This window comes from Pseudomonas sp. Marseille-Q8238 (assembly GCF_965111915.1).
This window is the reverse complement of record NZ_CBCOPI010000001.1, coordinates 3,355,741-3,582,570: the sequence shown is the minus strand read 5'-3', so window position 1 is coordinate 3,582,570 and position 226,830 is coordinate 3,355,741. Positions and strand designations below refer to the sequence as shown.

201 protein-coding genes, 2 tRNA genes, 3 pseudogenes and 1 riboswitch (1 of these 207 only partly in view) are annotated in these 226,830 nt (G+C 61.4%); of the genes and pseudogenes, 112 read left to right on the top strand and 94 right to left on the bottom strand.

From position 1 onward, the window contains the following. Both ACWPW0_RS16705 and ACWPW0_RS16700 read left to right on the top strand, forming a co-directional pair. On the top strand, positions 1-404 hold the final stretch of the coding sequence (locus ACWPW0_RS16705; RefSeq protein ID WP_454255916.1) for a flavohemoglobin expression-modulating QEGLA motif protein. It extends 886 nt beyond the left edge of the window; the window shows 404 of its 1,290 coding nt (coding positions 887-1,290); its start codon lies off the left edge, out of view; it ends in the stop codon at positions 402-404. A gap of 120 nt (positions 405-524) precedes the next feature. After that, positions 525-857, top strand: a complete 333-nt coding sequence (locus tag ACWPW0_RS16700) for a hypothetical protein (protein ID WP_447593160.1) — start codon at positions 525-527, stop codon at positions 855-857. 68 nt (positions 858-925) lie between these two features. On the opposite strand, the gene ACWPW0_RS16695 is transcribed toward ACWPW0_RS16700, so the two are convergent. Further along, positions 926-3,106 (bottom strand): heavy metal translocating P-type ATPase, encoded by a 2,181-nt coding sequence (locus ACWPW0_RS16695; RefSeq protein WP_454255915.1) that lies wholly within the window; start codon positions 3,104-3,106, stop codon positions 926-928. Positions 3,107-3,182: 76 nt separating this feature from the next. On the opposite strand from ACWPW0_RS16695, the gene cadR reads away from it, so the two are divergent. Beyond that, entirely contained in the window at positions 3,183-3,650 is a 468-nt protein-coding gene (gene cadR / locus ACWPW0_RS16690) for a Cd(II)/Pb(II)-responsive transcriptional regulator (protein ID WP_454255914.1), read from the top strand. A 117-nt stretch (positions 3,651-3,767) separates the two neighbouring features. On the opposite strand, the gene ACWPW0_RS16685 is transcribed toward cadR, so the two are convergent. The 3 genes from ACWPW0_RS16685 to ACWPW0_RS16675 form a co-directional block, all read right to left on the bottom strand. Beyond that, on the bottom strand, positions 3,768-4,544 hold the full coding sequence (locus ACWPW0_RS16685; protein WP_447593155.1) for an OmpA family protein: 777 nt from the start codon (positions 4,542-4,544) through the stop codon (positions 3,768-3,770). Positions 4,545-4,582: 38 nt separating this feature from the next. Beyond that, a complete protein-coding gene (locus tag ACWPW0_RS16680) occupies positions 4,583-4,993 on the bottom strand; it encodes a DUF4398 domain-containing protein (protein WP_447593153.1) in 411 nt (136 codons plus the stop codon). Positions 4,994-5,258: 265 nt separating this feature from the next. Continuing rightward, positions 5,259-5,606, bottom strand: a complete 348-nt coding sequence (locus ACWPW0_RS16675; protein ID WP_447593152.1) for a pilin assembly protein — start codon at positions 5,604-5,606, stop codon at positions 5,259-5,261. A 183-nt stretch (positions 5,607-5,789) separates the two neighbouring features. On the opposite strand from ACWPW0_RS16675, the gene ppc reads away from it, so the two are divergent. The 6 genes from ppc to ACWPW0_RS16645 all read left to right on the top strand — a co-directional run bounded on the left by ppc (position 5,790) and on the right by ACWPW0_RS16645 (position 12,038). Further along, positions 5,790-8,426: a phosphoenolpyruvate carboxylase gene (ppc, locus tag ACWPW0_RS16670; protein WP_454255913.1), complete on the top strand. Its 2,637-nt coding sequence runs from the start codon at positions 5,790-5,792 to the stop codon at positions 8,424-8,426. 160 nt (positions 8,427-8,586) lie between these two features. Beyond that, entirely contained in the window at positions 8,587-9,234 is a 648-nt protein-coding gene (gene adk / locus ACWPW0_RS16665) for an adenylate kinase (RefSeq protein WP_447593148.1), read from the top strand. 88 nt (positions 9,235-9,322) lie between these two features. Next, the gene (gene tsaB, locus ACWPW0_RS16660; protein WP_454255912.1) at positions 9,323-10,003 is read left to right on the top strand and encodes a tRNA (adenosine(37)-N6)-threonylcarbamoyltransferase complex dimerization subunit type 1 TsaB; all 681 of its coding nucleotides are present in this window, start codon (positions 9,323-9,325) and stop codon (positions 10,001-10,003) included. A gap of 70 nt (positions 10,004-10,073) precedes the next feature. After that, a complete protein-coding gene (locus ACWPW0_RS16655; RefSeq protein WP_454255911.1) occupies positions 10,074-10,418 on the top strand; it encodes a hypothetical protein in 345 nt (114 codons plus the stop codon). Between the two features lie 5 nt (positions 10,419-10,423). After that, positions 10,424-11,278, top strand: a complete 855-nt coding sequence (locus ACWPW0_RS16650; protein WP_454255910.1) for a DUF72 domain-containing protein — start codon at positions 10,424-10,426, stop codon at positions 11,276-11,278. A gap of 73 nt (positions 11,279-11,351) precedes the next feature. Next, the gene (locus ACWPW0_RS16645) at positions 11,352-12,038 is read left to right on the top strand and encodes an extensin-like domain-containing protein (protein ID WP_454255909.1); all 687 of its coding nucleotides are present in this window, start codon (positions 11,352-11,354) and stop codon (positions 12,036-12,038) included. On the opposite strand, the gene ACWPW0_RS16640 is transcribed toward ACWPW0_RS16645, so the two are convergent. Further along, positions 12,027-12,560, bottom strand: a complete 534-nt coding sequence (locus ACWPW0_RS16640; RefSeq protein ID WP_454255908.1) for a hypothetical protein — start codon at positions 12,558-12,560, stop codon at positions 12,027-12,029. The two genes, ACWPW0_RS16645 and ACWPW0_RS16640, sit on opposite strands and share 12 nt — an antisense overlap. Before the next feature lie 104 nt (positions 12,561-12,664). On the opposite strand from ACWPW0_RS16640, the gene ACWPW0_RS16635 reads away from it, so the two are divergent. Then, entirely contained in the window at positions 12,665-13,444 is a 780-nt protein-coding gene (locus tag ACWPW0_RS16635) for a class I SAM-dependent methyltransferase (RefSeq protein ID WP_454255907.1), read from the top strand. A gap of 26 nt (positions 13,445-13,470) precedes the next feature. Here ACWPW0_RS16635 and ACWPW0_RS16630 read toward each other — a convergent pair whose 3' ends face one another. Continuing rightward, entirely contained in the window at positions 13,471-14,109 is a 639-nt protein-coding gene (locus ACWPW0_RS16630) for a TetR/AcrR family transcriptional regulator (RefSeq protein WP_447593137.1), read from the bottom strand. Positions 14,110-14,202: 93 nt separating this feature from the next. On the opposite strand from ACWPW0_RS16630, the gene ACWPW0_RS16625 reads away from it, so the two are divergent. Then, on the top strand, positions 14,203-15,321 hold the full coding sequence (locus ACWPW0_RS16625) for an efflux RND transporter periplasmic adaptor subunit (protein ID WP_454255906.1): 1,119 nt from the start codon (positions 14,203-14,205) through the stop codon (positions 15,319-15,321). Positions 15,322-15,324: 3 nt separating this feature from the next. Beyond that, positions 15,325-18,399: an efflux RND transporter permease subunit gene (locus ACWPW0_RS16620; protein WP_447593133.1), complete on the top strand. Its 3,075-nt coding sequence runs from the start codon at positions 15,325-15,327 to the stop codon at positions 18,397-18,399. Positions 18,400-18,467: 68 nt separating this feature from the next. Here the strand turns inward: ACWPW0_RS16620 and ACWPW0_RS16615 are convergent, their stop codons facing one another. The 10 genes from ACWPW0_RS16615 to ACWPW0_RS16570 all read right to left on the bottom strand — a co-directional run bounded on the left by ACWPW0_RS16615 (position 18,468) and on the right by ACWPW0_RS16570 (position 27,162). Further along, entirely contained in the window at positions 18,468-19,151 is a 684-nt protein-coding gene (locus ACWPW0_RS16615) for a DUF4197 domain-containing protein (RefSeq protein ID WP_454255905.1), read from the bottom strand. Positions 19,152-19,251: 100 nt separating this feature from the next. Further along, the gene (gene plsB / locus ACWPW0_RS16610) at positions 19,252-21,747 is read right to left on the bottom strand and encodes a glycerol-3-phosphate 1-O-acyltransferase PlsB (RefSeq protein ID WP_454255904.1); all 2,496 of its coding nucleotides are present in this window, start codon (positions 21,745-21,747) and stop codon (positions 19,252-19,254) included. A gap of 236 nt (positions 21,748-21,983) precedes the next feature. After that, a complete protein-coding gene (locus tag ACWPW0_RS16605) occupies positions 21,984-22,415 on the bottom strand; it encodes a hypothetical protein (RefSeq protein ID WP_454255903.1) in 432 nt (143 codons plus the stop codon). A gap of 330 nt (positions 22,416-22,745) precedes the next feature. Then, positions 22,746-23,264: a hypothetical protein gene (locus tag ACWPW0_RS16600; RefSeq protein WP_454255902.1), complete on the bottom strand. Its 519-nt coding sequence runs from the start codon at positions 23,262-23,264 to the stop codon at positions 22,746-22,748. 80 nt (positions 23,265-23,344) lie between these two features. After that, positions 23,345-23,920, bottom strand: a complete 576-nt coding sequence (locus ACWPW0_RS16595) for a hypothetical protein (RefSeq protein ID WP_454255901.1) — start codon at positions 23,918-23,920, stop codon at positions 23,345-23,347. A gap of 973 nt (positions 23,921-24,893) precedes the next feature. Beyond that, positions 24,894-25,271 carry a DUF7674 family protein gene (locus ACWPW0_RS16590; protein ID WP_454255900.1) on the bottom strand — a complete coding sequence of 126 codons (378 nt, stop codon included), beginning with the start codon at positions 25,269-25,271 and terminating at the stop codon, positions 24,894-24,896. A 79-nt stretch (positions 25,272-25,350) separates the two neighbouring features. Further along, positions 25,351-25,731 (bottom strand): hypothetical protein, encoded by a 381-nt coding sequence (locus ACWPW0_RS16585; RefSeq protein ID WP_454255899.1) that lies wholly within the window; start codon positions 25,729-25,731, stop codon positions 25,351-25,353. Positions 25,732-25,815: 84 nt separating this feature from the next. Then, the gene (locus tag ACWPW0_RS16580) at positions 25,816-26,184 is read right to left on the bottom strand and encodes a hypothetical protein (protein ID WP_454255898.1); all 369 of its coding nucleotides are present in this window, start codon (positions 26,182-26,184) and stop codon (positions 25,816-25,818) included. A gap of 102 nt (positions 26,185-26,286) precedes the next feature. Further along, positions 26,287-26,700, bottom strand: coding sequence for a DUF4279 domain-containing protein (locus tag ACWPW0_RS16575; protein WP_454255897.1), 414 nt, complete (start codon positions 26,698-26,700; stop codon positions 26,287-26,289). Between the two features lie 84 nt (positions 26,701-26,784). After that, positions 26,785-27,162: a DUF4288 domain-containing protein gene (locus tag ACWPW0_RS16570; protein WP_454255896.1), complete on the bottom strand. Its 378-nt coding sequence runs from the start codon at positions 27,160-27,162 to the stop codon at positions 26,785-26,787. Between the two features lie 145 nt (positions 27,163-27,307). Between ACWPW0_RS16570 and ACWPW0_RS16565 the strand changes: the two are divergent. The 5 genes and pseudogenes from ACWPW0_RS16565 to ACWPW0_RS16545 all read left to right on the top strand — a co-directional run bounded on the left by ACWPW0_RS16565 (position 27,308) and on the right by ACWPW0_RS16545 (position 32,474). Continuing rightward, positions 27,308-28,269: pseudogene (locus ACWPW0_RS16565) on the top strand (integron integrase). Positions 28,270-28,434: 165 nt separating this feature from the next. Next, the gene (locus tag ACWPW0_RS16560; protein ID WP_447593116.1) at positions 28,435-29,358 is read left to right on the top strand and encodes an ABC transporter ATP-binding protein; all 924 of its coding nucleotides are present in this window, start codon (positions 28,435-28,437) and stop codon (positions 29,356-29,358) included. Further along, positions 29,355-30,089, top strand: coding sequence for an ABC transporter permease (locus ACWPW0_RS16555; RefSeq protein ID WP_447593115.1), 735 nt, complete (start codon positions 29,355-29,357; stop codon positions 30,087-30,089). The genes ACWPW0_RS16560 and ACWPW0_RS16555 overlap by 4 nt, the downstream gene beginning before the upstream one ends. Before the next feature lie 2 nt (positions 30,090-30,091). Further along, positions 30,092-31,927 carry a GldG family protein gene (locus ACWPW0_RS16550; RefSeq protein ID WP_454255895.1) on the top strand — a complete coding sequence of 612 codons (1,836 nt, stop codon included), beginning with the start codon at positions 30,092-30,094 and terminating at the stop codon, positions 31,925-31,927. Between the two features lie 337 nt (positions 31,928-32,264). Then, positions 32,265-32,474 carry a cold-shock protein gene (locus ACWPW0_RS16545; protein WP_447593111.1) on the top strand — a complete coding sequence of 70 codons (210 nt, stop codon included), beginning with the start codon at positions 32,265-32,267 and terminating at the stop codon, positions 32,472-32,474. 65 nt (positions 32,475-32,539) lie between these two features. Here the strand turns inward: ACWPW0_RS16545 and ACWPW0_RS16540 are convergent, their stop codons facing one another. The 4 genes from ACWPW0_RS16540 to ACWPW0_RS16525 form a co-directional block, all read right to left on the bottom strand. Further along, on the bottom strand, positions 32,540-32,911 hold the full coding sequence (locus ACWPW0_RS16540) for a hypothetical protein (RefSeq protein ID WP_447593110.1): 372 nt from the start codon (positions 32,909-32,911) through the stop codon (positions 32,540-32,542). A gap of 10 nt (positions 32,912-32,921) precedes the next feature. Next, positions 32,922-33,725 carry a putative RNA methyltransferase gene (locus ACWPW0_RS16535; protein ID WP_447593108.1) on the bottom strand — a complete coding sequence of 268 codons (804 nt, stop codon included), beginning with the start codon at positions 33,723-33,725 and terminating at the stop codon, positions 32,922-32,924. Then, positions 33,725-34,876, bottom strand: a complete 1,152-nt coding sequence (gene dapE, locus ACWPW0_RS16530; RefSeq protein WP_447593106.1) for a succinyl-diaminopimelate desuccinylase — start codon at positions 34,874-34,876, stop codon at positions 33,725-33,727. The genes ACWPW0_RS16535 and dapE overlap by 1 nt, the downstream gene beginning before the upstream one ends. A gap of 98 nt (positions 34,877-34,974) precedes the next feature. Continuing rightward, a complete protein-coding gene (locus ACWPW0_RS16525; RefSeq protein ID WP_454255894.1) occupies positions 34,975-37,548 on the bottom strand; it encodes a glycosyltransferase in 2,574 nt (857 codons plus the stop codon). Positions 37,549-37,828: 280 nt separating this feature from the next. Here ACWPW0_RS16525 and tcdA point away from each other — a divergent pair, with 280 nt between their 5' ends. Next, positions 37,829-38,641 (top strand): tRNA cyclic N6-threonylcarbamoyladenosine(37) synthase TcdA, encoded by an 813-nt coding sequence (tcdA, locus tag ACWPW0_RS16520; protein WP_454255893.1) that lies wholly within the window; start codon positions 37,829-37,831, stop codon positions 38,639-38,641. 114 nt (positions 38,642-38,755) lie between these two features. After that, a complete protein-coding gene (locus ACWPW0_RS16515) occupies positions 38,756-39,217 on the top strand; it encodes a DUF1456 family protein (RefSeq protein ID WP_447593100.1) in 462 nt (153 codons plus the stop codon). A 1-nt stretch (position 39,218) separates the two neighbouring features. On the opposite strand, the gene ACWPW0_RS16510 is transcribed toward ACWPW0_RS16515, so the two are convergent. The 10 genes from ACWPW0_RS16510 to map all read right to left on the bottom strand — a co-directional run bounded on the left by ACWPW0_RS16510 (position 39,219) and on the right by map (position 49,779). Beyond that, complete coding sequence (locus ACWPW0_RS16510) at positions 39,219-39,740, bottom strand: hypothetical protein (RefSeq protein WP_454255892.1); 522 nt, start codon at positions 39,738-39,740, stop codon at positions 39,219-39,221. 64 nt (positions 39,741-39,804) lie between these two features. Continuing rightward, positions 39,805-40,212, bottom strand: a complete 408-nt coding sequence (locus ACWPW0_RS16505; protein WP_454255891.1) for a SufE family protein — start codon at positions 40,210-40,212, stop codon at positions 39,805-39,807. Further along, positions 40,209-41,411 carry an aminotransferase class V-fold PLP-dependent enzyme gene (locus ACWPW0_RS16500; RefSeq protein ID WP_454255890.1) on the bottom strand — a complete coding sequence of 401 codons (1,203 nt, stop codon included), beginning with the start codon at positions 41,409-41,411 and terminating at the stop codon, positions 40,209-40,211. Before ACWPW0_RS16500 ends, ACWPW0_RS16505 begins: the two co-directional genes overlap by 4 nt. A gap of 2 nt (positions 41,412-41,413) precedes the next feature. Then, entirely contained in the window at positions 41,414-42,622 is a 1,209-nt protein-coding gene (gene gltS / locus ACWPW0_RS16495; protein WP_447593094.1) for a sodium/glutamate symporter, read from the bottom strand. A 49-nt stretch (positions 42,623-42,671) separates the two neighbouring features. Continuing rightward, positions 42,672-43,706: a 2,3,4,5-tetrahydropyridine-2,6-dicarboxylate N-succinyltransferase gene (gene dapD / locus ACWPW0_RS16490; protein WP_447593092.1), complete on the bottom strand. Its 1,035-nt coding sequence runs from the start codon at positions 43,704-43,706 to the stop codon at positions 42,672-42,674. A gap of 29 nt (positions 43,707-43,735) precedes the next feature. Then, complete coding sequence (locus ACWPW0_RS16485; RefSeq protein WP_454256753.1) at positions 43,736-44,359, bottom strand: LysE family translocator; 624 nt, start codon at positions 44,357-44,359, stop codon at positions 43,736-43,738. A 2-nt stretch (positions 44,360-44,361) separates the two neighbouring features. Next, on the bottom strand, positions 44,362-44,709 hold the full coding sequence (locus tag ACWPW0_RS16480) for an ArsC family reductase (RefSeq protein ID WP_454255889.1): 348 nt from the start codon (positions 44,707-44,709) through the stop codon (positions 44,362-44,364). A gap of 199 nt (positions 44,710-44,908) precedes the next feature. After that, a complete protein-coding gene (gene dapC / locus ACWPW0_RS16475; protein ID WP_454255888.1) occupies positions 44,909-46,117 on the bottom strand; it encodes a succinyldiaminopimelate transaminase in 1,209 nt (402 codons plus the stop codon). Positions 46,118-46,159: 42 nt separating this feature from the next. Continuing rightward, the gene (locus tag ACWPW0_RS16470) at positions 46,160-48,859 is read right to left on the bottom strand and encodes a [protein-PII] uridylyltransferase (protein WP_447593088.1); all 2,700 of its coding nucleotides are present in this window, start codon (positions 48,857-48,859) and stop codon (positions 46,160-46,162) included. 119 nt (positions 48,860-48,978) lie between these two features. Further along, a complete protein-coding gene (gene map / locus ACWPW0_RS16465; protein ID WP_447593086.1) occupies positions 48,979-49,779 on the bottom strand; it encodes a type I methionyl aminopeptidase in 801 nt (266 codons plus the stop codon). Positions 49,780-50,058: 279 nt separating this feature from the next. Between map and rpsB the strand changes: the two genes are divergently transcribed. The 23 genes from rpsB (at position 50,059) to ispD (ending at position 75,642) form a co-directional block, all read left to right on the top strand. Continuing rightward, the gene (gene rpsB, locus ACWPW0_RS16460; protein ID WP_447593084.1) at positions 50,059-50,802 is read left to right on the top strand and encodes a 30S ribosomal protein S2; all 744 of its coding nucleotides are present in this window, start codon (positions 50,059-50,061) and stop codon (positions 50,800-50,802) included. Positions 50,803-50,923: 121 nt separating this feature from the next. Continuing rightward, the gene (gene tsf, locus ACWPW0_RS16455) at positions 50,924-51,790 is read left to right on the top strand and encodes a translation elongation factor Ts (RefSeq protein ID WP_447593082.1); all 867 of its coding nucleotides are present in this window, start codon (positions 50,924-50,926) and stop codon (positions 51,788-51,790) included. 175 nt (positions 51,791-51,965) lie between these two features. Further along, on the top strand, positions 51,966-52,709 hold the full coding sequence (gene pyrH / locus ACWPW0_RS16450) for a UMP kinase (RefSeq protein ID WP_447593080.1): 744 nt from the start codon (positions 51,966-51,968) through the stop codon (positions 52,707-52,709). Next, positions 52,706-53,263, top strand: coding sequence for a ribosome recycling factor (gene frr, locus ACWPW0_RS16445; protein ID WP_447593078.1), 558 nt, complete (start codon positions 52,706-52,708; stop codon positions 53,261-53,263). The genes pyrH and frr overlap by 4 nt, the downstream gene beginning before the upstream one ends. A gap of 13 nt (positions 53,264-53,276) precedes the next feature. After that, positions 53,277-54,032, top strand: coding sequence for a polyprenyl diphosphate synthase (gene uppS / locus ACWPW0_RS16440; protein WP_447593076.1), 756 nt, complete (start codon positions 53,277-53,279; stop codon positions 54,030-54,032). Continuing rightward, complete coding sequence (locus ACWPW0_RS16435; protein WP_454255887.1) at positions 54,032-54,847, top strand: phosphatidate cytidylyltransferase; 816 nt, start codon at positions 54,032-54,034, stop codon at positions 54,845-54,847. Before uppS ends, ACWPW0_RS16435 begins: the two co-directional genes overlap by 1 nt. Further along, entirely contained in the window at positions 54,844-56,034 is a 1,191-nt protein-coding gene (ispC, locus tag ACWPW0_RS16430; protein ID WP_454255886.1) for a 1-deoxy-D-xylulose-5-phosphate reductoisomerase, read from the top strand. The genes ACWPW0_RS16435 and ispC overlap by 4 nt, the downstream gene beginning before the upstream one ends. 15 nt (positions 56,035-56,049) lie before the next feature. Further along, a complete protein-coding gene (rseP, locus tag ACWPW0_RS16425) occupies positions 56,050-57,402 on the top strand; it encodes a sigma E protease regulator RseP (RefSeq protein ID WP_454255885.1) in 1,353 nt (450 codons plus the stop codon). Positions 57,403-57,475: 73 nt separating this feature from the next. Continuing rightward, a complete protein-coding gene (gene bamA, locus ACWPW0_RS16420; RefSeq protein ID WP_447593068.1) occupies positions 57,476-59,875 on the top strand; it encodes an outer membrane protein assembly factor BamA in 2,400 nt (799 codons plus the stop codon). Between the two features lie 41 nt (positions 59,876-59,916). Next, positions 59,917-60,420 (top strand): OmpH family outer membrane protein, encoded by a 504-nt coding sequence (locus ACWPW0_RS16415; RefSeq protein ID WP_447593066.1) that lies wholly within the window; start codon positions 59,917-59,919, stop codon positions 60,418-60,420. Positions 60,421-60,422: 2 nt separating this feature from the next. Further along, the gene (gene lpxD, locus ACWPW0_RS16410) at positions 60,423-61,481 is read left to right on the top strand and encodes a UDP-3-O-(3-hydroxymyristoyl)glucosamine N-acyltransferase (RefSeq protein ID WP_454255884.1); all 1,059 of its coding nucleotides are present in this window, start codon (positions 60,423-60,425) and stop codon (positions 61,479-61,481) included. Between the two features lie 46 nt (positions 61,482-61,527). Next, complete coding sequence (fabZ, locus tag ACWPW0_RS16405) at positions 61,528-61,968, top strand: 3-hydroxyacyl-ACP dehydratase FabZ (protein WP_447593062.1); 441 nt, start codon at positions 61,528-61,530, stop codon at positions 61,966-61,968. Beyond that, a complete protein-coding gene (gene lpxA, locus ACWPW0_RS16400) occupies positions 61,965-62,741 on the top strand; it encodes an acyl-ACP--UDP-N-acetylglucosamine O-acyltransferase (RefSeq protein WP_447593060.1) in 777 nt (258 codons plus the stop codon). The genes fabZ and lpxA overlap by 4 nt, the downstream gene beginning before the upstream one ends. Before the next feature lie 3 nt (positions 62,742-62,744). Continuing rightward, complete coding sequence (lpxB, locus tag ACWPW0_RS16395; RefSeq protein ID WP_454255883.1) at positions 62,745-63,878, top strand: lipid-A-disaccharide synthase; 1,134 nt, start codon at positions 62,745-62,747, stop codon at positions 63,876-63,878. Continuing rightward, positions 63,878-64,474, top strand: a complete 597-nt coding sequence (gene rnhB, locus ACWPW0_RS16390; RefSeq protein WP_447593056.1) for a ribonuclease HII — start codon at positions 63,878-63,880, stop codon at positions 64,472-64,474. Before lpxB ends, rnhB begins: the two co-directional genes overlap by 1 nt. 149 nt (positions 64,475-64,623) lie before the next feature. Beyond that, positions 64,624-68,142, top strand: coding sequence for a DNA polymerase III subunit alpha (gene dnaE, locus ACWPW0_RS16385; protein ID WP_454255882.1), 3,519 nt, complete (start codon positions 64,624-64,626; stop codon positions 68,140-68,142). Positions 68,143-68,252: 110 nt separating this feature from the next. Continuing rightward, positions 68,253-69,203, top strand: coding sequence for an acetyl-CoA carboxylase carboxyltransferase subunit alpha (locus ACWPW0_RS16380; RefSeq protein WP_454255881.1), 951 nt, complete (start codon positions 68,253-68,255; stop codon positions 69,201-69,203). Positions 69,204-69,265: 62 nt separating this feature from the next. Further along, positions 69,266-70,582, top strand: a complete 1,317-nt coding sequence (gene tilS / locus ACWPW0_RS16375) for a tRNA lysidine(34) synthetase TilS (RefSeq protein WP_454255880.1) — start codon at positions 69,266-69,268, stop codon at positions 70,580-70,582. 158 nt (positions 70,583-70,740) lie between these two features. Then, positions 70,741-72,372 (top strand): CTP synthase, encoded by a 1,632-nt coding sequence (locus ACWPW0_RS16370; protein WP_454255879.1) that lies wholly within the window; start codon positions 70,741-70,743, stop codon positions 72,370-72,372. Further along, positions 72,369-73,214 carry a 3-deoxy-8-phosphooctulonate synthase gene (gene kdsA / locus ACWPW0_RS16365; RefSeq protein ID WP_454255878.1) on the top strand — a complete coding sequence of 282 codons (846 nt, stop codon included), beginning with the start codon at positions 72,369-72,371 and terminating at the stop codon, positions 73,212-73,214. Before ACWPW0_RS16370 ends, kdsA begins: the two co-directional genes overlap by 4 nt. A gap of 45 nt (positions 73,215-73,259) precedes the next feature. Further along, positions 73,260-74,549, top strand: coding sequence for a phosphopyruvate hydratase (gene eno, locus ACWPW0_RS16360; RefSeq protein ID WP_447593044.1), 1,290 nt, complete (start codon positions 73,260-73,262; stop codon positions 74,547-74,549). Between the two features lie 104 nt (positions 74,550-74,653). Then, complete coding sequence (gene ftsB, locus ACWPW0_RS16355; protein ID WP_447593042.1) at positions 74,654-74,935, top strand: cell division protein FtsB; 282 nt, start codon at positions 74,654-74,656, stop codon at positions 74,933-74,935. Continuing rightward, positions 74,932-75,642: a 2-C-methyl-D-erythritol 4-phosphate cytidylyltransferase gene (gene ispD, locus ACWPW0_RS16350; RefSeq protein WP_454255877.1), complete on the top strand. Its 711-nt coding sequence runs from the start codon at positions 74,932-74,934 to the stop codon at positions 75,640-75,642. The genes ftsB and ispD overlap by 4 nt, the downstream gene beginning before the upstream one ends. A gap of 87 nt (positions 75,643-75,729) precedes the next feature. Here the strand turns inward: ispD and ACWPW0_RS16345 are convergent, their stop codons facing one another. From ACWPW0_RS16345 to ACWPW0_RS16320, 6 genes and pseudogenes are all read right to left on the bottom strand, one after another. Continuing rightward, complete coding sequence (locus ACWPW0_RS16345) at positions 75,730-76,473, bottom strand: methyl-accepting chemotaxis protein (RefSeq protein WP_454256752.1); 744 nt, start codon at positions 76,471-76,473, stop codon at positions 75,730-75,732. A 114-nt stretch (positions 76,474-76,587) separates the two neighbouring features. Continuing rightward, a pseudogene (locus ACWPW0_RS16340) lies at positions 76,588-76,788 on the bottom strand (HAMP domain-containing protein); the annotation flags it as partial. Positions 76,789-78,074: 1,286 nt separating this feature from the next. Then, a complete protein-coding gene (locus ACWPW0_RS16335) occupies positions 78,075-78,518 on the bottom strand; it encodes a ketosteroid isomerase-related protein (RefSeq protein WP_447593036.1) in 444 nt (147 codons plus the stop codon). Positions 78,519-78,622: 104 nt separating this feature from the next. Continuing rightward, positions 78,623-79,204, bottom strand: coding sequence for a TMEM165/GDT1 family protein (locus ACWPW0_RS16330; RefSeq protein WP_447595686.1), 582 nt, complete (start codon positions 79,202-79,204; stop codon positions 78,623-78,625). 51 nt (positions 79,205-79,255) lie between these two features. After that, positions 79,256-79,414: riboswitch (yybP-ykoY riboswitch) on the bottom strand. A 132-nt stretch (positions 79,415-79,546) separates the two neighbouring features. After that, positions 79,547-80,545, bottom strand: coding sequence for a methyltransferase (locus ACWPW0_RS16325; protein WP_454255876.1), 999 nt, complete (start codon positions 80,543-80,545; stop codon positions 79,547-79,549). A 36-nt stretch (positions 80,546-80,581) separates the two neighbouring features. Next, the gene (locus ACWPW0_RS16320) at positions 80,582-81,547 is read right to left on the bottom strand and encodes a 2-hydroxyacid dehydrogenase (RefSeq protein ID WP_454255875.1); all 966 of its coding nucleotides are present in this window, start codon (positions 81,545-81,547) and stop codon (positions 80,582-80,584) included. 197 nt (positions 81,548-81,744) lie between these two features. Between ACWPW0_RS16320 and ACWPW0_RS16315 the strand changes: the two genes are divergently transcribed. Next, a complete protein-coding gene (locus ACWPW0_RS16315) occupies positions 81,745-82,371 on the top strand; it encodes a LysE family transporter (RefSeq protein WP_454255874.1) in 627 nt (208 codons plus the stop codon). 29 nt (positions 82,372-82,400) lie between these two features. Here the strand turns inward: ACWPW0_RS16315 and ACWPW0_RS16310 are convergent, their stop codons facing one another. Continuing rightward, positions 82,401-83,174 carry an AraC family transcriptional regulator gene (locus ACWPW0_RS16310; RefSeq protein WP_454255873.1) on the bottom strand — a complete coding sequence of 258 codons (774 nt, stop codon included), beginning with the start codon at positions 83,172-83,174 and terminating at the stop codon, positions 82,401-82,403. A 90-nt stretch (positions 83,175-83,264) separates the two neighbouring features. Here ACWPW0_RS16310 and ACWPW0_RS16305 point away from each other — a divergent pair, with 90 nt between their 5' ends. Further along, on the top strand, positions 83,265-84,449 hold the full coding sequence (locus ACWPW0_RS16305) for an MFS transporter (RefSeq protein WP_454255872.1): 1,185 nt from the start codon (positions 83,265-83,267) through the stop codon (positions 84,447-84,449). 603 nt (positions 84,450-85,052) lie between these two features. Here the strand turns inward: ACWPW0_RS16305 and ACWPW0_RS16300 are convergent. Then, on the bottom strand, positions 85,053-86,228 hold the full coding sequence (locus ACWPW0_RS16300; protein WP_454255871.1) for an acetyl-CoA C-acyltransferase: 1,176 nt from the start codon (positions 86,226-86,228) through the stop codon (positions 85,053-85,055). 173 nt (positions 86,229-86,401) lie between these two features. Between ACWPW0_RS16300 and ACWPW0_RS16295 the strand changes: the two genes are divergently transcribed. The 6 genes from ACWPW0_RS16295 to ACWPW0_RS16270 all read left to right on the top strand — a co-directional run bounded on the left by ACWPW0_RS16295 (position 86,402) and on the right by ACWPW0_RS16270 (position 95,967). Next, a complete protein-coding gene (locus tag ACWPW0_RS16295) occupies positions 86,402-88,084 on the top strand; it encodes a fatty acid--CoA ligase (RefSeq protein WP_454255870.1) in 1,683 nt (560 codons plus the stop codon). A 218-nt stretch (positions 88,085-88,302) separates the two neighbouring features. Then, positions 88,303-90,246 carry a DUF1302 domain-containing protein gene (locus ACWPW0_RS16290; protein WP_454255869.1) on the top strand — a complete coding sequence of 648 codons (1,944 nt, stop codon included), beginning with the start codon at positions 88,303-88,305 and terminating at the stop codon, positions 90,244-90,246. A gap of 33 nt (positions 90,247-90,279) precedes the next feature. After that, a complete protein-coding gene (locus ACWPW0_RS16285) occupies positions 90,280-91,647 on the top strand; it encodes a DUF1329 domain-containing protein (protein WP_454255868.1) in 1,368 nt (455 codons plus the stop codon). A 132-nt stretch (positions 91,648-91,779) separates the two neighbouring features. Further along, complete coding sequence (locus ACWPW0_RS16280) at positions 91,780-94,518, top strand: LuxR C-terminal-related transcriptional regulator (RefSeq protein WP_454255867.1); 2,739 nt, start codon at positions 91,780-91,782, stop codon at positions 94,516-94,518. 54 nt (positions 94,519-94,572) lie between these two features. Next, positions 94,573-95,217, top strand: coding sequence for an MBL fold metallo-hydrolase (locus tag ACWPW0_RS16275; protein WP_447593016.1), 645 nt, complete (start codon positions 94,573-94,575; stop codon positions 95,215-95,217). A 93-nt stretch (positions 95,218-95,310) separates the two neighbouring features. Continuing rightward, positions 95,311-95,967, top strand: coding sequence for an OmpA family protein (locus tag ACWPW0_RS16270; RefSeq protein ID WP_447593014.1), 657 nt, complete (start codon positions 95,311-95,313; stop codon positions 95,965-95,967). An 84-nt stretch (positions 95,968-96,051) separates the two neighbouring features. On the opposite strand, the gene ACWPW0_RS16265 is transcribed toward ACWPW0_RS16270, so the two are convergent. The 4 genes from ACWPW0_RS16265 to ACWPW0_RS16250 form a co-directional block, all read right to left on the bottom strand. Continuing rightward, positions 96,052-96,963, bottom strand: a complete 912-nt coding sequence (locus tag ACWPW0_RS16265) for an acyltransferase (RefSeq protein WP_454255866.1) — start codon at positions 96,961-96,963, stop codon at positions 96,052-96,054. Between the two features lie 288 nt (positions 96,964-97,251). Continuing rightward, positions 97,252-99,306, bottom strand: coding sequence for a phosphate acetyltransferase (gene pta / locus ACWPW0_RS16260; RefSeq protein ID WP_454255865.1), 2,055 nt, complete (start codon positions 99,304-99,306; stop codon positions 97,252-97,254). Between the two features lies 1 nt (position 99,307). Further along, positions 99,308-100,510, bottom strand: a complete 1,203-nt coding sequence (locus tag ACWPW0_RS16255; RefSeq protein ID WP_454255864.1) for an acetate kinase — start codon at positions 100,508-100,510, stop codon at positions 99,308-99,310. A gap of 9 nt (positions 100,511-100,519) precedes the next feature. Beyond that, positions 100,520-100,801, bottom strand: a complete 282-nt coding sequence (locus tag ACWPW0_RS16250) for a DUF3565 domain-containing protein (RefSeq protein ID WP_454255863.1) — start codon at positions 100,799-100,801, stop codon at positions 100,520-100,522. 13 nt (positions 100,802-100,814) lie between these two features. Here ACWPW0_RS16250 and ACWPW0_RS16245 point away from each other — a divergent pair, with 13 nt between their 5' ends. From ACWPW0_RS16245 to ACWPW0_RS16230, 4 genes are all read left to right on the top strand, one after another. After that, positions 100,815-101,300, top strand: coding sequence for an FKBP-type peptidyl-prolyl cis-trans isomerase (locus tag ACWPW0_RS16245; protein WP_447593005.1), 486 nt, complete (start codon positions 100,815-100,817; stop codon positions 101,298-101,300). 209 nt (positions 101,301-101,509) lie between these two features. Next, positions 101,510-101,992 carry a glutathione peroxidase gene (locus ACWPW0_RS16240; RefSeq protein ID WP_447593003.1) on the top strand — a complete coding sequence of 161 codons (483 nt, stop codon included), beginning with the start codon at positions 101,510-101,512 and terminating at the stop codon, positions 101,990-101,992. Positions 101,993-102,175: 183 nt separating this feature from the next. After that, positions 102,176-102,766 (top strand): TetR/AcrR family transcriptional regulator, encoded by a 591-nt coding sequence (locus tag ACWPW0_RS16235; RefSeq protein WP_447593001.1) that lies wholly within the window; start codon positions 102,176-102,178, stop codon positions 102,764-102,766. A gap of 56 nt (positions 102,767-102,822) precedes the next feature. Further along, positions 102,823-103,932 (top strand): NADH:flavin oxidoreductase, encoded by a 1,110-nt coding sequence (locus ACWPW0_RS16230; RefSeq protein ID WP_454255862.1) that lies wholly within the window; start codon positions 102,823-102,825, stop codon positions 103,930-103,932. Between the two features lie 41 nt (positions 103,933-103,973). Here ACWPW0_RS16230 and ACWPW0_RS16225 read toward each other — a convergent pair whose 3' ends face one another. Together ACWPW0_RS16225 and cysZ are read right to left on the bottom strand one after the other, a co-directional pair. Then, the gene (locus ACWPW0_RS16225; protein WP_454255861.1) at positions 103,974-105,188 is read right to left on the bottom strand and encodes a glycosyltransferase family 4 protein; all 1,215 of its coding nucleotides are present in this window, start codon (positions 105,186-105,188) and stop codon (positions 103,974-103,976) included. A gap of 27 nt (positions 105,189-105,215) precedes the next feature. Continuing rightward, positions 105,216-105,959: a sulfate transporter CysZ gene (cysZ, locus tag ACWPW0_RS16220; protein WP_454255860.1), complete on the bottom strand. Its 744-nt coding sequence runs from the start codon at positions 105,957-105,959 to the stop codon at positions 105,216-105,218. A 361-nt stretch (positions 105,960-106,320) separates the two neighbouring features. Here cysZ and trxB point away from each other — a divergent pair, with 361 nt between their 5' ends. Further along, positions 106,321-107,268, top strand: coding sequence for a thioredoxin-disulfide reductase (trxB, locus tag ACWPW0_RS16215; protein ID WP_447592994.1), 948 nt, complete (start codon positions 106,321-106,323; stop codon positions 107,266-107,268). A gap of 54 nt (positions 107,269-107,322) precedes the next feature. On the opposite strand, the gene ACWPW0_RS16210 is transcribed toward trxB, so the two are convergent. From ACWPW0_RS16210 to folM, 6 genes are all read right to left on the bottom strand, one after another. Beyond that, positions 107,323-108,542, bottom strand: a protein-coding gene (locus ACWPW0_RS16210; RefSeq protein WP_454255088.1) for an IS3 family transposase whose coding sequence is annotated in 2 segments (ribosomal slippage) — positions 107,323-108,174 and positions 108,177-108,542 — 1,218 coding nt in all. Because the reading frame shifts where the segments join, the coding sequence is not laid out codon by codon here. A gap of 102 nt (positions 108,543-108,644) precedes the next feature. Then, positions 108,645-108,986 carry a HopJ type III effector protein gene (locus ACWPW0_RS16205; RefSeq protein ID WP_454255859.1) on the bottom strand — a complete coding sequence of 114 codons (342 nt, stop codon included), beginning with the start codon at positions 108,984-108,986 and terminating at the stop codon, positions 108,645-108,647. Next, a complete protein-coding gene (locus tag ACWPW0_RS16200; RefSeq protein ID WP_447592990.1) occupies positions 108,983-109,276 on the bottom strand; it encodes a DUF1244 domain-containing protein in 294 nt (97 codons plus the stop codon). Before ACWPW0_RS16200 ends, ACWPW0_RS16205 begins: the two co-directional genes overlap by 4 nt. 86 nt (positions 109,277-109,362) lie before the next feature. Continuing rightward, positions 109,363-109,734 carry a dihydroneopterin triphosphate 2'-epimerase gene (gene folX, locus ACWPW0_RS16195; RefSeq protein WP_454255858.1) on the bottom strand — a complete coding sequence of 124 codons (372 nt, stop codon included), beginning with the start codon at positions 109,732-109,734 and terminating at the stop codon, positions 109,363-109,365. Beyond that, positions 109,735-110,295, bottom strand: a complete 561-nt coding sequence (gene folE, locus ACWPW0_RS16190; RefSeq protein ID WP_447592987.1) for a GTP cyclohydrolase I FolE — start codon at positions 110,293-110,295, stop codon at positions 109,735-109,737. A 22-nt stretch (positions 110,296-110,317) separates the two neighbouring features. Then, complete coding sequence (gene folM / locus ACWPW0_RS16185) at positions 110,318-111,028, bottom strand: dihydromonapterin reductase (RefSeq protein ID WP_454255857.1); 711 nt, start codon at positions 111,026-111,028, stop codon at positions 110,318-110,320. A gap of 259 nt (positions 111,029-111,287) precedes the next feature. Here folM and ACWPW0_RS16180 point away from each other — a divergent pair, with 259 nt between their 5' ends. After that, positions 111,288-112,229 (top strand): MerR family transcriptional regulator, encoded by a 942-nt coding sequence (locus ACWPW0_RS16180; RefSeq protein ID WP_454255856.1) that lies wholly within the window; start codon positions 111,288-111,290, stop codon positions 112,227-112,229. Between the two features lie 86 nt (positions 112,230-112,315). On the opposite strand, the gene ACWPW0_RS16175 is transcribed toward ACWPW0_RS16180, so the two are convergent. Continuing rightward, on the bottom strand, positions 112,316-113,839 hold the full coding sequence (locus ACWPW0_RS16175) for a fumarate hydratase (protein ID WP_447592981.1): 1,524 nt from the start codon (positions 113,837-113,839) through the stop codon (positions 112,316-112,318). Between the two features lie 301 nt (positions 113,840-114,140). Between ACWPW0_RS16175 and ACWPW0_RS16170 the strand changes: the two genes are divergently transcribed. The 3 genes from ACWPW0_RS16170 to ACWPW0_RS16160 all read left to right on the top strand — a co-directional run bounded on the left by ACWPW0_RS16170 (position 114,141) and on the right by ACWPW0_RS16160 (position 117,159). Continuing rightward, positions 114,141-115,268, top strand: a complete 1,128-nt coding sequence (locus ACWPW0_RS16170) for a diguanylate cyclase domain-containing protein (protein ID WP_454255855.1) — start codon at positions 114,141-114,143, stop codon at positions 115,266-115,268. Further along, entirely contained in the window at positions 115,261-116,202 is a 942-nt protein-coding gene (locus tag ACWPW0_RS16165) for an iron-sulfur-binding ferredoxin reductase (RefSeq protein ID WP_454255854.1), read from the top strand. Before ACWPW0_RS16170 ends, ACWPW0_RS16165 begins: the two co-directional genes overlap by 8 nt. A 183-nt stretch (positions 116,203-116,385) precedes the next feature. After that, positions 116,386-117,159, top strand: a complete 774-nt coding sequence (locus ACWPW0_RS16160; RefSeq protein WP_454255853.1) for an enoyl-CoA hydratase — start codon at positions 116,386-116,388, stop codon at positions 117,157-117,159. A 141-nt stretch (positions 117,160-117,300) separates the two neighbouring features. Here the strand turns inward: ACWPW0_RS16160 and pyk are convergent, their stop codons facing one another. After that, positions 117,301-118,752, bottom strand: coding sequence for a pyruvate kinase (gene pyk, locus ACWPW0_RS16155; protein ID WP_447592974.1), 1,452 nt, complete (start codon positions 118,750-118,752; stop codon positions 117,301-117,303). Between the two features lie 207 nt (positions 118,753-118,959). Between pyk and ACWPW0_RS16150 the strand changes: the two genes are divergently transcribed. The 3 genes from ACWPW0_RS16150 (at position 118,960) to ACWPW0_RS16140 (ending at position 120,213) form a co-directional block, all read left to right on the top strand. After that, entirely contained in the window at positions 118,960-119,334 is a 375-nt protein-coding gene (locus ACWPW0_RS16150) for a tetratricopeptide repeat protein (protein ID WP_447592973.1), read from the top strand. 32 nt (positions 119,335-119,366) lie between these two features. Next, positions 119,367-119,792, top strand: a complete 426-nt coding sequence (locus ACWPW0_RS16145; protein WP_454256751.1) for a DUF4124 domain-containing protein — start codon at positions 119,367-119,369, stop codon at positions 119,790-119,792. 61 nt (positions 119,793-119,853) lie between these two features. Then, a complete protein-coding gene (locus ACWPW0_RS16140) occupies positions 119,854-120,213 on the top strand; it encodes a PilZ domain-containing protein (RefSeq protein WP_454255852.1) in 360 nt (119 codons plus the stop codon). A 101-nt stretch (positions 120,214-120,314) separates the two neighbouring features. Here ACWPW0_RS16140 and ACWPW0_RS16135 read toward each other — a convergent pair whose 3' ends face one another. Beyond that, positions 120,315-121,241: a LysR family transcriptional regulator gene (locus ACWPW0_RS16135; RefSeq protein WP_447592968.1), complete on the bottom strand. Its 927-nt coding sequence runs from the start codon at positions 121,239-121,241 to the stop codon at positions 120,315-120,317. A gap of 124 nt (positions 121,242-121,365) precedes the next feature. Here ACWPW0_RS16135 and fpr point away from each other — a divergent pair, with 124 nt between their 5' ends. Next, the gene (fpr, locus tag ACWPW0_RS16130) at positions 121,366-122,145 is read left to right on the top strand and encodes a ferredoxin-NADP reductase (RefSeq protein WP_447592966.1); all 780 of its coding nucleotides are present in this window, start codon (positions 121,366-121,368) and stop codon (positions 122,143-122,145) included. A 48-nt stretch (positions 122,146-122,193) separates the two neighbouring features. Here the strand turns inward: fpr and tsaA are convergent, their stop codons facing one another. Continuing rightward, on the bottom strand, positions 122,194-122,886 hold the full coding sequence (gene tsaA / locus ACWPW0_RS16125; protein WP_454255851.1) for a tRNA (N6-threonylcarbamoyladenosine(37)-N6)-methyltransferase TrmO: 693 nt from the start codon (positions 122,884-122,886) through the stop codon (positions 122,194-122,196). Between the two features lie 248 nt (positions 122,887-123,134). On the opposite strand from tsaA, the gene ACWPW0_RS16120 reads away from it, so the two are divergent. Continuing rightward, positions 123,135-125,033 (top strand): potassium transporter Kup, encoded by a 1,899-nt coding sequence (locus ACWPW0_RS16120; protein WP_454255850.1) that lies wholly within the window; start codon positions 123,135-123,137, stop codon positions 125,031-125,033. A gap of 18 nt (positions 125,034-125,051) precedes the next feature. On the opposite strand, the gene ACWPW0_RS16115 is transcribed toward ACWPW0_RS16120, so the two are convergent. From ACWPW0_RS16115 to ACWPW0_RS16095, 5 genes are all read right to left on the bottom strand, one after another. Further along, positions 125,052-125,600, bottom strand: coding sequence for a cytochrome b (locus tag ACWPW0_RS16115; protein ID WP_454255849.1), 549 nt, complete (start codon positions 125,598-125,600; stop codon positions 125,052-125,054). Between the two features lie 82 nt (positions 125,601-125,682). Then, complete coding sequence (locus tag ACWPW0_RS16110) at positions 125,683-126,951, bottom strand: virulence factor family protein (protein ID WP_454255848.1); 1,269 nt, start codon at positions 126,949-126,951, stop codon at positions 125,683-125,685. A 7-nt stretch (positions 126,952-126,958) separates the two neighbouring features. Then, positions 126,959-129,595 carry a bifunctional lysylphosphatidylglycerol flippase/synthetase MprF gene (gene mprF / locus ACWPW0_RS16105; RefSeq protein ID WP_454255847.1) on the bottom strand — a complete coding sequence of 879 codons (2,637 nt, stop codon included), beginning with the start codon at positions 129,593-129,595 and terminating at the stop codon, positions 126,959-126,961. Between the two features lie 126 nt (positions 129,596-129,721). After that, a tRNA-Met gene (locus ACWPW0_RS16100) sits at positions 129,722-129,798 on the bottom strand. A 121-nt stretch (positions 129,799-129,919) separates the two neighbouring features. Beyond that, positions 129,920-129,996 (bottom strand) — tRNA-Met (locus ACWPW0_RS16095). 136 nt (positions 129,997-130,132) lie between these two features. Between ACWPW0_RS16095 and dinB the strand changes: the two genes are divergently transcribed. Together dinB and ACWPW0_RS16085 are read left to right on the top strand one after the other, a co-directional pair. Then, positions 130,133-131,188, top strand: a complete 1,056-nt coding sequence (dinB, locus tag ACWPW0_RS16090) for a DNA polymerase IV (protein ID WP_454255846.1) — start codon at positions 130,133-130,135, stop codon at positions 131,186-131,188. A 363-nt stretch (positions 131,189-131,551) separates the two neighbouring features. Next, positions 131,552-131,968 carry an acyl-CoA thioesterase gene (locus ACWPW0_RS16085; protein WP_454255845.1) on the top strand — a complete coding sequence of 139 codons (417 nt, stop codon included), beginning with the start codon at positions 131,552-131,554 and terminating at the stop codon, positions 131,966-131,968. 57 nt (positions 131,969-132,025) lie between these two features. Here ACWPW0_RS16085 and ACWPW0_RS16080 read toward each other — a convergent pair. From ACWPW0_RS16080 to ACWPW0_RS16065, 4 genes and pseudogenes are all read right to left on the bottom strand, one after another. Continuing rightward, positions 132,026-132,115 (bottom strand): annotated as a pseudogene (locus ACWPW0_RS16080) (hypothetical protein); the annotation flags it as partial. 271 nt (positions 132,116-132,386) lie between these two features. Then, on the bottom strand, positions 132,387-132,791 hold the full coding sequence (locus ACWPW0_RS16075; protein ID WP_454255844.1) for an META domain-containing protein: 405 nt from the start codon (positions 132,789-132,791) through the stop codon (positions 132,387-132,389). Beyond that, positions 132,788-133,225 carry a hypothetical protein gene (locus ACWPW0_RS16070; protein WP_447592953.1) on the bottom strand — a complete coding sequence of 146 codons (438 nt, stop codon included), beginning with the start codon at positions 133,223-133,225 and terminating at the stop codon, positions 132,788-132,790. Before ACWPW0_RS16070 ends, ACWPW0_RS16075 begins: the two co-directional genes overlap by 4 nt. 144 nt (positions 133,226-133,369) lie before the next feature. Next, entirely contained in the window at positions 133,370-136,123 is a 2,754-nt protein-coding gene (locus ACWPW0_RS16065) for a response regulator (protein WP_454255843.1), read from the bottom strand. Positions 136,124-136,239: 116 nt separating this feature from the next. Here ACWPW0_RS16065 and ACWPW0_RS16060 point away from each other — a divergent pair, with 116 nt between their 5' ends. Continuing rightward, positions 136,240-136,950 (top strand): response regulator transcription factor, encoded by a 711-nt coding sequence (locus ACWPW0_RS16060; RefSeq protein WP_454255842.1) that lies wholly within the window; start codon positions 136,240-136,242, stop codon positions 136,948-136,950. Next, positions 136,950-138,299 carry a histidine kinase sensor domain-containing protein gene (locus ACWPW0_RS16055; protein WP_454255841.1) on the top strand — a complete coding sequence of 450 codons (1,350 nt, stop codon included), beginning with the start codon at positions 136,950-136,952 and terminating at the stop codon, positions 138,297-138,299. Before ACWPW0_RS16060 ends, ACWPW0_RS16055 begins: the two co-directional genes overlap by 1 nt. 62 nt (positions 138,300-138,361) lie before the next feature. Here the strand turns inward: ACWPW0_RS16055 and ACWPW0_RS16050 are convergent, their stop codons facing one another. The 3 genes from ACWPW0_RS16050 to ACWPW0_RS16040 form a co-directional block, all read right to left on the bottom strand. Then, complete coding sequence (locus ACWPW0_RS16050; protein WP_454255840.1) at positions 138,362-140,572, bottom strand: TonB-dependent receptor; 2,211 nt, start codon at positions 140,570-140,572, stop codon at positions 138,362-138,364. 192 nt (positions 140,573-140,764) lie between these two features. Further along, on the bottom strand, positions 140,765-141,565 hold the full coding sequence (locus ACWPW0_RS16045; protein WP_454255839.1) for a tetratricopeptide repeat protein: 801 nt from the start codon (positions 141,563-141,565) through the stop codon (positions 140,765-140,767). Between the two features lies 1 nt (position 141,566). Beyond that, positions 141,567-142,247: a Fe2+-dependent dioxygenase gene (locus ACWPW0_RS16040; protein ID WP_447592943.1), complete on the bottom strand. Its 681-nt coding sequence runs from the start codon at positions 142,245-142,247 to the stop codon at positions 141,567-141,569. A 219-nt stretch (positions 142,248-142,466) separates the two neighbouring features. Here ACWPW0_RS16040 and ACWPW0_RS16035 point away from each other — a divergent pair, with 219 nt between their 5' ends. The 7 genes from ACWPW0_RS16035 to ACWPW0_RS16005 all read left to right on the top strand — a co-directional run bounded on the left by ACWPW0_RS16035 (position 142,467) and on the right by ACWPW0_RS16005 (position 152,186). Continuing rightward, the gene (locus tag ACWPW0_RS16035) at positions 142,467-144,761 is read left to right on the top strand and encodes a TonB-dependent receptor (protein WP_454255838.1); all 2,295 of its coding nucleotides are present in this window, start codon (positions 142,467-142,469) and stop codon (positions 144,759-144,761) included. Between the two features lie 357 nt (positions 144,762-145,118). Beyond that, positions 145,119-147,380: a FepA family TonB-dependent siderophore receptor gene (locus ACWPW0_RS16030; RefSeq protein ID WP_454255837.1), complete on the top strand. Its 2,262-nt coding sequence runs from the start codon at positions 145,119-145,121 to the stop codon at positions 147,378-147,380. Positions 147,381-147,470: 90 nt separating this feature from the next. Continuing rightward, positions 147,471-148,970: a class I SAM-dependent methyltransferase gene (locus ACWPW0_RS16025; RefSeq protein ID WP_454255836.1), complete on the top strand. Its 1,500-nt coding sequence runs from the start codon at positions 147,471-147,473 to the stop codon at positions 148,968-148,970. Then, positions 148,967-149,869 carry an alpha/beta hydrolase gene (locus tag ACWPW0_RS16020; RefSeq protein ID WP_454255835.1) on the top strand — a complete coding sequence of 301 codons (903 nt, stop codon included), beginning with the start codon at positions 148,967-148,969 and terminating at the stop codon, positions 149,867-149,869. Before ACWPW0_RS16025 ends, ACWPW0_RS16020 begins: the two co-directional genes overlap by 4 nt. Positions 149,870-149,873: 4 nt before the next feature. Further along, a complete protein-coding gene (locus ACWPW0_RS16015) occupies positions 149,874-150,161 on the top strand; it encodes a DUF3649 domain-containing protein (RefSeq protein WP_454255834.1) in 288 nt (95 codons plus the stop codon). After that, a complete protein-coding gene (locus ACWPW0_RS16010) occupies positions 150,158-151,852 on the top strand; it encodes a PepSY domain-containing protein (RefSeq protein WP_454255833.1) in 1,695 nt (564 codons plus the stop codon). The genes ACWPW0_RS16015 and ACWPW0_RS16010 overlap by 4 nt, the downstream gene beginning before the upstream one ends. 1 nt (position 151,853) lies before the next feature. Then, positions 151,854-152,186 (top strand): DUF3325 domain-containing protein, encoded by a 333-nt coding sequence (locus ACWPW0_RS16005; RefSeq protein WP_454255832.1) that lies wholly within the window; start codon positions 151,854-151,856, stop codon positions 152,184-152,186. 74 nt (positions 152,187-152,260) lie between these two features. On the opposite strand, the gene ACWPW0_RS16000 is transcribed toward ACWPW0_RS16005, so the two are convergent. Further along, the gene (locus tag ACWPW0_RS16000) at positions 152,261-154,291 is read right to left on the bottom strand and encodes a TonB-dependent receptor (RefSeq protein ID WP_454255831.1); all 2,031 of its coding nucleotides are present in this window, start codon (positions 154,289-154,291) and stop codon (positions 152,261-152,263) included. A 265-nt stretch (positions 154,292-154,556) separates the two neighbouring features. On the opposite strand from ACWPW0_RS16000, the gene ACWPW0_RS15995 reads away from it, so the two are divergent. Beyond that, positions 154,557-155,156 (top strand): acyl carrier protein phosphodiesterase, encoded by a 600-nt coding sequence (locus tag ACWPW0_RS15995; RefSeq protein ID WP_447592928.1) that lies wholly within the window; start codon positions 154,557-154,559, stop codon positions 155,154-155,156. A gap of 290 nt (positions 155,157-155,446) precedes the next feature. On the opposite strand, the gene ACWPW0_RS15990 is transcribed toward ACWPW0_RS15995, so the two are convergent. Together ACWPW0_RS15990 and olsB are read right to left on the bottom strand one after the other, a co-directional pair. Next, on the bottom strand, positions 155,447-156,223 hold the full coding sequence (locus tag ACWPW0_RS15990; protein ID WP_454255830.1) for a lysophospholipid acyltransferase family protein: 777 nt from the start codon (positions 156,221-156,223) through the stop codon (positions 155,447-155,449). Positions 156,224-156,228: 5 nt separating this feature from the next. Then, complete coding sequence (olsB, locus tag ACWPW0_RS15985) at positions 156,229-156,984, bottom strand: L-ornithine N(alpha)-acyltransferase (protein ID WP_454255829.1); 756 nt, start codon at positions 156,982-156,984, stop codon at positions 156,229-156,231. A 137-nt stretch (positions 156,985-157,121) separates the two neighbouring features. Here olsB and ACWPW0_RS15980 point away from each other — a divergent pair, with 137 nt between their 5' ends. The 8 genes from ACWPW0_RS15980 to ACWPW0_RS15945 all read left to right on the top strand — a co-directional run bounded on the left by ACWPW0_RS15980 (position 157,122) and on the right by ACWPW0_RS15945 (position 164,057). Next, complete coding sequence (locus tag ACWPW0_RS15980) at positions 157,122-158,012, top strand: acyl-CoA dehydrogenase family protein (protein WP_447592924.1); 891 nt, start codon at positions 157,122-157,124, stop codon at positions 158,010-158,012. Between the two features lie 166 nt (positions 158,013-158,178). Continuing rightward, complete coding sequence (locus ACWPW0_RS15975) at positions 158,179-158,964, top strand: oxygen-binding di-iron domain-containing protein (protein ID WP_447592922.1); 786 nt, start codon at positions 158,179-158,181, stop codon at positions 158,962-158,964. Between the two features lie 118 nt (positions 158,965-159,082). Then, complete coding sequence (locus ACWPW0_RS15970) at positions 159,083-160,198, top strand: serine hydrolase domain-containing protein (RefSeq protein WP_454255828.1); 1,116 nt, start codon at positions 159,083-159,085, stop codon at positions 160,196-160,198. Beyond that, positions 160,195-160,527 (top strand): amidase, encoded by a 333-nt coding sequence (locus tag ACWPW0_RS15965; RefSeq protein WP_454255827.1) that lies wholly within the window; start codon positions 160,195-160,197, stop codon positions 160,525-160,527. The genes ACWPW0_RS15970 and ACWPW0_RS15965 overlap by 4 nt, the downstream gene beginning before the upstream one ends. Before the next feature lie 70 nt (positions 160,528-160,597). Next, a complete protein-coding gene (locus ACWPW0_RS15960; RefSeq protein ID WP_454255826.1) occupies positions 160,598-161,188 on the top strand; it encodes a YceI family protein in 591 nt (196 codons plus the stop codon). After that, positions 161,185-162,342: a phospholipase D-like domain-containing protein gene (locus tag ACWPW0_RS15955; RefSeq protein WP_454255825.1), complete on the top strand. Its 1,158-nt coding sequence runs from the start codon at positions 161,185-161,187 to the stop codon at positions 162,340-162,342. The genes ACWPW0_RS15960 and ACWPW0_RS15955 overlap by 4 nt, the downstream gene beginning before the upstream one ends. A 100-nt stretch (positions 162,343-162,442) precedes the next feature. Further along, positions 162,443-163,378: an oxygen-dependent tRNA uridine(34) hydroxylase TrhO gene (trhO, locus tag ACWPW0_RS15950; RefSeq protein ID WP_454255824.1), complete on the top strand. Its 936-nt coding sequence runs from the start codon at positions 162,443-162,445 to the stop codon at positions 163,376-163,378. A 28-nt stretch (positions 163,379-163,406) separates the two neighbouring features. Beyond that, positions 163,407-164,057, top strand: coding sequence for a DsbA family protein (locus ACWPW0_RS15945; protein ID WP_454255823.1), 651 nt, complete (start codon positions 163,407-163,409; stop codon positions 164,055-164,057). Positions 164,058-164,281: 224 nt separating this feature from the next. Here ACWPW0_RS15945 and ACWPW0_RS15940 read toward each other — a convergent pair whose 3' ends face one another. Next, positions 164,282-165,004 carry a TorF family putative porin gene (locus ACWPW0_RS15940; protein WP_454255822.1) on the bottom strand — a complete coding sequence of 241 codons (723 nt, stop codon included), beginning with the start codon at positions 165,002-165,004 and terminating at the stop codon, positions 164,282-164,284. Between the two features lie 282 nt (positions 165,005-165,286). Here ACWPW0_RS15940 and ACWPW0_RS15935 point away from each other — a divergent pair, with 282 nt between their 5' ends. Then, the gene (locus tag ACWPW0_RS15935) at positions 165,287-166,096 is read left to right on the top strand and encodes a hypothetical protein (protein ID WP_447592911.1); all 810 of its coding nucleotides are present in this window, start codon (positions 165,287-165,289) and stop codon (positions 166,094-166,096) included. 192 nt (positions 166,097-166,288) lie between these two features. Here the strand turns inward: ACWPW0_RS15935 and ACWPW0_RS15930 are convergent, their stop codons facing one another. The 10 genes from ACWPW0_RS15930 to ACWPW0_RS15885 form a co-directional block, all read right to left on the bottom strand. Then, positions 166,289-167,776, bottom strand: a complete 1,488-nt coding sequence (locus ACWPW0_RS15930) for a TolC family protein (protein WP_454255821.1) — start codon at positions 167,774-167,776, stop codon at positions 166,289-166,291. Positions 167,777-167,828: 52 nt separating this feature from the next. Then, entirely contained in the window at positions 167,829-172,166 is a 4,338-nt protein-coding gene (locus tag ACWPW0_RS15925) for a DUF4347 domain-containing protein (RefSeq protein ID WP_454255820.1), read from the bottom strand. A 115-nt stretch (positions 172,167-172,281) separates the two neighbouring features. Beyond that, entirely contained in the window at positions 172,282-174,378 is a 2,097-nt protein-coding gene (locus ACWPW0_RS15920) for a site-2 protease family protein (protein WP_454255819.1), read from the bottom strand. Continuing rightward, the gene (locus tag ACWPW0_RS15915; RefSeq protein WP_454255818.1) at positions 174,379-175,698 is read right to left on the bottom strand and encodes an efflux RND transporter periplasmic adaptor subunit; all 1,320 of its coding nucleotides are present in this window, start codon (positions 175,696-175,698) and stop codon (positions 174,379-174,381) included. It lies immediately after the preceding gene. After that, complete coding sequence (locus tag ACWPW0_RS15910) at positions 175,695-176,480, bottom strand: efflux RND transporter periplasmic adaptor subunit (RefSeq protein WP_454255817.1); 786 nt, start codon at positions 176,478-176,480, stop codon at positions 175,695-175,697. The genes ACWPW0_RS15915 and ACWPW0_RS15910 overlap by 4 nt, the downstream gene beginning before the upstream one ends. 75 nt (positions 176,481-176,555) lie before the next feature. Further along, a complete protein-coding gene (locus ACWPW0_RS15905; RefSeq protein ID WP_454255816.1) occupies positions 176,556-177,182 on the bottom strand; it encodes a LysE family translocator in 627 nt (208 codons plus the stop codon). After that, positions 177,179-177,778 carry a hypothetical protein gene (locus tag ACWPW0_RS15900; protein ID WP_454255815.1) on the bottom strand — a complete coding sequence of 200 codons (600 nt, stop codon included), beginning with the start codon at positions 177,776-177,778 and terminating at the stop codon, positions 177,179-177,181. The genes ACWPW0_RS15905 and ACWPW0_RS15900 overlap by 4 nt, the downstream gene beginning before the upstream one ends. A 275-nt stretch (positions 177,779-178,053) precedes the next feature. Next, positions 178,054-179,463 (bottom strand): GntR family transcriptional regulator MpaR, encoded by a 1,410-nt coding sequence (mapR, locus tag ACWPW0_RS15895; RefSeq protein WP_447595683.1) that lies wholly within the window; start codon positions 179,461-179,463, stop codon positions 178,054-178,056. Positions 179,464-179,617: 154 nt separating this feature from the next. Further along, positions 179,618-181,033, bottom strand: a complete 1,416-nt coding sequence (ccoG, locus tag ACWPW0_RS15890; protein WP_454255814.1) for a cytochrome c oxidase accessory protein CcoG — start codon at positions 181,031-181,033, stop codon at positions 179,618-179,620. Between the two features lie 36 nt (positions 181,034-181,069). Then, positions 181,070-181,360: a hypothetical protein gene (locus tag ACWPW0_RS15885; protein WP_454255813.1), complete on the bottom strand. Its 291-nt coding sequence runs from the start codon at positions 181,358-181,360 to the stop codon at positions 181,070-181,072. Between ACWPW0_RS15885 and ACWPW0_RS15880 the strand changes: the two genes are divergently transcribed. From ACWPW0_RS15880 to ACWPW0_RS15870, 3 genes are all read left to right on the top strand, one after another. Next, a complete protein-coding gene (locus tag ACWPW0_RS15880; protein WP_454255812.1) occupies positions 181,359-183,023 on the top strand; it encodes a nitrite/sulfite reductase in 1,665 nt (554 codons plus the stop codon). The genes ACWPW0_RS15885 and ACWPW0_RS15880 overlap by 2 nt on opposite strands. Then, positions 183,020-183,532, top strand: coding sequence for a DUF934 domain-containing protein (locus ACWPW0_RS15875; RefSeq protein WP_454255811.1), 513 nt, complete (start codon positions 183,020-183,022; stop codon positions 183,530-183,532). Before ACWPW0_RS15880 ends, ACWPW0_RS15875 begins: the two co-directional genes overlap by 4 nt. A 167-nt stretch (positions 183,533-183,699) precedes the next feature. Further along, positions 183,700-186,162: an EAL domain-containing protein gene (locus ACWPW0_RS15870; RefSeq protein ID WP_454255810.1), complete on the top strand. Its 2,463-nt coding sequence runs from the start codon at positions 183,700-183,702 to the stop codon at positions 186,160-186,162. Positions 186,163-186,415: 253 nt separating this feature from the next. Here ACWPW0_RS15870 and ACWPW0_RS15865 read toward each other — a convergent pair whose 3' ends face one another. The 3 genes from ACWPW0_RS15865 to ACWPW0_RS15855 all read right to left on the bottom strand — a co-directional run bounded on the left by ACWPW0_RS15865 (position 186,416) and on the right by ACWPW0_RS15855 (position 188,466). After that, positions 186,416-187,381, bottom strand: coding sequence for a quinone oxidoreductase family protein (locus ACWPW0_RS15865; RefSeq protein WP_454255809.1), 966 nt, complete (start codon positions 187,379-187,381; stop codon positions 186,416-186,418). A gap of 30 nt (positions 187,382-187,411) precedes the next feature. After that, positions 187,412-187,585 carry a DUF1427 family protein gene (locus tag ACWPW0_RS15860; RefSeq protein WP_447592887.1) on the bottom strand — a complete coding sequence of 58 codons (174 nt, stop codon included), beginning with the start codon at positions 187,583-187,585 and terminating at the stop codon, positions 187,412-187,414. Positions 187,586-187,689: 104 nt separating this feature from the next. Beyond that, on the bottom strand, positions 187,690-188,466 hold the full coding sequence (locus ACWPW0_RS15855; RefSeq protein WP_454255808.1) for an AraC family transcriptional regulator: 777 nt from the start codon (positions 188,464-188,466) through the stop codon (positions 187,690-187,692). A gap of 295 nt (positions 188,467-188,761) precedes the next feature. Between ACWPW0_RS15855 and hppD the strand changes: the two genes are divergently transcribed. From hppD to ACWPW0_RS15830, 5 genes are all read left to right on the top strand, one after another. Beyond that, a complete protein-coding gene (hppD, locus tag ACWPW0_RS15850; RefSeq protein WP_454255807.1) occupies positions 188,762-189,886 on the top strand; it encodes a 4-hydroxyphenylpyruvate dioxygenase in 1,125 nt (374 codons plus the stop codon). 117 nt (positions 189,887-190,003) lie between these two features. Then, positions 190,004-191,143: a homogentisate 1,2-dioxygenase gene (locus tag ACWPW0_RS15845; protein WP_447592881.1), complete on the top strand. Its 1,140-nt coding sequence runs from the start codon at positions 190,004-190,006 to the stop codon at positions 191,141-191,143. Positions 191,144-191,213: 70 nt separating this feature from the next. Beyond that, a complete protein-coding gene (locus ACWPW0_RS15840; RefSeq protein WP_454255806.1) occupies positions 191,214-192,197 on the top strand; it encodes a fumarylacetoacetate hydrolase family protein in 984 nt (327 codons plus the stop codon). Continuing rightward, positions 192,187-192,846, top strand: coding sequence for a maleylacetoacetate isomerase (maiA, locus tag ACWPW0_RS15835; protein WP_454255805.1), 660 nt, complete (start codon positions 192,187-192,189; stop codon positions 192,844-192,846). The genes ACWPW0_RS15840 and maiA overlap by 11 nt, the downstream gene beginning before the upstream one ends. 44 nt (positions 192,847-192,890) lie before the next feature. Then, positions 192,891-194,300, top strand: coding sequence for an amino acid permease (locus tag ACWPW0_RS15830; RefSeq protein WP_454255804.1), 1,410 nt, complete (start codon positions 192,891-192,893; stop codon positions 194,298-194,300). Between the two features lie 232 nt (positions 194,301-194,532). Here ACWPW0_RS15830 and ACWPW0_RS15825 read toward each other — a convergent pair whose 3' ends face one another. Further along, positions 194,533-195,576: a metal-dependent hydrolase gene (locus tag ACWPW0_RS15825; RefSeq protein ID WP_454255803.1), complete on the bottom strand. Its 1,044-nt coding sequence runs from the start codon at positions 195,574-195,576 to the stop codon at positions 194,533-194,535. Between the two features lie 172 nt (positions 195,577-195,748). Here ACWPW0_RS15825 and ACWPW0_RS15820 point away from each other — a divergent pair, with 172 nt between their 5' ends. Beyond that, positions 195,749-196,171: a YciI family protein gene (locus ACWPW0_RS15820; protein WP_454255802.1), complete on the top strand. Its 423-nt coding sequence runs from the start codon at positions 195,749-195,751 to the stop codon at positions 196,169-196,171. A 13-nt stretch (positions 196,172-196,184) separates the two neighbouring features. Then, positions 196,185-196,607 (top strand): VOC family protein, encoded by a 423-nt coding sequence (locus ACWPW0_RS15815; RefSeq protein ID WP_447592870.1) that lies wholly within the window; start codon positions 196,185-196,187, stop codon positions 196,605-196,607. An 18-nt stretch (positions 196,608-196,625) separates the two neighbouring features. Here the strand turns inward: ACWPW0_RS15815 and ACWPW0_RS15810 are convergent, their stop codons facing one another. Then, a complete protein-coding gene (locus tag ACWPW0_RS15810; protein ID WP_447592868.1) occupies positions 196,626-196,859 on the bottom strand; it encodes a cbb3-type cytochrome c oxidase subunit 3 in 234 nt (77 codons plus the stop codon). Positions 196,860-196,901: 42 nt separating this feature from the next. Then, positions 196,902-198,329 carry a cytochrome-c oxidase, cbb3-type subunit I gene (gene ccoN, locus ACWPW0_RS15805; RefSeq protein ID WP_454255801.1) on the bottom strand — a complete coding sequence of 476 codons (1,428 nt, stop codon included), beginning with the start codon at positions 198,327-198,329 and terminating at the stop codon, positions 196,902-196,904. Positions 198,330-198,662: 333 nt separating this feature from the next. Here ccoN and ACWPW0_RS15800 point away from each other — a divergent pair, with 333 nt between their 5' ends. Genes ACWPW0_RS15800 through arfB form a run of 3 tightly spaced genes read left to right on the top strand, consistent with a single transcriptional unit; the run spans position 198,663 to position 200,205 of the window. Next, positions 198,663-199,031, top strand: coding sequence for a CidA/LrgA family protein (locus ACWPW0_RS15800; protein ID WP_447592864.1), 369 nt, complete (start codon positions 198,663-198,665; stop codon positions 199,029-199,031). Then, the gene (locus ACWPW0_RS15795) at positions 199,028-199,741 is read left to right on the top strand and encodes an LrgB family protein (protein ID WP_447592863.1); all 714 of its coding nucleotides are present in this window, start codon (positions 199,028-199,030) and stop codon (positions 199,739-199,741) included. Before ACWPW0_RS15800 ends, ACWPW0_RS15795 begins: the two co-directional genes overlap by 4 nt. 50 nt (positions 199,742-199,791) lie before the next feature. Continuing rightward, on the top strand, positions 199,792-200,205 hold the full coding sequence (gene arfB / locus ACWPW0_RS15790) for an alternative ribosome rescue aminoacyl-tRNA hydrolase ArfB (RefSeq protein WP_447592862.1): 414 nt from the start codon (positions 199,792-199,794) through the stop codon (positions 200,203-200,205). Between the two features lie 27 nt (positions 200,206-200,232). On the opposite strand, the gene ACWPW0_RS15785 is transcribed toward arfB, so the two are convergent. Continuing rightward, a complete protein-coding gene (locus ACWPW0_RS15785) occupies positions 200,233-200,586 on the bottom strand; it encodes a 4a-hydroxytetrahydrobiopterin dehydratase (RefSeq protein ID WP_447592860.1) in 354 nt (117 codons plus the stop codon). A gap of 59 nt (positions 200,587-200,645) precedes the next feature. Next, the gene (gene phhA / locus ACWPW0_RS15780; protein WP_447592858.1) at positions 200,646-201,431 is read right to left on the bottom strand and encodes a phenylalanine 4-monooxygenase; all 786 of its coding nucleotides are present in this window, start codon (positions 201,429-201,431) and stop codon (positions 200,646-200,648) included. 259 nt (positions 201,432-201,690) lie between these two features. Here phhA and ACWPW0_RS15775 point away from each other — a divergent pair, with 259 nt between their 5' ends. Beyond that, positions 201,691-203,244, top strand: a complete 1,554-nt coding sequence (locus tag ACWPW0_RS15775; RefSeq protein ID WP_454255800.1) for a sigma-54-dependent transcriptional regulator — start codon at positions 201,691-201,693, stop codon at positions 203,242-203,244. Between the two features lie 234 nt (positions 203,245-203,478). Here the strand turns inward: ACWPW0_RS15775 and ACWPW0_RS15770 are convergent, their stop codons facing one another. Continuing rightward, positions 203,479-205,023 carry an EAL domain-containing protein gene (locus ACWPW0_RS15770; protein WP_454255799.1) on the bottom strand — a complete coding sequence of 515 codons (1,545 nt, stop codon included), beginning with the start codon at positions 205,021-205,023 and terminating at the stop codon, positions 203,479-203,481. A 284-nt stretch (positions 205,024-205,307) separates the two neighbouring features. On the opposite strand from ACWPW0_RS15770, the gene acs reads away from it, so the two are divergent. Further along, positions 205,308-207,263, top strand: a complete 1,956-nt coding sequence (gene acs, locus ACWPW0_RS15765; protein WP_447592853.1) for an acetate--CoA ligase — start codon at positions 205,308-205,310, stop codon at positions 207,261-207,263. Between the two features lie 110 nt (positions 207,264-207,373). Here the strand turns inward: acs and ACWPW0_RS15760 are convergent, their stop codons facing one another. The 5 genes from ACWPW0_RS15760 to ACWPW0_RS15740 form a co-directional block, all read right to left on the bottom strand. Beyond that, on the bottom strand, positions 207,374-207,703 hold the full coding sequence (locus ACWPW0_RS15760; protein WP_454255798.1) for a copper-binding protein: 330 nt from the start codon (positions 207,701-207,703) through the stop codon (positions 207,374-207,376). Next, positions 207,700-210,858, bottom strand: coding sequence for an efflux RND transporter permease subunit (locus tag ACWPW0_RS15755; protein WP_454255797.1), 3,159 nt, complete (start codon positions 210,856-210,858; stop codon positions 207,700-207,702). The genes ACWPW0_RS15760 and ACWPW0_RS15755 overlap by 4 nt, the downstream gene beginning before the upstream one ends. After that, positions 210,855-212,330, bottom strand: coding sequence for an efflux RND transporter periplasmic adaptor subunit (locus tag ACWPW0_RS15750; protein ID WP_454255796.1), 1,476 nt, complete (start codon positions 212,328-212,330; stop codon positions 210,855-210,857). The genes ACWPW0_RS15755 and ACWPW0_RS15750 overlap by 4 nt, the downstream gene beginning before the upstream one ends. Further along, positions 212,327-213,583 (bottom strand): TolC family protein, encoded by a 1,257-nt coding sequence (locus ACWPW0_RS15745; protein ID WP_454255795.1) that lies wholly within the window; start codon positions 213,581-213,583, stop codon positions 212,327-212,329. Before ACWPW0_RS15745 ends, ACWPW0_RS15750 begins: the two co-directional genes overlap by 4 nt. A gap of 95 nt (positions 213,584-213,678) precedes the next feature. Beyond that, positions 213,679-214,020: a hypothetical protein gene (locus ACWPW0_RS15740; RefSeq protein ID WP_454255794.1), complete on the bottom strand. Its 342-nt coding sequence runs from the start codon at positions 214,018-214,020 to the stop codon at positions 213,679-213,681. A 517-nt stretch (positions 214,021-214,537) separates the two neighbouring features. Between ACWPW0_RS15740 and ACWPW0_RS15735 the strand changes: the two genes are divergently transcribed. The 12 genes from ACWPW0_RS15735 to astE all read left to right on the top strand — a co-directional run bounded on the left by ACWPW0_RS15735 (position 214,538) and on the right by astE (position 226,777). Beyond that, positions 214,538-215,314, top strand: a complete 777-nt coding sequence (locus tag ACWPW0_RS15735) for an ABC transporter substrate-binding protein (protein WP_447592843.1) — start codon at positions 214,538-214,540, stop codon at positions 215,312-215,314. 115 nt (positions 215,315-215,429) lie between these two features. After that, positions 215,430-216,119 carry an ABC transporter permease gene (locus tag ACWPW0_RS15730; RefSeq protein WP_454255793.1) on the top strand — a complete coding sequence of 230 codons (690 nt, stop codon included), beginning with the start codon at positions 215,430-215,432 and terminating at the stop codon, positions 216,117-216,119. 10 nt (positions 216,120-216,129) lie between these two features. Then, positions 216,130-216,828: an ABC transporter permease gene (locus ACWPW0_RS15725; protein WP_447592840.1), complete on the top strand. Its 699-nt coding sequence runs from the start codon at positions 216,130-216,132 to the stop codon at positions 216,826-216,828. A 39-nt stretch (positions 216,829-216,867) separates the two neighbouring features. Next, positions 216,868-217,632 carry an ABC transporter ATP-binding protein gene (locus ACWPW0_RS15720; RefSeq protein WP_447592839.1) on the top strand — a complete coding sequence of 255 codons (765 nt, stop codon included), beginning with the start codon at positions 216,868-216,870 and terminating at the stop codon, positions 217,630-217,632. A gap of 82 nt (positions 217,633-217,714) precedes the next feature. Next, positions 217,715-218,701 carry a GlxA family transcriptional regulator gene (locus ACWPW0_RS15715; protein WP_447592838.1) on the top strand — a complete coding sequence of 329 codons (987 nt, stop codon included), beginning with the start codon at positions 217,715-217,717 and terminating at the stop codon, positions 218,699-218,701. Between the two features lie 234 nt (positions 218,702-218,935). Beyond that, a complete protein-coding gene (locus ACWPW0_RS15710) occupies positions 218,936-220,156 on the top strand; it encodes an aspartate aminotransferase family protein (protein WP_447592836.1) in 1,221 nt (406 codons plus the stop codon). 303 nt (positions 220,157-220,459) lie between these two features. After that, positions 220,460-221,476 carry an arginine/ornithine succinyltransferase subunit alpha gene (gene aruF, locus ACWPW0_RS15705; RefSeq protein ID WP_447592834.1) on the top strand — a complete coding sequence of 339 codons (1,017 nt, stop codon included), beginning with the start codon at positions 220,460-220,462 and terminating at the stop codon, positions 221,474-221,476. 78 nt (positions 221,477-221,554) lie between these two features. After that, positions 221,555-222,580: an arginine N-succinyltransferase gene (gene astA / locus ACWPW0_RS15700; RefSeq protein ID WP_447592833.1), complete on the top strand. Its 1,026-nt coding sequence runs from the start codon at positions 221,555-221,557 to the stop codon at positions 222,578-222,580. Beyond that, complete coding sequence (gene astD / locus ACWPW0_RS15695) at positions 222,577-224,040, top strand: succinylglutamate-semialdehyde dehydrogenase (protein WP_454255792.1); 1,464 nt, start codon at positions 222,577-222,579, stop codon at positions 224,038-224,040. Before astA ends, astD begins: the two co-directional genes overlap by 4 nt. Before the next feature lie 5 nt (positions 224,041-224,045). Next, positions 224,046-225,395 carry an N-succinylarginine dihydrolase gene (gene astB, locus ACWPW0_RS15690; protein ID WP_454256750.1) on the top strand — a complete coding sequence of 450 codons (1,350 nt, stop codon included), beginning with the start codon at positions 224,046-224,048 and terminating at the stop codon, positions 225,393-225,395. Between the two features lie 97 nt (positions 225,396-225,492). Further along, positions 225,493-225,771, top strand: a complete 279-nt coding sequence (locus ACWPW0_RS15685) for a topoisomerase II (RefSeq protein WP_447592829.1) — start codon at positions 225,493-225,495, stop codon at positions 225,769-225,771. A gap of 13 nt (positions 225,772-225,784) precedes the next feature. Continuing rightward, positions 225,785-226,777, top strand: a complete 993-nt coding sequence (gene astE, locus ACWPW0_RS15680; RefSeq protein WP_454255791.1) for a succinylglutamate desuccinylase — start codon at positions 225,785-225,787, stop codon at positions 226,775-226,777. Positions 226,778-226,830 lie beyond the last annotated feature (53 nt).

Below are 226,830 nucleotides of genomic sequence, written 5' to 3'. Positions count from 1 at the left end.
CCGACTTCCTGCAGGTGTTCGCGTTCTACCAGGAGCAGGGCTACGGCATGGCGGAGAGCTACGGCAGTGCCAGTCGGGTATTCCGCGGCTCCACCCCGACGGGGTTGCCGTTCACCAAGGATCTGTCCTACCTCAAGGGCTTCATCCTGATCTACAACTACATCCAGTTGGCCGTACGCAAAGGCAAGCTGGAGCAGATTCCCCTGCTGTTCTGTGGCAAAACCACCCTGGAAGACATGCGTACCCTGCGTCAGTTGGTCGATGAAGGGTTGGTTGTGCCTCCCAAGTACCTGCCGCAGCAGTTCCGCGACCTCAACGCGTTGTCGGCCTGGATGTGCTTTTCCAACTTCCTCAACCACCTGAGCCTGGATCGTATCGAGGCCGATTACGCGAATATCCTATGAATGTCGTGGTGCCAAATCGGCCGGCTGCGGCATCGTGGCGCTTGCCATCGATCGATGGCTGTATCAGGCTGCGGCGCTTTCAATTCCAACCCTCCCTTCTGTCAGCAAGTGAAGATCGCCATGAGTGAAGAACGCAACGCCATCCCTCTGATCCTTACCGGCATCGTCAGTATTGTCGGCACCATTCTGGTGTTGTGGTACTACGGCTACGTGCATTTCGCCAAGGAGGAGGATGCCCTGCTGCTGGCCGACTTCACCATGCTCAAGACCATTCCCGGGCAGGACTACAAACTCTCCGTGAAGCCAGCCAGGCAAGTCGCGCATTGCATCGATGGTGTGCTGGTGCTGTTCGACACCGAGCAGAAGGGGCTGACTGGCGTGCTGGTCGATGACCGCAAGCAGGCCGTGCGTTGCATCGGTCAGGAAACCCCGCAGGCACCTGCCGCGCAGTAATCCCTCTCCACAACGGCCTGCTCCTGAAGCGCTCTTGCCGGTGAGTCTGGCAAGAGCGCTTACGCGTTTCAGCGAGCCATACGCAACAGGCGCAGGCCGTTGAACACCACCAGCAAGCTGGCGCCCATGTCGGCGAAGACGGCCATCCACAAGCTGCCTGCACCGACCAGGGTCAAGCCGAGAAACACCAGCTTGATGCCCAGCGCCAGGCTGATGTTTTGCATCAGCACGGAATGGGTGCGGCGCGACAGGCGGATGAACGTCGGCAACTTGCGCAGGTCATCGTCCATCAACGCCACATCTGCGGTCTCGATGGCCGTGTCGGTGCCGGCAGCGCCCATGGCAAAACCTATATCGGCACGGGCCAGCGCGGGTGCATCGTTGATGCCGTCGCCGACCATGCCGATTCGCTGGTCGTTTGCCTGTCGGCGTTCGACTTCGCGCAGCTTGTCTTCCGGCAGCAGGTTGCCCAGCGCCTCATCGATACCAACCTGCTTGGCGATGGCGGCAGCGGTGTGCGGGTTGTCGCCCGTCAGCATCAGGGTGCGCACACCGATGTCATGCAACTGGCTCACGGCCTCGCGGCTGGTTTCGCGCACGGCATCGGCCACGGCGAACAGAGCCATCGGCCCCGCTTCATCGAGCAGCACGATCACCGTCTTGCCCTGGCGCTCCAGCTCGTCGAGACGGGCTTCGAGCTCACTGGAACACAGCCCCAGCTCTTCGACCAGGCGATGATTGCCCAGGTGGTAGGGGGTGCCGGCGATCAGGCCTTTTACCCCCCGGCCGGGCAGCGCCGTGAGCTGCTCAACGGGCTGCAAGGCAATCTGTTCGGTCAGTGCGGCACGAGCCAGCGCCTGGGACACCGGGTGATCGGAGCGTGAGGCCAGGCTGGCAGCCAGGCTGCGTGCATCGCCTGGGCGCAGCGCGATGAAGTCGGTCTGCTGCGGGCGGCCGTGGGTCAGGGTGCCGGTCTTGTCCAGGGCGATCCAGGTGAGCTGGCGACCCATTTCCAGGAACACGCCACCCTTGACCAGAATGCCCATGCGCGCTGCCGCAGCCAGGCCGCTGACCAGGGTGACGGGGGTGGAGATCACCAGTGCACAGGGGCAGGCAATGACCAGCAGCACCAGCGCGCGGTAGATCCAGTCGAGCCAGACGCCCTGGAATAGCAGCGGAGGCAACACCGCCGTGAGCAACGCGATGATGAAAACGGTTGGGGTGTAGATACGCGAAAAGCGGTCGACGAAGCGCTGGGTCGGCGCGCGGGTGCCCTGGGCTTCCTCGACGGCATGGATGATGCGCGCCAGGGTGCTGTCATTGGCAGCCCGGGTGACTTCGAACTCCAGCTCGCCTTCGCCGTTGATGGTGCCGGCGAACAGGCTATCGCCTACCTGCTTCTCCACGGGCAGGCTTTCTCCGGTGATAGGCGCCTGGTTGACGCTGGAGTTGCCGGCCAGCAGGGTGCCGTCCAGGGCGATTCGCTCACCGGGACGCACACGAACGCGGGTGCCGGGTTGCACGCTGCTAGCAGGCACTTCGCGCCAGGTGCCGTCGATGCTCACCGTGGCTTGCTGGGGTGCCAGGTCGAGCAGGCCACTGATGGCCCGGCGAGCGCGGTCCAGAGACTTGGCCTCGATCAGTTCGGCAATGGCGAACAGCACGCTGACCATCGCCGCTTCCGGCCATTGACCGATCAGCAGGGCGCCGGTTACGGCGATACTCATCAGGGCGTTGATGTTCAGGTCACGATTCTTCAGGGCGATCAGCCCCTTGCGATAGGTCGGCAGGCCGGCGCCTGCGATGGCCAGCAGGGCCAGCGCCGCAACCAGCCATTGCGGGCCGATGGCAAACCATTCGCAGATCTCGGACGCAAGGGCCAGCACGCCGGCTACAGCCAGCGGCCACCAGGGCTTTTGTGCAGGGCTGGCGGCTGTTTCACTGGGCGCGGCATCGATGTCTTCAGCCTGCATGCCCAGCGTAGCGATCAACTGCTGCAGCGGTTGCAGCTCGGTAAAGCGATGCTGCACGCGCAGGACGCGTTGCATCAGGTTGAACTCCAGGGCTTCGACTTCTGGCAGTTTCCCCAGGGCATTGCGCAGCAGGCGTTCTTCGGTAGGGCAGTCCATGGCTTCGATGCGCAGGGCGCTCCAGCGCAACTCGCCAGTGCTTGCGGTCGTCAGGTCAGGATTGCCTGCGGGCACTTCGGGGGCGGGGTGGTCATGGTTGCAGCAGTGATTCTGGCTCATGGTGGAGCTCCATTGACGATATGCTGCCGATTGCACACCCTGTAGCAACTACAGAGTCAAGCATCAGGATTCCAGAATGAAAATTGGCGAGTTGTCCCGGTTGACCGATTGCCCGGTAGAGACCATTCGTTATTACGAGCGAGAAGGGCTATTGCCCGAGCCATCACGTAGCGAAGGCAATTACCGGCAGTACACGCAACTGCATGTCGAGCGCCTGGCATTCATCCGTCATTGCCGCTCGTTGGATATGACCCAGCAGGAAATTCGTGCCCTGTTGGCGCTGCGTGATAGTCCCGAGGCTGACTGCACGGCTGCCAATCACCTGATCGATGAACATATCCACCATGTCGAGGTGCGTATCGCAGAGTTGCGTGCCTTGCAGGAGCAGTTGCGGGATCTGCGTGCCCATTGCCAGATCAGTGGCAGCAGTGAGGCCTGTGGCATCTTGCGTGAGCTGGAGCAGCCGGCCGTGATTCCGGTGACGACCGATGCCTGTGCGGCGGCGGGGCACCTGCATGTGCCAGGTACGCACAAGCGTCACTAGGGGCTGTTGCCATTTCTCGCGGCCACGCGGCTCGCGAGCGAAACGACACAGACCCTGATATGTCAGGCAAGAAAAAAGCCCGCGTGATGCGGGCTTTTTCATTGCTGGTGGCGCGGATCAGCGCACGCGTGGTGCTACTGGGCCCGGGCCATTGGCAATGGTCACTTCCACGCGACGGTTAAGGCTACGGGAGTCTGCGGTGTCATTGCTGGCGACCGGGTAGTCCTTGCCGAAACCATGGGTGGTGATGCGCGTCGGGTTGACCCCGGCGGCGACCAGTGCACGGCGGACCGAATCAGCGCGTGCTTTCGACAGGCGCAGGTTGTGGTCTACGGTGCCGGTGCTGTCGGTGAAGCCTTCAACCACGACCTGGCGATCGGGGTTTTGCGACAGGTAGTTCGCCAGTTGCTGCACGTTGCGCAGGCCATTCGGGTTCAGCTCGGAACGATCGATCTGGAACAGTACGTCACCCAGGGTGACCACATCGCCACGTTCGGTCTTTTTCGCCTTGAGCTGGTTGAGCAGCACATCGACCTGCTGGTTGCGGGCGTCCAGCTGCGCTTGTGTGCGCTGAGCCGGGGCTTTGGCCAGAGCCGCTTCTGCTTCTTTCTGCTTGATGGTCTGGCGAGCCAGTTCAACGCGCTGGTTGGTGATGTAGGCCAGGTGATCGACCTGCACTACGTCTTCGCGATCAGAATAGGCCTTGTTGGCGCGGGCGAGCATGTCGGAAGCATCCTTGGTTTCCAGGGGGGCCAGGGAGTTCGCCTTGGGCTCGGCCTGCAGTTGCGAGAAGTTACTGTTGGCCTGCTCCAGATTGGGGTTCGGCTTGGAGGCGCAAGCAACCAGGGCCAGGCTGAGCAGGGACAGGGCGGGAACAGCAATGAATTTATTCATGGGATCATCCTTATCGTTAAGCGTGGGGCCGGTTCAGGTCACTGCACAATGATGGGGGTACGCGAACCTTCCTCGCGGATCTGCTGAATGCCTTGCTGGGCATCCTGCAGGGCCTTCTCCGTTTTAACCGCGCGCGCCTTGCGCTCTGCTACACGGGCGTCCCACTCAGCCTCTTCGGCGATACGACGAGCTTCGTCGTACTTCTTGTCCTGCATCAGGCGTTCGGCCTGGGTCAGCTTGTCCTGGGCGGTCTTCATTTCTACCGGGGCATATTGCGTGCCGCCAGCGTCCACGGCGCTTCTGACGACCGTGTTGGTGACCGCGAACTGCTCGGTGGGAGGGGTGCCAGCACAGCCTGCCAGCAACAGGCTGCCGCCCAGTGCCAGGGCCGCTGCCAGTGTTTTCGATCCGGTGACAGCAGGGATTGCCTTCATGATATTCAGCTCCATTTGATTACATCCTCGACATCGTGATAACTCATGACAATTTCCTGCCAGATGCATGCTCACTGAGTTTTTTTCGAAGAAAAAGTCGTATTTTTCTCGATGATTTCATCGTGAATGCGCTGGCTATGTTTTGTGACCGGAGGCCGTTCAGGATTGTTCAAGGTTTTTTTATCCAGCCACGCAGAGGCCCGCCATGCCTGGGCCTGCTGGTCGTGGAAAGCTGATTGAAAAGCCAGGTATGGCGTGTTGCTGGGGGGCTTTCAGGGAATCAGTGGCTGGTAGGGCTTTGCGCCTGAGTGGTGAATTGCTGCAGGTATTTGCGCGACAGGGCAAGGAAGCGGGGAGTCGGGCCGATGTCTTCGTAAAGTGGATCGCCCTGCTCATCGGTGGCGATCACCTGGCTGCCCTTGATGTAGGGAAGGCTGGATTCCAGTTCGTCCAATGCTGCGCTGATCAGTTCGCCCAGCAGTTCCTCAGGGCTGCGCTTGGGGTACATCTCGGCGAGTGCTGCCAGGCGTGCAGCGGCCTCGAGCTCCAGGTGGATCTGGTAGCGACTGCGGGTCAACCGAGCCTTGGCGTTCTGTTCCCAATGGCGCACGAGTTCGCGGATTTTCATAAGTACCTCTGATTGTGCGGATGGTGCAGGCAAAAAAGACTGTCCTCATGGATGAGACGACAATCAGGCCCATGGTTCAGCGTAGCGGGCCCGGTCCTTCCTGGTGTCGAACTGACCCGTGCTTGTAAGAAAGCGTCGCCCTGTGCAATCTGGAGGCTCTATTTCGAGGCGGAGCGTGCGGCCATGGCAGAAATCGATGCGCGGTTGCGCGAAGACGTACACCTGTTGGGCGAACTGCTCGGCAATACCATCCGTGAGCAGCATGGCGAGGCCTTTCTCGACAAGATCGAACTGATTCGCCAGGGCTCCAAAGCGGGGCGCAAGGGCTCTGCAGCTGGCGAACAACAGCTGCGTGACACCCTGGACGCATTGGGCGACGACGAGCTGTTGCCCGTGGCCCGTGCCTTCAACCAGTTTCTCAACCTGGCCAACATTGCCGAGCAGTACCACCGTATTCGCCGACGGCGCCCCAACGAGTCTGCATCGTTCGAGAGCCGTGTGCTGGGCGAACTGCTGCAGCGCCTGAAGAACGATGGGCACGAGCCGGAGAAACTGGCCCGGCAACTGGCGCGTCTGGATATCGAGCTGGTACTGACGGCGCACCCGACCGAGGTGGCGCGGCGCACCTTGATCCAGAAATACGATGCCATCACGGCCCAGCTGGCGGCGTTGGACCATACCGACCTGACGGACGAGGAGGGAGATCTGGCGCGGCTGCGCCTTCAGCGTCTGATCGCCGAGGCCTGGCATACCGAGGAAATCCGTCGCAGTCGGCCAAGCCCGGTAGACGAAGCCAAATGGGGTTTCGCCGTGATCGAGCATTCGCTATGGCACGCTGTGCCGAATTTTCTGCGGCGGACGGATCAGGTCCTGCATGCCACCACCGGGCTGCACCTGCCGCTCGAGGCCGCCCCGGTGCGTTTCGCTTCATGGATGGGCGGCGACCGCGACGGCAACCCGAATGTCACCGCCAAGGTTTCCCGCGAGGTCCTGCTCCTGGCGCGCTGGATGGCGGCCGACCTGTACCTGCGCGACATCGACCACCTGGCGGCCGAGCTGTCCATGCAGCACGCCAGTGATGAGCTGCGGCGAGTGGTGGGCGTGCACCCAGAACCCTATCGGGCCGTGCTCAAACAACTGCGCGAGCGCCTGCGTGCCACGCGTGCCTGGGCCGAAGCAGCATTGGACAGTGAGGTTGCGCCAGGGCCGGCGGTGTTGCACGAAAACCGCGACCTGCTCGAGCCGCTGGAGCTGTGCTATCAGTCGCTGCATCACAGCGGTATGGGTGTGATCGCCGAAGGCGCGCTGCTCGATACCTTGCGCCGCGCGGCTACGTTCGGCTTGTTTCTGGTGCGTCTTGATGTACGTCAGGATGCTGCCCGGCATGCCGCGGCGCTCAACGAAATTACCGAATACCTGGGCTTGGGCAGCTACACCGAGTGGGATGAAGAGGCGCGCCTGACCTTCCTGCAGCGCGAGCTGGATAACCGCAGGCCGTTGCTGCCGAACCAGTTTCGCCCCAGTGCGGAAACCGCCGAGGTGCTGGCGACGTGCCGGGTAGTGGCCGCTGCACCTGCTGCGTCCCTGGGCTCGTATGTCATCTCCATGGCAGGCGCGGCGTCCGATGTGCTGGCCGTGCAGTTGCTGCTCAAAGAGTCGGGCCTGCAGCGTCCGATCCGTGTGGTGCCACTGTTCGAGACCCTGGCCGATCTGGAAAACGCCGGCCCTGCCATCGACCGTCTGCTGGGGCTACACGGTTATCGTGCACGCCTGCATGGCCCGCAGGAGGTGATGATCGGCTACTCGGACTCGGCCAAGGATGCCGGCACGCTGGCGGCTGCCTGGGCGCAATACCGTGCCCAGGAGACCCTGGTCGAGGTGTGTCGCCAGCATGAGGTCGAATTGCTGCTGTTCCATGGCCGAGGCGGCACCGTAGGGCGCGGCGGTGGCCCGGCGCACGCGGCAATCCTGTCGCAGCCACCCGGCTCGGTGGCGGGCCGCTTCCGCACCACCGAACAGGGCGAGATGATTCGCTTCAAGTTCGGCCTGCCGGACCTGGCCGAGCAGAACCTCAACCTGTACCTGGCAGCGGTATTGGAGGCCACCCTGCAACCACCGCCGGTGCCGCAGCCTGCCTGGCGTGAAGCCATGGAGCGCCTTGCTGCCGATGGCGTTGCGGCGTACCGCGCAGTGGTGCGCGAGCATCCGCAGTTCGTCGAGTATTTCCGTCAGGCCACGCCCGAACAGGAACTGGGCCGCTTGCCCCTGGGCAGCCGGCCTGCCAAGCGCCGCGCGGGTGGTGTGGAAAGCCTGCGTGCCATTCCATGGATATTCGCCTGGACGCAAACCCGGTTGATGCTGCCCGCGTGGCTAGGCTGGGAGGCCGCGTTGGAACACGCATTGCAACGCGGTGAACAAGGCCTGCTGGAGCAGATGCGCGAGCAATGGCCGTTCTTTCGCACACGCATCGACATGCTGGAAATGGTCCTGGCCAAGGCCGATGCGAGCATTGCGACCTTGTACGATGAGCGCTTGGTCGAAACCGGGTTGCAGCCGTTGGGTGCGCAGTTACGCGACCTATTGTCGCAGGCTACTACCATCGTACTGGGTTTGACCGGTCAGTCTGAACTGCTCACCCACAGTCCGGAGACCCGTGAGGCGATTACCGTGCGTAACACCTACCTGGACCCCCTGCACCTGCTCCAGGCCGAGCTGCTGGCCCGTTCCAGGCTGCGCGAGAGCCCTGCGGACAGCCCTCTGGAGCAGGCGCTTCTGGTCTCCGTTGCCGGTATCGCGGCGGGCTTGCGCAACACCGGTTGAGGTCGGTTTTTATCCGACTTTCGGTGGCTTGTGTGGCCGGGGGCTGCTGTGTATCGTGGTCAACCTTTTGGCCGCTCAGTGACGCCGAAGCCCGAATTACAGAGATTGGCCCCATGAGGCGAATCCGACGATTTCTAGTCATTTCTTGAGGAGCACATCGATGCGCGTGATTCTGCTAGGGGCGCCCGGTGCCGGCAAAGGTACCCAGGCTGGTTTCATTACCAAAAAATTTGGCATTCCGCAGATTTCCACGGGCGACATGCTGCGTGCAGCGGTCAAGGCCGGTACCGAACTTGGCCTCAAGGCCAAGAGCGTGATGGACAGCGGCGGCCTGGTTTCCGATGACCTGATCATCAACCTGGTCAAAGAGCGTATCGCCGAGGCCGACTGCGCCAATGGCTTCCTGTTCGATGGCTTCCCGCGCACCATTCCGCAGGCCGAAGCGCTGAAGAGCGCCGGCGTGACCATCGACCACGTGGTCGAGATCGCCGTGGACGACGAGGAAATCGTTGGTCGTATCGCCGGTCGCCGTGTGCACCCGGCATCTGGTCGCGTCTATCACACCGAGCACAATCCACCGAAAGTGGCCGGCAAGGATGACGAAACCGGTGACGACCTGATCCAGCGTGAAGACGACAAGGAAGAGACCGTGCGTCATCGCCTGTCCGTTTATCACTCGCAGACCAAGCCGCTGGTGGACTTCTACCAGAAGCTGGCCGCTGCCGAGGGGACGCCGAAGTACGCCGCCATCGCAGGCGTGGGTTCGGTCGACGAGATCACTGCCAAGGTATTGGCTGCCCTTAGCTGATCGATTTCGCTCAGCCATGACCAACGGCCCGCTTGCGGGCCGTTGGCGTTTATAATGCCCGCCTTTTTCTGCCTGACCGGATTACCCGATGACCACTCTGCTGGCCCTGGATACTGCCACTGAAGCCTGCTCCGTTGCCTTGCTGCACGAGGGACGGGTGCTCAGTCACTACGAGGTGATCCCGCGTCTGCATGCCCAGCGTCTGTTGCCGATGATCCATGAACTGCTGGCGCAGGCCGGGGTTGGGCTGGGCGCGCTGGATGCCATCGCATTCGGGCGCGGGCCGGGGGCGTTCACCGGCGTGCGCATCGCCATCGGTGTGGTTCAAGGGTTGGCGTTTGCCCTGGATCGTCCTGTCCTGCCGGTTTCCAACCTGGCGGTGCTGGCACAGCGGGCCTTGCGTGAACATGGTGCCTTGCAGGTGGCTGCGGCCATCGATGCGCGCATGGATGAGGTTTATTGGGGCTGCTACCAGGCGCAGGGCGGAGAAATGCGCCTGGCAGGCCTCGAAGCCGTCCTGGCGCCGGAGCAGGCCAGCTTGCCGCGCGGCGCGACAGGAGATTGGTTCGCTGCCGGCACCGGCTGGGGCACCTATGCTTCTCGAATCGCCGTACAGCCTCATGGCGTGGACGGGGGGATGCTGCCCCATGCCGAGGACCTGTTGCGCCTGGCTACGTTCGCCTGGGCGCGTGGTGAGGCATTACCGGCCGATCAGGCGCAGCCGGTCTACCTGCGCGACAAGGTGGCGACACCCAAGGCAGCACCCTGATCGTCAGTTGAACATTGCCAACGGCGCCTGGCGCCGCTAAATTGCCAGCACCTATACCGAGCAATACCCGATGCGCATTGACGGCTTCATCTCTTCCACCTCGCTGGACCGCAGCCCCCGACCGGGCAGTGCGGTAACGCCTTATCGCGAAAGCCAGCGCGAGGTAGAGGAGCGCAATGCGCAACCGGCGACGCCGGCCAGCACCCAGGGTTTCGAGCAGGCGCCGCAGATTCGTCGGGTGCAGGCGGGCAATGCCAGCAGCGACAGCCTGCCGGCCCGTGCGCAGGATGTTCTCGATCAGCAGCGCCCGCTAAATGCCCGAGCCAACCAGGCCCTGTCGGCCTATGGCACTACGGCCAGCTTCACCAATGAGCGCGACGCGGCGGACGTTCTCGGCCTCGATCTCTACGCCTGACCCCGGTGCTGCCTTACTTTCTCGGCTGCCCATCCTGGAGCGAGCCAGCCTGGCGCCCTTCGCTCTATCCAGCATCTGCACGCAACAGTGACTTTCTGTCGCTCTACGCCCGGTTGTTCAATGCGGTCGAGGGCAATACCACCTTCTATGCACGCCCTTCGGCGCAGACCGTGGAGCGCTGGGCGGGGTTGATGCCGGCAGGCTTTCACTTCTGCGCCAAGCTGCCGCGCGATATCAGCCATGGTGGTGACCTGCGTGACCAGGAAGTTGCCACTGCCGAGTTCCTGTCGCTGTTGGCGCCACTGGGCGGCCGGGTGGCGCCCTTGTGGTTGCAGCTCCCGGCCAGTTTTGGTCCGCATCGTCTGGGTGAGTTGTTGTCCTGGCTGGATGCCTTCGCTGGCAGGCGGATTGCCGTGGAGGTGCGTCACCCGGATTTTTTCGCCAAGGGTGATGACGAGCGCCTGCTCAACCGGCATCTGCGTGATCGAGGGGCGGAGCGTATCTGTCTCGACTCGCGCGCCTTGTTCAGTTGCACGTCCAGCGATCCGGCCGTTCTGCACGCGCAGTCCAAGAAACCACGGTTGCCGATTCGCCCGACAGCGTTCAGTGATAGCCCGCAGGTGCGCTTTATCGGTGGGCCGGATCTGGATGCCAACCAGGTGTTTCTCGAGCCCTGGCTGGACAAGGTGGCGGCCTGGATCGAACAGGGGCTGACGCCTCATGTATTCCTGCACACACCGGACAATCACCTGGCCGCGGCCCAGGCCATCCGTTTTCATCAATCGCTTGGTGAGCGACTGCCCGGTTTGCCTGCTTTGCCTGAGCTTGAACCCGAGGCGCCGCAACTGGGTCTGCTTTGAGGGCAGGCCACGTCGGCACCGCCAACGGCATGCGCTGGCCCCGTATGCCTTTTTGCCGTGGTTGGAGTTCCTGATGTGGCGTGTGGTTTGGTTGGTTCTGTTGCTGGTTCTGATCGGTATCCCTGTTGCCGTCTACCAGAGATGGCTGGATATTCCTGCACGCTGGAATCCGTGGGCGCCCTTGAATGTCCAGGAGTCTCCCAATCTGTTGACCGCCTTCAAGCTGATGCGTCTGCAGCAGGACCGTGAGTTGTGTGCTGAGGCGTTGGCGAGCAGCAACCTGGCCTATGTGTCCTTGCCGGATAGCGCGCAAACAGCGGATTGCCCGCTGGAAAACACCGTGAGGGTGCAAGGTTCCGACATGCGTTTCACCAGCTACCTGGCGACGTGCAAGATGGCTGTGGCTTTTGCATTGTTCGAGCGCCATGGCTTGCAGCCCGCGGCTCGCGAGGTCTTTGGTCAGCCTGTTACACGCATCGAGCACTTTGGCAGTTTTGCTTGCCGCAATATTGGCAATAGTCAGCGGCGTAGCCAGCATGCGTCGGCCAATGCGCTGGATATTGCCGGCTTTCAATTACGCGATGGGCAGCGGATTACCCTGGCGCGAGACTGGCAGGGCGAGGGGGATAAAGCGCTGTTTCTACGCAAGGTGCACGAGGCGGCGTGCAGGCAGTTCAATGTCACGCTGGGGCCGACGTACAACGCCGCTCACCGTGATCATTTCCATGTCGATATGGGCCTGTTCCATTTATGCCGCTGACGGTCCGGTGAGGAGGCCGTGTTCAGTGTGCAACTGGGCAATCGAGGCATAGGTGTTCAGCATGCTGGGCAGCACAGTCGTTGCCATTCTAGCCCGGGGCAGCCCTGGCTCATCGATAAGGTGCTGGCGATGCAAGTTCTCCAGCGTGGATGCCGACTCCAGATCGCCTACCGCGCTATCGCTCTTGAAGGGACGGCTGCTCAGGTCGAGCAGTAATGGCGTAGTCGTTACGGGACGCTGTTCGGCATCCAGGCTCACCGTCATGCTGCGTTGTTGCATGAACTCACGAAAGTTATCCGTACACGCGACCGCTGCATCGAACTGCTCCAACTGCAGCGTGGCGTCATCGGTAGGCGGATCGGTATCTGCCGCCTCGGGAACCGGTTCTAGCGCGGTAGGGTAGCCGAGCATCAGCAGATGATTCAGGAACCGGTCATGCAACCTGTCTTGCAGGTCGCGCGGGTCCAGCCTGTTGCTGGAGGGGCGGCTGGCCAGTTCAGAAGGTGAGAGTCGATCGAACATAAGCAACTCGGAGCGACCACCGATGGCCGTGTCTGGCAAAATATGCGGATACAGGGCTATCGGCCAGTCGACGGCCGAGTTGAACAGCGTTGAGTACTTTTCTGATGAGTGATGATTGGCAGCCGGCAACCGTTCGTATAGAAGCCCTGGCGCCAGCCTATGCAGCCCATGCACAGGCCTGGGCGCAGCGCTTGGCGGTGCCTGAAACGGGTGAAGCCGACTTTGCCCTGCAACTGGGTGATGAAGGGTTGCAACTGGTCGATCTGAGGCCGTCTGCACCGGGGCCGGTACGGGTGGATTTCGTCGAAGGAGCGGTCGCCCATCGGCGGTTGTTCGGCGGTGGCAGTGGGCAGATGATTGCCAAGGCCGTGGGCGTGCAGCCCGGCGTTCGTCCCCATGTGCTGGATGCCACGGCCGGCTTGGGGCGTGATGCCTTCGTGCTGGCCAGCCTGGGGTGTCAGATGACCCTGATAGAGCGGCAACCGATCATCGCTGCGTTACTCGAGGATGGCCTGGCCCGTGCCGAGAAGGAGGCTGAGGTCGCCGCCATCAGCGCGCGCATGCGCTTGCTGTGTGGCAATGCCATCGAGCTGATGGGCGATTGGCAAGGCGAACCACCGCAGGTGATCTATCTCGATCCGATGTTCCCGCATCGGGACAAGAGTGCGTTGGTGAAAAAGGAGATGCGCCTGTTTCGCCCTCTGGTCGGGGATGATCAGGATGCTCCGGCATTGTTGGCGGCCGCATTGGCGCTCGCTACCCACCGGGTCGTGGTCAAGCGCCCGCGCAAGGCACCTGTTGTCGAGGGCGCCAAGCCAAGTTATGCCCTGGAAGGGAAGTCCAGTCGGTATGACATCTATCCGAAGAAGGCGCTCAAGGCCTGAGCAGGCCTTCTGAATTGTTCAGGTTCTCAGGGGCGATAGCCGCGCACGAACAGCGTCACCACTTCCTGTATATGCTGCTCGGTCACTTCGTGGTTTGGCCGCGGGATGCAGCCAAGCAGCAGGCGGAAGTGATCACCACCTTTGATCAAACTGAAAAAATGCTCGGCAGCGTGCTTTGGATTGTCGATGCGCAGTTGGCCGCTGCGGTCGGCGTTCTCCAGTAGCTGCTGCATCGCATCGAGCATGCGCTGTGGGCCGGCCTCGAAGAACAGCTCGGCCAGCCGAGGGCTGGACAGCGCCTGGGCCACGATCAGGCGATGCATGGCAATCGAGTCGTCACTGTTGATCAAGGTGCTGAAGCCGCGGGCGATGGCCAGCAGCGTGGTGGAAACAGGCACTTCCGGGCGCAGCTCGAAGTACAACGACGGCAGTTGCTCTTCACATTTCGACTCTACCGCGCAGACGAACAGCGTCTCCTTGTCGGTGAAGTGGCTGTACACGGTGAGTTTGGAAACACCTGCTTCGGCGGCAATCGCATCCATGCTGGTGCTGTCGTAGCCGCTGCGGATGAACAGACACTTGGCGGCCTCCAGAATGGCCTGGCGTTTGGCGGGATCTTTTGGCCGTCCGGGGCCGCTGGAAGGTTGCAACAGTTTGTCGGACATTTCGCGCTTTAATACTGGACTGGTGAGTTTGCTATTTTTACTATACCGCCCAGTATAAGTATTCCAAACCTTCTTTGCGCAAGGTCATTCATCATGTTCCGCCATGCTCTGTCCCTCGCTGTGCCTGTCACCCTGATCGCTTTATTGGCTGCCTGTGGCAAGGGCGAGCCTGTTGCTTCGCCCCCGCGCCCTGCCATGGTGGTGCAACCGCTTCCAGCGGGCGACGCGATGGAAACCTACCCGGGTGAGGTTCGGGCGCGCTATGAACCGGAACTGGCTTTTCGGATCGGCGGCAAGATCAGCAAGCGCCTGGTGGACGCCGGGGCACGGGTGAAGAAGGATCAGCCGCTGGCTGAACTCGACCCACAGGATGTCACCCTGCAACTGGAAGCAGCGCGGGCGCAGGTCAGCGCGGCGCAGGCCAACCTCGAACTGGTGCGCGCCGAGCGTGATCGCTACAAGACCCTGCTGGCGCGGCAGATGATCAGCCGTTCGCAATTCGACACCGTGGAAAACCAGTACCGCTCTGGTGAGGCGCGCCTCAAGCAGATCCGTGCCGAATTCAACGTGGCCAATAACCAGGCGAGCTATGCCGTGTTGCGCGCCTCGCAGGATGGCGTGATCGCCCGGCGTATGGCTGAGGTCGGTCAGGTCGTGGCGGCGGGGCAGACGGTATTCACCCTGGCTGCGGACGGCGAGCGCGAGGTATCCATCAGCGTGCCGGAGCAGGGCCTGGAGCGATTCCGCATTGGCCAGGACGTGAGCGTCGAACTGTGGTCGCAACCTGGCAAGCAGTTCCCTGGCCGTATTCGCGAGCTGTCCCCGGCGGCCGATGCCCAGTCGCGCACCTTTGCGGCTCGCGTCGCCTTTACCGCAGGTGATGTCCCGGCTGAGCTGGGCCAGAGCGCCCGGGTGTCGGTCCGGGCCGGTGGCGACATTCCCCTCTCGGTACCGATGTCGGCGCTTACGGCAGAGAAGGATGTGCCCTACGTCTGGGTCGTCAATCCGGAGAACTCCACCGTGGTACGCACGCCCGTGCGGATCGCGCGCTATGGCCAGGAGCGCGTATCCCTGCTCGAAGGGCTGAAGGCGGGCGACTGGGTAGTGGCCGCGGGCGTGCAGATGCTGCGTGAAGGGCAGCAGGTGAAGCCGGTTGACCGCGACAACCTGCCGGTTCAGTTGACGGCTAACCAGTCGACGACCAAGGAGTAGGTCATGTCCTTCAACCTCTCCGAATGGGCGCTGCGCAATCGCCAGATCGTGCTGTACTTCATGCTGGTGCTGGCTGTTATCGGCGCCATGTCCTACACCCAGCTGGGGCAGAGCGAAGACCCGCCCTTCACCTTCAAGGCCATGGTTATCCGTACGGATTGGCCGGGTGCCACTGCTGAAGAAATCTCCCGCCAGGTTACCGAGCGCATCGAGCGCAAGGTCATGGAGACCGGTGACTACCAGATGGTCATGTCCTACTCGCGTCCCGGCGAGTCGGTGGTGACCTTCATGGCGCGGGACTCGATGCACTCCGACGAGATTCCCGAGCTCTGGTATCAACTGCGCAAGAAAGTGGGCGACATCCGCCACACCCTGCCGCCGAATGTTCGCGGCCCGTTCTTCAACGACGAATTCGGTACGACCTTCGGCAACATCTACGCGCTGACCGGCGAAGGCTTCGACTACGCGGTGCTCAAGGATTATGCCGACCGCCTGCAGCTGCAATTGCAGCGGGTCAAGGACGTCGGCAAGGTCGAGTTGCTCGGCCTGCAGGACGAGAAGATCTGGATCGACCTGTCCAACGTCAAGCTGGCGACACTGGGGCTGCCGTTGTCCGCCGTGCAGAAAGCCCTGGAAGAACAGAACGCCGTGGCGTCCTCGGGTTTCTTCGAGGCCACTTCCGACCGCGTGCAATTGCGCGTATCCGGTCGCTTCGACTCGGTCGAGCAGATTCGCGATTTCCCGATTCGCGTGGGTGATCGGACCTTCCGCATTGGCGATGTCGCCGAAGTCACCCGTGGCTTCAATGATCCGCCCGCACCGCGCATGCGCTTCATGGATCAGGATGCCATCGGCCTGGCCGTATCGATGAAGAGCGGCGGCGACATCCTGGTACTTGGCGAAGTGCTGGAGAAAGAATTCGCGCGTATGCAGCAGAACCTGCCGGTAGGCATGGAACTGCGCAAGGTGTCGGACCAGCCGGCGGCCGTGAAGGAAGGGGTTGGCGAGTTCGTTCGCGTACTGGCCGAGGCCCTGATCATCGTGCTGCTGGTGAGCTTCTTCTCTCTGGGGCTGCGCACCGGGCTGGTGGTCGCGCTTTCCATCCCGCTGGTGCTGGCGATGACCTTTGCCGCCATGCACTACTTCGGCATCGGCCTGCACAAGATCTCGCTCGGGGCACTGGTGCTCGCTCTGGGTTTGCTGGTGGATGACGCGATCATTGCCGTGGAAATGATGGCGATCAAGATGGAGCAGGGCTACGACCGGCTCAAGGCCGCCAGTTTCGCCTGGACCAGCACGGCCTTCCCGATGCTGACCGGTACCCTGATTACCGCTGCCGGTTTCCTGCCGATTGCCACGGCGCAATCCGGAACCGGCGAATACACCCGCTCGATTTTCCAGGTGGTGACCATCGCCCTGGTGGTGTCGTGGATTGCCGCGGTGGTATTCGTACCTTACCTGGGGGATCGCCTGCTGCCCGATCTGGCCAAGTTGCATGCGAAAAAACATGGCGGTGATGCCAGCGGCCATGACCCCTACAGCACGACCTTCTACCAGACCGTGCGTGAAGTGGTGGAGTGGTGCGTGCGCCATCGCCGTCTGGTGATCGCCGTGACCATTGGTTTGTTCGTTGCTGCGGTATTCCTGTTCCGCTTCGTGCCGCAGCAGTTCTTCCCGGCATCCGGGCGACTGGAGCTGATGGTCGATCTCAAGCTCACCGAGGGTTCGTCGCTCAAGGCCACGGAAGAGCAGGTCAAGCGCCTGGAGGCCAAGCTCAAGGATCATAAGGGCGTGGATAACTACGTGGCCTATGTGGGAACGGGCTCGCCGCGTTTCTACCTGCCACTGGACCAGCAGTTGCCGGCTACTCGCTTCGCCCAGGTCGTAGTATTGGCCAAGTCGATCGAGGACCGTGAGGCCTTGCGCACCTGGCTGATCGACCTGCTCAATGAAGAATTCCCCACCGTGCGCAGCCGTGTCTCGCGTCTTGAGAACGGGCCGCCGGTTGGCTTCCCGATCCAGTTCCGCGTGTCTGGCGAGCACATTGCCGAGGTGCGTGAAATCGCTCGCGAAGTAGCCGCCAAGGTGCGCGAGAACAGCCATGTGGCCAACGTGCACCTGAACTGGGAAGAGCCGAGCAAGGTGGTGTACCTGAACATCGACCAGGAGCGGGCGCGTGCCCTGGGTGTGAGCACCGCTGATGTCTCGCGCTTCCTGCAGAGTTCGTTGTCGGGTGCCAGCGTCAGCCAGTTCCGCGAGGACAACGAGCTGATCGAAATCCTCTTGCGCGGTACCGTGCGTGAGCGCCAGGAGCTGGAACAGCTGTCGAGCCTGGCCGTGCCTACGGCTGGCGGCAAGAGTGTGGCGCTCTCGCAGGTCGCGACCCTCGAGTATGGCTTCGAGGAGGGCGTGATCTGGCACCGCGATCGCCTGCCGACCGTGACGGTCTTTGGCGACATCTATGGTGCGGAGCAACCGGCTTCGCTGGTGAAGCAGATCATGCCGAGCCTGGAACCGATTCGCGCGGAACTGCCCAGTGGCTATCTGCTGGAAGTGGGCGGTACGGTCGAGGACTCGACGCGTGGCCAGAAGTCGGTCATCGCTGGCGTGCCGCTGTTCGTGCTGGTGGTGATGACGTTGCTGATGCTGCAGTTGAAGAGCATCTCGCGTTCGGTGATGGTGTTCCTGACTGCGCCATTGGGGCTGATCGGCGTGACGCTGTTCCTGATCGTGTTCCGCCAGCCGTTCGGTTTCGTCGCCATGCTGGGCACCATCGCCTTGTCGGGGATGATCATGCGTAACTCGGTCATCCTGATCGATCAGATCGAGCAGGACATCTCGGCCGGGCATGATCGCTGGCATGCCATCATCGAGGCCACGGTGCGGCGCTTCCGCCCCATCGTGCTGACAGCCCTGGCAGCCGTTCTCGCGATGATCCCGCTGTCGCGCAGCGTGTTCTTCGGGCCGATGGCGGTAGCCATCATGGGCGGACTGATCGTCGCCACGGCGCTGACGCTGCTGTTCCTGCCGGCCCTGTACGCAGCCTGGTTCAGGGTTCGTGAAGAACCGGCGCGGTAAGCGCAGGCTACGGCAGATATGAAAAAGCCCGGCATTGGCCGGGCTTTTTCATGGCAGGGATGCCGCGATCAGAGGGCGCCGAAGACTTTCTTCGCCACGCTGGTAGCTGCTGCTGCCGGGTTCTCGCGGATGGTGGCTTCCTGATTGGCGATCATCTTGAACAGACCATCCAGCGCTTGCTCGGTGACGTAGCTTTCGACGTTGGCGCTCTTGGCGTCCAGGGCGCCGAAGGCTGATGCCTTGCCGGCCAGGGCGTTGTACTGCTGGGCAACGCCGATCTTGTCGGTCGCCTGTTTGACGATGGGCAGGAACTTGGCGCGGATCTGCTCACGGCTGCTCTTGTTCAGGTATTGGGTGGCCGAGTCATTGCCACCCGCGAGGATGCCCTTGGCATCGCTGACGCTCATCTTCTTCACCGCATCCACCAGGATCGCCTGGGCTTGTGGCACGGCGGCTTCGGCAGCCTGGTTCATGCCGGCCTCAAGTTCGTCGACCTGATCGCCCATGCCCATCATCTTCATGGTCTTGGCGGCCTTGCCGAGTTTGCCCGGCAGTTCGATCCGTACCGCTTCGTTATTGCTGAAGCCACCGGGTTTGCCCAACTGCTGCACGGCGACCTGCGCGCCTTGGGCCAGGGCATCCTTGAGGCCGCTGCTGGCGTCGGCCTGGCTCAGATCGGAGAGGGAAAGGGCAAAGGCATTGCCGCAGAACGCGAGCGCGCCGATGAAGCTGAGAGAGAGCAGACGTGACATGGCGACATCCTTGAAGATGAGAGGTGTGAATTCAGCTTAGCAAGTTGCTGCTAGTGGGACAGCCACCGACCGGAATGGGTTCCAGCCGGTGGTGCGGGGGTTATTCGCTGGTGGGTGCGGTGTCCTGGTCTTCACCGCGTTCCAGGGCGACCTGGCGGATGGACAGACGGATTTCCGCCGGCAGCACACGCTTGGCAGCGCCTTCGGCCAGTTCGGCCAGTTGTGGGTGATGGCTGAGCTTGCCAGCGCTGTCCTGGCGCAATACGCCTTCATCGAGCAGGGTCTGGATGAAGTGGCGGAACAGGCTCTTGTCGAAGAACTCCGGGGCATTGAGGCCGTGGAGAATCGACAGGCGCTGGGCCATGACCACGCAGAGGTTTTCCAGCTCTTCGGCGGAGAGCACGTTCTGCCCGGCGTTGCTCAGCAGGGCTGTGGCCATGTAGAAGCGCTGCAGTGTCTGCACGATGGCGCGGGCCAGCAGGGTGAGCAGCACGAACTGCCGCGAGCTGGGCGCCGGGCGGATGTACAGGTCGTCTTCCTGGCGCAGCAGACCCTGTTCGACGAACGCCGCCAGCCACTGATCGACCACGCCTTCCAGCTCGCTTACCGGCCAGCGAATGAACAACTCCGATTGCAGGTACGGATACAGCGCGGTGGTGTAGCGCAGAATCTGCTCGCGGCTCATCCGCGAACTGCTCTGGAAGAAGCTCGCCAGCAGTGCCGGCAGGGCGAAGATGTGCAGCACGTTGTTGCGGTAATAGGTCATCAGGACGGCGTTCTGCTCATCCAGATAGAGAATCTTGCCCAGCGCATCCTTCTGCTCGGCCAGCAGGTCCATGCTCTGTACATAGCGGATCAGGCTTTGCCCGTCGCCTTCGGGCAATGTGGTATGCGGGGAGTAGGGCACCTGGCGGAGCAAGGCCAGGTACAGGTCCAGCACGCGGGCCAGGGCTTTTTCATCCAGCGCCAGCTTGCTGGTGGACAGCAGCGCCAGGGCAACCAGGTTGACCGGATTGACCGCCGCCGCTTCGTTGAGGTGCTGCGCCACGTGTTCACCGAGGCGATTGGTGGTCGCATTCAGCCAGTCCGGGCGAAATTGCGTGCCGTAGTCCTGTTCGCGCCAGTCTGGCTGTTCCTTATCGAGGAACTCGGCGAGCCTGATCGGCTCGCCGAAGTTGACCCAGACGCTGCCGAAGCGCTGCTTACGGATGGCGCTGATGACGCGGAAGATATCGAAGATCGATTCCTTCTTCTTCGCCGCGCCCCGCAACTCGCCCAGGTAGGTACGGCCTTCAAGCACGCGCTCGTAGCCGATATACACCGGCACGAACACCACCGGCAGGCGATTGGAGCGCAGGAAGCTGCGCAGGGTGATGGCCAGCATGCCGGTTTTCGGTTGCAGCATGCGTCCGGTACGCGAACGGCCGCCTTCGACGAAGTACTCGACCGGGAAGCCGCGGCTGAACAGGGTATGCAGGTACTCGTTGAACACGGCGGTGTACAGCGGGTTGCCCTTGAACGTGCGGCGCATGAAGAAAGCACCGCCGCGGCGCAGCAGGCTGCCAATTACCGGCATGTTGAGGTTGATACCCGCGGCGATATGCGGCGGCGTCAGGCCGTTGCGGAACAGCAGGTAGGACAGCAGCAGGTAGTCGATATGGCTGCGGTGGCAGGGCACATAAATCACCTCGTTGCCGTGGGCGACATCGCGCACCGCATCGAGGTGATTGACCTGGATGCCTTCATACAGCTTGTTCCAGAACCAGCTCAACACCACTTCGAGAAAGCGGATGGCGGTGTAGGTGTAGTCCGAGGCAATCTCGTTGCCGTAACGCAAGGCCTGGGCCTCGGCCTTTTCCACGCTGATCTTCTCGCGCTCGGCTTCCTCGACAATTGCCTGACGCACCTGCGGACCATGTATCAGGCCCTTGACCAGGTTGCGACGGTGCGAGACGTCCGGGCCGATGACGGCGGATTTCTGGTTGCGAAAGTGCACCCGCAGGATGCGCTGGACCATGCGCTGGGTACGCTGCAAGCCCTTGTCCTGGGACAGGAGTTCACGCAGATGGATCGGTGCGGAGAACTGCACGCGAGTCTTGCGCCCGAGAATCAGAATGCTGACCAGCTTGCGCAGACGCCCGGTGACGGCCCAGCTGTCGGCGAACAGCAGCTTCCAGGCACTGGTTTCACGGTCTGGCGATTGCCCCCAGAACACGCTGACCGGAACGATCTGCGCATCGTCGACGACCTGCTGGTCGAGGGCGGCGAGAATACGGATTAGCGCGGGTGGCGCGCCTCGCTTGTCATGGCCCCCAAACCAGCCTGGTTCGGGGGTCAGGTAGAAGAAGGCTGCCGGTTCCATTTGTTCGCCAATCGCCACGGGCAGAACCGGGCGCGGCAGGCCTGCCTTGGAACATTCCCGGTCAACCACCGCCAGGTCGCTCGCCGAAGGCTGCTGCAGCACGTAGAACACTGGCTTGCTGCGGTCGAGCTTGAGGGTAAAGGCCGACTGATTGATGGTTTCCGAGCGCACCCATAAGTACAACAGGCGGCGCAGGGCTCCAAAGGCAAGGCGGCGGAAGGGCGAACGGGTCATACGGACTCTGCTTGATGTGGCAAACGAGCGGCTGCTCGGAAGGGGGCTAGTGTGCCGTAAGCCTGGGCGGCGGGCAAAAGCTCTCGTGGATATGTACTTGAGCTGGGACTGGCCTCGCAAGATCATGACCACCAGCGAACCAGGCGAGGTGCATGATTCGGTACGCAGTGGTAGCGAACATGTCAGTAGACAATCGCCCACGTCACGAAAAGGCGGTAAGTCCTATGTCAAACCACTCATTTCTGCTCATCCCGTTCAACAGAATAGGTGCCAACATCGGATGGGCGCAGGACAAGGCGGAGCATCTCCGAGCTGTATGTGTGCGATGCCCTCAACTGCATGCTGCATGTTTCGGTGGAGATCACCTCCGGCGCTTCAGAGGACCACAGACCTGAACTCACTTCCTCGATCAGTGTGCTGTGAAGCAGGCGAGGACCATCCTGATTCCATTCCAGCCACTGCAAGTAGGCCGAGGATGAAACGTGCTCAAAGCCCTGGCTGAAGACGACCACTCGGTAGTGACCCGAATCATTCGAGCAGGAAGTGATCGAGGTGATGCCAGGGGCTACACCTTGCGCCAAATCCTGAGATACAACGTCTGCGGCCAGCGGATTAGTGAATATGGCCAGGCTAATGAACGCGATGCATGTGGGGACAAGTGATTGCACGAGAGTTGCCCAATATCGAGGTTAAGTCGCGACGCGAGCGGCATCGACCTGATGAGTGATTAGTCCGGTGTGAATCACTGGCTTATGGTGCATTTGATTGTATGCCCTCAAGGGCCTTCTGACATTGCTGGGCAATCTTATAAACCCTGATTTCTACATCATCGCTAACCTGGCAGGCCGAAAAATAAATCCGTCTACTTTTTCCTACCAAAATATAGGTTAGGGCAATGTAGGCCGCGAGTTGTGCGCGATCTTTAATCATTTGTGGGACCTAAGGTTGGAGATAAGGCCGCGCTGGTACAGCGTCGGCCTTGATTGAGTTGTTAGGTTTCATCCTACTGCGGAATGAAAAATTTCTGAGTTTTCCTCTGTGGGCTCATTTGGGTTGACTGGCAGCCACTGCCCAGCGGGGACAAAAAATGGCTCAACGGGCCCGTAGCTAGGAAAGCTATGATGTCTTATTGAGAAAAGCGCCCTAGAAAGCTCATGCCTTGCTTTCTTATACGCTTGTTCGTGTTCACTGCAGAAGAATCCTGTGCATTCAGTTATTGAAACTAGAGACCAAACATACGGCGGAATACCGAAGTTAGGAAGTGAGAGTTCCATCAACATGGCTTCAGCCGATGGAGTGTAATCAGGGCCTCGGTGGTAAACTACGCAACGGCCTTCATCATTAAATGCGGATAGGGAAAAGCGAGAAAAGTCTTTGGATGGCGAGAAATATATCACCAGCTCGGCAGCCTGCTCATTGCCAGAAGGAGATCTATAGGTGCCAATAGTGGTTGCAAGAGCATAAAAATGCCCAGTCTCTCCTTGGCTTTCATCTCCTGGTGGAAAATAGAACTGCATTACTTTCTCCGAAACCTAACGATTAAGCTAAGGGGCCGGCTTTAGCCCGTCCCAGTGAGCGGAGCGAACGGTTTGAACCACTAGTTAGGTGGTACATTACTGCTTGCTTCATTTAGGGCTTGAGTGAATGCACTTCCAAAACTGCTAAATTGGTGATCTAGAGTCGAGGCTGCGTATTGTGCAAACTCTTCAAGTACCTGCATAGGCTCTGAATTCGAAATATCAGGTTTAGCACTTGCATCTTGAAGTGCCTTAAATGCCGTTGTAGATAGAAATTTTTTAGAATCTTCGGCAGTAACATCAGCAGACAAATTGTGTGCAAGACGATTCCTGATTTTGTTCAAGTGGCGTATTCCCGGGATAATGCCACTAATCAGATGGTCGTTTGGGTCTAGAAGATCCATTTTCTGTGAGAACGAGATTCTGACTTTGTTTAGGTCGGCAAGCCGTGGATTGGCCTTTTTTAAGTATTCTGTTAAGTAATGCTCAACATATAAATGAGCCCGAAGTATTCGGCCAATGGACGCAGTATCTTGCTCCCATCGACTTCTCATGTCGTTGAACTCACTGTCAATTTTCCTGCGCGCTTCCTCGGGGCCTCCCAATAACTCAATGGTTCTTTTTGCCAAAAATTCAGTGTTAGGCAATTTTTGCATTGTGATACCTAACGTTTGGTTAAGGGGCCGGCTTTAGCCGGTCCCGAGTGAGCGAAGCGAACGACTTGAACCACTAGTTAGGGTGGCGGATAAGTACTCGAACGTTTTAAAGCAAACCTAGCTCGTGACAGACGTCAACTTCACGCCTGAGCCTTTCAAAAATAGAGAGTTTGTGAATGCCTGAAGTTGCTCTGAGCTTGATGCCCCAATTTTATTTCCGATTTCAGCGCAGATTCTAGAAATCTCATTAGTGCTTAGGGTGCTAGGAAATTCAGCAGCTGTGCTTAGGTTAAAATTAAAACTAAGAGTTTCTTGGTAAACCTCTTTCATGATTTTAATAAGTCGGTTATGTGCTGCTTCGGAAATTCTATGGCTTTCTAGAGCGCTCGTTCATTGAGCGCTCAATTATTAGCCAGTCTCGAACTGGCTGTGTTGGGAACTGTATGACGTTTTCCATGAGTAACCCTAACGATTGGTTAAGGGGCGGGCTTTAGCCCGTCCCAGTGAGCGAAGCGAGCGATTTGAACTACTAGTTAGATTGTTGGGCGATATTCGAAAATATTCACTTGCTTTGTTTGTGGTATTTGACTTGACGCATTATCAAATACAAGCGCCAGAGAATCAGTGGGGTTACTATTATCTGAGTGAAGGTTGTTATGCTTTCTTGATGATTATAAATTGATACGATTTCATGAAATGGTGCCTGGTTTTTCCATAGAGTGGCTTGGTGGATTGCAGATGCAAACGAAGTGAAATGTCTAATTCCGAAGGATATTAAGATGGCTATGATGAAAAATAGAAGGCGACTATTTATACGTTTCCAGACGATGGCTGTAGCAACAAGAGTTATAAAAATTGGAATAAGGCCAGCTATAATTGAAGGTGGAAATTTCATAAATAAAACCTAACGTTTGGTTAAGGGGCCAGCTTTAGCCGGTCCCGAGTGAGCGAAGCGAGCGACTTGAACCATTTGTTAGAGCGGTGCACGGCGATGGAAACCTAAATATAGCTCTTTGAGCGGTTCAGGCAGGGGGTGCCAGTAGGGAGCTGCTTTTTCGCCTGGAACCTGCCAGAACAAATTTTCAGTAAACGAAACATCAATGCAGTTATGAATTTCTTTTGTGCAATTTTCAAGACTGTTACTGATGAATATGAATAGCTCCGAATGGCTCTCGTGATTTGTGCCTTTGCACATTTCTGAATTCAGGGCATTAGCCAGACTACCAAACCAAGAATATGCAAACTCAGGGTCTAGCTCGCCCCAAAGCCGTATGTGCTCACGATCAGCTTTGGCGGTAATTCCTGGGAAATTTGATCTTACATAGTTGTATAGGTCTAGGGTTGCTTCCATGCCTTTAGCTCTAACGTTTGGTTAAGGGGCCGGCTTTAGCCGATCCCTAGTGAGCGAAGCGAACGACTTGAACCACTTGTTAGGCCTCTGGCTCCTCAGCTTCTATTTGCTTTCCGCTTTTGTATCCGAAGTATGACCACAATAAGAATATCAAGCCAATTACCGCCATAAAGGAGACGTCGTAATTTTTATTAACTGCTATTGGTAGGCCGCCAATTAATATGAAAGTAAGCCCCATTATTAGCGTTGCAAGCGCTCCTCGTTTGTGTGCTTTTCCTGCTTTTTGATAAGCACTTTGGTTTCGCTTGTTAACTATATTTAATTCTTCAACATCCTTTTCACATCGATTAATGCAGGCTGTTCCTGGGTGTACATCTGCCGCGCAGCATCGGCAAAGCGCCCTAGTGCATGATTTACAAAGCGCAATCGCTTCATCTTGTTGGTGGTAGAAACACTTCACAGGCGACTCCCTTTGCCTAACGTTTGGCTAAGGGGCGGGCTTTAGCCCGTCCCAGTGAGCGAAGCGAACGATTTGAGCCAGTTGTTAGGCGTCATAATTCGTGGTTATTTTTTTGAAGTACTTGGTGTTGTATACGATTATGGCTAAACCAAAAATTATAAAGCCTGCACCCAGCGTCATTAGAAATGGCTCGCTTCCATTTTTTATACCAAACCCGAAGAAGGAGATTCCTATGAATACATTGAATATGGGGCCAAACAATGATGCCCTAGGTGATGATGAATAAGATTTTTTAGTGTTTTGAATCAGCGTATTTAAATGGGTTACTTCTGCTTCATGCACGCCTTTGCATGCAAGTCCATCGTTTAAATCTGTGCAGCAGTCCGAGCACAATGCGCGCTGGCAGTGTTTGCAGATACCAATGGCTTCTGTTGGATGGTTAAAGCACTGCATGATTCCTCCTTGATGCCTAACGTTTGGTTAAGGGGCCGGCTTTAGCCAGTCCCGAGTGAGCGAAGCGAACGAATTGAACCATTTGTTAGGGAAGTGCACGGACTATTTTGAGGCATCGTATATGTCCATATTTAGCTTTATTCCACGCCCGCCAAGTGCAAGCAATGCTTCAGGAGAAAGCGTCAAGCCGTCATTAAAGCTTGCCATGAAAATGCCGCAAAATAGGTCAACTTCATAGCGTGAGCTAATGACTTTCCATGCTGATAGGTCTTGTGAGAGCTGGCTTAGTATTTCAAAAATCTGCGAATCAAGATTCTCTGGGCTTCTGCGCTCGACACTGAGGCGCCAGCTTCCAGTCTTGTGTACACGAACCTTGCCGGTAACAGCTCCTATTTCTTCCTCGCCTTTACGATGAGCTTTGCTTGGCATGGCGCCAAGTAACTTAGTTACATCTTCGGGGATAAGGTCTTCACCGAAAATACGCAGTGATGCGGCGGATCTGTCGAGGAGTCCCATTTTTTCCCTAACGTTTGGTTAAGGGGCCGGCTTTAGCCGGTCCCGAGTGAGCGAAGCGAGCGACTTGAACCAGTAGTTAGGGGCCTACTGCCGGAACTCATCACGGCTACGTACAAGTTTTTTCAGGTTCTTGAGTTTTCTAGGTTTATATTCAGCCCACATGATTTCCGCACCATCTTCAAGCTCTTCATAGATTGGAAGTAGTTCAGTTATACCTTCAAAAACCCACTGGACAGGTACTGCATCAGGGCCGCCAAGATACGGTTTAGTTGATTCATGAGCAATTTTTACAATTTTGTCGTAAGCGTCGTTTAGGTCGGAGGCTTTGACAACAACTGTGTTTTTCCAAGATATAAATCTCTCGTCTTGGTTTTCATTATTCGGATCGTTTATTTCTGTGAAGCGAATTAAATATGAAGCCACGTACCAGCCGACAGGAGAAACATTTTTGTCGTGGGCCATTATTGGCTCCTAACTATAAATAGACACCAAATGGTGCATAACCTGCTGAGCGGGATTGGTGGATAACCTTCCTTGTCATCTCTCTGTTCCTTATCTAGGTTGGAACTTTCCGGGTCAGGATGACCCATTGGGGAGGTTATACACCATGGATGGCAAACCTCGTTTGCTCGACCAAATGCGTGAGCGAATTCGGCTCAAACACTACTCCATCCGTACTGAGCGCGTCTATTGCGAGTGGGTGAGGCGCTTTATTCGTTTTCATCAGTACCGCCACCCTCAGGAAATGGGGCTGCTGAGGTGGAGGCGTTCCTTACCGATCTTGCCGTGCGGCGTAGCGTTTCTGCTTCCACGCAGAATCAAGCGTTGGCCGCGTTGCTGTTTCTCTATAAAGATGTGTTGAAGCTCGATTTGCCTTGGTTGGCCGATATCGTGCGTGCAAAGAAGCCGCAGCGCCTGCCTGTGGTTCTATCGGTTGGGGAGGTGCGCCAGATCCTGGCTGTGCTCGACGGTGAGCTTTGGCTGGTTTGTAGTCTGTTGTACGGCACGGGCATGCGGTTACTAGAGGCGTTGCGTTTGCGCGTCAAGGATGTGGATTTCTCGCGCCATGAAATCCTCATCCGCGATGGCAAGGGCATGAAGGATCGCGTCACCATGCTGCCACTGAGCCTGGTACAACCTCTGCGTCGGCATCTGGCGGTGGTGCGGGCGACTCATGTTGCCGAGTTGGGGCAGGGGCGGGGCGATGTCTGGCTACCTGATGCGCTGGCCCGCAAGTATCCCAAAGCACCACATGAGTGGGGGTGGCAGTACATTTTTCCGGCAACGGGTTTATCGGTAGATCCACGCTCGGGTGCGGAGCGGCGCCATCATTTGGACGAGAAGCGCGTGCAGCGGGCTATCAAGCGAGCGGCAGGTGCGGTTGGCCTTGCTAAACAGATTTCCCCGCATACGCTGCGTCATTGCTTCGCCACGCACTTGCTGGAAAGCGGGCAAGACATTCGTACGGTGCAGGAGTTGCTTGGCCACTCAGATGTAAAAACGACCATGATTTACACCCATGTCCTAAACCGTGGTGGCCTGTCAGTGATGAGTCCGTTGGACCGCTGAAAGCCATATTCCATTTACTTCATATGTCCGCCTGATTTCTAAATTTTCCCCCTGTGCTACTGTCTTGCCCCTCGTTCGGGCGCGCTTTTTTTGCCCGGCAGTTTTCGGCTTGCGCCCCTGCGGTGGTGTTGCTGGGTGCAGGCGTTTTCGCACTGGTGAGAGGCCATGATAGAAATAAAAAACCTGACCAAGCGTTTTGCGGGACACACGGCCGTCGATGGCCTGTCCTTTACCGTCCAGCCGGGGGAAGTGCTGGGCTTTCTCGGTCCCAACGGGGCCGGTAAATCGACCACCATGAAGATGTTGACCGGTTTCCTCGCGCCGACATCCGGCTCGGCGAGCATTCTCGGCTTCGATATCCAGCGCCAGACGCTCAAGGCCCAGCAGCAGATCGGTTATCTGCCCGAAGGTGCGCCGTGTTATGGCGACATGACGGTGCGTGGCTTCCTCGAATTCATTGCCGAGGTCCGTGGCTTCCGTGGTGCTGAAAAGCGCACGCGGGTCGAGCGGGCAGTTGGTCAGGTAGAGTTGGAGAAAGTGCTCGACCAGTCCATCGAAACCCTGTCCAAGGGCTTCAAGCGCCGCGTTGGCCTGGCCCAGGCGATTCTGCATGACCCGCGTGTGCTGATCCTCGACGAGCCCACCGATGGCCTCGACCCGAACCAGAAACACCAGGTGCGTCAACTGATCCAGAGTCTGGCGGCCGACAAGATCGTGATCATTTCCACCCATATCCTCGAGGAAGTCTCGGCGGTGTGTACCCGTGCCGTGGTGATTGCCGCCGGCAAGGTGGTCGCCGACGGCACGCCGCTTGAGCTGGAAAGCCGCTCGCGTTATCACCAGGCGGTGACCCTGGTAGGCAGCGAGGCACTCGATCAGGCGGCGCTGGCAGCGCTGCCGGGCGTGGCCGGGGTTGAACAGAATCCGCTGGAGCACAGCCTGACCGTGTTGGCGCAGCCGGGGCAGGTGATCTTCCCGCAGGTCAACGAGCTGATTCGTCAGCGCGGCTGGCAGGTGCAGGAGCTAGATGTGGAGCGCGGCCGGCTCGATGAAGTGTTCCGCACATTGACTCGGGGGGAAGCGGCATGAAGCAGTTGCCGATCGTCTTCAAGCGCGAGCTGGCGAGCTATTTCGCCACGCCGCTGGCCTATGTGTTCATCCTGATCTTCCTGGTGCTCTCTGGGGTCTTCACCTTCTACCTCGGTGGTTTCTTCGAGGGCGGGCAGGCGGATCTCACGGCATTCTTCGGTTTCCACCCGTGGCTCTATCTGTTCCTGGTGCCGGCCCTGGCCATGCGCCTGTGGGCCGAGGAGCGCAAGTCGGGCTCCATCGAACTGCTGATGACCCTGCCGATCACCCGCTTCGAAGCGGTAACCGGCAAGTTCCTCGCGGCCTGGGTATTCGCCGGTATTGCCCTGTTGCTGACCTTCCCGATGATCATCACGGTCAACTACCTGGGCCAGCCGGATAACGGCGCCATCATCACTGGCTACCTCGGTAGCTGGTTGCTGGCCGGTTCCTACCTGGCCATTGGCTCGTGCATGTCGGCGCTGGCGAAGAACCAGGTGATTGCCTTCATCCTGGCGGTCAGCGCCTGTTTCCTGTTCATCGTCAGTGGCTTCCCCATGGTGCTCGATGCTTTCACCGGCTGGGCGCCGCAATGGGTACTCGATGCCGTGGCCTCGTTGAGCTTCCTCACACGCTTCGATGCGATCAGCAAGGGCGTGATCGACCTGCGCGACCTGCTCTATTTCATCACCCTGATGGCTGCGTGGCTGGCGGCCACTGCTGTCGTGGTCGATTTGAAGAAGGCTGACTGAAGATGAAAAAATTGATGTATTCCAGCGTCGGCCTGGTCCTGATCGCCGTCGCGTTTCTCGTGTTCAACGTGGTTTCCGGGTTGACGCTGACCAATGCCCGGCTCGACCTGACCGAGCAGAAGCTCTACACCATCTCCGCCGGTACCCAGCAGATCCTCGGTGAACTGCAGGAGCCGGTCGACCTGTATTTCTTCTACTCCGACAAGGCCACCCGCGACCTCGCCGTGCTGCGCAACTATGCCAAGCGCGTGGAGGAAATGCTCAAGGCCTACCAGCGTCAGTCGGATGGCAAGATCCGCTTGCACATCATCGATCCCGAGCCGTTCTCCGAAGAGGAAGACCAGGCGGCGAGCTTCGGCCTGCAGGCCGTGCCGGCCAACCGTAATGGTGATCAGGTGTACTTCGGCCTCGCCGGTACCCGCGGCCCGGACGACAAGCAGGTGATTCCGTTCTTCCCGCTGGATAAGGAGGAGTTCCTCGAATACCAGCTCAGCCAACTGGTGCAGAACCTGGCCAAGCCGCAGCGTCCGGTGGTGGGCGTGCTCTCCGGGCTGCAGATCAACGGCGGCTTCGACATGGCCAGCCGTCAGCCGACCGCGCCCTGGATGGTGATGGAGGAAATCCGCCAGCTGTTTCAGATCGAGAGCCTGAAGGCAGGCGTCGACAAGATTCCGGATGACGTCTCCGTGCTCCTGCTGGTGCATCCGAAAGACCTGCCGGAAGCGACGCTGTACGCCATCGACCAGTTCGTGCTGCGTGGCGGCAAGTTGCTGGCGTTCGTCGACCCCTACAGCGAGGCCGATACCGGTATGCCGATGCTGCCGGGTGACAACGCGGAAAAATCCTCTGATCTGGAGCCGCTGTTCAAGGCCTGGGGCCTGCGTCTGGTGCCGGGCAAGGTAGTGGGCGATGGCTCCTACGCCATGGCGGTGGGCATGGGCCAGAGCCAGACGCTGGTTCGTCATGCCGGCTGGCTGGCGCTGCCGAGCCGGGCGCTGAGCCAGGACGATGTGAGTACCGCGGGGCTGGAGACCATCAATATGGCCACCAGCGGCATTCTCGAACCCCTGGAAGGTGGCAAGACCCATTTCCTGCCGCTGATCCAGAGTTCCGAGTACGCCATGCCCTTCGATGTGGCGCGTTTTGCCATGCTGAACAACCCGCAGGAACTGATGCGTGACCTGCAGCCGACTGGTGAGCGCTACACCCTGGCGGCGCGGATCAGCGGCCCGGTGCAGAGTGCATTCCCGAATGGCATCGAAGGGCAGAAGGACGGTCTCAAGGAAGCGGCCAACATCAACGTCATCGCGGTAGCCGATACCGATCTGCTCAGCGACCGCATGTGGGTGCAGGTGCAGGACTTCTTCGGCCAGCGTATTCCGCAACCCTTTGCGGACAACTCGACGTTTGCCATCAACGCGCTGGATAACCTGACGGGCAGCGATGCCTTGATCAGTGTGCGCTCGCGTGGCCGTTTCAGTCGCCCGTTCGAAGTGGTCGAATCCCTGCAGCGTGATGCCGAGGCGCAGTTCCGGGTCAAGGAAGAAGACCTGCAAAAGCGCCTGGCCGAGACCGAGCAGAAGCTGGCCGCCCTGCAGCAGAACCAGGACCCGAGCAAGGCACTGGAACTGACGCCGGAGCAGCAGGCCACGGTGCAACAGTTCCTCGCCGAGAAACTGCGCATTCGCAAGGAGCTGCGTGAAGTGCGCTATCAGCTCAATGGCAATATCGAGGACCTGGGCCGTGTGCTCAAGTTCGCCAATATCGTCCTGGTACCTCTGGTGCTGACGCTGGCTGTGTTGGCGCTGTGGGTATGGCGTAGACGCCGCCAGGCCTAAGTCTGGGGTGATTTACCGACTGCCAGCTGTCCGCTAACCCGGGCCGCTGGCAGTTTTTTATGAGCGCCGAAAAGCCTTGCCGGCAGGTGTAAAAAGCTGACCGTTTTGCTCTTCGTGACTCCCGCAATATGGCTGCGGGGCTTGCTGTGCGGGGCTTGTGGCGTTTTTTAAAAAGTCCTTGGCAGCGCTGCCACTTGTTTTATACTCGCGAAGCGGCCGCACCAGGGAACGCATTGGGTATCCCCGCCTGCTGCGGGTGACCCACAAGAGTCCGCGTTCCGCCGAGCCGTCGAGGCCCAGCAGGGCAATAATAAAAATGCGAGTTGAGGAAGTGGTAATGGCTGATCGTCAGGTCGGAACCGTCAAGTGGTTCAATGATTCCAAAGGGTACGGCTTCATTCAGTGTGAAAGTGGTCCGGATGTTTTTGTTCATTACCGCGCCATCCGTGGCGAAGGTCACCGCTCTCTAGTCGAAGGTCAACAGGTCGAGTTTTCCGTCATTGATGGCCAGAAGGGCCTGCAAGCGGAAGACGTGTCCAAGCTCTGAACCTTCGTCATCGCATCAAGCAAAAGGCCCGTCAATGACGGGCCTTTTGTTTTTCCGTGAGATGATCACGCCGTGCGCCAGGTGATCTCTTCTTCACCGTCGGCACTGATCCTGATCCAGCGGTCGGCGGTTTCGACACTTTCTTCTTCTTCCCAGCCGCCCGGGGCGCAGCGCACTTCGACAGCGAGTGCGGCAAAGGCAGCGCGGGCGCAGGCCAGGTCGTCCGCCCAGGGCGTGGCGTCGCTTTCCAGGTACAGGCTGTGCCACTTGCCCACCGCCTTCGGTAGCCAGGTGACAGGTACGTCGCCGGCGTGGCATTTGAAGGTCTGGCCCTGCTGGCGCCAATCACTCACCGGGCCGATGGCCTCGGTGAGCCAGGCGGCGATGGCCTTGTGGTCGGCGTCCTTGAGGTAGATCTCGATATCGGGTTGGCGCATGAGTGTGTCCCTAGATTTTCTCGATCCAATCGTAGCGAATGGCGACGGTAACCTCGAAGTCTTCGGCGATTACCGCTGTGCGGCGCTCGGCGCTGGCGCGCCAGCCATGCGGGGTCATGGCCAGCAGGTCGGCACGGGCCTCGCTGCTGGCAAGGTGTAGCGGGAAGCGCAGGGTTTCGCTGTGTGCCAGACGCATGCCGGGGGGAATCAGGCCGAGGTGCTTCTGGTCATCATAGTCGCGCACTTCGTCATACAGCTTCTGGCGCAGTTCGATCAGGTGCTCACCCGTGGGGCCCATGCGCAGCAGGCCGCCTCCGGGGGCGAGCAGGCGCAGGGCTTCTTGCCAGTCCAGCGGGCTGAATACGCTGGCGAGCAGTTGGCAACTGGCATCTGCGAGGGGCACACGGGCCATGCTCGCCACCAACCAGGTCAACTGGGGCGCACGCTTGCAGGCACGTTTTACCGCTTCGCGGGAAATATCCAGGGCGTAGCCGTCGGCCTGCGGCAGTTGTTCGGCGATCTGCGCGGTGTAGTAGCCCTCGCCACAGCCGATATCCAGCCAGCGCTGCGGCGTGCGTTCCGCCGCCAGTTCAGCCAGGCGCCTGGCCAGCGGCGCGTAGTGGCCGCCGTCGAGGAAGCGCCGGCGGGCTTCGACCATGGCCACGTTGTCGCCTGGGTCGCGGCTGTTCTTGTGCTGCACGGGCAGCAGGTTGAGGTAGCCCTGGCGGGCACGATCGAAGCGGTGGTTGGCCGGGCAGGCCACACCCGTGTCGACGGTGCTCAGCGGCTGCTGGCAGATCGGGCAGGCCAGCATCAGGCGAGCAGTTTCACGAGGGTCTGGTAATAGATGTCGGTCAGCACGTCGAGGTCGCTGGCCAGGATGCGCTCGTTGACCTGGTGAATGGTGGCGTTGACCGGGCCGAGTTCGACCACCTGGGTGCCGAGGGTGGCGATGAAGCGCCCGTCGGAGGTTCCGCCCGAGGTCGAGGGCGTGGTATCGCGGCCGGTGACCTGTTTGATGCTGGCGGCCACCGCGTCGAGCAGTTCGCCTGGCTCGGTGAGGAATGGCAGGCCGGACAGCGCCCAGTCGATGTGCCAGTCCAGACCATGCTTGTCGAGGATGTCACTGACCCGCTGCTGCAGGCCCTCGACGGTCGATTCGGTGGAGAAACGGAAGTTGAAGATCGCCTTCAGCTCGCCCGGGATGACGTTGGTCGCGCCGGTGCCTGAGTTGAGGTTGGAGATCTGGAAGCTGGTCGGCGGGAAGAAGGCGTTGCCATTGTCCCAGTGCTCGGCAGCCAGCTCGGCCAGCGCCGGGGCGACCAGGTGAATGGGGTTCTGCGCCAGGTGCGGGTAGGCCACGTGGCCCTGCTTGCCATACACCGTGAGGGTGGCGCCGAGGGAGCCGCGACGGCCGTTCTTGACCACGTCGCCGACCAGGTCGGTGCTCGATGGCTCGCCGACGATGCACCAGTCCAGGCGCTCGTTACGCTCACGCAGACGCTCGACCACGGCCTTGGTGCCATGGTGGGCCGGGCCTTCCTCGTCACTGGTGATGAGAAAGGCGATGCGGCCCTTGTGGTTCGGGTATTCAGCGACGAAGCGCTCGACCGCGATGATCATCGAGGCCAGGCTGCCCTTCATGTCCGCCGCGCCACGCCCACAGAGCATGCCGTGCTCGTCGATCAGGGCGTCGAAGGGCTGATGCTGCCAGGCCTGCAGCGGGCCAGTGGGTACCACGTCGGTGTGGCCGGCGAAGCACAGCACGGGGCCTTCGCCACCATGTACGGCCCAGAAATTGTCCACCTCTTCGATGCGCATGCGCTCCACAGCGAAGCCAGCGGCAGCCAGGCGGTCACTCATCAGCGTCTGGCAGTCGGCATCCTCGGGGGTGACCGATGGCCGGCGAATCAGGTCGCAGGCGAGGGTGAGGGTGGCAGACAGGCTGGGGGAGGGGCTGGACATTGCGGCTCCGGTGCGGGGGTAGGGCGGAAGGTGGGCATCTTAAAGCAAAACGGCGACCAGAGGCCGCCGTTTTGGCTGGGTGGATCACGCCATGGCAGTCAGTTCGATGCCGGTGGCTTGGGCAGCGAAGACAGCAGGGCCATGATCAGCGCGGCCAGATACGGCAGCGACTGCACCAACAGCATGGCTACCCAGAACTTCACGTCTGCGCTTGGCAGCCCCTGGACAATGGCGATCCCCAGCGCCGCGCCCCATAGCAGGAGCATGATGAAGACTTCTTCGCGGGCTTCGGCCAGCGCCACCATGATGCCGTGGTTGGAAGCCATCTTCGGCGTGCGGAAGAACGGAATGGTCTTGGTGAACGCGCCGTACAGCACCGCCTTGGCGATGGTGTGCGAGAGTGCCAGCCCGGCCACCGCAGCCTGGAAGGAACGCACCAGATCGACACCCACCGCGCGGCGGTAGAGGAACATGATCTTGCCGAACTTGAAGAAGAACAGCGCCAGTGGCGGGATGGCGAAGATCAGCAGTGGCGGGTCGACACGCGTCGGCACGATGATCATCGCCGCGGACCAGAGCAGTGCGCCGATCGTGAAGAAGATGTTCAGGCCGTCGGCGATCCAGGGCAGCCAGCCCGCGATGAAGTGATAACGCTGGCCGCGCTTGAGTTCGGAGTCCTTGCCGCGGAACAGGCTGCGGGCGTGGCCCTTCATGATCTGGATGGCGCCGTAGGCCCAGCGGAAGCGCTGTTTCTTGTAGTCGATGAAGGTGTCGGGCATCAGGCCCTGGCCGAAGCTCTGGTGAGCGTAAGCGGCAGAGTAGCCTTTTTCGAACACGCGCAGGCCCAGCTCGGCATCTTCGCAGATGGTCCAGTCGGCCCACTTGAGTTCGTCCATCACGGTGCGGCGGATCATGGTCATGGTGCCGTGCTGGATGATCGCGTTGCGGTCGTTGCGGGTCACCATGCCGATGTGGAAGAAGCCCTTGTACTCGGCATAGCAGAGTTTCTTGAAGGTGCTTTCGTTGCCGTCGCGGTAGTCCTGCGGCGATTGCACCACGGCGATCTTCGGATCGGCGAAGTGCGGCACCATGTGCTTGAGCCAGTTGCGGTCGACGCAGTAGTCGGAGTCGATCACCGCGACCACTTCGGCATCCGGCGCGGTGTGCGGCAGGATGTAGTTCAGCGCGCCGCCCTTGAAGCCCGCCAGGGGCGCGACGTGGAAGAACTTGAAGCGCGGGCCGAGCTGTTCGCAATAGGCCTGCACCGGTTCCCACACCGCCGGGTCCTTGGTGTTGTTGTCGATGATGATGACTTCGTAGTCGGGGTAATCGAGGTTGGCCAGGGCATCGAGGGTCTGTTTGACCATCTCTGGCGGCTCGTTGTAACAGGGCACGTGCACCGAGACCTTGGGCCGGTAGGCCGTGTCGGTCAGTACGGGCAGGAAGGGCCGGCGGCGGTTGCGCGTCCACACGGTTTCCGCCAGTTCGTGGGCTTCGGTGATCAGGACGATGAACACGCCAAGGGCGCCGATGCCGAGCAGCAGGCCGACGGTCAGGCTGAACCAGGTGCTGTATTGCTGGCTGTAGTCATAGCCGATCCACACCAGCACCGAGCCGCCGGCAAAGGCGACGAAGGTGAGGAAGGTGCGACCGCGCTGGCGTAGCGAGCTGCCGTCGATCAGCACCAGGGCCAGGGTCAGCAGGGCCAGCACCACCGAGGCAATAGCCAGCAGGCGCCACTGTGGAATGGCTACCACCGGCCCTTCGAAGGCGAACTTGGCCTTGCGGTCGAGGTTGTACACGCCCCAGTAGGCACCCACTGAACCTTCATCGCTGGCCTTCCACGGCTGGTCGAAGGCTTCGATGACGAAGTAGTTGTAGCCTTTGGCGTTAAGCGCATTGACCAGCGTGCGCAGGTAGATCGCCTGGTCAGCCTGGGAGGCATCCGCGCCGCCGCGCATGCGCCCGTTGCTGGGCCAGCCGACTTCCGAGAGCAGCAGGGGTTTTTTCGGGAACCACGCCTTGAGGTCCTTGGCGCGCTCGAGAACGAACGCGGTGGAGTTCTCCATCGGCACGAACTCCCAGTAAGGCAGCACGTGCGCGGCGATCAGGTCGACGTGGTCGGCCAGTTCGGGGTAGTCCTTCCAGATGTGCCACTGTTCGGACGTGGTGACCGGCACCTTGACGGCCGCGCGTACGCGGTCGAGGTACTCGATCAGGTGTTTGGTGGTGATCTCGCGGCGGAACAGCGCCTCGTTACCGACGGCGACGCGCACGACGCTGCGTGAGGAGTTGGCGATTTCGATGGCCTTGGCGATCTCACGCTCGTTGCGTTCTTCGTCCGGGCTGATCCAGATGCCGAGGGTCACGCGCAGGCCGAACTCTTCGGCGATGCGCGGGATATCTGCCAACGCACCATCGACCGAGTAGGTACGAATGCTGTCGGTGTGCTGGCTGAGCAGCTCGAGGTCGGCGCGCATTTCGGCGTCGCTCGGGTAGATTCCCTGCTGCGGGTTCTGCCCGGCGCGGAACGGTGAATAGGAGAAGCCGGAGATCTGCTCCGGCCAGTCCGGAGCGCTAACAGGGCGGTTGTAGAGTGCCCAGATACCGGTAAACAACGCGGCCACTGCCACGAAGACCGCCAGGTTGAGTCCGAATTTACGCGTAGGCATAGCTATTCTGAGGTTCCGCAGGTTGGAACAGGGAAAAGGGCCGGAGAACACCGGTCGGCGCGCATGCTACTCCGCCGCCCTTTACCTGTATAGCACTGTCCAGGCCCGTATTCACGGGGGCTGGCGAGCAGTTTCACGGATTGGGCAGCGGGTGTCGATGGAAGTTCGGATGGCGTTTCATCCGGGGTGGCATCGGGCCGTGTCGCGGTGAGTGATTCCGCTGAATGCGCGTCGTCTCGCGTGACCCTATAATGCCCGCCGATTTGCTCAGGGTGATGGTATGGCAACAGATGATCAGCGTTTCGGCGGCATTGCCCGGCTCTATGGGCGTGAAGGGCTGGAGCGCTTGAGCGCCGCGCATGTGGCGGTGGTGGGGATTGGCGGCGTGGGTTCCTGGGCCGCCGAGGCATTGGCGCGTTCGGGTGTGGGTGAAATCTCCCTGTTCGACCTGGACGACGTGTGCATCACCAATACCAATCGCCAGGTGCATGCTCTGAGCGGCGCTATCGGTCGTGCCAAGGTCGAGGTGCTGGCAGAGCGTTTGCGTGCGATCAACCCGGCGTGTGTGGTGCACGCGGTGGCTGATTACGTGACCCGCGAGACCATGGCCGAGTACATCACCGAAGAGCTGGATGCGGTGGTTGACTGCATCGACAGTGTATTTGCCAAGGCAGCGCTGATCTCCTGGTGCAAGCGGCGCAAGATCCAGATCATCGCCACGGGCGGTGCGGGCGGCCAGGTCGACCCGACTCAGGTGCAGGTCGCCGACCTGAACAAGACCTTCAATGACCCGCTGGTGGCCAAGGTGCGCTCGCTGCTGCGCCGCGACTACGGTTTTTCGCGTACGCCAGGTCGCACCTACAGCATCACGTGTGTGTATTCCAGTGAGCAACTGCGCTACCCGCAGCCTGACGGCAGCGTCTGCCAGGCCAAGGTACTGCCGGGGGACGGGACGCGGCTGGACTGCGCGGGCGGCTTTGGTGCCTCGATGATGGTCACCGCCACCTTCGGCATGGTGGCTGCCGCGAAGATCGTCGACAAACTGGTCGCTGGCGCGCGTCGTCCATCCGAGCGCAAAACCCCATCAGCGTAATGGCAGTGGCTTAATCTGCCGCAGCGTCTGCCCGTAGCCCGTATAATCGCCGCCTTTCCACACCCCGCTTGATGCCCGCGCACTGTTTTGCGGGCTCCCACGAGATCCCTCCTGATGATGAATAACGATGTACTGCGCAGCCTGCGCTACCTGCTGGATATCAACGACGCCAAGCTGGTGGAGATTTGCCAACTGGCGGATTACCCGGTCAGTGTCGAGCAGGTCAGCGCCTACCTGCTCAAGGAGGAGGAAGAGGGTTACGAGGTCTGCAGCGACGACGTGCTCGCACACTTTCTCGATGGGCTGGTGTATTTCAAACGCGGTAAAGATGAAAGCCGCCCACCGGTACCGCGCGAAAAGCGCCTGACCAACAATACGGTGCTGAAGAAGCTGCGCGTGGCCTTCGAGCTGCGTGACGACGATATGCACGCCATCCTCCAGGCCGCTGACCTGCCCATGACCAAGGCGGAGCTGAGTGCCCTGTTCCGCAAGCCGGACCAGAAGAACTTCCGCCTGTGCGGCGACCAGGTGCTGCGTAACTTCCTGCGTGGCCTGACCGCTCGCGAGCGCGGCTGACTCAGTTCGCCGCCAGTGTGACCTTCCGGTTGCGGCGACGCGGGACGAACAGACTGCCGATGGCAAGCCCTAGCACGGCGTAGAGGGTGGCTGGCAGCATGCCGAATAGGCTGCTCCTGTGCTCGCCAGGCAAGGTGCAGGAGTACGTGATGCTCAGGTTGTCTATCGGGAGGTAGTCATCTGCGTCTCTCGGGAAGGCCAGGTTATAGCTGGGCATCGCATTTATATCGGCGATGATGCGCTCTGCCTCGGCGGGGGAGCAGAGGTTCAGGGTGAAGGTGATGATCAGGATACTGAAGTTGCCGAAGACAGCGAGCAGCAAGGTATTTAGGCGCTGTTGCTTGGCCAGCAAGGCCAGGCAGATGCCCCCGAGAATCCCTGATAGCAGGACGGTGAGTTCGAAGGGATGCAGCGGAAACGCATTGTAAAAGGCTTCCGGCAAGTAGCTCACTGGCCGGGGGGCAAAGACGGATACGAGCAGTCCTGTAAGGCCGGCCAACAGTGCACGAAAAGGAAGCGCCATTGGTTCACTCCATGATCCAAAAAAGGGCGAAGCATAAAACACGTAGGCGGCTTGGACTACTGCCTTAATCGAGCGCTATAGCGCGCATGCGCTGCAATACGGCATTCAGTCCATTGCTGCGTGAGGGTGACAGTTGCCGTTGCAAGCCCAACTGGGTGAACCAGTCGCCCAGGTCGAGGGCGGCCAGTTCACTGCCGTTCAACCTTTCGACACGGACCAGTAGTACGGCCAGCAGGCCGCGCAGAAGACGGGCATCGCTGCTGGCGCGGAAGTGCCAGAGGCCGTCACGCTGTTCGCCAACCAGCCAGACCTGGCTCTCACAGCCATGCACACGGTTGGCTTCGCTGCGTTCGGCGTCGCTCAGCGGGGGCAGGCGTTCTCCCCATTGCATCAGCAGGCGCGCACGTTGTTCCCAGCCTGGGCATTGGGCAAAGGCGTCCAGGGCTTCCTGGGCTGTGGCGGGCAGGCTCATCGCAACAGCTCCAGCGACTTGTCCAGTGCGCTGAAGAAGCGCTCCAGGTCGGCGCCGTCGTTGTACAGGCCGAGAGACACACGTATCGCGCCAGATAGGCCAAGACTGTTCATCAACGGCATGGCGCAGTGATGGCCTGCGCGCACGGCAATGCCCTGCTCGCTGAGCAGGTGGGCGAGATCGCTACTGTGCAGGCCATCGACGGTAAAGCTGGCCAGCGCTACGTGTGGTGTGCCGAGTAGCTGGATGCCATCGCGTGCGGCCAGGCCGGCGAGCAGCTTGAGGTGCAATGCCGCCTCATGACCACTGACCGCGGCGGCATCGAGCCCGCCCAGGTAGTCCAGGGTCGCGCCGAGGGCGATGACCCCGGCAATGGGCGGCGTACCGGCCTCGAAGCCCAGCGGGGCGGGGCGAAAGCTGGCGCTGTGGTAGTCGGCCTGTTGCACCATCTCTCCGCCGAACTGCCAGTGCCGTAGTTGCGCCAGGGCGGCACGCCGACCATAGAGCACGCCAACCCCGTCGGGGCCGTAGAGTTTGTGGCTGGAGCAGACGTAGAAGTCGCAGCCCATGGCCTGCATGTCATGCCGGCCATGCACGGCACCTTGCGCACCATCGATCACGGTCAGTGCACCATGGGCGCGGGCCAACGCCAGTAGCTCGTGCACCGGCTGCCAGCGACCGAGCACGTTGGACAACTGGCTTACCGCAAGCAGACGGGTGCGTGGGCCGATCAGCGTGGTTGCCTGGTGCAGGTCGACCGCGCCGAGCGGGTCGAGGGGTAGCACCACCAGCTTGAGTGCCTTGCGCCGGGCCAATTGCTGCCAGGGCAGCAGATTGGCGTGATGCTCCAGGGCACTGATGACGATCTCGTCGCCCGCGCTGAATGTCTCCTCCAGGCCGTAGGCCAGCAGGTTGAGCGATTCGGTGCTGCCGCGGGTGAAGATGATTTCGTCGCTGCTGGCCGCATTCAGCCAGTGCGCGGCTGCCAGGCGGCTGGCTTCGAAGGCGCGAGTGGCACGTTCGCCTGGCTGGTGCTGTGCGCGGTGCACGTTGGCTGCGCCGCCGCTGTAATAGCCGAGCAGGGCATCGAGCACCACTTGCGGTTTCTGCGCGGTGGCGGCGCTGTCCAGGTAGGTCTGGCCTTCGCCAGCAAGCGCGAGAATGCCGGGGAAGTCCGCGCGCCAGGGCGAGTCGAGCATGCTTACAGTCCGCTGAACAGGTGGATGACCAGGGCGTTGATCAGGTCGATGAAGAAGCCGCAGACCAAGGGCACCAGAATGAACGCCCGGTGTGCGGCGCCGTATTGCTGGGTCACGGCGGTCATGTTGACCACGGCGGTGGCGGTCGAGCCAAGGCTGATGCCGCCAAAGCCGGCGCAGATCACGGCAGCCTCGTAGTCGCGGCCCATGCAACGGAACACCACCAGCACGATAAAGGCGGCGCACAGCAGGATCTGCAGGCCGATGCTCACCAGGATGAAACCGAGCACGCCTTGCAGTTCCCAGAGCTTGAGGCTCATCAGGGCCATGGTCAGGAACATGCCGAGGCAGATATCGGAGATCAACGACAGGCCTTCCCGGGCCCCTGGCCAACTGCGCGCGCGCCGTCTGCCCAGCAGGTGCGGCAGGATATTGCGGATCAGGATGCCGGCCAGCAGGCAGCTGACGAAGCGGGGCAGGTTGAGGCCGAGCTCTTCGAGCGAGGCGGCGATGCCCTGGCCAATGAGCAGGGCCACGTTAAGCCACAGCCAGGCCCAGAGCACCCCGTAGTAGTCGAGCGTTGGCCGCTGGTCTTCGTGCACCCGGCCGATATCCAGGCGGGTGTCCTGCGACGGTTGCAGGCGATGGCGTTGCATCAGGTAGCGGGCAATCGGGCCGCCGATCATGCAGGCGGCGATCAGGCCGAGGGTGTTGCTGGCGATACCCAGTTCCAGGGCATTGCTGATGCCGAGGCGTTCGACGAATTGCGGCGCCCAGGCCAGGGTGGTGCCAACGCCTCCGGTCAATGAAATGGAACCGGCCATCAACCCGGCTTTGGGGTCGAGGCCGAAGCTGCCGGCCACGCCCATGCCCAGCAGGTTCTGCAGGACGATATAGGCACTGGCCAGGAACAGCAGAATGAATAGAGGGCGGCCGCCACGCAGCAGCGTACGCAAGTCGGCCTTGAGGCCGATGCCGGCGAAGAAATACAGCATCAGCAACTCGCGGGCCTGCAGTTCGAACTGCACCTGCACGTCCAGCACGTAGTAGGCGAGGGCGGCGAGGGCGGCGCAGATGAACCCGCCAATGACCGGTTCCGGAATGCTGTAGCGGCGCAAGACTTCATGACGCATCGTCAGCGCCTTGCCGAGGAACAGGAGGACGATCGCCAGCGTGAAGCTGACGAATTCGGTGACGACGAAAACGTGCATGGCAGGCCGTGCTCAGAAGGGACGGGGCAGCCAGGCTGCCCCTCGACGGTCAGTTGTGCGCGTGCAGGGCTTCGTTAAGCTCGATTGCCGTCTTGTTGGTCTTGCACTCCACCGCGCCGGTCTGCGAGTTGCGACGGAACAGCAGATCGGCTTGGCCCGCGAGGTCACGACCCTTGACCACCTTGACCAGAGCATTTTGGTCGTCGAGCAGGGCGATCTTGGTGCCGGCGGTGACGTACAGGCCCGCTTCGACGATGTTGCGGTCGCCCAGCGGAATGCCGATACCCGCGTTGGCGCCGATCAGGCAGCCTTCGCCGACACTGATGACGATGTTGCCGCCGCCGGACAGGGTGCCCATGGTCGAGCAACCGCCGCCCAGGTCCGAGCCCTTGCCGACGAACACGCCAGCCGAGACGCGGCCTTCGATCATGCCCGGGCCTTCGGTGCCGGCGTTGAAGTTGACGAAACCTTCGTGCATCACGGTGGTGCCTTCACCGATGTAGGCACCCAGGCGTACGCGGGCGCTGTCGGCGATACGCACGCCGGCCGGCACCACGTAGTCGGTCATTTTCGGGAACTTGTCCACCGAGAAAACTTCCAGCAGCTCACCTTTCAGGCGGGCTTCCAGCTGGCGCTGAGCCAGTTCGGCCAGGTCCACAGCGCCTTGGCTGGTCCAGGCGACGTTAGGCAGCAGCGGGAAGATGCCGGTCAGGTTCAGGCCGTGCGGCTTGACCAGGCGGTGGGACAGCAGGTGCAGCTTGAGGTAGGCCTCGGGGGTGCTGGTCAGCGCTGCGTCGGCATCGAGGAACGTAGCCACCAGAGGCTTGTGGCTTTCGGCCAGGCGGGTGAGCAGGGCAGCCTGGGTCGCATCGACATTTTTCAGGGCTTCAGCCAGTTCGGCTGCTTGCTGGTTGGTGAAGGCGATGGCCTGGTTGCCGCCCTTGTAGCCAAGCACGTCGGCTGCTTTGGCCGACAGTTCGGCGGCTGGGTTCAGCAGGGGTTGGGCGTAGAAGATTTCCAGCCAGTTGCCTTGACGGTTTTGGGTGCCAACGCCGAAAGCGATGCTGAAGAGTTGAGTAGACATATGAATTCCTCTTACTGAATAAGGTGTGGTCAGGCTGGCCGGCGACTGAGCAGCAGGCCCAGTCCGGCACTACCCAGCAGGGCAGCACAGCCACGGTTGAACAGGCGCCGGGCGCGAGGGCCGGCGAGCAGGCGGCCGAGGTGCAGACCGGCCATTGAATAGAACAGAACCGCCAGCCACTCCAGGAGCAGGAAGGCCAGGCCCAGCAGCGTGAACTGCGCGGCTACGGGTTGGTTCGGGTCGATGAATTGGGGCAGGAAGGCCGTGAAGATCAGGATAGCTTTTGGATTACCTGCGGCCACCCAGAATTCCTGTCGGGTCAATGTCCACAGCGAGCGGCGGGGGGCGCCTTCTGTGCTGGCCAGTTCGGCCGAAGGTGCACGCCAGAGCTGAATGGCCAGCCAGAACAGGTAGCCGGCTCCCAGTACTTTGATCACCAGAAACAGGTGCGCCGACGCCTGCAGTGCCAGGGCCAGTCCGGATGCGGCCAGGGCGATCATTACCGTGAACGCGAGCAGACGTCCGCTTGCCGCGAGGCAGGCCGTGCGCAGCCCCTGGCGGGCGGCATTGTTCAGCGACAGCAGGTTGTTCGGTCCCGGCGCCAGGTTCAGGGCGAAGCAGGCGGGGATGAACAGTGCCCAGGCGATGCTCAGGGTCATGGCAGCGCCGCGGCGTAGTGGTCCGGCTTGAAGCCGACCAGGGTGCGACTGCCCAGGTCGAGCACGGGGCGCTTGATCATCGACGGTTGGGCGAGCATCAGTTCAATGGCCTTGTCCTGGTTCAGATCGGCCTTCTGTGCGTCATCGAGTTTGCGAAAGGTGGTGCCGGAGCGGTTGAGGACGGTTTCCCAACCGTGTTCGGCGCACCACTTCTGCAGGCTGGCGCGATCAATCGCGGCAACCTTGTAGTCGTGGAAGTCGTAGCTCACGCCGTGCTCGTCGAGCCAGGTGCGGGCTTTCTTCATGGTGTCACAGGCCTTGATGCCATAAAGAGTGATGGTCATGGGCAACTCGGATATACAGGGTAGCGGGGTCGCTGGCGCCTGAGCGGGCCAGCGTCGACCGGCGATTATGCCACGGCGACTGTGACGATGCGTGTTTGACGCAGCTTTGCTGCCGTAGAGGCGCTGCGCACTCCCTGAACAGCTTTCTCCCGAGATGCGCTGCGTGCAGCTTGTGCACCTCGGGCTGCGAGGGGGCGGATCAGCGGCTCTCGACGAAGCGACGAATGCGCTCGGCGGCCTCCACGCACTCGGCCAGCGGCGCGACCAGGGCCATGCGCACGCGCCCGGCGCCCGGATTGAAACCGCCGACCTCGCGGGACAGGTACGAACCGGGCACGACGGTGACATGCTCCTGGGCGAACAGTTCACGGGTGAAGGCCTGGTCATCGCCCGGCGTTTTTGCCCACAGGTAGAACCCGCCGTCCGGGCGCTGCACGTCCAGCACGGGTGCAAGAATATCCAGCACGGCGGCGAATTTATCGCGATACAGGTCGCGGTTGGCGAGCACATGGGCTTCGTCGTTCCAGGCGGCGATGCTGGCCAATTGGGTCTGCACCGGCATGGCGCAACCGTGGTAGGTGCGGTACAGCAGGAAGGCCTTGAGAATATCGGCGTCGCCGGCCACGAAGCCCGAGCGCAGGCCAGGCAGGTTGGAACGCTTGGACAGGCTGTGGAACACCACACAGCGCTTGAAATCCGCGCGGCCCAGTTCGGCGCAGGCGCTGAGCAGGCCAGGTGGCGGGGCGTCTTCGTCGAAGTACAGCTCGCTGTAGCACTCGTCGGCGGCGATGACGAAGTCGTACTGGTCGGCGAGGGCGATCAGCTTCTTCAGGGTCGCGACCGGCACCAGGGCGCCGGTGGGGTTGCCTGGGGAGCAGAGGAACAGGATCTGCGTGCGTTGCCAGGTGTCTGCGCTGACGGCATCGAAATCCGGATTGAAGCCGTTTTCTTCCAGGCAGGGCAGGTAGTGCGGCTCTGCCCCGGCCAGCAGGGCGGCGCCTTCGTAGATCTGATAGAACGGGTTGGGGCTGATCACCAGGCCGGGTTGTTGATCGGCTACGGCGCGCTTGACCACTGTCTGGGTGAAGGCGAACAGCGCCTCACGTGTGCCGTTGACTGGCAGGACATGGCGAGCAGCATCCAGCCAGCCGTGCGGCACGCCGAAACGGCGCTCGCACCAGGTGGCGATGGCTTCGCGCAGGGCGGGGATGCCCAGGGTGGTCGGGTACACGGCCAACTGGTCGAGGTTGTTGCTCAGCGCTTCAGCGACAAAGGCCGGTGAGCGGTGCTTGGGTTCGCCGATGGACAGGGCGATGGCCTTTTTCTCACTGGGTGGCTGGGCGCCGGCCAGCAGGGCGCGGAGTTTCTCGAAGGGGTAGGGCTGTAACTGGTTCAAGGCGTCGTTCATGGGGCTTTCCTGGTGGCGGCCTGGGCGCTTGGCCCGCAGGCTTCAGATACTGATGCGTCCAATGGTGGCGGCGTCGTTGGCTTCCGACAGCTGGGAGCTGATGGCTTCCTGCAGGCGTGCGCACAATTCAGGGTCCGAGAGCGGCTGGTTGTGTGCGTCGGTGATGAAGAACACGTCCTCCACGCGCTCGCCGAGGGTGGCGATCTTGGCGTTCTGCAGCGACAGGTCGAAGTCGAGGAAGATCTTGCCGATGCGCGCCAGCAGGCCGGGGCGATCAGGCGCAATGATCTCCAGCACGGTCACCGGGCGCTGGGCATCGTTGTGAATGGTCACCTGCGGTGCGAAGGCGAAGTGCTTGAGCTGGCGCGGTACGCGGCGCTGGATGATGTTCGGGTAGTCATCCGGGTTCTTCAGCGCCTCGACCAGGCCGTCACGGATCTGCTTGATGCGCGATGGGTTATCACCGATGGAGCCGCCTTCGGCCTCGAGCACGATGTAGGTGTCGAGGGTGAACTGGCTGGTCGAGGTGATGACGCGGGCGTCATGGATGTTCAGGTTGAGCTGGTCCATTGCGGCCACGGTCACGGCGAAGAAATCGTGCTGGTCTGGGGCGTAGATGAAGATCTGTGTGCCGCCCTCGAATTCGCGCTGGGTGGTTTCCTTGATCAGTACCAACGGGTCGTTGCCGGCCGGGTGCTGGATGATGGCCTCGGTGTGCCAGGCTACGTCGCTGGCGGCGTGGCGCAGGAAATAATCGTCGCCGAGCTGGCTCCACAGCTGCTCGGCGTCGTCCTGATCGATACCGGCGCGTATCAGGATGTCCAGGGCCGCGCTTTGCGTCTGGCGAATCTGTTCCTCACGGTCCAGCGGGTTTTCCAGGCCGCGGCGCAGGGCGCGCTTGGTTTCGGTGTACAGCTGGCGCAGCAGGCTGGCACGCCAGGAGTTCCACAGGCTCGGGTTGGTGGCGTTGATATCCGCCACGGTGAGCACGTAGAGGTAGTCGAGGTGAGTCTGGTCGCCGACCAGGCGGGCGAAGTCGAAAATCACCTGCGGGTCGGAGAGGTCCTTGCGCTGGGCGGTGGTCGACATCACCAGGTGGTTCTGTACCAGCCAGACGATCAGGCGGCTGTCCCATGCCGGGAGCTGGTGGCGCACGCAGAAGGCTTCGGCATCCACTGCGCCGAGTTCCGAGTGGTCGCCGCCACGGCCCTTGCCAATGTCGTGGTAGAGCCCGGCGAGGTAGATCAGTTCGGGTTTGGGCAGGCGGTCGATGATCTTGCTGGCCAGGGGGAATTTTTCCGCCAGCTCCGGCCACTTGAGTTTGCGCAGGTGCTTGATCAGGTTCAGCGTGTGCGCATCGACCGTATAAATGTGGAACAGGTCGTGTTGCATCTGCCCGACGATATGGCCGAACTCCGGCAGGTAGCGGCCGAGGATGCCGTAGCGATTCATCCGGCGCAGGTTGCGGTGGATACCCTGTGGCGACTTGAACAGTTCGATGAACAGGCTGGTGTTGCGGATATCACGGCGAAAGTCATCATCGATCAGGTCGCGGCTGTCGCGCAGCAGGCGGATGGTGTCGGCGCGTACGCCGCGAATATCCGGGCGCTGGGCGAGCAGCACGAAGACTTCGAGGATGGCGAACGGCGTGCGGGTGAAGACTTTCGGGTGGGTGACTTCGAGGAACTCGTCGCGCAGCTGGAAACGGCTGTTCACCGGCAGCGCCGGGCCGGTGTCGCCGGCGCGCACGATGACTTCTTCGAAGTGCTGGTTGATCAGGTCGTTGAGCTCGGCAACCCCCATGACCACGCGGTAGTACTTCTGCATGAAGCGTTCGACCGCTAGCTTGGCGTCGCTGTCCTCGAAGCCGAGCAGGGCGGCGATCTTGCTCTGGTAGTCGAACAGCAGGCGGTCTTCGGCGCGACCGGCGAGCATGTGCAGCGCGTAGCGTACCTTCCACAGGAATTCCTGGCTGGAGGCGAGCATGCTGTACTCGCTGTCCATCAGGAAGCCCTGCTTGGCCAGGGCGTGCAGGTTGATGGTGCCGAACTGGCGGCGGGCGACCCAGAGGATGGTCTGGATGTCGCGCAGGCCGCCGGGCGAACCCTTGACGTTGGGTTCGAGGTTGTACTCGGTATCGTTGTACTTGGCGTGACGGCCCTTCTGCTCCTTGCGCTTGGCCAGGAAGAAGTCCTTGCTCGGCCACATGTGTTGCGGGCTGGTGACGTCCTGCATGCGCTGGCGCAGGTGTTCGGGGCCCGCGATGGTGCGGCTTTCCATCAGGTTGGTGACAACCGTCAGGTCGGCGCGGGCCTCTAGCGCGCATTCATCCACCGAGCGCACGCTCTGGCCGACTTCCAGGCCAATGTCCCAGAGCAGGGTCAGGAAGCCTTCGATCGACTCGCGGAAGATCTCATGGTCGGCACTGTCGAGCAGGATCAGCAGGTCGATATCGGAATAGGGGTGCAACTCCCCACGGCCATAGCCGCCGACTGCCAGCAGGGCAATGTCGGCGTCTTCGCTCCAATCAAAGCGCTCCCAGGCGCAGCGCAGGATCTGGTCGACGAACCAGGCGCGATCCTCGACCTGGCGGCGGATGTCACGCCCTTCATGAAAGCGTGCGTCGAGCACTTCGCGGGCCTGCTTGAGGGCTTTCTTGAACGCGGCGATGGGGCTGGACTTGAGCGCCAGTTCTGCCTGGAACTGGCCGCGATCAAACAACTCCGGGTCCATCTGCGGCATGGCGCTTTCCTCTCTATGGATCAGGTCTCAGGCGTCGTGGGAGGCGATGCGCGCACCATCGCGCCTGGAAAGCTGGTGCGTACGGTCAGGGCGGCCGCACGCACCCTAAGCAATGGCTTTCAGGCGGAGGTGCGTGGAATGGTGTCGTCAGTACGCAATGTCAGGATTTCATAGCCGTCGGCAGTAACCAGTACGGTGTGCTCCCACTGGGCGGACAGCTTGCGGTCCTTGGTGATCGCGGTCCAGCCATCGCCAAGCAGGCGGGTTTCCGGGCGGCCCTGGTTGAGCATGGGCTCGATGGTGAAGGTCATGCCTTCCTTGAGCTCCAGGCCGGTGCCGGCGCGGCCGTAGTGCAGCACCTGCGGTTCTTCATGGAACACCGCGCCGATGCCATGTCCGCAGTATTCGCGGACTACCGAGAAACCATTCTTCTCGGCGTGCTTCTGGATCACCTCGCCGATATCACCCAGGCGGGCGCCGGGGCGAACGAGCTGGATGCCCTTGTACATCGATTCCTGGGTGACCTGGGCCAGCTTGTTGGCCCACTCGGGCACCTTGCCGACCATGAACATCTTGCTGGTATCGCCGTGGTAGCCATCCTTGATCACGGTCACGTCGATGTTCAGGACGTCGCCGTCCTTAAGTGGCTTCTCATTGGGAATGCCATGGCAGACCACATGGTTGAGTGAGGTACAGATCGATTTGGGGAAGCCGGGACGGCCCGGTGCCGCGCCGTAGTTGAGCGGGGCAGGGATGGCTTTTTGCACGTTGACGATATAGTCGTGGCAGATGCGGTCGATTTCTTCGGTGGTGACGCCAGGTTTGACGTGCTCGCCGATCATCTCCAGCACTTCGGCGGCCAGGCGGCCAGCCACGCGCATTTTTTCGATTTCTTCGGGAGTCTTGATGGTGACGGTCATGTGCAGCTCTCAGGCGCAAGCGGAAAGGCGGTATCTTAACAGCTGCAAGCCACAAGCTATAAGCCGCAAAGTTGGCGGCCTGATATCGAGCGTTGTGTTGGTCTGTCATTCAAGGTTGGTAGCCTGACGGCGCTTTCTGTGGTATAAAACGCGCCGCTTTACGGGCAGTGGGTTCGTAGAGCTTTAATCCGCACACGTATCGACACGTTATCCTGGGTGCCCGCAAGGGTTGGATAGCGGGATGCGTGGAGGCCTAACCCGACTTATCAAGGAACTATCATGTCCCAAGTCAATATGCGCGATATGCTGAAGGCCGGTGTGCACTTCGGCCACCAGACCCGTTACTGGAACCCGAAAATGGGCAAGTTCATTTTCGGTGCGCGTAACAAGATCCACATCATCAACCTTGAAAAAACCCTGCCGATGTTCAACGACGCTCTGTCGTTCGTTGAAAAACTGGCTTCGGGCAAAAACAAGATTCTGTTCGTCGGCACCAAGCGTTCCGCTGGCAAGATCGTTGCTGAAGAAGCAGCACGTTGCGGTTCGCCGTACGTCGATCACCGCTGGTTGGGCGGCATGCTGACCAACTACAAAACCATCCGTGCTTCGATCAAGCGCCTGCGTGATCTGGAAACCCAGTCCCAGGACGGCACATTCGCCAAGCTGACCAAGAAAGAAGCGCTGATGCGCACTCGTGATCTGGAAAAACTGGATCGCAGCCTGGGTGGTATCAAGGATATGGGTGGCCTGCCGGACGCTCTGTTCGTTATTGACGTTGACCACGAGCGCATTGCCATCACCGAAGCCAACAAGCTGGGTATCCCGGTTATCGGCGTCGTTGATACCAACAGCAGCCCGGAAGGCGTTGACTACATCATCCCGGGTAACGATGACGCCATTCGCGCCATCCAGCTGTACATGGGTGCCATGGCTGACGCCGTGATCCGTGGTCGTGGCAACGCTGCTGGCGGCACCGACGAGTTCGTCGAAGAAGCTGCTGCCACCGAGGCCAGCGAAGGCTGATAGCGGGTAACTAACGTTCCCGTTGCGCAAGAAGGGGGCTAGGCCCCCTTTTTGCCACTTACGAATTTGTACCCGGTATCCGGGTTGAATGGTTGACTACCGATTCAAGAGGATCAAGAACATGGCAGAAATTACTGCAGCCCTGGTTAAAGAACTGCGCGAGCGCACCGGCGAAGGCATGATGGATTGCAAGAAGGCCCTGACCAAGGCCGGCGGCGACATCGAAAAAGCCATTGACGACATGCGTGCCTCCGGCGCGATCAAGGCCGCCAAAAAGGCTGGCAACGTTGCTGCCGAAGGCGCCATCGCCATCAAGGACGACGGCAAGTCCGCCGTTCTGCTCGAAGTCAACTCGCAAACTGACTTCCTGGCTCTGCAGGACGACTTCAAAGCCTTCGTTGCTGCCAGCGTCGAGAAAGCCTTCGCTGACAAACTGACCAGCGTCGAACCGCTGATCGAAGCACGTGAAGCTGATCGCCTGATCCTGGTTGGCAAGACTGGCGAGAACGTCAACATCCGTCGTCTGGCCCGTGTTGAAGGCGACGTGCTGGGTTCCTACCTGCACGGCAACAAGATCGGTGTAGTCGTTGTCCTCAAGGGCGGCACTTCCGAGCTGGCCAAGGACATCGCCATGCACGTGGCTGCCAGCAATCCCGAGTTCCTGCTGCCGTCGGAAGTTTCGGCCGAGGCTATCGAGCGCGAGAAGAACGTGTTCCTGTCTCTGAACGAAGACAAGATGAAGGGCAAGCCTGCTGAAATCGTCGAGAAGATGATCTCCGGCCGTATCACCAAGTTCCTCGCCGAGGCCAGCCTGGTTGAGCAAGCGTTCGTCAAGGATCCGGAAATCACCGTCGGTGCCCTGGCCAAGAAAGGCGGCGCTGAAATCGTTTCCTTCACTCGCTTCGCGGTAGGTGAAGGCATCGAGAAGCCGGTCGACAACTTCGCTGACGAAGTTGCTGCTCAAGTGGCTGCCGCCAGCAAGCAGTAAGACGGTTCTACACTGCTGTATCGAAGAGGCTGCCCGCTTGCGCGTGCAGCCTCTTTTGCAAGGCGGGGCGTAATTGCCCGGTCTGGCACGAATTCATCTGGCAGTGGTCTGACTGCCGGGTAAAATCCGGAACCTCGAGTTCCGTTTCAAAACGACGCCGCAGGAGAGAAACGCAATGGCTCAGCAGGTGACAGGTCGCCAACCTCGCTATAAACGCATTCTGCTCAAACTTAGCGGCGAGGCCCTGATGGGCTCGGAAGACTTCGGTATCGATCCGAAGGTGCTGGACCGCATGGCGTTGGAAGTCGGCCAACTGGTCGGTATCGGCGTGCAGGTCGGTCTGGTGATCGGCGGCGGCAACCTGTTCCGTGGTGCTGCCTTGTCGGCTTCGGGGATGGACCGGGTGACCGGTGACCACATGGGCATGCTCGCTACCGTGATGAACGGCCTGGCCATGCGTGATGCGCTGGAGCGCTCGAATATCCCGGCCATCGTCATGTCGGCGATTTCCATGGTGGGTGTGACCGATCACTACGACCGTCGCAAGGCCATGCGTCACCTGGCCAGTGGTGAAGTGGTGATCTTCGCAGCTGGTACCGGCAATCCGTTCTTCACCACCGACTCGGCAGCCTGCCTACGCGCCATCGAGATCGATGCCGACCTGGTGCTCAAGGCAACCAAGGTCGACGGCGTGTACACTGCCGACCCCTTCAAGGACCCGAACGCCGAGAAGTTCGAGCGCCTGACCTATGACGAAGTGCTGGATCGCAAGCTGGGTGTGATGGACCTGACGGCCATCTGCCTGTGTCGTGATCACCAGATGCCGTTGCGGGTCTTCAACATGAATAAACCCGGCGCCCTGCTCAACATCGTGGTGGGCGGTGCCGAAGGAACACTGATCGAGGAGAGTGCCCAATGATCAACGAGATCAAGCAAGACGCCCAGGAACGCATGAAGAAATCGGTCGAGTCGCTGGGCCATGCCTTTGCCAAGATTCGTACCGGCCGTGCCCACCCGAGCATCCTCGACAGCGTGATGGTGTCCTACTACGGCAGCGACACGCCGCTGCGCCAAGTGGCCAACGTTACCGTGGAAGATTCCCGCACCCTGGCCCTGAGCGTGTTCGACAAGAGCATGATTCAGGCGGTCGAGAAGGCCATCATGACCTCCGATCTGGGGCTCAACCCAGCCACTGCCGGCACCACCATTCGCGTGCCGATGCCTGCGTTGACCGAGGAAACCCGCAAGGGCTTCACCAAGCAGGCCCGCAGCGAGGCTGAAAACGCCCGCGTTGCCGTGCGCAATATTCGTCGTGATGCGCTGGCGCAGCTGAAGGATCTGGTCAAGGAAAAGGAAATCAGCGAAGACGAAGAGCGTCGTGCTGCTGATGACGTGCAGAAGCTGACCGACAAGTTCGTCGCTGAAGTGGAAAAGGCGCTGGAAGCCAAAGAAACCGACCTCCTGGCGGTATGACGGTTATCTAGCCATGGCCAAGAACAAGCAGGAAGCCTCCGCGATAGTGCCGCGGCATGTGGCCATTATCATGGATGGCAATAATCGCTGGGCGAAGAAGCGTCTTTTGCCTGGCGTTGCCGGTCACAAGGCCGGTGTCGATGCGGTGCGCGCGGTTATCGAGGTGTGCGCTGAGGAGGGGGTCGAGGTGCTGACCCTGTTCGCCTTCTCCAGTGAGAACTGGCAGCGTCCTGCCGAGGAGGTAGGGGCGTTGATGGAGTTGTTCCTTTCTGCTCTGCGTCGAGAGGCGCGGCGACTCAAGGAAAATGCCATCACGTTGCGCATCATTGGCGATCGCTCGCGGTTCCATCCGGAGCTGCAGGCCGCCATGCGTGAGGCCGAGCAGCAAACGGCTGGCGATAACCGCTTTGTCCTGCAGATCGCTGCCAACTATGGCGGACAGTGGGATATTGCCCAGGCTGCACAACGCCTGGCGCGGGAGGTTCAGGCTGGGCATCTGCAGCCGGAGGACATTACGCCGGGCTTGCTGCAGGGTTGTCTGGCTACGGGTGATCTGCCGTTGCCCGATCTGTGCGTGCGCACGGGTGGTGAGCATCGCATCAGCAACTTCCTGCTTTGGCAGTTGGCCTATTCCGAGCTGTATTTCTCCGACCTGTACTGGCCGGATTTCAAGCACGAGGCCATGCGCAAGGCGCTGGCCGATTTCGCTACCCGCCAACGGCGCTTCGGCAAGACCGGTGAGCAGGTGGAAACCGAGGTACGCAGCTGATGCTGAAACAACGGATCATCACCGCGCTTATTCTTTTGCCGGTCGCCCTGTGCGGATTCTTCTTGCTGGAGGGTGCAGCCTTCGCGCTGTTCATCGGTGTCGTGGTTACGCTCGGTGGCTGGGAATGGGCGCGGCTCGCCGGCCTTGCGACGCAGCCCTTGCGCGTGGCTTATGCGCTGGTCGTGGCTCTGTTGCTGGGGGCGCTATACCACTTGCCGGCACTGGCGCCTTGGGTGCTGGGTGTGGCGATGCTCTGGTGGTTGCTGGCGACCTTGCTGGTATTGACCTATCCGCAGAGCAGCCGTTACTGGGGTGGTACGCCGGGACGGTTGTTGATCGGGTTGCTGATTCTGCTGCCGGCCTGGCAGGGCTTGGTGCTGCTCAAACAGTGGCCGCAAGCCAATATGCTGATCATCGCGGTAATGGTGCTGGTCTGGGGTGCTGATATCGGAGCTTACTTTTCCGGCAAGCGTTTCGGCAAGCGCAAGCTGGCGCCGCGGGTGAGCCCGGGCAAGAGCTGGGAAGGTCTCTATGGCGGGTTGCTGGCCAGTCTGTTGATTACCGCTGCCGTGGGGCTGCAGCAAGGCTGGCAGGCTCAAGGTTTTCTGCTGGCGCTGGCCGGTGCAGCGTTGGTGGTGCTGGTTTCCGTGGTCGGTGATCTGACCGAAAGCATGTTCAAGCGTCAGTCCGGTATCAAGGACAGCAGCAATCTGTTGCCTGGCCATGGTGGTGTGCTGGACCGTATCGACAGTCTTACGGCTGCCGTCCCTGTGTTTGCGGTGCTGCTGTGGTTAGCGGGTTGGGCTGCGCAGTGAGTGCGGTGCAGCGTATTGCTGTTCTGGGGGCGACGGGGTCCATCGGTCTCAGTACGCTGGATGTGATTGCCCGCCATCCTGAGCGTTATCAGGCGTTCGCGCTCTCGGCTTTTTCGCGTTTGGCGGAGCTCGAGGTGCTGTGTCTGCGGTATCGCCCGACGTTCGCCGTGGTTGCTGATGCGGGGGCGGCGCAGCGTTTGCAGGCCGCTTTGCAGGTTGCGGGTCTGTCGACACGCGTGCTGTGGGGGGATGCCGGTCTGTGCGAGGTGGCGGCTCACGAGCAAGTCGACGCTGTGATGGCCGCCATTGTCGGTGCGGCGGGGCTGAGTTCGACCCTGGCAGCTGTGGAGGCTGGGAAGAAGGTGCTGCTGGCCAACAAGGAAGCGTTGGTCATGTCCGGTGACCTGTTCATGCAGGCCGTGCGCAAGAGTGGCGCGGTGTTGCTGCCGATCGACAGTGAACACAATGCGATCTTCCAGTGCTTGCCGGGCGATTACGCTCGAGGCCTCAGCGCGGTGGGGGTGCGGCGTATCCTTTTGACGGCCTCGGGTGGCCCTTTCCGGGAAACGGCGCTGGCCGAGCTGGAGAGCGTGACCCCTGAACAGGCGTGTGCGCATCCGAACTGGTCCATGGGGCGCAAAATTTCTGTGGATTCGGCGAGCATGATGAATAAAGGCTTGGAGCTGATCGAGGCCTGTTGGCTATTCGATGCCAGGCCTGCCCAAGTCGAGGTGGTGATTCATCCGCAAAGCGTGATTCATTCCATGGTCGACTATGTCGATGGTTCGGTGCTTGCCCAATTGGGCAATCCGGACATGCGCACTCCGATTGCCCATGCGCTGGCTTGGCCTCAGCGTATTGATTCCGGTGTGTCGGCGTTGGACCTGTTTGCCATCGCTCGGCTGGATTTCCAGCGGCCTGATGAGGAGCGTTTCCCCTGCTTGCGTCTGGCCCGCCAGGTCGCGGAGGAGGCCGGTACCGCGCCTGCGATGCTCAATGCAGCGAATGAAGTGGCCGTGGCTGCGTTTCTCGAACGGCGCATCCGTTTCCCGGAGATCGCGCGTATCATCGACGACGTATTGAATCTTGAGGCAGCGAGTACCGTCGAGAGTCTCGATGCCGTATTGGCTGCTGATGCCCGGGCGCGTGCCCGGGCCTGTGAATGGTTGAACCGCCACGGGCGATGAGTCCGGAGGAAGACGATGAGCGCGTTGTACATGTTTTTTGGCACCCTGGTTGCGCTCGGGGTGCTGGTGACAATCCACGAGTTCGGCCACTTCTGGGTGGCGCGCCGCTGTGGGGTCAAGGTCCTGCGGTTTTCCGTCGGCTTTGGTACTCCCTTGCTGCGCTGGCATGACCGCCAGGGTACTGAGTTCGTCGTGGCAGCCATTCCGCTGGGCGGCTACGTGAAAATGCTCGATGAGCGCGAAGGGGATGTCCCGGCCGCGCAGGTCGAACAGTCGTTCAATCGCAAGTCCGTTCGCCAGCGCATTGCCATTGTCGCGGCAGGGCCTGCTGCCAATTTCCTGCTGGCCATTCTGTTCTTTTGGGTTCTGGCGATGCTCGGCGCGCAGCAGGTCCGGCCGGTCATTGGTGCCGTGCAGCCTGACAGCCTTGCTGCCGAGGCGGGCTTGCAGCCCGGGCAGGAGATCGTCGCCGTGGACGGTGAGCCGACCACTGGTTGGTCGGCGGTCAACCTGCAATTGATTCGTCGTTTGGGTGAGAGTGGCACCCTTCATCTGCAAGTGCGTGCCCCAGGCTCGACGACCGAAATGACGCGTGAGCTGGCCTTGCGTGACTGGCAGCGGGGTGTGGATCAGCCTGACCCTTTGCTGGCGCTGGGTATTCGCCCATGGCGTCCGGCCATTTCGCCCGTTCTGCGCGAAATCGACCCGCAAGGTCCGGCGCAGGCGGCGGGTGTCCAGTTGGGTGACCGCCTACTGGCGATCAACGGGATGCCGGTCGAAGAGTGGCAGCAGGTTCTGGATGCCTTCAAAGTGCTGCCGGGTAAGCAGGTATCCTTGCGGCTCGAGCGTGATGGCAGTCAATTTGATCTGCCGGTCACCCTGGGTGAGCGTGGCGAAGGTGAGAACAGAAGCGGCTATCTGGGGGTTGGGGTTGGCGCTGTTGACTGGCCCGCCGATATGCTGCGCGAGGTTCGTTTCGGGCCGCTGGACGCGGTTGGAGAGGGCCTGCGGCGGACCTGGAACATGACGCTGCTGACCTTCGACTCGGTCAGAAAAATGCTGGTCGGGGAGCTCTCGGTAAAAAACTTGAGCGGGCCGATAACCATTGCTAAAGTGGCGGGCGCTTCGGCCCAGTCGGGTGTCGGGGATTTCCTCTATTTCCTGGCCTTGCTGAGCATTAGCTTGGGGGTTCTCAACCTGTTACCTATTCCCGTGCTGGATGGCGGGCATCTGCTGTTTTACCTGATTGAATGGGTGCGCGGACGGCCGTTGTCTGAGCGGGTGCAGGGATGGGGGATGCAGATCGGTATCAGCCTGGTGCTTGGGGTGATGCTGCTGGCCCTGGTGAATGACCTGGGGCGTCTGTAACGATTGCTGAATTGCGAAGCTGCCGCCTACTGCGGCATTTTCTTTATTGTCGGTTGGAATAAGAAAGGACTTCATGAAACGTCTGCTGCTACCTGCGGTGCTCGCCGCATTGATGATCGCCGAAGTTCACGCCGAGTCCTTCACCATCACAGATATCCGCGTCAATGGCCTGCAGCGGGTTTCCGCTGGCAGCCTGTTTGGCGCACTGCCTCTCAATGTGGGCGATCCTGCAGATGACCGCCGTCTGGTCGAGGCAACTCGCGCATTGTTCAAGACTGGCTTCTTCCAGGACATCCAGCTCGGTCGCGATGGTGACGTGCTCGTCGTTACCGTGGTCGAGCGTCCGTCGATCTCCGGTATCGAGATCGAAGGCAACAAGGCAATCAGTACTGACGACCTGATGAAGGGCCTGAACCAGTCCGGCCTTGCCGAAGGTGAAATCTTCCAGCGCGCCACATTGGAAGGTGTACGCAACGAGTTGCTACGCCAATACGTGGCACAAGGGCGCTACTCCGCCGAGATCGAGGCGGAAGTCATTCCCCAGCCGCGTAACCGCGTGGCCCTGAAGATCAATATCAACGAAGGCTCGGTCGCGGCGATCCAGCACATCAACGTGGTGGGTAACACGGTTTTCTCCGACGAAGACCTGATCGGACTGTTCGAGCTGAAGACCACCAACTGGCTGTCGTTCTTCAAGAACGACGACAAGTATGCTCGCGAGAAATTGTCCGGTGACCTGGAGCGTCTGCGCTCCTACTACCTGGACCGCGGCTACATCAACATGGATATTTCCTCGACCCAGGTCTCCATTACCCCGGACAAGAAACATGTCTACATCACGGTCAACGTGAACGAGGGTGAAAAGTACAGCGTGCGTGACGTCAAACTCTCTGGTGACCTGAAGGTTCCAGAAGCAGATGTACGTAACCTGCTGTTGGTCAAGGAAGGTCAAGTGTTCTCCCGCAAGGTGATGACCACCACCTCCGAGCTGATCACCCGCCGTCTGGGTAACGATGGCTACACCTTCGCCAACGTCAACGGCGTGCCGCAGACCCATGACGAAGACCACACGGTGTCGATCACCTTCGTGGTCGATCCGGGCAAGCGTGCCTATGTCAATCGCATCAACTTCCGCGGCAACACCAAGACCGAGGACGAAGTGCTGCGTCGCGAGATGCGCCAGATGGAGGGCGGCTGGGCCTCGACCTACCTGATCGACCAGTCGAAAGTGCGCCTTGAGCGCCTTGGCTACTTCAAGGAAGTCAACGTCGAGACGCCGCAGGTGCCGGGCAGCGACGACCAGGTCGACGTCAACTACAGTGTTGAAGAGCAGGCTTCCGGTTCGATCACCGCCAGCGTCGGTTTCGCCCAGAACGCCGGTCTGATCCTCGGTGGCTCGATCAGTCAGAACAACTTCCTGGGTACGGGTAACAAGGTCAGCATCGGCCTGACCCGCAGTGAATACCAGACCCGCTACAACTTCGGCTTCGTTGATCCCTACTGGACTGCCGATGGTGTCAGCCTGGGTTATAACGCCTTCTACCGCACGACCGACTACGATGACCTCGACGTCAACGTATCGAGCTACGCGGTCGATAGTCTGGGTGGTGGCATCAGTATCGGTTACCCGATCAGTGAGACTGCGCGTCTGACCTATGGTCTGACCGTCCAGCAGGACACCATCAAATCGGGTCTCTATACCGTTGATGAAATCCTCAACTTCATGGAGCGCGAGGGTGACCGCTACCTCAACTTCAAGGCTTCGATCGGCTGGTCCGAATCTACCCTGAACCGAGGTGTGCTGGCTAACCGTGGCCACTCGCAAAGCCTGGTGCTGGAAACCACCATTCCGGGCAGCGACCTGTCGTTCTTCAAGCTGGATTACCGTGGCCAGTTGTTCAAGCCGCTCACCGACAATTACACCCTGCGCTTCCACACCGAGCTGGGCTATGGCGATGGCTATGGTTCGACGTCGGGTCTGCCGTTCTACGAGAACTACTACGCCGGTGGTTTCAACTCCGTGCGAGGCTTCAAGGACAGCACGCTTGGCCCGCGCAGTACCCCGAGTGCCGTACGCGACGCTGCTGGCAACATTGTCTATGGCGGTGTAAGGGATCAATACGGGCGTATCTCCGATCCTGACCAGGATCCGTTGCCATTCGGTGGTAACGTTCTGGTGCAGGGTGGTGTCGAAATGCTGTTCCCGCTGCCGTTCGTGAAGGATCAGCGTTCGTTGCGTACCTCGCTGTTCTGGGATGTGGGTAACGTGTTTGACACCAATTGCGGCTCTGCCCAGAAACGTCGTGGGGATAGCTGTGACCTGGATATCGGCGAGCTTGCCAGCTCCGTGGGTGTCGGTGTGACCTGGGTGACTGCGTTGGGTCCGCTCAGCTTCAGCTTGGCGGCGCCGATCAAAAAACCGGCAGATGCCGAGACTCAGATCTTCCAGTTCTCTCTGGGTCAAACTTTCTAATTGCTTGATAAATGACAACAATGTTGTTGCAGGAGTGCGTCGTGCGTAAGTTGACTCAACTGGTTGTGGTCACCCTGGCTCTGGTGGCGACCCCGGCGTTTGCCGAAATGAAAGTGGCCGTGCTGAATTATCAAATGGCCCTGCTTGAGTCTGATGCAGCGAAGAAATACGCCGTTGATGCCGAGAAGAAATTCGGTCCGCAACTGAACAAGCTGAAGCAGCTGGAAAGCGATGCCAAGCGTATTCAGGATCGTGTCGCCAAAGATGGCGAAAAAATGCAGCAGGCTGAGCGTGAGCGTCTGGAGCTTGAATTCAAGCAAAAAGCCCGTGATTTCCAGTTCCAATCCAAGGAGCTGAACGAGTCCAAAGCCATTTCCGACCGTGAGATGCTCAAGCAACTCAAGCCGAAACTGGACAAGGCCGTTGAAGAAGTCATCAAGGGTGGCAACTACGACCTGGTGCTTGAGCGCGGCGCGGTAATTGATGTCAAACCGCAGTTCGACATCACCCGTCAGGTCATCGAGCGCATGAACAAGCTGCGCTGATCATGAGCGCAATGCAGTTCACTCTCGGTCAATTGGCCGAGCGTCTTGGCGCCACCTTGCGTGGCGACGAGAGCAAGCTGATCCGTGGTCTGGCTACCTTGCAGGACGCCGGCGCGGATCAGTTGAGTTTTCTGGCCAATGCCCAGTACCGCAAATTCCTGGCAACCAGCCAGGCAGGCGCGGTGTTGCTGACGCATGAGGATGCTCAGGCATTTTCTGGTGACGCTTTGCTGGTGGCCAATCCCTACCAGGTTTATGCCCAGCTCTCACATTTGTTCGACCGCAAGCCTGTGGCTGCTGCGGGGATTCATCCCACAGCGGTTGTCGCAGAGGATGCATTCGTCGATGCGACAGCCAGTATTGGTGCCTATGCCGTGATCGAAAGCGCTGCCAGTGTTGGCTCCGGTGTCACCATCGGCGCGCATTGCGTGGTGGGGGCTCGCAGCGTGATTGGCGAGGACGGTTGGCTGGCTCCGCGGGTGACGCTCTACCATGACGTGACGATCGGCAAGCGCGTGGTCATCCAGTCTGGTGCGGTCATCGGCGGTGAGGGCTTCGGCTTTGCCAACGAGAAGGGTGTCTGGAAGAAGATTGCGCAGATCGGTGGTGTGACCTTGGGCGATGACGTCGAAATCGGCGCCAATACCACTGTCGATCGCGGCGCTTTGGCTGACACGCTGATCGGCAATGGGGTCAAGCTCGATAACCAGATCATGATCGCGCACAACGTGCAGATCGGCGATAACACGGCCATGGCCGGGTGCGTCGGCATTTCTGGTAGTACCAAAATTGGTCGCAATTGCATGATCGCTGGTGGTGTGGGCATGGTTGGCCACATCGACGTGTGCGACAACGTATTCGTCACCGGGATGACCATGGTGACCCGCTCCATCACCGAGCCCGGAGCCTATTCCTCCGGTACGGCGATGCAGACCGCAGCAGACTGGAAGAAGAGCGCAGCGCGCATTCGCCAGTTGGATGACATGGCTCGACGCCTGCGCGACATGGAAAAGCGCCTGGCTGCCGTGACCCCGGGCGCAGATGCTTCATCAGATGCCTGATCCGCATCCGATGCACGCCCCTATTTTTTGAACAGGCTTCCCTGAAATGATGGACATCAACGAAATTCGCGAATATCTGCCGCATCGCTACCCGTTTCTGCTGGTAGACCGTGTGGTTGACCTGGATGTTGAAGGCAAGACGATTCGCGCCTACAAGAATGTCAGCATCAATGAGCCTTTCTTCAATGGCCACTTCCCGCAGCATCCCATCATGCCGGGTGTTCTGATCATCGAGGCGATGGCTCAGGCTGCCGGTATCCTTGGCTTCAAGATGCTCGACGTGAAACCGTCCGATGGTACGCTGTACTACTTCGTCGGTTCCGATAAGCTGCGTTTTCGCCAGCCGGTGCTTCCGGGTGATCAACTGATCCTGGAAGCACGCTTTCTCAGCTGCAAGCGCAGTATCTGGAAGTTCGAGTGCAAGGCCAGCGTCGATGGCAAGGACGTCTGCTCGGCAGAAATCATCTGTGCGGAACGCAAACTATGAGTTTGATTGACCCTCGCGCCATTATCGATCCCAGCGCCAAGCTGGCAGATGACGTAGTCGTCGGCCCTTGGTCGATTATCGGGCCCGACGTGGAAATCGGTGAGGGTACTGTGCTGGGCCCCAATGTCATCATCAAGGGGCCTACCCGCATCGGGAAGCACAACCGTGTGTACCAGTTCGCTTCCCTCGGCGAAGACACCCCTGACCGCAAGTACAAGGGCGAGCCCACACGGCTGGTGATCGGTGATCACAATATCATCCGCGAAGGCGTGACCATGCACCGCGGCACTATCCAGGACCGAGACGAGACAACGGTTGGTGATCACAACCTGATCATGGCCTATGCCCATATCGGCCATGACAGTGTGGTGGGTAATCACTGCATTCTGGTCAACAACGTGGCGCTGGCCGGTCATGTGCATATCGGTGATTGGGCCATTCTGTCGGGTTACACCCTCGTCCATCAGTTCTGCCACATCGGTGCTCACGCCTTTGCTGGCATGGGTACGGCGATTGGCAAGGACGTTCCTGCTTACGTGACCGTTTCTGGCAACCCGGCCGAGGCGCGCAGCATGAACTTCGAGGGCCTGCGTAGACGCGGTTTCAGTAGCGAAGCCATTCATGCGTTGCGCCGCGCCTACAAGGTCGTTTACCGACAAGGACTGACGGTAGAACAAGCCTTGATCGATCTTGCTGAGTCCGCCACGGAGTTCCCCGAGGTCGCGGTGTTCCGTGACTCCATCCAGGCTTCCGCACGCGGCATCACGCGCTGAGCCATGGATCGTCCTCTGCTTATCGCACTGGTGGCAGGTGAGGCCTCCGGTGACATTCTTGGCTCCGGCCTGATGCAAGCTCTCAAGGCGCGCCATCCCGATGCTCGTTTCATTGGTGTGGGCGGTCCCCGTATGCAGAGCGAGGGGCTCGATTCCTACTTCCCCATGGAGCGCCTGTCGGTAATGGGCTTGGTCGAGGTGCTCGGCCGCTTGCCTGAGCTGCTTTCTCGGCGCAAGCGTCTGATCCGTACCCTGATCGACGCCAAGCCCGACTTGTTCATCGGCATCGATGCCCCTGATTTCACCCTTGGCGTAGAGCTCAAGCTGCGACATGCCGGTATCAAGACTGTGCACTATGTCAGCCCGTCGGTCTGGGCCTGGCGGCAGAAGCGTGTGCTGAAAATTCGCGAAGCCTGCGATTTGATGCTGACCCTCTTTCCTTTCGAAGCGCGTTTCTATGACGAGCACCAGGTACCAGTGCGTTTTGTCGGACATCCGCTGGCGGACACTATCGATCTGCAAGCAGATCGTGCGGCGGCACGCGAGGCCTTGGGCGTTGCTGGGCAGACGCCGTTGGTCGCCTTGCTGCCTGGTAGTCGGGGCGGAGAAGTGTCCCGCCTGGGGGCCTTGTTCCTCGATGCTGCAGAGCGTTTGCGGGCGATGCGTCCGGGGGTTCAGTTCGTATTGCCTTGCGCCAGTGCGGAGCGTCGAGCCCAGCTTGAGCAACTTCTGGCCGGGCGCGACCTGCCGTTGCTGCTGCTCGATGGTCGTTCCCATGAGGCGCTGGCGGCCTGTGATGCGGTGCTCATCGCCTCGGGCACAGCGACCCTGGAGGCGCTGTTGTACAAACGGCCGATGGTGGTGGCTTACCGGGTCGCGCCATTGACCTTCAAGATCCTCAAACGCCTGGTCAAAAGCCCCTATATCTCGCTGCCTAATCTGCTCGCCGAGCGCTTGCTGGTACCGGAACTGATTCAGGATGCCGCGACGCCGGAAGCATTGGCGCAAACCCTGGCGCCGTTGCTCGATGATGGTGAGGTACAGACCGAAGGCTTCGATGTGATCCATCGCGCCTTGCGCCAGGATGCCTCGCGGCAGGCTGCCGATGCCGTGCTCGGATTGATAAGGCGGACCTGATGCAGCTCGGTCTGGATTTCGCGTTGGTCGAGGAGCTGGTCGCCGGAGTCGATGAGGTCGGACGTGGCCCGCTGTGCGGTCCTGTGGTAACGGCGGCGGTGATCCTGGATCCGGCTCGGCCGATTCTTGGACTCAATGACTCGAAGAAGCTCACTGAGGCGCGTCGCGAAAAGCTGTTCGACGAGATTCGCGAGAAAGCCTTGGCCTGGTGCATTGCCCGCGCCGATGTCGAGGAGATCGATCGTCTCAATATTCTCCATGCCACCATGCTGGCCATGCAACGTGCCGTCGAGGGCTTGCAGGTCACGCCGCGTCTGGCTCTGATTGATGGTAATCGTTGTCCGAAGCTGGCAGTACCCAGCGCGCCAGTGGTGCAGGGCGATAGCCAGGTACCGGCTATCGCCGCGGCTTCGATTCTGGCCAAGGTCAGCCGCGACCGGGAAATGGTCGAGCTGGATGCGCGCTATCCCGGTTATGGCATCGCCGGGCATAAGGGCTATCCCACGCCTGTGCACCTGGAAGCCCTGCAGCGCCTGGGCGCTACGCCGATTCACCGACGTTCGTTCGCTCCGGTACGCAAGGTGCTGGAAGAGTAGGGCGCAGGCCCTGTGTGGATAGATGTAGAACGCCAGCTATGCGCTCCGATCCACCCTGCGCTCGATTCCCCGATCCGCCTGCTGTTGTTTGAGCCCTGGCCCGGTACAATCCGGGCCTTGTCGTTTTTTGTGTTTTGTACGGGATTGTCATGACCGCCACGTTTGTCCATTTGCGCCTGCATACCGAATTTTCCCTGGTCGACGGCCTGGTTCGGGTCAAACCGCTGATCAAGGCTGTGGCAGGGGCGGGCATGCCAGCGGTGGCGGTGACCGACCAGAGCAACATGTGCTCGCTGGTCAAGTTCTACAAGGCGGCGCAGGGCGGCGGCATCAAGCCGATCTGTGGCGCCGATATCTGGCTGGCCAGCGGCGACGAAGACGGTCCGCTGAGCCGGATGACCCTGCTGGCGATGAACGCCAAGGGCTACCGCAACCTCACCGAACTGGTCTCGCGCGGCTGGAGCGAAGGCCAGAGCAATGACATGGTGATCATCCAGCGTGACTGGGTGAAGACGGCTTCCGAAGGGCTGATTGCCCTGTCCGGAGCCAAGGACGGCGAGATCGGCCAGGCCCTGCTCGGTGGCGAGCCTGGCCGTGCCGAAGCCCTGCTGGCCGAGTGGCAGGCAGTATTCCCCGAGCGTTTCTACCTGGAGCTGCACCGCTGCGAGCGGGTCAACGACGAGGAGCATGTACACGCCGCCGTGGCCCTGGCCGAACGCTGCGGCGCGGCGCTGGTGGCGACCAACGATGTGCGCTTCCTCAAGCAGGGCGACTTCGAGGCCCACGAAACCCGCGTGTGCATCGGCGAAGGCCGGGCCCTGGATGACCCGCGCCGTCTGCGCAGCTACTCCGATCAGCAGTACCTGAAATCGCCCGAGGAAATGGCCGAGCTGTTCAGCGATATTCCCGAGGCGCTGGAAAACACTGTCGAGATCGCCAAGCGCTGCAATATCGAAGTGCAACTGGGCAAGTACTTCCTGCCGGACTTCCCGGTGCCGGAAGGCATGACCATCGATGATTACTTCCGCAAGGTGTCGTTCGACGGCCTGGACGAGCGCCTGGAAGTGCTGCTGCCGCGAGATACTCCGGACTACGAGGCGAAGAAGCAGGTCTACATCGACCGACTGAATTTCGAGCTGGATATCATTATCCAGATGGGCTTCCCCGGTTACTTCCTGATCGTTATGGACTTCATTCAGTGGGCCAAGAGCAACGGCGTACCGGTCGGCCCGGGTCGTGGTTCGGGTGCCGGTTCGCTGGTGGCCTACGTGCAGAAGATCACCGACCTCGACCCGTTGGCCTATGACCTGCTGTTCGAGCGCTTCCTCAACCCGGAACGCGTTTCCATGCCCGACTTCGACGTCGACTTCTGCATGGACGGCCGCGACCGGGTGATCGACTACGTGGCCGAGAAGTACGGCCGTAACGCGGTGAGCCAGATCATCACCTTCGGCACCATGGCGGCCAAGGCGGTGGTGCGCGACGTGGCGCGGGTGCAGGGTAAGTCCTACGGCCTGGCCGATCGCCTGTCGAAGATGATCCCGTTCGAAGTCGGCATGACCCTGGAAAAGGCCTATGAGATGGAGGAGCCGCTGCGCGACTTCCTCAAGACCGACGAAGAGGCGGCGGAAATCTGGGAGATGTCGCTCAAGCTCGAGGGCATCACGCGGGGCACCGGCAAGCACGCCGGGGGGGTGGTCATCGCACCGACCAAACTCACCGATTTCTCGCCGATTGCCTGCGATGACGAGGGTGGCGGTCTGGTTACCCAGTTCGACAAGGATGATGTGGAAGCGGCTGGCCTGGTGAAGTTCGACTTCCTCGGCCTGCGTACCCTGACCATCATCAAATGGGCCATGGAGACGATCAACCGCGAGCAGGCCAAGAAAGGCCTGCCCGACGTCAACATCGACTTCATCCCGCTGGACGACAAACCGACCTACGCGATGCTGCAGAAGGCCGAGACCACGGCCGTGTTCCAGCTCGAATCACGCGGCATGAAGGAGCTGATCAAGAAGCTCAAGCCGGACTGCCTGGAAGACATGATCGCCCTTGTGGCGCTGTTCCGCCCAGGGCCGCTGCAGTCGGGCATGGTGGACGACTTCATCAACCGCAAGCACGGCCGTGAGCAGATTTCCTACCCGCACCAGGATTATCAGTACGCCGGCCTCGAGCCTGTGCTCAAGCCCACCTACGGCATCATCCTGTACCAGGAACAGGTCATGCAGATCGCCCAGGTGATGGCGGGGTATACCCTCGGCGGCGCCGACATGTTGCGTCGTGCCATGGGTAAGAAGAAGCCCGAGGAAATGGCCAAGCAGCGCGGTGGCTTTATCGAAGGGTGTGCCAACAACGGCATCGATGCGGACCTAGCGGGCAACATCTTCGACCTGGTGGAGAAATTCGCCGGTTACGGTTTCAACAAATCTCACTCCGCCGCCTATGGCCTGGTTTCGTACCAGACTGCCTGGCTCAAGGCCCACCACCCGTCGCCATTCATGGCGGCGGTGTTGTCGGCGGATATGCACAACACCGAGAAGGTCGTGACCCTGATCGAAGAGTGCCGCAACATGAAGTTGCGCATTCTGGCGCCGGATGTGAACAGCTCCGAGTTCAAGTTCACCGTCGATGATGATGGCCGCATTCTCTATGGCCTGGGCGCGATCAAGGGCGTGGGCGAGGGGCCGGTCGAGGCCATTGTCGAGAGCCGCCAGGAAGGGCCGTTCAAGGATCTGTTCGACTTCTGCACGCGGGTCGACCTCAAGCGCATCAACAAGCGCACCCTGGAGGCGTTGATCCGAGGGGGCGCGCTGGATCGTCTGGGGCCGTACTTCTTCGACGAGGTCAAAGCCTATCAGGCCAACATCGACCAGAACCGTGCAGTGCTGCTGGCGGCAATGGAAGAGGCGGTGCAGGCTGCCGAGCAGGCTGCCCGCAGCCACGACAGCGGGCATGCCGATCTATTCGGTGGCCTGTTCTCCGAGCCGGAGGCGGATGTTTACGTCAATCACCGCAACGCCCGTGAACTGTCGCTCAAGGAGCGCCTGAAGGGGGAAAAAGACACCCTCGGCCTTTATCTGACCGGGCACCCGATCGATGAATATGAGGGCGAGGTCCGCCGTTTTGCGCGTCAGCGCATCATCGACCTGCGGCCATCGCGCGAAAGCCAGACCATTGCCGGGTTGATCGTCAACCTGCGGGTCATGAAGAACAAGAAAGGCGACAAGATGGGCTTCATCACCCTGGATGATCGCTCCGGGCGTATCGAAGCATCGCTATTCGCCGATGCCTTTGCCAGCAATCAGGCGCTGTTGCAGAGCGATGCGCTGGTGGTGGTCGAAGGGGAGGTGAGCAATGATGACTTCTCCGGTGGCCTGCGCCTGCGCGCCAAGCGCGTGATGAGCCTGGAGGAGGCACGCACCGGGCTGGCCGAGAGTCTGCGGCTGCGCGTGGCCCGGGATGAGTTGCAGGGCGATCGCCTGCGCTGGTTGGCCGAGCTGTTTGGCAAGCACCGTGGGGCTTGCCCACTGACTGTTGATTACAGCGGCAGCAGTGCACGTGCCTTGCTGCAGTTTGGTGAGCAGTGGCGAATCGATCCGGCTGATAGCTTGATTCAGGCCCTGCGTGACCAGTTCGGCAAAGACAACGTCTTCCTCCAATACCGCTGAGGGGCTGCTTCGCCCTTCAGTCTCGACCGTGAGCGCCTTATCCCTTAAGGTTAGGCGCCAAATGGAAACAGCCGCCCGGCCTAATGGCCGCTGATGCAAGACGGACGCCTATGAACCCGAACTTTCTCGATTTCGAACAGCCGATTGCCGACCTGCAAGCCAAGATCGAAGAGTTGCGCCTGGTCGGCAGCGACAATGCGCTGAATATCAGTGACGAAATTTCCCGTCTGCAGGACAAGAGCAGAAGCCTGACCGAAAGTATTTTCGGCAACCTGAGCAGCTGGCAGATTTCCCAGCTCTCGCGCCATCCGCGTCGCCCCTACACCCTCGATTACATCGAGCACATCTTCACTGAGTTCGACGAGCTGCATGGCGACCGTCATTTCTCCGATGATGCGGCGCTGGTCGGGGGCGTGGCGCGCCTGGACGATCAACCGGTGATGGTCATCGGGCACCAGAAAGGCCGTGAAGTGCGCGAGAAGGTACGCCGTAACTTCGGTATGCCGCGCCCGGAAGGCTATCGCAAGGCCTGCCGTCTCATGGAAATGGCTGAGCGCTTCAAACTGCCGATCCTGACCTTCATCGACACTCCTGGGGCCTACCCGGGTATCGATGCCGAGGAGCGCAACCAGAGTGAAGCGATTGCCTGGAACCTGCGCGTGATGGCGCGTCTGAAAACGCCGATCATCGCCACGGTCATCGGCGAAGGCGGTTCTGGTGGCGCGCTGGCCATCGGTGTCTGCGATCAGTTGAACATGCTGCAGTACTCCACTTACTCGGTGATTTCGCCCGAAGGTTGCGCATCCATTCTGTGGAAAACCGCCGAGAAGGCACCGGATGCCGCCGAGGCCATGGGCATCACTGCCGAGCGCCTGAAGGGCCTGGGGATTGTCGATCAGGTGATCGGTGAGCCATTGGGCGGCGCCCATCGCGAGCCACACGTGGCGGCCGCCAGTGTGCGCGAGTCCTTGCTGGAGCAACTGCAGATGCTGCGTGGGCTGGAAGTCGATGCACTGCTGGAGCGTCGCTACGAGCGTCTGATGAGTTACGGCATAGCCTGATTCCTCGTCATCTGCTGATTGCAACGGGCCCTATGGGTCCGTTGTTGTTTTAAGCTGTCGCCATGACTGTCATCGAATCCCGTCTGCTTTCTCTCCTGCAACCCTGGCGCAGTGCACCTGCCTGGCGGGTGGCGCTGTCTGGTGGGCTGGATTCGACGGTGCTGCTGCATCTGCTGGCGGGCCTGGCCAGTCGCTACTCATTGCCGCCCTTGTCGGCTATCCATGTGCACCATGGTTTACAGGCGGTTGCAGACGACTGGCCGATGCATTGCCAGCGGCTCTGCGCGCAGCTGGGGGTGCCGTTGCACGTCGAATATGTCCAGGTCGATGCCGGTGCCAGCCTGGAACGTGCAGCGCGTGAGGCGCGTTATGCTGCCCTGCAGCGCAACCTGCAGGCTGGTGATGTAGTGCTCACCGGGCAGCACCGTGACGACCAGGCGGAGACCATGCTCTTTCGCCTCATCCGGGGGGCAGGGGTGCGTGGACTGGCGGCTATGTCAGCGCATCGTCCGCTTGGGCAGGGCATTTTGCTGCGTCCGTTGTTGGGTGTCTCGCGGAGAGAGCTGGAGTCCTACGCTCGTGACCATGGCGTGTGTTGGGTAGAGGATCCTTCCAACAACGACACGCGTTTGTCGCGTAATTATCTCCGTCATGAAGTGCTGCCGGCGCTGGTGCGTCAATGGCCCCAGGCGTCGGCCAACTTTGCGCGCAGTGCCGAGCATCTGCGCGAGGCGCAGGGCCTGCTCGATGAGCTGGCGCAGGCTGATCTGTGCACGGCGGCTGTCGCTCTGCCACCATTTGGGCTGGGTATCCCGTCGCTGTTGCTAGAACCATTGCGTTCATTGTCCCCGGCGCGCCAGCGCAACGCTTTGCGGTATTGGTTGGCGCCCTTGACCCGATTGCCGGATAGCGATCATTGGGCCGGCTGGGAATCGCTTCGTGACGCAGCGGCGGATCGAGCACCGGTCTGGGGTCTGGTCGATGGTGAATTGCACCGTACTGGCGAGCGGCTTTGCTGGCTGTCTGGAGCCTGGCTGCGACCGGTGGTCCAGCCACCCGTTGCAGATTTGGCTCTTGGCGTGAACCTGCTGCCGGATAATGGCCAACTGACTCTGGACGGTAATCCACCGTCTGCGTCGCTGCACATCCGCTATCGACAGGGCGGCGAGGTGATGGAGATTCCGGGACGTGGCCACCGCGATCTCAAGCGCCTGCTCAACGAGCGCGCTATCCCCGGGTTCATGCGCGGTCGTCTGCCCTTGTTGTTCGCTGACGGGCGTCTGCTCGCAGTTGCCGGCCTGCCCGGGCTGGATGGTTCGCAGTGGGGGGAATGGCGAGCCAGTTGGCAGCCTCCGACGAACGAGCAAGGTTTGAGCTGATGAGGCCTTTCCGGTAGACTACGCTCCCGTCTTGTTACTGCTTCTGCGGATTCCCCCGGAACCCGTGGTGGCATGCTTATTTCAGGTTGGCCAGAGGCCTTCCTGCGCTTTCACCCCGGCGGCGCTGACCGCTTGAACGCAGACTTCTAGGATTTTTCATGACGCGCTACATCTTCGTCACGGGTGGTGTTGTTTCTTCATTGGGGAAGGGCATCGCCTCGGCATCACTGGCGGCTATCCTGGAGGCGCGGGGCCTGAAGGTCACCATGCTCAAACTGGATCCTTACATCAACGTCGATCCGGGCACCATGAGCCCGTTCCAGCACGGTGAGGTGTTCGTCACCCACGACGGCGCCGAGACCGACCTTGATCTGGGCCACTACGAGCGGTTCATCCGCACGACGATGACCCAGAACAACAACTTCACTACCGGCCGTGTGTACGAAGACGTCCTGCGCAAGGAACGTCGTGGTGATTACCTGGGCGCGACCATCCAGGTCATTCCGCACATCACCGACGAGATCAAGCGCCGCATCATCAAAGGCGCCGGCGACGCCGACGTGGCCATGGTCGAGATCGGCGGTACGGTGGGCGACATCGAGTCGCAGCCATTCCTCGAAGCTATCCGCCAGTTGCGTGTGGAAGTGGGTGCCAAGCGCGCCATGCTGATGCACCTGACCCTGGTGCCATACATCGCCACCGCTGGCGAGACCAAGACCAAGCCAACCCAGCACTCGGTCAAGGAGCTGCGCTCCATCGGCTTGCAGCCTGATGTGTTGATCTGCCGCTCCGACCATGAGGTCGACCTGTCTTCGCGCCGCAAGATCGCCCTGTTCACCAACGTTGAAGAGCGTGCGGTCATCGCCCTCGAAGACGTCGACACCATCTACAAGATTCCGTCTGTCCTGCATGCGCAGGGCCTGGATGACTTCGTCGTCGAGCGCTTCGGCCTGCAGTGCGGCCCGGCCGACCTGTCTGAATGGGATCGCGTGGTCGATGCCAAGCTGAACCCGGAAAAAGAAGTCACCATTGCCATGGTCGGCAAGTACATGGAGCTGCTGGATGCCTACAAATCGCTGATCGAAGCGATGAGTCATGCCGGCATCGAGAACCGTACCAAGGTCAACCTGCGTTATATCGACTCCGAAGACATCGAGAATCAAGGTGTTGGGCTGCTCGAAGGGGTCGACGCGATCCTCGTTCCCGGCGGGTTTGGTCTGCGCGGTGTCGAAGGCAAGATCCGAACCGTACAATACGCTCGCGAGAACAAGATTCCCTACCTGGGTATCTGCCTCGGCATGCAAGTCGCCGTGATCGAATACGCGCGCAATGTGCTGGGTTGGAAGGATGCGAACTCCAGCGAGTTCGACCAGAACAGCAGTCATCCAGTCGTGGGTCTGATCACCGAGTGGCAAGACGCGACAGGCGCTACCGAAACCCGTACCGAGGCCTCGGATCTGGGCGGCACCATGCGCCTGGGCGCGCAGGACTGCCAGCTGGAACAAGGCTCACTGGTGCACCAGTGCTATGGCAAAGACGTCATCGTCGAGCGCCACCGCCACCGTTATGAAGTGAACAACAACCTGCTGCCCAAACTCACCGAGGCTGGACTCAAGGTCTCCGGTCGCTCCGGTGACGGGGCGCTGGTAGAGGTGGTCGAAGCGCCAGATCATCCATGGTTCGTCGCGTGCCAGTTCCACCCGGAATTCACCTCCACCCCACGTGATGGCCACCCATTGTTCAGTGGCTTCGTCAACGCGGCACTGGCTCAGAAGGCGCGCAAGGCATGACCCAGAAGATCATTCGTGTCGGTAACATCGAGATCGCCAACGACATGCCTTTTGTGCTGTTCGGCGGGATCAACGTGCTCGAATCGCGTGATCTGGCCATGCAGGCCTGTGAAGAATACGTTCGTGTTACCGAGAAGCTCGGCATTCCCTACGTATTCAAGGCCAGTTTCGACAAGGCCAATCGCTCCTCTGTTACCTCCTTCCGTGGCCCGGGCCTGGAAGAAGGGATGCGTATTTTCGAGGATGTGAAGCAGGCCTTTGGCGTGCCGGTGATTACCGATGTGCATGAGCCCTCTCAGGCTGCGCCAGTGGCCGAGGTGTGCGACATCATCCAGCTGCCGGCCTTCCTCTCACGGCAGACTGATCTGGTGGTGGCCATGGCCAAGACCGGCGCGGTCATCAACATCAAGAAAGCCCAGTTCCTCGCACCCCAGGAAATGAAGCACATCCTGACCAAGTGCGAGGAGGCAGGTAACGATCAACTGATCCTCTGCGAGCGCGGTTCTTCCTTCGGTTACAACAACCTGGTGGTGGACATGCTCGGTTTCGGGATCATGAAGCAATTCGAGTACCCGGTATTCTTCGATGTCACCCACGCCCTGCAGATGCCGGGTGGGCGTGCCGATTCTGCCGGAGGACGTCGTGCTCAGGTCACTGATCTGGCCAAGGCGGGAATGAGCCAGGGGCTGGCCGGCCTGTTCCTGGAGGCCCATCCGGACCCGGACAACGCCAAATGCGACGGTCCTTGCGCCCTGCGCCTGGACAAGCTGGAACCGTTCCTCACCCAGCTCAAGCAGCTGGATGATCTGATCAAGAGCTTTGCGCCGATCGAAACTGCCTGAGTTTCGTATTCGAATCGCGTCTTTAAACTGTTGGAGCTGACAAGAATGGCAAAAATCGTCGACATCAAGGGCCGTGAGGTTCTCGACTCCCGTGGCAACCCCACTGTAGAAGCCGATGTAATCCTCGAAAACGGCATCATCGGCAGCGCCTGTGCGCCGTCCGGTGCTTCCACCGGTTCGCGCGAAGCGCTCGAACTGCGTGATGGCGACAAGAGCCGTTACCTGGGCAAGGGCGTGCTGAAGGCCGTGGCCAACATCAATGGCCCGATCCGTGACCTGCTGCTGGGCAAAGATGCCCGCGAGCAGAAAGCCCTCGACCTGGCCATGATTGACCTCGATGGCACCGAGAACAAAGGCAAGCTGGGCGCCAACGCCATCCTCGCCGTGTCCCTGGCTGCCGCCAAGGCCGCTGCCCAGGCCAAGGGCGTGCCGCTGTACGCGCACATTGCCGACCTAAACGGCACCCCGGGTGTCTACTCCATGCCAGTGCCGATGATGAACATCATCAACGGCGGCGAGCATGCCGATAACAACGTCGACATCCAGGAGTTCATGGTCCAGCCGGTTGGCGCCAAGACCTTCTCCGACGCGCTGCGCATGGGCACCGAGATCTTCCATCACCTGAAAGCCGTTTTGAAGGCTCGCGGCCTGAGCACTTCCGTGGGTGACGAAGGCGGCTTCGCGCCGAACCTGGCGTCCAACGAAGACGCTCTGGCTGCCATCGCTGAGGCGGTGGCCAATGCCGGCTACAAACTGGGCACCGATGTGACCCTGGCCCTGGACTGCGCTTCCTCAGAGTTCTTCGAAGACGGCAAGTACGACCTGGCTGGTGAAGGTAAGGTGTTCGACGCGGCCGGTTTCGCCGACTACCTGGCCGGCCTGACCCAGCGTTATCCGATCATCTCCATCGAAGATGGCATGGACGAGTCTGATTGGGCTGGCTGGAAAGTCCTGACCGACAAGATCGGCGAGAAGGTCCAACTGGTCGGTGACGACCTGTTCGTGACCAACACCAAGATCCTCAAGCGTGGTATCGACGAGTCCATCGGTAACTCGATCCTGATCAAGTTCAACCAGATCGGCTCGCTGACCGAAACCCTGGAAGCCATTCAGATGGCCAAGGCTGCCGGTTATACCGCTGTGATCTCGCACCGCTCGGGTGAAACCGAAGACAGCACCATCGCCGACCTGGCTGTGGGTACTGCTGCTGGCCAGATCAAAACCGGTTCCCTGTGCCGTTCCGACCGCGTGTCCAAGTACAACCAACTGCTGCGCATTGAAGAGCAACTGGCTGGCAAGGCGCCGTACAAGGGCCGTGCCGAGTTCCGTGGCTGAGCAGTGTGATGCCTGGCCGGGGACTTCGTCGCTGAGGTTTTCACTGGCTGGGTAAAGAGTGGTAAAAGGGCAGCGCAAGCTGCCCTTTGCATATGGTCTCTCCGATGGCAAAAGCCCCCTATTGGTTGTTCCTCTCGTTGCTGCTGGTGCTCTCCGGCCTGCAGTATCGTCTGTGGGTGGGCGATGGCAGCCTGGCTCAGGTCACCGACCTGAACCGACAAATTACCGAGCAGAAGGGCGAGAACGAGCGCCTGCTCGAGCGTAATCGGATTCTCGAGGCCGAGGTGCTGGAGCTCAAACGGGGTATGGAAACCGTGGAAGAGCGCGCTCGCCACGAGCTGGGCATGGTCAAAGAGGGTGAGACCCTCTACCAGTTGGCCGAATGAGTGGGGCAAGCCTGCCGGCGTTCTGGGTGATCATCCCGGCTGCCGGAATCGGGTCGCGCATGCGCGCCGATCGCCCCAAGCAATACCTCGAACTGGCCGGGCGTACCTTGCTCGAGCACACCCTCGACTGCTTCCTTGGTCATCCCCAGCTCAAGGGGATGGTGGTGCCACTGGCTGCGGATGATCCCTGGTGGTCGACGTTGGCATTGGCCGGCGATGCGCGGATTCATCGCGTCGATGGAGGAGCCGAACGCGCCGACTCTGTGCTCAACGGCTTGCTGCACCTGCTTGAGCGGGGTGCCAGGGCTGAGGACTGGGTGCTGGTGCATGACGCCGCGCGGCCGAACCTGGCGCGTTCTGATCTTGACCACTTGCTGACTGAACTGGCTGATGATCCCGTTGGCGGGCTGCTTGCGGTGCCGGCGCGCGACACCCTAAAGCGAGTGGGTGCGGACGGGCGCGTTGCGGAAACCGTGGATCGCAGCGTGATCTGGCAGGCGTTCACGCCGCAGATGTTTCGTTTCGCTGCGTTGCACCGGGTCCTGGCGGATGCGCTGGTTGCCGGCGTAGCTGTGACCGACGAGGCTTCGGCGATGGAATGGGCAGGGCAGTTTCCGCGCCTGATCGAAGGACGCGCCGACAACCTCAAGGTGACCCGCCCGGAAGACCTCGACTGGCTGCGCCAGCGCTGGGCGCACAGAGTCTGAGTGTCGGGCTCCTGTAAGGTGCGCCACGCGCACCGGCAGGTTCAGTACGTTGTCCGGGTGCGCATGACGCACCCTTCTGAATAACGATCAAACGCGGAACTGGTTGATCAGACGGCGCTGTTGCTCGGCCAGTTTGGTCAGCTCGGCGCTGGCCTGACTGGCTTCGTCCGCGCCGCCGGCCACTTCTGCCGCTACCTGACCGATATTGGTGACGTTGCGATTGATGTCCTCGGCTACCGCGCTCTGTTCTTCGGCGGCGCTGGCGATCTGTGTGTTCATGTCATTGATCACCGAGACGGCCTGGGTGATCGATTCCAGGGCTTGGGCGGCGGCGGTGGCCTGTTGCACGCTTTCATCGGTGCGCACCTGGCTCTGCTCCATGACGTTGACCACTTCGCGGGTACCATGCTGCAACTGCTGGATCATTGACTGAATTTCTTCAGTGGCCTGCTGGGTCTTCTGGGCCAGGTTGCGTACCTCGTCGGCGACCACGGCAAACCCGCGTCCCTGTTCGCCTGCGCGCGCTGCTTCGATGGCGGCATTGAGCGCCAGCAGGTTGGTCTGCTCGGCAATGCCGCGAATGGCGATGAGGATGGCGTTGATGTTCTCACTGTCCTTGGCCAGGGTCTGCACCACGCCGACGGCGCGACCTATTTCCGTGGCCAGGGCTGCGATGGCCTGGGACGTGTTCTGCACGATGCGCTTGCCGTCATTGGCCGAGTGGTCCGCATGGTTGGCGGCTTCGGCGGCCTGGGTGGCGTTGCGTGCCACATCCTGGGCGGTGGCGGCCATTTCCTGCACGGCAGTGGCAACCTGATCGATTTCCGCCATCTGTTTCTGCACACCCTGATTGGTGCGGATGGCGATGTCGGCGGTGTACTCCGACGAGTCACTGACTTTCTGCACCGACCCCACCACGTCGCGGATCATGTTCTGCAACTTGTTGAGGAAGGTGTTGAAGCCATTGGCGATCTGCCCGAGTTCGTCGACGCGGTCCACGGTCAGGCGCTTGGTCAGATCGCCGTCGCCCTTGGCGATATCGTTGAGCATGCCGACCATCTGGCGCAGGGGGCGGGCGATGCCATAGCCGACGAACCAGATCACCAACAAGCCGATACCCGCAATGATCAGGCCCACCAGTGTCATCCCAGCGATATCGGTTTCGTATTGGCTGCGCAGGTCGCCCTGCAGCTTGATCAGGTCGGTGTATACGGCCTGTTGCGGCAAACGCATGACCAATGTCCACTGGGTCGCAGTATTGGCGATGGTGAAGGGCATGATCAGTTGGATCTGCCCACTTGCTTCGTCGATGCTGAAGTCAGGCTGATTGGGGCGTAGGTGTTGCAGATTACCGAGGTTATTCAGCACTTGGGTGCTGGGCTCCCCGAGTTTGCCGGCGTCCTGAGTCAGGGCGACCAGGCGGCCATTGGTTGAGATCAGGGCCATTTCCCCGGCCCCTTGGTAAAGCTCAGCGTTGGCCTTTATCAGCAGGGTCTGGATGAAATCCAGGGCCAGGTCTGCACCCACCACGCCGCGAAACTGACCATTGACCAGGATGGGGACGTTGAACGAAGCCATCATCACCATCTTCCCACCCATCTCGTAGGGCGCGGGGTCGATGATGCAGATACCTTTGGTTTCCCGGGTGCACAGGTAATACTCGCCGGCGCGCACGCCGGTCGGGAGCAGTTTTTCGCTGGTCATCTCTGCGCCCAGAGGTTCGACCGTAGGCGTGCCGTCGGCCTTGCGATACCACCAGGGCATGAAGCGGCCGGATTCGTCATAAGCGTTTTCGGTCTGGCCGGCGTAGAGGTCGTCGTCCTGATCGAATGCGTTGGGTTCCCAGCCGATATAGGCGTCGAGCAACTTGGGGTTCTTCACCACAGCATTGCGCAACATGTTGGACAGTTCTTCTCGGTTGGTGCCAATCAGGGCATTGCCCTGGCTGTCGGTTTCGCCCATCAGGGCATTGACCTGGGCCAGGTTGCCGGCGATTGCCAGTGGGTATTCGAGTTCACGCTGGATCTGGCTGACCTGGGCTTGGCCCAAGGTGATCAGGCGATCCTTGATCATCTGTTCGAGCAGGTTGCGCGTGTTGTCTTCGACCATCGCCTGGGTGCGAGATCCGGAGTACATCGAGTACAGCACCAGTGCCGCAACCACGGCCAATACGCTGGCGCCGGCCAACGCCGCGACGGAAAACTGGATGGATTTGAATCGCATAGGGACTCCACATCAACGAAGGTTGCGCCTGTCCCTGGCTTATCGGCAGATCGGTGGTAAAGCATGAGAGGAGAACGGTGTAATTCTGCACCTTGCGATGCGTGCCTTGATACACGGTGAACGTCAATGATTGAGGTCCGATGTCGGCAGGCATGGACCTTTAGGTGGCAGATCGAGTCGTCCGGGTAAATGTGAGGGGAGCATAGCTGTCAGGGGAGGGCTTTTTCCGCGAATGGTCGGGTTTCCAGGCCCAGTTGGGCACGGAAACTTTCCATATCGAACATCGTGCAGATTTCCTGGATTTCACCCGCCGGAGTAAGGGTCCAGAAGGCCATGGCGGAGATGCTCAGGATCTTGTCGCTAGGCGGATAGCCAAGGGCGGGTTTCTGGATCGTGCCGATCAAGGTGCTCCAGGTCACCACTTTGAACCCTTCGGCGATACATTCCTCAAGCACCACTTCCAGATCTGGCATGGCCGTGCGGATTTCCTGCACCAGATTACTGAAACCTGCGCTGCCCAGAGGATGGCCGATGAAGGCGCTCTTGTAGAGGAAGTCACTGGTGTGCAGTTGCTCGGCCAGGGACATGCGACCTTTGTTCCACGTCAGATCTATGTGTTGGCGAACCCGTTTTTTCATCTCGTCCAGTGACATGCGCCGTTTCTCCATCCGACTGGGTTGTGCAAGTTTTTGCACAGGTTACCAGTCGGATCGAAGGCTTCGAATGCCCCTCAAAACGCCGTAACTTTCGGCGGTAATCAGCTGCCGCCGGTCAAGCCCAGTGCCTGACAGGCCGCGTAGATGGCCAGGGCGGCAAAAGCGAGAGCAGCCAGGCGACGAATGAGCGTCAATGGCAGACGATCGGCAGCGAAGTTGCCGGCCAACACCACAGGCACGTTGGCAATCAGCATGCCTAGCGTGGTGCCTGCGACCACGAGCAGGAAGTGCGGATATTGAGCGGCCAGCATGACGGTGGCGATCTGTGTCTTGTCGCCCATTTCGGCGAGGAAGAATGCGATCAAGGTGGTGACGAAGGGCCCGAAGCGTTTAAGGGCTGAACTGTCCTCGTCCTCGAGCTTGTCGGGAACCAGGGTCCATAGCGCAACGGCTGCGAAGCTGGCCGCAAGAATCCAGCTCAGGGTGGTGGTCGAGAATAGGCTGGCAACCCAATTGCCCACGGCGCCTGCAGCAAGGTGATTGGCGAGGGTCGCAACGACCATGCCCCAGATGATGGGCCAAGGCCGACGGAAACGGGCAGCCAACAGCAGGGCGAGCAGCTGCGTCTTGTCGCCAATTTCGGCGAGGGCGACGATTCCGGTGGGTACGAAGAGGGATTCCAGCATCAGGTGTTCCTACGGGGGCGGGTTCGACGGTTAGCTATGACACGTACTACCTCCCCGCCCCGGGTGAGATGTGCGTGTCATAGGTCTTGTCAAACCCTGGCCTTCTACGGGCCGGAGGTCGCATGCGCCATGGTCTGTGGACCAAGTATGTTGACGCATGCCGGGTGAGCGGGCGCTCACGGGAGACTACTCCCCTAGGACAGGGCGCATTCTGCCTAACTGGGCTGCAGTGGGCAACTGGTCTTTTGTGATTGCAGCGCTACCTGGCAACTCCATACCTCCTGAGCCAGTAGCAGGGAGTGTCATGCCTGGCGTCTGTGGCGAGTAGGCCCGTGTGCTCTACGGTCTTTTGGCGCTATAGATACGAAAGCCGTCGGCATCGGCAAGCACCTGGCAAGGGCCGAGGTGTTCTTCGATCAACGGTGGGTACTTGAGAAAGCTGTTGGCGACCAGGCGTAGCTCGCCACCCGGCTGCAAGTGCCGGGCAGCCTGGCGCAGCAGATGCTCGGTGGCCTGGTAGCTGGTGTGCACGCCCTGATGGAACGGTGGGTTGCTGAGTATTGCGGTGAGTGCCTGTGGGGCGGCGTCAATGCCGTCACCCACAATGACATTGGCCTCCAGGCCATTGGCGGCCAGGGTCAGCCGGCTGCTGGCGACGGCGAAGGCATCCACGTCGAGGAGGGTGACCTGGCTATCCGCATGGCGCCGTTTGAGCAGTGCGCCGAGCACGCCGGCACCGCAGCCAAAGTCGAGCAGATGGCCGCTGGGCAGGTTATCCAGATGTTCGATGAGCAAGGCGCTACCGCGGTCCAGGCGGCCGTGGCTGAATACACCGGGCAGGCTGATGACTTGCAGCGGACCATCAGCCAGGGGCAGTGTGTAGCGCTGGGCGAGTGCCGGTAGGTCTGGCCTGGTCACAGCTTCGCTGACCTCGACCTGCCACAGCTGGCAGTGGCGCGCGCTGTCCAGTTTGCGTGTGCGGCCATAGGCAGCCAGTTGCTTGGCGGCGCGTTCGATGCCGCCGCGCTTTTCACCGACCAGAAACAGGGTGCGCCCGTGCAGGTGCGAAGCCAGGGCTTGCAACAGGTAGTCGGTCAGCTCACGGGATTTGGGTAGGAACAGCACAGCGCTGTCGAAAGCGACATCCGGCGCTGTGGTGCCGAAGGTGCTGCGTCCGGCGAAGCGTGCCTCCAGGGTTGCCTGCTCGCCTGCATGCCAACTCCAGCCGCGGGCGCCGGGTAATTGGTTGAGCAGGTCGTCGGCAGGCAGACCAGCAAGCAGCACGTTGCCCTCGAACAGCTCTGCCTGGCGCAGTAGCACCTCGCTTCGTGGGTCCATGGGGGCTCCTGTTGCCGGTCGAAAAAGGCGCGTAGCTTAGCTGACCACTCGTTGCGGCGCACCGGCGAAGAAGGCTTCGGCATTGTCTTTCAGTTGCCCGACGATACGCTGGCGCGCCTCGCGGCTACCCCAGGCATTGTGCGGGGTGATGATCAAGCGTGGGATGTCTGCCGCCAGCAGGGGATTGCCAGCTCGTGGCGGTTCTTCGGTGAGCACATCGAAGGCGGCGCCGCCCAGGTGACCTGCGCGCAGGCTATCGGCCAGCGCTTGCTCATCGACCAGGCCACCACGCGCGGTATTGATCAGCAGGGCCGTGGGTTTGAGCAGGGCAAGTTCGGCTGAGCCGATCAGGTTGCGGGTGTGTTCATTGAGTGGGCAGTGCAGGGTCAGGACGTCGACCTGCGGTAGCAGTTCATTCAGGGGTAAGCGGTCTGCACGTGATGGCCGACCAGGCAGGGCGCCCAGCAGCACGCGCATGCCGAATGCTTCCGCCAGCCTGGCCACGGCACCGCCCAGCTCTCCGTGGCCCAGCAGGCCGAGGGTCTTGCCTTCGAGCTCGATGATGGGAAAGTCCAGCAGGCAGAACTGTGTTGCCTTCTGCCAGGCGCCTGCCTGCACTGCCGCATGGTAGTCCGGCAGGCGTGTGGCGAGGGCGAGCAATAGCATGAGGGTATGTTGTGCCACCGATGGGGTGCCGTAGCCCTGGCAATTGCACACGGTGATGCCCTGGTTTCGGGCCGCAGCGAGGTCGATGTTGTTGGTGCCGGTGGCGGAGATGAGAATCAGTTTCAGGTCGGGGCAGGCGGCGAGGGTGTTGGCATCCAGGTGCACCTTGTTGGTGATCGCGACCTGGGCACCTCGCAGGCGTTCGGCGAGCTGCCCAGGTGCACTCTGCGCATGGACGACCAGTTCACCGAAAGCCTGCTGCAGAGGCTGCATGTCCAGGTCGCCGAGGTCGAGGGAGGCATGATCGAGAAAGACTGCACGGACGTTATTGTTCATCAGCTGTACCTGTCTGGGCTGAATTGACTGGCATAAGGTTGCCAGCCTGGCGTGTCGATGCCTACCGTCCAGTCCTGCCGTTCAGCCAGTTCTCCATGATTCTTGGCCGGTGCCGACTGTCGATATCGCCTGATTTTCTCGTGAGTGAGAAGATAGGCCCCTGTTTAAACGGCGTTGGCCATTGTCTTGGAGGTTGCATGTACTGGGCGGAGTTTCTCACCGTGGCGCTGATCCATCTGCTGGCCGTGGCCAGCCCCGGCCCGGATTTCGCCGTGGTCGTACGTGAAAGCGTGGCCAATGGCCGACGGGCCGGGACGTGGACGGCGTTCGGTGTAGGCACGGGGATTCTCGTGCACGTGGCGTATTCGCTGCTGGGAATCGGTCTTATCGTGTCGCAGTCGATCGTGCTGTTCAATGCGTTGAAATGGCTGGCGGCCGCCTATTTGCTGTACATCGGCTTCAAGGCACTACGGGCCAAGCCGGCACCTGCCGGCGCGCTGGATGTCGCTGCCGCGCCTCTGCGTTCTTCTCGCGGGGCTTTCATGACGGGCTTCGTCACCAATGGCCTCAACCCGAAAGCCACCCTGTTCTTCCTCTCGTTGTTCACTGTGGTGATCAACCCGCATACCCCCTTGGCGATACAGGCGGGGTATGGCTTGTACCTGGCCGTCGCCACCGGCTTGTGGTTCTGCCTGGTGGCCATGCTGTTCAGTCAGGCGCGGGTGCGAGCCGGCTTCACCCGGATGGGGCACTGGTTTGACCGGGTGATGGGCGCCGTGCTGATCGCATTGGGTATCAAGCTGGCGTTCACCGAGCTGCGCTGAGTCTTCGGTGGGGGCTGTGAACCTCTGACTCAGGGGTTCAGTTCAGTCAGTCGGGTGATGGCCTGTACATACTCGCGTGGATTCTCCCCCAGCAGGCGGCGAAACATGGCGCTGAAGGCGCGCGGGCTGGCATAGCCAAGTGACTGGGCGATGCTCTGCACGTTCTCGCCGGCAATCAGGCGGGGCAGAGCCTCGGTCAGTCGCAATTGCTGGCGCCATTCCTGAAAACTCATGTCCAGCTCCTGGCGGAACAGGCGCGCCAGTGTGCGTGAGCTGGCGCCTACCTGTTGTCCCCAGTCCTCCAGGGTGAAGGTGTGCTCAGGGCTTTGCAGCAGGGCCACGCAGATCGCCAGCAGGCGCCGGTCTGCGGGCATGGGCAGATACAGCGGCAGGCGCTCGAGTGCGGCGATCTCGCTAAGGATCAACTGCTGAATCAGCGCCGCGCTGGGGGCTGTTCCGCCCTGTTGCTCGATAGCGCGCAGAATCAGCTCGCGCAGCAACGGTGTTACCGCCAGCACGCAGCAACCGCTCAAGCCGGTTGGGCAGGCTTCCTGCGGGATGAATAGGGTGCGCATGCGTACCGTGCCGGAAATGAAGATTTCGTGCTCCAGGTCCGGGGCGATCCACACGGCACGGGTGGGCGGAATCACCCAGGCACCTTGTGCTGTCACCAGGCGCATCAAACCACTGGCCGCATAGAGGAACTGTGCCTGGCGGTGGCGGTGCGGTTCGATATGGTGGCCGTCGACATAGTCGATACCGACGGCGGCGAAGCGGCCGGTTTGGGGGAATTCGATCAGCATGTCAGGTTTGAGGAGTTATCTGGCAGGTGTGCGCTTTGTGGTCAACCTAGCATGAGCCCTCATCACAACCAACCCTCCAGAGCTGCTGCCATGAGCCAAGCCCGAACGATCATCAACTACATCAACGCTGCACACATCCTCGACCACATGTTCATGCTGATTTTCCCGGCTGCGGTGCTGGGCATGACGCAGAGCTTCAACCTGAGCTACGCCGAGATGATCGGCCTGTCACTGGGTGGCTTCATTGCCTTCGGTGCCTGTTCGCTACCCGCCGGTTGGCTGGGGGACAAATGGAACAGGCGCTACATGATGCAGCTGTTCTTCTTCGGCATTGGGGCTTCGGCGATTCTGACCGGATTGAGCTCCACGGTACCGACCCTGGTGATCGGCCTGACACTGATCGGGGTGTTCGCGGCGATCTACCACCCGGTGGGCACCGCCATGCTGGTGGCCCATGCGAAAAATCGTGGTCATGAAATCGGCGTCAACGGCATGTGGGGTAACCTGGGGGTGGCGTTTTCCGCGTTGCTCACCGGTCTGCTGAGTGCGCATTTCGGCTGGCGTGCCGCCTTTCTCGTTCCGGGTGCGATTGCGATTCTCATCGGCCTCATGTTCGCCCTGCAGGTTCGTCGCGAGGCGCCAGTTGTGGCAACACAGCAGGCACCCCGTGGTGTCGGTGGTCAGCGTATTTCCATGCCGCTGGTATTCGGGGTGCTGGCATTGGTGACGGCAACGGGCGGGGTGATCTTCAATGCCAGCACCGTGACGTACCCGAAACTGTTCCAGATGCGCCTGGACGAACTGCTGGCTTCACCGCAGACCCTTGGCCTGGTCGTCAGCCTGGCGTATGCCTTTGGCGCGGTGGCGCAATTGATCATGGGGCGTCTGCTTGACCGCTTCAGTCTGAAGTACCCGTTCGTGCTGCTGACGCTGTGCCAAGGGCCTTTGCTGGTAGCGCTGGCGTATGTCGAGGGCTGGCCGGTCATCGTGCTGGGGGCAGCGTTCATGTTCGCAGTGTTTGGCCAGGTCACGGTGAACGATGCCATGGTGGCCAATTTCGTTGCGCCGCAATGGCAATCGCGGGTATTTGCCCTGCGTTACTTCGTTTCCTTCGGTGCCAGTGCTGCTGCGATTCCGCTGATTGCCTACATCGAGCCGCGTCAGGGGCTGACCGGGTTGTATCTAGTCCTGGCGGTATTCGGCGGGCTGACCTTCCTGGCGGCGCTGGCGTTTCCGCGTACCGCTGCACCAGAGATTCGCCCGGCTGCAGCCTAGGGGCTATGACACTGGCCGGATCGAGGCAGTTGCGGGCTTTATCTGTGGGAGTGGGCGGGGACGCCCAGTTCGTGCCTGCGATCGCGCGCATGGCGCGCTCCCACGAATTCCGCATCCAATGTGGCGACCGGCTACTCCTGTCTCTTTCCATCCGACTCAATGGGTTACAGCGGAACATCAATAGCACCTGGATCCGGATGGCAGGACACAGAAAAGCGCGGTCATGACCGTAATGCTGTTCACATAAGCATTTGCGGCTTGCCGGGACACTCCAGGAACCCGCTGCCAGTCATCTGGCTGCGGGTTATTTGGATATTTTCCAGCCGCGCCGAGGGGGCCTCTTTGAGGCACAAGCGGACACCGCAATTGGTGGGCTGAAGCCCACCCTGCGCGGGGTGTAACTCTGTAGGGTGGGCTTTAGCCCACCAATCGGCGCGTCATGACACACAACGGTCGAACGTCCGCTTGTGCCTCGATCTGGCCATCCATGTCGAAACGTCAACAGACCAAGAAAAACGCCGCGACTCCCATTGGGATCGCGGCGTTTTTCTTAAATGAACAGCATTACGGTCATGACCGCGCTTTTTGGGTTGAGCGAAAATCTCAGAGCAGTTCGATAGCCACCGCTGTCGCTTCGCCGCCACCAATGCACAGCGAGGCCACGCCGCGTTTTCCGCCGGTCTTCTGCAGGGCATTGATCAGAGTGACGATCAGGCGCGATCCGGTCGAGCCAACCGGATGGCCTTGTGCGCAGGCACCACCGAAAACGTTGACCTTGGCAGGGTCCAGGCCGTGTTCGCGTATGGCCAGCATGGTCACCATGGCAAAGGCTTCGTTGATCTCGAACAGGTCGACATCGTCCTTGCTCCAGCCGGTCTTCCTGAACAGGTTGCTCATCGCGCCGATGGGGGCGATGGTGAACTCGCTCGGGTCCTGGCTCTGAGTCGCATGGGCAACGAGCTTCGCCACAGGTTTGAGGCCGCGACGTGTTGCTTCTTCTGCGGTCATCAGCACCAATGCACTGGCCCCATCAGAGATCGAGCTGGCGTTGGCGGCGGTAATGGTGCCGTCCTTGCTGAAGGCAGGCTTGAGGCCGGGAATCTTTTCCAGGTTGGCGTTGAGGGGTTGCTCGTCGTCCGTGATCACCGCCTCACCCTTGCGGCTGGTGACGGTCACCGGGACGATTTCCGCGACCAGTGAGCCATCCTTGATCGCTGACTGCGCACGACGCAGCGATTCGATGGCGTAGGCATCCATCTCTTCCCGAGTGATGCCGTACTTGTCGGCAGTTTCCTGGGCGAAGGACCCCATCAGGCGTCCGGTGCGGGCATCTTCAAGGCCGTCGAGAAACATGTGGTCCTTGATGTCGCCATGGCCCATACGCAGGCCGCCGCGGGCTTTCTCGATCAGGTAGGGCGCATTGGACATGCTCTCCATGCCCCCGGCGACCATCACCTGGTTACTACCGGCCTTGAGGGCGTCATGCGCTTGCATCACGGCTTTCATGCCCGAGCCGCAGAGCTTGTTGATCGTGGTGCAACCGGTCGCGGCTGGCAGGCCGGCATTCAGCGAGGCTTGACGGGCAGGCCCTTGCTTCAGGCCGGCGGGCAGCACGCAGCCCATGATCACTTCTTCAACATCCTCCGGTTGAATACCCGCGCGGGCGACCGCTTCGCGAATAGCGATGGCGCCAAGTTCCACGGCAGGTACACCGGACAGGCTTCCCTGAAAGCCACCCATTGGCGTGCGTGCGCCGCTGACGATGACGATATCGGACATCGGAATTACCTCTTTCTGCTGATGCCGTGAACGGCAGGTGCTATCGATTCTACTCCGTGACTAAAAATGGCCAAAGAGTCACTGGGGAAAATCATTCTTTGGGCTGATTTATGCATGACGCGCGGCCTCTAGATTGGGCGCCACAAGAAAACGTCTGCTTTAAGGAAGTCGCCATGCTGCAAACCCGAGTCATACCTCCCGCCGAAAATGCCAACCAGGCGCCATTGCTGATCAAGCGCCTGCTGCTGTCCGGCAGCCGCTACGAGAAGACCCGGGAGATCGTCTACCGCGATCTGGTCCGCTACAACTACACGACCTTTGGTGAGCGCGTGGCGCGCCTGGCCAACGTACTGACCGAGGCCGGGGTCAAGGCCGGTGATACCGTGGCGGTGATGGATTGGGATAGCCATCGCTATCTGGAGTGCATGTTCGCCATACCGATGATCGGCGCGGTGTTGCACACCATCAATATCCGTCTGTCTGCGGAACAGATCCTCTACACCATGAACCACGCCGATGATCGCTTCGTGCTGGTCAACAGCGAATTCGTGCCGCTCTACAACAGCATTGCGAGCCAGCTGACCACGGTAGAGAAGACCGTGCTGCTGACCGATGCCGAGGACAAGACCGCCGATTTGCCGAATCTGGTGGGTGAATACGAGACCCTGCTGGCTGCTGCCAGCACCCAGTATGACTTCCAGGATTTCGACGAGAACTCCGTCGCCACCACCTTCTATACCACTGGCACCACTGGCAATCCCAAAGGTGTGTATTTCACTCACCGCCAACTGGTCCTGCATACCCTGGCTGAAGCCAGCGTAATGGGCAGCGTGGACAGTGTGCGCCTGCTGGGCACCAACGACGTCTACATGCCGATCACCCCGATGTTCCACGTGCATGCCTGGGGCATTCCATACGTGGCCACCATGCTCGGCATGACGCAGGTCTATCCGGGTCGTTATGACCCGGAGTTGCTGGTCCAGTTGTGGCAGAAGGAGAAGGTGACGTTCTCGCACTGCGTGCCGACCATCCTGCAAATGGTGCTTAACGCCAAGGCCGCACAAGGCGTGGACTTCGGTGGCTGGAAAATCATTATCGGTGGCAGCTCGCTCAATCGCGCCCTGTACGAGGCGGCCAAGGCGCGCGGTATTCAACTGACCGCCGCATATGGCATGTCGGAAACCTGCCCGCTGATCTCCTGTGCTCATCTCAATGAAGAACTGCTGGCCGGCACCGAGGACGAGCGCATCACCTACCGCATCAAGGCGGGTGTGCCGGTGCCGTTGGTAGAAGCCGCGATCATGACCCCGGATGGGCGCCTGTTGCCAGCCGATGGCGAGTCGCAGGGCGAGCTGGTACTGCGGGCGCCCTGGCTGACCATGGGCTACTTCCGCGAGCCGGAGAAGAGCGCCGAACTGTGGGAGCACGGTTGGTTGCACACCGGCGACGTGGCTACTGTGGATGCCTTTGGCTTCATCGATATCCGGGATCGCATCAAGGATGTGATCAAGACCGGTGGTGAATGGCTGTCCTCGCTGGAGCTGGAAGACCTGATCAGTCGTCATCCGGCGGTACGTGAAGTGGCCGTGGTGGGTATCCCTGATCCGCAGTGGGGAGAGCGCCCATTCGCGCTGCTGGTATTGCGTGAGGGACAGAGCCTGGATGCCAAAGGCCTCAAGGAGCACCTCAAGCCATTCGTGGAGCAAGGCCACATCAACAAGTGGGCGATACCCAGTCAGATTGCGCTTGTTACCGATATTCCCAAGACCAGTGTGGGTAAGCTGGATAAGAAACGCATTCGTCTGGATATCGTGCAGTGGCAGGCAGCCGGGAGTGCCTTTTTGTCGACGGTCTGACCCACTGTTTGCGCCTTTTGGGCGATTTTCGTGAAATCCGAGCAAACGCTTGGCTCACAAATTGCTGTTGCGATACCCGTCCGGCCAGGCACGTATTTCGTGACCGGCCGGTCTAGAGAGGCTGGGGACTTGAAATCACACTTTCGAGGGATCAAGCAGTACTAGCGTCTGGCTATAGTCCGCACCATCCATAACAAAAAACACATGGAGTAGCGTCGATGACAACAACAAACACGTTCTGGCGTCTGGCCAAGCTGCCTTTGGCAGTGAGCCTCGCTTCCACCCTCGCTGCACCGGCATTCGCCGTGAACTTCAACATCGGTGAAATCGAAGGTCAGTTCGACTCCTCGCTCTCGGTAGGTGCCAGTTGGTCGACTGCCAAACCCAGCAAGGATCTGATCGGCGCCAACAACGGTGGTCGCGGCCTGTCGCAGACTTCCGATGACGGTCACCTGAACTTCAAGCGCGGTGAAACCTTCTCCAAGATCTTCAAGGGTATCCATGACCTTGAGCTGAAATACGGTGACACCGGTGTCTTCGTTCGTGGCAAGTACTGGTATGACTTCGAGCTGAAGGATGAAGGTCGCGAGTTCAAGGACATCAGCGACCACAACCGCAAGGAAGGCGCCAAGTCGTCCGGTGCGCAAATTCTCGATGCCTTCGTTTATCACAACTACTCCATTGCCAATCAGCCTGGCTCTGTTCGTTTCGGTAAGCAGGTTGTCAGTTGGGGTGAAAGTACTTTCATTCAGAACGGCATCAACGCCGTCAACCCGGTCGATGTATCTGCTTTCCGCCGCCCGGGTGCTGAGATCAAGGAAGGTCTGATCCCGGTCAACATGTTCTACATCTCCCAGAGCCTGACCGAAAATCTTTCGGCTGAAGCGTTCTACCAGTTGGAGTGGGACCAGACTGTTGTCGATAACTGCGGCACATTCTTCTCTCAGGCAGACATTGTTGCTGACGGTTGCGATAGCAATTTCAATGTTCTTTCAGCTTTGAGCCCTGCACAGCTAGCTGCGATCAACGGCAACATTACTGCTCTCAATGCTATACCGGGTCGCAATGTAGATTTGGTTTCCTCTACGAGTGAAGGTGTGGTTGTTCCTCGTTATGGTGATAAGGATGCTCGTGACTCTGGTCAATGGGGCCTGGCCTTCCGCTACATGTTCGAGCCTCTAGACACTGAGTTCGGTGCCTACTTCATGAACTACCACAGTCGTGCACCAATTTTCAGCGGTGTGGGGGCTAGTGCTGGAGCTATCGCCACAGCAAACGCGATTGCACAGGGTAATTTGGCGCTTGGTGCAACTCCGACAGTAGCTGCCGGCTCTGGTGCAACAGTCCTGGCTGCCAACGGCGGCTATTTCATGGAGTACCCGGAAGACATCAGACTGTATGGCCTGAGCTTCTCCACCACGCTGCCTACCGGTACTGCCTGGCAGGGCGAGATCAGTTACCGTCCCAATGCGCCGGTGCAATTGAACTCCACGGACATTTTGTATGCTGGCGTAAAAGGCGTTGCGCTCACCGTAGCCCCCGGCGTTGTTGTGAATCCGTATGGCAGCGCGTCGCCGCTTGATGCAGACGCTGAGGGACTATTGCATGGCTATCGCCGCAAGGAAGTGACTCAGTTGCAGACCACCTTCACTCACTTTTTCGACCAGGTTATGGGCGCTTCACGTCTGACCCTGGTGGGTGAGGTCGGCTGGACTCATGTTGGCGGGCTGGAAAGTTCTAAAGACGTCCGTTATGGCCGTGACCCGATCTTCGGATCTGGTGGTGATATGTGTCTTGCGTTGAACAGGGGCACCGGTGGTGCGAATCCTGATGCCGGCAACGTAGCCAAAGGGTGTGATCGTGATGGTTTCACCACGAAAGACTCTTGGGGTTATCGCGCTCGTGCCATCTGGGAATACCCGGATGTATTCGCCGGTGTGAACCTCAAACCAAGCGTGGCCTGGTCGCATGACGTAGATGGCTACTCGCCTGGCCCAGGCGGCAACTTCGAGGAAGGCCGTAAGGCTGTCAGCCTCGGTCTGGATGCTGAGTACCAGAACACCTACACCGCCAGCCTGTCCTACACCAACTTCTTCGACGGCAAGTACTCGACCACTGACGACCGCGATTTCGTGGCCCTCAGCTTCGGCGTGAACTTCTAAGCCCAGAACATAAGAATAAGGATGACTATGCAGATGAACGCGAAAAAAGCCCTGTTGAAATCCGGCGTGCTGGCTCTGTCCATGCTCGCCACCAGCGTGATGGCGGCCGTATCGGCTGACGAAGTGGCCAAGCTGGGCACTTCGTTGACGCCGCTGGGTGCGGAGAAGGCTGGCAATGCTGATGGTTCGATCCCCGCGTGGACTGGTGGTCTGCCGAAGAATGCCGGCACCGTGGACAGCCGTGGTTTCCTGAGCAACCCGTTTGCCGACGAGAAGCCACTGTTCACCATCACCGCGCAGAACGTTGACCAGTACAAGGACAAGCTGACCCCGGGTCAGGTCGCCATGTTCAAGCGTTACCCGGAAAGCTACCGCATTCCGGTGTACACCACGCACCGTACTGCCACCGTTCCGCAAAATGTGCAGGACGACACCAAGTACAACGCTGCCAACACCAAGCTGGTCGAGGGCGGTAACGGTCTGGAAAACTTCAAGACCGCCAACCCGTTCCCGATTCCGCAAAACGGCCTGGAAGCCATCTGGAACCAGATCGTCCGTTACCGCGGTGGTAGCGTACGCCGTCTGGTAACCCAGGCGACTCCGCAGCCGAACGGCTCCTACAGCCTGGTGTACTTCCAGGACGAGTTCAGCTTCCCGACCAGTCTGACCGACTACAACCCGGCCAAGCCGAGCAACATCCTGTTCTACTTCAAGCAGCGTGTAACGGCTCCGTCGCGTCTGGCTGGTAACGTGCTGCTGGTGCACGAGACCCTCAACCAGGTGAAGGAACCCCGTCTGGCGTGGCTGTATAACGCCGGTCAGCGTCGCGTACGTCGCGCTCCGCAGGTGTCCTACGATGGTCCGGGTACTGCCGCCGATGGTCTGCGTACCTCCGACAACTTCGATATGTATAACGGTGCTCCTGACCGTTATGACTGGAAGTTGGAAGGCAAAAAGGAAATCTACATTCCTTACAACACCTATAACCTCGATTCGCCAAACCTGAAGTACTCCGACATCGTCAAGGCTGGTCACATCAACCAGGACCTGAGCCGTTACGAGCTGCACCGTGTGTGGCACGTAGTGGGTACGCTGAAGGCCGGCGAGCGTCACATCTACGCCAAGCGTGATGTGTATATCGACGAGGACACCTGGCAAGCAGCGGTGATCGACCACTACGACGGTCGTGGTTCCCTGTGGCGTGTAGCTGAGGCTCACTCCCAGTACTACTACGACAAAGAAGTACCGTGGTACACCGTGGAAACCCTGTATGACCTGATCTCCGGCCGCTACCTGGCTCTGGGTATGAAGAACGAGGAGAAACAATCCTACGACTTCAACTACAAGGCTTCCTCCAGCGATTACACACCGGCTGCCCTGCGTCAGGCTGGCGTGCGTTAATCCGCTTCACGTTGTATGAAAAAGCCGGCCTTGTGCCGGCTTTTTCATTTTCAGCAACACGCTGCGCTTCAAAAGCGCGGGCCAAGGGGATAGGCTGCGGAGCATTCCAACTGACGAGTTGCCAATTGCCACGTGACTGATCTGTCCCGCTTCCCGGCTTCCCCTGAATTCCCCATTTCGGTAGCGGAGGGCCGTTTCTTTCGTCCGCCGTTACCGGTTGGCCATGTGTTGCGCCCGCGATTGTGTGAGCGGCTGGCTGAAGGGATGGAAGGGCGGCTGCTCCTGATCACGGCTCCGGCGGGCTTCGGCAAAAGTTCGCTGGCTATCGAGTTTTGTGAGCGCTTACCCGGGCAGTGGCAGAATCTCTGGTTGAGCCTCAGCCGGCGTGATAGTGACCCGGGGCGTTTCCTTGAGCGGCTGCTGGATGGGTTCCGTCAGTTCTTCCCAGCCATTGGTGAGGAGGCTCTTGGCGTCCTGAAAATGCGCCAGCCCCATCAGCCCTTCGCCTATGAAGAATGGCTTGATGGCTTGATCGATGAATTGGTTAAACGTCTTGATCCGGCGACACCGCTGCTGCTGGTGCTGGATGACTACCACCTGGCCCAAGGCCCCGTGCTTGATCGTTGCCTGCAGTTCTTTCTCAATCACTTGCCCGCCGGCATGTTGTTGCTGGTCACCAGTCGCCAACGTCCGGACTGGCACTTGGCGCGCTTGCGTTTGTCACGGCAACTGCTGGAGCTGCATGAGCAGGATCTGCGTCTGACGGCCGAAGAGGCCGGTGAGTTGTTATCCAGCCAGGGCGCGCGTCTGACGGTAGAGGCTTTGCATACGTTGTTGGAGCGCAGTGAGGGGTGGATCGCCGGATTGCGCCTGTGGCTGCTGACCGCCGATGAGTCTTGTTCCACCGAGTTCGCACAAGGAATGCACGGTGCTCAGGGGTTGATTCGGGATTACCTGCTCGAGGAAGTGATCGAACGGCAGCCAGCCGAAGTGCAGGCGTTTCTCTACGAGACGGCATGCCTGGAACGTTTCTGCGTTGAACTCTGCGATGCGGTACGTGACAGTCATGACAGTGCGGCGATTCTGCAGCAGCTGCAAGCCAACCAGGTCTTTCTGGTGCCGCTCGATGAGCATGGTCACTGGTTCCGTTATCACCATTTGTTTTCCGACCTGCTGCGGCTGAGTCCTGCTCCGAATCTGTCGATGCCGCAGTCCAGCCTGCACCTGCGGGCTTGCCGCTGGTTCAGTGCTCAGGGTTTGCTCGATGAGGCGGTAGAACAGGCGTTACGCGCAGGTCAGCCCGATGTGGCGGCCAATCTGGTTCAGCACTTTTCCGAAGAGCATCTGCTGGCCGAGCAGAACGTGGCGATGTTGCTGCGTTGGAAGATGGACCTGCCAGACAACCTGTTGAGCAGTACACCACGCCTGATCGTGCTTTATAGCTGGGCCTTGGCGCTGGCCTGCCAACTGGATGCGGCCGAGGACCTGGCTAACCAGCTCGCGCACTTCTTGCCAGCACCTTCGGCAGACGAGCAGCAATCGCTGTATGCCCAGTGGCTGGCGGTCAGTGGTGTCATAGCGCGTGGGCGTGGCGATAGTCAGCGGGCTGAAGCGTTCTGTCGTGAAGCCCTCGCCGTATTGCCCGTCGAGCGTTTCGGCCCCCGATTGATGTGCCTGTTCACCCTGTCGAACCTGGCGGTGGTGCGCGGCGATTTGTGGCAGGCGCGTGTACTCAATCGCGAGGCGCTGGAATTGTCTCAGCGCCAGGGCAATCCCTTGCTTGAGGGCCTTAGTCACTACAACCGCGGGCGTGTGCTGTTGGCTCGTGGTGAGGTAGTGCGTGCGCTGGATGAGATGCGCCATGGCCTGGAACGCCTGCGTGGTCTGTCGGCGCAGCGTGTCTATGCGGTACGGGCACGTTTGACCATCTATGAAGGGGTGCTGCTGGCGCTACGCCTGCAATCGGAAGAGGCGCGCAAGCGCCTGATTACCGGTATCGCCGAGGCGCGTGCCTGTCGCGATATCAGTTTGCTGATCGGCTATTGCTTCCTGGCCAGCGAAGAAGGCCGCAGCGGCCGCTTTGCCGAGGCATTCGCCCAGCTTGCCGAGGCCGAGCGGCTGATGCATATCTGGGACATCCCGCCGGTCTACTACCTGGCGATGATCACGCTGACCAAGTGTGAGCTCTGGTTGACCCAGGGCCAGGTCGATATGGCGCAGGTCTGGCTGTTGCGCCTGGCCGAAACCTACAGTGGCGAACATGCCGCGACGGCTCCTGAGTTCTACCCACAATTGCCTTTGCATGTCGAAATCCACCAGGCCGCTCTCGAGCGTCGTCAGGGCCAGGTCGAGCGTGCTGAGCAGCGCTTGCGCACGTTGGTGCAGCGTGCCGAGGCGCGTGGTGGCCAATTGTTGGGTATGTTCGCCCAGGTTCAACTGGTGCTGTTGTTACGGTCGGCTGGCAATGAGCGTGACGCTCAGCAGCAACTGGTCAGTTGCCTGGCAGCGAGTGCAGGTGGAGGACTGCTGGCATTCCATGAACTGTTATCCCATCAGCCCGGCTGGCTGAGTGAGCAGTTGCAGATGGTGACCAGCACGCCGTTGACCGAAGCCTTGCAGGCGCACTTGCCGTTGCCTGAGGAAGCCGAAGAGGCGTATGTCGCCATGGGCAATACCGAGGCGCTCAGTACGCGCGAGCTGGCAGTGCTGCGCTTGATCGCCCTGGGTTGCTCCAACCAGGAAATCAGCGAGCGCCTGTTCATCTCCCTGCACACGGTCAAGACCCATGCGCGCCACATCAACAGCAAGCTGGGTGTGGAACGGCGTACCCAGGCTGTGGCGCGCGCCAAAAGCCTGGGCCTATTGCGCTGAGCTCGCAGCTTCACAACCTTCAGTGACGCTTGTGTCAATCAGTAGAAGAACCTTATGGACACCGAAAAAATCACACTGATTCGCGAAACATTCCCTGTCGGGCCTTTGCAGTGCAACTGCACGTTGATCGGTGATCCGCTGAGCAAGAAGGCCATCGTGGTTGATCCGGGTGGTGAGCCGCAGATGATTCTGGCGCGTCTGCAGGCCCACGGGCTGACGCTGGTGAGCATCATCCATACCCACGCTCATCTTGATCACTTTCTTGCCTCCGGTCAGCTCAAGGAACTGACGGGCGCCAGCCTGCATCTGCATCGTGAAGACCAGTTCCTCTGGGACAACCTGGAGATGCAATGCCGCATGTTCGGCGTGCCTTATCAGCCTGTCCCCGCCCCGGACCAATGGCTGGCCGACGACGAGGAACTGGCCTGTGGCTGTGGCGTTGCCTTGCACACGCCAGGGCATACGCCTGGCTCCATGAGTTTCTGGTTTCCGGAAGCCAAGCTGCTGATTGCCGGCGACACCTTGTTCCGGCGGGGCATTGGGCGTACGGACCTGTGGGGTGGTGACTATGCGACCATCGAGCGCTCGATCAAGTCCCGGTTGTACAGCCTGGACGAGGATGCCACGGTGGTCACTGGGCATGGTCCGGACACACGCTTGGGCGATGAGATGCGCGAGAACCCGTTTATCAGGGCTTGAGCTGCCCCCGTGCCAGGGAACTTAACGGCGTTGGAACGCTCCGAGGCACGGATTATTACCTTCTGTTCTGCACCACCAAATAAGGAAGCACCTATGAAGATACAGCGTAACCTGCTGACCGCTGCGATGGCGTTGGCCCTGCTCGCTGGTTGCACCAGCAACCCTTACACCGGCCAGAGCCAGGCCAGCAAAGCGGGCATCTACGGTGGGGCAGGCGCGGTGACCGGAGCGGTGATCGGTGCTGCCACGGCAAGCAAGAAAGACCGTGGCAAAGGCGCCCTGATTGGCGCAGCCGTAGGGGGAGCTGCAGGGGGTGGTTATGGCTATTACGTCGATACCCAGGAAGCCAAGCTGCGCCAAACCCTGCAAGGCTCGGGTGTTCAAGTACAGCGTAACGGCGATGTGCTGACCCTGATCATGCCGGGCAATATCACCTTCGCCAGCAACTCGGCGGATATTTCCGGCAGTTTCTACCAGACCCTCAATTCGCTGGTGCTGGTGTTCAAGGAATTCAACAAGAATGGTATCGACATTGTCGGCCATACCGACAGCACAGGCTCCGCTGAGCTGAACCAGAGCCTGTCGACTCGTCGTGCGCAAAGCGTAGCGTCTTACCTCACGGCCAATGGCGTGCAGGGTTCGCGGATTTCGGCCTATGGCGCCGGACCTAATCAGCCTATTGCCAGCAATGCCAACGAAGCGGGCCGGGCGCAGAATCGCCGGGTCGAGATCACCCTGCGTCAGCTGTAATAAATAGAGGGTGTGGCCTGCGCTGGTGGGTGATATTGGCCAGCGTCAGGCCCGCCAATCGCGCATCACGGCCGATCGGTCGGATCACTTGCCAGTGCCGGGAAACTCCTGGTGCAGGCGTTCCAGTTCGGCATCCTTGTCGATCCACAGCTGATTGACCCACTGCTGGAAGCGCAGGCGGTATTCGGCATCCTGGTCATAGTTCTGGCCGATGAACTCGGCCGGAATCGGCAATTCCTGGAAACGCACGACCACTTCGCCGAGGCGCCCGCTGAGCAGGTCCCAGAAGCCGGGATTGCCGCCGGGATAATGAATGGTCACGTTGACGATGGAGTGCAGTTGCTCGCCCATCGCATCGAGCACGAAGGCAATGCCGCCAGCTTTGGGTTTGAGCAGGTATTTGAAAGGCGATTGTTGTTCGTCGTGTTTTTCCGGGGTGAAGCGGGTGCCTTCGAGGAAATTGAACACCGACACCGGGTTGCTCTTGTAGCGGGCGCAGGCCTTGCGAGTAGTGGCCAGGTCCTGGCCGAGCTTTTCCGGGTGCTTGGCGAGGTAGGCCTTGGTGTAGCGCTTCATGAACGGAAATTCGAGCGCCCACCAGCATAGGCCGATCACGGGGACCCAGATCAGTTCCTGCTTGAGGAAGAACTTGAGCAGGGGCATGCGCTTATTGAGCAGGTATTGCAGTACCAGAATATCCACCCAGCTCTGGTGGTTGCTGGTAACCAGGTAGGAGTGCTGCAGATCGAAGCGCTGGATACCTTGCACGTCCCAATGGGTGCGCCGCACTAGGTTCATCCAGAACTTGTTCACGCCAATCCAGAATTCCGCGATGCCATGCATGACGAAACGCAGGAAGCGCTGGATAGAAGGGATCGGTAACAACAGTTTGAGCAGGGCTACGGCGAACAGAGGCCAGCAGCAGATCAAGGTGTTCAGGGCCAGCATCAGGCTAGCCAGCAAGCCGCGCAACGGGGCGGGTAGAAAGTGCAGCATGGGGGCAGAAGCCTCCTGATAGGGGGCATTCTCTGTGCCCTGGAATCGATCGGTTACCTGCAGCAACTCACCTGCGACAGGTCGGTCCGGCGCCAAGGTTAACGCTTGTACACTGAACTGCAAGTGCTGGGGTTGACCGTGTGGTCATGGCTGCGGTCCAGTAGCCGCGCTGGCTGACCGCCTGCGCAGGCTACCCGAATCACCCCGCAGATTCGAGTAGTTGGGCCTGCCGCCATGTCATCGCGGGCGCGGTGAAACGGCGACAACCCCTGCTGTGCCTGGCGCCGTTCAGATCGTGCTGGCGGCCTGGATGGCGGTGAGGGCAATGGTGAAGACGATGTCGTCGACCAGCGCGCCGCGCGACAGGTCGTTCACCGGTTTGCGCAGGCCCTGCAGCATCGGGCCGACACTCACGCAGTCGGCACTGCGCTGCACGGCCTTGTAGGTGGTGTTGCCGGTGTTCAGGTCGGGGAAGATGAACACCGTGGCCTGGCCGGCCACCGGGCTGTTCGGGGCTTTTTGCCGGCCCACGCTGTCGATGGCCGCGGCGTCGTATTGCAACGGGCCGTCGATCAGCAACTGCGGGTCCTTCTCCTTGGCAATGCGCGTGGCATCACGAACCTTTTCCACTTCGGCGCCACTGCCGGAATCGCCGGTGGAATAGCTGATCATCGCCACCTTCGGCTGGACGCCAAAGGCCTGGGCCGAGGCGGCGCTTTGCAGGGCGATTTCTGCCAGTTCGGGGGCGCTGGGGTCAGGGTTCACCGCACAGTCGCCATACACCAGTACCTGATCGGGTAGCAGCATGAAGAAGACCGACGAGACCAGGTTGTAGCCGGGCGCGGTCTTGATCAGTTGCAGGGCGGGGCGGATGGTGTTGGCGGTGGTGTGGATGGCGCCGGAAACCAGCCCGTCGACCTCGTCCAGCGCCAGCATCATGGTGCCCATGACCACGGTGTCTTCCAGTTGCGCGGTGGCCATCGGGGCATTCAGCCCCTTGCCCTTGCGCAGCTCGACCATCGGGGCGACGTAGCGCTCGCGGATCAGGTCCGGGTCGAGGATTTCCAGGCCCGGCGGCAGTTCGATGCCCTGGGCCTTGGCCACGGCCTGGACATCCTCCGGTTTGGCCAACAGTACGCAGCGAGCGATACCGCGGGTTTGGCAGATCGCCGCGGCCTGCACGGTGCGTGGCTCGCTGCCTTCGGGCAGGACGATGCGTTTGTTCGCCGCCTGGGCGCGTCTGACCAACTGGTAGCGGAACTGGGCCGGCGAGAGCCGGGGGGCGCTGGGAATGCCGCAGCGCTGGCTGAACCACTGCGGGGAGAGATGATCGGCAACGAATTCGCTGACCTTTTCGGCGCGTGCCAGGTCATCGGCCGGAATCTCCCGGCTCAGTTGGCTCAGCTCGATCAGCAGTTCGGCGCTATCGAGCGGGCTGGCCAGCAGCGGCAGGCCGGTATTCAGCGCCGGCTCGCACAGTTCGAGCACGGCAGCCGGTGGCTGGTTGTCATCGCATAGCACCACCCCTGCCAGCGGCATGCCATTCATGGCCGCCAGGGCGGCGGCGGGCAGGAGATCGCTGCGCTCGCCGGGCACCAGCAGCAGGCTACCCGGCTGCAGCTGTGCGGCGACTCGTCCGACTCCGGCTGCGCCCAGCAGCGCATGCTGCATGCGCCGTTCGGCATCGCCGGCATACAGCACGCGCAGGCCGAGTTGGCGGGCTACATCGCTGGTGCGGGCGGCATTGAGTTCGTCGTTCCACGGGATGCAGCCCAGCAACTGCAACTTGCTGTCGCCCAGTGTGCGACCAGGCTGCAGCCAGGCGTCGTCATGGACCTTGTTGAGGATCACGCCGGCCACCTGTACGCCTTCGAGCAGGCGCGCCTGGATATCGAAGCGCTCCGCGACCTGTTGCGGGTTCTGCTGGCCAGGGCTGGAAACCAGGATCGCTTCTGCGCCCAGGCTGCGCGCCAGCTTGCTGTTGAAGCGGTTGGCATAGCCCACCAGGCGGGTTGGCACCATGCCTTCGATGATCAGTACGTCGACATCCGTGGCGGCCTGTTGCTGCAGGTTGACCAGTTCTTCGAGCAGTTCGTCGAGTTGGTCATCGCCCAGGCGTTTTTCCACATGACTTTGCAGCAGCGGTGTCGGGACGTTCAGCCCCTGGCTGCGGGCGATCAGCGCGCAGGCCTGTTCGACGTCTACCTGGCCTGGCTGGGGTTGGGCGACGGGTTTGAAATAGCCCACTTTCAGGCCGGCGCGTTGCAGGGTGCGCAACAGGCCAAGGCTGGTGGAGGTGAGGCCGACGCCGACGCCGGTGGAGATCAGCATGAAGCTGTGCATGTCAGGCCCCCTTGCGCTGTTGCAGGAGGTTGAGGGTGTCGAGGGCGATCTGCTTCTCCTCGTTGGTGGGGATGACCAGGATGCGAGTCGAATCGGGCAGGTTAATGCCGCCGGTGACACCCCCAACGCAGCGGGCGTTGGCGGTCTTGTCGATGGCCAGGCCAAGCAGGCTCAGGTAGCCCACGGTCTTGGCGCGCACCAGAGCCGAGTTCTCGCCGATGCCGCCGGTGAAGATCAGCCCGTCCAGGCGGGGCAGGGCGCAACTCAGGGCGGCCAGGGACTTGGCCAGGCGATAGCAGAACACCTCGATGGCCAGGGTCGCGGCACGGTGTCCCTGGTTGCGCGCCTGCTCCAGAGTGCGCATGTCGTTGGACAGGCCGGAAAGGCCCAGCAGGCCGCTGCGGTTGTTCAGTACGCGGTCGATCTCGTCCAGGCTCCAGCCCAGCGAACGGGACAGGTGGCCGTGCAGGTTGGGGTCGACATCGCCGCTGCGGGTGCCCATCACCAGGCCTTCGAGCGGGGTCAGGCCCATGCTGGTGTCCAGGCTCTGGCCGTCGACGATGGCGCAGGTCGAGCAGCCATTGCCCAGGTGGGCGCTGAGCCAACTGCTGTCGCCGACCGCCAGGCCCGTTACCTCGGCGGCACGCAGGCTGACATAACGGTGACTGGTGCCGTGGAAGCCATAACGGCGCACGCTGTGTTCGCGATACAGGTCTTCGGGGATGGCATAGCGGAAGGCGTGCTCGGGCATGCTCTGGTGAAAGGCCGTGTCGAACACGGCAACGTGTGGCAGGCCCGGGTAAAGCTGCATGGACGCTTCGATGCCGACCAGGTGCGCCGGGTTGTGCAGCGGCGCCAGCGGCACCGTGGCGCGGATGGCCTCCAGCGTGCTGTCGTCGATGCGCACGGCCTGGGTGAAGTGCTCACCGCCATGCACCACACGGTGGCCAATGCCATGCAGCTCGCCGCCGCAGGCCTCGTCTACCAGCGGCAGCAACTGTTCGAGTGCGGCGCGGTGGTCGGCGCCAGGCAATTCCTGCTGCTTGCGGATGCTGCCGCCGTGCCACCAGATCAAGGCTGCCTCAGCGCTGTTGAGGCGCTCGGCCAGGCCGCTGATCAGTGGTGTGGAATGGGAACGGTTGATCAGGGCGAACTTGATCGAAGAGCTACCGCAGTTGATGACCAGAATATTGCGTGCCGACATGCCTGTTCCTTATGTGTTGTCGTTCCCTGGACTCGTGCACCAGCCGCAGGCGAAGGGCTGGCCGATATGTTGTTCGCGCTGCGCCGGGTCCTGTACCCAGGCGCGATTCTGCCAGGGCGGCTGATGACGCAGGTGTTGAGTATGCCCGCAGGACAGCACGGCGATCCAATGACCGTCCTCATCCTGGCGAAAGCCCAGCACCACGGCGCCGGGAGCGGGCCGTCCGTCCGGGTTCTGGTCGCTTTCGTCCGGGGTGGCAGGTAAACTCGCGCGTTCTTCAATCTTTTGCAAAAGGTCTCACCCTATGCTGATCGCCACTAACAAGGCTGTCTCCATCGACTATACCCTGACCAATGATGCCGGTGAGGTGATCGACAGCTCCGCTGGCGGCGCGCCTCTGGCGTATCTGCACGGTGCAGGCAACATTATCGTTGGCCTGGAAAAGGCCCTCGAAGGCAAACAAGCCGGCGATGAGCTGAACGTTTCCATCGAACCTGCCGAGGCCTATGGCGAGTACAGCGCCGAGCTGGTTGCGACCCTGAACCGCAGCATGTTCGAGGGCGTCGACGAGCTGGAAGTGGGCATGCAGTTCCACGCTTCTGGCCCGGATGGCGGCATGCAGATCGTCACCGTGCGTGACATCGAAGGTGACGACGTGATCGTCGACGGCAACCACCCGCTGGCTGGCCAGCGCCTGACTTTCCAGGTCAAGGTCGTCACTGTACGTGATGCGCTGCCGGAAGAGCTCGCCCATGGTCATATCCATGGCGAGGGTGGTCACCACCACTGATAATTCGTCGGATTTCAGTTCACGCGCTACGACGTAGGGTGGTGTGACTGCTAAGCTGAACGAACCGAAAAGGCGCCTGCGGGCGCCTTTTTTCAGCCCGCCATTTCTGGCGGCTACCTTGCGGGCCGCTGCTGTCGGATATGAAAAATTGCTTCCGGCAATTTCTTCTACTCGGCGCAGACTTATTTTGCATGCTCAAGGAGTTAGTCATGAGTGCCTTCCACGACCTGAACCTGCACGCGCTCAATGGCCAGGATCTGCCATTGGCACCCTACAAAGGCCAACTGGTGCTGGTGGTCAATGTCGCCTCGAAGTGTGGGCTGACCCCTCAATACGCCGCTCTGGAAAGCCTGTACCAGCAATACCGTGACCGCGGCCTGACGGTGATCGGCTTGCCTTGCAACCAGTTTGCGGCGCAGGAGCCAGGGAGTGAGGAAGACATTCGCGAGTTCTGCAGCGTCAACTATGGCGTGACATTTCCCCTTACCAGCAAGATCGAGGTCAACGGTCCGGGGCGTCATCCGCTGTACCGGTTGCTGGCGGGCGAGGGTGCCGAGTTTCCTGGCGATATCTCCTGGAACTTCGAGAAATTCCTGGTGGGCAGCGATGGTCGCGTACTGGCGCGCTTCTCGCCGCGCACGGCGCCTGATGATCCGACCGTGATCCAGGCCATCGAGAAAGCGCTCGGCTGATCGAATGGAGGATTGGCTGCATGTCGCGCCAATCCTCCGTAGCTGATTCAGACCGGAAAGCCGTTTACCCAAGAGCCTGGATGCCTGAGAAATCAGGGTGGGTAGTGATGAGCCTTCTGACGCTAAATCACCAGAATCAATAGTGCTGTTCGGGGTGAGACGACCGGTCATATGCTCGGCGTCATGAACAGCATTCGACTCGACAAGCGTGATCTCATCCTGACCAAGGGCTCGGCGGTCATGACCCGCCGTGGCTACCACGGCACCGGGGTGCAGGAGATCGTCCAGGCTGCGGGGATTCCCAAGGGCTCGTTCTATCACTACTTCAGCAGCAAGGAAGATTTTGCCCTGCAGGCGCTGGAGTTTGTGTACCAGCCACGCCTGCAACGCTATGCCGATGCCCTGGCTAATCCGGCGCTGAGCCCACGGGCTCGCATCCTGGCCTACTACCAGGAGTTGCAGAGTCATTTCAGCCGCCAGGAAAAGACCGAGTACCACTGCTTCATCGGCAGTCTCAGCTTCGAGATGGCCGAACTGTTGCCCGCCATCGGTCAGCAGGTGGAGCGTATCCAGCAAGCCTCTGCCGACATCCTGCAACGCTGCCTGGAAGAAGCTCAGCAGGCTGGCGAGCTGCCCGCTACCGAAGATTGCGCCAACCTGGCTGCTTTCATCAGCAATGCCTGGCAAGGCGTGCTTGCCCGGCTCAAGGTCGGTGGTGGTCCTTCGTTGGTCATTGCTTTCAACACCCGTTTGGAGCTGCTCCTGCAGCCCTGATTTTTTATCGCCAATTTCATGAGACGACCGGTCATATGGCCGGCATTGGAGACCTGATGAACGCCCCTGTAAAAGCTCTGTTCCAACCGTTTCAACTTGGCAGCCTGGAACTGCCATCCCGCGTGGTGATGGCCCCGATGACGCGCTCCTTCTCTCCGGGTGGCGTGCCCAATGCGAAGGTCATCGAATACTACCGCCGTCGCGCGGCGGCCGGTGTTGGCCTGATCGTCACCGAGGGCACCACGGTTGGCCACAAGGCAGCAAACGGTTACCCGAACGTACCGCGCTTCTATGGCGAGGATGCACTGGCTGGCTGGAAGCAGGTAGTCGATGCCGTACATGCCGAAGGTGGCAAGATCGTTCCGCAACTGTGGCACGTGGGCAACGTGCGCAAACTCGGTACCGAGCCTGATGCCAGCGTTCCAGGTTACGGCCCGAGCGAGAAAGTGAAGGAAGGCAATGTCGTGGTGCACGGCATGACCAAGGCCGACATCGACGAGGTGATCGCGGCGTTCGCCCAGGCGGCCCGTGACGCCAAGGCCATTGGCATGGACGGCGTGGAAATCCACGGTGCCCACGGCTATCTGGTCGACCAGTTCTTCTGGGAAGGCAGCAACCAGCGCACCGACGAATACGGCGGCGACCTGGCCCAGCGTTCGCGTTTCGCCATCGAGCTGATCCAGGCCGTGCGCGCTGCCGTTGGCCCGGACTTCCCGATCATTCTGCGTTTCTCCCAATGGAAGCAGCAGGACTACACCGCACGCCTGGTGCAGACACCGGAAGCCCTCGGCGCTTTCCTCAAGCCGCTGGCCGATGCCGGTGTGGACATCTTCCACTGCTCGACCCGCCGCTTCTGGGAGCCTGAGTTCGAAGGTTCCGACCTCAACCTGGCTGGCTGGACCCGCAAGCTGACCGGCAAACCAACCATCACCGTGGGCAGCGTTGGCCTGGACGGCGAGTTCCTGCAGTTCATGGTCAACACCGACAAGGTCGCCGAGCCGGCCAGTCTGGAAAATCTGCTGGAGCGCCTGAACAAGCAGGAGTTCGATCTGGTAGCCGTGGGCCGTGCCCTGTTGGTCGACCCGGATTGGGCACTGAAGGTTCGTGAAGGCCGTGAGCAGGACATTCTGCCATTCAGCCGCGAGGCACTGAAGCAACTGGTCTGACGCTTAGTACTGTTTTTGGCGCGATATTTTCTCGCGCCCTTTCATGCCCCGGCACACCGGGGCTTTTTTCTGTCCGCGTTTTGCTGATCGGGATGCTTGGCGGCTTCGATCAGTAGGGCCTCGAAGCGTTCGATGATCATGCTCCAGGCCTGTTTGCCCGCATGTTGGCGCGCATTGAGCCTAATTCGGCGCAGGCTCTCGCGATCCTCAAGAAGCCAGTCAGCCGCTTCGATAAAGGCTTGCTCGTCCCCTGGCATGGCCAGCGCGCCGTTGTGTCCATGGCGAATGTGCTGGGCTGCGGCGGCCTGGTCATAAGCGATTACGGCAAGCCCCGAAGCCTGGGCTTCGAGCACCACATTGCCGAAGGTTTCCGACAGGCTGGGGAACAGGAACAGGTCGCCGCTGGCGTAGTGCTCGGCCAATGCTTCGCCACGCTGGATGCCGCAGAAGATGGCGTCGGGGATTTCCGCCTGTATATACGCGCGCTGTGGCCCGTCGCCCACCAGAATCAACTTCAGATGGTGTTCTGGCCGAGCTGTCTGTAGGGTGCGGAAGCTGCGCACCAGCAGTTGCAGATTCTTTTCCGCCGCCAGGCGCCCGACGTGCAGGACGGCAAGGTCGTCGTCATTGAGGTGCCAGCTGGCGCGCAAGGCCGTCGAGCGCCGTGCCGGATGGAAGAGCTGACCATCGACGCCGCGAGCGAGCAGGGCCAGGCGTTCGAAGCCACGGCGCTGCAGTTCGACGCGTTGGCTCGGGCTGGGGACCAGGGTCGTTTGCGTGCTGTTGTGGAACCAGCGCAGGTAACGGGTCAGCAGTCGTGTCAGAAGGCCGAAACCGTAATGCCCGGTGTATTGCTGGAAGTTGGTGTGGAAACCGCTGACCACTGGTATTCCCAAGCGTCGTGCGGCACGCAGGGCGGACAGGCCGAGCGGGCCTTCGGTGGCGATATAGAGCACATCCGGACGGTGCCGTTGCCAGCGACGCAGCAGCTTGTGCAATGAAGACTGCCCCCATTGCAGCCCCGGATAACCGGGCAGCGGCCAGCCACGGGTGAGCAGCAGGGTTTCGTCGCTGCTGGTCTGCCTGTCGGCGGTTTGCCGTGGGCGTATGACCTGCAGCAGGTGACCGCGTTGTGCCAGCCCCCGGTATAGATGGCCGAGGGTATGAGCGACACCGTTGATTTCCGGCGCGAAGGTTTCACTGATGAAGGCGATATGAAGAGGAGCATCCATGGCAGCAGTGTCGGCTGCTGCCATGTAGCGGGTATGACGTTTGGGTTGCGGTTATGTGACGCTGACGGATTTGCGCTCGCGGACCCAGAACAACGTGGCACCTGCTACCGCCGCCGGCATTACCAGAATGTTTACGAAAGGGATCAGCAACGCCAGGTACACCGCGCCACCAAACCCCAGGCTCTGCCAGCGCTTCTCGCGCAGCCAGGCGAGCATGTCGTCCCAGCCCAGTTTGTTGTTGTCCGCCGGGTAGTCGATGTACTGCACGGCCATCATCCACACGCCGAACAGAATCCACAGGGGCGTGGCGACCAGGTTGACCACTGGGATGAAGGACAGGATCAGCAGGGGCAACGCGCGTGGCAGGAAGTAACCCAGCTTGCGCAGCTCGCGCCCGATGGTGCGCGGCACCATGGCCGTCAGTTCGGCCCAGCTGAAGGGCGGGAAGTCGTCACGCCCGCGCGCCACCACCTCGACCTTCTCGGCGAGAAAGCCATTGAACGGGGCGGCTATGATATTGGCCAGCATGGTGAAGGTGAAGAACATGATCAGCAGCACCAGCAACACGAACAGTGGCCAGATGATGTACTGCAGGAAGCTCAACCAGTCCGGCAGTTTCGGCATGAAGGTGTCGACCCAGCCACCGAACTGCTGCATGGCCAGGACGATGAGGCCGATGAACAGCAGCAGGTTGAGGGTCAGCGGTAGCAGGACGAACAGGCGCAGGCCGGGGCGCATGATCAGTTTGAGGCCTTCGCCCAGATAAGCCGGGCCGGAAATGACAGGGGTGGGCATCGCGTGGCTTCCACAGGGCGTGAGTGCGCAGACCTTACCGATTTTGCCGAGGTGAAGAAAGCGCCTGTTTCCCGTGCTTGGCTGCCCTGTAATCGTTTATTCATGGTGCATGCGGCATCTTTCGCGGTACTGGGCGCATGGCTTGGCTGGCTGTTGATACACGGCGTAACAGTCTTCACACGGCGTACGGGTGAGCGAGCCGCATAGCCAGCCCCTATGGCGAGGATTGAGAAACGGTATTTTCCAGCCATGGGCAATCTGCGTAGCCTTCGACGCATTCACTTTGCGAGTCGTCCACCTTTCAAGCCTTTCCCCGAGTGCTCCGGGCGACTCCTTTTATATTGCTGGCGAGGTGCCGATCATGTCTGACGTACGCCATTCCCGAGTGATCATCCTGGGCTCGGGCCCGGCCGGATACAGCGCTGCGGTGTATGCCGCCCGCGCCAATCTCAAGCCTTTGCTGATCACCGGCCTGCAGGCTGGAGGGCAGTTGACCACGACCACTGAGGTGGACAACTGGCCGGGCGATCCCCATGGTCTGACCGGACCTGCGTTGATGCAGCGCATGCAGGAGCATGCCGAGCGTTTCGAGACCGAAATCGTTTTCGACCACATCAATGCCGTGGACCTGGCCGGCAAGCCCTTTACCTTGCAGGGTGATAGCGGGACCTATACCTGCGATGCCTTGATCATTGCCACGGGTGCCAGTGCACGTTATCTCGGCTTGCCTTCAGAGGAGGCGTTCATGGGTAAAGGCGTTTCCGCCTGCGCTACCTGTGATGGATTCTTCTACCGCAACCGTGAAGTAGCGGTGGTTGGCGGTGGCAATACGGCGGTGGAGGAAGCGCTGTACCTGGCCAATATCGCCAGCAAGGTGACTCTGGTGCATCGCCGCGATACCTTCCGCGCCGAGAAGATCCTGCAAGACAAGCTGCGCGCCCGCGTTGCCGAGGGCAAGATCGTGCTCAAGCTGCATGCCGAAGTGGATGAAGTGCTGGGTAACGCCATGGGCGTGACCGGCGTGCGCCTACGCAATGCTGACGGGAGTTCGGATGAGTTGCAGGTCGATGGCCTGTTCGTAGCCATTGGTCACACGCCGAACACGGCGTTGTTCGACGGGCAACTGACCCTGCGTGATGGTTATCTGGTGGTCAATGGTGGCCGTGAGGGCAATGCAACCGCCACCAACGTGCCGGGTGTGTTCGCGGCTGGCGATGTTGCCGATCATGTTTACCGACAGGCGATTACCTCGGCGGGGGCGGGCTGCATGGCGGCCCTCGATGTCGAGCGCTACCTCGACGGGCTTTGAGCACGTGTCTAGTCCTGAAATAGGTTTACACCGTTTCAGCTAGATTTGCGGCACCTAGAGCGCCCGATGCACCGCATCGGGCGTTTTGTATTTCAGGGCCCTATGCGGCCGCTCCGTGTTGTAGATTCTGACGGCCTCGCTGACCATTAACCTGGCCTGCTCCAAGTCATTGGGGCTTCGCTGCAGTAGTTCGTTCTTCAGGATTCCATTCACCCGCTCTGCAAGCGCGTTCTGATAGCAGTCGTAGCCATCGGTCATCGAACACCGCACGCCATGGCGCTTGTGCAGCTCCTGATAAAGCGCCGAGCAATATTGGACTCCACGATCAGAGTGATGGATGAGCCCATGGTTAGTGCGGCGACCGCGCAAGGCGTGTCGAAAGGCAACGGCCACAGACTCGGCATGCAAGCCCTCGTGAACGTGATGACCGACGATCTTCCGTGAGTAAGCATCAGTGACCAAGCTCAGATACAAAGGACCACTGCGCGCCGGCAGATACGTAATATCCGCCACCCACACATGCTCGGGCGCTGCCGCTGTAACTTGATCGGGCCCCGGCTTCAGCCGGTTCGGATGCCGATAGAAACGATGAAAGCTATGCGTGGTCTTGTGATACGCGCGCTTGGGTAAAACCAGCAGGCGACGCTCACCCAGGATCGAAAATAGCCGGTCACGACCTACCTTCAGGCTGTCATTGGGCTGGTTGTGCAGAAGATGATGCAACTTACGCGTGCCGATCCGCGGCTGGCGCACCCTTATGAAACTGACGTACTGAGCGACCTGTTCACCCTGCCTATGGCGCTGGTCAGCAACACGGTTGCGCTTGTAGTAAGCCTGGCGGCTGATGGAAAGAAACTGGCAAGCCCTGACAACGGTCAGCCCTTGGATTTGCTCTTGCGAGAGGACTTGCCGGGTCGCTTTTTTACGATCGAAACACCGTAATCCTTCTTCAACACATCGACCACAGCCTCAAAGAACTGGGCCTTCTGGCTCATGAGCTGCAATTGCTGCTCTAGCTCCTTGATGCGTTGCTCAGGCGTCAGGTCTTTGGGATCGGTCACAGCTTCACTCCTATCGGCTCGAATCGATGCCCCCTGGCTCCAATCCTGCCGACCATGCTTACGCAACCATACCAAAATGGTAGACCTGCCCTGGATGCCATACCGTGCCTGCGCCTGTTTGTAAGTCAGCTCGCCCTTTTCGACCTGATCAACCACAGCCAATTTAAAAGTCAGCGAGTAATCACGCTGCGTACGCTTAACACCTTGCTCCATCGAGCTCTCCAGATTCTCGGGATAAAGGTGTAAACCTTATTCAGGACGGGACAACGTCCATAAAAAAGCCCCGCATTGCGGGGCTTTTTTATGAGCCAGGCCTTATGCCTTGCGCGTAAGTGCTTCACTGGCGAATTGCACGCCCGCCAGGCCGGTGTTCTGCAGGGCACGGATGTTGCCGTGGTCGCTGCCACTCGGCGTGGCCAGCACGCTGCGATAGTGCTCGCCAAAGGCACGCAGGGTTTCTTCCAGGGTGAAGCCTTCCAGCAGCGCGAGGGAAAGGGTCTTGCACGAGCCTTCGTTCTGCCCGGCGGCGTTCTCTACCGCACCATTGCGGAATGCGCTGGGCTGGTAGTCATAGTGCTCGGTGACGTAGGCCAGGGTCTCGGCGAACAGGAAGTGTTCACTGTGCAGGCGGGCGCGGAAGTCTTGCAGGTGGCTCATTGCGGTTTTCCTTTGGCGAACGCGGCTTGTTGCTCGGCGCTGGCTTCTTTCTGGTAGGTGGCTTTCCAATCGGCATAGGGCATGCCGTAGACCTCTTCGCGGGCCTGGTCGAGGCTGACCTCGACGCCCTGGTCATCGGCCGCCGCCTTGTACCATTTGGACAGGCAGTTGCGGCAGAAGCCGGACAGGTTCATCAGGTCGATATTCTGCACGTCGGGTCGTGAGCGCAAATGCAGAACCAGTCGGCGGAAGGCGGCGGCTTCCAGTTCGAGGCGTTCTTGGTCAGTCATGACAAGGCTCCGGGCAGTGGAGGCGCAAATAATAGAAGGCCGGAAGCGTCTGCGGCAATGCCTGCGAGGCTGGGCCGGCCAGTGGATCAGTGTTCGGCGGCGAGGGTGATCGAGACCGATTCGGCAAACCGCAGGGCATGCAGTTTGTCCACTTCCACCTCGGCGTAGTGCACCGCCGGGTTGGCCATCACCAGGTCGAGAATTTCCTGGGTCAGGCGCTCGAGCAGGGCGAAGCGGTTTTCCTCGACGTGGCGTATCACCGCCTTGGTAATGGTGCGGTAGTTCAGGGCATGGTCGATATCGTTGTCGCGTACCGCGGCGTCAGCCGGATAGAGGATGGTGAGGTTGATCAGCACATCCTGCTTGTTGAGGATCTCCTCCTCCTTGATGCCGATAAAGGTACGCAGGCGCAGGTCCTTGACCCGGATGCGCGCCATGCCGGGGTCCAGTCGTGGCATTTACTTGCTCCGTCCGATCAGTTGCAGGAATTCCTGGCGAGTGGTGTTGGACTCGCGGAAGGCGCCCAGCATAACCGAGGTGTTCATCGACGAGTTCTGCTTTTCCACCCCGCGCATCATCATGCACATGTGCTGGGCTTCGATGACTACCGCCACGCCGGCTGCCTGGGTGACACTCTGGATGGCGTCGGCAATCTGCCGGGTCAGGTTTTCCTGGATCTGCAGGCGGCGCGCATACATGTCGACGATACGCGCCACTTTCGACAAGCCCAGCACACGGCCGGTTGGGATGTAGGCCACGTGAGCCTTGCCGATGAAGGGCAGCAGGTGGTGCTCGCACAACGAGTACAGCTCGATGTCACGGACGATCACCATCTCGTCGTTGGTCGAGGCGAACAGTGCACCGTTGACGATCTCGTCCAGCGATTGCTGGTAGCCGTGACACAGGTACTGCATGGCCTTGGCGGCGCGTTTGGGGGTGTCGAGCAGGCCTTCGCGCTCGGGGTCTTCGCCGAGGCCCAGGAGGATCTCGCGATAATGTGAAGGCAATTCCGGGTTCATTGCAGGGTCCTCGCGGCACGCCTCACTTGAGGTGGCGGCCGCCATTGACGGCGAGCGTCGTGCCGGTGACGTAGGGGTTGTCCAGCAGGTAGCGCAGGCTCTGGTAGATGACATCGGCGCCGGGCTCGATGCCAAGGGGCGATTGGGCAAGACGTTTGCTGCGGTAGTCCGCATCGTCGCCTTCGTTGAACATGATCAGGGCCGCGGCGATACCGTTGACCTTGATGGTGGGGGCGAAGCGCGCGGCGAAGGACTGCGTGAGGCTGTCCAGGCCGGCCTTGCTGGCGCAGTAGGCGGGGCGCTTGCCGCTGCCGTTGCGCACCACATCGTCACTGATGTGAATGATGTCGGCGTTCGCCGAGCGTTGCAGCAGCTCGGCGCACTGCAAGTTGATCAGATAGGGCGCGAGCATGTGCACGTTGACCATCTGCTGGAACACCGCCGCTTCGTTACCCGGGGTTTCCGTCAACCAGTCGGAGGCGTTGTGGACGATGGCACGCAAGCTATCGGTATGACTTTTCAACGCATCGATGAAGGCAAGGATGCCGGCCTCGCTGGAGAAGTCTGCCTGCAGGGTCACTGCGCCACGTTCGCGTAGCCGCAATACACCTTCGCGTTCGCGGCGATAACTGATGATCAGCGGGTGGCCGTCATCGAGCAGCCGCTCGGCGCAGTGCAGGCCGATGCGTTGGCCGGCGCCGGTAATCAGAATAGGGGCATTGCAACCACTCATGGGGGACTCGCACAGGATGACGCGTGCGGGCGACAGATGCCCGCGCAAGCCTGGGCAACGTTATCGCAAGGGTGGGGGCGCTACAACCATGCGCAGTTTGTGGGAATGCCCGCCCTGCTTGGTGCCACGGCGCCTATGCAGGGCTGTGACCTCAATATCTTGCTGATTGCTAGGGCAACAGGTTTTACGTTGCCCGTTTCAAGGCACACGGGAGACTGGAGTACACTCTGCCGATCTTTCTCCGGCGACTCACTGGCCCATGACCGAACTTGCTGACGCTTCCCCGGTTTTTGACGCGTTGCGGCAGGAGGACCTGTTCCCCATTCGCGAAGTGTCGCGGGTTACTGGGGTCAATCCGGTTACCTTGCGGGCTTGGGAGCGCCGCTATGGGCTGATTCAGCCGACTCGAACCGACAGTGGTCATCGCCTGTATTCCGCGACGGATATCGAAACGGTGCGTAGCATCCTGGCGTGGATCGAACGCGGCGTAGCGGTGAGCAAGGTAGGCAAGATCCTGGCACGCCAGGATGAGCGCAATGCGCCGGCTGAATCGGAAGACGGGGCCCGTAATAACGAATGGGGCGAATGGCAGGCGCATATCGCCCATGCCGTGGCTGCCTTCGATGCGGTGCAGCTGGAGCGGCTCTATGGCCAGGTCTTTGCCAGTTACTCCCTGGCTGTTGTATTCGAACGCATCTTCATGCCGCTCTGGCAGGACCTGTTGCTGCGACGCGATGCCTTCGGGCAGACCAGCGAGTGGCTGTTTCTCGACAGTTTCCTGCGGGCGCGCGTGCTACAGCGCTTACAGCTGGCTGCAGACGGCCCGGGGAGTGTGCTGTTGAGTGCCTGGTCCGGACACTGCCATGAGCTGGAGCTGTTGGTCGCCGGTTTGCTGCTGGCGGGTGAGGATGGGCCGCTGCGGGTGCTGGCATACGGGCAGCCGATGGCTGAGCTGGCATTGGTTTGCGACAAGGTGCAGCCGCCAGCGCTGGTGCTGTTTTCCAACAAGCCGACCGATGAGGCGGCAAAGCAATTGACCCGTCTGGCGCTGACATTACCCTGTCCATTGCTGTTGGCAGGGGAGGCGGCCGAGCTGCTGCAAGACGAGTTGGCAGGCTCGCCCGTGGCCTGCCTGGGCAATGAGGGAAGTCTGATGCGCCGTCGTTTGCAGCAGTTTCTGGCAGGGCGCCTGGACAGCTGATTCACCGACCTGAAGCGCACAGCGCACTTTATCGCAGGCATGAAAAACCCGGCGCAGGGCCGGGTTTTTCATGGCGAGGTGGAGGTTTACTTCACTTCCACTGCCAGGCTTTCGATGATCTTCTTGTTCCAGATCGCCGGGCCGGTGATGTGCACCGACTCGCCGTTGGTGTCGACTGCCACGGTAACCGGCATGTCTTTCACCTCGAACTCGTAGATCGCTTCCATGCCCAGCTCGGCGAAGGCCAGCACCTTGGACTTCTTGATCGCCTGGGCGACCAGGTAGGCGGCGCCGCCGACGGCCATCAGGTAGACAGCCTTGTTGTCCTTGATCGCATCGATGGCGATAGGGCCGCGCTCGGACTTGCCGATCATGCCCAGCAGGCCGGTGCTTTCGAGGATCTGGCGGGTGAACTTGTCCATCCGCGTGGCCGTGGTCGGGCCAGCTGGGCCGACTACTTCGTCACCGACCGGATCGACCGGGCCGACGTAATAGATGAAGCGGCCTTTCAGATCGACCGGCAGCGTTTCGCCCTTGTTCAGCATGTCGACCATGCGCTTGTGCGCAGCGTCGCGGCCGGTGAGCATCTTGCCGTTGAGCAGCACGGTCTCGCCTGGCTTCCAGCTTTGTACGTCTTCCGGGGTCAGGGTGTCGAGGTCGACACGGCGCGCACTCGGGCCGGCTTCCCAGACGATTTCCGGGTAGGCGTCCAGCGGCGGCGCTTCCAGCGAGGCCGGGCCGGAGCCGTCGAGCACGAAGTGGGCGTGTCGGGTGGCGGCGCAGTTGGGGATCATGCACACCGGCAGCGAGGCGGCGTGGGTCGGGTAGTCCATGATCTTGACGTCGAGTACGGTGGTCAGGCCGCCGAGGCCCTGGGCGCCGATACCCAGCTGGTTGACCTTCTCGAACAGCTCCAGACGCATTTCTTCGATCTTGTTCGACGGGCCACGGGCTTTCAGCTCGTGGATGTCGATGGACTCCATCAGCACTTCCTTGGCCATCACCGCAGCTTTCTCGGCGGTACCGCCGATGCCGATGCCGAGCATGCCCGGCGGGCACCAGCCGGCACCCATGGTCGGAACGGTCTTCAATACCCAGTCGACGATCGAGTCGGACGGGTTGAGCATGGCCATTTTCGACTTGTTCTCGGAACCGCCGCCCTTGGCTGCCACGTCCACTTCCACGGTGTTGCCCGGGACGATGGAGTAGTGGATGACCGCCGGGGTGTTGTCCTTGGTGTTCTTGCGGGCACCGGCCGGGTCGGCCAGGATCGAGGCACGCAGGACGTTTTCCGGCAGGTTGTAGGCGCGACGCACGCCTTCGTTGATCATGTCATCCAGGCTCATGGTCGCGCCATCCCAGCGCACATCCATGCCCACACGCACGAATACGGTGACGATGCCGGTGTCCTGGCAGATCGGGCGGTGGCCGGTGGCACACATGCGCGAGTTGATCAGGATCTGCGCCATGGAGTCGCGCGCGGCGGGCGACTCTTCGCGCAGGTACGCTTCATGCATAGCCTGGATGAAATCGACGGGGTGGTAATAGGAGATGAACTGCAGGGCGTCGGCAACGCTCTGTATCAGGTCATCCTGCTTGATCACGGTCATGCAAGCGCTCCTCTGGTACGGGAACATCTGTAGGGGCCAACTGCGACTTCTTCATCATCCAGTGTGTTCCTGGTTCTGATGCAAAAGCGCGAGCGGGCTCCAAGGGAAACGCCGGATCACGACCCGGCGCACGTGCGAGAAAATGGGCGCCGAAGTATACCGCGGTAGAGCCAGTGGGCACAGGGCGCTGACAGTAGACCTCCGTCGCATGGCGCAGGTCTGCCGCCGTCTCAAGGTCTCCTAGGCTTTTTGTGATCACAAGGTTAGAGTAGCGGCAAGGTGCCAGCGCGGGATGGAGCCCATGAGCACGAGCAACCCTAGGGGTACACAGCGAACTCTGCAAAGCCTGCTGCTGAAGCGCTTCGGCATGGGTGCGGCAACGTATGCCCTGGTTGTTCTGGTCGTCTGGGTCGCGGTGTGGAACGACCTGTATCGGGGTGAAGTGTCCGGTGTGTGGATTGGTACCGGCCTGGTGATGGTGTCGCAACTGGTGTTCCTGTTCCTGTTTCGCACAGGCCTGAACCTGCGTTTTCGCGACCCCAGCCTGACTCAGTCGCAGGTGCTGGTGGCCATTTTGCTGCACACCTATCTATTGGCCAACCTCGATAGTGCACGTGGCAGCCTGCTGATTTTCTATGTGGTCATTCTGATGTTCGGCGTATTTCAATTGCAGCCGCGCATTTTCGTGCGCTGTGCTTCGCTGGCCTTCTTCAGCTTCGCCGGGCTTTCCGTGTGGGATGGCTACCAGATGCGCCTGACTGAGCCGGCCCTGGCTCTTCTGCAATGCTTCATCCTGTTTGTGGCGCTGGTCTGGCTAAGCCTGTTCGCCAGCTATGTTCAAACCATGCGGCGACGCATGCGCCAGCGCCGATTCGCTCTGCAAGCGCATCAGGACACCCTGCGTGGAATGATGCGCCAACTGGAAGACCTAGTCGCCACCGACGAGTTGACCGGGCTGTTCAATCGCCGTCACTTTCTGCGCCTGGCCATGCGTGAGCGGGACGATCTGAAGCCCGGTCGCCAGCATGGTCTGGCGCTGGTCGATCTGGACTATTTCAAGCGCATCAACGATGTGCATGGCCATGCGGCCGGTGACCGTGTGCTACAGGCCTTCGCGGCGGTGGCGCGCTCCTGCCTGCGCGACGGTGATGTGCTGGCTCGCTATGGCGGAGAGGAGTTCGTGCTGTTGTTGCCCAATGTCGAGGCGGCACAGCTGACCAATTGTTGCGAGCGGCTGCGGGAAGCTTTTGCCGCAGCCGAGCCACTGGGTGTGCAAGTGGATAACTTGAGCCTGTCTGTGGGTATGACACTGCTCAAGCCGGGCGATGACCTTGACGATGCCTTGCATCGTGCCGACCAGGCGCTGTATCGGGCCAAACGCAGCGGCCGTAATCGCTGCGACGCTGCCTGGGAGAGCGTGAGTGCCTGACCTGCTCGTCGCCGGCCGGCATTGTTCAGTCGTGGCCGGGAGCAACCTGCTGGATACGTTACTGGCCAATGGTGTGCGCGTTCCTTACAGCTGCCGTGCAGGGAGTTGTCATGCCTGCCTGGTGCGCTGCGTTGCCGGCGATGTACTGGATGCCCAGCCGGAGGCGTTGAGTGATGCCCGTCGCCGCGACGGTTGGCGATTGGCCTGCCAGTGCAAGGTAGCGGGGGACCTGGCGGTCGAGGTATTCGACCCGGCGCGTGATGGTGTGTCGGCCGAGCTGGTGTCCTGTGATTGGCTTGGCCCAGGCGTGTTGCGTTTGCGCCTGCAACCACAGCGACCTCTGCGCTACAGCGCTGGGCAGCACATCGTGCTATGGACGCAGGGTGGCGTGGCGCGTCCCTATTCATTGGCCAGTCTGCCTGGCGAAGATGCCTGGCTGGAGTTTCATCTGGATTGCCATCAGCCAGGTGCCTTCAGTGATGCGGCGCGTACGCTCGAGCCGGGTGATGTACTGCGCCTGGGGGAACTGCGCGGTGGGGCTCTGTATTACGACCCGGACTGGCAGGACAGGCCGCTGTGGTTGCTGGCCGCAGGCACCGGGTTGGCGCCTCTGTGGGGCGTACTGCGCGAGGCGTTGCGCCAGCAGCATCAGGGGCCGATTCGTATCCTGCATGTCGCCGGGAATGAGGACGGCCATTACCTCGCCGATGCGCTGAGCGAGCTGGCACTGGCTCACTCCCAGCTCCAGGTTGAACTGATCGATGCGACCGAGCTGGCGGCGGTTTTGGCTGAACTGAAGCTTGTTTCACGGCAAACCATCGCCTTACTCTGCGGCTCTCCCGCGAGCGTGGATGCCTTTGCCCGCCGGCTTTATCTGGCCGGTGTGCCGCGCAACCAGGTGCTCGCTGATGTTTTCCTGCCGCGCGTCGGCTAGCAGGCCGTTTAAGAACGTAAGCGAGGCAGGCAAAGCTAGGCCGATGGTGGCCCCGCAAAACAGCCAAAGAACGGACTCGACCTGCATTCGGATTCAGGTGTTCCAGATGAGCATTCTTAGGCTGTTTTTAACGATGTATTGCCAACGCAGGTCGTTTTTCAACGGCCTGCTAAGGATTGCCGTATGACCGAACATGTAGTGGTCGAACGCGAAGATGGCCTGTTGACCCTGCGCCTGAATCGCCTGGACAAGATGAATGCCCTGACCCGGGCCATGTACAGCCGTCTGGCGGACGTGTTGGAGGAGGCGCAGAACGACGCTTCCGTGCGCAGTGTGCTGATCACCGGGGGTGCCGAGTGCTTCACCAGTGGTAACGACGTTGCCGATTTCCTGCAGGCGCCACCTACCTCCACGGACAGCCCGGTGTTCCACTTCATGCGCGCGCTGTTTGAATTCAGCAAGCCGGTAGTGGCTGCTGTCAGCGGTCCGGCTGTGGGGATCGGTACGACCCTGCTGCTGCATTGCGATCTGGTGTATGTCAGCCGTGATGCGAAGTTGAAAATGCCGTTCGTCAATCTCGGGTTGTGCCCAGAGTTCGGCTCCAGTCTGATCCTGCCGCGTCTGCTGGGGCAGGCCAAGGCTGCGGAGTTGCTGTTGCTGGGCGAGGGCTTTACCGGTGAGCAGGCTGCGCAGTGGGGCATCGCCAGTGCCGCGCTGGATGATGGTCCTACCGCCCTTGCCAAGGGACGTGAGATGGCCCGGCGTTTTCTCGACCTGGCACCGTCCGCCGTGGCTGACAGCAAACGCTTGATGCGTGCGACGGGGCGTGATGAGTTGCGCAGGGTGATCGAGGAAGAAGGCCTGCTGTTTGGTCAGCGCCTGAAATCGCCGGAGGCACTGGAAGCACTGTCTGCGTTCATGCAGCGACGCAAGCCGGACTTTTCCCGGTTCGTGTAGGGTGGATGGCCGCCCCGTGGATCGCGCTTTATCGATCCGCCGAGCGGGTTTGTGGTGGATGAGAAGAGCGTCATCCACCCTACCGATAAAGCAACAGTCATAGAAAAGGCGCCCGAGGGCGCCTTTTTGCTTACCTGGGCCTTACACCATTTGATCGCCGACGTGCAGGATCTTCATGGTGTTGGTGCCACCGGTGCCGTGGTAGCTGTCACCCTTGGTCAGGATCACCCAGTCACCTGGCTCCACCACGCCACGTTTGAGTAGTTCATCCACCGCCGCCTGGCTGACCTTGTCGGCCGGCAGGGTGCTGGGGTCGAACGGCACGGTATAGACACCACGGAACATGGCGACACGTGCCTGGGTTTCACGATGCGGGGTGAACGCGTAGATCGGTACCGAGGAACGGATACGCGACATGATCAGGGGGCTGTAGCCACTCTCGGTCAGACTGATGATCGCCTTGACGCCCGGGAAGTGGTTGGCGGTGTACATGGTCGCCAGTGCCACGCTCTCGTCGCAGCGCTGGAACTGGCGGCCGATGCGGTGGCTGGATTTCTGGCTGGTCGGGTGTTTCTCCGCGCCCAGGCAGACGCGAGCCATGGCCTGTACGGCTTCCAGCGGGTATTCGCCGGCGGCGCTTTCGGCCGAGAGCATCACCGCGTCGGTGTAGTCCAGGGCAGCGTTGGCTACGTCGGAGACTTCCGCACGGGTCGGCATCGGGCTGTGGATCATCGACTCCATCATCTGTGTCGCGGTGATCACTGCTTTGTTGTAGCGGCGGGCGTGGGCAATGATCTTCTTCTGGATACCGACCAGCTCTGCATCGCCGATCTCCACGCCGAGGTCGCCACGGGCAACCATCACCGCGTCGCTGGCGCGGATCAGTGCGTCCAGGGTTTCGTCGTCGGCCACCGCTTCGGCACGTTCGATCTTCGCCACCAGCCAGGCAGTACCGCCGGACTCGTCGCGCAGGCGACGGGCCAGTTCCATGTCGGCGGCATCACGCGGGAACGACACGGCCAGGTAATCCAGCTCCATTTCGGCTGCCAGTTTGATGTCGGCCTTGTCTTTCTGGGTCAGGGCAGGGGCGGTGAGGCCGCCACCGCGACGGTTGATCCCCTTGTTATCAGACAGCGGGCCGCCGATGAGCACCTTGCAGCGCAGTTCGTCGGCGAACTTTTCCTCGACGATCATCACGACGCGGCCGTCATCGAGCAGCAGTTCGTCGCCGACACCGCAGTCATTGATCAGGTCCGGGTAGTCGATGCCGACGACCTCTGCAGTACCGGCATCGCGCGGATGCGTGACGGAGAGGCGGAAGTGGTCACCTTCCTTGAGTTCGATGCGTTTGCCGGTGAACTTGGCGATACGGATTTTCGGACCTTGCAGGTCGCCGAGCAGTGCCACATGGCGCCCATGCTTGGCTGCCAGCTCACGAACCAGGCGCGCCCGGGCCTTATGTTCGTCAGGGCTGCCATGGGAGAAGTTGAGGCGGGCGACATCGATGCCGGCAAGAATCAGCTGTTCCAGAATCTCTGGCGAGTTGCTGGCTGGGCCGAGGGTGGCGACGATTTTGGTGCGACGCAAGGTCATTCGAGGACTCCAGTTACTAGGCGTGGGGCGAGGCTACTACGCTCGGCCACTGTAGTCATGGTTACTTTTCACTACCTGATTTCAAAGTCTGCATCCTATGCTCAAGGCTGATGACGCGAGCCTTCTTGTCCGTTTCATTGCAGATGGATGTTCGCTCTGAAGATTTGCGCGTTGCGGTCGATATGCTGCGCAATGGAGGACATCCCTATGCGTACCCTGATCATGCTTCTGGCGCTGACCACGTTGGTTGGTTGCACCCGTATTTCACTCGATCGTCATCTGGACGAAGCCTATCGTCACTACGATGAGGGCAATTGCGAACAGGCCATACTCGACCTGTCGCGTGCCGAACGTAGCAGCCGTGCGCGCAGTTACGTGCAGCCGGAAATCTCCATGTTGCGTGGCCAGTGCCTGGAGCGGCAGAACCTGTTTGTCGATGCGACGCAGGTGTATCAGTTCATCATCACCCGTTATCCCGCAAGCGAGTACGCCTACCGGGCGCGCGCCCGACTGGATACCTTGCAGCAGCTCGGTCATTATCGTCCGCTAGAACCGGCCAAGGCCGTGCCAGCTGCCCGTTGAGGTAGAGGCAGGCTCACTGTGCGAGCGTCATGATGCGTCATCTACTGTTGTGGGGCCTGCTATTGCCGAGTCTGGCCAGCGCGGAAATCTATCGCTGGACCGATGCCCAGGGCCGGGTGCATTTCGGCGCCCAGCCAGGCGGGCAGGGTGCGCAGCAGGTCGAGGTGAGGCCGCAAGTAGTCGAGCGGGATGACGCAACGCGAGCGCGTGAGCAGCGTACCGAGCAGTTTTACGATGCGCGCCGCCAGGAGCGAGAGCGGGCCGCCAGCCAGGCTGCCGAACAGCGCACCAAGCGTGCTGCCGAGTGCCGCCAGTTACGTAGCCAGTTGCAACAGATCGAGCGTGGCGGGCGTTATTACACGGTCGATGCGCAGGGTAACCGCAGCTACATCAGTGATACGGATCTGGACAATTCCCGTAGCCGCCTGTCGAGGCAGATTACCGAACGTTGCAGTTGAGCCTGGCGCGAGGCCAGTGCTGCAGCCATACTCGCACGTCACCTTGTAGCGATCTGTCACCATGCCCAGCCAGCGCCGCATCGAACGCCATCAATTGCCTTATTACCTCAAGGTCTTCAATCGGATTACCGACAAGCCCATGGGTTATATCGGCAATCTGTCATTGGATGGCCTGATGTTGATCAGCCAGTTACCCATGCTGGTCAATGCCCGTTTCGACATGCGCCTCAAGGTGCCGAGTCATGAGGGGCAGATCCGTTGTATCGACTTCTACGCCACGTGTCAGTGGAGCCGTGAGGATGTGACGCCGGGCAATTTCGACTCGGGTTTCGCCCTGGTCGCACCTCCCACCGAATACGTCGAAATGGTGGATGCGCTGCGTCGCTACTTCAGTTTTCACCCGCTGCAAGCGTCTGCCTGACTACCTTCTGACCCTCTGCTGGCGTATTCCTCGTGTCCGGCACGGGCGCATGGCCTCTGGTCGTAGGCGCTCGATTGGTGATGTGCCGAGTTCCCTTGTATTCAGATAATCGGCGGTAGCACGATCTGGTCGCTGCGCGATACGCCTTGAGTGAGCTCCCGGCATTGCTCGAGGAATTCGCGCATGGCCGCGGTCTGGTACTTCTGCTTGTGCCAGATGAAATAGAACTGCCGGCGCAGGTCGATACCGGGCGTTTCCAGTGGCACGAGGCTGCCACGGCGGAACGCGTCGCGCAGGGCCAGGCGCGAGATGCAACTGATGCCGAGGCCGGACTCCACCGCCCGTTTGATCGCCTCGGTGTGCTCCAGCTCCAGGCGAATGTTCAGCGGGGTAGGGTGGTGACGCATGGCCTGGTCGAAGGTCAGGCGGGTGCCTGAACCCTGTTCGCGAAGAATCCAGGCCTCACGGCTGAGCGCTTCGAGCGAGACATGGCCGCGATTGGCCAGCGGGTGGGAGGGCGCGCAGAACACCACGAGTTCGTCTTCCACCCACGGCAGCACTTCGATATCCGGGTGCTGGCAGTCGCCTTCGATTAGACCCAGATCAAGTTCATAGTGGGCAATCTGTTGGACGATATTGGCGGTGTTCTGAACGTGCAGGCTGACCTGGCACTCCGGGTGACGCTGCATGAAGCTGCCGATCAGCAGTGTGACCAGGTAGTTCCCGACTGTCAGCGTGGCGCCCACGTCCAGTGAGCCGAAGCCACTTTTGCCGTTGAGCAGGTCTTCGATCTCGCGCGCCTGATCGAGCAGAGCGACGGCCTGGGGCAATAATTGGCGACCCAGCGCGTTGAGACTCAGGCGTTTACCGACGCGGTCGAACAGCAGGCAGCCGGACTGGCGCTCCAGCTCCGTCAATGAGGTGCTGGTTGCCGATTGTGACAGGGACAGCAGTTGAGCCGCTTTCGAGACGCTTTCCTGCTGGGCGACGGTCATGAAGACCTGCAACTGACGAAGAGTAAATCGCATATCTATATAACCGATAACCCATATCTTGATAATTCAGTTAACAGATATTGTGTCGCTCATTACAATGTCGCGCAATTGCGCCCAGGTGCGCTGGCACTTTTTATAATTCGGAGCTTCCCCGAGCATGAGCAATTTCAACGCCGAGCGCGTTCTTAGCGTTCACCACTGGAATGACACGTTGTTCAGTTTCAAGTGCACCCGTGACCCGGGCCTGCGCTTCGAGAATGGTCAGTTCGTGATGATCGGCCTGCAACAGCCGAACGGCCGCCCGCTCATGCGCGCCTACTCGATTGCCAGCCCGAACTGGGAAGAACACCTGGAGTTCTTCAGCATCAAGGTGCCGGACGGCCCGCTGACCTCGCAACTGCAACACCTCAAGGAAGGTGACGAGATCATCATTAGCAAGAAGCCTACCGGCACGCTGGTTCTCGATGACCTCAACCCCGGCAAACACCTGTATCTGCTCAGCACCGGTACCGGCCTGGCACCGTTCATGAGCGTGATTCAGGACCCGGAAACCTACGAGCGTTTCGAAAAGGTGATCCTGGTTCACGGCGTGCGTTATGTGAATGAAGTGGCCTACAAGGAATTCATTACCGAGCACCTGCCGCGCAACGAATTCTTCGGTGACGCGCTGAAGAACAAGCTGATCTACTACCCGACCGTGACCCGCGAGCCCTTCGAGAATCAGGGCCGTCTGACTGACCTGATGCGCAGCGGCAAGCTGTTCGCCGACATCGGCCTGCCACCGATCAACCCGCAGGACGACCGTGCGATGATCTGCGGCAGCCCGAGCATGCTCGACGAGACCAGTGAAGTGCTGGACAGCTTCGGCCTGAAGATTTCCGCGCGTATGCGTGAGCCGGGTGACTACCTGATCGAGCGCGCTTTCGTCGAGAAGTAAGCACCAGCGCCATACCGACAAACCCGCCTGCTGGCGGGTTTGTCGTTTCTAGGCCGGTACCACTTCGAGCACCAGGATCAATCCCGGTTGTGGATAGTGCCAACGCACCTGCACGTCCCAGAACAGTACCCCGTAGCGGCGCTCCGGCGTAGGTACCTGATAGGCGGGGCGTGGGTCCTGGGCAAGGCATTGTTCTATCAGCTCGACCAAGGGCTCGTTCAAGCGTGTGGCATGCGCGTGGGCCTGCTGCAGGGCATTGGCATGCCAGTGCACGTCGATGGGGTGTGGGGGCGCCGGTGCGATGTCGTTGCGGGCTTCTGCTACAACATCGGCATAGGGCACGTAAGGCTTGATATCCAGCACGGGAGTGCCGTCGAGCAGGTCGATGCCCGACAGCCACAGGCGTCCCGGTTCGATCCTGTCCAGTTTCACCACCGACTGGCCGATACCGTTGGGGCGGTGGGTGGCGCGGCTGGCGAATACGCCGACGGTGGCGTTACCGCCCAGGCGTGGCGGCCGCACCTTCAGGCGCGGCTTGTCTTCTAGAGTCTGGTGAAACATGAACAGCAGCCAGACATGGCTGACCTGCTCAAGGCCGTCTATGGCTGTGTCCGTATCGAAGGGTGGCTGCAGTTCCAGTACGCCGCGTGCGGCTGGCGCCAGATGGGGTTGGCGCGGAATGGCGAATTTCTCCTTGAAGCAGGAGCTTACGAAGCCAACAGGCGAGACGACGTAGGACATGGCGATGCGCAGGCAGGGGAAAGCGCGAATGGTAGCCGATCAAGGCCGTGATGGTGCCGCCTTCATTTTCGCCAAGCACGAGTCGAATGCATTGCGAGTCCCGAGGGCAGGCGCAATTGCCTGAGGTTGTCGATTTTTCATACTAGTCTTGGGGCAACGGAAATCGTCGCTCGCGCCACTGCGGGTGCACTTGTGTGGATTGATCAGGAGGCGCAGCATTTGCGCCTCTTTCCGGCTCGGAGCCATGTATGCGTGATGTCAGCGAGGGGCAGCCAGCCTCTCATGGGAATGCCGCGTCTTTCGGTATGTTGGTTGCCGCTGTTGGGGTGGTCTATGGCGATATCGGCACCAGCCCGCTGTACACGCTCAAGGAAGTGTTTGCCGGACACTATGGCGTGCAGACCAATCAGGAAGGTGTGCTGGGCATTCTCTCGCTGATCTTCTGGTCGCTGATCTGGGTCGTGTCGATCAAGTACGTGTTGTTCATCCTGCGTGCCGATAACCAGGGCGAGGGCGGTGTGATGGCCTTGCTCGCACTGGCCCGGCGGGCGACCCAGCCGTATCCGCGTCTGAGCCGTACGCTGGTGTTGTTTGGCTTGTTCGGCGCTGCGTTGTTCTATGGCGACAGCATGATCACCCCGGCGATTTCCGTGCTATCTGCGGTGGAAGGATTGCAGGTCGCGTTCGACGGCGTGGATCACTGGGTCATTCCGCTGTCACTGGTCCTGTTGGTCGGCCTGTTCCTGATCCAGAAACACGGCACGGCACGTATCGGCAAGTTGTTCGGTCCGGTGATGGTGCTGTGGTTCTCCGTGCTGGCGGCGCTGGGTATCTATGGCATCGTGCAACGCCCCGAGGTGCTGCAGGCGCTGAACCCTTACTGGTGCATCCATTTCTTTATCGCCCATCCGGGGATTGGCGTGGCGATTCTCGGCGCAGTGGTGCTGGCGCTTACCGGTGCCGAAGCGCTGTATGCCGACATGGGGCACTTCGGCCGCAAGCCGATAGCCCGCGCCTGGTTTCTACTGGTGCTGCCGGCGCTGGTGCTGAACTACTTCGGTCAGGGTGCCTTGCTGCTGGATAATCCCGCTGCAGCACGCAATCCCTTTTACTTGCTGGCACCTTCCTGGGCCTTGTTGCCGCTGGTGGGTTTGTCGACGCTGGCCACCATCATTGCTTCGCAGGCGGTGATTTCCGGGGCGTTTTCTCTGACCCGCCAGGCCATCCAGCTCGGCTATATCCCGCGCATGCACATCCAGCACACTTCGAGCGAAGAGCAGGGGCAGATTTATGTCGGGGCGGTGAACTGGGCGCTGATGATCGCAGTGGTTCTGCTGGTGATTGGTTTCGGTTCGTCAGGCGCCCTTGCATCGGCCTATGGGGTAGCTGTGACCGGCACCATGCTGATCACCACCTTGCTGGTGTCGGCTGTGATGCTGTTGTTGTGGCGCACGCCGCTGTGGCTTGCGATCCCGGTATTGAGTGGTTTCCTGCTGGTAGACAGCCTGTTCTTTGCCGCCAACGTGCCGAAGATCTTCCAGGGTGGGGCATTCCCGGTCATCGCCGGGATCGTGCTGTTCACCCTGATGACGACCTGGAAGCGCGGGCGCCAGTTGCTGGTCGAGCGGCTGGATGAGAATGCGCTGCCGCTGCCGCTGTTCATCAGCAGTATCCGCAGCCAGCCGCCCCATCGTGTGCAGGGAACGGCGGTGTTCCTCACGGCACGGTCGGATGCAGTCCCGCATGCGCTGCTGCACAACCTGTTGCACAACCAGGTATTGCATGAACAGGTGGTGTTGCTGACTGTGGTCAGCGAAGACGAGCCCAGGGTCGCGCCTGAGCGGCGTTTCGAGGTGGATGCCTACGGCGATGGGTTCTTTCGCGTGGTGCTGCACTTCGGCTTTATGGATGAGCCGGATGTGCCGACTGCATTGCGCCTGTGCCACCTCAACGAGCTGGATTTCAGCCCCATGCGCACCACCTGGTTCCTCAGTCGGGAAACGGTGATCAGTACCAAGCGCTTTGGCATGGCCCGCTGGCGCGAGGTGTTGTTCGCCCTGATGCTGCGTAACGCCAATGGCAACCTGCGCTTCTTCAACCTGCCATTGAACCGGGTGATAGAGCTGGGTACTCAGTTGGAGATCTGAGCACCCGGCTGGCCAACCTCAGCCGCGTCGCGGCAGCATGCGAGTCAGCGTGTTGTCGCGGCTGATGAAGTGATGGAACAGGCCGGCCAGGGCATGTAGGCCGATCAGCCAGTAGCCGGTTACGCCTGCCAGCTCGTGCCATTCCTTGATCTGCCCGGCAAGGTCCGGATTCTTGTCGATCAGCGGTGGCAACTCCAGGCCGAAGAAGGGGATCGGTTTGCCGGCGGCGCTGAGGATCAGCCAACCGGCCAGCGGAGCGCCAATCATCAGCGCATACAGGGCCAGGTGCATGAGCTTGGCCGGGATCGCCTGCCACGCAGGAATCGCGGGAGCAATCTTCGGCGTTGGTGCTATCGCACGGGCCAGCAGACGCAGCCAGACCAACGCGAAGATCGCCAGCCCCAGCATGAAGTGCCACTGCTTGAGCAGTTCACGGGTCTCACTGCCCTTGGGGAAGTTGACGCGCAGCTCGATGCACGCGTACACGCCAATCAGTAACACCAGCATCAGCCAATGCAGTGCAATGGAGAGCCCGCCATAGCGGGCCTCGGTATTTTTCCAGCTCATTCACGGTTCCTTCTGTTATCCCGCGTCTGCCGGCGGGTTGCTGGGAGAATAACCGGATTGGCTTAAATGAAGCTGAACCAGATCAATGCGCGGGCAGTGATTGGCGCTGTTGAATGGCGTGCAGCAGCTTTTCGGCCAGTGCCGGGTAATTCTCGTCGTAGTGATGGCCGCCAGGCAGGCGCAGGATTTCGCCTGGGGCGCCGGGGAGGGTACAACCGCTCTCGGCGGCTTCTTCCGCACCATAGACGCAGAGCGTCTTTTCGGCAGGCAATTTGAGCAGTTCCGGGCCGGTTGCAGCTTCTGCCCCGGCCTTGCCGAGCCAGCCCTGCACTTCGATCTCGAAACTGCCGCTGCGTGCCAGGGCCAGCAGGATGATGGCGTCTACCTGCTGTTGGTCGCTTGCCTGCAGGCGGTTGTAAATGGCCGGCAGGGCGTCTGCACCGAAGGAGTAGCCGGTGAGCACGAAGCGTTTGGCGCCCCATTTCTGCCGGTAGGTCTGCATCAGGTGGCTGAGGTCGGCGGCTCCCTGTTCCGGGGTCTTGTGCTGCCAGAAATAACGCAGGGCATCGATGCCCACGACCGACATGCCGCGCTTGGCCAGTTGCGCGGAAACGTCGCGGTCCAGGTCACGCCAGCCGCCATCACCGGAATAGAACAGGTTGACGGTGTCGCTGGGTGTGCTGGCCGGCACTTCGACCACGGGCATGGCTTCGTTCTGGCCTTGCAGCAGGTTGTGCAGTTGCGTCTGCAGCAGTTGCGTGAGGCTCGTGTCGTAGTCGCTGATGCTGGTGGTGGCATTGGCCTGGTTGCGGACAAAGCGGGCGCTGGCATCCTCAGGGTTGTCATTCCACACCGCTGTCCAGTGGCCATGCGCTGCTTGGGGCGGCAGGGCCTGCGGGCAATCAGCCTGGCTCAGGCTGAAACCGACGGAAAGAGCCTGGGCTGCGTCGTTGGGCTGTCCGGCCAGCCAGCGCCAGGCCAGGGCAGCGCCGGGGCCGATACCGGCCACTATGGCGGGCTCACCATCGAGATAACGTGTGGCGGTTTGCATGCGCTGTTGTTGGGCCGCGCAATCATTGACGGGCAGTTCGATCTGCAAGATACGCGCGTTGCCCTGTTCGGCCAGTTGCAGCAAGTCACTACCTGGCAGGGCCTGGTCGGCAGGAGTGATCAGCAGAACACGCGTCGGTTTGCTGCCGGTGGGCAGGGCCAGGGTCGCGGTACTGCCATCGTCGAGTGCGGGGTGTTCGAGGCGCGGTTGTCCGGGCTGGTGGCTCCATATCAATAGGCCGACCGCAAGGGCGGCCAGCAGGATGATGAGTGCCAGATGGCGCCAATAGCGTTTGAGCATGTCGACCTCAGCGTTTGACCAGACCGGAAATACCGCCGGCGATCAGGGCTGCGGTGTCCGCCAGTGCTACCAGCGGGTCGAGCCCGGGGGGAACGGCCATGTAGCGTGGCTCCCAATCCGGCTGGAACTTGTCCTTGAAGCGGCGTAGTCCCTGGAAGTTGTAGAAGGCTTCGCCACGCTGGAATACCAGGGCACCCAGACGCTGGGTCAATGGTGCACCACGGCGTGGCTGCAGCCCGGAAAGCGGCACCATGCCCAGGCTGAAGCGGCTGAAGCCGCGTTCCTTGAAATGCAGGAGCAGGCCGAGCATGAGGAACTCCATGGTCAGCTTCGGCGCATCGGGAAGCACGCGCATCAGGTCGAGGCTGGCCAGTTCCTGGCTGTCGGTTTCCAACAGGTTGGCGAAGGCCACGGCTCGGCCTTCTATCCGCACTACCGCGATGCGGAAGTACTGCAGATAGGCCGGGTCGAAGCGGCCGAGCGAGAAGCCTTTTTCGCGAACGTTCTTGCCTGTCAGCCAGGTGTCCGAAATACCGCGCAGCTCTTCCAGGGGGGCTGTACCGGGCGCATGAAACTCCAGGGTCAGCCCGTCGCGCTGGCTGCGGTTCCAGGTGTAACGCAGGTCTTTCATGGCCTTGCCGGTGCTTTCCAGGTCGAAGCGAATCAGGTCTACCCTGGCTTCCTCTCCGAGCTTGATCGCGGTCAGGCCGATATCCACGTACAGCGGCAGGTTTTCTGCGCGGACCTGATAGAACACCGGGCGGGCATGGTGCAGGTCGCACAGGTCGCGGAACTGCCAGATCAGGTCGGCACGCTGTTGCGCCGGGCCAATGGGGTCGTACAAGGCGATCATGCTGCGTGCGCGGCGCGCATACATGAGGAAGGCAGTGTTGTCGGCATGGAACAGCAGCGCCTTGTCGCCGGTCAGGGCCAGGCCACCATCCGCCTGATCGGAATGCTGGATGATACGAGCCGCCTGGGTCAGTTCATCTTCGGTGGGTGCGTGAATCTCCGCAGGGGCGGCGCGAAGCAACCAGGCCAGGGTGATACCGGCCAGCAGCAGGGCACTGCCGAGCGCGGCGCGCAGCCCGCGCGGTGCATCGGCGTCGAGCGCGAACTGCCACCACAGTTCACGCTCATAGGGCACGTCCTGATAGGCGAACAGCAGCAGCCAGATAGAGGCACCCAGAACGCAGAGGCTGGCGACCAGATACAACGGCGAAAAGGGCAGTTCGAACAGCCGGCTACGGCGGTAGAACGAGGAACGGAACAGTGCGAGCAATGCGGCAGTCATGCCGAGCAGACTGGCTTCTTCCCAGTCGAAGCCCTTGAGCAGCGACAGTACGGCGCCGACCAGCAACAGGATCAGAGTCAGTACCCAGGCAGCCGAAAGGCGGCGACGCAGACCCTGGGCCAGCAGCAGGCAGAACATGCCGATCAGGCTGGCACCGAAGTGCGAGGCGTCGATGAGTCGATGGGGAATCAGGAAGCCCATGTGTGACAGGCGTTCGTCGATGGTCGGCGTGACACCGGAGAACAACAGGACTACCCCAGAGAAGAACACCAGCAGTGCCAGGATCGGTGCCGCCATGCCGGACGCGCTGCGCATCGTCTGCTGGCTGGGTAGCAGGCGCCGCGCTTCGATCAGCAGTAACACCAGGCAGGCTACCAGCAGCGGCAACACGATATAGATCAGGCGGTACAGCAGCAGGGCGGCGGCCAGCGGCGCGGCGCCCAACTGGTTGGCAAAGGCAGCGAGCAGAACGGCCTCGAATACGCCGACACCGCCAGGCACATGGCTCAACACGCCAGCCGCCAATGCCAGCAGATAGACCAGCAAGAAGGCGCCGAAGGGCGGGGCCTCTGGCAGAAGCAGATAGAGCACGCCGGCTGCCGCGCTGACATCCAGCGCGGTGATCAACAATTGCAGCAACGATAGACGGCCACCCGGCAGGCGCAGAATGCGCTTCCTGATGGTGATCAGCAGGCTGTTCTGATGCGGCTGTTCAGCCAGTCGTGCGCGCTGCAGCACGAAGAACAGCACCGCATAGATAGCCAGTATCAATCCAGCGGCAGTTCCCAGAACGCCTTCTGACAGGCCCAGCGCTTGTGACGCGGATGGCAGGTCGCTAAGGCTGGCGACGGCGGCGAGCAGCGGTAAGCTGCAGCCCAGTGACAGGCTGGCGAACAGGGTCATCCGGGCGACTTCACCGGGTCCGACACCATGGCGGGCATAAAGCCGATAGCGCACTGAGCCGCCCGAGAGCATCGCCAGGCCCACGGCATTGCCGATGGCAAAGGCGCAGAAACCGCCCAGGGCCAGGATGCGTTTGGGTAGTTGTACTTCTGCATAGCGACTCGCTGACCACTCATAACCCAGCAGGGCGATGAAGCCCAGGGCGGTCATGGCAAGGGCGCCAAACAGATTGATGGGCGGGACAGCCAGCAGTGAAGTGCGCAGCGCGTCCGGGTCGAGCTCATCGAGAAGATGACGGCAGGCAATCAGCGCAATGCCAAATAGAAGCAAGGCGACGATGAGGCCGAGGGGTTGTCGGTATTGGCTGATGCGTTGGCGCCAGAGCAGGAGCCGGGGATTGAGTGCTGAAGCGGGGGCGTTGGCGGGTTGGTCTGGGCTGGCGCGCATTGGTGACCTCGTGGGCAGTGCGGCTCAGAGTATGGCGTAACGGAGCAAGTTCCGGCAGATCAGGAATAAATGTAGCTGATGTCAGAAACGAAAAAGGCCACTCATATGAGTGGCCTTTTTCTGTAATGGTTGCGGGAGCAGGATTTGAACCTACGACCTTCGGGTTATGAGCCCGACGAGCTACCAGACTGCTCCATCCCGCGCCGGCAATTCTACTGCCTGGCGGCGCGTTGTCAATTGATTTGTGCTTTTTAATCAATTACTTAAATGGAAGCAGGGGGCGGAAACGAAAAAGGCCACTCAATGAGTGGCCTTTTTCTGTAATGGTTGCGGGAGCAGGATTTGAACCTACGACCTTCGGGTTATGAGCCCGACGAGCTACCAGACTGCTCCATCCCGCGGCGGCTATTCTACTGCCGAGCGCGCGCATGTCAATCGTTGGATTGAAAAAAGTGTTGCGGGCTCAGGTGCTTAGCGTCGTGCCAGTGTATGCTTCAGGCTCTTCAGCCTATGGCCTGCGGGGCTTCCCGGACTTTCGTGCGCAAGATCATTCACATCGACTGCGACTGCTTTTACGCCGCCATCGAGATGCGTGATGACCCGAGCCTGGCCGGAAAACCGCTGGCAGTGGGTGGCGCGGCTGACCGGCGCGGTGTGGTTGCCACCTGTAACTATGAAGCACGAGCCTGGGGTGTGCGCTCGGCGATGCCGATGCGCCAGGCGCTGAAGCTGTGTCCGGACCTGCAGGTCGTCAAGCCGCGCATGGATGTGTACAAGGCCGTCTCGCGGGATATTCATACGATTTTCCGCGACTTCACCGAGATCATCGAGCCGCTGTCGCTGGATGAGGCCTACCTGGATGTCTCCAGCAGCGAGCATTTCGCCGGCAGTGCCACACGCATTGCCCGGGAAATTCGTCGACGGGTTTCGCAGGAGCTGCATATCACCGTGTCGGCCGGGGTGGCGCCGAACAAGTTTCTGGCGAAGATCGCCAGCGATTGGCGCAAGCCCGATGGCCTGTTCGTCATTACCCCGGAGCAGGTCGACGCGTTTGTCGCGGTATTGCCAGTCAGCAAGCTGCATGGTGTGGGCAAGGTCACCGCAGACAAGCTAGGGCGCCTGGGGATTACCACCTGTGATGATCTGCGCGGCTGGAGCAAGGTGGCCCTGGCGCGTGAGTTCGGCAGTTTCGGCGAGCGCTTGTGGAGTCTGGCGCGCGGTATCGATGAGCGCGCGTTGCAGACCGACAGTCGTCGGCAATCGGTCAGTGTGGAAAATACCTACGATGAAGACCTGCCCAATCTGGCCATGTGCCTGAAACGCCTGCCGGAGCTGCTGGAACAACTGGAAACGCGTATGGCGCGTCTGGATGCCAGCTACAAGCCGGACAAGCCGTTCGTGAAGGTCAAGTTCCATGACTTCACCCAGACGACCATCGAGCAGGCTGGCGCGCGGCGTGACCTGAACAGCTACCAGCTCCTGCTCAGCGCGGCCTTCGCGCGTGGCAACAAGCCTGTAAGGTTGCTGGGGGTCGGTGTGCGGTTGCTCGACCTACGTGGACGGCATGAGCAACTGGAGTTGTTCGCGCTTTGAGTTTGGGACTGTTGGTGTGCCTGGCAGTCCAGCCAAAGCCTCTTCGCTACCTTGGGGAGCGCCATGTGTTCAGCAGGGATAGATGGGTAGCCAGCAAGCTGTGCAGCCTGTGCCAAATGAGGGTGAACGGATCGGCCTCACCGTAGCAGCATCGATACACTTTTCAGCGCCATGGCTGTCAGGTGCGTTATCGCGGCCAGGGCGCTGAAACACCTGCCCGCCAACGCTTCTAACATGATCACCCGGACGAGCTGTGGCAGATGGATTTCAAGGGCTATTTGCCGCTTGTTAATGGGCATGCCTCGCGCTGCCAGCCGTTATGATCGCCTCATCCATTAAACGACCCAGCAGGTGCGTTCCCTCATGTCCTTCAGTACCACTCGAACCGTTCTGTTTGGCGATTGCGACCCCGCCGGGATCGTCTACACGCCACGCATCGCCTACTTCGTCATCGAGGCGATCCACGACTACCTCTCCTACCGGCTCGGCGGCGAGGGGCTGCGCAAGGTGTTCGCTATGGGCATCCTGCCGCCGGCTCGGGCACTGTCGATCGAGTTCCTCTCCCCGATGACCTGGGACGAGGTGATCAGCATCGAGGTGCGCAGCGAAACGCCTGGTGCCACTTCGTTCAGCTTCAGCGTGGAAGGTCGTCAGTCATCGGGCGATGTGACCTTTCGTGCGTCGATGACCCAGGTCTGCATCAGCCCTGAGAGCAAACAGCCCATCACGCTTCCCGACACCTTGCGTCAGGCGCTAGAGGACGAGAACCCGCCAGCCTGAGCAGCTCCTGGAACGAAAAAGCCCTGCTTGAGCGGGGCTTTTCCTGTCAAACGAAGATCAGGTCTTGGCGGCGATCTTCTTCAGCTCTTCGTCTCGTAGCCTGCGGCGTAGGATCTTGTCGACGTTGGTGGTCGGCAGGTTTTCGCGGAGGCGGGGGTAGAGGGCGGGTTGCCCTGTGTCGTACAACGACGGATGGTCTCTACGACGTAATGCTCATGCATAAAACCCCACGCCAACTCGACCTGGGGCAGGGCAAGGTAGGAGTTCCCAACCGTTACCCATGTCTCCCGGCAGGCGTTATCTATGTCCCCTCGACTCAACACCATGTGTACCAGCAGTATCGCGGGTTAGCGCATGGCATTCTCTACGATACGTTTCAGCTGTAGCTACACCTGATCACGTACGCATGAGGCGTTGCTCAGCCTTCTTCTGGCCACAGGCGCAGCGGCTTGCCAGACGCTGGCCACAAGCGCAGCTGGCCGATTTCCGATACATCCCAGCGCTGCACATGGGTCAGTGATTCGAGGAAGCGCTGTTCCTGCTCCATCAGCGACGGGGCGCACAGCTTGCGGGTGCTGCCCGGCGCATCGAAGCTCAGGCTTTCACCTTCGTGGGCATAGCTGGCGAACCAGTGGTTGCAGCCGGCATTGCCGTAAGCACGGCCGTCATCACCCAGGGTCAGGGTCAGATGGCTGTTATCGATAAGGGGGCGTTCGCCAATCCACTCCACCTGGTAGGTCTTGTTGTTTTCCAGCAGCACCGGGCTGGCAGCGCAACCCAGGAGAGGGCTAGCGAGCAGGGCCAGGGTAAAGGGTTTTTTCATGCGTTCGTCTCCTTACAACGCGAGCAAAGATGGCGGCCATCACGAGATTGCCAGCCAAGTTCCTGAATGCGTGCCTCAGCGGCCGGCTGACGGGCTTTCTCACCCAGGGCTGCATCCACGGCGAATTCGAAGTCGAGCGTGCTGTTACACCCGTCGCAATTCACCTGCCAATTGAGGATAGACAGTTCCCGGAAGACCGGGCCATTGGCAACCGCCATCCATTGGCCCGGCGGGTTGATCAGGTGGCGGACTTTCTCCACCACCAGGCGCAGGGTGAGCTCACGGCTGCCCTTTAGCGTGACCAGTAATGTATCGCCGCCTTGGATGGCGCCACCATTGCCGGTGACCTGATAGCGGCCTGGCGTCAGGGCGCGGCATTCGGTGAGTGTGTGGGCGGGGTTGAACAGGGTGTAGCGGAAATCGTGCTCGGCCATGGGTCCTCCAGATCAGCGCGAATGCTAGCACGAGGCATATGACGGGCGATCCATTCGGGGCAATCGTATGGCGACTGTTCGCTCGCCACCCGCCTTCTCTCCGAATAGGCGAGGGCGGGATGGCTCACCTCTGGTCATATGAACTCAAACGTTGGCCACAGCATCCTTGGCCAGGCGTGTGATGGCAGCATCGAGCTCGTCCAGCGCGCTCTGTGCGGCTGGATCATCCTGTTTGAGCAGGGTTTCGCTGCGCTGGCAGGCCGCGCGCAGTTGCGGCACACCACAGTAGCGGGTGGCACCGTGCAGGCGGTGTACGCGCTCGATCAGCGCCGCACGGTCACCCCCATCGCGAGCCTGTTGAATAGCCTGGCGGTCGGCATCCAGCGAGGCCAGCAGCATGCTCAGCATGTCGGCCGCAAGATCGGCCTTGCCGGCTGCCAGCCGCAGCCCTTCTTCTGGATCGAGGACGCGCAGGGTGTTGTTCGAGGGCGGTGTTTCGGCGGTGCTCTGTGGCGCATGGTCGCGTAGCGCCAGGCCCGTCCACTTGAGTACCACCTGGGCCAGTTGGCGCTCGCTGATCGGTTTGGTCAGGTAGTCATCCATGCCGCTTTGCAGCAGGGCGCGTTTTTCATTGGCCAGCGCATGGGCGGTGAGGGCGACGATGGGCATCTGGCTACGCTCACGCTCCTGTTCCCATTGGCGGATGGCTTCGGTGGTCTGGCGGCCGTCCATGCCGGGCATCTGGACGTCCATGAATACCAGGTCGAAGTTGTGCTGTTTTACGCTCTCCAGTGCCGCATAACCGCTGTCTACCACGGTCACTTCGGCGCCCATGTCGCTCAGCAGGGTTTGCACCAGCAGCAGGTTGGCCGGGTTGTCATCGACGCACAGCAGGCGCGGTGCGCGACTGGTCAGTGGTGGGCGGGTGTCGATGCGCTGTTGGCGGGGGTAAACCATGTCGTAGAGCGCGCGTTGCAGTTTGCGGGTACAGGCCGGTTTGGCCTGTAGCTGGCGATGCGCATCCGGCAGCGACTCGTGGTACATCGCCTGCTCGGTGGTTGGGCACAGCACCAGGCTCTTGCAGCCGAGGCGATCCAGGTCCCAGATGCGTTGGCTGAGTTGTTCCGGAGGTAGTTCCTGCACGCGAACACCCAGTACCGCCAGGGTGATGGGGTGCTCGCCCTGGTTTTGCTGCGTCACGCATTCGAGTAGATGATCCAGGTTGCTGAACGGCAGGACGTCCAGGCCGCAGTCTTCCAACTGGTGGCGCAGGGCCTGGCTGACCAGATCATGGCTTTCCAGCATGACCACGCGGCGCCCGCTCAATTGCGCGCGTGGCAGCTCGTCACCGTCGTCACGCGCTTTCGGCAGGCTCAGACTGATCCAGAACTCGGAACCGGCTCCGGGGTTGCTATCGACGCCGATTTCGCCGCCCATCTGCTCGATCAGGCGCTTGGAAATCACCAGCCCCAACCCTGTACCGCCTGCCTGGCGCGACAGGGAATTGTCGGCCTGGCTGAACGCCTGGAACAACGCTCGCAGGTCATCGTCGGACAGGCCGACGCCCGTGTCTTGCACGCTGATGCGCAATTGCGCGCGGTCATCGCTTTCGTCCTCGACCATCGCCCGCACGGCGATGGTGCCTTCGCGGGTGAACTTGATGGCATTGCTGACCAGGTTGGTCAGCACTTGCTTGAGGCGCAGTGGGTCGCCCTGTAATGACAGGGGGGTATCGCGATAGATGAGGCTGACCAGCTCCAGCTCTTTCTCGTGCGCGGCCGGGGCGAGGATGGTCAGGGTGTCTTGCAGCAGGTCGCGCAAGTTGAACGGAATGCTTTCCAGAACCAGCTTGCCGGCTTCGATTTTGGAGAAGTCGAGAATCTCGTTGATGATCCCCAGCAGGCTCTCGGCGGACTTTTCAATGGTGCCCAGGTAGTCCTGCTGGCGCGGAGTGAGGTCGCTTTTTTGCAGCAGGTTGGTAAAGCCGAGAATGCCATTGAGCGGGGTGCGGATCTCGTGGCTCATGTTGGCGAGGAATTCGGACTTGATACGGCTGGCTTCCAGCGCTTCCTTGCGGGCGAAATCCAGCTCGATGTTCTGGATCTCGATGGTCTCCAGATTCTGCCGCACATCTTCGGTGGCCTGGTCGATGCTGTGCTGCAGTTCTTCCTGGGCATTTTGCAGCGACTCGGCCATGCGGTTGATGCCTGCTGCCAGTTCATCCAGTTCATTGTTGCCCATCGGCGGCAGGCGGGTCTGCAACTGGCCATCTTTGATCAGGGCGACACTCTGTTTGATGCTGCGCAAGGGCTCGTTGATGGTCCGACTCATGCGCAGGGCGAGCAGGGCGGTCACGACCAGGCCGGTGATGATCAGCAACAGGCTGGCGAGCAGGCTGCGATAGCCTTGCAGCAAGGTTCGATGGTGCGAGAGCTCCAGCTCGGCCCAGCCAATCAGCCGATTGGCCTCCTCGTTGCTTTGGTCGACAGCCATGCTGCGGTGGCGGCCATACACCGGCAGGAGGAAACGGGTGGCATCCTGCCCGGTGCTTTGTACCAGCGGGCTGCCATCGCTCAATGGCGCCTGATTGAGCATTTTTGGCCCGGCCTGGGCCAGTAGGTTGCGCTCGCTGGAGAGAAAGCCGACCGAGCGTACATCGTCCTGATTCAGCGTTTCTTCGGCCAGGCGCTTCAGCGATTCTCGGTCGTTGTTTGCCAGGGCTGAAGCGGCCAGTGGCGCCAGCTGCTGAACCACGAGCTCCCCGCGCTGCTGCAGTTGATCCTTGAGTTCCGCCTGTTGCATCCAGGTGAAATAGCCGCCAAGTACCAGCGCCAGCAGGCTGGTAGGCAATAAAGTGAGCAGCAGTACGCGGCCCTTGATCCCGAGTTCCTTGAACACGCGCGTCGTCCTTCGGTGATTTATTCGCCAGTGTAGCGATTCGTTCGGTGGGAATCTGCAAGCGCATTTGCCAGAATGTAGCGATAAAGAACTATTTGCATATGCAGGCGTTTCCCATGCAGCTCGAGAATTCCCCCTCATCACGCATTCTGGCCATCGAAGACGACCCGGTACTGGCGGCTCACCTTAGCGAGCACCTCGAACGCTGTGGCTTTGCGGTGACGTTGCGGCACGATGGTGAGGAAGGGCTTGGCCTGGCCCGCACCGAAGCGTTCGACCTGATCCTGATGGATATCATGCTGCCAGGCCGCAATGGCCTGGAGGTGCTGGCTGAACTGCGCCAGCAGCGACGGGTGCCAGTGATCCTCATGTCCGCGCTTGGGGCGGAGAAGGACCGTATCGCGGGCTTCAGCCAAGGTGCCGACGATTACTTGCCCAAGCCGTTCAGCATGGTGGAAATGCAGGTGCGCATCGATGCGGTGTTGCGGCGTGTCGCCTATGAGCGCGCGGGGCAGGAGGCTCATGTGGGGGATCTGTCACTGCATTTCGACGAGGCCCGTTCCGATATCAGCTATGCCGAGCAATGGGCCGGGCTGACGACTACGGAGTATCGATTGCTGGCGACGTTCTTCCGGCATCGGGAGGAGGCCCTCAGCAAGGCCTTTCTCTACCAGCATGTCCTGCATCGCGCCTACTCGGTACATGACCGTAGCCTGGACATGCACGTGAGCCATATTCGCCGCAAAATGCAGCGCATCGGCTACACCGACCGCAAACTGGAAACCGTCTGGGGCAAGGGCTATGTGCTCACGAGCCAGGAGGCCTGATGCCGAACCGCCACTCACTGTTCTGGAAGCTGGCGGTTCTGCTGATCGGCTTCTCGTTGGCGGTCATTGCCCTGACGTTATTTTCGGGGCGACTTGTCGGTGAGCTGACGTCTTACCTGTCCAGCGAATCGCGTTCGGTGCTACGCAGCTATGCACGCGAAGCCGAGGCTTCCTGGCAGAAGCATGGGGCGGCTGGCGTGGATGCGTTTCAGGATCAGCTGCATGAGCGCGAGGGTGTCTGGTCGCTGGTGCTTGATAGAAACCTGTTTCCGCTGGGTAATAGACCGGTTGCCGAAGAGCAACGGACCAAACTGAGTTTCATGCGCAAGCTCAACTGGCCAATGGGGCGGCAAAGCGCAGAGCCCAGAGTACTGAGCATCCCCTTCAAGGATGGCCGTGGCCAGTTGGTGATGCCCTTGCCTGAGCGATTCAGCCCATGGGGTCCACGGCCGTTGCTGTATTTCATCTTTCAGAAGCTGGTGCCGGGCGTGCTGGCGCTCCTGTTCGGTATCGTGTTGTACCGTTTTTTCATCGGTCCCTTGTCGCGTTTGCGGGAGCAGGCCAATGCGCTCAGTGCTGACGATCTGAATTCTCGTGTGGGCAAGCCGATTACGGCCCGTCGAGACGAGCTGGGAGAGTTGGGGCGCGCCTTTGATCACATGGCCGAACGGCTGCAAGGCACGGTGCATTATCAACGTCGATTACTCAGTGATTTGTCTCATGAGCTGCGCACGCCACTGAGTCGACTGCGTGTGGCCAGTGAGCGGGAGGACGACCTGCCGGCCCTGCGCGTGCGGCTGGAGCGGGAAATCGAGTTGATGCAGCGCCTGGTCGAAAACACGCTGGAGCTGGCCTGGTTGGATTCTGAACGGCCACGCCTGGTGCTCGAGCCGATTAATGTGCGGTCCCTCTGGGGGCTGCTCTGTGAGGACGCCTGTTTCGAAACCGGTTGGCCAGTGACGCAGTTGCGTTTCGAACTGGAGGACACCTGCATGGTGTTGGCCAATCTCAACGGTTTGGCTCAGGCTCTGGAGAACGTTCTACGCAATGCCATTCGTTACTCGCCGCGGGAGGGCGTGATCACGCTCAGTGGTCATCGCGAGGGGACTACGCAGTGGTTGTGTTTGCGTGACCAGGGCCCTGGCGTGAGCGAGGACCAGCTTGGGCTGATTTTCGAACCCTTTTCCAGGCTTGACCAGGCACGCCCCGGCGACGGTGGTTTTGGCCTGGGCTTGAGTATCGCGCGCAGTTCGATCGAGCTGCAGGGTGGTTCGATATGGGCGCAGAACATGCAGCCTGGGCTGGCTGTGCACCTGCGCTTGAAAGCCTGGCCGGAGAACTCGGATTAAGTTATCCGGCTGGCTTTGAGAAAGGCGACGGCCCATCTTTCGATGAGCCGTCGTGGGTGAGGTCAGAAACGGAAGTTGGCCGTCAGCTCGGCCGAGCGGCCTGGTGCCACGTTGGCGAATACACCCACATGCGAAGCGTCGTAGATGGTTTCGTCAGCCAGGTTTAGCACGTTGAGCTGCAGGTCGAGGTTCTGGTTCACCTTGTAGCCAACCATCGCATCGTAGCGCCAGTAGGCGTCCAGTTTGCGGGTGTTGGCGTCGTCCAGGTAACGGGCGTCCATGTAGTTCGTCCCGCCCCCGATGGTCCATTTGTCGGTGAGCGCATAGGTGGTCCACAGGCTGAAGCTTTCCGGGGCGATGAATTTCATTTGCTTGCCGGAGAAGTCATTGCCACCGCTGCGGTACTTGCGGGTTTCGGGGTCGAGGTAGGTATAACCGGCCCAGGCTTGCCAGGCCTCGGTTATCTTGCCGGCCAGTCCCAGTTCGAAACCATCCACCCGGCTGTTACCGGAGAGCGTGACGGCGCCAGTGGTCGGGTCCTGGGAGCGGCCATTGGTCTTCTCTGTGCGGAAGATCGCAGCGGTCAGCGAGAGTTGCTCATTGAACACGTCCCACTTGGTGCCCAGCTCTACACTGCGGTTTTTCTCGGCGTCCAGGTCGTTGACTGAAGCCCCGCCCGCGGCCCCATCGGCGCCGCCAGCCTGGCCCACCGTCTCGCCTGCCGGGTTGGAGGAGGTGCCGTAAGACACATAGACGCTACCGTAGGGAAGTGGCTTGAACACGAGGCCAACCTGGTAGTTCCAGAAGTCGCTGGTGTTCTTGCTGGTGGTGCGCACAGTGCCCGGATTGTTCCAGCTCTTGTTGGTGACGTTGTAGTCGTCGTAACGCAGGCCCAGGTTGAGGTCCCATTGCTCGTGCAGTGCGATGGTGTCGAAGACATAGGCGGCGCGGGTGCTGGTCTTGCTGTCGCCAATACGCTCATTGCCCCGCGTAACAGCCGGGAAGCCGTCGTGCGGGTTGGGGTGGTGCAGGTCGGCAGGGCTGCCGGCGGCAACGGTGTAGCGATTGCGCTGGTCGATGGTTTCGCGGCTGAGCTCGATCCCGGTGTTGTAGCTGTGCTGCAAGCCGGCAAGGTGGAACGTGCCGAAGGCTTCTGTCTGGTTGATCAGCGATTTGGTCACGCTGTTACGGGCACGGCCATCGCGCAGAACCACGCCATTGCGTTCGGCGTTGACGTTGGCAAAGCTGGGGCGAGTCATCACGTAGTCGAGCAGGGTGCGCCCGCCACGGGTGGTGTTGCGGATGGTCAGTGCTTCGTTGACGTCGTGTTCAAGAACGATGCTGGCGATATCCGCCGAGGTTTTGCTGAAGTCGCGATCGACCAGGCCATAGAAATTGTCACGGTCGACCTTGGTCGGCTTGCCGGTAATCAGCGAGACCGGATGGCCCAGATCGGCCATGTCATCGGTTTCCATGTGGTAGTAGCTGAGGGTGGCGCGGGTTGGCGTATTCAGGCCGAACGTCACGGTAGGGGCCAGGCCCCAACGCTTGACATCGACATCATCGCGCCCGGGCGTATCGGCTTCGTGCTTCATGGCATTGAGGCGGAAGGCCATGTTCTGGTCAGGCAGGAACTGGTTGACGTCCAGCGTGGTACGCCAGAGCTGGTCGGTACCGAGGGTCAGGCTGCCGGCGATGAAGTCTTCGCTCTGGGCGACCTTGCTCACCAGGTTGATGCTGCCCCCGGTGGCGCCGCGACCGGTATAGGCCGAGCCCGGGCCTTTGACGATCTCGACCCGCTCGATATTGAAGGCTTCGTGGGTATTGCGACCTACATCGCGAACACCGTCGATCATGATGTCAGTGCTGGCTTCATAACCGCGGATGAAGGGGCGGTCGCCGACGGGTGTACCACCTTCGCCCGCTCCCAGGGTGATGCCGGGTGTGGTGCGTAGTACGTCCTTGAGCGAACTGGCACCACGCTCCTTGATCAGCTCTTCGGTAATCACCGTGACGGATTTTGGCGTGTCGCGTAGCGGGGCGGTGAACTTGTGCGAGGAGGCTTGATCGACCTTGTAGCCTTGGTCATGGTTGGCTTTGACGTCAGTAGTGCCAAGTTCCAGCGCCGACGAGGGCGTCGAGGAGGTGCTTTCTTCCGGGCTGGTTTCTGCAGCGATGCCGACCGTGGCGCAGGATGCGAAGGCAAAGCCGACAGCTGAACGGGATCGATTGGCCTGGAACAGAGAACTGCCGGTTGTCTTCCTTATGCTCATTAGATGTGCTCCTGAAAAAATGAGAGGCAAACCTAATTGAGAATTATTGCTATAAGAATCTGATTTACATTTTGCTTACGGGTTTGTTGTTAGCGAATATTGCAAGTCGGTGAATGCCCCGTTAGCCTTGCTCATCAGCGCTGTTTTTTCCTTCAACTAGAAGTTCGAAGGTGATCGCCGCTTATAGGGCGATCAGCCCGTGTGACGCGGGCAGAACATGTCCAGTGCATGTTGATCCTGGTCGTCACCCAACTCTGCGGCGCGCTGATGGTAATCCAGGGCCACGGCGCGAATTTCTGCGTATGGAGCCTGGGCCAGGCTGCCTCGGCTGGCGCGCAGGAAGTTCAGATTGCCGTGCGTGAGCGCTTTTTTCAGCCAATCGATGGCATCGGTCAGTTGACCTTTCCCGGCGAGAATCGCCGCATGGCTGAATTGGCCACGGAAATCACCTGCTTCGGCCGAGCGTCGATACCAGTCATGGGCGGCTTCCGGGTCAGGCGCCCCGACGATGCCTTCTTCCAGGTAGCGTCCGACCAGATTCATCGACTTGGCATGCCCCAGGTTGGCGGCTTTCAGGTACCAGTCGAAGGCCTGGTGTTGGTCCTGGGCGACTCCGCGACCGGTCGCCAGGAGTCCGGCGTAGTTGTACATCGCCCAGTCCAGCCCGCAGGACAGCGCGCGCTGGTAGCTGTGGGCCGCGGCGGTGCAGTCGGCCGGGCCGCCCCAGCCGTGCTCTTGGCAGCGGCCGAGCATGTTGTGGGCCATGGCATGGTCATGTTGCGCGGCGATGGCAAACCAGCGGCGTGCCAGAACCTGATCTTTCTCTATTCCCTGGCCATCGAGCAGGATCTGCCCGAGTAGGGTCTGCGCTTCGACGATGCCATCACCGGCTGCTCGCAGGATGATGCCGGCCGCCTTTCCGGGATTTTCAGCCAGCCGTGCTCTCAGTTCGTCACCGGTAAGCAGCTCGTGTCGGGTCAGGGTGGCCCCCATGTCAGGTGTCCGCCCAGCGTCGCAACAGGTTGTGATAGGTGCCCGTGAGCTGGAGTAGCGCCGGGTGATCGGGCATGTCCTGGGTGAGGCTCTGGATGGCCTGATCCATTTCGAACAGCAACGTGCGCTGACTGTCTTCGCGGACCATGCTCTGGGTCCAGAAGAATGATGCCAGCCGTGCGCCACGGGTAACGGGCTGGACCTTGTGCAGGCTGCTCGATGGGTAGATGACCATGTCGCCGGCGGCCAACTTGACCTGCTGCGTGCCGTAGGTGTCCTGGATCACCAGCTCACCGCCGTCATAGCTGTCTGGCTCACTGAAGAACAGGGTGGCGGACACATCGGTACGAACCTGTTCCGGGCTGCCCTTGATCCGGCGAATGGCATTGTCGATGTGGTAATCGAAGGAACCGCCACCGCTGTAACGGTTGAACAACGGCGGGAAGACCTTGTTGGGCAGAACCGCGGACACGAACAGTGGATGACTCCAGATGCGCTGGAGCATGACTTCGCTGATCTCCCTGGCCAGAGGGTGGCCTTCGATCAGTTGCTGGTTGTGTTTGGCCTTGGCGGATTGATGGCCTGCCGTGATCTTGCCATCCGCCCAATCGGCTTGTTCCAGAGCCTCTCGGATGCGTTCGGCTTCTTCGCTGGAAAAGATCCCTGGGATACGTAGCAGCATGAGATTTTCTCCGCTCAGACACTGGCTAGCGGCGAATAGTATTTATTTCCATTAAGCATGTAAAACACTGCATGCCTGGCTGTGCTCCACAGCTGACGCGGGCTTCAGGTGAATGTGTAAAGGTTGTAAATTTGACGCATTGAGAAACAATATCAATTGTTAATGGAAATTTCTTGAAATACATTTCGCGTCCTCTGAAATCCAGTGGAGCGGAATACGATGTCTCGTCAGCCAATTGAGAGTGCGGTGAATACCCAGCGAATGCTGGCTTCGGCTATCGGCGTAGCTTTGTCGACCCTGTCTATCGCACCTGTTGTGCAGGCCGAGCAGGTGAAGAAAGACGGCAAGGGTGTGGTCTCTCTCGATGCCACATCTGTGGTGGGCGAGCAGGAGGCTGTCGACTATCGCGTTGAGCGCGCGGCGTCGCAGAAATACACCGCTCCGCTGGTCGATACTCCTCGCTCGATCACTGTCGTGCCGCAACAGGTGCTCAAGGATACGGGTGCGGTATCCCTGCAGGATGCTCTGCGCACGGTCCCCGGCATCACCATGGGCGCGGGGGAGGGTGGCAACCCGCAGGGGGATCGTCCATTCATTCGTGGTTTCGACTCGCAAAGCGACACCTATCTCGATGGTGTGCGCGATACCGGCGCGCAGACTCGCGAAATCTTCGCTGTTGAGTCCATCGAGGTCAGCAAGGGGCCGAACTCGGCCATCGGTGGCCGTGGCGCGGCAGGCGGCAGCATCAACCTGGTTTCCAAGAAGGCGCATCTGGGCAATTCGTTCGACGGCGGTTTCACCTGGGGCAGCGACCAGACCCAGCGCTATACGCTCGATGGCAACTATCAGTTCACCGACAGCATTGCCGGACGTCTCAACCTGATGAGCCACGAAGCCAATGTGGCCGGCCGTGACAAGGTCAACTACGACCGCTGGGGTGTTGCCCCGTCGCTGGCGTTCGGGCTGGGTACCGATACCCGCGTGAACCTCGATTTCTACCATATGGAAAGCGACGATCTGCCGGACTCGGGGATTCCTTATGGTTATTCGGTGGGGAAATCTCACACCGCAGCCAGCCCGGACAAACCTACTGATGGCGGGCGCAGCAGTAACTTCTATGGGTTGACCAGCCGTGACTTCCGCAAGACGCGAACAGATGTTTCGACCTTTGCGATCGAGCATGACCTGAGCGATTCGCTGACCATCAAGAACACCCTGCGTCATGGCAACAGCATGCAGGATTACGTGCTGACCCAGCCGGATGACAGTGCCGGGAACGTAGTGAGCAATGGCGTCTGGCGCCGTGCCAACAGCCGCGTGGGCAATACCGCGACGACGACCAACCAGACTGATCTGTTTGGTGAATTCCAACTGGCCGGTTTCAAGAACAGCTTCTCCACGGGTATCGAGTTCACCCATGAGAATGCCAACAAGGAGAGCTATACGGTTTCGCCCAACAGCAAGATCACAACCTGTCAGGGGCCGAGCAATGGCGGCAACTGCACCTCGCTGTCCAACCCGAATCCCGACGATCTGTGGAATGGCACGATAGCCCGCAATTACGGCGGCACCGATACCCGTAGCAATACCCGGGCTCTGTATGTATTCGATACGGTTGAGCTCGACCCGCAATGGCTGCTCAACCTGGGGCTGCGCTACGACCACTTTGAAACCAAGTACCGCACCTACGACGCTGCCGGCGTGACCACCATTACCAATGGTGTGGCCAACAAGAGCCGTGACACGAGCGAGTTCGTCACGGGGCAGGTGGGCCTGGTGTGGAAGCCGGCGGACAACGGCAGTATCTATGTCTCCTATGCCACGTCGGCCACACCGCCCGGTTCGATGTTGGGGGAGGGCACTGATGGCAACCCGGTGACTACGGCTGCGGTGAACAACGAGCTGAAGCCGGAAGACACCACCAACTACGAGATCGGTACCAAGTGGGACCTGTTGAATCAGCGCCTGTCGCTGACAGCGGCGGTCTTCCGCACGGAGAAGGAAAACACCCGTGTGCTGACCGGCCTCAATACCTATGAGAACGCTGGCAAGACTCGCGTGGACGGCATCGAGCTGTCGGCTACTGGCAAGATCACCGATAAGTGGCAGGTATTCGCCGGCTACAGCTATCTGGACAGCGAACAGGTCGATGGCGGCAAGGTGTTGACTGCTGGCCAGTACGTGGACGTTGCCACCAATGGCAATGCGCTGCCCAACACCCCGGAAAACAGCCTCAGTCTGTGGACCACTTATGCTGTTACCGACAAGTTCACCATTGGCGGTGGCGCATTCTTCGTCGACAAGGTCTGGGGCTCCGTGGCACATACGGTTTACGTCGATTCCTACTGGCGCTACGACGCCATGGCCAGCTACAAGCTGACTCGGAACGTCGATCTGCAACTCAACGTACAGAACCTCACTGACGAGGTGTACTACGACAAGGCCTATTCCACGCACTTCGCCAACCAGGCGGCTGGACGTACAGCCTTGCTGAGCACCAATGTGCACTTCTAGGCTGCGTGCATAGTCAGCTCTGCTGACACGGCACTTACTGAAGGGGCTCTCGTGAGCCCCTTTCTTATTTGTGTTCCAGCCCTCGTGGGGCCCGCAGTACAGCCCCCGATTCCGTCTTTCGTTCACTGGCGGGCCCAGTGGTGCCGGGCTCGGACAGTGGCTGCGCGCCTGTTACGGCTAGCCGTGTAGGCGTCGTTACAAACTGTATAGTTTGTAAAATGGATTTACTTGCAGTTGTGAATATTTATCATTTGCGACGTTCCAAGCGGGACCGCGGATGAGTTGACAAGTTCCATATCCTGGCAGCACTCGTCCCTGTGTCTTTTGTATGTCCGACCCTGCACGGGAGTGTGTGTCATGTGTTCGCGATTCAAGCTCAGCCATCTATCTCTGGCCCTGCTTACGGCTTCAATGCCGTCCATGCTGCTGGCCGAGGAGGTGGATCCGAACAAGGTTCCTGTTGAGTCTTCCGACCTGCCCGTGGCCGGCAGTGAACAAGCCCTGGAGCTTGTCGAGACTCGCGTACTGGGGACCGCTGAGCAGGAGCTGAAGCAGGCGCCTGGTGTCTCGGTGATCACCGCCGAAGACATCAAGAAGCGCCCACCGGTCAACGACCTTTCCGAGATCATCCGCAAGATGCCGGGCGTCAACCTCACCGGTAACAGCGCGACCGGCCAGTATGGCAACAACCGGCAGATCGACCTGCGCGGCATGGGGCCGGAGAACACGCTGATCCTGATCGACGGCAAGCCAGTCAGCTCGCGCAACTCGGTGCGCATGGGCCGCAGTGGTGAACGCAACACGCGTGGTGATACCAACTGGGTGCCGGTCGATGCCGTCGAGCGCATCGAGGTTCTGCGTGGCCCGGCGGCGGCACGTTATGGCTCCGGTGCGGCGGGCGGGGTGATCAACATCATCACCAAGGCGCCGACCAATAAGCACACGGGTACGGTCACGGCGTACACCAACATTGCCGAGGACAATGCCGAGGGCGATACCCGCCGCCTGGGTTTCAGTCTGGCCGGTCCTCTGGTCGATACATTGTCTTACCGGCTCTACGGAAACGTGAACAAGACCGATGCCGATGATCTGTCGCTGAACCAGGAGTTTGCCAGTGGCGTCACCCCGCCAGCCGGTCGCGAAGGGGTGCGCAACAAGGATGTTAACGGGCTGCTGCGCTGGGACCTTACGCCTCAGCAGACGCTGGAACTGGAAGGTGGTTTCAGTCGCCAAGGCAACATCTATGCGGGGGACCGTGCCGTAAGCACCGGCGGCACGACGCTGATCAGCGATCTGGCTGACAGTGGTAAGGAAACCAACATCATGTATCGCCAGTCGGTCTCGGTGACCCATCGTGGCGATTGGGATTTCGGTACGTCGCAGGTGGTGGCGTCTTACGAGAACACCCGCAACCGTCGCCTGGATGAGGGGCTGGCAGGCAGCACGGAGGGCAGCATCAGCACTTCCGATTCAATGTCCACTTCAGAGCTCAAGGCTTTCCGGTTGGCCGGCGAGCTGAACCTGCCGATTGAGGTGGTTTTCAACCAAGTGCTGACCCTGGGCGCTGAAGTTACTCGCGATGAGCTTGATGACCCCTTCTCCATGAGCCAGGGAACAGGCACCGGCGGTGCCGTGCCGGGTGCGGCGGCGGGTACCCGTTCCGGCAAGTCGGATGCTGACAACTATGCGGTATTCATCGAAGACAATATCGAGATAACCCCGGATTGGATCGTGACACCGGGTGTGCGCTTCGACCGGCATAGTCAGTTCGGCAATAACTGGAGCCCAAGCCTGAACAGCTCCTACAAGATCACGGACAGCATCACCATCAAGGGTGGTGTGGCGCGGGCTTTCAAGGCGCCGAACCTGTATCAGTCGAACCCCAACTACCTGTACTACACCATGGGTAACGGGTGCCCGGTCGATTTGCCGAGCTTGGGCGCCGGCTGTTACGTACAAGGCAGCGATGACCTGGATGCCGAGATCAGCCTCAACAAGGAGCTTGGTATTTCCTTCGACAAGGATGGCTGGAACGCTGGGATTACCTACTTCCACAATGATTACAAGAACAAGATCAATGCGGGCATGGACCAGGTCGGTCTGACGAATACCAATGGCCGGATCTTCAAGTGGGAGAACGCACCCAAGGCAGTGGTTGCTGGCTGGGAAGGCAACCTCAACGTGCCGCTGATCGGCACTACCGGTGAGATCCTCAGCTGGAATAACAACTTCACCTACATGAATGAGAACAAGAACAAGGAAACCAGCGAACCCTTGTCCGTGATTCCCAAGTACACCATCAACTCCATGCTCGACTGGGCGGTGACCCAATCGTTGGACCTGTCTTTCAGCATGACCCACTACGGTGAGCAGGAGCCGCGCCAGTTGACGTCACGTGGGGCTGCGGCAGCAGGTGGCGAACTGAAGAAACGCTCGCCCTACACCATCTTCGGCCTTACCGCCAACTACGAGCTGGACGAGACCTGGAGCTTCTCCACCGGTGTCAGCAACCTGTTCGACAAGCGGCTCTATCGTGAAAACAACTCGGGTGGCGCAGGTGCCAACACCTACAACGAACCCGGTCGTGCCTACTTCGCGTCGGTGACCGCATCGTTCTGATCGGCCTCGTTCCTCGCTCGTTCTTCCGGACGAGCAGCCGGCTCCGCCAGGTTTTGCCTGGCGGGGTTTTTTCATGATGGGTTGAACGTTATGACTGCTTGGAACGATGGTTATCTGACCGAGATTGCTTACCCGCACCATGTACATCCGGAGCTGTCCCCGGGCTGGTTGGTGGCGGTGTTGCACGCGCTGGGGCAGCGTGCGCCCAGATTGGACCGTGCCTTTCGTTACTGCGAGCTGGGCTGTGGCCAGGGGTTGAACAGTTTGCTGCTGGCGGCGGCGAATCCTGCTGGGCATTTCCTGGGCGTAGATTTCAATGCCCGGCATATCCAGCATGCTTGTCAGCAGGCGGCAGCAGCCGGGTTGGGCAACCTCGAATTTCGCCAGGCGAGCTTTGCCGAGGTAGCCGATGAGGAGGCGGAGGACGGTTTCGATTTCATCGTGCTGCATGGCGTCTACTCGTGGGTCTCAGCGGATAACCGCGCGGCTGTCCGCCGTTTTGTCGAGCGGCGGCTGAAGCCGGGTGGCGTGCTGTACCTGTCCTACATGAGCCACCCGGGGATGTCGGCGTTCGTGGCGGCGCAACGCTTCCTCTGGCAAACCGCACAAGGTCTCGCCGGCAGCCCGCAGCAGCGTCTGCAGCAGGCCCTGGATGCCTTGCGCCAATGGCAGGATGCTGGTACCGGTTACTTCGTCGAGCATCCCGACGTTGCACGCCGACTTGCCCGTGCCGATGCCGAGGACCTGGCGTTTCTGGCTCACGAACTGCTCTGCGAACACTGGACGCCGCTGCATGCCTCGGAGGTGATCGCCTCCTTCACCGATATAGGCTGTCAGTTCCTCGGCAGTGCTACACCGCTGGAGAACATCGATGCCGTGTCGTTGCCTGGCAATTGCCTGCCATTGCTTGAGGGCCTCACCGATCCAGGCTTGCGCGAAACAGCGAAGGATATGGCGCGTAACCAGTCGCAGCGCCGGGATCTGTTCCAGCGTGCGCCGCAACCCCTCAGCCCCGACGAACACCGGCAGATGCTGCTCGATGGTTGCTGGGCCACGCTGCCCGGCGCACCGCAACCTGGCGGGCTGGCGTTCGATAGCCGTATCGGCCCTGTACAGGGTGATGCACAGCTGTTCTCACCCCTGCTGTCGGCCCTGGCTTCGGGGGCGCAGAGCTTTGCGGAGCTGGCGCGTCATCCTGAATTGAATACCCGCATCGGTGAACTCAGCCCCGCGTTGCAGCTGTTGTTGGGTGAGGGCCTGGCTCATCCGTTGCTGGAAGGAGAAGTGGCATTCGCAAGGTGCCAGGTGCTTAATCGATTGCTCGCCGAGGGTGCCCTGCAAGGAGCCGGCTACGGTCATCTCGCTGCCCCGATTCTGGGGGCGCCGATTGCAGCGGATCTCCTGGAGATGGCTGCCGCAAGAGTGCTGCTGGAACACCCGCAGCTGCGTGGCGAGTTGCTGCACGAAACGGCGCTCGCCTTGCTGCGCCGCACTGGTCGCGCTTGTGGTGAAGAAGAGCGCGTCCGCTTGCGCAGCTTCGAGGCCGAAACGCTCACCCGCTGGCTGCAGATGGGAGTGGTCGGCTCATGAAGCGTTTGTGGTGCCTGCTTGCCTTGTTGCCGGCATTGGTCCTGGGGAAACCTGATCTGTCCCAGCGGATCGGTCCCACATTGGCCGATACCGGTTCGGCGTATTACCGCTTCGAGCACTTCGACCTGGACTCTGCCGATGGCAAGCGCCATTACCGGGTTCATTTGGGTATTCCCAAGCGAGAGGCGCCGCCCCGTGGCTATCCGGCGTTGTACCTGCTCGATGGCAATGCGGTGCTGGCCGCTCTGCGTGAGGAGTGGCTGGCTGACGTCGACCAACATGGGCCGCCGCTGCTGGTGATGATCGGGTACGCCAGTGATCTTCGCTTCGATAGCGATGCCCGCACGTACGACTTCACCCCCTCACCGCATCCGGGTGTACCGCTGTTCGAGGATGATCAGCGGCGACGTCCCGCCGGTGGCGCTGAACAGTTCAGGGCGCTTATTGAGTCGCGGATCAAGCCCGAGGTGGCGCGCCTGCTGCCCGTCGACCGCGAGCGGCAAGGACTGTGGGGGCATTCATACGGTGGCGCGTTCGTGCTCGACACTCTGTTCAATACGCCGCGTTCCTTCCAGCGCTATGTCGCGGTCAGCCCTTCGCTGTGGTGGCAATCCGGGCTGCTGCTGGAGGTCGAGAAGCGTTTGCCTGGCGATGCCGACGCGCGCCTGGCGATTTTGCGGGGCAGTGAGGAAGCGCGTCCCCGCGCCGCCAGTGAGATGCCCTCGGCACGTGCCAAGGCGATGGCGGCGGTGCCGGCGGAAGCCGCCCGCGAGATGGCCGAGCGCCTTGGTGGTTATCCCCATTTGCGGGTCGTGTACCGCGAATTTTCTGGTCTGGGCCACGGCCCGATGTTGTCGGCCGCGATCCTGCCGGCACTACGCCTGTTCATCGAAGAGTAATGCCATGCGTGAAGCTCTACACGTTGTCCCCGTCATTTCACGAATACTGGCTGCCCTGCTGGGTGGCTACGGTTTTACCTACGCGTTCACCGCCTGCCTGGCCCGTCTGCTGCCGCTGACCCCAGGGGATTCGCTTGTGGTGGCCACGCTGCCTTCTTTTCTTATCTACACGCTGGCCATTCTCTGGGTCTTTTGCTGCCGCAGTGCGCTTCAGGCCTGGGCGGGAATGGCGCTGGCCCTGCCATTGGGCGTCATCGGCTTCTGGCCGCAATTGCTGGAGTCATTGGGATGAAGCAGAAAACCGTTACCCAATCCCTGTCCTGGTTGCACACGTGGGGTGGCCTGATTTTCGGCTGGCTGCTGTTCGCCATCTTTCTCACCGGCACTCTGGCGGTGTTCGACAAGGAAATCGACGGCTGGATGCGCCCGGAAATGCCGGCCTACACGGGGGATCAGGTCGAGGCCGCACAACGTGCGCTGGCCTATCTGCAGGTTAACCATCCCGATGCCAGTGCCTGGAACATCGGCCTGCCCACGGAGCGCTCCCCCAGTTTGACGGTATCCGCTGGCGAGCAGCGGCGGGGCGGTGGGCAGTATCTCGACCCACAGACTGGCGAGCGTATCGATGTTCGTGAGACGGCGGGCGGCGGCTTCTTCTTCCGTTTTCACTTCACCCTCAACCTGCCACGCAACCTGGGTATCTGGATCGTCGGGCTGGCAGCGATAGCGATGCTGGTCGCGTTGATCAGCGGCATCGTCATTCACAAGAAGTTCTTCAAGGAGTTCTTCACCTTTCGCCCTGCCAAGGGGCAGCGCTCCTGGCTTGATGCGCATAACGCCACAGGTGTGCTGGTGCTGCCATTCCACCTGATGATCACCTACACGGGGTTGGTGATTTTCTACCTGATCTACATGCCGGCAGCGATGGATGCGCTGTTCGAGGGTGACCGTGACGCCGCGTTTCGCGCGATGCGCGGCGCGCCGGCACAGCAGCAGGCCGAGCGTGGCGAGCAGAGCCCTGTCAGTGCGCGGGGTGAGCAGGCCGGGGAACGTTCAGGTGGTCAGCGCGAGCGTACCCAGGGTGAGCGTGCAGATGGCCAAGGAGAGCGGGCAGGTAACCGTGGGGAAAGGACGGCGAATGCGGGCCGGCCTGGGTCATCGGAATCTGCCCGGCCACTGGCTGAGGCTGCACCCCTGACGGCACTGGGTCCGTTGCTGGCTGAAGCTGAGCGTGCATTGGGGCCGATTGCCGGTCTGTCGATCCAGAACCCTGGACGTAGCGATGCGCGCATCGAGGCTCGCCCGGTATTGGGCAACCGCATCGAGCTGACCAAGGGTCAAAGCATGCAGTTCGATGGGCTGAGTGGCGCGGTATTGCGTGAGCCGGCGGTAAGTCGCCCTAGCCAATTGACGCAGCGGGTCATGGCTGGCCTGCATTTCGCCCAGTTCGGCGGTTATCCGATGCGCTGGTTGTACTTCATCTGCAGCCTGGCCAGTTGCGCAATGATCGCCACCGGCGTGGTGCTGTTCACGGTCAAGCGACGCCGCCGCCATGACAGTGAAGGTGCGCTGGGCGCGTTGCTCTATCACGTCGCCGAACGCCTGAACGTCGCTGTGGTTGCGGGGCTGACGCTCGCCTGCGTGGCCTTCCTGTGGGCCAACCGCCTGCTACCCGTGGAGCTGGCGCAACGCGGTGGCTGGGAGGTGCGGGTGTTTTTCCTGATCTGGCTGGCCAGCCTTGGCCATGCCATTGTCCGTCCCTGGTTACGTGCCTGGCGTGAGCAGTTGGGCCTGGCAGCACTGCTGTGCATCGCCCTGCCATTGTTGAACCTGCAGGGCGTGACGAAGGGCGATTACATCTGGTTGGAAGCAACAGCGGTTGCCATCGGCGTATTGCTCGCCTGGAGCTGCTGGAAACTCGGCCAGCCGCCGAAAGAGCGTCCAGCGCGGCGCGCGGGCAAAACATTGGCGGAGGCCCACTGAGATGAGCATGGCATTGATCGCCGGCCTGCTGCTGGCCTACAGCGGAATGCTCGCCTTGTGCATGGGGTTGGAGCGGCATTACAAACAGGTCTGGCAGCGCGTGCCGGCTAGCACATTGCGTCGGGGGCTGCGCGTTGCGGGCTGGTTGCTACTGGCTGCAAGTTTTGCCGCCAGCGTGCAGGCCTGGGGCTGGGCCATGGGGCCGGTAGGCTGGTTCGGCTTGATCTCCCTGGCGGGCTTGGCGCTGGTTCTGCTGTTGCCGTATGCGCCACGTCTGTCGGTTGTACTGGCGGGAATCAGTTGGCCGGTTCTGAGTGTCGTGGCGCTGTTTTGACGCGCTAGACACGGGCGATGCCGGATGAAAAAAAAGGGGCTCGAAAGAGCCCCTTTTTGTCGGCCGGATAACACTCAGAACGACAGCCGCACTCCCACGCTCAGGTTGCGGCCAGGCATGAGCACATCATCCTTGATGAACGATGTGTGGTTGCGGGCTTTCTCGTCGAGCAGGTTGTTGCCCTTGAGATAGATCAGGTAGTTGGTCGCCTCCATCGAGCCGCTGTAACTGAGGCCTGCACCCAGCAGGTTGTAGCCCGCTGTCTCATCTTCATAGGCAGCCAGGTCGTCCTGGCGCTGCACGCGGGTCAGTTCGAGCTGGCCGTTGAGTGCCTGGGTAAAGGCGTGATCCAGGCGTACGCCCAGCCGGTCGGCAGGCATGCGGGGCAGATCACCCCCACCGTCGCGCAGCTTGCCACGTACATGGTCCCCGAACAGGGTGAAGGCGGTGGCTTGGGTCGCCTGGAAGCGTACCTCTCCTTCGGCGCCGACCAGCACGGCATCCTGCTGGCGGTATTCGATTTCGCGGTAGCCGCCGCCAATGTCATGGCCGGTATCGGCCGCATGGATGAAGTCATCCACCTCGTTGCGGAACACACTCACGCTGAATGTCGTGCGGCCGGCGAACTTGCGCAAGGTGAGTTCGGCGTTGTGCGAGGTTTCTTCGTCCAGATTGGTGCTGCCCAACTCGATGGTGCGGGTGGCCGCATGGGGGCCGTTTGCATACAGTTCTTCCGCCGTCGGCAGGCGTTGCGAGCGCGACAGCGAGAAGCCGAGGGAGTATTCCGGGGCGAAGGTCCAGACCGTGCCGGCGGAGACAGAGGTGCCGCTGTGGCGGGTGTCTTTGGCGCCGGTGGCATCGATATCCTGCCACTCATGGCGCAGGCCCAGTTCGTAGCGCCAGGCGCCGCTGGTGTATTCCTCGAGCAGGAACAGGCCATGGTTACGGGTCAGGGTTGGCGGCACGTAAGCCTCCTCGCCGGATGCTTCGAAATCGCGGCGCAGGGTTTGCGCACCCAGCACGCCACGCCAGCCAAACAGCGGTTTGTGGGTCAGTTCCAGGCGGGCATCGGTGGCGTCGTTGTCGAAGCGGGTGGCGACTTCGCCTTCTTCGATTTCCTTGTGCTGGTAATCGCTATGACCAACGCGCAGGCGTGCCAGCTCGAAACCCGGCAGGGGATCGTTCAACTCGCCACGCAGGTCCCAGCGCTTCTGGCGCATGTCCACATAAGGGATGCCTTCGTGTTCCTCGTCGTCGTGGGCATGACCGTGGCCATGGCCGCCGCAGTGCCAGTCTCCGGGGCCGTGGGTGTGGCAGTCGGCATGTTCATGGGCGAGCAGGCCGTAGCGGATGTTCTGCTCGCCATAGGCCAGGCCGATATAGCCGCGTTCGCCAATGAAGCTGCCGCCCAGGTTGAAGCTGTCGGTGTCGTTGTACGAGCCTTCCTGCTTGCCCGGTGAACCGGGGATTTCATAGTCGTTGGCCTGGCGCTTGGTGCCTTCGGCGCGAACGGCGAAATTGCCGGTGCCGGCGGTGATGCCAAAGACGCCGGCCCCTTCATTGGCGACGCTGTTGGCGCGCAGCTCCAGCTCGCCTTCGTAACCTTTTTCCGGCACGTAGGTGGGGATCTTGCGGTCGATGACGTTGACCACTCCACCGATGGCCCCGCCGCCGTACAGCAGCGTTGCCGGGCCTTTCAGTACTTCGATGCGTTCGGCCAGCAGCGGCTCGCTGGTTATGGCGTGGTCCGGGCTGATGGTCGAGGCGTCGAGCACGTCTACGCCATCGCTGAGCACTTTTACGCGGGCGCCATCCAGGCCGCGAATTACGGGGCGCCCCACACCGGCACCGAAGCTGCTGGAGCGTACGCCAGGCAGGCTTTCCAGGGTTTCACCCAGCGTCGATTCGCGGCGCAGTACCAGTTCGTCACCTTCCAGGACTTCAGCAGGCGTGGTCATTTGATGACGTTTGCTGGCCAGGCCACTGGCGCTGATGACTGACGGCTCCAGTTCCGTCGGTTCGGCGGTCTTGGGCTCAATGGCCCAGGCAGAGGGAGCCAAAGCCAGAGTGACGGCCCAGGCAAGGGGGCGACGGGGGAACGACATGCGTTATCTCCAGAGGGTAAGCGTGATCAGCCCGTATGGCGTGATGACAGTGAATGATTTAAAGATGTTATAACATAACATTTAATTCGTTCAATGTTTTGTCTTTCTCATGCCGATTGGTTCTATGAGAAGAGTCGAGTCACGGCTGTTGGCGTCGCCGATTGAGTGGCTGCAACAATCGTCTTATGGTGGAGGCTGACCCCTTTTGTGGACGCACCATGAAGCTCCCTTTGCTGTTCTGCTCGCTGGCGTGGCGGACTGACCGATGAATTACCTGGCTCACTTGCACCTGGGCGGCGGGCAGCCTCACGAGCTGCTTGGCAGCCTGTATGGCGATTTCGTCAAAGGGCCGTTGCGTGGGGCGCTACCTGAGCCGATCGAGCGTGGCATTCGATTGCATCGGCGAATCGACGCTTTTACCGACAGTCACCCGCTGACCCTGCAGGCACGCGCGCGTTTTCCGGTCGAACGACGGCGGATGTCCGGTGTGTTGCTCGACCTGTTCTTCGACCACTGCCTGGCCCTGCACTGGCAGGATTATGCCGATGAGCCCCTGCAGGCCTTCACGGCGCGGGTCTATGGTGTTCTGGAGCGAGAGCCCGCACTGCCCGAGCGGCTGGCCCGTATCGCCCCGCGCATGGCAGCACAGGACTGGCTGGGCAGCTACCGGGATTTCGCGGTGCTGGAACAGGTGGTGTGGGGCATGAGCCGGCGCCTGTCGCGGCCGCAACTGCTGGATGGTGCCATGGGCGAGTTGGAGCGTCTGTATGAACCACTGAGTGAGGACTTTCGCCAGTTCTATCCCGAACTGCAGGTATTTGCCGGTGATGCGACGCGTATCGAGATCGATGGAGTCTCTCGCTAGGACCTGTTTACGCCTCGCTTTAACTCGTTGAGCCGGACGGGCATGCATTCGCGGTTCAGCCCTTCAAGCGGGCTTCTTTGAGGCAGTTGCGGACGTTCGACTTTTGAGTTTAATGACGCGTCAGTTGGTGGGCTGAAGCCCACCCTACGCGGGGTTCGGTTTCGGTAGGGTGGGCTTCAGCCCACCAATTGCGGTGTCCGCTTGTGCCTCGGTGCGGCCATTCATGTCGAAACATCAACGGACCCTGGCGCCTGCTTTCGGCCTTCCTGCCACAGCGTCAGCCCGATGGGCTACGCCGCTTGTCGTGGCTGTTCTGCGGGCTCGCCAAACAAGGCGCTCTGTACCGCCCGTTGTGCTTGGCGGGCGAGGGCATTGCGTTCCAGACCCTTGCTGGCGATCGGTGTGAGCAACTGGATGCATACCGTGGCGCGCTCGCTGGCCATCAGACGTAGCAGGTGTGAGGGCAGGTCGTCCTCACCGATAAAGGGGGCGACGAGATCCGGCTGGCCGGCGCGCAGGTAGCGGATGGCTACCGGTTGAACCGCAACGCCGGCTTCGATGGCGCCTGTCAGCAGCCGCCCATGAAAGGTGCGCACCTGCTGGCCATCGGTGGTGGTGCCTTCGGGAAAGATCAGCACCGGATGTCCGGCGTGCAAGGTGCGCTGTAGCTGCCGCGCGAGCACAGTGCTGTCGCCCGAGCCTCGGCGAATGAACAGCGTGCCGGCCTTGTGGGCGAGCCAGCCGGCCAGCGGCCAGGTGCGCACTTCGGCTTTGGACAGGAAGGACAGCGGCGCCAGTGCCCCCAGCAGCGGGATATCGGTCCAGGATACATGGTTGCTGACCCACAGCATCGGCTCGCTGGGTACCTCACCTTGCACCTCGACATCGAAGGGCAGGGCGTTGCTCAGGCGCCGCAGAAACCAGGACGTCAGCGTCTGACGCAGGCCCAGCAGGTCGTTGCGGCGATTCAACCATTCAAGCAGGCCGACTCCGGCCGCGAGCAGCGCACCGAGCAACAACACGGCGGCCAGTCGCAGCAGGCGCAGATAGAGACGCAGTCGCGGCATGCAGCTTACACCGCTGCCTTGAAGTGGCGGGCATAACGCGGGCAGAGCTCGTCGCGCTTGAGCAGGATGAACACATCCGCGACCTGGAAATCCTGGTCCCAGCACGGTTCGCCGCAGATCTTCGCGCCCAGGCGCATGTAGGCCTTGAGCAGCGGTGGCATTTCCGCGATGACATTGCCTGGCAGGTCCAGCGTGGGCAGCGGGTGTTTCGGTTCGGCACGCAGGTGTTCGGTGCACAGGTAACGTTCACGCAGGCGCTGCATGATCGCCTGGGCCTGGATGCCGCCGTCCTGCATCGGGATGCTGGCGCAGCCCATCAGGTAGCGGTAGCCGCCTTCATTGAGGACCTCGGCCAGTTCGCTCCAGAGCACGGCGATGGTGCCGCCGTTACGGTAGGCTGGATCAACGCAGGTGCGGCCGATTTCCAGCACCGGGCCCTCGAGGTGCGCCAGGCCGTGCAGGCTGAATTCCTCTTCGCTGTAGAAGCGTCCGAGGCTGGCGGCGGCACGATGATCGAGCAGGCGCGTGGTGGCGACCAGGCGGCCGCTGTTCAGATCGCGTACGCCAATGTGCTGGCAATGCAGGTCGTAGTCATCCATGTCCAGGCCTAGTTCGGCGCCATTGAGCCTGGCGTCGAATTCACGACTGAACACACTGAAGCGTAGAGCCTGAGCCTCACGCAGGGCAGTGGCACCGACCAGGCGTTCGGCCTGCAGGCGGCGTGCGGCAGCGTTATCGAGGGTGCGGACGATCGTGGTCATCGGGTAGCCTCCGTAAGCCGGCCTGGAAGAAGTTGCGGCCGGTCGACCTTGTTGGGCAAAGTCAGGCTAGGTAGAAGCGGTGTCACCTCCATGAATGTTTGGTGATGCTTGTGTGACAGTCACCGAGGAGAACCCCCATGCCCTGGCAAACCCTGCTGGAAACCCGAGAGCGCCTGCCCGTCATGGCGCTGGATGATTGGTATGCCGCCCTGTTGCAGCAGGTGGGGGATGCCACGCCTTTTGCCCTGGCGTTGCTGGGCGGGCGCCTGGCAGCCACACCGGGCCTGGCATTTCTGGCGGGCTATCAGGGCGCCCTGCGCGCGCTGTGGCCGGCAGCACCGCGCAGTCTGGGCGCCTTGTGCGTAACGGAAAATCGCAGTACCCGACCGGCAGACATGCAGACACGGCTCGACGGTTTGCAACTGACCGGGCGCAAGGACTTCGTTACCGCCGCCGAGGCCGCCGACTGGCTGTTGGTAGTGGCGCGAGCCGAACCTGACGGGGCATCCCCGCAGGTAGTGCTGGGCGTGGTGCGCAACGGCGATACCGGCGTGCGCATCGAACCCTTGCCGGCGCTGTCGCTGATGCCGGATGTCAGCCATGGTCGCCTGCATCTGGATGGTGCCACCTGCGAGCGGCTGGCGGGTGATGGCTGGGATGCCTATGCCAAACCGTTTCGCAGCATCGAGGATTTGCACGTGCTGACGGCGCTGGTTGCCTGGCTGTATGGCGTTGCTCAGGAGAGTGGCTGGGCTCAGACCCTGCAGTTGCGTGTGTTGGGTTTGCTGACCGGGTGTGCCGAGGTCAGTCGCCTGCATGTGAACGCAACCTCGACCCATGTGCTGCTGGCCGGATTGTTTGCACAGTTCGCTGCACTACGACCCGAGATCGATGCGGCGATGGCCGTTGGGCCGACGCAGTGGGCAGCGTTGTGGCAGCGTGATTGCAACCTGCTCGACCTCGCCCGAACCGCGCGGGAGAAACGCCTGAGCAATGCCCTGCACAGTCTGGGCTTGGCGTCTGGTTGAGCGGAAACAGTTGAGGAGGGGCGATAGGAAAATGGTGTGCTGCTTCGATAACCTCACGGTATCCAGCAGGCGAAGCTGGCCTGCATGCAGCCCTGTTTGATCCAGGTCAGTAAGCCGCATTGGTGCTTCGCTTAAGCTCGCTTCGCGTTCTTCCTCAGAGGTTTTCATGCGTCGCGAGCCCATCGTGCTGTTCGATAACGGCAGCCACCAATGTTTGATGTTCGATGACCTGGTCAGCGGCGAAGGTGTGCAGTCCAACCAGTTTCTCATCACCGATCATGAGCAGACCCTGTTGCTCGATCCGGGCGGAGATCTGACCTACACGCCTTTGTCCCTCGAGCTGTCCAAGCACATCTCGGTGCAGGCGCTGACCTACATCTTCGCTTCGCACCAGGACCCGGACATCATCGCCTCGCTGGACAAATGGCTACTGCATACCCGCGCCCGGGTGATCTGCTCAAAGCTGTGGGCGCGCTTTCTGCCGCACCTGACCGCCAACTACCTGTCCCTGAGTCATGGCATCAACACCTACGACCGCATCATCGCGCTGCCGGATCGCGGCCAGTCGTTCACCCTCGGCAAGAACAAGCTGGTGGCGGTACCTGCGCACTTCCTGCATTCGGTGGGCAACTTCCAGCTCTATGACCCGGTGAGCAAGATCCTGTTCTCCGGCGACATGGGCGCTTCGCTGGTCGACGATGCTTCGCCCGTGGTCGATTTCGTCAACCATATTCCCAGCATGGCTGGCTTCCACCGACGCTACATGGCCTGCAACAAGGTCTGCCGCATGTGGGTGAAGATGGTGCGGGAAATGGATGTGGCGATGATCGTGCCGCAGCACGGCCGGCCCTTTGTCGGTGAGGCCATGATCGGCGCCTTCCTCGACTGGATCGAGAACCTGGAGTGCGGTCTGGACCTGATGACCCAGCAGGACTATCGCCTGCCGGATTGAATGGTTTCAGGGCCAGCGGCAGGCGCTGGTCCAGTCCTGCAGATGGGCCGGTTTGCAGCTGTTATCGGTCATCGCCGACATGCTAGGGTTCGCGCTTCACTGCTAGCGAGAGCGCCCCATGCCCCTTGTCCTGCTGCGCTGCCTGACTGTCGGCGCCTTGTATTCCCTGTTCGCCAGCTCGCTGCTGGCAGATACCTGGCCCGCCGCCGACTGGCAGACGCAATTGGCGCCGAGCACCCCGGCTGTCGAGGCGCTGCAGGCCTATGCCTTCCCGGCTCGTGATGACAGCGGGCGCAAAGGTGTGCGTACCGACGCGTTGCTGGTGGTCCGCGATGGCGTGGTGGTGTACGAGCATTATGCGGCGCCCACCACGGCGCAGACGCCGCACCTGCTCTGGTCGATGAGCAAGAGTCTGTTCGCCAGTGTCCTCGGCGTGGCGTTCGCCGAGGGGCATTTCCGTCTCGATGATGCCGTGGCCAAACACTACGCGCCTTTCTCCAGCCATCCCTCGGTGAAGATGGGCCACCTGCTCAACTGGGCATCGGGGCTGGGCTGGCAGGAAGACTACGAATACGCACCGCTGAAGTCCTCGGTGGTGGCCATGCTCTACACCCGTGGGCGTGGCGATATGGCCGCCTTCACCGCCAGTCACGGTCTGGATGCTCTGCCCGGTGCGCGTTTCCGTTATTCCAGCGGTGACAGCAATGTACTGGCGGCTGCGCTCAAACAGATGCTCGGTGATGAGCGTTATCGTGACTACCCCTGGACGGCCCTGTTCGAGCCGCTGGGTATTACCTCTGCCGTCTGGGAGCAGGATGCCAGTGGCACTTTCGTTGCGTCTTCCTATGCCTACATGACTACGCGTGATACGGCGCGCGTCGGTCTGCTCATGCAGCGCGACGGGCGCTGGGGCGAGCGCCAAGTGCTGCCGCCGGCATGGGTGGCATTCAATCGGACGCCATTTGCCAACTATCATGCCGATCCGCAGAAACCGAATAACGCTGTTCCAGGTGGTCAATGGTGGCTCAACAGCGCATTACCTGACTCGGCCAAGCCCTGGCCAGATGCCCCGGAGCAGACCTTTGCCGCCTTGGGGCATTGGGGACAGGCGTTGTATGTGTTGCCGGAAGAGAAACTGGTCATCGTGCGTTTTGCCGATGATCGTGACGGCAGTTATCAGCACAACGAGTTGCTCAAGCGTGCGTTGGCCGCCTTCGCGGGAGAACAGCCATGATCAAGCGTCATCTGTTTTTGAGCGTGTTGTGTCTGTTGGTGCTGGCTATTGCCGTGTGGGGCTGGAACAACCGTGAGCACCTGGCGGCGTTTCCGGGCATCGTTGGCGCCTATTCGGCCAAGGAGTATTGCTCGTGCCGCTACGTGGTCGGCAACCCGGCCGACTACTGCGCTGGCTATGTCAAACAGTACCTGCCGCTGAGCGATTTCCTCGATGACAGTGCCCATAAACGCGTGACCGCGCGTGGCTTGGGTAGCAGCCAGACGGCTGCCTGGCTGGGCCAGAGAGCGGGCTGTCAGTTGCAGCCGCAGGCCGACCCCTTGCCTTGACGGTTGCTTTGAAAGCGCGCTGGCGGTTTGCAATCCCGGCGTGGCTCGCTATCGTTGCGGTCAACCTTCGATGTTCAGTGGTGCCATGCTCAAGTTCCATACCTTTCTTCTCGCCGCCTGCCTGAGCGTCCCCGCACAGGCAGACTGGTATCTGGATAACGAGTCATCTCGTCTGTCGTTCATTTCCACCAAGGCTGCCAGCCAGTCCGAAGTGCACCGTTTTCTCACATTGCACGGGCAAATCGATGAAAAGGGCCAGGCCCGCCTGCGTGTCGATCTGGACTCGGTGAGCACCGGTATTCCTTTGCGTGATGAGCGCCTGCGTACCTTGCTGTTCGATACCGCCAAATTTCCCGAGGCACAGGTCATGGCCACCGTGCGGCAGGCGCTCATTACCGACCTGGCGCCGGGGGCGCAACTTGAGTTGCGCCTGCCCATCCAGGTGCAGCTCAACGGACGCAAGCACGGCTACATGGCCGGGTTGCTGGCGACGCGTCTGGATGATCAGCGCTTTCAGGTCGTGACCTTGGCGCCGTTGGTGTTGAATGCCGCCGACTTCGGCCTGACCGATGGTGTCGAGGCACTGCGCAAGATCGCCGGGCTGCCGGCCATCAGCCTGTCGGTGCCCGTGGGCGCCGTGCTGATTTTCACCGCACGATGAGTGGAGCGATCTTCCCCTGGAAGTCCGGTAACCGCTTTGAGCTGCTCGTCGATGGCGAGCGGTTTTTCCCGCTGATGCTCGAGGCGATTGCCGGAGCTCGGCAGGATGTGGCGCTGGAGCTGTACCTGGTGGAGGATGGCCGTTGCAGCGACACCCTGGTCGCTGCGCTTGAGGCGGCAGCGCAGCGTGGTGTGAAGGTACGCTGCCTGTTCGACGACTTCGGCAGCCTGCGCCTGGGCAGTGCACTGCGTCAGCGCATGGCTCGGGCGGGGATCGAATTGCGCCTGTACAACCCGCTGAATTGGCGACGTGGCGTGCGCAATCTGTATCGCGATCACCGCAAGATCCTGGTCATCGATGAGGACCAGGCATTCATTGGCGGTGCCGGTTCGACGGATGCTTTCTGGGACCCGCAGGCGCCCCACAGCGCCTGGCATGAAGTGATGGCGCGCATCCAGGGACCGTTGGTGCAGCATTGGCGTGCGTTGTTCGATTATCAGTGGCAGGCCTGCCAGGCTCGGCTGCCCTGGAAGCCGGAGCATGGCCCAGGCCTCGCCCACTTGCCGCCCAGCCCGCCCATCGGCGCCGGGTTGGGGCGCCTGGCCTATGCCAACGCCCGCCAGCATCGCGATATCCTGCAATCGCTGCTGCGCAGCGTTAACCACGCGCGGCAACGGGTATGGCTGGCCACGCCTTACTTCCTGCCGAGCTGGAAGGTTCGCCGCACCCTGATCAAGGCAGCGCGACGTGGTGTGGATGTATGCCTGCTGCTCACCGGGCGCAATACCGATCATCCACCGGTGCGTTATGCCGGGCAGCGTTATTACCCCCGCCTGCTGCGCGCCGGGGTGCGTATCTTCGAATACCAGCCGCGTTTCCTGCACCTGAAGATGGTGCTGGTGGACGACTGGGTGAGCGTGGGCTCGTGCAATTTCGATCACTGGAACCTGCGCTTCAACCTGGAGGCCAACCTCGAGGCCCTGGACCCGGCGTTCACCCTTGCGGTGGCCGACTGCTTCATCAGCGACTTCAGCGATAGCCGGGAAATCACCCTGCAGGATTGGCAGAACCGGCCTTTGTTCAAACGTTTCCAGCAGCGTCTGTGGGGCTGGCTGGATCGCCTGGTGGTCAATCTGCTGGATCGGCGCCGCTAGGTCGCCCGTGTAAGGCTGGGCGGCGTTTTTGCTGGTAGAATGCGCGCCCTTTTACTTTCCCGGTCCGCCCTTTACGTGGGTGACCACTGAGGATATCCGCATGACTGCTCCCATCGTCGTGGCGGCGCTGTACAAGTTCGTTTCCTTGACGGACTACGTCGCGCTGCGTGAACCCCTGTTGCAAACCCTGCTCGACAGCGGCGTCAAAGGCACGCTGCTGCTCGCCGAAGAAGGCATCAACGGGACGGTTTCCGGCACCCGCGAAGCGATCGATGCCTTGCTCGCCTGGTTTGCCCTCGACCCGCGCCTGGCCGACATCGATCACAAGGAATCCTATTGTGACGAGCAGCCGTTCTATCGCACCAAGGTCAAGCTCAAGAAAGAGATCGTCACCCTGGGCGTGCCAGGCGTCGACCCCAACCGTCAGGTTGGCACCTATGTCGATCCGAAGGACTGGAACGCGCTGATCAGCGACCCCGAGGTGCTGTTGATCGACACGCGCAATGACTATGAAGTGGCCATCGGCACCTTCGAGGGCGCGATCGACCCGCAGACCAAATCGTTCCGCGAGTTCCCGGACTACATCAAGGCGCACTACGACCCGAGCAAGCACAAGAAAGTGGCCATGTTCTGCACCGGCGGCATCCGTTGCGAAAAGGCCTCCAGCTACATGCTGGGCGAGGGATTCGAAGAGGTGTTCCACCTCAAGGGCGGCATCCTGAAATACCTGGAAGAAGTGCCACAGACCGAAAGTAAATGGCAGGGTGATTGTTTCGTGTTCGACAATCGGGTCACCGTGCGTCACGATCTTTCCGAAGGCGATTACGACCAGTGCCATGCTTGCCGTACGCCTATCGACGAGGCTGCGCGGCAGTCCGAGCATTACGTGCCGGGTGTCAGTTGCCCGCACTGCTGGGACTCGCTGTCGGAGAAGACGCGAGCCGGCGCCCGTGAGCGGCAGAAGCAGATCGAACTGGCCAAGGCGCGTAACCTGCCCCATCCGATTGGCCACAACCCGCGCCAGGCCGATCAGTAACCTTGAGCAACTGCACCAGGAGCCGTGGATGACGACCCGTCTGCTGTACGTAATGGACCCGATGTGTTCCTGGTGCTGGGGCTTCGCTCCGGTTGTCGAGGCGCTAGCTAAACAGGCTGCTGCTTCCGGCGTGCCCTTGCATACCGTGCTGGGTGGCTTGCGCCAGGAGCAAGCCGCACTCGATCCTCTGAACGAAGCGCGCATTCTCGGCTATTGGCAGAATGTCCATGCCATGACTGGGCAGCCCTTCACCACTGCATTGCCCGAAGGCCTGGTCTACAACACCGAGCCGGCCTGCCGGGCGCTGGTGACGGCCCGCCGTCTCGATCAGGACAGCGTCTGGCCATTGCTGCGGCTTATCCAGTATGCCTTCTACGTGGACGGGCTCGATGTGACACGAGGCCCCTTGCTGGCCGAACTGGCCGAGCGCGCCGGGATTCCCCGGATCGAGTTCGCCGAGCTGTTCGACAGCGACCAGATGCTGGCGGCTACCGCTGCTGATTTCGAGTGGGTGCAATGCCTTGGCATCGCGGGGTTCCCGACCTTGCTGGCCGAACGTGATGGTCAGTTCGCCTTGCTCACCAATGGCTATCGACCGCTGGAGGAGCTGGCTCCCTTGCTGGCCCGTTGGCTGGAGCGGGGCGGGGTACGGGCACCTGGTGAGTCGCAGACGAGTTAGGGGCGCGACCTGAATCGAATGGCATTCCAACGGCCTTTCGTAGGATGGGGCGGGCCGCGCAGGTCACGCTTCATCGACCCGGAGTACCGGCGCGATGGCCTTCGGCTTGTAACGACGTGAGGCGTGAACAGGCCCATTCTCCGGGCGAAAAAAAGCCGCCTCTGCGGGCGGCTCAACCAAGGACTTGAATCAACCGGGCGCTTCGAGGCGCCCGCTTTTCGTCGTTAGAACGATTTGGAGACCGCCAGAGTGACGTTGGAGTCGCAATAGTCCGAGTCGCCGTAGGTGGCTTCGCAGGTTTCACCGGAGATGTTGGTATCGGTGTAGGTCAGGGAGAAGCCCAGGCCGACGAAGGTCTTGCTCAGGCCGACGCTCCAGTCGTTGTAGTCCTTGCCGCCCGCCTTCTGATCGGTCAGGCCATAGGACGCCGAGATGCCGATTTCATAGGGCAGCTCATACTCATAGGCGACCCAGGTATAGGACGGGTGCACGCCAGTCTCGACACCGTATTTGTAGCCCAGCGTGAAGCCGTAGGCACTGATGGTCGGGATCACTTCATAGCCATTCCAGCCGTTGGCTTCCGGGTAGGTGTACTTGGCCAGGCTGATGTCGGCGGAGATGTCGTCGGTGAAGCTGTGGCCGTAGCCGATGTAATAGTCGACCTCGATATCGGCACCGCTCTTGTTGCCCGGGAAGGCCAGATCGTCGACGTTGGAGGCCCAGATGCCTGCATACAGACCACTTTCATGCGCCACGTCCAGGCTGCCCTGAATCGCGCCATGGCCTGCCGTTTGCGACTGGCCGCGCCAGATGTAGTCGCTGGCCAGAGTAGCGGTCATGCTCACATCGAATTCACCGATTGGGCTCTTGAAGGGCTCGGAGACGGCGAGGCCGCTGAATGCAAGCGTGGAAGCGACGGAGACCGCCAGGGTCAATTTCTTCAGCATGTTCATACTCCTGAGTGCTCGATAGTGTTGAGGGGGCATTCCCTCTAAGTGCGTTAGCGTTTATCGCTAATTCTTTTAAGCCGCTTCCCCTAAAGCATATACCTTGCCAATTTTGTAAAGTCTTATGTATCAATGACTTATATTGATTATTGGCTGATTTTTGATAGATGGAAGGACTTCTACCGTGCATTTCTCCGAGCCTGTGCGCCGATAGGGCGCAGGCAATCGACTGGCCTGCGGCTTGCAGGAGAGTCGCTATCTTTTGCACGGGGAGTGGTGGATATGCGCGTTGCTTTGTTCTGCTTGGCCAGCCTGAGCGCGGCTTGTATCAATGCACAGGAACTGACCGTGGCTGCTGGCCAGGAGCACGTAATCGGGCAGCCCGTGCTGCGCCTCGAACGGTTGGTGCTCGAAGATGGAGCAACCTTGCGCATCGTGCCGGGGTTGCAGCGTGTTCAGATCCTGGCAGCCGAAGCCTGGATCGGCCGTGATGTCCGCCTGCTGGCTGCCGGTCATGAGGGTCAGGCTGGTGCTGATGGGGTGGCAGTGGTTGATGCCAGAGGTTGCGATGCAGGGCCGGCCGGGCATGAAGGTCAGCCCGGAACAGCCGGTGGTGATGGTGTCAGCCTGGAGCTGGCCCTGGGTTTGCGCCGTTTCGGTTCAATGTTGCTGGATACGCGGGGAGGCTCAGGTGGTGTAGGGGGCGCGGGTGGTAATGGTGGTGCGGGCGGTGCATCCGATGCCTGTGCTGGAGGTACGGGCGGTACGGGTGGCGCCGGCGGCACCGGTGGGGCAGGCGGTCGTGGTGGAGATGTCCGAGTGCGTTACTGGAGCCTCAGTGACGAGGGCTACATACCCATCAGCAACTACGGCCCAGGTGTGCAGATACTGACGGCGGGTGGTGCTGGTGCTGCGGCTGGCTCGGCCGGCCTGGGTGGGGCGGGCGGTAGCGGACAACTGGTCAAGCGGCCAACCGGCATCAAGGTCTTCCGTAACCCGGGTGTAGATGGCCAGCCTGGCACAGCCGGCACGCCCGGTGTGGATGGCCAGGCCGGCCAGTTCCTGATCCATCCGCAGGCTAGACCAGAGTGATAGGCGCCGTAGTGATACAGAGTAGTGATACAGAGTCGATTGGCATACTGCCAGTAGAGCGAATGCTGGGTGTGTAAGGCCTACCCTAGGTGTGCATGACGCTCCCTGCATGCGCACGTGCAGCGAGCCTGTAAGAGGCATTCGCCAAATAAAAAAGCCGCCCTGGCAGGCGGCTTGAAGAAGGCTTGGGGCTTACTGAATGTTGCCCTGACTCCAGCGGTCCTCGCTGGTGCTCAATGCCTGGGCAATGACGCTCAACTGGGTCGAGGGCAGTTCCTCTGGCAGCGGGTCAAACCCGGCACTGGCAAACAATTGACCGTAGCTGTTGCGCAGTTCGGCATAGGCCAGGTCGCGGCGCAGGTGGGCCTGCAAGGTGTTCAATTCACCCTGGATCAGATCCAGTTCGCCAATACCCTGTGCCTTGTAGCGATTACGCAACTGCTCGGCGATCTGCTCGTCCAGGCCGGCCAATTGCTGGCTGGTAGCGAACTGACGGCGTGCCTCATTGAAGTTGGCATTGGCCACATACAGCTGGGCGAGCACTGCCATCGACATTGCCTGGCGTCGGGCTTCGGCGACCTGCTGGCCAGCCTTGGCCACGTCGATGGCGGCGGGTGCGGAGAGAACGTTGAACAGGTTCCAGGTCACCTTCACGCCATAGTCGGCCCAGCTCTGATTGACCAGGAACGAGTTGCTGTCGTAATGCCCACCGGCGGAAAACTCCAGGCCGGGCAGCAGGCGCAGCATGGCCTTGCGGGTTTCTGCGGCGCTGATGCGCGCCTGATAGTCCTGCTCGCGTAACTCGGGGCGGCTGGCCAGGGCCTGTTGCTCGAGGCGAGCCATCTCGATCTTGAGTTCTGGCACCGCATAGTCACCTGCCGGGGCCAGGGTAAGAGCAGTGCCCATCGGCAGATTGATCAGCGCCGCCAGTTCAGTCTTGGCCAGCGACAGTGCACGGCGCTGGTCTTCCAGTTGGCGTGTGGCTTCAATCAGCGCGCGCTGGTAGCTCAGGGCCTGGACAGGGTCACCAATACGCTGTGTGCTCAGGTGCTGGCTATTACTGCGTGCTTGGTCGACGCGTGCCATGAGGCTGTCTATCTGCGTGAGCAGTCGGTCAGCGGCGACGGCGCGCCAATAGGCCGAGCGCACATCCTGAATGATGGTATGGAGCACCTTGCGGCGTCGCTCCTGCACGATCAGGCGCTGGTCACCCTGTTGCTTGGCACTGACATAGGCGACGCCGAAGTCCAGCACGTTCCAGACCATGGTCAGGTCTGCCACGCCACGGTCACGGTCCTGCGACGTGGAGGGCTCGAGGGATTGGGTGCCGGTGTTGACGCTCTGGCTACTGGAGGCGCTGACGTTGTTGCGGCCCGCATAACCGGCCGAGACAGCCATGCGCGGCAACATGTCGAAGGTGGCCAGATCGACCTGGCGCTGGGCCATGGCTTCTTCCATCACTTTAAGGCGCGCTTCGAGGTTGTATTTGACGGCGCGGGCCATGGCGTCATGCAGGGTCAGGGGGGCGTTGAGGGGCTCCTGATCCTTGAACATGCTTTGCAGGTCACTCTGGGCGCGCTGCTCGCTGGCACTGCGCTCGATGGGTTGGCTGGTGACGGCGCATCCACTGATCGCCAGCGCAAGCAGGCTGGCTCCGAACAACTTCTGGTTTTTATTCATCCCTGTGCCGCCCCCTAAAAACGGCTCAACTTTTCTTTTTGATGTGTTGTATTCAAACGTTCGGTTCAGTGAACTCGAACTGGCTCAGAGCCAGTGCCAAATCACGTAGCTGGCGTTGTTCGCCCTGGTTCAGGTCGTGCAACTGTTGTCCCAGTGTTGGTGCGCCGAAGACCCCGCGCAGCCCCTGGTTGATATCACTGATGGATTGGCTGCCAAACGCTTGCAAGGACGTGGGCTCGGGGATTCCGGTGCTGAAAATGCTGCTCAGGGTGCTAGAGCCAAATACGCCGCCCTCACCACCACCAAAGCCGAGGAAACCAGTGCCGGAGCCATTGCTGCTGTCACTATTGCCGAAGACTTGAGCAATGAAACTCGGGGCCAGGGCGCCGTTGTTGATAAAGATATTGCCCAGAGGCGGAATGCCGCTGCCCAGGGTGCGTTGCTCGAACAAAGGGGCCGGGAGCAGCGGCGAGGTGAGGCCGGCTGTGTCCAGGCCCGGTGCGCTGGGCCACAGTACGCCGGTGGCAGGTGGCGGGGCCTCGACCGGCGGGTAGGCCATCAGTTGCGGGTCGCCGCTGGGCGCCGGTGGCAGTAGGGAAGGTGCCGTTGGTGTCGGTGTATTCACGGCGTAGCCCGGTGTGCTGAACGATACTGCCAGGGCATTGCCGTGGCTATCGACGATGCCGCTATTGGCGGCATTAAGGGTCAGACCGAGGGTGCCTTGGCCACCGACCGTGTCGATGGTGACGCGGTAGGTGTTGGGCGAAATTTGCGTCACCGAGCTCAGTGCGCCGCTGGCACTGCCGGTGGTCAGCAGGCTGAAGTCGTTGGCGGTCACACCACTCACGTTCTCGCTGAAAGTCACGGTAAACACCAGGGTGCCCGGCCCGGCAGGGCCGTCAAGGGTGATATCGGTGACTTCGGGAGCCAGTGCATCGACCCGGATGCCGGGGGTGGCGTTGGCGGTAAACGTCGGGTCCAGGGGGTTGCCGGCTGCGTCATGGATGCTGTTGCCCGTGAACTGGACGTTGTTGGACAACACGATGCCATCGCCATCGTTGTCACCGCTCTGCACGATGTAGCGAAACACCAGCGTACTGGTCGCTGAGCCGCTCAGGTATTCGGCATGACGGATCTGGCCACCGATATTTATTTCCAGGTACGGCGTGGTGCCGCTGGTATCAACCGTGACGGCTTCTGAGAAGTTAAGGGTATAGTCCAGCGCATCCCCAGCGACATAGGTGCCGTCGGCGGGTACGGATCCCCAGTTTATGGTGGGCGCGATACCGTCGATCACCATGCTGGTGTTCGCCCCCATGGAGCCGGCGCTGCCGGGGGTGGGCAGGCTTATTACGGCATTGTCCGACTGGCTATTGGCAATGGTGGCGCCGTTGAGCGCCAGGGCGGTGCTGGAGTGGTAGTCCAGATCGGCGCTGCGGTCGCCCGCCTGGACGGTGTAGGTAAAGAACAGGGTGTTGGTGCCTGAGCCGCCGGCATAGGTGGCAATCCGATCGATGCTGCCGGTTTCCAGCAGCAGGGTCGGCGTGCCGCCGGAGACGTAGATATGCTGATCGAACGCCACGACCACGGTAATGGTGTCGCCCACTTTGTAGGGGCCATTGCCGTTGGTGCCGAAGGCGCTGACGTCGCTCACGACCGGGTTGGCGCTGGTGACGGTGAGTGTGAAGGTATCGGCGACGTTGCCGCCGTTGCCGTCATTGGCTGTTACCTTGATGCTCAGCGCACCGACCTCGCCGGCGCCCGGCGTGCCGCTGAAGGTCCGTGTCAGGGGATCGAAACTGAGCCAGGCGGGTAGCGCCCCACCTCCGGCCAATTCGGCCGTGTAGCTTAGGCTGTCGCCGACATCAATATCGTTGAAGGTATTGTTGGCGAACTGGAAGTTGAGGGCCGAACCTTGCCTCACCTGCTGGTCGGCAATGGGGTGGACCACCGTCGGCGCATCGTTGATGTTGGCTACCGTGAGCGTGAAGTCATCGGTAACCGTACCACCGTGGCCATCGCTGGCGGTGACCACGATGGTCAGGGGGCCGACATCGCCATTGTCCGGCGTACCGCTGAAAGTGCGGGTGGTGGCATTGAAACTGAGCCAGGCGGGCAGGGCGCCGCCGCCGGCCAGTTGGGCGGTGTAGGTCAGCGTGTCACCGTCCGGGTCGTTGAAGGTGTTGCCAGCAAATTGAAAGCTAAAGGTCGCGTTTTGGGTGGCGTTCTGGTTGGCTATGGGGTAGGCCACGATCGGTGCATCGTTGACGGCGATCACGTTGATGGTTTTGGTCGCGGCCGCGCTTTCACTGGTGCCGTCATTGACTGTGAAGGTGATGGTGCGATCGCCAGTATTGGGCGAATTCGAATTGTTGGTATAGGTTACGGCCCGCAGAGCGGCCTGCCATTGGGCCAGAGTGGCAGTGGCGCCGGCGGAGCTCAGGAGCATTTCCCCGGAGTTGGTGTTGTAGCTGGCATCGATGTTGCCGGTATTGGGGCCCAGGGTGATCCACAGAAAGTCCTCGGCACTCTGCAAGCCGCTGCTGATCTTGACCGTGGCACTGGTCAGGGTGCTGCTGTCCCGATCGCTGAGCGTCAGGCCGCTGTCGATGGCGATGGCACCGCCGCCTTCGGTGTGCGTCGCGGTGCCGCCGGTGGTGGTGGCGATCGGCGTGTCATTGACGGCCATTACGGTGACGACCCGGGTTCCGGCGTTGCTCTCGTTCGTGCCGTCATTGGCGCTGAAGCTGATGGTCCGGTTGCTGGTGTTGGGGCTTTCCGAACTGTTGGTATAGGTCACCGACCTCAGCGCTGCCTGCCACTGAGCTGCGCTAGCGCCGCCGCTGGAGGTCAGGGTCAGGGTGCCGGTGCTAGCGTTGTAATTGCCGGTGATATCGCCCATGGTTGCGGCGTTCTGGCTGAACCCTAGGATATCCTCGCCGGCCTGGAAGTTGCCGCTGATCACCACTTTGGCGCTGGCCAGGGTCGGGCTGTCGGGGTCGCTGAGGGTCAGGCCGGGGTCGATGGCCACCGGAGTGGACGCGACATTGTTGCCTTCGACAAAGCCCGCACTGCCGCCACTGGTGGTGAGCACGGGGGCGGCGCTGGGGAGTACAGCGGCGGCGAAATTCAGGTCATCGATGGCAACGACAGTGTCGGTTCCTGTGATCCTGATTTCATCAACATACTGCCAGGCACTGGAGAAGGTCAGCGTGCCGCCAAAGCCAGCCGCGATAGCATTTTTGGTATAGGTAATGGAGCCGCTTGCATCAGAGACGCCAGTATTCACGGTATCGGATGCCACCTCAACGCCATTGAGATAGCCCTTGATGGTCAGGTTCGGGTTTGTTGCGCCCGGACTTTCTGGGTCTGGAATAAAAGCTCCGGTATCGATTTCCATCGATACCATGCTGAATTCACTACCATCGGCAGAGCTTATCCGGGCATCCAGAGGCCCGCTTTGAACGACGTTGTTCGCATCCAGATTGAAGATGAGGGCCAGGTCATAGCCATGGGGCTTGTTTGCATCCGCTGGGGTTATGCTGAAGTCGTTAGTAGCGGTTATGGTGGTTGTGCCACCGGCAGGCGAGATGAGGCTGTAGGTGATGCCATCGATGGTCTGGGGCCCCGTGAACTCATAAGGGACATTTGGATGGTTGTCGAAGCCCTGATCTGCAGGGGCTGCCAGTAGACTCTTATACCCATCAAGGTTCAGCGGTGCCGACTCGATCTGGCCGACTTGGCGCTCCAACTGCCAGTCGCCACCTTTGTCGGCTGCGCCTGTCGCATCGTTGGATGCGGCCACATCTGCCTGCGTCAAACGCGCCAGTTCATTGAGCAGTGCGGTGCCTTGCGTGCCTTCGGCGGTACTGCAGCCATAGAGCAGGATATCGCCATCGGCGGTCAGGGCCGCGCCAATGGCATTGAGCGCCTGGCTGTGCTGGCCGATATTCTGGGCATTCAACCAAGTGTTTCCCAGTTCGACCGTGCCGTCGGAACCGTGGCTCAGCAGATGGATGGCATCGACGTCGGAACGTCCCTTCAGGTAGTCGGCAATCTGCTGCAGGCCGTCCTTGCTGCTGTCGAGCACCACCACTTCCGTGCCCGGCTTGAGACCGGCGATCAGTTGTTGTTTGTTGTCGACTTTGCCATCGATAAACACCACTTCCTGGCGCTGATCACTGGTGGCTGCGGGCGGCACGGCATCATGCAGGGCCGTGTCATTGGCAGTTGCTGCGTTTGGCTGGGGTTCGGCTGAGGTGGCTGCGTCGACAGCAGTAGCGGCAATCGCGCCGTCGAACAGCATGCGCGGTTCGAGGGCAGAAGCCAGCGGTGCACGCTGTGCGGTAAATGGGCTGGCCTGACGCTTGAACAGGTCGAGAAACTTCATGGGAACCTCCGTGTGGTGCAGGCCAGATCAAGCGCCGAAAATATCGGGGAACTATTCTCTGTTTCTATTGACCGCGCAAGCGGGTCACTCAGTTTTTTGCTCGGCTGGTCAGGTCTCAGAAGCCGCTTTCGCGCACGCCCAGCGCTGCCACGCGTCGCCAGATAAAACCCAGCACCGATTCACCCCTGCCTTCCAGCAATACCAGGCCACGCAGGGGCTGCGCGGGAGCTGGCGGCGAGTCGGGCAGGCTCAGGTTGACGCCGTATTGCGCCTGGAGCGGTTCAGCCTCCTGCTGTGCGGTGCGGCGTACGGCGATGGGGCCGTGGTGATCGGAGGTCAGTGCTTCGAGCTGGATATGCGTGGCGCCGGTGGTGTCCACTTCGTCCAGGCGCACGGCGAGGGCCGGGCGGGACGGATCGTCCATGATGAAGCGACCTTCACTGCCTGGCTCCACGCGCCACAGCGCTTCTTCCGGCAGGTAGCCGCGCAGGCGCAGGCCGGGTTCTACCAGCCGTACCAGTACGCTGTGCGGCGAGAGCCAGAGGCCGGGCTCCAGGCCAATCAGCAGGTCGCGTACGGTGCCGGTTGCGGGAGCGCGAATCTGCAGGCGTTCGCGTTGCGCCGTCAGACCACGGTATTCGGCCACGGCTTCGGCCAGTTGCTGTTCGAGGATGCCGATGTCGGCGATGGTCTCGCTACGCCCGGCCTGGCGGCGCAGTTGCAACTGCAGGATGCTGACTTGACTGCGCACGATGCTCAGGCGGGCATCCAGATCGGGGGATTCCAGTTCCAGCAGCACGTCACCTTCGTTGACCTGCTGGCCTTCCTGGGCATGCAGTACCTTCAGGCGGGCCGCCGTGGGGGCGTGCAGCGCGGTACTGCGCGACGCCTCGAGCATGGCGGGGATTTCCACGGTGCTGCGCCAGGGCAGCAGCAACAGTGCCAGCAGGCCGAGCAGGGTGGCCCCCAGCAACACGACCTTGCCCGGATGGGCTTGGGCGCGACGCTTGCTCCATTCCTGCATCTCGCGCCAGATCGGCAGGCCGATGAACCAGGCCAGTTCGACCAGCATCAGGAAGATGCCGAGCAGCTTGAAGAACATGTGGTAGACGGCGAGGGCGATGCCGAGAAACAGCGCTGCGCGCCACAGCCATGAGCCATAGCCCCAGACCAGCAACTTGCGCTGCATGCTCGGCGACCAGGGTTCCGGAGCCGGTTCGCCGTAGCCGAACAGGGCTTCGCGCAGGCGCCAGCGACACAGGGCGAATGCTCGACCTTGCAGGTTGTCCACCCCCCACAGATCGCTGATCAGGAAGTAGCCATCGAAGCGCATGAAGGGGTTGAGGTTGATCAGCAATGTGGTGATCCAGGTGGCGCTAGCCAGCATGAAGGCTGCCGTGCGCGCGGGGCCGTCTGGCAAGAGCGACCAGGCGAGCAGGGCGATACAGGCCAGCAGCAGCTCGGCGAGTACGCCACCGGCCCCGATCAACAGGCGCGAACGTCGGTCGTTGACGCGCCAGGCGTCACTGACATCGGTGTAGAACATCGGCAGCATGACCATGAAGGCCAGGCCCATGCTCTGTACCCGGCAGCCGGCGCGCTTGGCCATGTAGGCATGGCCGAATTCATGGCAGAGCTTGGCGAAGGTCAGGGCGATGGCGAAGGACATCGCGCCGCCCAGGCTGAACAGGTGCGGAAAGGTGGCGATGAAGCGTTCCCAGTCGCGCGCGGCGAGAAACACGCCAAGGCACAGCAGCAGCGGCAGGCCGAAGCGCAGCAGGTTCGGGCCATGGCGCTCGAGCCATGGCCAGGTGCGGTTGAGAAAGGCGTCGGGACGCCACAGCGGAATGCGGAAGAACAGGTACTGGTGCAGTAGGCTCTGCCACAGACCATGCCGTTGCTGGGCGGCCTTGGCAGCGTAGCTGGCGCTCTGTTCGTCGTCCGTGGCGGTGATCAGGTCGTGGCCGCGCAGGAAGCGCAGCAATTCCTCGATCTCCGCTTCGCCCAGTGGGATACCAGGTTCGCGGTTGGCGGCCTGTAGCACACGTGCGGCATTGCCCAGTTGCCAATGCCGGAGCAGGCGCATGGCGGGCGCGCCGAGTTTGAAATAACGACCGCGTAACGGGTCAGCAAGGGTCCATTGCGGTGAGCCGTCCAGTGCTGGGCTTGCTGGGGACAGTTGCAAGTCGGCACGCAGGGCGGGCAGTTGCATCTACAGGCCCACTGTCTGGCGCAGGGAGGCGAACGGGCGCCTTAATAGATAGAGAGCCAGTGGCCCGCGCTCACCGAAGATTTTCGCTGTACCGCGCAGGCCTATACGGGGTGGTGCCTGCTCGAATTCGGCATCCAGGCGGTAGGCCAACTGGCCGCTGGCCGTCTGCTGGGCCTCATACGCGCTGCGTAGCAGGCGTGCGGCGTGGCGATGCAGCGGATCGCTGTCAAGGAACAGGGCGATATCAGTGCCTGGTTTGAAATCCAGGGCATCACCCACCGCCAGTTCGATACGCAATTCGGCCTGATTCGGGTCGGCTATTTCCATCAGGCGCTCGCCGGTTTGCACCGGTTTACCGGTCCAGCGCTGGGCATCGGCAAACACCGCGATCCCGTCGCGCTCGGCACGGACTTCGCTGCGCGCCAGTAATTGACGGGCGTAGTCGCGTTCGGCGCGTTTCTGTTCCACGCGGGCGGCGTACAGGTCGATGCGGGCGCTGGAGTCGGCATCGCTGAAGGCGCGTTGGGCGTTGGCCTTGAGTTCTGCCTCGGCGACATTCAGGCTGCGCTCGGCAACGTCGGCCTGGGCCTTGATGCTGGTGGCATCGAAACGCAGCAGGATGTCCCCTTTGTTAACCGCCTGATTGGGCTTTACCAGAAACTCGGCAATCACGCCGTCGAGGGGGGCGGCAACGATCTGGCCGCCGAGTGGTACCACCTGCGCCGGCGCGAGTACCGATTGGCGTACGGGCAGCAATAACAGCAGCAGGGCAGCCAAGGCCACTCCGATGATTTTTTTGCGCGGCCAGCGTAAACGCCAGGGCTTGCCCGGCTGGAGCGCCAGCCAGGTATGGCTATAAGCGTCGCCAAGCTGCATCAGCAAGGCTTGTTCGGCTTCACTCCAGGGTTGTTCGCGGGCGATCCACAGGCCGCCGAAAGGTTGCTGCTGTCTATCCAGCAGCGGCAACCAGAATACGGCGGCCGCCGACAGGCTTTGCCAGTCGGCCTGGGATGGGCCATTTAGCGAATCGGCGATGACGACCTGGGCTTGCGCCGAGCGCCCCTGGGCCAGGAGCTGGCTGGCGGCATTCTCGACGAAGGCAACGAAGGGGGCGTTGGGCTCGACCACGCTGATGCCGGTCAAGGCACGCACCTTGCCGGCTATCAACAGGGCGGCATGCCGGTAGCCGAACAGACCCTGGGCATCATTGGCCAGGGCGTAGGCGAGGCTGTCGATATCCTTGGCTGCGCGTGCCTGACGTTCGAGTACGAGAAACTGCGCGAAAACGCGCTCGGCCAAACCGGGGAGCGGTGCGTTCATTGCGACCCCGGAAAGCGTGCACTGCCACTCATACCGGCCAGCAAGCCACTGCTGTCAGAAGGCAGGGTGCCGATCAGCAGCAGAGTCTGGCTGCCTTCGTCGATGCGTGCACCCAGGCGTTTGACCTCGACCTGCAGCGGTTGGCCGGTTTCATCCGGGGTGAACGCGAAATGCTCACCGGGCTTCAAGTGACCGAGCCAGCTCGATGGCACCAGCAGATGGACTTCCAGGGTGCGGTTATCGACGATCTCCAGCAACGGGGCGCCGCCGGGTACGCTTTCGTGCGGCTGTGCCTTGCGCTGTACCACTCGACCATTGAACGGGGCGGTAACGCTGCAGCGCTTGACCTGTACCTGATAGACCTGCGCTTCGGCCTGCGCCTGGGCCTGCTTGGCCTCGGCCAGGGCAACTTCGAAACGGCCAACCGAATTCAGTGCCGCCAGTTGCTTGTTGTGGCTGAGTTCTTCGCGGGCAGCGCGCACGGCAGCCTGCGAGGCATTGAGCTGGGCCTGGTAGGCGCTGCAATCGAAACGCACCAGCACATCGCCTTTCTTGAAGTCCTGGCCGTCGGCATAGGGCATTTCAATGATGCGGCCGGCCAGCTCGCTGGACAGCATTGCCTGGTCGCGGGCGCGCAAGACGCCGCGTGCAGTGCGTTCGCCTGTGGAGGCGCTGGGAAGGGGACTATCGAGAAGGGGGTCGTTCGACGGCGTGGCGCCATGTCCGATCTGAGCGTAGAGCAGGCACGCTGCGGTGCAAGCCCAGGTGACTGTGCGGTGCATGCTGCACTCCCTGCCTCTTTGGTTGTCGCGCAGTGTACGGAAGAAGCGTAGGCACGCAAATGGCGGTATGCAGGCTCAGCGTCGGGACAGTGCCAGGGTGGTGGCGAATACCAGCAGCACCGAACCCGTCAGGCGGTCCAGCAGACGGATCATCGATGCGCTGCGCAGCAGGTTGGCGAGTGGCCGGGTGGCGATGATCAGGACGCCAGCCCAGAGCAGCCCAAGCAGAACATGCAGCAGGGCGAGAACGAAACTGTAGCTGCTGACCGAGACGCCGGCCGGTATGAACTGCGGCAGGAAGGACACATAGAAGACGCCAACCTTGGGGTTGAGCAGGTTGCCGAGCAAGCCTTTGAGGAACCAGTCAGTTGCGCCATTGCCACGCTGTTCGGCGACGGCGCCGATGACCTCGTTGCGAGGACGAAGCAGCATGTTCAGGCCCAGCCAGGCGAGGTAGGTGGCGCCGATCCATTTGAGCAGGTTGAATGCCAGCTCGGAGGCTGCCAGCAAGGCGCCGAGGCCGAGGGCTACGGCAGCGCCCCACAACAGGCAACCGGCGCCGATACCCAAGGCTGCAGCTATCGCGCGTTTTGGCGCTCCCAAGGTAGCGGCTCGCAGGACCAGTGCGGTGTCGACACCCGGGGTGATCGTCAGCAGGCTGACGGCTGCCAGAAATGCCAGCAGCGAAGTACCCAGGGTCATGGCGCGGTCGGGCTTTGTACGGGTTTACCCGTGGACCACTGTTGCAGTTGCTTGACCCGCGTCTGGCTTTCGGCCAACGGTTTATCGAGGGATTCGTTGTAGTACTCCAGCCAGCTGCGCGAGCCCGGGATCATGGCTGCCAGGTCACGCATGCCGGTCTTCAGTGCAGTCAGGCTTCCCTGGAAGGTTTGCTCCTGGCTGATCATCAGCCTGGCCACCTGTTGGAGGGTGTCGCTTCGCTCGCCGCTCGCGACCGGTGCCGAGGGACTGGCACTGACGCTCGATTGGGCAGCGCTGAGTGTCACGATGCGGGTGTTCTGTTGTGCCAGTTGCAGTTCGATCCGAGCCAGTTGCTCTTCGAAGCCAGTGGCCTGCTTTTGCAGGGCCTGGATTTCTGGGCTCGAGGGGGTTAGGGCTTCGTCGTTGCTGAACAGGCGCATCAGGCCGGTGGTCAACCAGACGAGCAGAACCAGAAGCAGGACGCCTGAAACGCCCCAGAGCATGAAACGATCGCGGGTTGCCCGTTTTTCCAACAGCGTCAGGCGTTGCTCGTCACTGAGCACTTCTGTCACATCGGTTTCGGTATCGCGGCTCATGATCGGTACTCCACAGCATCTGCCGTCGTGTGTGACGGAGTGGTGTCATTATGCCACTATTTTTTGACGTCAGCTTTACCACGCATCAGCTGGGCGGTACCTCGGGTCTTTCTATGGATTAAAGCTATGCCTTTTTGGTGGCTCGGTGTGTGGGCGCAAGCACCTTCTTTGTTGCGAGGGTGGCGCGCCCCTGGCTTGTGCGTAGTGAAGTGATGAGCAGTCCTGCTGGTGCGCGCTGCGCACCCTGCAAGAGCTTCCAGTCGTCATCCTGTCCGTCAGAATGAGGCCAGGATTCGTCCCAGTAGTTCCATGGCGCGTTCGCTCTGTTCGTCCCAGGGGTGGCCATGGTTGAGGCGGGCGCAGTTGCGGAAGCGGCGGGTAGCGGAAAAGATCGGCCCGGGTGCCAGGCTGATGCCCTGGGCAAGGGCGAGCTGGAACAGTTGCAGCGAGTCGACCTGTTCGGGGAATTCGAACCAGAGGAAGTAGCCACCACTGGGCCGAGTGACCCGTGTGCCCGCAGGGAAATGCCGGGCGGCGGAGGCGAGCATGGCGCCTTGCTGGGTTTCCAGGGCGTGGCGCAGCTTGCGCAGGTGGCGGTCGTAGCCGCCGTGTTGCAGGTAGTCGGCAATGGCGGCCTGGGCTGGTACCGAGGGCGAGATGGTGGTCATCAGCTTGAGTCGGCTGATCTGCTCGGCATAGCGGCCCCCGGCCACCCAGCCCACCCGGTAGCCGGGGGCGAGGCTCTTGGAGAACGAGCCGCAGTGCATCACTAGGCCGTCACGGTCGAAGCTCTTCACCGGCTTCGGCGGCTGGGCGCCGTAATACAGCTCGGCGTAGACATCGTCCTCGATCAACGGCACCTGATGCTTGACCAGCAGTTCGTAAAGTTCCTGCTTGCGCGGATCGCTCATGCTGGCGCCGAGTGGGTTCTGCAGGCTGCTCATGAACCAGCAGGCCTTGATCGGCAGGCTGGCCAGACGCTCGGCGAGTATGTCCAGGTCGACCCCTTCGCGCGGGTTGACCGGGATTTCCACGGCCTTGAGCTTGAGGCGCTCGAGCACTTGCAGGGTGGCATAGAACGCCGGGGCTTCGATGGCCACCAGGTCGCCGGGGCCGGTGACGGTCTGCAGGCACAGGTTGAGGGCTTCCAGCGCGCCATTGCTGATCACCAGCTCATCCAGTGGCAGGCGTACGCCGCTGAGCATGTAGCGCAGGGCAATCTGGCGGCGCAGGTCGGGGTTGCCGGCGGTCATGTCGGCGATCACCGCATGGCCGGGCATGTCGCGCAGGCCATGGGCCATGGAGCGCGCCAGGCGTTGCAGGGGGAACAGCTGCGGGCTGGGGAAGGCCGAGCCGAAGGGTACGGTGTGCGGGTCTTTCAGGGAGCCGAGTACCGAGAACACCAGTTCGCTGACATCCACTTCGGTGGTCTGCGCGGGCTGTGCGCTGGTTTCCGGCTCGGCCAGCGAATGCTCGCTCAGTTCGCGAACGAAGTAACCGGAGCGCGCGCGGGCGGTAATCAGCCCACGGTCCTCCAGCAAGTAATACGCCTGGAACACGGTGGACGGACTGACGCCGTAGGTGCGGCTGGCATGCCGTACCGAAGGCACTTTCTCGCCTGGGGCGAGTACGCCGGAGCGGATCAGCTCGGCGATCTGGTCGGCGAATTTCTCGTAGCGTTTCATCGTGTCCGTAGGGGCGGCCAGCAAGTGGTCACACTCTACGGGGAGTTGCGCATTCATGCGACTGAAGCTGCTCACGCTGTACGGGGCTCCGGGGAAGAACAGGCACGGCGGTGCGGCGCCGTGCCTGGGGTGGACAAGCCTGCGCTCAGTTCACTCAGCGCCCGCTCGGCGCGATGAAGGTGCTTTGCGCCTGCATGCGTTCGCGGGTGTCGGCCAGGTTGCTGATCTCGAAGCGTACGCGGGTCGCCGTCGCACCGACCTGCTCGGCGGTTAGCACCACGGTCACCGGCACGTCGAGAATCTCGCCCGGGGCCAACAGCAGGTGTGCGGGTGCATCCAGGCGCATGCCGGGGGTGTCCACGAGGGCCAGGTGATAGCGCTGCGGTTCCTGGGTCTTGTTGATCACCTTGAGGCGGTAGGTGTTCTCGATCTGCCCAAGGGCGTTCTCGCGGAACATGCTGCGATCCTTGGCGGCATCGATGGACACCATGGAGCGCGCTTCCAGTGCCCAGACGAAGGCCCCGATCATCAGTGTCAGCGCAACGCCGTAGCCCACCAGACGTGGCCGCAGCAGGTGGGTAGTGCCACCTTGCAGTTCGCGGTCGGAGTGGTAGCCAACCAGGCCCTTGGCGTAGCCCATCTTGTCCATGATCGAGTCGCAGGCGTCGATGCAGGCGGCGCAACCGATGCAGTCGATCTGCAGGCCGTCGCGGATGTCGATACCGGTCGGGCAGACCTGCACGCACATCTGACAGTCGATGCAATCGCCGAGGCCTTCGGCCTTGTAGTCGCTGCCTTTCTTGCGCGGGCCACGACCTTCGCCGCGTTTGGCGTCATAGGCCACCAGCAGGGTGTCCTGGTCGAACATCGCACTCTGGAAACGCGAGTAGGGGCACATGTGCACGCAGACCTTCTCGCGCAACCAGCCGGCGTTGATGTAGGTGGCGGCCATGAAGAACAGCACCCAGAACAGCGTGGCGCCATCGAGTTGCAGGGTGAACAGTTCCTGGCTCAGCTCGCGGATCGGTGTGAAGTAGCCGATGAAGGTCAGCGCCGTGAGCAGGCTCACCGCCAGCCAGATGACATGTTTGGTGGTACGGCGCAGCAGCTTGCCGACCGTCCAGGGCGCGGCGTCGAGCTTGATGCGCTGGTTGCGCTCGCCCTCGGTGATCTTCTCGGCCCACATGAACACCCAGGTCCACACGCTCTGCGGGCAGCTGTAGCCGCACCAGACACGCCCGGCGACCACCGTGATCGCGAACAGGCCGAAGGCCGCGATGATCAGCAGCGCCGACAGCAGGATGAAGTCCTGCGGCCAGAAGGTCGCGCCGAAGATGTAGTAGCGGTGTTCGGCCAGGTTCCACAGCACGGCCTGGCGGCCGTCCCAGTCGAGCCAGGCGGTGCCGAAGAAAATCAGGAACAACAGGCCTGCGCCATACAGGCGCAGGTTGCGGAAGCGACCCGTGAAACTGCGGGTGTGGATCGGCCCGCCGGCCTGGGAAGGCGTCAGGCGGATTGGTTGGCGCGGATCGATCGTTTCGATGATCTGTGCGGGGATGCGCTCACTCATTGGTTGCCCCCATCAGGCTTTATCAGGCGGGGCGAACTATGCGAGCGCAACTGTTTCGATAACAGACTCAGGTAAGTGGATAAAAACCATATCAGATGCGATGCAAAGGGCAGCGCCGCTACGCTTGGGGGCTCTGGATTCTGCAATGATCTGGATCAAGGTTTCTTCGCCGTCCGGCTGCGGCTGGTAAGCGATTGGCTGCCCATCTGATCCGTATTTTTCTGTGCTATCTGCCGCTGTTTTGATGGCAGTGTCTTGCGCATAGTTCGCGCATCGTTTGTCCGCCTGCCGCTCCTTAGCGGCATGACGCCGTTCCGAGGAAACCATGTACCAGTACGACCAATACGACCACGCGCTGGTGCGCGAGCGGGTTGCGCAGTTTCGTGACCAGGTGCAGCGCCGCATCAGCGATGAACTGAGCGAGGAAGAGTTCCTGCCGTTGCGCCTGCAGAACGGCCTGTACATGCAGAAGCATGCCTACATGCTGCGTGTGGCGATTCCCTACGGCACGCTGTCATCGAAACAGTTGCGTACCCTGGCGCACATCGCCCGCAACTACGACCGTGACTACGGCCACCTGACGACACGGCAGAACATCCAGTTCAACTGGATCGAACTGGAGCAGGTGCCGGATATCCTCGAGCAACTGGCCGAGGTCGAGATGCACGCCATCCAGACGTCCGGCAACTGCGTACGCAACGTGACCACCGAGGCGTTCGCCGGGGTCGCGGCTGACGAGTACCTCGATCCGCGCCCGCTGGCTGAACTCCTGCGCCAGTGGTCGACGGTCAACCCCGAGTTTCTGTTCCTGCCACGCAAGTTCAAGATCGCCCTGTGCTCGGCTGCCGAAGACCGTGCGGCGGTGCAGGTGCATGACATCGGCCTGCAGGTGTACCGCGACGAGAGCGGAGAGTTGCTGCTGCGCGTGCTGGTCGGTGGTGGCCTGGGGCGCACGCCGATCATTGGCCAGCAGGTACGTGATGGCCTGTCCTGGCGGCACCTGCTCAGCTACGTCGAAGCCGTGCTGCGGGTCTACAACCGCTATGGCCGGCGTGACAACAAATACAAGGCGCGGATCAAGATCCTGGTCAAGGCGCTGGGTGTCGAAGCGTTCGCCCGTGAGGTCGAGGAGGAGTGGGCACTGATCAAGGATGGCCCGGCCGAATTGACGGAAGAGGAGTACCAGCGTGTCGCCGCGCATTTCCAGCCGCCGCACTACGCCGCGCTGGAAAACCAGGACCCGCTTCAACAGGCGCTGCATGACCCGCGTTTCGAGCGGTGGCTGACGCGTAACGTGCAGCCGCACAAGGTGGCCGGTTATGCCAGCGTGGTGCTGTCGACCAAACCGGGGGCCGCGTTGCCGCCTGGCGATATCACCGCCGTACAGATGGAGCATGCCGCCGATTGGGCCGAGGCCTTCGGCTTCGGCGAGATCCGGGTTGCCCACGAGCAGAACCTGGTCCTGCCGGACGTGCGCCAGGCGGATCTGTATCGCCTCTGGCAACTGGCCGATGCCGTTGGCCTGGCGACCCCGAACATCGGCCTGCTCAACGACATCATCGCCTGCCCCGGTGGCGATTACTGCTCGCTGGCCAATGCCAAGTCGATTCCCATCGCCCAGGGGATTCAGCAGCGCTTCGAAGACCTCGACTACCTGCATGACATCGGCGAATTGAGCCTGAATATCTCCGGCTGCATGAACGCCTGTGGCCATCACCATATCGGCAATATCGGCATCCTCGGCGTGGATAAGAACGGCAGCGAGTGGTACCAGATCACCCTCGGTGGCGCGCAGGGGCATGGCGCGGCGCTGGGCAAGGTGATTGGCCCATCGTTTGGTGCGGCAGAGGTGCCCGAGGTCATCGAGCGGATCATCGAGACCTACCTGGCGCAGCGTGCAGAGGGCGAACCCTTTGTCGATACTTGTGCACGGATCGGCCTGGAGCCCTTCAAGCAACAGGTCTACCGCCAGCAGGAGCAGCCCGCATGAACAACCTGATCAAGCTGCAAGACGGTGCGCCACAGATCATCACCGATGATCCCTGGCACCTGCTGCGTGAGGGCGAATCCCCCGACGAACTGATGGCACCGCTGTTGCTGCCGCTGGCCCTGTGGCGCGAACGCCAGAGCGACACCGTGCTGGCCGGCCAGGCCACCAGCGCCGATGGCCTGTGGCTGGCACCGGATGATGACGTGCAGGCGTTGCAGGCTTGCCTGCCGGCATTGCCGCTGATCGCCATCGACTTCCCCAGCTTTCGTGATGGTCGTGGTTACAGCCTGGCCTACCTGCTGCGTACGCGTCTGGGTTGGCAGGGCGAGCTGCGCGCCGTGGGCGATGTCCTGCGCGACCAGCTCAGCCATATGCGCCAATGCGGCTTCGATGCGTTTGCCGTGCGTGCCGACAAATCGGTCGAGGATGCCCTCAAGGGACTGGCTGGCATGAGCGTGCTGTACGGCCGCTCGGCGATCGAGCCACGGCCCTTGTTTCGCCGTCGTTGAGCCAGTCAAGCCCTTTTTTCTGACCGACCCGGCAAAAGCCGTCTATACCTGAGTGACATGCTGGCGCTTCCGTCTGGGCCGGCATTGTGCTGTATTCACCTGGGCATGAGGCTTTTGCGCATGCTGGCGCGGCTGTAACCGCACCGGAGTCGGGAGAAAGGGACGGTATGAGTCACGAGACGGGCGCCCGGTTGGCGCGCAGTACAACTCAGTTATTGCGTCTGGTTTGGCCCTTTGTGCTGGTCATCGTGCTGCAGGCGCTGCTGGCAGGCAGCAGCCTGTTCGTGCTGTCCGCTGTGCGCGGTTTCGTCGGCGGCGAAAGCCTGTGGTCCAAGGCCCAGAAGGACGCCATCTACTACCTCGACCTCTACGCCAATAGCCACGATCTCGACCACTTCGAGCAATACCAGCAGGCTGTTGCCGTCCCGCTCGGTGACCGCGCATTCCGGGTCGCCCTCGAACAGTCGCCGCCCAATCTGGTCGCCGCCCGTGCCGGTATTCTGCAGGGCAAGAATCATCCGGACGACGTGGCCGCGATGACCTGGCTGTTCCTCAATTTCCGCAACACCGGCTTCATGGAGCGGGCTGTCGAGCAATGGTCGCTGGGTGACACGTATATCTTTCAACTCACCAACCTGGCTGATGACATGCACGACGCGATCAGCCGTGGGGCTGTCGACGAGGAGCAAGAGGCGATCTGGACGAGTCGCATCCAGCAGATCAACCAGGGTGTGACGCCGGCGGCAGACAAGTTTTCCAGCGTGCTTGGCGAAGCATCCCGCGAGGTCCTGCACCTGCTGATCTGGGTCAATCTGGCCACCGCAGTGCTACTCATCGCCATTGCCGTGTTACGCACCCGCAAGTTGCTGAGACAGCGTGAACTGGCCGGGCAAGCATTGGAGATGGAAAAGCACCGCGCCCAGGTAACCCTGGCCGCCATTGGCGATGCGGTAATCAGCATCGATTGCCGAGGGCATATCGTTTACCTGAATCCGGCGGCAGAGCAGCTCACCGGCTGCCAGGCCCAGCAGGCCGAGGGGCAGCCCTTCGACACTTTGCTTTCCATCGCCACCGAGCAGGCGGACGATACGGGTGAGTCGCTGGTGCAGAGGATTCTGGCCGGTCGCGCGACTGCCGTCAGCGAGTCAACCAAACTGATCGTGCGCCAGGACGGCAGCTCGGTAGCGGTGAACCTGGTCGGCACACCGATCTACAGTGAGGGTCGGGTCAGCGGTGCGGTGATGGTGCTGCACGACATGACCCGTGAGCACCAGTTCGTCGCCAGCCTGTCCTGGCAGGCCAGCCATGATGCGTTGACCGGCTTGGCCAACCGGCGTGAGTTCGAATACCGCGTGGTGCAGCTGCTCGATCGCCTGGAGCACGAGCAACGCCGGCATGCGCTGATGTTCCTCGATCTCGACCAGTTCAAGCTGGTCAACGACACCAGTGGTCATGCCGCCGGCGATGAGTTGCTGCAGCAGGTTTGCAGCGCTTTGCAGCAGCACCTGCGCGAGGGCGATACCTTGGCGCGACTGGGCGGGGACGAGTTCGGTGTGGTCCTGGAGAACTGCTCGGCAGAAGCCGCCGAGCGGATCGCCGAATCGTTGCGCGAAGCCGTGCAGGAGCTGCGTTTCGCCTGGAATGGCCGGACCTTCGCCATCACTGTGAGCATTGGCCTGGTGCAGATCAGCCAGGCACAAGACAGCCTGGAGTCCTTGCTGCGCACTGCCGACATGGCCTGCTACACCGCCAAGGAAAAAGGCCGCAATCGCGTGCATGCCTACCAACCGGACGATTCCGAGTTATCTCAGCGTGTCGGCGAAATGAGCTGGGTGGCGCGTATTCACCAGGCGTTGGAGGAAAACCGTTTCTGCCTGTTTGCGCAGACGATCGGTGCGTTGCAGGACGACGATGACGGCGGCCATATCGAGATTCTTCTACGCCTGCGTGAGGCCAATGGTCAGTTGGTCGCGCCGGGCAGCTTCCTGCCGGCGGCCGAGCGCTATGGCCTGATGCCGCAGATCGATCGCTGGGTCGTGCGTACCACCTTTCAGGCCCTGGCCGATCATTTGCTGCACAGCACGCTGCAGGACACTCCGCTGTGCGCGATCAACCTGTCTGGTGCGAGCATTGGTGACACGGCGTTTCTCGGTTTCCTGCACGAGCAGTTCGCCAGCCAGGGCATACCGCCAGAACTGATCTGCTTCGAGATTACCGAAACCACGGCCATCACCAACCTGGACGATGCCACGCGCTTCATCAACGAACTGAAAGGCCTGGGTTGCCGCTTCTCGCTGGATGATTTCTGCGCGGGCATGTCCTCGTTCATGTACCTCAAGCACCTGCCGGTGGACTTCCTCAAGATCGACGGCAGTTTCGTGCGCGACATGCTGGCCGACCCCATCGACCGGGCCATGGTCGAGGTGATCAACCACATCGGCCATGTCATGGGCAAACGGACCATCGCCGAGTTCGCCGAGAGCGATGCGATCATCGCCCTGTTGCGCGAGATTGGCATCGACTATGCCCAGGGCTACGCCCTGGACAAGCCGCAGCCGCTCGACCTCGACCGTTATCGGCGTGAGGCAGGGCCTGCGCTGGCTCGAAGAGATGCTGGCGCAGCGCGCTAGGGTCTGTTCCAGTTTCACTTCAACTCATTGAATCGGTTGGAAATATACTTCCAATCCAGCCCTTCGAACGGACTTATTTGAGGCAGTTGCGGACAATCGACTTTTGCGTTTCATGAGGCGCCTACTGGTGGGCTGAAGCCCACCCTACGCAGGGTCCGGCTTTTGTAGGGTGGGCTTTAGCCCACCAACTCTAACGCCCGAAATTGCCTCGATCCGGTCATCCATGCCGAAACGGGAACAGACCCTAGAGACGTTAATGCGACGGTATGAAAACGATCTTGTCCTGGCTCCCCGTATTGACCTCGGCGTAGCTGCTCAGGCCCTCGCTCAGCGGCACTTCGCGCAAGCCCGATGGCAGTGGCAAGCGGCTCTGGGCGAAGAACTGGCCGAAGGCTTCCAGCATGCGTGCGCATTTCACCGTGTCATACAGCAGTGAATTGACGCCTACGACTACACCGCCACGGCGATACAGCGCCAGCGCCGGCAAGTGCACGTGGCCATCGACGGGGGCGGCGATGATGGCGATACGGCCGAAGTCGGCCAGCGCAGGCACGACGGCCGGCAGCCAGAAGCCGGTGGTGTCGAAGATGACGTCGGCTCCACCAGGGAAGTGCGCCTGAACCTGTGTCGCAAGCTGGTCGGCCTGTTCCAGCAGCAGCGTCGGCGTCCCGCTGTCGCGCAGGCGTAGCACCTGCTCGGGCTTGCGCACCGCTGCCAGTACGTCTGCGCCTAATGCCTTGCCCAGGGCGATGGCGGCACTGCCAACCGCGCCAGCAGCGCCGATGATCAGCAAGCGCGTGCCCTGAGCGACCTGGCAGCGTTGCAGGGCATCCCAGGCCGTGGTGTAGGGCACGCCCAGGGCGGCCGCCTGGCTGAAACTGAGTTGTTCGGGCAGCCGGGCTACGCCCTCGGCGGGCAGGGTGAGATAGGCTGCGTGGCTGCCGTTACGGTTGAAGCCGAGGCCTTTTCCGGTTCCCCAGACGGACGTGCCGAGCAGTGCGGATGGTCCGTCCACGACCACGCCAGCGAAGTCGCGACCTGGAATGCGCGGCAGGGTGGTGTAGGGAAAACGGCCGAGTACGTTCTTCACATCGCTGGGGTTGAGTCCAGCGGCTCGAACCTGCACCAGTACTTCATCTGCGGCAGGTGTCGGCTGGGCCACTTCGACCAGTTGCAGGGCGGCGAGGTCACCCGTGTGGGCGAATTGCAGGGCTTGCATCAGGTGTTCCTTTTGGAGGTGTTGAAAGGGTTACTGAAACCACTGGGTGAGGGCGGTGCGTCCCCAGGGCAGCAGGTTTTCGCCGATCAGCATGCCGAGCAGGCCGACCAGGGCGACGGTGGGTGGGGCTGGCGAACGGACACCGAGCAGGGCATAGAGCGCGCCGACGAAGAGGCCGATGAGCAGGGCGATGAGGTAGGGCATGGCGCGATCCCGTCGTGAATAGGTGCTGCCAGTCTAGGGATGCGGCGTGCAGGCGTTCGGCCAAGGCCTTCAGGTTATCGGCCAATTTCGTGGGTAACGGCGGCTCAGATGTGTGCAGCGTCGCGGTAGCTGGAAGGTGCCATGCCCAGCTCGCGGCGGAACATGTCGCTGAAGCTGGCGGGTTGATAGCCCAGTTCGCGAGCGATACGTCCGATTGGCTCGCCCTGGATCAAGGCGGCAGAGGCGCTGGCCAGTTGCACCTGGCGGCGCCATTCGGCGAAGCCCATGCCCAGGTCGCGCAGCAGCAGGCGGGAGAGCGTGCGCACGCTGGCGCCGACAGCCTGGGCGTGTTGTTCGAAGGAGATGTCCAGCGACGGGGCAGCCATGACCGCTTGGCACAGCCGCAGCAGGCGCCGGTCGTTTCCCTGAGGCAGTGGCACGCGCAGCTGGGAGCGCCTGGCCCGTTGCAAGGCCTGGACGGCGAGGTTGGTGAGGGCGGTGTAGTAGTCGGCATCGGGCTGGCGTTCCTGTTCCACCAGCGCCAGGATCAGCTCGCGGAGCAGGGGCTGCACCTCGAACACCTGCACCTCATCAGCCAACGACTGTGCCAGTTGCGGGCGCAGGTAGATGTTGCGCATCTCCAGCTCGGATGCCACACGAATGCCGTGGGGTACGCCGGCTGGCAGCCACACGCCGCGCTGCGGTGGCACCAGCAGCGCTTCGCCAGGGGTTTCCACCCACATGATGCCGGACATGGCGTAGAGCAACTGGCCCCACTCATGCTGATGCGGTTCGATATACAGCCCGCGCGGATAGCTGCGTGCCAGGGCGCGCAGGGGCAGGCTGCTGGCATCCAGGTCGGGTGGGCTGGCACGGGCCATGGGAACCATCTACACCGTGGGAGTGATGGCCAATGGTAGCGCCTTTGTTACGGGTGTGCAGGTATGCGCCGGCACGTGAATGAGCCGCGGTGTCAATGAATCGTTACGCGTACGTGGTGCGCAGAGGGCCATTGCCGGGGGCTGTTTGGCTGTAAGGAAAACCTGCCGATGAGGATGGCCAAGTGAGTTTCGGCGGTGGTGTCCACGGCTTGTTCGCAAGGGTGGGCGCGACTCTGATGGGGGAAGCATCCGCCAGGCAAGTGCCCGGCAGAGCCCCCAGCAACAAGGAGGCGCAATGAACGCCGTGGCCAAGATAGAGCAGCACAACCCCATCGGTACCGACGGCTTCGAGTTCGTCGAATTCACCGCGCCTACTGCCGAAGGCATCCAGCACCTGCGCACGCTGTTTACCGCCATGGGCTTCACCGAAACCGCCAAGCACCGCTCCAAGGAGGTTTGGCTGTTCCAGCAGCACGACATCAACATCGTGCTCAACGGCAGCCCTACCGGACACGTACGGGTCTTCGCCGAAAGGCACGGGCCGAGCGCCTGCGCCATGGCCTTCCGGGTGAAGAACGCGGCCCAGGCTGCCGCCTATGTCGAATCCCAGGGCGCGACCCTGGTCGGCAGCCACGCCAATTTCGGCGAGCTGAACATTCCCTGTGTCGAAGGTATTGGTGGCTCCCTGCTGTATCTGGTCGATCGCTATCCCGGTGAGAGCGGCGACAAGAGCATCTACGACGTCGACTTCGAGTACATCGAAGGCCGCGGGCCGAACGACAACGCCGTCGGCCTGCAAGTGATCGACCACCTCACGCACAACGTCAAACGCGGGCAGATGGACGTCTGGTCCGGTTTCTACGAACGCATCGCCGGCTTTCGCGAGATTCGCTATTTCGATATCGAGGGCAAGCTCACCGGCCTGTTCTCCCGCGCCATGACCGCGCCGTGCGGCAAGATCCGCATCCCGATCAACGAGTCGGCCGACGACAAGTCGCAGATTGAGGAATTCATTCGCGAGTACCACGGCGAGGGCATCCAGCACATCGCCCTGTCCACCGACGACATCTACGCCACCGTGCGCAAGCTGCGCGCCAATGGCGTGGACTTCATGACCACGCCGGACACCTACTATGAAAAGGTCGACAGCCGCGTGGCCGGGCATGGCGAGCCGCTGGCGCAACTGCGCGAACTGAACCTGCTGATTGATGGAGCGCCGGGCGTCGGCACGCCGGGCGTCGACACGCCCGAAGACGACGGCATCCTTCTGCAGATCTTCACCAACACGGTAATCGGTCCGATCTTCTTCGAGATCATCCAGCGCAAGGGCAACCAGGGCTTTGGCGAGGGCAACTTCAAGGCCCTGTTCGAGTCCATCGAAGAAGACCAGGTGCGCCGCGGGGTCATCTCCGAGGACTGAATCACAGGGTGGATGAGGCGTTGTTCAGCCACCGCCATCGCTGGGAAACACGTCGTGGGTTTTCGCGGGGTGGTCAGTCACCCCACGCATCCCGGGCGCCATGATGAGGAGCTCTACATGAGTCGCAAATGGATCAGCTTTCCCCTGCGTGAGGGTGACAGTTCGCGCCAGGCGCACTGCGATTTTCCTCCAGACACCTACGAGCGCGAGATGGGCCGCGAAGGCTTCTTCGGCCCGGTGACCCACCTGCACCACAAGCATCCGCCCACTGGCTGGGTCGACTGGCAAGGGCCGCTGCGCCCGCATGCCTTCAACTTCAACCATGTCGCCAGCGAACGAGACTGCCCGCTAGAAGCGCCGCTGACCCTGCACAACGCCGATGTGCAGTTGCGTATCTGGAAGACCAGCGGCGCCATGCGTCACCTGGTGCGCAACAGCGACGGCGACGAACTGCTGTTCATCCACGAGGGTGCCGGGCATTTGTATTGCGATTTCGGCCATCTCCAATACCGCGACGGTGACTACCTGATGATCCCGCGTGGCACCGCCTGGCGTATCGAGGCTACCCAGCCGACCTTCATGCTGTTGATCGAGAACACCGACGGCGCCTACATGCTGCCGGACAAGGGCCTGGTCGGGCCACAGGCGATCTTCGATCCGGCGGTGCTCGATCACCCGCGCCTCGACGAGGCCTTCAAGGCGCAGCAGGACGAGAACCCCTGGCAGGTGCGGATCAAGCGGCGCAACCAGATCAGCACCGTGACCTTTCCCTACAACCCCCTGGATGTGGTCGGCTGGCATGGCGACAACACTGTGGTGCGCCTCAACTGGCGCGACATCCGCCCGCTGATGAGCCATCGCTATCACCTGCCGCCGTCGGCGCACACCACCTTCGTCGCCAATGGCTTCGTCGTATGCACCTTCACCCCGCGTCCGGTGGAGTCCGATCCGGGTGCGCTGAAGGTGCCGTTCTTCCATAACAACGACGATTACGACGAGGTGCTGTTCTACCACCGTGGCAACTTCTTCAGCCGCGACAACATTGAGCAGGGGATGGTCACGCTTCATCCCTGCGGCTTCCCCCATGGCCCGCACCCCAAGGCGCTGAAAAAGGCCCAGCACGATCCGGCGACCTTTATCGATGAGGTGGCGGTGATGATCGATACCCGCCGCGCGCTGGAGGTTGGCGAGGCGGCAGCCGGGGTGGAGGTGGCCGAGTATGTGAATTCCTGGCGTGCGCCTGGGCAGACCCGCTGAGCGAGGGCCTGACCCTCGCGACCCCTGACCATACCTGCGGTGCGCACGGCGCGCCCTACGAGGTTTGAGTATGAAACTCGCATCACTGAACCAAGGCCGCGATGGCGTGCTGCTGGTGGTTTCCCGCGACCTGACCCGTGCGGTCAAGGTGCCGCAGATCGCAGCCACCCTGCAGGCCGCACTGGATGACTGGGCGATCAAGGGCCCGCATCTTGAGGCCATGTACCAGCGTCTCAATCATGGCTTGTGCGAGGACGCTTTCGTCTTCGACCAGGCCGACTGTCACAGCCCGTTGCCGCGTGCCTATCAGTGGGCCGATGGCAGCGCCTACGTCAATCATGTCGAGCTGGTGCGCAAGGCGCGTGGCGCGGACATGCCGGAGAGCTTCTGGCACGATCCGTTGATGTACCAGGGCGGTGCGGACAGCTTCATCCCGCCGCACAGCCCGATCCAGCTCGGCGACGAGGCCTGGGGTATCGACCTGGAGGCCGAGCTGGCGGTGATCACCGACGACGTGCCGATGGGCGTCAGCGCCGCCGAGGCTGCTGAGCACATTCGCTTGCTGATGCTGGTCAACGACGTGTCGCTGCGCAATCTGATTCCCGGCGAGCTGGCCAAGGGCTTCGGCTTCTACCAGAGCAAGCCGTCGTCGAGCTTTTCACCGGTGGCGGTGACCCCGGACGAGCTGGGCGATGCCTGGAAGGATGGCAAGGTGCACCGGCCACTGGTGTCGCACATCAACGACCAACTGCTCGGCCAGCCGGACGCCGGCACCGACATGACCTTCAACTTCCCGACCCTGGTCGCCCACGCGGCCAAGACCCGGCCGTTGGGTAGCGGCACCATCATCGGCTCGGGCACCGTGTCCAACTACGATCGCAGCGCCGGCTCTTCCTGCCTGGCGGAGAAGCGCATGCTGGAAATCGTCGAGCAGGGCGAGGCGCGCACGCCGTTCCTCACGTTTGGTGACCGGGTGCGCATCGAGATGTTCGACGCTGCCGGGCAGAGCATCTTCGGCGCCATCGACCAGGCGGTGGAACGCTATGAACCATGAGCTCACGCTCTACGGTTACTGGCGTTCCAGCGCGGCCTACCGGGTGCGTATTGCCCTCAATCTCAAGGGGCTGAGCTACCGTCAGGTGCCGGTACATCTGCTCAAGGATGGCGGGCAACAGCGGGCCCCTGGGTATCTGGCGCTCAATCCGCAGGGGTTGGTGCCGCTGCTGGTCGATGAGGCCAATGGTGGTGTGCGTATCGCCCAGTCATTGGCGATTCTCGAGTACCTGGATGAAGTCTTCCCGGTACCGGCGCTGTTGCCGGGTGATCCACTGCGGCGTGCGCAGGTACGGGCGCTGGCGCTGCATATCGCCTGCGAGATCCACCCCCTGAATAATTTGCGGGTGCTGCAGTACCTCTCTGGCGAGCTGGGCGTGGACGATGTGGGCAAGGATGACTGGTACCGCCACTGGGTCAGCCAGGGGCTGGCGGCGGTGGAGCAGGGGCTGGCGGTACTGCCAGGCGGGTTATCCCTGGGCGAGCGCCCCGGTTATCTGGAAGCCTGCTTGATCCCGCAGGTGTACAATGCGCGGCGTTTCAACTGCGACCTCGACGCGTATCCACGCATCCTCGACATTGCCGCACGTTGCGAATCCCTCGCTGCTTTCGCCATGGCGGCGCCGGAGCGGCAGGCGGACGCGCAATAACGACGTGGCGCTGCCGGGCGGTCACAGACACGCACAGGTGACCGATGAGTGTTGACCCCTTGCACGCCGGACCGCTAACCCGCGGTCTCAAGAACCGCCATATCCAGTTGATCGCCCTCGGTGGCGCCATCGGCACGGGCCTGTTCCTCGGCTCGGCCGGGGTCATGCAGTCGGCCGGCCCGTCGATGATCCTCGGCTACGCCATTGGCGGCTTCATTGCTTTTCTGATCATGCGCCAGCTCGGTGAGATGATCGTCGAAGAACCCGTGGCCGGCTCCTTCAGCCATTTTGCCCATGCCTATTGGGGCCGCGCTGCTGGCTTTATTTCCGGCTGGAACTACTGGGCGCTCTACGTGCTGGTGGGCATGGCCGAGCTTACGGCGGTGGGTAAGTACGTGCAGTACTGGTGGCCGGAGATTCCCACCTGGGCGACGGCTGCTGCGTTCTTCCTGCTGATCAACCTGATCAATCTGACGCACGTCAAAGTCTTCGGCGAGTCCGAATTCTGGTTCGCCATCATCAAGGTCGCGGCGATCATTGGCATGATTCTGCTCGGCAGCTACCTGCTGTTCAGCGGTGCTGGCGGCGAGCAGGCATCGGTGAGCAACCTCTGGCGCCACGGTGGGTTCTTTCCCCATGGCATCAGCGGGCTGGTGTTGATGATGGCGATCATCATGTTTTCCTTCGGCGGCCTGGAACTGGTCGGGATTACCGCCGCCGAGGCGAGTGAGCCGCGCAAGGTGATCCCGCGGGCGATCAATCAGGTGGTCTGGCGCATCCTGATTTTCTACATTGGCGCGCTGACCGTGCTGCTTTCGCTGTACCCCTGGGACAGCCTGGTGGCGACCCTGACCGCTGGTGGGGATGCCTACGGCAGCAGCCCCTTCGTGCAGATCTTCTCGCTGATCGGCAGTGACACGGCGGCGCATCTGCTCAATTTCGTGGTGCTCACGGCGGCGCTGTCGGTCTACAACAGTGGCGTGTACTGCAACAGCCGCATGCTATACGGCCTGGCCGAGCAGGGCGATGCGCCCAGGGTGCTGGCACGGGTCAACCGGCGAGGCGTGCCGGTGCTGGCGATTGCCTTGTCGGCGTTGGTGACCCTGCTGTGTGTCGTGGTCAATTACCTGGTGCCCAAGAGCGCGTTGCAATTGCTGATGTCGCTGGCCGTGGCGGCGATGGTGATCAACTGGGCGATGATCAGCCTGACCCACCTGAAATTCCGCAAGGCCATGCAGGCCCGAGGTGTCGAGCCCGGCTTCAAGGTGTTCTGGTTTCCGCTGAGCAACTACCTGTGCCTGGCGTTCGTCGTGTTCATCCTCACCGTGATGCTGTTTATCGATGACATCCGCATCTCGGTGTACGTGATGCCGGTGTGGCTGCTGGTGCTGTGGCTGTGTTATCGGCTGCAGCGGTTGGCCGGTGCAGGGGCTGAGCACTCGGTGCAGGGCTGAGAACCTGTTTACGATCTCCTGGCTCGCGGCCATACGGCGTTAAAAACGCCCTCGGATGCGAGCCCAGACTGGGCGTCCCCGACGGAATGCTCATTTACCACTCGTAAACCCGAGTGCGGGCCCAGTCCGCTTCCTCGGGCGTTTTTGCGGGGGCGCCTAGCCCTTGTCTGGCTCTAATCCAGAAGATCGTAAACAGGCTCTGAGCGCCCTGCATCCGTTCCACGCATAGCTGTCAGGAGCGCTCTTCGAGCGCCTTGCTCCAGCTCAGCAGGTTGAGCGGTTCCTGTTGATCCCAGATGCGGCGCCAGAGAATCCTCAGGTGGGCCATGTCCCCACGGGAGAAGGGCAGTCGGTCGACGCGTTCGTGCACCTGCCAGGTGCCATCGTGCTGTTCGGCGAAGAGGAAGCGGAACGGGTGGAAGCCGGTGAAGCCCAGGCGCAGGTCGGTCACGATCAGCTCATCACCCACCTGGTCGTAACGCAACATATCGTCGGTGAACCAGACCAGCCGGGCATGCTGTGGCGAGTCTTTCAGGGCCGTGGCCAGGGCGCTGCCGCGCGGCATGCGCTCGAGGGTGGGTGGGGTGCTGTCGAACCAGCTGACCAGGGCTTCATGGTAGTTCTCACCGTCAATCACCGTGACCCGCCAGAGCAGGCTGTTGAATGGAGTGGGCGAGCTGAATACGCGCTCGGCCTGGATGCCACTGTCTGCCAGCGCCTGTTCCACCCGATGTTCAGCCATCCACTTGCCCGCCACGGTGAAGGCCAGGTACAGGCTTGAGACCAACAGCGCCGCCACGGGCAGGCGGGCGCGCTTGCCATATAACCCTCGCCACAGGCCGACCACCACGGCGATCAGTAACGGCACGCTGTACAGCGGGTCGATGATGAACACGCTGGACCAGGCGATGGGCGTCGTCGCCAGTGGCCAGAGCAGTTGGGTGCCGTAACTGGTAAAGGCGTCGAGTAGCGGGTGGGTGACCAGCACCAGCCACAAGGTCAAGAACAGGCGATTTGCGGAATAGCCCGGGTGTGGGCGAAAACGCCGGGCCAGCACGGTCAGCAGCAAGGCCAGGCCGGTCAGCACGAACAGCGAATGGCTGAAGCCGCGATGAAAGGTCATGTCGTACACGGCATCGCCATAGTCCATGACCACGTCTAGGTCCGGCACGGTTGCCAGGAGCGCGCCGTAGAGCAGCGCGCGTCGGCCCTGCCAGCGGCCGAGCAATGCACCTTGAATACTGGCGCCGAGTACGGCCTGGGTGATCGAGTCCATCGGTTATTCCTGAAAGGTGGATGGCGCACAACTTACCGCTCGGCGCTATTTCAGGCGCGAGCAAATTCCGACTAAAAATTTCAATGACCTGTCGATTCTGCCTGCGCTGTTTCGACCAGTGATAGAGGCGGACCATAGGGGTGTGCCTACAGGCTCACGAAGGAGTACCGCGATGCGTTTCATGGTGATTGTCAGGGCTACGGCTGAATCCGAGGCGGGCGAAATGCCCAGCGAGGAACTGCTGACGGCGATGGGGCGTTACAACGAGGAACTGGTCGCTGCGGGGGTGATGCAGGCAGGCGAGGGGCTGCACCCCAGTTCGAAGGGCGCGCGCGTGCACTTCAAGGGAGAGCAGCGCAGCGTCGTCGATGGGCCGTTTGCCGAGACCAAGGAGTTGATTGCCGGCTTCTGGATCTTCGAGGTCGCGTCGTTGGCCGAGTGCATCGAGTGGGTTCGGCGTTGTCCTAACCCTATGTCCGGCGAGTCCGCCATCGAGATTCGCCAGATATTCAGTGCCGAGGATTTCGGTGCTGAACTCACCCCAGCGCTACGCGAGCAGGATGCGCGCCTGCGGGAACAGATGAACACGAACTGAGGAGGGTGCGTAGATGAAGATTCACGCTTATCTGATATTCGACGGCAACTGTGCCGAGGCTTTTACCTTCTATGCGCAATGCCTGGGCGGCACGGTCAACGTGATGCCGTTTTCGGACAATCCCGAGTGCGCTGGCGAGCTACCTGCCGATCAACGCGACCGCACCCTGCACGCGTGCCTGATGGTAGGCGATGAGGTGCTGATGGGCTCTGACACCATGCCGGGCCAGCCCTACGCGGGGGTCAAAGGCTGTCATATGTCCATTCAGGTGCAGAACATCGCCGAGGCAGAGCGCCTGTTCACGGCATTGTCTGCGGGTGGTCAGGTGCAGATGGCGCTGCAACAGACCTTCTGGGCCGTGCGTTTCGGCATGCTGGAAGACCGTTTTGGCGTGCCGTGGATGATCAACTGCGAGGCGGATAACCCCACGGCCTGAGTTCGCCGCAGGACGCGATCAGGCGGTAAGGTCCTGCTGGTAATCGCAGGCGCCCTTGCAGGTGCCAGGGCATTTGCAGCCGGTGCGGCTTTTGCCTGTGGCGCGCTCCATGCGCTGGGCGACCTCCGGGTCGTCGGCAAATGGCAGCATGGCTGCTTCATCGGTATCGCGCGGTGAGGCACGCGACAGGCACGCCTGCACGGCGGCGAAGAACAGCGCTACGCACATGAGGAACCAGAGTTCACTGAGCATTGAGCCTCCAGGCAGGGCCCGGCATTGCCGGGCCCTGCGGTATCAGGCGATCTGACCGGCCAGGCGGTATTCGGCCGGGTTGGCGGCGCGGATGGTGCGCCAGGTGTTGTAGGCCATCAGCAGCATGCCGGTGAGGAAGAACAGGCCACCGACCATGCGCACCACGAAGCCGACATGGCTGGCCTGCAGGGCTTCGACAAAGGAGTAGGTGAGCGTGCCGTCTTCGTTGACTGCCCGCCACATCAGGCCCTGGGTGATGCCGTTGACCCACATCGAGGCGATATAGAGCACGGTGCCGATGGTCGCCAGCCAGAAGTGCGCATTGATCAGGCCGACGCTGTGCATCTGCTCACGGCCATACAGCCGCGGCACCATGTGGTAGACCGAGCCGAAGGTGATCATCGCCACCCAGCCGAGGGCGCCGGCATGCACGTGGCCGATGGTCCAGTCGGTGTAGTGGGACAGGGCGTTGACGGTCTTGATCGCCATCATCGGGCCTTCGAAGGTCGACATGCCGTAGAACGCCAGGGACACCACGAGGAAGCGCAGGATCGGGTCGCTGCGCAGCTTATGCCAGGCGCCGGAGAGGGTCATCATGCCGTTGATCATGCCGCCCCAGCTGGGTGCCAGGAGGATGATCGACATGGCCATGCCGAGGGTCTGCGCCCAGTCAGGCAACGCGGTGTAGTGCAGATGGTGCGGGCCGGCCCAGATGTACAGGGTGATCAGCGCCCAGAAGTGCACGATGGACAGGCGGTATGAGTAGACGGGGCGGTCCACCTGTTTCGGTACGAAGTAATACATCATCCCCAGGAAGCCGGTGGTCAGGAAGAAGCCCACGGCGTTATGCCCATACCACCACTGCACCATGGCATCGGTAGCGCCGGCGTAGACCGGGTAGGACTTGAACCAGTTCACCGGGATCGCCAGGTGGTTGACCACGTGCAGCATCGCGATGACCACGATGAACGCACCGAAGAACCAGTTGCCGACGTAGATGTGCGGGGTCTTGCGGCGCATCACCGTGCCGAAGAACACGATGCCGTAGGCGACCCAGACGATGGCCATGCCGATGGCGCCGGTGAATTCGATCTCGGCGTATTCCTTGGTGGTGGTGTAGCCCAGCGGCAGGGTGATCAGCATGGTCAGGATCACCGCCTGCCAGCCCCAGAAGGTGAAGGTGGCCAGGCCGTCACCATAGAGTCGTGTCTGGCAGGTGCGCTGCACCGCGTAGTAGCTGGCGGCGAACTGGGCGCTACCGGCGAAGCCGAAGATCACCAGGCTGGTATGCAGCGGGCGCAGGCGGCCGAAGCTGGTCCACGGCAGGTCGAGGTTGAGCTCTGGCCAGACCAGTTGCGAGGCGATGAACACGCCCATGGCCATCCCGACGACACCCCATACCACGGTCATGATGACGAACTGGCGCACCACCTTGTAGTTGTAGGCTTGATCTGAAACTGCTGAATGCATGGATAACAACCCCTGGTCAGACAAATGCGGCCTCGACCCGTGCAGGGTTCTGGCGATGGCGCACTGTAGAAACCAACAGGGAAACAAAACAGATTCAGACGATGGAGTTTTAAGCGGATCAGATTGTTCGTGCTCTATTACAGGGCAACAAGGACCATATGAGGGCTGTGAAAGCCTGATGGTTAGTAACGAATTATCTGATCTGTAATTTTATTGGTTATCTGAATCTGTTCTATGGCAATGGCGATGGGCATAGTCGGGAGGCCTCATCCTCTGTCCGCTCCTGGAGACCCGAATGCGTGCCAACCCCTCGTCGTTTTCCTGGAGTCGGCAATGGCGCTGAGGGGGCTGGGCTGGCTGGTGCTTCTGCAATTGCTGGGCACGGTGTTGAGCATGACGCTCTTGCCAATGCTGCCAGCGCCAATCCTGGGCATGTTGCTGTTACTGGGCTGCCTGTTGCTGCGGGGCAAGGTCGATGAGTCGCTGGGGCAGGCCTCGGGCACGTTGCTGCAGTACCTGCCGTTGCTCCTGGTGCCGGCCACGGTGAGCATCATGGACAGTGACCGGGCCTTGTTCGCCGAGCTGCCGTTGATCGTGCTGGCGCTTGCCCTGTCGTTGCTGATCACCGTGCCGTTCTGTGGTTGGCTGATGCAGTACCTGATGCGGCGCCAGGAACGCAAAGCTGCCGGGCGGAAATCATGAGCGGGCAGGCCTGGCTGTCGGTGCGTGAGCATCCGTTGTTCTCGGTGGCGATCACCTTGCTGGCCTTCCAGTTTGCGCTATTGCTCTACCGCCGCAGTGGCTGGCTGGTGTTGCAGCCAGTGATGATCTCCATGCTGCTGGTGATCGCTATCCTGCTGGCCTGTGGTGTCGACTACAGCACCTACAGACAGGGTGTTTCACCGATTTCCCTGTTGCTCGGGCCGGCCACCGTGGCCCTGGCTGTACCGGTGTTCCAGAACCTCCGGCGTATCCGCCAGTTGCTCTGGCCGATCCTCATCACCCTGGTCGTTGGTGGCGTACTGACGGTACTGCTGACGGTGCTGATCGGTTACCTGCTGGGCGTCCGCCTGCCGGTGCTGGTAACCCTGTCGACCAAGTCGGTGACCATGCCAATCGCCATGCTGCTGGCGGACCAGGCGGGTGGCATCGCGTCCCTGGCGGCGTTGCTGGTCATGCTGACCGGTGTGATCGGCGCGGCATTCGGGCCGTTGCTGCTTGGGCTGGCTCGCGTCGACCACCCGGCGGCGCGGGGTATGAGCTACGGGATGAATGCCCACGCCATCGGCACGGTTCGGGCGTTGGAAGAGGGCGACGAGTGTGGGGCATTCGCCGCTTTGGCCATGAGTTTGCTGGGACTTCTTACGGCAGTGGTGTTGCCGCTCTGTGCGGGGTGGCTGGGCAGTCATTGAGGCGCCTATCGGGTTATCCTTGGCGCCTTCTTTTCTGCTGGGTCGCACCGATGCTGGTCATTTCCAACAGCATTCATTTGCCTGACGACGAAGTCGAGCTGACGGCCATCCGGGCTCAGGGAGCCGGTGGTCAGAACGTCAACAAGGTGTCGAGCGCCGTGCACCTGCGCTTCGACAGCCAGGCGTCTTCATTGCCACCGTTCTATAAGGAACGCCTGCTGGCGCTGAGTGACAGCCGCATCACTGCCGAAGGCGTCGTGGTGATCAAGGCGCAACAGTACCGAACCCAGGAGCAGAACCGGGCTGATGCACTGGAGCGCCTGTTCGAGCTGATTCGCAGCGCCGGCAAGACGGAAAAGGCCCGCCGTCCAACCAAGCCGACCCTGGGCTCGAAAAAGCGTCGCCTGGAAGGCAAGAGCAAGCGCGGGGCGATCAAGGCCGGGCGTGGCAAGGTGGATTTCTAGAGGCCCTGCGTACCGAGAAAGTTCGGGCTACTTACGTCCTTCAGCGGTGGCAGCCGCTGCGTCGGTGCGCGCGGCCATGATGAAGTCGTTGCGGTGCAGGCCTTTCAGTTCATGGCTCCACCAGGTCACGGTGACTTTGCCCCACTCGGTGAGCAGCGCAGGGTGGTGCCCTTCGGCCTCGGCCAGTGCGCCGATGGCATTGGTAAAGGCCAGGGCATGCTTGAAGGTGCGAAACAGGAACAGCCGTTCGAGTTGCATGATGTTGTCGCGCACCTCGATGTTCCACTCGGGAATCTCCTTGATCAGCGTCGCCAGTTCGGCGTCGGAAACCTGTGGCGCATCTGCTCGACAGGCTTCGCAGGAAGCGTTGGCTAGGGTCATGGCGTTCTCCGGGGTGGTCGATTGGGTTATGCAGGCGCCATTCATTCTACAGATGCAGGTCAGGCGGCCTTGGGCGGGAATTTCGGCGCATGCAGGCCGAGCTGCATGGCCTGGTGGACCAGGCTCATGATGTCTTCCTGGGCCAGCTCGAACAGGCGCTTGAGGTCCGGCAAGACGAAATACAGCGGTTGCAGGATATCGATGCGGTAGGGCGTGCGCATGGCTTCCAGGGCTGTGAACGGTTGGACTTCGGGCGCGTCCGACAGGCTGTAGAGGGTTTCCTTCGGCGAGGACAGAATGCCTCCGCCATAGATGCGCCGGCCCTGCGCGGTCTCGACCAGGCCGAATTCGATGGTCATCCAGTACAGCCGAGCGAGGTAGACACGTTCTTCCTTGCTGGCGCGCAGGCCCAGCTGGCCATAGGTCTGGGTGAATTCGGCGAACCAGGGGTTGGTCAGCAGCGGGCAGTGACCGAATACCTCGTGGAAGATGTCCGGCTCCTGCAGGTAATCCAGTTCATCGGCTGTGCGGATGAACGTAGCCACGGGAAATTGCTTGCTGGCCAGCAACTGGAAAAAGGTCTGGAACGGAATCAGGGCTGGTACGCGGGTCACACGCCAGCCGGTACTGGCTTGCAGGACGCGGTTGATATCGCTCAATTGCGGGATGTGCTCGCGGGGCAGGGCGAGTTGCTCCAGGCCATCGAGGTATTCCTGGCAGGCTCGCCCCTCGACCAGCGCCAGTTGGCGGTCGATCAGGGTGTTCCATACCGCATGCTCGCCGGGCGGATAGGCGATAAAGCCATCGGCGTCGGGTTCGCGGGCCAGGTACCGGGTGGTTTTCATGCGGCGACTTCCTCTGCGCAGCTTTGTCATTGTTGTGATTCAGCAATACCGCAGAAGGTCCCGCATTACCGCGCGTCAGCGGCAGGCTTGGCGCAGTCAGGTCGATGCTTTCGTAAACTAATCATTACGTATCGATGGGGCTCTTGCGCTATCACCTTGTCGATGGCGCTATCTGTCACATAATCTTGACGATAAATAGCCGTCGTTCCTCGAAAGTGGCTGACGGCGAGCCCGTATAACAATCACAGGGGCTACTCGCGTGCGTATCAAGATCCATTGCCAGAACCGTGTCGGCATCCTGCGCGACATTCTCGAACTGCTGGTCGACTACGGCATCAATGTTGCCCGCGGCGAGGTCGGGGGCGAGCAGGGCAATGCCATCTACCTGCACTGTCCGAACCTGATCAATCTGCAGTTCCAGGCCTTGCGCCCGAAGCTGGAGAGCATCGCTGGGGTGTTCGGCGTCAAGCGTGTAGGGCTGATGCCCAGTGAGCGCCGCCATCTTGAATTGAACGCACTGCTTGGCGCGCTGGATTTTCCCGTGCTGTCCATCGACATGGGCGGCAGCATCGTCGCCGCCAACCGCGCCGCAGCGCAGTTGCTTGGCGTGCGCGTCGACGAGGTGCCGGGCATCGCCCTGTCGCGCTATGTCGAGGACTTTGACCTGCCGGAGCTGGTGCGTGCCAATCAGTCGCGCATCAACGGCCTGCGGGTGAAGGTGCGCGGCGATGTGTTTCTTGCCGATATCGCGCCCTTGCAATCCGAGCATGACGAAAGTGAAGCATTGGCCGGCGCGGTGCTGACCCTGCATCGGGCGGATCGGGTCGGTGAGCGTATCTACCAGGTGCGTAAACAGGAGTTGCGTGGCTTCGACAGCATCTTTCAGAGCTCCAGGGTGATGGCCGCAGTGGTGCGCGAAGCACGCCGCATGGCGCCGTTGGATGCACCGCTATTGATCGAAGGCGAAACCGGCACTGGCAAGGAGCTGTTGGCACGGGCCTGCCACCTGGCCAGCCCACGTGGGCAGTCGCCTTTCATGGCGCTCAACTGCGCCGGGCTGCCGGAGTCGATGGCCGAGACCGAACTGTTCGGCTACGGTGCCGGCGCCTTCGAGGGCGCACGGCCGGAGGGCAAGCTCGGGCTGCTCGAACTCACGGCGGGCGGCACGCTGTTTCTCGATGGCGTCGGTGAGATGAGCCCGCGTCTGCAAGCCAAGCTGCTGCGCTTTCTGCAGGATGGCTGCTTCCGCCGGGTCGGCAGCGATGAGGAGGTGCACCTGGATGTACGGGTGATCTGTGCGACCCAGGTCGATCTGTCGGCCCTGTGTGCCCACGGTGAATTTCGCCAGGACCTGTACCACCGGTTGAATGTACTCAGCCTGCATATCCCGCCATTGCGTGAATGCCTGGATGGGCTGGCACCGTTGGTCGACCACTTTCTCGATCAGGCCAGTCGGCAGATTGGTTGCGCCTTGCCCCGCCTGGCCCCGCAGGTGCTGGAGCGTCTGGCGCATTACCACTGGCCGGGCAATGTGCGGCAGTTGGAGAACGTGTTGTTCCAGGCGGTATCGTTGTGCGAGGGCGGTACGGTCAAGGTCGAGCACATCCGCTTGCCGGGGTATGGTGCGTCGCAACCCCTGGGCGACTTTTCCCTGGAAGGCGGACTGGACGCGATTGTCGGCCGGTTCGAGAAGGCTGTGCTGGAGCGGCTCTATCACGAGCATCCGAGCAGTCGCCTGCTGGGCAAGCGCCTAGGCGTCTCGCACACCACCATTGCCAATAAGCTGCGTGAGCATGGGCTGGGGAAAAGCTAGCGCCTACGACCTTGGTGCAATGGTGCCAGTGGATGGTACGGGGTAAAAAGTAGTCATCCGGCTCCTGCGAATCCCGGATAAGTTACTGACATTCCTCCCCCGGAATGAATTGGCAGGCGGCCCCAGAGGTCGCCTTTTTTTTGCCTCCATTTCGTGACGTTCGGCGTGCTTGCGCCCTGAAGCCGGGCACGTGGCTTGCTGGTGCGCACGACACACCCTGCGGCAGTCAGTGCATCAGGACGGCACCCCCTTCTGCAGGGTGGTGAGCAGCGCGGCAATCGGCATGGGCTTGGCGTACAGATAGCCCTGCAGATACTGCACGCCGCGGCGACGCAGGTAGTCGCTCTGCTCATCGGTTTCCACGCCCTCTGCGACGATGCCCAGGTCGAGCCGTGTCGACAGGTCGACGATGTTTTCCAGCAGGTGATGGGACAGCGCGTCGGTGCCGATCATGGCGACGAAGCTCTGGTCGATCTTCAGGTAGTTGACCTGGAATGCGCGCAGGTAGGCGAGGCTGGAATGGCCGGTGCCGAAGTCGTCGATGGCGATTCGCACGCCCATGTCGCGCAGTGTGCTGAACAACTGCTCGGTAATGGTTGTGGAGGCGATCATCTGGCGTTCGGTCAGTTCCAGCGTGAGCACGATTCGCCCAGGCGGGAAATCGTCGAGGAATGCCCGGCACTCGTCGATCAGCACGAGATCGCGGCAATGGTCGGCGGTGATGTTGATGCCCACGTGGAAGGCTTCCGGCAGCCGGTCGGCATGGGGCCGTAGCTCATCCCGCACGCGCCGCATCAGGTGGCGCGTCATCGGCACGATGAGACCGGATTCTTCTGCCAGGGGGATGAACTGGCCAGGTGGCACCAGGCCTTGCTCGGGGTGCTGCCAGCGCATCAGCACTTCGACGCCGCTCCATTGGTCATTGGCAGTGCCGACCAGAGGCTGGTAGTAGGGCAGGAACTCGCCAGCGGCGAGGGCGCGCTCAAGCTCGCGACGGGGCGAGTTGGCACGCAGCCCGAGCCATTGCACAGCCACGCTTGCCATGATGCCCAGCAGCAGGAGCAGAACCAGCAGGGACAGGTATTGGGTCTGCATGAGGTGCCATTGCGCGCCCTTGGCATAGCCGGCACGTATGTGCAGGGGGTAACGCTCTGAATGGAGGTTGGTCTGGGCAACGGGGATTGGCGGCAGTGGTGCCTGTCGGACCTGGCCGTCGGCGCCCATATAGGCGTCACCGATGACCAACTGCAGCGGGGCTTTCTGCCCGGCCAGTTGCAGCGCTTTGGTCAGGTGCAGACCGTCGATGCCGATCAGCACGGCCCGTGGGGCGTCGGCCAGGCGATAGATCAGCACGGCACGGTCGGGCGTGGTGTCGTTACCCGGCATCAGGCGCAGTTGGCCGTCGCTGTAATACTCGAGCTGCTCGGGCTCCTTGAAGGGGCCGGAGAGCGAGGTGCAGTACAGCTCTCCGTCGTAGGCGAGGTTGACCGAACGCAGGTAGGGATTGATTGTCACCTGGCGCCGCAATGCCTGGTCCACGTCATCACAGGGGCCGCCGGAAAGGTCGATCACGCTCCGGGCGGCGGTGTCGGCCGTGTCGAGTATTTCCTCGAATAGCTCGCGTGCTTCTTCGGCGCGGTCGTGGGCCTGCTGGTCGAGCACCTTGCCGGCTTGCCAGTAAATCAGCGGGCTGCCCAGCAGGAGCGGAAGGAGCCCCACGCAGAGGGTGACGGCCAGGCGGCGGGATTGTGCTTTGGTATGAGCCTTTGACAGTGGCATTGCCGATTTCCCTAGCGCGAGTCTGGGAGAGGGTGTGGTGTTCTGGAATGGTAGTAGCGGGAGGAGACGGCCTCGTCATGCACGTACCTCACTGTCGTTGCGATCAGTGTAGTGGCGACTTTGCTAGTGCTGCTGAAAAAGCCTTTGGCAGGCTGCACAGCCCTTGCGAGCAGGCGCTCAGACCATGGTCGTAGAGCGGTAAGACCATGGTCGAATGGCCCTGTAGGGTGTCGGGGGATACAAAAGGCACCATACAAAAACTAATGCTTGCCGAGGTATCCAACATGAGCGCTGCTCCTCTCTATCCGGTCCGTCCCGAGGTGGTCGCACAGACCTTCACCGACGAGGCGACCTACAAAGCCATGTACCAGCAGTCGGTCATCAACCCCGACGGTTTCTGGCGCGAGCAGGCCCAGCGTATCGACTGGATCAAGCCGTTCACCAAGGTCAAACAAACCTCGTTCGACGATCACCACGTCGACATCAAATGGTTTGCCGATGGCACCCTGAACGTCTCTGCCAACTGCCTGGACCGCCACCTTGCCGAGCGTGGCGATCAACTGGCGATCATCTGGGAAGGTGATGACCCGTCCGAGCACAAGGAAATCACCTACCGCGAACTGCACGAGCAGGTCTGCAAATTCGCCAATGCCCTGCGTGGTCAGGACGTGCACCGTGGTGATGTGGTCACCATCTACATGCCGATGATTCCCGAAGCGGTCGTGGCCATGCTGGCCTGCGCCCGGATCGGCGCCATCCACTCGGTAGTCTTCGGCGGCTTCTCGCCGGAAGCTCTGGCCGGTCGCATCATCGACTGCAAATCGAAAGTCGTCATCACCGCTGACGAAGGCATCCGTGCCGGCAAGCGCACACCGCTGAAGGCCAATGTCGATGACGCCCTGGCCAACCCGGAAACCGCCAGCGTTCAGAAGATCATCGTGTGCAAGCGCACCGGTGCCGACATCAAGTGGCATCCGCACCGCGACATCTGGTTCGAAGACCTGATGAAAGTCGCCGGCAGCGTCTGCGCGCCGAAAGAGATGGGTGCCGAAGAGGCCCTGTTCATCCTCTACACCTCCGGTTCCACCGGCAAGCCGAAGGGCGTGTTGCACACCACGGGCGGTTACCTGGTGTATGCCGCGCTGACCCATGAGCGCGTGTTCGACTACCGCCCAGGTGAGGTCTATTGGTGCACCGCTGACGTGGGCTGGGTCACCGGGCACAGCTACATCGTCTACGGCCCGCTGGCCAATGGCGCGACCACTGTACTGTTCGAGGGCGTACCGAACTACCCGGACGTGACCCGCGTGTCGAAAATCATCGACAAGCACAAGGTCAACATCCTCTACACCGCACCAACCGCCATTCGCGCCATGATGGCCCAGGGCAAGGCCGCGGTAGAAGGCGCTGATGGTTCCAGCCTGCGCCTGCTCGGTTCGGTCGGTGAGCCGATCAACCCGGAAGCCTGGCAGTGGTACTACGAGAACGTCGGCCAATCGCGTTGCCCGATCGTCGATACCTGGTGGCAGACCGAAACCGGCGCCGCGATGATGACGCCGCTGCCGGGTGCCCATGGCCTCAAGCCGGGTTCTGCCGCACGTCCGTTCTTCGGTGTGCAGCCGGCACTGGTCGACAACATGGGCAACATTCTCGAGGGTGCCACCGAGGGCAACCTGGTGATCATCGACTCCTGGCCGGGCCAGGCACGTACTCTGTACGGCGACCACGACCGTTACGTCGACACCTACTTCAAGACCTTCAAAGGCATGTACTTCACTGGCGACGGTGCGCGCCGCGACGAAGACGGCTACTGGTGGATCACCGGTCGCGTAGATGACGTGCTCAACGTCTCCGGCCACCGTATGGGCACTGCCGAAATCGAAAGCGCCATGGTCGCTCACCCAAAAGTCGCAGAAGCGGCTGTGGTCGGTGTACCGCATGACCTCAAGGGCCAGGGCATCTATGTCTACGTCACGCTCAACAGCGGCGAGGAGCCGTCCGAGCAACTGCGCCTGGAGCTGAAAAACTGGGTACGTCGGGAGATCGGCCCCATCGCTTCGCCGGACGTGATCCAGTGGGCGCCAGGTTTGCCGAAGACCCGTTCGGGCAAGATCATGCGCCGCATCCTGCGCAAGATCGCCACCGGCGAATATGATTCGCTGGGCGACATCTCCACACTGGCCGATCCTGGCGTGGTGCAACATCTGGTTGATACACACCGCACCATGCAGGTCGCTTGAGTCGCTGGGCTTAGGCCCTCGCTCACGTTGCATGAACAGCCCCGGCCACAAGCCGGGGCTTTTTGCTTTGCGGGACATGACCGGCACACGCGCGTGGCCGGTCATCAGTCTTACTTCTTGATGGAGTCGATCACCGCACGACCGCCTTCGATGCGAAAGGTGAACGTGACGGCGTCTCCGCTCTTCAAGCCGGCCAACTGCTCCTCGGTGGCGGCAAAGGGCATGGTCATCGGTGGCCATTGCAGGCTGGGAACCGCACCGTGGGCGATGGTCACGCTGTGCCCGGTCAGATCGACGGTCTTGATCACGCCTTCAGCCTTGGCGACCGGTGCCCGCTGGGTTGCCTGCATGCCTTCCATTTCTTGCATGCCTTGCGCCTGGGCAGACAGGGCGAGTGCGACGACCAGGCCGCCCGCGATTGCAGTCAATATCGTTTTCATGGGGTGTTTCCTTTTGCTGGGGTGTGAGTGATCGGTAGGTCGCGGCGGCGCATCAAACGATAGGCTGCCGGGATGACAAACAGGGAGAGCAAGGGCGCAGTGAGCATGCCGCCGACCATGGGTGCGGCAATCCGGCTCATGATTTCGCCACCGGTGCCGCTGCCGAGCAGGATGGGCAGTAAACCGGCAATGATGACCGCCATGGTCATCGCCTTGGGCCGTACACGTTGTACCGCGCCTTCGCGAATCGCCGCGACAAGCCCCGGCTCGTTATGCTCGCCGAGCGCCAGGTGGGCGGACCAGGCATTTTTCAGATAAAGCAGCATGATCACGCCGAACTCGGCGGCCACACCCGCCAGGGCGATGAAGCCGACACCCGTGGCGACCGAGAGGTTGTAGCCCATTAGGTACAGCAGCCAGGCGCCACCGGTCAGGGCAAATGGCAACGTGGCCATGATCAGCAGGGCTTCATCGAGGCGGCCGAAGGTCAGGTAGAGCAGCACCAGAATGATCAGCAGCGTAGCGGGGACCATCAGCTTGAGCCGGGCGTTGGCCCGTTCGAGAAACTCGAATTGCCCGGAGTAGCTCAGGCTGATACCGGGCTGTAGCGTGACCTGCTCATTCACAGCCTGGCGCAGGTCGGCGACCACGGCGGCGATATCGCGCCCGCGCACATCGATGTACACCCAGGTCGATGGCCGTGCGTTTTCACTCTTGAGCATTGGCGGCCCTTCGTTGACCTCGATCTTCGCCACCGTGCCCAAGGTGATCTGACTGTCTTGGGCGGTATACAGCGGCAGTCGTTCAAGCGCATCGAGCGAGTCCCGCCATTCGCGGGGGTAGCGCACGTTGATCGGGAAGCGGGCCCGTCCTTCGATGACCTCGCCAATATTTTCGCCACCAATGGCACCGGCCACTATGGCCTGCACATCATCGATGTTCAGCCCGTAACGCGCAGCGGTCACGCGGTCGATATCCACATCGATGTAGCGGCCCCCGCTCAGACGCTCGGCGAATGCCGAGCTGACCCCGGTCACGCTGCGGGCAGCACGCTCGACGGCCCGGGCGGTAGCGTCGATCTGCTGCAGATCGGCGCCGGCAACTTTCACCCCGATGGGGCTCTTGATGCCCGTGGCGAGCATGTCGAGGCGGTTGCGGATGGGCGGCACCCACAGGTTGGTCAGGCCCGGAATGCGCACGGTCCGGTCCAGCTCCGCCACCAATTTTTCCTGGGTCATGCCCGGTCGCCATTGTTCGCGCGGTTTGAACACGATGGTGGTTTCGAACATTTCCAGGGGCGCCGGGTCGGTGGCGGTGTCGGCGCGGCCGGCCTTGCCGAAGACGTGCTCGACCTCCGGTACACGCTTGATCAGCCGGTCGGTCTGTTGCAGCAACTGCGCAGCTTTTTGTGCCGACAGCCCAGGTAACGCCGAGGGCATATAGAGCAGGTCGCCTTCGTCCAGTGGTGGCAGGAACTCACCTCCCAATCGGGATATCGGCCACCAGGCGCTGGCGAAGACCAGAAGCGCGATCAGTAGCGTCGCTTTCGGGCGCTGCAGTACCGCATTCAGGGCCGGCTCGTAGAGCCTGATCAGCCAGCGGTTGAGCGGGTTGTGTCGCTCGCCGGGGATCTGGCCGCGTATCCAGTAGCCCATCAATACCGGCACCAGCGTTACCGACAGGCCAGCGGCAGCGGCCATGGCATGCGTCTTGGTCAGCGCCAGCGGGGCGAACAGACGGCCTTCCTGTGCCTGCAGGGTGAATACCGGGATGAACGACAGGGTGATGATCAGCAGGCAGAAGAACAGGGCAGGGCCAACCTCGACGGCGGCTTCGGTGATCACGCGCCAGTGCTGTTCGCCATGCAGTTGTTTGCCCGGATGGGCGAGGTGCCAGGCTTCGATTTTCTTGTGGGCATTCTCGGTCATGACCACTGCGGCATCGACCATGGCACCGATGGCAATCGCGATACCGCCCAGGGACATGATGTTGGCGTTGATTCCCTGGTGGCGCATAACGATGAAGGCGATCAGCACGCCGACTGGCAGGGAGATGATCGCCACCAGTGATGAACGCAGATGCCAGAGGAAGGTCCCGCAGACCAGTGCGACCACGATGAATTCCTCGAGCAGCTTGTGGCTGAGGTTGGTCACGGCGCGGTCGATCAGTTTGCTGCGGTCGTAGGTGGTGACGACGTCCACGCCCGCCGGCAGGCTTTTCTGCAGTTCGTTCAGCTTGTCTTTCACGGCGCGGATGGTTTCGCGGGCATTCTTGCCGCTGCGCAGGATCACCACGCCACCCACCGCTTCGCCTTCGCCATCCAGCTCGCTGATGCCGCGGCGCATCTCCGGTCCGGTCTGTACGCTGGCGACATCGCCAAGGGTGACCGGTATGGCGCCTGCACTCAGCCTGAGCGGAATGGCGCGAAAGTCATCGAGTGTTTTCAGGTAACCGGAGGCCCGCACCATGAATTCGGCCTCCGCCATTTCCAGCACTGCACCGCCGGTTTCCTGGTTTGCCCGACCGATTGCAGCGGTCACGTCGGCCTGGGTGATGCCCAGGCTGGCAAGTTTCAACGGGTCCAGCTGAACCTGATACTGCTTGACCATGCCGCCGACGGTGGCCACCTCCGCAATGTTTGGCAGGGTCTTGAGCTCGAACTTGAGGAACCAGTCTTGCAGGGCCCGCAGCTGCGCGAGGTCGTGGCCGCCCGTGCGGTCGACCAGGGCGTACTGGAAGATCCAGCCGACACCGGTGGCGTCCGGCCCCAGTGCCGGCTTGGCGCCGGCCGGCAGGCGACTCTGCGCCTGGTTCAGGTATTCCAGGACCCGTGAGCGCGCCCAGTACGGGTCGGTGCCGTCGTCGAACAGCACATGCACGAAGCTGTCGCCAAAGAAGGAGTAACCCCGCACATTCCGTGCGCCCGGCACCGAGAGCATGGTGGTCGTCAGTGGGTACGTCACCTGGTTCTCGACAATCTGTGGCGCCTGTCCGGGGTATGGGGTGCGGATGATCACCTGCACGTCGGACAGGTCCGGCAGCGCATCGATGGGCATGTTCTGCACCGACCAGATGCCCCACGCCGTGATGAACAGCGTGGCCAGGGATACCAGAAAACGATTGGCGACCGACCAGCGGATCAACGACGTGATCATGGTTGCCCCTCCATCTTCTCCAGGCGTTCGACACGCAGGCCGGTGTCGGTGCTGCTCACGGCGAAGTGCACGCTGTCACCCGCCTGGAAGCCCTGCGTCAATTCGGTTGTCGCCAGGGGAAAGGTCATGGTCATGCCGGGCATGCCCAGTGTGCTGAATGGGCCGTGGGCGAGGGTGATGCTACCCGCGCCGATCTCGATGATGCGCCCCTCCGTTTCATGCAGCGCAGGGCTCGTGGCGCTTGGTGCGGGGGCATCCAGCGGTCGTGCAAGCATGCCCCTGAGGCTGGCTTCCGAGTCGAGCAGGAATTGCCCGGACGCCACCACGCGCTGTCCCTCGCTCAGCCCGGCGACTATCGTGGTTTTGCCGTTGTCATCATGCCCGACCTGTACTTCTTGCGGTCGATAATGCCCCGCGTCTTCGACGAGCATGACCAGTGCGCGGCGCCCGGTGCGGATGATGGAGTCGCTGGGGAGCCAGAGGACAGGTTGCGGGGTCGAGCGTACGATGCTGACCCGCGCGGTGAGGCCTGCGCTGAGTTGTCCATCCGGGTTGGGCAGCTCGACGCGTACCCGAAGGGTGCGGCTGCCCGGATCGGCTTCCGGAAGAATCGCGCTGATGGTGCCGTGCAGGACCTTTTCTGGATAGGCCGGCAAGCGCACGTCGACCTTTTGCCCTGGCGCAATCGATCCTGCCTCCGCTTCCGGAACCGCCATGGCCAGCCACACGCTATCCAGGCCATTGATGCGTGCCAGCGTCTGGCCGGTAGCCACTGTCATGCCGGTGCGAACGTTCAGTTCTTGCAGCACACCGCCAATCGGGCTGCTCAGGGTCAGGACGGGACGTACCTGGTCGCTCCGCTCCAGTTCGGCAATCAATGCTGGTGGCATGCCCGTGAGGCGCAGGCGTTGACGAGCAGCCGCCAGCAAGCCGGCATCCCCACTGCGTTTGAGCGCGAGAAACTCTTCCTGGGCCGCGGCCCATTCGGGAATCAGGATATCGGCCAGCGGGGCATTGGCCGTGACGACATCGCCTGGTGCATGGGCATAGACCCGCTCTACGAAACCAGAGGTACGCGCCTGGACGATGGCGACATCCCGTTCGTTGAGCGTCAGGGTGCCGGACACATCCAGCTGCGACGCGAGTACACCGCGAGTGACTGTTGCCAGGCGCATTCCCAGGTTTTGCGCGAGGCCGGGATCGATGTGCACGGCGCTGTCGTTCCCTGTGTCCTCGGCGTAGCGGGGGACCAGTTGCATGTCCATGAACGGTGATTTACCCGGGCCATCGAATTTCTGCTGTGGGTACATCGGGTCGTACCAGTACAGGGGCTTGCGTTCAGTGGGGGTGGCGTTCGTCAACTCGGCTGTTGCTGCCGCGTGTGGCTGCCGGGCCAGCCAGTAGCCGGCGCCGCCACCGAGGACGAGCGATGCACAGCAAAGCAGGGCTGCTTTATGGCGTGAGCGGTTCATTGCGCGTACTCCCCGTAGGCGAAATGCAGGCGGGCATTGGAAAGGGCTCGCTGCTCTTCGGTGTCGATCTGCGTGAGGCGGGTTTCGATCAGTTCACGGCGTGCGCTGATCACCGAGGCCAGGTCCGCCTTGCCGGCGCGATAGCTGCTCAGGCTGAGCGCGGCTTTCTCTTCGGCCAGGGGGATCAGACTGTCGTGGTTACGCCGTACGGCGCGATTCAGGCTGGCGTAGTTGGCCAGTTCGTCTTCCAGTTGCTGGATATGCTCACGTGACAGGGCTTCGCGCTCGGCTTCGAGTTGTTCGGCTTGGGCCAGGCTGGCGGCGATCAGCGGGTTTTGCCGGGTGTCGGGAAAAAGGGGCAGGGTCCATGAAAGTTGCAGGTTGACCATGTCGCCGAACTCTCTGTCACGGTGCTGGTAATCAACCTCCCAGCTCCAGTCAGACTGTTTTTCTGCTTTGGCTTGGCGAATTCTGGCTTGTGCCTCGCGGGCCATGGGGGCGAACGCTGCCAGTTCGGGGTGGGCTTGCAGCGTGTGGTGGTAGTCCGAACCATCGACCGGCCATTCGGGTGGGGCGCCTGCCAGCGTGTCGTTGGCGGCCGGCCCGATCCAGCGCCTGAGGGCGGCCCTGTTTTGTGCCTGCTGACGCGCCAGGTCGTCCTGCCGCTGCTCCAGTAATGCTGCTTCCTGCTTGGGTGCTACGGCGTCGGCAGCTTGAGCGCTGCCGCCGACAATCCGCGCACGAACCGTGTCGGCCAGCAGGCGATTTTCGCTGTGGAAGTCCTGGAGGACAGCCTGCTTGCGCTCTGCGTAGTAACTGCCGATCCAGGCCAGTGCTACGGACTGGCGGATATTCAGGCGCGCAATACGGCGTTCGGCAGCAGCGCGATCAATGCCGGCATTCGCGACCTCGATGCGAGCTTCGCGCTTGTCGCGGTTGGGCACCTCCTGTCTGATGCCGACCATGCGCATGGTCATGGCGTCACGGTCGATGTCCCAGCGGTCCGGGCCGCCAATCGGGTAGTTCTGCACGCCGAGTACCAGGCTGGGGTCTGGCAGCTCGCCGGCTGCGATGGCCGCGCTGCTGGCCGCGCGGTACTTGGCATCTTGCGCCATCAGCGACGGCGCGTTGTCTTCGGCCAGCCGCAAGGCCTCATCGAACGTCAGGGGGGCGGCATGACCTGGCAGCGCAAGCGCAGCCGCCAGTAGGCCGACCACGAGGGGCCAGCCCGTGCAATGGCACGTGGAGTTCATCTTTATCGATTCCTGCAGTGATCCGCTGCTCGCCAGGTAGGCGCGCAGCTACGCCACTCCGCGCAAACGGAGTGGGGCTCAGCGTGGAGCAGGAATCAGGCGCAGGGAGGTCGCCACACCCCAGCAGGCGGCTGGATGGGCAGGATGTCGCTGACGAAAGCGGGGGCGGTGGTGTTGGGGCGTGTAAGCGGGGTTTTGATAACCGAGACCTGCAGCATGCTGCCGGTCTTGCATTCCTGGCCTGCCTTGCAGGGCTTGCCGTGTTCGCTGGGGCTTTTCGTGTCGTCGCAGCAGTCCATCTCCATCCCGGCCATCACCGTCATGCCCATGGCTTGCATGGGGCATGGCTCGGCAGGCGATTGCACTCCCGCCATTCCTTTGAGAGGAAGCGCCAGGGTCAGCAGGAGAATGAGGCAGAGCCGCAAGTAGCGTGTCATGGAGCGCGAGTCTAGTGCTTGGCGATGACGCTTACAATTGGCGACGTGAGTAGCACCTGGGGCATTCAGCGGGCGAGCGTGGCCGATGAATATCGACTTCTCCAGGTGTTACCGCGGGTTCTGTAACCTGGCGTGCACCAGGTTGGGCAGTCAGGGAACAACCAGCGCCTGTTGTGACGCGTTCGCGAAAATACAAAGTCCCCGGATGGCCCGATCTAGAAGGCTTTTGCTTTTTGTGGCGTGTTTATTGCTTTTTTGATCGGTTGAACTTCATTTCTCTCTGGTCATGTTTTTTTTGGCCTGTCAATATGCTGCGCCTGTGTGGCTGGCGGTTCTGTAATTAGTTGTCGCTTTGAAGAAATATCGGTCTTCCCCCTGCCGCTAGAATGCCGCCCACTCGGCCTGTGGTGTTTTGCCAGCCTGTTGGCAGCAAACACGGCGACACTTTCTACAATTCAAGCACGGCCTGGCGAATTTCCTCCTGCCCTATGCTGTTCCCATTCCAAGGAGTCATTACATGAAGAAGGTCCTGCTTCTCGGCACATTGGCGCTTTGCGCATTCAGCGCGTTGGTCCAGGCGGCTGAAAAACCGCTGCGCATTGGTATCGAAGCGGCCTATCCGCCCTTCGCTTACAAGACACCGGAAGGCAATATCACCGGCTTCGACTACGACATCGGCATGGCCCTGTGCGAAGAGATGAAGGTCGAGTGCAAGTGGATCGAGCAGGAATTCGATGGCCTGATCCCGGCTCTCAAGGTGCGCAAGTTCGATGCGATCCTGTCGTCCATGTCGATCACCGATGACCGCAAGAAATCGGTCGACTTCACTGGCAAGTACTACGCGACCCCGGCCAAGCTGGCGATGAAGGCGGGTAGCCAGATGAACGACCCGCAGACCGACCTCAAAGGCAAGAAGATCGGCGTGCAGCGTTCCTCCGTGTATGACCGCTACGCCACCGATGTCTTCGCCGCTGCCGGTGCCGAGATCGTGCGCTACAGCTCGCAGAACGAAGTGTTCCTCGACCTGACCTCGGGGCGCCTGGACGCCACCCTGGCGGACTCGGTGAATATCGACGACGGCTTCCTCAAGACCGATGCCGGCAAGAACTTCGCTTTCGTCGGCCCCGACTTCACCGATGAGAAGTACTTCGGCGAAGGCCAGGGCATTGCCGTGCGCAAGGGCGACAAGGCCCTGGCGGATAAGATCAGCGCCGCCATTCTGGCGATTCGTGCCAACGGTAAGTACAAGGCCGTACAGGACAAGTACTTCCAGTTCGACGTCTACGGCAAGTAACGGCTGACGCCTTCCTTCCGGGAAGGTAGTCCGCAGGGCGGGGCAGGGCGTTGGCTCCTTGTCCCGACCCGCTGCCCACGGGCACGTCCTCCTGCTTCCCTGAGGTTTTGCACTCATGCTCAACGGCTACGGCTCGACCATTCTCGATGGCGCCTGGCTCACCCTGGGTCTGGCCCTGTCCTCGATGGCGGTGGCTATTGTCCTCGGTCTGCTCGGGGCGGCTTTTCGCCTGTCGCCTCGCCGCGGGCTGGCGTTGCTTGGTGAGACCTACGCCACGGTGATTCGCGGCATTCCCGATCTGGTACTGATCCTGCTGATCTTCTACGGCGGCCAGGAGATGGTGAACCGTGTAGCTCCGTTGCTGGGCTATGAGGACTACATCGATATCAACCCGTTTGTTGCCGGCGTGTTCACCTTGGGCTTCATCTTTGGTGCGTACCTCTCGGAAACCTTCCGGGGTGCGTTCATGGCCATTCCCAAGGGGCAGGCCGAAGCGGGCGCAGCCTATGGCATGAGTGGTGGGCAGGTGTTCTTCCGCATCCTCGTGCCGCAGATGATCCGCTTTGCCATTCCCGGCTTCACCAACAACTGGCTGGTGCTGACCAAGGCCACCGCGCTGGTGTCGTTGATCGGCCTGCAGGACATGATGTTCAAGGCCAAGAGCGCGGCCGATGCGACGCGTGAGCCCTTTACCTTCTTCCTGGCCGTGGCGGCGCTGTACCTGGTGCTGACCACCGTTTCCCTGCTGGGCTTGCGCCTGCTGGAGAAGCGCTATTCCACCGGCATCAAGGCTGCCGAACTGTGAGGGCGCTCCTGTGATCTTCGACTACGCCGTGATCTGGGACAGCCTGCCGCTGTATTTCGGCGGTGTGCTGGTAACCCTCAAATTGTTGCTGATCGCCCTGGCGTTCGGTCTGCTGCTGGCGGTGCCGCTGGCATTGATGCGGGTATCGAAGCACCCGGCGATCAACTTTCCGGCCTGGCTGTATACCTACGTGATCCGTGGCACGCCGATGCTGGTGCAGTTGTTCCTCATCTACTACGGTCTGGCCCAGTTCGATGCGGTGAAAAACAGCGTGTTGTGGCCCTGGCTGTCGAATGCCACCTTCTGCGCCTGCCTGGCCTTCGCCATCAACACCAGTGCCTATACCGCGGAAATCCTCGCCGGCAGCCTGAAAGCTACGCCCCATGGCGAGATCGAGGCGGCCAAGGCCATGGGCATGTCGCGCATCAAGCTGTATCGCCGCATCCTGCTGCCATCGGCCCTGCGTCGCGCGCTGCCGCAGTACAGCAATGAAGTGATCATGATGCTGCACACCACCAGCCTGGCGTCGGTGGTGACCCTGATCGACATCACCGGCGCGGCCAAGACCGTCAACGCGCAGTACTACCTGTCGTTCGAGGCTTACCTGACCGCCGCGGCGTTCTACCTGTGCCTGACCTTCATCCTGGTGCGCCTGTTCAAGCTGGCCGAGCGCCGCTGGCTGGCCTATATGGCGCCGCGCAAGGCTTGAGCCGCGCCCTCACCGAATTCGCTATCGAGAGTCGAGACCATGTACAAACTCGAAGTTCAGGATCTGCACAAGCGCTACGGCGACCATGAAGTGCTCAAGGGCGTTTCTCTGGCAGCGAAGGCGGGCGACGTCATCAGCATCATCGGTTCCAGCGGCTCGGGCAAAAGTACCTTCCTGCGCTGCATCAACCTGCTCGAACAGCCCCATGGCGGCAAGATTCTGCTCAACGGCGAAGCGCTCAAGCTGGTGGCGAACAAGGATGGTGCGCTCAAGGCGGCCGATCCTAAACAGTTGCAGCGCATGCGCTCGCGCCTGGCGATGGTGTTCCAGCACTTCAACCTGTGGGCGCACATGAGCGCGCTGGAAAACGTTATCGAAGCGCCCGTTCATGTGTTGGGCATGTCGAAAAAAGAAGCGCTGGAAAAGGCCGAGCACTACCTGGCCAAGGTAGGCGTGGCGCACCGCAAGGATGCCTACCCGGCGCACATGAGTGGCGGCGAGCAACAGCGTGTGGCAATCGCCCGCGCGCTCGCCATGGAGCCCGAGGTCATGCTGTTCGACGAGCCGACCTCGGCGCTCGACCCGGAGTTGGTGGGCGAAGTGCTCAAGGTGATGAAAGACCTAGCACTCGAGGGGCGCACCATGGTGGTGGTGACCCACGAGATGGGCTTTGCTCGCGAGGTCTCCAATCAGTTGGTGTTCTTGCATAAAGGTGTTGTCGAAGAAACCGGTTGCCCGAAAGAAGTGCTGGCCAATCCCCAATCCGAGCGGCTCAAGCAGTTTCTTTCCGGCAGCCTCAAGTAGATTCAATGCGTTCTCTTCGCCACGGCAGTTTTTACGCAGCTTGAATTGGCCTTTTACCGACAACGGACCCTAGACTGCTCCCATGACAGCCACTGCCCACTGCATCGGTTTCCTGATCTGGCCTGAAACACGGCCCATGACCCTGGCCCTGGCCGAGGAAGCCCTGTGCGTGGCGCAGCGCGTGCACCCCGAGGTGGCGTACGAAGTGCGCTTCCTGCAGGCCGACCGGATGCCCGACGAAGGTTGGCGCATGCCGGGCGAGCAGTGGGTGGGGCGACTGGAGGGGTGTCAGCGGGTTTTCCTCCTGGCGGATGAGCCGCCCGCATCGATTTCTCCGCCCCTGGCTACGGCGCTCAAGCAGATGGCGCGAACCGGTTGCCTGATCGGCGGGCTGTCTGCCGGGGTCTATCCGCTGGCCCAGCTCGGTTTGCTTGATGGCTACCGTGCCGCCGTGCACTGGCGCTGGCAGGACGACTTCGCCGAGCGCTTCCCCAAGGTCATTGCCACCAGCCACCTGTTCGATTGGGACCGTGATCGCCTGACGGCGTGTGGTGGTCTGGCGGTGCTCGATCTGCTTCTGGCGGTGTTGGCGCGTGACCATGGTGCCGAGTTGGCGGGTGCGGTGAGCGAGGAATTGGTGGTCGAGCGCATTCGCGAAGGCGGCGAGCGTCAGCGCATTCCCCTGCAGAATCGCATCGGCTCCAGCCACCCCAAGCTGACCCAGGCGGTGCTGCTGATGGAGGCCAACATCGAAGAACCGTTGACCACCGATGAAATCGCCACCCATGTGTGCGTCTCGCGCCGGCAGTTGGAGCGTATCTTCAAGCAGTACCTCAATCGCGTGCCCAGCCAATACTACCTGGAGCTACGGTTGAACAAGGCCCGCCAGTTGCTGATGCAGACCAGCAAATCGATCATCCAGATCGGCTTGTCCTGCGGTTTTTCCAGCGGTCCTCACTTCTCCAGTGCCTATCGCAACTTCTTCGGCGCCACGCCACGCGAAGACCGAAACCAGCGTCGCAGCACCAGTCCATTCGAGATCGCGCCGAGCACCTCCGAGCGCGGTTGAGCCTGTTCTTCACCGCGCTGTGACAAATTTCCCGGGCTATGGCCCGCCAGGGCTTGGCTGCGTTTAAACTGCGCAATTCCGCTGCTTTCTGTCGCATTGCTGCAAGCCTCGGAAAATCACGGGTTGCCGCTGTAATAAGTTGTCGCTTGGCGGCAATGCGGGCCCGTTATCAATCCCTACAATCGTTTCATCACCTGCCATTGAGTGCCGGTGTTCCTTATCAGGAGAGCTCCGATGTCCGTTCAGCACGATCCGGTGCAACGCGCCGATTTCGACCAGGTCATGGTCCCCAACTATGCTCCCGCCGCCTTCGTTCCGGTGCGTGGCCAGGGTTCGCGAGTCTGGGATCAGAGCGGTCGAGAGCTGATCGACTTCGCCGGCGGTATCGCGGTCAACGTGCTGGGTCACTGCCATCCGGCCCTGGTCAATGCCCTGACCGTGCAAGCCAATACCCTGTGGCATATTTCCAATGTGTTCACCAACGAGCCGACCCTGCGTCTGGCGAAGAAGCTGGTGGACGCGACCTTTGCCGAGCGCGTGTTCTTCTGCAACTCCGGCGCCGAGGCCAACGAAGCGGCCTTCAAGCTGGCACGTCGTGTAGCGCATGACCGTTTCGGCCCGCAGAAGCACGAGATCATCGCGGCCACCAACAGCTTCCATGGTCGGACCCTGTTCACCGTCAGCGTTGGCGGCCAGCCCAAGTATTCCGATGGCTTCGGGCCGAAGATCGAAGGCATCACCCATGTGCCTTACAACGATCTGGAAGCACTGAAGGCGGCGATTTCCGACAAGACCTGCGCCGTGGTGCTGGAGCCGATCCAGGGTGAGAGCGGTGTGGTGCCGGCGGATCAGGCGTATCTGGAAGGCGCGCGCAAGCTGTGTGACGAGCACAATGCCCTGCTGGTCTTCGATGAAGTGCAGACCGGCATGGGCCGGACCGGCGAACTGTTCGCCTACATGCACTACGGCGTCACGCCAGACATCCTGTCCAGCGCCAAGAGCCTGGGTGGTGGCTTCCCGATTGCCGCGATGCTGACTACCACCGACCTGGCCAAGCACCTGGCCGTCGGCACCCATGGCACCACCTACGGTGGCAACCCGCTGGCCTGTGCGGTCGGCGAGGCGGTCATGGATATCGTCAACACCGCGCAGGTACTGGACGGGGTCAAGGCCAAGCATGACCAGTTCAAGACGCGTCTGCTGGCTATCGGTGAGCGTTATGGCCTGTTCAATGAAGTACGTGGCATGGGCCTGCTGATCGGGTGCGTGCTGAATGACGCCTGGAAAGGCAAGGCCAAGGCCGTGCTCGATGCTGCCGTGGCGGAGAACCTCATGGTGCTGCAGGCCAGCCCGGATGTGGTGCGTTTCGCCCCGAGCCTGGTGGTCGAGGACGAGGACATCACCGAAGGTCTGGACCGTTTCGAACGTGCCGTGGCCAAGCTGGTCCAGGGTTGATGCAGGGTTGATGCAGGGTTGATGCAGGGTTGATGCAGGGTTGATAGAAGTGCCGTGCGATGGCGCGGCGCTGGATCGGCGGCACAGGGAGGTGTCGCCTTGTTCTCAGGATGAGCGATTTCATGTGCGGTTGGGCCTCGTCCCGACGTTTCTCCAGGGGGCTCTCGCGAGCTGTTTGGAGCTTTTATTCATCAGCGCCTGTTCAACGTCTCGTGAACTGGCCTCGACCTCATGCCATGCGCCGGGGTTGCTGTGCCGCTCCTTTGACAGGCCCTAAGCGCTTTCTTGGAAAGGAGTAAGGCCATGCTGGTCATGCGTCCCGCGCAGCTGTCCGACCTCGCCGAAGTGCAACGGCTGGCGGCGGACAGCCCGGTTGGCGTCACGTCCTTGCCGGACGATGCCAGTCGTCTGGGCGACAAGATCGCCGCCTCGGAGGCATCCTTCACGGCGGAGGTCAGCTTCAATGGCGAGGAAAGCTATTTCTTCGTCCTCGAAGACAGTGCCAGTGGTCGCCTGCTTGGTTGCTCCGGCATCGTTGCCTCGGCGGGTTACTCGGAGCCCTTCTACAGCTTCCGTAACGAGACATTCGTGCATGCCTCGCGCTCGTTGTCGATCCACAACAAGATTCACGTGCTCTCGTTGTGCCACGACCTGACCGGCAACAGCCTGCTCACCAGTTTCTATGTGCAGCCTGAGCTGGTTGACAGCGTTTACGCCGAACTCAACTCCCGCGCCCGTCTGTTGTTCCTCGCCAGCCACCCCGAGCGTTTCGCCGATGCGGTGGTGGTGGAAATCGTCGGCGACAGTGACGAGCACGGCGACTCGCCGTTCTGGGATGCGGTCGGGCGCAACTTCTTCGACATGAACTATGCCGAGGCGGAGCGTCTGTGTGGCCTGAAGAGCCGCACTTTCCTCGCCGAGCTGATGCCGCATTACCCGATCTATGTGCCACTGCTTCCCGACCGTGCTCAGGAAGCCATGGGCCTGGTGCATCCGCGTGCGCAGGTGACGTTCGACATCCTCATGCGTGAGGGTTTCGAGACCGACCATTACATCGACATTTTCGACGGTGGCCCGACGTTGCACGCGCGCACTTCGGGTATCCGTTCCATTGCCCAGAGCCGCGTGGTGCCTGTACGCATCGGTGAGGCAGGCAAGGGCGGTCGCGAATACCTGGTCAGCAACGGCCAGTTGCAGGACTTTCGCGCCATCGTTGCCGACCTGGACTGGGTTCCCGGCAAGCCGGTGACATTGTCGGCTGAGGCTGCGGATGTACTGGGGGTTGGTGAAGGCGCCAGCGTCAGGCTGGTTGCGGTCTAGAGAACTGTGGGCGGGCCGCCAGCCTGCCTGTCACTGTGTAGTTTGCCGCTTGATGCGTTGAGTTGATCCGGAGGATCCATGATCGTTCGTCCCGTGCGTAACGCCGATTTGCCGGCGCTGTTCGACCTGGCCCGCAGTACTGGTGCCGGGCTGACCACCTTGCCGGCCAACGAGGAGCGTCTGGCGCATCGGGTCGGCTGGGCGGAAAAAGCCTTTCGTGGCGAGGCCGAGCGGGCCGATGCCGATTACCTGTTCGTGCTCGAAGACGATGACGGTAAGGTAGTCGGTATTTCCGCAGTGGCGGGCGCTGTCGGCTTGCGCGAGCCCTGGTACAACTACCGCGTCGGTCTCACTGTCTGCGCCTCGCAGGAGCTGAAGATCTACCGCGAGATTCCCACGCTGTTCCTGGCCAACGACCTGACCGGCAACTCCGAGTTGTGCTCGCTGTTCCTGCATGCGGACCACCGCACGGGCCTCAATGGTCGCCTGCTGTCGAAGGCACGCTTCCTGTTCATCGCCGAGTTCCGCGAGCTGTTTGGTGACAAGGTGATCGCCGAGATGCGTGGCATGTCGGATGCCGCCGGGCGCTCGCCCTTCTGGGAAAGCCTCGGTCGGCACTTCTTCAAGATGGAGTTCAGCCAGGCCGATTACCTGACCGGGGTCGGCAACAAGGCCTTCATCGCCGAGCTGATGCCCAAGTTTCCGCTCTATACCTGCTTTTTGTCCGAAGACGCGCGCAACGTCATTGGGCGCGTGCACCCCGATACCGAGCCGGCGCTGGCCATGCTCAAGGGCGAGGGGTTCAGCAACCAGGGCTTCGTCGATATCTTCGACGCCGGCCCGGCCATCGAAGCGGAAACGGCGAAGATCCGTGCGGTGCGTGACAGCCAGACCCTGGTGTTGGCGGTCGGCACGCCGGGGGATTCCGCCACGCCGTATCTGATCCATAACCGCAAGCGTGAAGACTGCCGCATCACCGCCGCACCGGCCCGTGCTGTTGCCGGCACTCTGGTGGTGGATGCGCAGACGGCCAAGCGCCTGCAACTGGCCGTCGGTGCTCAGGTACGGGCTGTCGCGCTGTCGTCTCGGGAGGCGCAAGCATGAGTACGCATTTCATCGCAGGCAGTTGGCAACCAGGGCAGGGTGATGCATTCGTCTCGCTCAACCCGGTGACTCAGGAAACCCTCTGGTCTGGTCAGGCTGCCAGCGCCGAGCAGGTCGATGCCGCCGTGCGGGCTGCCCGTGCCGCCTTTCCGGCCTGGGCGCGCCGCTCGCTGGATGAGCGCATTGCCGTGCTCGAACGTTTTGCCGCCACCCTCAAGACGCACGCCGATGAACTGGCTCGCTGCATCGGCGAGGAAACCGGCAAGCCGCTGTGGGAATCCGCGACCGAAGTGACCAGCATGGTCAACAAGGTTGCCATTTCCGTACAGAGCTACCGCGAGCGGACCGGGACCAAGAGCGGCCCGCTGGCAGATGCCACGGCGGTGCTGCGCCACAAGCCCCATGGCGTAGTGGCGGTCTTCGGCCCGTACAATTTTCCCGGTCACTTGCCCAATGGCCATATCGTCCCAGCGCTGCTGGCCGGCAACGCCGTAGTGTTCAAACCCAGTGAGCTGACGCCCAAGGTTGCCGAGCTGACGGTCAAGTGCTGGAGCGAAGCCGGTTTGCCGGCTGGTGTGCTCAACCTGGTGCACGGTGCACGGGAAACTGGCGCCGCGCTCGCGGCCCATGCCGGTATCGATGGCCTGTTCTTCACCGGCTCCAGCCGTACCGGCAACCTGATGCACAGCCAGTTCGCCGGCCGCCCGGACAAGATCCTTGCCCTGGAGATGGGCGGCAACAATCCGTTGGTGGTCGATCAGGTCGCCGATCTCGATGCGGCCGTCTACACAATCATCCAGTCCGCGTTCATCTCGGCAGGGCAGCGCTGTACGTGCGCACGTCGCCTGCTGGTGCCGCAGGGCGAGTGGGGTGACAAGCTGCTGGCGCGCCTGGTGGCGGTCAGCTCAACGATCAAGGTTGGGCGTTTTGACGAGCAGCCGGCACCGTTCATGGGCTCGGTGATTTCCCTGGACGCCGCCGAGCATCTGCTCAAGGCTCAGCGCCAACTGATCGAGCGAGGTGCGCTGTCATTGCTCGACATGTCGCAGCCACTGGCAAACGCCGCGCTGCTGACTCCGGGGATTCTCGACGTGACAGACGTTACCGAGCGCATCGACGAGGAGTTCTTCGGTCCGTTGCTACAGGTGATCCGCTACACCGACTTCGACGCCGCCATCGCCGAGGCCAATAACACCCAGTTCGGTCTGGCCGCTGGCCTGCTGTCGGATTCTGCCGAGCGTTACCAGCAGTTCCTCATCGAAAGCCGCGCCGGCATCGTCAACTGGAACAAACAGCTCACCGGCGCTGCCAGCAGTGCACCGTTCGGGGGTGTCGGGGCGTCCGGTAACCATCGCGCCAGCGCTTATTACGCGGCGGATTATTGCGCCTACCCGGTCGCCTCGCTGGAAAGCGAAACCCTGAGCCTGCCCGCCACCCTGACCCCGGGAGTAAGTCTGTGATGCCCGTGCCTGCTTTTGAAATGAACCTCGATGGCCTGGTCGGGCCGACCCACAATTACGGTGGCTTGTCCTACGGCAACGTGGCCTCGCAGAGCAACAGTCAGGCAATTTCCAGCCCCCGGGAAGCGGCCCTGCAAGGCCTGGCCAAGATGAAGGCGCTGATGGACATGGGCTTCAAGCAGGGGGTATTGGCCCCGCAGGAACGTCCTGACGTCAATGCCTTGCGTAGCCTGGGTTTTACCGGCAGTGACGCGCAGATCATCGAACGCGCCGCCCGCGAGGCGATGCCGTTGCTGGCAGCCTGCAGTTCCGCGTCCAGCATGTGGGTGGCCAACGCCTGCACGGTCAGCCCCAGTGCCGATACGGCGGATGGGCGCGTGCATTTCACTGCGGCCAATCTCAACTGCAAGTTCCATCGCAGCATCGAACACCCGACCACGACCCGTGTGCTGGGCGCGATGTTCAACGATGACCGGCATTTCGCCCATCACCCGGCATTGCCGGCAGTCGGGCAGTTCGGCGATGAAGGTGCCGCCAACCACACGCGTTTCTGCAAAGGTTATGGCGAGCCGGGTGTGGAGTTCTTCGTCTACGGGCGCAGTGCGTTCGACAGCCGCTACCCGGCGCCGCAACGCTACCCGGCACGCCAGACGCTGGAGGCATCCCAGGCCATCGCTCGCCTGCATGGCCTGAGCGAGGAGGGCGTAGTCTACGCCCAGCAGAATCCGGCGGTCATCGATCAGGGCGTGTTCCACAATGACGTGATCGCGGTCGGTAACGGCGAGGTGCTGTTCTATCACGAGGATGCCTTCCTCGATACGGAGCAGGTATTGGCCGAACTGGCCAGCAAGCTGGCGCGTCGTGGCGGCAATTTTCAGGCAGTGTGCGTGCCTCGCGATGCAGTGGCGGTCGACGATGCGGTGCGTTCGTACCTGTTCAATAGCCAACTGCTGAGCCGCGCCGACGGCGGCATGCTGCTGATCGTGCCGGAGGAGTGCCGCAACAACGCGAGGGTGTGGAACTACTTGCAACAGCTCACCAGCGACACCGGGCCGATTCGCGAGGTCAAGGTCTTTGACCTCAAGCAGAGCATGCAGAACGGCGGTGGTCCGGCCTGCCTGCGCTTGCGTGTGGCGCTCAATGCCGAGGAGCTGGCGGCGGTAAATCCTGGCGTAATACTGACGACGGGCTTGTATGGCACGCTGACCAGTTGGGTAGAAAAGCACTACCGCGATCGCCTCACTGAGGCCGACCTGGCCGACCCGCAGTTGCTGACGGAGTGCCGCAGTGCCTTGGATGAACTGACGCAGATCCTTAAACTGGGCGCGGTTTATCCTTTCCAATTAGCCGGGTAGGGTCGTTTGTGCTTTATCGATTCACCAGGGCGAGGTCGTGGTGGATGCAAAAACGACAGCTACGCGCCCCGCCCCGTCCAGACCTGTGGAGATTTTTATGAGCGACGCCCTGCAACTCATCCTCGAAGACACCGATGGTACCCAGCTGGAAACCTCCTGCACCCGGTTTGCCGTGGTCTGGCAGGGCAAGGAAGTGTGGGTCCAGGCGGTAGGTGACCAGTTGCTGATCGGCGTCGACGTGGAGGAGGGCGATACCGAGTACGCCAACCTGCTGGTTCGCCCGCAGGCGACCAACCTGATCAGCCTGCAGCTGGAAATGGAAACGGTCGACGACAGCGACGACGACCATGTTCATGGTCCGGACTGCAATCACTGAGGATCTGCCGCGCATGCTTGCCCTTGGCAAATTGCTCGAACTGACCCTGGCCGGCCGTGAGCCGACCGAGAAGATTCAGCTGACGCGCGAAGGCGTGCGCCTGCACTGGCTGGCCGAAGGCGCGCTGGAAATTACCCCCGTCGCTGCAGAGGACAGCGGGCTCGACCTGCTGTTGTCCGCCGGCATCCATGGTAATGAAACCGCCCCGATCGAACTGCTCGACCGCCTGTTGCACGCAATCGCTGGTGGGCGGTTATTGCCGCGGGCGCGGGTGTTGTTCCTGTTTGGTAATCCCGAAGCCATGCGCCGGGGCGAACGCTACATCGAGCAGGACATCAATCGCCTGTTCAGCGGCCGTCATGAGCAAAGCAGTGGCAACGAGGCATTGCGTGCCAACGAGCTGGAGCGCCTGGCCGCCTCGTTTTTCAGCAAGGAAGGGCGCACACGCCTGCACTACGATCTGCATACCGCTATTCGTGGCTCGAAGATCGAGCAGTTCGCCCTCTATCCCTATGCCCCCGGACGTGAACATTCACGTGCCGAACTGGCGCGCCTGCGCGCGGCGGGCATTGACGCGGTGTTGCTGCAGCAGAAGGCAGGCATCACCTTCAGTTCCTACACCTATGCCCATCTGGGCGCCGAGGCGTTCACCCTGGAGCTGGGCAAGGCGCGCCCCTTCGGCCAGAACGAAGGGGTTAACCTGGACCTGCTGGAGCATCGGCTGCAACAGCTGATCGAGAACCGCGAGCCTGAAGCGTCCGGGCTGGATGGTCTGCAACTGTTCAGTGTGGCGCGAGAAGTAATCAAGCACAGCGATGCCTTCCGCCTGCATCTGCCGGATGACATCGAGAATTTCAGCGAACTCCCGGTCGGTTATCTGCTGGCTGAGGACATTGCCGGTACCCGCTGGCTGGTGGAAGAGGCGGATGCGCGCATCATTTTCCCCAATCCCAAGGTCAAGAACGGCCTGCGGGCCGGCATCCTGATTGTTCCTGCGCGTCTATAGGGGCTTTGGCCTGACTTTCGAGCATTTTTTCGCGTCTGCTCGCTGGTAACAGG

What these genes read in the sequence shown, in the direction of transcription:
- ACWPW0_RS16525 (WP_454255894.1), bottom strand. Translation starts at nt 37,548, where the DNA reads ATGCCTACGCGTAAATTCGGACTCAACCTGGCGGTCTTCGTGGCAGTG.
- ispD (WP_454255877.1), top strand. Translation starts at nt 74,932, where the DNA reads ATGAGTGGGGCAAGCCTGCCGGCGTTCTGGGTGATCATCCCGGCTGCC.
- tcdA (WP_454255893.1), top strand. Translation starts at nt 37,829, where the DNA reads ATGGCAACAGATGATCAGCGTTTCGGCGGCATTGCCCGGCTCTATGGG.
- ACWPW0_RS16435 (WP_454255887.1), top strand. Translation starts at nt 54,032, where the DNA reads ATGCTGAAACAACGGATCATCACCGCGCTTATTCTTTTGCCGGTCGCC.
- ACWPW0_RS15885 (WP_454255813.1), bottom strand. Translation starts at nt 181,360, where the DNA reads ATGGTTTCCTCGGAACGGCGTCATGCCGCTAAGGAGCGGCAGGCGGAC.
- ACWPW0_RS15750 (WP_454255796.1), bottom strand. Translation starts at nt 212,330, where the DNA reads ATGAACCGCTCACGCCATAAAGCAGCCCTGCTTTGCTGTGCATCGCTC.
- ACWPW0_RS15970 (WP_454255828.1), top strand. Translation starts at nt 159,083, where the DNA reads ATGCCCCTTGTCCTGCTGCGCTGCCTGACTGTCGGCGCCTTGTATTCC.
- ACWPW0_RS15710 (WP_447592836.1), top strand. Translation starts at nt 218,936, where the DNA reads ATGTCCGTTCAGCACGATCCGGTGCAACGCGCCGATTTCGACCAGGTC.
- trxB (WP_447592994.1), top strand. Translation starts at nt 106,321, where the DNA reads ATGTCTGACGTACGCCATTCCCGAGTGATCATCCTGGGCTCGGGCCCG.
- ACWPW0_RS16295 (WP_454255870.1), top strand. Translation starts at nt 86,402, where the DNA reads ATGCTGCAAACCCGAGTCATACCTCCCGCCGAAAATGCCAACCAGGCG.
- ACWPW0_RS16040 (WP_447592943.1), bottom strand. Translation starts at nt 142,247, where the DNA reads ATGCTGCTACGTATCCCAGGGATCTTTTCCAGCGAAGAAGCCGAACGC.
- ACWPW0_RS15795 (WP_447592863.1), top strand. Translation starts at nt 199,028, where the DNA reads ATGAGCGGGCAGGCCTGGCTGTCGGTGCGTGAGCATCCGTTGTTCTCG.
- ACWPW0_RS16180 (WP_454255856.1), top strand. Translation starts at nt 111,288, where the DNA reads ATGACCGAACTTGCTGACGCTTCCCCGGTTTTTGACGCGTTGCGGCAG.
- ACWPW0_RS16675 (WP_447593152.1), bottom strand. Translation starts at nt 5,606, where the DNA reads ATGAAAATCCGCGAACTCGTGCGCCATTGGGAACAGAACGCCAAGGCT.
- ACWPW0_RS16575 (WP_454255897.1), bottom strand. Translation starts at nt 26,700, where the DNA reads ATGGGACTCCTCGACAGATCCGCCGCATCACTGCGTATTTTCGGTGAA.
- ACWPW0_RS16595 (WP_454255901.1), bottom strand. Translation starts at nt 23,920, where the DNA reads ATGCAAAAATTGCCTAACACTGAATTTTTGGCAAAAAGAACCATTGAG.
- ACWPW0_RS16140 (WP_454255852.1), top strand. Translation starts at nt 119,854, where the DNA reads ATGCCCAGCCAGCGCCGCATCGAACGCCATCAATTGCCTTATTACCTC.
- ACWPW0_RS16470 (WP_447593088.1), bottom strand. Translation starts at nt 48,859, where the DNA reads ATGCCGCAGATGGACCCGGAGTTGTTTGATCGCGGCCAGTTCCAGGCA.
- ACWPW0_RS15900 (WP_454255815.1), bottom strand. Translation starts at nt 177,778, where the DNA reads ATGAGCCGCGATACCGAAACCGATGTGACAGAAGTGCTCAGTGACGAG.
- ACWPW0_RS15975 (WP_447592922.1), top strand. Translation starts at nt 158,179, where the DNA reads ATGCGTCGCGAGCCCATCGTGCTGTTCGATAACGGCAGCCACCAATGT.
- dnaE (WP_454255882.1), top strand. Translation starts at nt 64,624, where the DNA reads ATGACCGCCACGTTTGTCCATTTGCGCCTGCATACCGAATTTTCCCTG.
- ACWPW0_RS16325 (WP_454255876.1), bottom strand. Translation starts at nt 80,545, where the DNA reads ATGGACCCACGAAGCGAGGTGCTACTGCGCCAGGCAGAGCTGTTCGAG.
- ACWPW0_RS15845 (WP_447592881.1), top strand. Translation starts at nt 190,004, where the DNA reads ATGAGTCGCAAATGGATCAGCTTTCCCCTGCGTGAGGGTGACAGTTCG.
- rseP (WP_454255885.1), top strand. Translation starts at nt 56,050, where the DNA reads ATGAGCGCGTTGTACATGTTTTTTGGCACCCTGGTTGCGCTCGGGGTG.
- ACWPW0_RS15880 (WP_454255812.1), top strand. Translation starts at nt 181,359, where the DNA reads ATGTACCAGTACGACCAATACGACCACGCGCTGGTGCGCGAGCGGGTT.
- rnhB (WP_447593056.1), top strand. Translation starts at nt 63,878, where the DNA reads ATGCAGCTCGGTCTGGATTTCGCGTTGGTCGAGGAGCTGGTCGCCGGA.
- ACWPW0_RS16540 (WP_447593110.1), bottom strand. Translation starts at nt 32,911, where the DNA reads ATGCGCCAACCCGATATCGAGATCTACCTCAAGGACGCCGACCACAAG.
- ACWPW0_RS15995 (WP_447592928.1), top strand. Translation starts at nt 154,557, where the DNA reads ATGAATTACCTGGCTCACTTGCACCTGGGCGGCGGGCAGCCTCACGAG.
- ACWPW0_RS16055 (WP_454255841.1), top strand. Translation starts at nt 136,950, where the DNA reads ATGCCGAACCGCCACTCACTGTTCTGGAAGCTGGCGGTTCTGCTGATC.
- ACWPW0_RS16150 (WP_447592973.1), top strand. Translation starts at nt 118,960, where the DNA reads ATGCGTACCCTGATCATGCTTCTGGCGCTGACCACGTTGGTTGGTTGC.
- ACWPW0_RS16580 (WP_454255898.1), bottom strand. Translation starts at nt 26,184, where the DNA reads ATGCAGTGCTTTAACCATCCAACAGAAGCCATTGGTATCTGCAAACAC.
- ACWPW0_RS16235 (WP_447593001.1), top strand. Translation starts at nt 102,176, where the DNA reads ATGAACAGCATTCGACTCGACAAGCGTGATCTCATCCTGACCAAGGGC.
- ACWPW0_RS15855 (WP_454255808.1), bottom strand. Translation starts at nt 188,466, where the DNA reads ATGGCCCGTGCCAGCCCACCCGACCTGGATGCCAGCAGCCTGCCCCTG.
- ACWPW0_RS15910 (WP_454255817.1), bottom strand. Translation starts at nt 176,480, where the DNA reads ATGCACCGCACAGTCACCTGGGCTTGCACCGCAGCGTGCCTGCTCTAC.
- acs (WP_447592853.1), top strand. Translation starts at nt 205,308, where the DNA reads ATGAGCGCTGCTCCTCTCTATCCGGTCCGTCCCGAGGTGGTCGCACAG.
- ACWPW0_RS16200 (WP_447592990.1), bottom strand. Translation starts at nt 109,276, where the DNA reads ATGACTGACCAAGAACGCCTCGAACTGGAAGCCGCCGCCTTCCGCCGA.
- folX (WP_454255858.1), bottom strand. Translation starts at nt 109,734, where the DNA reads ATGCCACGACTGGACCCCGGCATGGCGCGCATCCGGGTCAAGGACCTG.
- ACWPW0_RS15755 (WP_454255797.1), bottom strand. Translation starts at nt 210,858, where the DNA reads ATGATCACGTCGTTGATCCGCTGGTCGGTCGCCAATCGTTTTCTGGTA.
- mapR (WP_447595683.1), bottom strand. Translation starts at nt 179,463, where the DNA reads ATGAAACGCTACGAGAAATTCGCCGACCAGATCGCCGAGCTGATCCGC.
- ACWPW0_RS16315 (WP_454255874.1), top strand. Translation starts at nt 81,745, where the DNA reads ATGTACTGGGCGGAGTTTCTCACCGTGGCGCTGATCCATCTGCTGGCC.
- astD (WP_454255792.1), top strand. Translation starts at nt 222,577, where the DNA reads ATGAGTACGCATTTCATCGCAGGCAGTTGGCAACCAGGGCAGGGTGAT.
- ACWPW0_RS15730 (WP_454255793.1), top strand. Translation starts at nt 215,430, where the DNA reads ATGCTCAACGGCTACGGCTCGACCATTCTCGATGGCGCCTGGCTCACC.
- ACWPW0_RS15745 (WP_454255795.1), bottom strand. Translation starts at nt 213,583, where the DNA reads ATGAACTCCACGTGCCATTGCACGGGCTGGCCCCTCGTGGTCGGCCTA.
- ACWPW0_RS16270 (WP_447593014.1), top strand. Translation starts at nt 95,311, where the DNA reads ATGAAGATACAGCGTAACCTGCTGACCGCTGCGATGGCGTTGGCCCTG.
- ACWPW0_RS16555 (WP_447593115.1), top strand. Translation starts at nt 29,355, where the DNA reads ATGAAGCAGTTGCCGATCGTCTTCAAGCGCGAGCTGGCGAGCTATTTC.
- astE (WP_454255791.1), top strand. Translation starts at nt 225,785, where the DNA reads ATGCTTGCCCTTGGCAAATTGCTCGAACTGACCCTGGCCGGCCGTGAG.
- ACWPW0_RS15925 (WP_454255820.1), bottom strand. Translation starts at nt 172,166, where the DNA reads ATGAAGTTTCTCGACCTGTTCAAGCGTCAGGCCAGCCCATTTACCGCA.
- phhA (WP_447592858.1), bottom strand. Translation starts at nt 201,431, where the DNA reads ATGAAAACCACCCGGTACCTGGCCCGCGAACCCGACGCCGATGGCTTT.
- ccoN (WP_454255801.1), bottom strand. Translation starts at nt 198,329, where the DNA reads ATGCATTCAGCAGTTTCAGATCAAGCCTACAACTACAAGGTGGTGCGC.
- ACWPW0_RS16370 (WP_454255879.1), top strand. Translation starts at nt 70,741, where the DNA reads ATGACGCGCTACATCTTCGTCACGGGTGGTGTTGTTTCTTCATTGGGG.
- ACWPW0_RS16310 (WP_454255873.1), bottom strand. Translation starts at nt 83,174, where the DNA reads ATGCTGATCGAATTCCCCCAAACCGGCCGCTTCGCCGCCGTCGGTATC.
- frr (WP_447593078.1), top strand. Translation starts at nt 52,706, where the DNA reads ATGATCAACGAGATCAAGCAAGACGCCCAGGAACGCATGAAGAAATCG.
- ACWPW0_RS16570 (WP_454255896.1), bottom strand. Translation starts at nt 27,162, where the DNA reads ATGGCCCACGACAAAAATGTTTCTCCTGTCGGCTGGTACGTGGCTTCA.
- ACWPW0_RS16300 (WP_454255871.1), bottom strand. Translation starts at nt 86,228, where the DNA reads ATGTCCGATATCGTCATCGTCAGCGGCGCACGCACGCCAATGGGTGGC.
- ACWPW0_RS16480 (WP_454255889.1), bottom strand. Translation starts at nt 44,709, where the DNA reads ATGACCATCACTCTTTATGGCATCAAGGCCTGTGACACCATGAAGAAA.
- folM (WP_454255857.1), bottom strand. Translation starts at nt 111,028, where the DNA reads ATGAGTGGTTGCAATGCCCCTATTCTGATTACCGGCGCCGGCCAACGC.
- ACWPW0_RS16225 (WP_454255861.1), bottom strand. Translation starts at nt 105,188, where the DNA reads ATGGCAGCAGCCGACACTGCTGCCATGGATGCTCCTCTTCATATCGCC.
- ACWPW0_RS16010 (WP_454255833.1), top strand. Translation starts at nt 150,158, where the DNA reads ATGAAGCAGAAAACCGTTACCCAATCCCTGTCCTGGTTGCACACGTGG.
- mprF (WP_454255847.1), bottom strand. Translation starts at nt 129,595, where the DNA reads ATGCGCGCCAGCCCAGACCAACCCGCCAACGCCCCCGCTTCAGCACTC.
- uppS (WP_447593076.1), top strand. Translation starts at nt 53,277, where the DNA reads ATGGCCAAGAACAAGCAGGAAGCCTCCGCGATAGTGCCGCGGCATGTG.
- gltS (WP_447593094.1), bottom strand. Translation starts at nt 42,622, where the DNA reads ATGCACGTTTTCGTCGTCACCGAATTCGTCAGCTTCACGCTGGCGATC.
- ACWPW0_RS16015 (WP_454255834.1), top strand. Translation starts at nt 149,874, where the DNA reads ATGCGTGAAGCTCTACACGTTGTCCCCGTCATTTCACGAATACTGGCT.
- ACWPW0_RS15905 (WP_454255816.1), bottom strand. Translation starts at nt 177,182, where the DNA reads ATGACCCTGGGTACTTCGCTGCTGGCATTTCTGGCAGCCGTCAGCCTG.
- kdsA (WP_454255878.1), top strand. Translation starts at nt 72,369, where the DNA reads ATGACCCAGAAGATCATTCGTGTCGGTAACATCGAGATCGCCAACGAC.
- ACWPW0_RS16535 (WP_447593108.1), bottom strand. Translation starts at nt 33,725, where the DNA reads ATGCTGGCCTGCCCGATCTGCCAGCAGCCGCTGAGCACCGTCGACACG.
- ACWPW0_RS16110 (WP_454255848.1), bottom strand. Translation starts at nt 126,951, where the DNA reads ATGCTCAAACGCTATTGGCGCCATCTGGCACTCATCATCCTGCTGGCC.
- ppc (WP_454255913.1), top strand. Translation starts at nt 5,790, where the DNA reads ATGGCAGAAATCGATGCGCGGTTGCGCGAAGACGTACACCTGTTGGGC.
- ACWPW0_RS15920 (WP_454255819.1), bottom strand. Translation starts at nt 174,378, where the DNA reads ATGCAACTGCCCGCCCTGCGTGCCGACTTGCAACTGTCCCCAGCAAGC.
- ACWPW0_RS16640 (WP_454255908.1), bottom strand. Translation starts at nt 12,560, where the DNA reads ATGTTCGATCGACTCTCACCTTCTGAACTGGCCAGCCGCCCCTCCAGC.
- ACWPW0_RS15820 (WP_454255802.1), top strand. Translation starts at nt 195,749, where the DNA reads ATGCGTTTCATGGTGATTGTCAGGGCTACGGCTGAATCCGAGGCGGGC.
- ACWPW0_RS16230 (WP_454255862.1), top strand. Translation starts at nt 102,823, where the DNA reads ATGAACGCCCCTGTAAAAGCTCTGTTCCAACCGTTTCAACTTGGCAGC.
- ACWPW0_RS16685 (WP_447593155.1), bottom strand. Translation starts at nt 4,544, where the DNA reads ATGAATAAATTCATTGCTGTTCCCGCCCTGTCCCTGCTCAGCCTGGCC.
- ACWPW0_RS15760 (WP_454255798.1), bottom strand. Translation starts at nt 207,703, where the DNA reads ATGAAAACGATATTGACTGCAATCGCGGGCGGCCTGGTCGTCGCACTC.
- ACWPW0_RS15740 (WP_454255794.1), bottom strand. Translation starts at nt 214,020, where the DNA reads ATGACACGCTACTTGCGGCTCTGCCTCATTCTCCTGCTGACCCTGGCG.
- aruF (WP_447592834.1), top strand. Translation starts at nt 220,460, where the DNA reads ATGCTGGTCATGCGTCCCGCGCAGCTGTCCGACCTCGCCGAAGTGCAA.
- ACWPW0_RS15875 (WP_454255811.1), top strand. Translation starts at nt 183,020, where the DNA reads ATGAACAACCTGATCAAGCTGCAAGACGGTGCGCCACAGATCATCACC.
- ACWPW0_RS15800 (WP_447592864.1), top strand. Translation starts at nt 198,663, where the DNA reads ATGGCGCTGAGGGGGCTGGGCTGGCTGGTGCTTCTGCAATTGCTGGGC.
- maiA (WP_454255805.1), top strand. Translation starts at nt 192,187, where the DNA reads ATGAACCATGAGCTCACGCTCTACGGTTACTGGCGTTCCAGCGCGGCC.
- ACWPW0_RS15840 (WP_454255806.1), top strand. Translation starts at nt 191,214, where the DNA reads ATGAAACTCGCATCACTGAACCAAGGCCGCGATGGCGTGCTGCTGGTG.
- pyrH (WP_447593080.1), top strand. Translation starts at nt 51,966, where the DNA reads ATGGCTCAGCAGGTGACAGGTCGCCAACCTCGCTATAAACGCATTCTG.
- ACWPW0_RS16700 (WP_447593160.1), top strand. Translation starts at nt 525, where the DNA reads ATGAGTGAAGAACGCAACGCCATCCCTCTGATCCTTACCGGCATCGTC.
- ACWPW0_RS16635 (WP_454255907.1), top strand. Translation starts at nt 12,665, where the DNA reads ATGAGTGATGATTGGCAGCCGGCAACCGTTCGTATAGAAGCCCTGGCG.
- ACWPW0_RS16030 (WP_454255837.1), top strand. Translation starts at nt 145,119, where the DNA reads ATGTGTTCGCGATTCAAGCTCAGCCATCTATCTCTGGCCCTGCTTACG.
- ACWPW0_RS16245 (WP_447593005.1), top strand. Translation starts at nt 100,815, where the DNA reads ATGCTGATCGCCACTAACAAGGCTGTCTCCATCGACTATACCCTGACC.
- ACWPW0_RS15785 (WP_447592860.1), bottom strand. Translation starts at nt 200,586, where the DNA reads ATGACCCTAGCCAACGCTTCCTGCGAAGCCTGTCGAGCAGATGCGCCA.
- ACWPW0_RS16615 (WP_454255905.1), bottom strand. Translation starts at nt 19,151, where the DNA reads ATGTCACGTCTGCTCTCTCTCAGCTTCATCGGCGCGCTCGCGTTCTGC.
- ACWPW0_RS16695 (WP_454255915.1), bottom strand. Translation starts at nt 3,106, where the DNA reads ATGAGCCAGAATCACTGCTGCAACCATGACCACCCCGCCCCCGAAGTG.
- ACWPW0_RS16630 (WP_447593137.1), bottom strand. Translation starts at nt 14,109, where the DNA reads ATGTCCGACAAACTGTTGCAACCTTCCAGCGGCCCCGGACGGCCAAAA.
- olsB (WP_454255829.1), bottom strand. Translation starts at nt 156,984, where the DNA reads ATGACCACGATCGTCCGCACCCTCGATAACGCTGCCGCACGCCGCCTG.
- ACWPW0_RS15810 (WP_447592868.1), bottom strand. Translation starts at nt 196,859, where the DNA reads ATGCTCAGTGAACTCTGGTTCCTCATGTGCGTAGCGCTGTTCTTCGCC.
- ACWPW0_RS16035 (WP_454255838.1), top strand. Translation starts at nt 142,467, where the DNA reads ATGTCTCGTCAGCCAATTGAGAGTGCGGTGAATACCCAGCGAATGCTG.
- fpr (WP_447592966.1), top strand. Translation starts at nt 121,366, where the DNA reads ATGAGCAATTTCAACGCCGAGCGCGTTCTTAGCGTTCACCACTGGAAT.
- ACWPW0_RS15945 (WP_454255823.1), top strand. Translation starts at nt 163,407, where the DNA reads ATGACGACCCGTCTGCTGTACGTAATGGACCCGATGTGTTCCTGGTGC.
- ACWPW0_RS16160 (WP_454255853.1), top strand. Translation starts at nt 116,386, where the DNA reads ATGACCGAACATGTAGTGGTCGAACGCGAAGATGGCCTGTTGACCCTG.
- pyk (WP_447592974.1), bottom strand. Translation starts at nt 118,752, where the DNA reads ATGACCTTGCGTCGCACCAAAATCGTCGCCACCCTCGGCCCAGCCAGC.
- ACWPW0_RS16145 (WP_454256751.1), top strand. Translation starts at nt 119,367, where the DNA reads ATGCGTCATCTACTGTTGTGGGGCCTGCTATTGCCGAGTCTGGCCAGC.
- hppD (WP_454255807.1), top strand. Translation starts at nt 188,762, where the DNA reads ATGAACGCCGTGGCCAAGATAGAGCAGCACAACCCCATCGGTACCGAC.
- ACWPW0_RS16560 (WP_447593116.1), top strand. Translation starts at nt 28,435, where the DNA reads ATGATAGAAATAAAAAACCTGACCAAGCGTTTTGCGGGACACACGGCC.
- ACWPW0_RS16625 (WP_454255906.1), top strand. Translation starts at nt 14,203, where the DNA reads ATGTTCCGCCATGCTCTGTCCCTCGCTGTGCCTGTCACCCTGATCGCT.
- cadR (WP_454255914.1), top strand. Translation starts at nt 3,183, where the DNA reads ATGAAAATTGGCGAGTTGTCCCGGTTGACCGATTGCCCGGTAGAGACC.
- ACWPW0_RS15825 (WP_454255803.1), bottom strand. Translation starts at nt 195,576, where the DNA reads ATGGACTCGATCACCCAGGCCGTACTCGGCGCCAGTATTCAAGGTGCA.
- lpxA (WP_447593060.1), top strand. Translation starts at nt 61,965, where the DNA reads ATGAGTTTGATTGACCCTCGCGCCATTATCGATCCCAGCGCCAAGCTG.
- ACWPW0_RS15965 (WP_454255827.1), top strand. Translation starts at nt 160,195, where the DNA reads ATGATCAAGCGTCATCTGTTTTTGAGCGTGTTGTGTCTGTTGGTGCTG.
- ACWPW0_RS16285 (WP_454255868.1), top strand. Translation starts at nt 90,280, where the DNA reads ATGAACGCGAAAAAAGCCCTGTTGAAATCCGGCGTGCTGGCTCTGTCC.
- ACWPW0_RS16115 (WP_454255849.1), bottom strand. Translation starts at nt 125,600, where the DNA reads ATGAGCTGGAAAAATACCGAGGCCCGCTATGGCGGGCTCTCCATTGCA.
- ACWPW0_RS15870 (WP_454255810.1), top strand. Translation starts at nt 183,700, where the DNA reads ATGAGTCACGAGACGGGCGCCCGGTTGGCGCGCAGTACAACTCAGTTA.
- plsB (WP_454255904.1), bottom strand. Translation starts at nt 21,747, where the DNA reads ATGACCCGTTCGCCCTTCCGCCGCCTTGCCTTTGGAGCCCTGCGCCGC.
- ACWPW0_RS16060 (WP_454255842.1), top strand. Translation starts at nt 136,240, where the DNA reads ATGCAGCTCGAGAATTCCCCCTCATCACGCATTCTGGCCATCGAAGAC.
- map (WP_447593086.1), bottom strand. Translation starts at nt 49,779, where the DNA reads ATGACCGTCACCATCAAGACTCCCGAAGAAATCGAAAAAATGCGCGTG.
- tsaB (WP_454255912.1), top strand. Translation starts at nt 9,323, where the DNA reads ATGACCACTCTGCTGGCCCTGGATACTGCCACTGAAGCCTGCTCCGTT.
- tilS (WP_454255880.1), top strand. Translation starts at nt 69,266, where the DNA reads ATGACTGTCATCGAATCCCGTCTGCTTTCTCTCCTGCAACCCTGGCGC.
- ACWPW0_RS15865 (WP_454255809.1), bottom strand. Translation starts at nt 187,381, where the DNA reads ATGCAAGCCCTGCAATTCGCCCACACGGGTGACCTCGCCGCCCTGCAA.
- adk (WP_447593148.1), top strand. Translation starts at nt 8,587, where the DNA reads ATGCGCGTGATTCTGCTAGGGGCGCCCGGTGCCGGCAAAGGTACCCAG.
- pta (WP_454255865.1), bottom strand. Translation starts at nt 99,306, where the DNA reads ATGCACAGCTTCATGCTGATCTCCACCGGCGTCGGCGTCGGCCTCACC.
- ACWPW0_RS16590 (WP_454255900.1), bottom strand. Translation starts at nt 25,271, where the DNA reads ATGGAAGCAACCCTAGACCTATACAACTATGTAAGATCAAATTTCCCA.
- ACWPW0_RS16550 (WP_454255895.1), top strand. Translation starts at nt 30,092, where the DNA reads ATGAAAAAATTGATGTATTCCAGCGTCGGCCTGGTCCTGATCGCCGTC.
- dapE (WP_447593106.1), bottom strand. Translation starts at nt 34,876, where the DNA reads ATGTCCAGCCCCTCCCCCAGCCTGTCTGCCACCCTCACCCTCGCCTGC.
- ACWPW0_RS15980 (WP_447592924.1), top strand. Translation starts at nt 157,122, where the DNA reads ATGCCCTGGCAAACCCTGCTGGAAACCCGAGAGCGCCTGCCCGTCATG.
- ACWPW0_RS15935 (WP_447592911.1), top strand. Translation starts at nt 165,287, where the DNA reads ATGCGCGTTGCTTTGTTCTGCTTGGCCAGCCTGAGCGCGGCTTGTATC.
- ACWPW0_RS16255 (WP_454255864.1), bottom strand. Translation starts at nt 100,510, where the DNA reads ATGTCGGCACGCAATATTCTGGTCATCAACTGCGGTAGCTCTTCGATC.
- eno (WP_447593044.1), top strand. Translation starts at nt 73,260, where the DNA reads ATGGCAAAAATCGTCGACATCAAGGGCCGTGAGGTTCTCGACTCCCGT.
- ACWPW0_RS16265 (WP_454255866.1), bottom strand. Translation starts at nt 96,963, where the DNA reads ATGCTGCACTTTCTACCCGCCCCGTTGCGCGGCTTGCTGGCTAGCCTG.
- ACWPW0_RS15955 (WP_454255825.1), top strand. Translation starts at nt 161,185, where the DNA reads ATGAGTGGAGCGATCTTCCCCTGGAAGTCCGGTAACCGCTTTGAGCTG.
- ACWPW0_RS16290 (WP_454255869.1), top strand. Translation starts at nt 88,303, where the DNA reads ATGACAACAACAAACACGTTCTGGCGTCTGGCCAAGCTGCCTTTGGCA.
- ACWPW0_RS16545 (WP_447593111.1), top strand. Translation starts at nt 32,265, where the DNA reads ATGGCTGATCGTCAGGTCGGAACCGTCAAGTGGTTCAATGATTCCAAA.
- ACWPW0_RS16085 (WP_454255845.1), top strand. Translation starts at nt 131,552, where the DNA reads ATGTCCTTCAGTACCACTCGAACCGTTCTGTTTGGCGATTGCGACCCC.
- ACWPW0_RS16320 (WP_454255875.1), bottom strand. Translation starts at nt 81,547, where the DNA reads ATGAACAATAACGTCCGTGCAGTCTTTCTCGATCATGCCTCCCTCGAC.
- ACWPW0_RS15735 (WP_447592843.1), top strand. Translation starts at nt 214,538, where the DNA reads ATGAAGAAGGTCCTGCTTCTCGGCACATTGGCGCTTTGCGCATTCAGC.
- ACWPW0_RS16170 (WP_454255855.1), top strand. Translation starts at nt 114,141, where the DNA reads ATGAGCACGAGCAACCCTAGGGGTACACAGCGAACTCTGCAAAGCCTG.
- ftsB (WP_447593042.1), top strand. Translation starts at nt 74,654, where the DNA reads ATGGCAAAAGCCCCCTATTGGTTGTTCCTCTCGTTGCTGCTGGTGCTC.
- ACWPW0_RS15770 (WP_454255799.1), bottom strand. Translation starts at nt 205,023, where the DNA reads ATGCCACTGTCAAAGGCTCATACCAAAGCACAATCCCGCCGCCTGGCC.
- ACWPW0_RS15940 (WP_454255822.1), bottom strand. Translation starts at nt 165,004, where the DNA reads ATGCTGAAGAAATTGACCCTGGCGGTCTCCGTCGCTTCCACGCTTGCA.
- ACWPW0_RS16045 (WP_454255839.1), bottom strand. Translation starts at nt 141,565, where the DNA reads ATGGGGGCCACCCTGACCCGACACGAGCTGCTTACCGGTGACGAACTG.
- ACWPW0_RS15930 (WP_454255821.1), bottom strand. Translation starts at nt 167,776, where the DNA reads ATGAATAAAAACCAGAAGTTGTTCGGAGCCAGCCTGCTTGCGCTGGCG.
- trhO (WP_454255824.1), top strand. Translation starts at nt 162,443, where the DNA reads ATGACTGCTCCCATCGTCGTGGCGGCGCTGTACAAGTTCGTTTCCTTG.
- arfB (WP_447592862.1), top strand. Translation starts at nt 199,792, where the DNA reads ATGCTGGTCATTTCCAACAGCATTCATTTGCCTGACGACGAAGTCGAG.
- ACWPW0_RS16645 (WP_454255909.1), top strand. Translation starts at nt 11,352, where the DNA reads ATGTGGCGTGTGGTTTGGTTGGTTCTGTTGCTGGTTCTGATCGGTATC.
- ACWPW0_RS15685 (WP_447592829.1), top strand. Translation starts at nt 225,493, where the DNA reads ATGAGCGACGCCCTGCAACTCATCCTCGAAGACACCGATGGTACCCAG.
- ACWPW0_RS15915 (WP_454255818.1), bottom strand. Translation starts at nt 175,698, where the DNA reads ATGAACGCACCGCTCCCCGGTTTGGCCGAGCGCGTTTTCGCGCAGTTT.
- ACWPW0_RS16070 (WP_447592953.1), bottom strand. Translation starts at nt 133,225, where the DNA reads ATGGCCGAGCACGATTTCCGCTACACCCTGTTCAACCCCGCCCACACA.
- ACWPW0_RS16510 (WP_454255892.1), bottom strand. Translation starts at nt 39,740, where the DNA reads ATGGCGCTTCCTTTTCGTGCACTGTTGGCCGGCCTTACAGGACTGCTC.
- bamA (WP_447593068.1), top strand. Translation starts at nt 57,476, where the DNA reads ATGAAACGTCTGCTGCTACCTGCGGTGCTCGCCGCATTGATGATCGCC.
- ACWPW0_RS16275 (WP_447593016.1), top strand. Translation starts at nt 94,573, where the DNA reads ATGGACACCGAAAAAATCACACTGATTCGCGAAACATTCCCTGTCGGG.
- ACWPW0_RS15830 (WP_454255804.1), top strand. Translation starts at nt 192,891, where the DNA reads ATGAGTGTTGACCCCTTGCACGCCGGACCGCTAACCCGCGGTCTCAAG.
- ACWPW0_RS16205 (WP_454255859.1), bottom strand. Translation starts at nt 108,986, where the DNA reads ATGAGCCACCTGCAAGACTTCCGCGCCCGCCTGCACAGTGAACACTTC.
- ACWPW0_RS16655 (WP_454255911.1), top strand. Translation starts at nt 10,074, where the DNA reads ATGCGCATTGACGGCTTCATCTCTTCCACCTCGCTGGACCGCAGCCCC.
- rpsB (WP_447593084.1), top strand. Translation starts at nt 50,059, where the DNA reads ATGTCCCAAGTCAATATGCGCGATATGCTGAAGGCCGGTGTGCACTTC.
- ACWPW0_RS16600 (WP_454255902.1), bottom strand. Translation starts at nt 23,264, where the DNA reads ATGCAGTTCTATTTTCCACCAGGAGATGAAAGCCAAGGAGAGACTGGG.
- fabZ (WP_447593062.1), top strand. Translation starts at nt 61,528, where the DNA reads ATGATGGACATCAACGAAATTCGCGAATATCTGCCGCATCGCTACCCG.
- ACWPW0_RS16380 (WP_454255881.1), top strand. Translation starts at nt 68,253, where the DNA reads ATGAACCCGAACTTTCTCGATTTCGAACAGCCGATTGCCGACCTGCAA.
- tsaA (WP_454255851.1), bottom strand. Translation starts at nt 122,886, where the DNA reads ATGTCCTACGTCGTCTCGCCTGTTGGCTTCGTAAGCTCCTGCTTCAAG.
- astA (WP_447592833.1), top strand. Translation starts at nt 221,555, where the DNA reads ATGATCGTTCGTCCCGTGCGTAACGCCGATTTGCCGGCGCTGTTCGAC.
- ACWPW0_RS16120 (WP_454255850.1), top strand. Translation starts at nt 123,135, where the DNA reads ATGCGTGATGTCAGCGAGGGGCAGCCAGCCTCTCATGGGAATGCCGCG.
- cysZ (WP_454255860.1), bottom strand. Translation starts at nt 105,959, where the DNA reads ATGCCCACCCCTGTCATTTCCGGCCCGGCTTATCTGGGCGAAGGCCTC.
- ACWPW0_RS16680 (WP_447593153.1), bottom strand. Translation starts at nt 4,993, where the DNA reads ATGGAGCTGAATATCATGAAGGCAATCCCTGCTGTCACCGGATCGAAA.
- dapD (WP_447593092.1), bottom strand. Translation starts at nt 43,706, where the DNA reads ATGTCTACTCAACTCTTCAGCATCGCTTTCGGCGTTGGCACCCAAAAC.
- ACWPW0_RS16050 (WP_454255840.1), bottom strand. Translation starts at nt 140,572, where the DNA reads ATGAGCATAAGGAAGACAACCGGCAGTTCTCTGTTCCAGGCCAATCGA.
- ACWPW0_RS16345 (WP_454256752.1), bottom strand. Translation starts at nt 76,473, where the DNA reads ATGGCGGAAATCGATCAGGTTGCCACTGCCGTGCAGGAAATGGCCGCC.
- ACWPW0_RS15990 (WP_454255830.1), bottom strand. Translation starts at nt 156,223, where the DNA reads ATGCCGCGACTGCGTCTCTATCTGCGCCTGCTGCGACTGGCCGCCGTG.
- ACWPW0_RS16515 (WP_447593100.1), top strand. Translation starts at nt 38,756, where the DNA reads ATGATGAATAACGATGTACTGCGCAGCCTGCGCTACCTGCTGGATATC.
- ACWPW0_RS16005 (WP_454255832.1), top strand. Translation starts at nt 151,854, where the DNA reads ATGAGCATGGCATTGATCGCCGGCCTGCTGCTGGCCTACAGCGGAATG.
- ACWPW0_RS16025 (WP_454255836.1), top strand. Translation starts at nt 147,471, where the DNA reads ATGACTGCTTGGAACGATGGTTATCTGACCGAGATTGCTTACCCGCAC.
- ACWPW0_RS16305 (WP_454255872.1), top strand. Translation starts at nt 83,265, where the DNA reads ATGAGCCAAGCCCGAACGATCATCAACTACATCAACGCTGCACACATC.
- tsf (WP_447593082.1), top strand. Translation starts at nt 50,924, where the DNA reads ATGGCAGAAATTACTGCAGCCCTGGTTAAAGAACTGCGCGAGCGCACC.
- ACWPW0_RS16240 (WP_447593003.1), top strand. Translation starts at nt 101,510, where the DNA reads ATGAGTGCCTTCCACGACCTGAACCTGCACGCGCTCAATGGCCAGGAT.
- ccoG (WP_454255814.1), bottom strand. Translation starts at nt 181,033, where the DNA reads ATGAGTGAGCGCATCCCCGCACAGATCATCGAAACGATCGATCCGCGC.
- ACWPW0_RS16000 (WP_454255831.1), bottom strand. Translation starts at nt 154,291, where the DNA reads ATGTCGTTCCCCCGTCGCCCCCTTGCCTGGGCCGTCACTCTGGCTTTG.
- ACWPW0_RS15720 (WP_447592839.1), top strand. Translation starts at nt 216,868, where the DNA reads ATGTACAAACTCGAAGTTCAGGATCTGCACAAGCGCTACGGCGACCAT.
- ACWPW0_RS16075 (WP_454255844.1), bottom strand. Translation starts at nt 132,791, where the DNA reads ATGAAAAAACCCTTTACCCTGGCCCTGCTCGCTAGCCCTCTCCTGGGT.
- dapC (WP_454255888.1), bottom strand. Translation starts at nt 46,117, where the DNA reads ATGAACGACGCCTTGAACCAGTTACAGCCCTACCCCTTCGAGAAACTC.
- ACWPW0_RS16135 (WP_447592968.1), bottom strand. Translation starts at nt 121,241, where the DNA reads ATGCGATTTACTCTTCGTCAGTTGCAGGTCTTCATGACCGTCGCCCAG.
- ACWPW0_RS16175 (WP_447592981.1), bottom strand. Translation starts at nt 113,839, where the DNA reads ATGACCGTGATCAAGCAGGATGACCTGATACAGAGCGTTGCCGACGCC.
- ACWPW0_RS15860 (WP_447592887.1), bottom strand. Translation starts at nt 187,585, where the DNA reads ATGCCCTACCTCATCGCCCTGCTCATCGGCCTCTTCGTCGGCGCGCTC.
- ACWPW0_RS16500 (WP_454255890.1), bottom strand. Translation starts at nt 41,411, where the DNA reads ATGCTCGACTCGCCCTGGCGCGCGGACTTCCCCGGCATTCTCGCGCTT.
- ACWPW0_RS16620 (WP_447593133.1), top strand. Translation starts at nt 15,325, where the DNA reads ATGTCCTTCAACCTCTCCGAATGGGCGCTGCGCAATCGCCAGATCGTG.
- ACWPW0_RS16020 (WP_454255835.1), top strand. Translation starts at nt 148,967, where the DNA reads ATGAAGCGTTTGTGGTGCCTGCTTGCCTTGTTGCCGGCATTGGTCCTG.
- ACWPW0_RS15815 (WP_447592870.1), top strand. Translation starts at nt 196,185, where the DNA reads ATGAAGATTCACGCTTATCTGATATTCGACGGCAACTGTGCCGAGGCT.
- ACWPW0_RS15715 (WP_447592838.1), top strand. Translation starts at nt 217,715, where the DNA reads ATGACAGCCACTGCCCACTGCATCGGTTTCCTGATCTGGCCTGAAACA.
- lpxD (WP_454255884.1), top strand. Translation starts at nt 60,423, where the DNA reads ATGAGCGCAATGCAGTTCACTCTCGGTCAATTGGCCGAGCGTCTTGGC.
- ACWPW0_RS15960 (WP_454255826.1), top strand. Translation starts at nt 160,598, where the DNA reads ATGTTCAGTGGTGCCATGCTCAAGTTCCATACCTTTCTTCTCGCCGCC.
- ACWPW0_RS16505 (WP_454255891.1), bottom strand. Translation starts at nt 40,212, where the DNA reads ATGAGCCTGCCCGCCACAGCCCAGGAAGCCCTGGACGCCTTTGCCCAA.
- lpxB (WP_454255883.1), top strand. Translation starts at nt 62,745, where the DNA reads ATGGATCGTCCTCTGCTTATCGCACTGGTGGCAGGTGAGGCCTCCGGT.
- ACWPW0_RS16335 (WP_447593036.1), bottom strand. Translation starts at nt 78,518, where the DNA reads ATGTCACTGGACGAGATGAAAAAACGGGTTCGCCAACACATAGATCTG.
- folE (WP_447592987.1), bottom strand. Translation starts at nt 110,295, where the DNA reads ATGAACCCGGAATTGCCTTCACATTATCGCGAGATCCTCCTGGGCCTC.